The organism is Cystobacter fuscus DSM 2262 (assembly GCF_000335475.2).
Taxonomy (GTDB): domain Bacteria; phylum Myxococcota; class Myxococcia; order Myxococcales; family Myxococcaceae; genus Cystobacter; species Cystobacter fuscus.
Genome location: NZ_ANAH02000004.1, coordinates 225,760 through 454,767, shown reverse-complemented (window position 1 = coordinate 454,767; position 229,008 = coordinate 225,760). Strand labels below are relative to the sequence as shown.

The 229,008-nt window shown below is 69.4% G+C and carries 197 protein-coding genes and 4 pseudogenes (2 of these 201 cut by a window edge); 104 read left to right on the top strand and 97 right to left on the bottom strand.

From position 1 onward, the window contains the following. The 8 genes from D187_RS06540 to D187_RS06505 form a co-directional block, all read right to left on the bottom strand. Positions 1-297, bottom strand: the start of a protein-coding gene (locus D187_RS06540; protein WP_002631064.1) for a fatty acid desaturase family protein. It extends 588 nt beyond the left edge of the window; 297 of the gene's 885 nt are visible here — the first part of the coding sequence; it begins with the start codon at positions 295-297; its stop codon lies beyond the left edge, outside the window. Between the two features lie 193 nt (positions 298-490). Next, positions 491-1,771 carry a carboxylate--amine ligase gene (locus D187_RS06535; protein ID WP_002631063.1) on the bottom strand — a complete coding sequence of 427 codons (1,281 nt, stop codon included), beginning with the start codon at positions 1,769-1,771 and terminating at the stop codon, positions 491-493. A gap of 60 nt (positions 1,772-1,831) precedes the next feature. Next, positions 1,832-3,025 carry an acyltransferase family protein gene (locus D187_RS06530; protein WP_002631062.1) on the bottom strand — a complete coding sequence of 398 codons (1,194 nt, stop codon included), beginning with the start codon at positions 3,023-3,025 and terminating at the stop codon, positions 1,832-1,834. Positions 3,026-3,193: 168 nt separating this feature from the next. Then, positions 3,194-3,955 (bottom strand): WecB/TagA/CpsF family glycosyltransferase, encoded by a 762-nt coding sequence (locus D187_RS06525; RefSeq protein ID WP_002631060.1) that lies wholly within the window; start codon positions 3,953-3,955, stop codon positions 3,194-3,196. Between the two features lie 45 nt (positions 3,956-4,000). After that, positions 4,001-4,375 carry a hypothetical protein gene (locus D187_RS06520; RefSeq protein WP_002631059.1) on the bottom strand — a complete coding sequence of 125 codons (375 nt, stop codon included), beginning with the start codon at positions 4,373-4,375 and terminating at the stop codon, positions 4,001-4,003. After that, the gene (locus D187_RS06515; protein ID WP_002631058.1) at positions 4,372-5,790 is read right to left on the bottom strand and encodes a M20/M25/M40 family metallo-hydrolase; all 1,419 of its coding nucleotides are present in this window, start codon (positions 5,788-5,790) and stop codon (positions 4,372-4,374) included. The genes D187_RS06520 and D187_RS06515 overlap by 4 nt, the downstream gene beginning before the upstream one ends. Positions 5,791-5,984: 194 nt before the next feature. Beyond that, positions 5,985-6,650: a hypothetical protein gene (locus D187_RS56955; RefSeq protein WP_245591621.1), complete on the bottom strand. Its 666-nt coding sequence runs from the start codon at positions 6,648-6,650 to the stop codon at positions 5,985-5,987. Further along, positions 6,647-7,603, bottom strand: coding sequence for a hypothetical protein (locus D187_RS06505; protein WP_245591620.1), 957 nt, complete (start codon positions 7,601-7,603; stop codon positions 6,647-6,649). The genes D187_RS56955 and D187_RS06505 overlap by 4 nt, the downstream gene beginning before the upstream one ends. 354 nt (positions 7,604-7,957) lie before the next feature. Here D187_RS06505 and D187_RS06500 point away from each other — a divergent pair, with 354 nt between their 5' ends. Beyond that, a complete protein-coding gene (locus tag D187_RS06500; protein WP_002631054.1) occupies positions 7,958-9,115 on the top strand; it encodes an SGNH/GDSL hydrolase family protein in 1,158 nt (385 codons plus the stop codon). A 43-nt stretch (positions 9,116-9,158) separates the two neighbouring features. Here D187_RS06500 and D187_RS06495 read toward each other — a convergent pair whose 3' ends face one another. Continuing rightward, complete coding sequence (locus D187_RS06495; protein ID WP_002631053.1) at positions 9,159-12,473, bottom strand: amidohydrolase family protein; 3,315 nt, start codon at positions 12,471-12,473, stop codon at positions 9,159-9,161. 386 nt (positions 12,474-12,859) lie between these two features. On the opposite strand from D187_RS06495, the gene D187_RS06490 reads away from it, so the two are divergent. Together D187_RS06490 and D187_RS06485 are read left to right on the top strand one after the other, a co-directional pair. Next, positions 12,860-15,811 carry a serine/threonine-protein kinase gene (locus D187_RS06490; protein ID WP_002631051.1) on the top strand — a complete coding sequence of 984 codons (2,952 nt, stop codon included), beginning with the start codon at positions 12,860-12,862 and terminating at the stop codon, positions 15,809-15,811. Between the two features lie 9 nt (positions 15,812-15,820). Next, complete coding sequence (locus D187_RS06485; protein WP_002631050.1) at positions 15,821-16,543, top strand: tetratricopeptide repeat protein; 723 nt, start codon at positions 15,821-15,823, stop codon at positions 16,541-16,543. A 44-nt stretch (positions 16,544-16,587) separates the two neighbouring features. Here D187_RS06485 and D187_RS06480 read toward each other — a convergent pair whose 3' ends face one another. Both D187_RS06480 and D187_RS06475 read right to left on the bottom strand, forming a co-directional pair. After that, positions 16,588-17,169, bottom strand: coding sequence for a hypothetical protein (locus D187_RS06480; RefSeq protein ID WP_002631049.1), 582 nt, complete (start codon positions 17,167-17,169; stop codon positions 16,588-16,590). Further along, positions 17,166-17,777, bottom strand: a complete 612-nt coding sequence (locus D187_RS06475) for a hypothetical protein (RefSeq protein WP_051256250.1) — start codon at positions 17,775-17,777, stop codon at positions 17,166-17,168. Before D187_RS06475 ends, D187_RS06480 begins: the two co-directional genes overlap by 4 nt. A gap of 515 nt (positions 17,778-18,292) precedes the next feature. On the opposite strand from D187_RS06475, the gene D187_RS06470 reads away from it, so the two are divergent. Continuing rightward, on the top strand, positions 18,293-18,883 hold the full coding sequence (locus tag D187_RS06470; RefSeq protein ID WP_020917821.1) for a tetratricopeptide repeat protein: 591 nt from the start codon (positions 18,293-18,295) through the stop codon (positions 18,881-18,883). Positions 18,884-18,935: 52 nt separating this feature from the next. On the opposite strand, the gene D187_RS06465 is transcribed toward D187_RS06470, so the two are convergent. The 10 genes from D187_RS06465 to D187_RS06420 form a co-directional block, all read right to left on the bottom strand. Further along, entirely contained in the window at positions 18,936-19,817 is an 882-nt protein-coding gene (locus D187_RS06465) for a serine/threonine-protein kinase (protein WP_081713586.1), read from the bottom strand. Positions 19,818-19,841: 24 nt separating this feature from the next. Then, positions 19,842-20,687 carry a sigma-70 family RNA polymerase sigma factor gene (locus tag D187_RS49515; protein ID WP_155893198.1) on the bottom strand — a complete coding sequence of 282 codons (846 nt, stop codon included), beginning with the start codon at positions 20,685-20,687 and terminating at the stop codon, positions 19,842-19,844. Between the two features lie 38 nt (positions 20,688-20,725). After that, positions 20,726-21,646, bottom strand: coding sequence for a nucleotidyltransferase domain-containing protein (locus tag D187_RS06455; protein ID WP_002631043.1), 921 nt, complete (start codon positions 21,644-21,646; stop codon positions 20,726-20,728). Between the two features lie 33 nt (positions 21,647-21,679). Further along, a complete protein-coding gene (locus tag D187_RS06450; protein ID WP_002631042.1) occupies positions 21,680-23,485 on the bottom strand; it encodes an SAVED domain-containing protein in 1,806 nt (601 codons plus the stop codon). Between the two features lie 79 nt (positions 23,486-23,564). Further along, on the bottom strand, positions 23,565-27,032 hold the full coding sequence (locus D187_RS06445) for an nSTAND1 domain-containing NTPase (RefSeq protein WP_002631041.1): 3,468 nt from the start codon (positions 27,030-27,032) through the stop codon (positions 23,565-23,567). 109 nt (positions 27,033-27,141) lie between these two features. Then, entirely contained in the window at positions 27,142-27,324 is a 183-nt protein-coding gene (locus D187_RS54785; protein ID WP_155893197.1) for a hypothetical protein, read from the bottom strand. Between the two features lie 1,034 nt (positions 27,325-28,358). After that, positions 28,359-29,045, bottom strand: coding sequence for a hypothetical protein (locus tag D187_RS06435; protein ID WP_002631040.1), 687 nt, complete (start codon positions 29,043-29,045; stop codon positions 28,359-28,361). 8 nt (positions 29,046-29,053) lie between these two features. Further along, on the bottom strand, positions 29,054-30,028 hold the full coding sequence (locus D187_RS06430; RefSeq protein WP_002631039.1) for a hypothetical protein: 975 nt from the start codon (positions 30,026-30,028) through the stop codon (positions 29,054-29,056). A gap of 5 nt (positions 30,029-30,033) precedes the next feature. Next, positions 30,034-31,569 (bottom strand): pilus assembly protein, encoded by a 1,536-nt coding sequence (locus tag D187_RS06425; protein WP_043428555.1) that lies wholly within the window; start codon positions 31,567-31,569, stop codon positions 30,034-30,036. Then, entirely contained in the window at positions 31,548-32,345 is a 798-nt protein-coding gene (locus D187_RS06420) for a TadE/TadG family type IV pilus assembly protein (protein ID WP_002631037.1), read from the bottom strand. The genes D187_RS06425 and D187_RS06420 overlap by 22 nt, the downstream gene beginning before the upstream one ends. A gap of 267 nt (positions 32,346-32,612) precedes the next feature. Between D187_RS06420 and D187_RS54780 the strand changes: the two genes are divergently transcribed. Next, positions 32,613-32,771 (top strand): hypothetical protein, encoded by a 159-nt coding sequence (locus D187_RS54780; protein WP_155893196.1) that lies wholly within the window; start codon positions 32,613-32,615, stop codon positions 32,769-32,771. Positions 32,772-32,793: 22 nt separating this feature from the next. Here the strand turns inward: D187_RS54780 and D187_RS06415 are convergent, their stop codons facing one another. Next, positions 32,794-33,165 carry a response regulator gene (locus D187_RS06415; RefSeq protein WP_002631035.1) on the bottom strand — a complete coding sequence of 124 codons (372 nt, stop codon included), beginning with the start codon at positions 33,163-33,165 and terminating at the stop codon, positions 32,794-32,796. Between the two features lie 114 nt (positions 33,166-33,279). Next, complete coding sequence (locus D187_RS57495) at positions 33,280-33,573, bottom strand: hypothetical protein (RefSeq protein ID WP_002631034.1); 294 nt, start codon at positions 33,571-33,573, stop codon at positions 33,280-33,282. A 205-nt stretch (positions 33,574-33,778) separates the two neighbouring features. Between D187_RS57495 and D187_RS06405 the strand changes: the two genes are divergently transcribed. The 9 genes from D187_RS06405 (at position 33,779) to yjjJ (ending at position 45,544) form a co-directional block, all read left to right on the top strand. Continuing rightward, entirely contained in the window at positions 33,779-35,131 is a 1,353-nt protein-coding gene (locus D187_RS06405) for an RtcB family protein (protein WP_002631032.1), read from the top strand. Positions 35,132-35,181: 50 nt separating this feature from the next. After that, complete coding sequence (locus D187_RS06400; protein WP_002631031.1) at positions 35,182-36,501, top strand: hypothetical protein; 1,320 nt, start codon at positions 35,182-35,184, stop codon at positions 36,499-36,501. A gap of 58 nt (positions 36,502-36,559) precedes the next feature. After that, on the top strand, positions 36,560-37,504 hold the full coding sequence (locus D187_RS06395; RefSeq protein WP_002631030.1) for a vWA domain-containing protein: 945 nt from the start codon (positions 36,560-36,562) through the stop codon (positions 37,502-37,504). Then, entirely contained in the window at positions 37,504-38,481 is a 978-nt protein-coding gene (locus D187_RS06390; protein ID WP_002631029.1) for a vWA domain-containing protein, read from the top strand. The genes D187_RS06395 and D187_RS06390 overlap by 1 nt, the downstream gene beginning before the upstream one ends. Before the next feature lie 7 nt (positions 38,482-38,488). Continuing rightward, positions 38,489-41,134: a heavy metal translocating P-type ATPase gene (locus D187_RS06385; protein WP_002631028.1), complete on the top strand. Its 2,646-nt coding sequence runs from the start codon at positions 38,489-38,491 to the stop codon at positions 41,132-41,134. Positions 41,135-41,318: 184 nt separating this feature from the next. After that, positions 41,319-42,239 (top strand): MBL fold metallo-hydrolase, encoded by a 921-nt coding sequence (locus tag D187_RS06380; protein ID WP_020917816.1) that lies wholly within the window; start codon positions 41,319-41,321, stop codon positions 42,237-42,239. Positions 42,240-42,389: 150 nt separating this feature from the next. Further along, on the top strand, positions 42,390-43,211 hold the full coding sequence (locus D187_RS06375; protein ID WP_002631025.1) for a methyltransferase domain-containing protein: 822 nt from the start codon (positions 42,390-42,392) through the stop codon (positions 43,209-43,211). A 29-nt stretch (positions 43,212-43,240) separates the two neighbouring features. Next, complete coding sequence (locus D187_RS06370; RefSeq protein WP_002631024.1) at positions 43,241-44,086, top strand: alpha/beta hydrolase; 846 nt, start codon at positions 43,241-43,243, stop codon at positions 44,084-44,086. A 117-nt stretch (positions 44,087-44,203) separates the two neighbouring features. Next, the gene (gene yjjJ, locus D187_RS06365; protein ID WP_043428552.1) at positions 44,204-45,544 is read left to right on the top strand and encodes a type II toxin-antitoxin system HipA family toxin YjjJ; all 1,341 of its coding nucleotides are present in this window, start codon (positions 44,204-44,206) and stop codon (positions 45,542-45,544) included. A gap of 257 nt (positions 45,545-45,801) precedes the next feature. Here the strand turns inward: yjjJ and D187_RS57490 are convergent. Continuing rightward, positions 45,802-46,026, bottom strand: a pseudogene (locus tag D187_RS57490) (DUF2381 family protein); the annotation flags it as partial. A gap of 655 nt (positions 46,027-46,681) precedes the next feature. On the opposite strand from D187_RS57490, the gene D187_RS06350 reads away from it, so the two are divergent. After that, positions 46,682-47,470 carry a DUSAM domain-containing protein gene (locus D187_RS06350; RefSeq protein WP_002631021.1) on the top strand — a complete coding sequence of 263 codons (789 nt, stop codon included), beginning with the start codon at positions 46,682-46,684 and terminating at the stop codon, positions 47,468-47,470. A gap of 68 nt (positions 47,471-47,538) precedes the next feature. Here D187_RS06350 and D187_RS06345 read toward each other — a convergent pair whose 3' ends face one another. Next, positions 47,539-48,294 carry a hypothetical protein gene (locus tag D187_RS06345; RefSeq protein WP_002631020.1) on the bottom strand — a complete coding sequence of 252 codons (756 nt, stop codon included), beginning with the start codon at positions 48,292-48,294 and terminating at the stop codon, positions 47,539-47,541. 394 nt (positions 48,295-48,688) lie between these two features. On the opposite strand from D187_RS06345, the gene D187_RS06340 reads away from it, so the two are divergent. Next, on the top strand, positions 48,689-50,809 hold the full coding sequence (locus D187_RS06340) for a hypothetical protein (protein WP_051256229.1): 2,121 nt from the start codon (positions 48,689-48,691) through the stop codon (positions 50,807-50,809). A 124-nt stretch (positions 50,810-50,933) separates the two neighbouring features. Here D187_RS06340 and D187_RS06335 read toward each other — a convergent pair whose 3' ends face one another. The 3 genes from D187_RS06335 to D187_RS06325 all read right to left on the bottom strand — a co-directional run bounded on the left by D187_RS06335 (position 50,934) and on the right by D187_RS06325 (position 53,435). Next, positions 50,934-51,476, bottom strand: coding sequence for a hypothetical protein (locus D187_RS06335; RefSeq protein ID WP_002631016.1), 543 nt, complete (start codon positions 51,474-51,476; stop codon positions 50,934-50,936). A 99-nt stretch (positions 51,477-51,575) separates the two neighbouring features. After that, the gene (locus D187_RS06330) at positions 51,576-52,739 is read right to left on the bottom strand and encodes an App1 family protein phosphatidate phosphatase (protein ID WP_002631015.1); all 1,164 of its coding nucleotides are present in this window, start codon (positions 52,737-52,739) and stop codon (positions 51,576-51,578) included. 54 nt (positions 52,740-52,793) lie between these two features. Further along, positions 52,794-53,435 (bottom strand): YdcF family protein, encoded by a 642-nt coding sequence (locus tag D187_RS06325; RefSeq protein WP_002631014.1) that lies wholly within the window; start codon positions 53,433-53,435, stop codon positions 52,794-52,796. A gap of 540 nt (positions 53,436-53,975) precedes the next feature. Between D187_RS06325 and D187_RS06320 the strand changes: the two genes are divergently transcribed. Then, complete coding sequence (locus D187_RS06320) at positions 53,976-54,587, top strand: TetR/AcrR family transcriptional regulator (RefSeq protein WP_002631013.1); 612 nt, start codon at positions 53,976-53,978, stop codon at positions 54,585-54,587. Here D187_RS06320 and D187_RS06315 read toward each other — a convergent pair. The 6 genes from D187_RS06315 to D187_RS06290 all read right to left on the bottom strand — a co-directional run bounded on the left by D187_RS06315 (position 54,573) and on the right by D187_RS06290 (position 60,769). Beyond that, positions 54,573-55,061: an SCO6045 C-terminal-like domain-containing protein gene (locus D187_RS06315; RefSeq protein ID WP_002631012.1), complete on the bottom strand. Its 489-nt coding sequence runs from the start codon at positions 55,059-55,061 to the stop codon at positions 54,573-54,575. The genes D187_RS06320 and D187_RS06315 overlap by 15 nt on opposite strands. After that, on the bottom strand, positions 55,058-55,888 hold the full coding sequence (locus D187_RS06310) for an MbnB/TglH/ChrH family RiPP precursor modification enzyme (RefSeq protein ID WP_002631011.1): 831 nt from the start codon (positions 55,886-55,888) through the stop codon (positions 55,058-55,060). Before D187_RS06310 ends, D187_RS06315 begins: the two co-directional genes overlap by 4 nt. Further along, a complete protein-coding gene (locus D187_RS49510) occupies positions 55,885-56,862 on the bottom strand; it encodes a TIGR04222 domain-containing membrane protein (RefSeq protein WP_002631010.1) in 978 nt (325 codons plus the stop codon). Before D187_RS49510 ends, D187_RS06310 begins: the two co-directional genes overlap by 4 nt. Before the next feature lie 90 nt (positions 56,863-56,952). Further along, positions 56,953-58,812, bottom strand: coding sequence for a glycoside hydrolase family 15 protein (locus D187_RS06300; RefSeq protein WP_002631009.1), 1,860 nt, complete (start codon positions 58,810-58,812; stop codon positions 56,953-56,955). Between the two features lie 129 nt (positions 58,813-58,941). Continuing rightward, positions 58,942-59,580 carry a cyclase family protein gene (locus tag D187_RS06295; protein ID WP_002631008.1) on the bottom strand — a complete coding sequence of 213 codons (639 nt, stop codon included), beginning with the start codon at positions 59,578-59,580 and terminating at the stop codon, positions 58,942-58,944. 94 nt (positions 59,581-59,674) lie between these two features. Further along, on the bottom strand, positions 59,675-60,769 hold the full coding sequence (locus D187_RS06290) for a glucose 1-dehydrogenase (protein ID WP_002631007.1): 1,095 nt from the start codon (positions 60,767-60,769) through the stop codon (positions 59,675-59,677). Positions 60,770-60,945: 176 nt separating this feature from the next. On the opposite strand from D187_RS06290, the gene D187_RS06285 reads away from it, so the two are divergent. Continuing rightward, positions 60,946-61,491: a hypothetical protein gene (locus D187_RS06285; protein ID WP_002631006.1), complete on the top strand. Its 546-nt coding sequence runs from the start codon at positions 60,946-60,948 to the stop codon at positions 61,489-61,491. Here D187_RS06285 and D187_RS06280 read toward each other — a convergent pair. After that, on the bottom strand, positions 61,442-62,251 hold the full coding sequence (locus tag D187_RS06280; RefSeq protein WP_002631005.1) for an AraC family transcriptional regulator: 810 nt from the start codon (positions 62,249-62,251) through the stop codon (positions 61,442-61,444). The genes D187_RS06285 and D187_RS06280 overlap by 50 nt on opposite strands. 53 nt (positions 62,252-62,304) lie before the next feature. Between D187_RS06280 and D187_RS06275 the strand changes: the two genes are divergently transcribed. After that, positions 62,305-63,480 (top strand): cytochrome P450, encoded by a 1,176-nt coding sequence (locus D187_RS06275; RefSeq protein ID WP_002631004.1) that lies wholly within the window; start codon positions 62,305-62,307, stop codon positions 63,478-63,480. 36 nt (positions 63,481-63,516) lie between these two features. On the opposite strand, the gene D187_RS06270 is transcribed toward D187_RS06275, so the two are convergent. From D187_RS06270 to D187_RS06260, 3 genes are all read right to left on the bottom strand, one after another. After that, positions 63,517-65,514: a protein kinase domain-containing protein gene (locus D187_RS06270; protein WP_076606095.1), complete on the bottom strand. Its 1,998-nt coding sequence runs from the start codon at positions 65,512-65,514 to the stop codon at positions 63,517-63,519. A 1,331-nt stretch (positions 65,515-66,845) separates the two neighbouring features. Continuing rightward, positions 66,846-67,448, bottom strand: a complete 603-nt coding sequence (locus D187_RS06265; RefSeq protein ID WP_002631001.1) for an alpha/beta fold hydrolase — start codon at positions 67,446-67,448, stop codon at positions 66,846-66,848. 36 nt (positions 67,449-67,484) lie between these two features. After that, positions 67,485-67,991, bottom strand: coding sequence for a hypothetical protein (locus tag D187_RS06260; RefSeq protein WP_002631000.1), 507 nt, complete (start codon positions 67,989-67,991; stop codon positions 67,485-67,487). A 111-nt stretch (positions 67,992-68,102) separates the two neighbouring features. Between D187_RS06260 and D187_RS06255 the strand changes: the two genes are divergently transcribed. Then, positions 68,103-68,429: a hypothetical protein gene (locus D187_RS06255; RefSeq protein WP_002630999.1), complete on the top strand. Its 327-nt coding sequence runs from the start codon at positions 68,103-68,105 to the stop codon at positions 68,427-68,429. A gap of 9 nt (positions 68,430-68,438) precedes the next feature. On the opposite strand, the gene D187_RS06250 is transcribed toward D187_RS06255, so the two are convergent. From D187_RS06250 to D187_RS06240, 3 genes are all read right to left on the bottom strand, one after another. Then, complete coding sequence (locus D187_RS06250; RefSeq protein WP_002630998.1) at positions 68,439-69,542, bottom strand: alpha/beta hydrolase; 1,104 nt, start codon at positions 69,540-69,542, stop codon at positions 68,439-68,441. A gap of 209 nt (positions 69,543-69,751) precedes the next feature. Beyond that, complete coding sequence (locus D187_RS06245) at positions 69,752-70,936, bottom strand: winged helix-turn-helix domain-containing protein (RefSeq protein WP_002630997.1); 1,185 nt, start codon at positions 70,934-70,936, stop codon at positions 69,752-69,754. A 12-nt stretch (positions 70,937-70,948) separates the two neighbouring features. Continuing rightward, entirely contained in the window at positions 70,949-72,043 is a 1,095-nt protein-coding gene (locus D187_RS06240; RefSeq protein ID WP_002630996.1) for a hypothetical protein, read from the bottom strand. Positions 72,044-72,303: 260 nt separating this feature from the next. Here D187_RS06240 and D187_RS49505 point away from each other — a divergent pair, with 260 nt between their 5' ends. Continuing rightward, on the top strand, positions 72,304-75,135 hold the full coding sequence (locus D187_RS49505) for an FG-GAP-like repeat-containing protein (RefSeq protein ID WP_002630994.1): 2,832 nt from the start codon (positions 72,304-72,306) through the stop codon (positions 75,133-75,135). A gap of 25 nt (positions 75,136-75,160) precedes the next feature. On the opposite strand, the gene D187_RS06230 is transcribed toward D187_RS49505, so the two are convergent. After that, on the bottom strand, positions 75,161-77,224 hold the full coding sequence (locus tag D187_RS06230) for a hypothetical protein (protein WP_043428544.1): 2,064 nt from the start codon (positions 77,222-77,224) through the stop codon (positions 75,161-75,163). A gap of 389 nt (positions 77,225-77,613) precedes the next feature. Here D187_RS06230 and D187_RS57485 point away from each other — a divergent pair, with 389 nt between their 5' ends. Beyond that, positions 77,614-79,575, top strand: a complete 1,962-nt coding sequence (locus D187_RS57485) for a serine/threonine protein kinase (protein WP_081713584.1) — start codon at positions 77,614-77,616, stop codon at positions 79,573-79,575. Then, the gene (locus tag D187_RS06220; protein WP_002630990.1) at positions 79,572-80,171 is read left to right on the top strand and encodes a DUF938 domain-containing protein; all 600 of its coding nucleotides are present in this window, start codon (positions 79,572-79,574) and stop codon (positions 80,169-80,171) included. The genes D187_RS57485 and D187_RS06220 overlap by 4 nt, the downstream gene beginning before the upstream one ends. A 9-nt stretch (positions 80,172-80,180) precedes the next feature. Here D187_RS06220 and D187_RS06215 read toward each other — a convergent pair whose 3' ends face one another. Further along, the gene (locus D187_RS06215) at positions 80,181-81,221 is read right to left on the bottom strand and encodes a phytoene/squalene synthase family protein (protein ID WP_063724949.1); all 1,041 of its coding nucleotides are present in this window, start codon (positions 81,219-81,221) and stop codon (positions 80,181-80,183) included. Positions 81,222-81,678: 457 nt separating this feature from the next. Between D187_RS06215 and D187_RS06210 the strand changes: the two genes are divergently transcribed. Together D187_RS06210 and D187_RS06205 are read left to right on the top strand one after the other, a co-directional pair. After that, positions 81,679-81,966 carry a hypothetical protein gene (locus D187_RS06210; RefSeq protein WP_051256248.1) on the top strand — a complete coding sequence of 96 codons (288 nt, stop codon included), beginning with the start codon at positions 81,679-81,681 and terminating at the stop codon, positions 81,964-81,966. Positions 81,967-82,255: 289 nt separating this feature from the next. Further along, positions 82,256-84,055 carry a serine/threonine-protein kinase gene (locus tag D187_RS06205; RefSeq protein WP_002630987.1) on the top strand — a complete coding sequence of 600 codons (1,800 nt, stop codon included), beginning with the start codon at positions 82,256-82,258 and terminating at the stop codon, positions 84,053-84,055. A gap of 21 nt (positions 84,056-84,076) precedes the next feature. Here the strand turns inward: D187_RS06205 and D187_RS06200 are convergent, their stop codons facing one another. After that, entirely contained in the window at positions 84,077-85,006 is a 930-nt protein-coding gene (locus D187_RS06200; RefSeq protein ID WP_002630986.1) for a flagellar export protein FliJ, read from the bottom strand. 292 nt (positions 85,007-85,298) lie between these two features. Between D187_RS06200 and D187_RS06190 the strand changes: the two genes are divergently transcribed. The 7 genes from D187_RS06190 (at position 85,299) to D187_RS06160 (ending at position 97,200) form a co-directional block, all read left to right on the top strand. After that, positions 85,299-86,489, top strand: a complete 1,191-nt coding sequence (locus tag D187_RS06190; protein ID WP_002630985.1) for an ABC transporter substrate-binding protein — start codon at positions 85,299-85,301, stop codon at positions 86,487-86,489. Further along, positions 86,476-88,479 (top strand): ATP-binding protein, encoded by a 2,004-nt coding sequence (locus D187_RS49495; protein WP_162159620.1) that lies wholly within the window; start codon positions 86,476-86,478, stop codon positions 88,477-88,479. Before D187_RS06190 ends, D187_RS49495 begins: the two co-directional genes overlap by 14 nt. A 233-nt stretch (positions 88,480-88,712) precedes the next feature. Next, the gene (locus D187_RS06180; protein ID WP_002630983.1) at positions 88,713-91,472 is read left to right on the top strand and encodes a protein kinase domain-containing protein; all 2,760 of its coding nucleotides are present in this window, start codon (positions 88,713-88,715) and stop codon (positions 91,470-91,472) included. 98 nt (positions 91,473-91,570) lie between these two features. Then, the gene (locus D187_RS06175; protein ID WP_002630982.1) at positions 91,571-92,893 is read left to right on the top strand and encodes a sigma 54-interacting transcriptional regulator; all 1,323 of its coding nucleotides are present in this window, start codon (positions 91,571-91,573) and stop codon (positions 92,891-92,893) included. Positions 92,894-93,017: 124 nt separating this feature from the next. Continuing rightward, a complete protein-coding gene (locus tag D187_RS06170; RefSeq protein WP_002630981.1) occupies positions 93,018-93,617 on the top strand; it encodes a hypothetical protein in 600 nt (199 codons plus the stop codon). 103 nt (positions 93,618-93,720) lie between these two features. Continuing rightward, positions 93,721-94,986 (top strand): hypothetical protein, encoded by a 1,266-nt coding sequence (locus tag D187_RS06165; RefSeq protein ID WP_002630980.1) that lies wholly within the window; start codon positions 93,721-93,723, stop codon positions 94,984-94,986. 390 nt (positions 94,987-95,376) lie between these two features. Then, positions 95,377-97,200 (top strand): M4 family metallopeptidase, encoded by a 1,824-nt coding sequence (locus D187_RS06160; protein WP_020917814.1) that lies wholly within the window; start codon positions 95,377-95,379, stop codon positions 97,198-97,200. Between the two features lie 121 nt (positions 97,201-97,321). On the opposite strand, the gene D187_RS06155 is transcribed toward D187_RS06160, so the two are convergent. Continuing rightward, the gene (locus D187_RS06155) at positions 97,322-97,681 is read right to left on the bottom strand and encodes a DUF6184 family natural product biosynthesis lipoprotein (protein ID WP_043428533.1); all 360 of its coding nucleotides are present in this window, start codon (positions 97,679-97,681) and stop codon (positions 97,322-97,324) included. Positions 97,682-97,757: 76 nt separating this feature from the next. Further along, positions 97,758-98,549, bottom strand: a complete 792-nt coding sequence (locus D187_RS06150) for a hypothetical protein (protein ID WP_002621456.1) — start codon at positions 98,547-98,549, stop codon at positions 97,758-97,760. A gap of 127 nt (positions 98,550-98,676) precedes the next feature. Here D187_RS06150 and D187_RS06145 point away from each other — a divergent pair, with 127 nt between their 5' ends. Then, positions 98,677-99,531 (top strand): SDR family oxidoreductase, encoded by an 855-nt coding sequence (locus tag D187_RS06145; RefSeq protein WP_002621455.1) that lies wholly within the window; start codon positions 98,677-98,679, stop codon positions 99,529-99,531. Positions 99,532-99,980: 449 nt separating this feature from the next. After that, positions 99,981-102,029 (top strand): hypothetical protein, encoded by a 2,049-nt coding sequence (locus tag D187_RS49490; RefSeq protein WP_002621453.1) that lies wholly within the window; start codon positions 99,981-99,983, stop codon positions 102,027-102,029. 96 nt (positions 102,030-102,125) lie between these two features. Here the strand turns inward: D187_RS49490 and D187_RS06135 are convergent, their stop codons facing one another. The 3 genes from D187_RS06135 to D187_RS06125 are packed head-to-tail and all read right to left on the bottom strand — an operon-like array spanning position 102,126 to position 107,779. After that, positions 102,126-105,434 (bottom strand): helicase HerA-like domain-containing protein, encoded by a 3,309-nt coding sequence (locus D187_RS06135; protein ID WP_002621452.1) that lies wholly within the window; start codon positions 105,432-105,434, stop codon positions 102,126-102,128. Between the two features lie 37 nt (positions 105,435-105,471). Then, on the bottom strand, positions 105,472-106,512 hold the full coding sequence (locus tag D187_RS06130) for a helix-turn-helix domain-containing protein (RefSeq protein ID WP_002621451.1): 1,041 nt from the start codon (positions 106,510-106,512) through the stop codon (positions 105,472-105,474). Then, the gene (locus D187_RS06125) at positions 106,499-107,779 is read right to left on the bottom strand and encodes a DUF559 domain-containing protein (protein WP_002621450.1); all 1,281 of its coding nucleotides are present in this window, start codon (positions 107,777-107,779) and stop codon (positions 106,499-106,501) included. Before D187_RS06125 ends, D187_RS06130 begins: the two co-directional genes overlap by 14 nt. Before the next feature lie 124 nt (positions 107,780-107,903). Here D187_RS06125 and gshB point away from each other — a divergent pair, with 124 nt between their 5' ends. After that, positions 107,904-108,863: a glutathione synthase gene (gene gshB / locus D187_RS06120; protein ID WP_002621449.1), complete on the top strand. Its 960-nt coding sequence runs from the start codon at positions 107,904-107,906 to the stop codon at positions 108,861-108,863. 17 nt (positions 108,864-108,880) lie between these two features. Here the strand turns inward: gshB and D187_RS06115 are convergent, their stop codons facing one another. Continuing rightward, positions 108,881-109,384 carry a hypothetical protein gene (locus tag D187_RS06115; protein WP_155893194.1) on the bottom strand — a complete coding sequence of 168 codons (504 nt, stop codon included), beginning with the start codon at positions 109,382-109,384 and terminating at the stop codon, positions 108,881-108,883. A 127-nt stretch (positions 109,385-109,511) separates the two neighbouring features. On the opposite strand from D187_RS06115, the gene D187_RS06110 reads away from it, so the two are divergent. After that, entirely contained in the window at positions 109,512-110,312 is an 801-nt protein-coding gene (locus D187_RS06110) for a tRNA1(Val) (adenine(37)-N6)-methyltransferase (RefSeq protein ID WP_002621447.1), read from the top strand. Between the two features lie 9 nt (positions 110,313-110,321). On the opposite strand, the gene D187_RS06105 is transcribed toward D187_RS06110, so the two are convergent. Further along, the gene (locus D187_RS06105; protein WP_002621446.1) at positions 110,322-111,869 is read right to left on the bottom strand and encodes an alpha/beta hydrolase-fold protein; all 1,548 of its coding nucleotides are present in this window, start codon (positions 111,867-111,869) and stop codon (positions 110,322-110,324) included. Positions 111,870-112,100: 231 nt separating this feature from the next. On the opposite strand from D187_RS06105, the gene D187_RS06100 reads away from it, so the two are divergent. Further along, positions 112,101-112,994 (top strand): hypothetical protein, encoded by an 894-nt coding sequence (locus tag D187_RS06100; RefSeq protein WP_002621445.1) that lies wholly within the window; start codon positions 112,101-112,103, stop codon positions 112,992-112,994. A gap of 33 nt (positions 112,995-113,027) precedes the next feature. Here D187_RS06100 and D187_RS06095 read toward each other — a convergent pair whose 3' ends face one another. Beyond that, the gene (locus D187_RS06095) at positions 113,028-113,921 is read right to left on the bottom strand and encodes a metallophosphoesterase family protein (RefSeq protein ID WP_002621444.1); all 894 of its coding nucleotides are present in this window, start codon (positions 113,919-113,921) and stop codon (positions 113,028-113,030) included. Between the two features lie 202 nt (positions 113,922-114,123). Here D187_RS06095 and D187_RS06090 point away from each other — a divergent pair, with 202 nt between their 5' ends. The 3 genes from D187_RS06090 (at position 114,124) to D187_RS06080 (ending at position 117,346) form a co-directional block, all read left to right on the top strand. Further along, positions 114,124-115,296, top strand: coding sequence for a S8 family peptidase (locus tag D187_RS06090; protein ID WP_002621443.1), 1,173 nt, complete (start codon positions 114,124-114,126; stop codon positions 115,294-115,296). 85 nt (positions 115,297-115,381) lie between these two features. Further along, a complete protein-coding gene (locus D187_RS06085) occupies positions 115,382-116,362 on the top strand; it encodes a DUF3396 domain-containing protein (RefSeq protein WP_002621442.1) in 981 nt (326 codons plus the stop codon). 18 nt (positions 116,363-116,380) lie between these two features. Beyond that, positions 116,381-117,346: a class I SAM-dependent methyltransferase gene (locus D187_RS06080; protein ID WP_043428768.1), complete on the top strand. Its 966-nt coding sequence runs from the start codon at positions 116,381-116,383 to the stop codon at positions 117,344-117,346. 197 nt (positions 117,347-117,543) lie between these two features. Here D187_RS06080 and D187_RS06075 read toward each other — a convergent pair whose 3' ends face one another. From D187_RS06075 to D187_RS06065, 3 genes are all read right to left on the bottom strand, one after another. Further along, complete coding sequence (locus D187_RS06075; protein WP_002621439.1) at positions 117,544-118,008, bottom strand: YbaY family lipoprotein; 465 nt, start codon at positions 118,006-118,008, stop codon at positions 117,544-117,546. A 50-nt stretch (positions 118,009-118,058) separates the two neighbouring features. Continuing rightward, positions 118,059-118,187, bottom strand: a complete 129-nt coding sequence (locus D187_RS58670; protein WP_002621438.1) for a hypothetical protein — start codon at positions 118,185-118,187, stop codon at positions 118,059-118,061. Positions 118,188-118,494: 307 nt separating this feature from the next. Then, a complete protein-coding gene (locus D187_RS06065) occupies positions 118,495-119,415 on the bottom strand; it encodes a sigma-70 family RNA polymerase sigma factor (protein ID WP_081713580.1) in 921 nt (306 codons plus the stop codon). 162 nt (positions 119,416-119,577) lie between these two features. Between D187_RS06065 and D187_RS06060 the strand changes: the two genes are divergently transcribed. The 3 genes from D187_RS06060 (at position 119,578) to D187_RS06050 (ending at position 126,792) form a co-directional block, all read left to right on the top strand. After that, a complete protein-coding gene (locus D187_RS06060) occupies positions 119,578-120,033 on the top strand; it encodes a carboxymuconolactone decarboxylase family protein (protein ID WP_002621435.1) in 456 nt (151 codons plus the stop codon). A gap of 1,162 nt (positions 120,034-121,195) precedes the next feature. Beyond that, positions 121,196-126,475, top strand: a complete 5,280-nt coding sequence (locus D187_RS06055) for a trifunctional serine/threonine-protein kinase/ATP-binding protein/sensor histidine kinase (protein ID WP_002621433.1) — start codon at positions 121,196-121,198, stop codon at positions 126,473-126,475. Positions 126,476-126,522: 47 nt separating this feature from the next. Next, positions 126,523-126,792 carry a nuclear transport factor 2 family protein gene (locus D187_RS06050; protein WP_002621432.1) on the top strand — a complete coding sequence of 90 codons (270 nt, stop codon included), beginning with the start codon at positions 126,523-126,525 and terminating at the stop codon, positions 126,790-126,792. Between the two features lie 59 nt (positions 126,793-126,851). Here D187_RS06050 and D187_RS06045 read toward each other — a convergent pair whose 3' ends face one another. The 4 genes from D187_RS06045 to D187_RS06030 all read right to left on the bottom strand — a co-directional run bounded on the left by D187_RS06045 (position 126,852) and on the right by D187_RS06030 (position 130,673). Next, positions 126,852-127,208 carry an ankyrin repeat domain-containing protein gene (locus tag D187_RS06045; RefSeq protein ID WP_155893192.1) on the bottom strand — a complete coding sequence of 119 codons (357 nt, stop codon included), beginning with the start codon at positions 127,206-127,208 and terminating at the stop codon, positions 126,852-126,854. A gap of 154 nt (positions 127,209-127,362) precedes the next feature. After that, the gene (locus tag D187_RS06040) at positions 127,363-127,806 is read right to left on the bottom strand and encodes a hypothetical protein (protein WP_002621430.1); all 444 of its coding nucleotides are present in this window, start codon (positions 127,804-127,806) and stop codon (positions 127,363-127,365) included. 206 nt (positions 127,807-128,012) lie between these two features. Then, a complete protein-coding gene (locus D187_RS06035; RefSeq protein WP_002621429.1) occupies positions 128,013-129,212 on the bottom strand; it encodes a cytochrome P450 in 1,200 nt (399 codons plus the stop codon). Between the two features lie 894 nt (positions 129,213-130,106). Next, complete coding sequence (locus tag D187_RS06030; protein WP_043428523.1) at positions 130,107-130,673, bottom strand: hypothetical protein; 567 nt, start codon at positions 130,671-130,673, stop codon at positions 130,107-130,109. 286 nt (positions 130,674-130,959) lie between these two features. Between D187_RS06030 and D187_RS51975 the strand changes: the two genes are divergently transcribed. Continuing rightward, positions 130,960-131,139 (top strand): hypothetical protein, encoded by a 180-nt coding sequence (locus D187_RS51975; protein ID WP_002621427.1) that lies wholly within the window; start codon positions 130,960-130,962, stop codon positions 131,137-131,139. A gap of 9 nt (positions 131,140-131,148) precedes the next feature. Here the strand turns inward: D187_RS51975 and D187_RS06025 are convergent, their stop codons facing one another. Together D187_RS06025 and D187_RS54755 are read right to left on the bottom strand one after the other, a co-directional pair. Then, positions 131,149-131,631 (bottom strand): ATP-binding protein, encoded by a 483-nt coding sequence (locus D187_RS06025; RefSeq protein WP_002621426.1) that lies wholly within the window; start codon positions 131,629-131,631, stop codon positions 131,149-131,151. Further along, a complete protein-coding gene (locus tag D187_RS54755; RefSeq protein ID WP_002621425.1) occupies positions 131,628-131,903 on the bottom strand; it encodes a hypothetical protein in 276 nt (91 codons plus the stop codon). Before D187_RS54755 ends, D187_RS06025 begins: the two co-directional genes overlap by 4 nt. Positions 131,904-132,454: 551 nt before the next feature. Here D187_RS54755 and D187_RS54750 point away from each other — a divergent pair. The 9 genes and pseudogenes from D187_RS54750 to D187_RS51970 form a co-directional block, all read left to right on the top strand. Then, positions 132,455-133,783, top strand: coding sequence for a hypothetical protein (locus tag D187_RS54750; RefSeq protein WP_002621424.1), 1,329 nt, complete (start codon positions 132,455-132,457; stop codon positions 133,781-133,783). Between the two features lie 14 nt (positions 133,784-133,797). After that, the gene (locus tag D187_RS06010) at positions 133,798-134,391 is read left to right on the top strand and encodes a DUF2589 domain-containing protein (RefSeq protein WP_002621423.1); all 594 of its coding nucleotides are present in this window, start codon (positions 133,798-133,800) and stop codon (positions 134,389-134,391) included. A gap of 12 nt (positions 134,392-134,403) precedes the next feature. Then, the gene (locus D187_RS06005) at positions 134,404-135,345 is read left to right on the top strand and encodes a hypothetical protein (protein WP_002621422.1); all 942 of its coding nucleotides are present in this window, start codon (positions 134,404-134,406) and stop codon (positions 135,343-135,345) included. Positions 135,346-135,378: 33 nt separating this feature from the next. Beyond that, entirely contained in the window at positions 135,379-135,963 is a 585-nt protein-coding gene (locus D187_RS06000; RefSeq protein WP_002621421.1) for a DUF2589 domain-containing protein, read from the top strand. A 97-nt stretch (positions 135,964-136,060) separates the two neighbouring features. After that, positions 136,061-136,924: a DUF2589 domain-containing protein gene (locus D187_RS49480; RefSeq protein WP_002621420.1), complete on the top strand. Its 864-nt coding sequence runs from the start codon at positions 136,061-136,063 to the stop codon at positions 136,922-136,924. 93 nt (positions 136,925-137,017) lie between these two features. After that, a complete protein-coding gene (locus D187_RS05990; protein WP_002621419.1) occupies positions 137,018-137,302 on the top strand; it encodes a hypothetical protein in 285 nt (94 codons plus the stop codon). Between the two features lie 257 nt (positions 137,303-137,559). After that, entirely contained in the window at positions 137,560-138,240 is a 681-nt protein-coding gene (locus D187_RS05985) for an RNA polymerase sigma factor (RefSeq protein ID WP_002621418.1), read from the top strand. 98 nt (positions 138,241-138,338) lie between these two features. Beyond that, on the top strand, positions 138,339-139,007 hold the full coding sequence (locus tag D187_RS05980) for a VgrG-related protein (RefSeq protein WP_002621417.1): 669 nt from the start codon (positions 138,339-138,341) through the stop codon (positions 139,005-139,007). A gap of 209 nt (positions 139,008-139,216) precedes the next feature. Beyond that, positions 139,217-139,414, top strand: a pseudogene (locus tag D187_RS51970) (transposase); the annotation flags it as partial. On the opposite strand, the gene ybiA reads toward D187_RS51970, so the two are convergent. After that, positions 139,390-139,857: a riboflavin biosynthesis intermediates N-glycosidase gene (gene ybiA / locus D187_RS05970; RefSeq protein WP_281171758.1), complete on the bottom strand. Its 468-nt coding sequence runs from the start codon at positions 139,855-139,857 to the stop codon at positions 139,390-139,392. The pseudogene D187_RS51970 and the gene ybiA overlap by 25 nt on opposite strands. Positions 139,858-139,928: 71 nt before the next feature. Between ybiA and D187_RS05965 the strand changes: the two genes are divergently transcribed. From D187_RS05965 to D187_RS51965, 3 genes are all read left to right on the top strand, one after another. Further along, on the top strand, positions 139,929-140,630 hold the full coding sequence (locus tag D187_RS05965) for a DUF429 domain-containing protein (RefSeq protein WP_002621415.1): 702 nt from the start codon (positions 139,929-139,931) through the stop codon (positions 140,628-140,630). 67 nt (positions 140,631-140,697) lie between these two features. After that, complete coding sequence (locus D187_RS05960; protein ID WP_002621414.1) at positions 140,698-141,285, top strand: Uma2 family endonuclease; 588 nt, start codon at positions 140,698-140,700, stop codon at positions 141,283-141,285. A 98-nt stretch (positions 141,286-141,383) separates the two neighbouring features. Then, complete coding sequence (locus D187_RS51965) at positions 141,384-142,127, top strand: hypothetical protein (RefSeq protein WP_002621413.1); 744 nt, start codon at positions 141,384-141,386, stop codon at positions 142,125-142,127. Positions 142,128-142,137: 10 nt separating this feature from the next. Here the strand turns inward: D187_RS51965 and D187_RS49470 are convergent, their stop codons facing one another. The 3 genes from D187_RS49470 to D187_RS05940 are packed head-to-tail and all read right to left on the bottom strand — an operon-like array spanning position 142,138 to position 145,608. Continuing rightward, positions 142,138-142,770 (bottom strand): pentapeptide repeat-containing protein, encoded by a 633-nt coding sequence (locus tag D187_RS49470; protein WP_002621412.1) that lies wholly within the window; start codon positions 142,768-142,770, stop codon positions 142,138-142,140. Positions 142,771-142,780: 10 nt separating this feature from the next. Further along, on the bottom strand, positions 142,781-144,442 hold the full coding sequence (gene sitA5 / locus D187_RS57480) for a SitA5 family polymorphic toxin (protein WP_002621411.1): 1,662 nt from the start codon (positions 144,440-144,442) through the stop codon (positions 142,781-142,783). After that, on the bottom strand, positions 144,439-145,608 hold the full coding sequence (locus D187_RS05940; protein WP_002621410.1) for a hypothetical protein: 1,170 nt from the start codon (positions 145,606-145,608) through the stop codon (positions 144,439-144,441). The genes sitA5 and D187_RS05940 overlap by 4 nt, the downstream gene beginning before the upstream one ends. A gap of 128 nt (positions 145,609-145,736) precedes the next feature. On the opposite strand from D187_RS05940, the gene D187_RS05935 reads away from it, so the two are divergent. Next, a complete protein-coding gene (locus tag D187_RS05935) occupies positions 145,737-147,317 on the top strand; it encodes a CapA family protein (RefSeq protein ID WP_002621408.1) in 1,581 nt (526 codons plus the stop codon). A 168-nt stretch (positions 147,318-147,485) separates the two neighbouring features. After that, the gene (locus D187_RS05930) at positions 147,486-148,784 is read left to right on the top strand and encodes an MFS transporter (RefSeq protein ID WP_002621407.1); all 1,299 of its coding nucleotides are present in this window, start codon (positions 147,486-147,488) and stop codon (positions 148,782-148,784) included. A gap of 63 nt (positions 148,785-148,847) precedes the next feature. On the opposite strand, the gene D187_RS05925 is transcribed toward D187_RS05930, so the two are convergent. Together D187_RS05925 and D187_RS05920 are read right to left on the bottom strand one after the other, a co-directional pair. Further along, positions 148,848-149,348, bottom strand: a complete 501-nt coding sequence (locus D187_RS05925) for a hypothetical protein (RefSeq protein WP_002621405.1) — start codon at positions 149,346-149,348, stop codon at positions 148,848-148,850. A 120-nt stretch (positions 149,349-149,468) separates the two neighbouring features. Then, complete coding sequence (locus D187_RS05920) at positions 149,469-150,293, bottom strand: acyl-CoA thioesterase (RefSeq protein WP_002621404.1); 825 nt, start codon at positions 150,291-150,293, stop codon at positions 149,469-149,471. Positions 150,294-150,453: 160 nt separating this feature from the next. Between D187_RS05920 and D187_RS05915 the strand changes: the two genes are divergently transcribed. The 5 genes from D187_RS05915 to D187_RS05895 all read left to right on the top strand — a co-directional run bounded on the left by D187_RS05915 (position 150,454) and on the right by D187_RS05895 (position 153,413). Further along, positions 150,454-151,017: a hypothetical protein gene (locus D187_RS05915; RefSeq protein ID WP_002621402.1), complete on the top strand. Its 564-nt coding sequence runs from the start codon at positions 150,454-150,456 to the stop codon at positions 151,015-151,017. Further along, positions 151,014-151,766, top strand: coding sequence for a hypothetical protein (locus D187_RS05910; protein WP_002621401.1), 753 nt, complete (start codon positions 151,014-151,016; stop codon positions 151,764-151,766). Before D187_RS05915 ends, D187_RS05910 begins: the two co-directional genes overlap by 4 nt. Before the next feature lie 13 nt (positions 151,767-151,779). Next, entirely contained in the window at positions 151,780-152,112 is a 333-nt protein-coding gene (locus D187_RS54740) for a hypothetical protein (protein WP_155893190.1), read from the top strand. 105 nt (positions 152,113-152,217) lie between these two features. After that, positions 152,218-152,967, top strand: a complete 750-nt coding sequence (locus D187_RS05900) for a hypothetical protein (RefSeq protein ID WP_002621397.1) — start codon at positions 152,218-152,220, stop codon at positions 152,965-152,967. 152 nt (positions 152,968-153,119) lie between these two features. After that, positions 153,120-153,413, top strand: coding sequence for a hypothetical protein (locus D187_RS05895; RefSeq protein WP_002621396.1), 294 nt, complete (start codon positions 153,120-153,122; stop codon positions 153,411-153,413). A gap of 3 nt (positions 153,414-153,416) precedes the next feature. On the opposite strand, the gene D187_RS05890 is transcribed toward D187_RS05895, so the two are convergent. The 5 genes from D187_RS05890 to D187_RS05870 form a co-directional block, all read right to left on the bottom strand. Further along, positions 153,417-154,931 (bottom strand): M16 family metallopeptidase, encoded by a 1,515-nt coding sequence (locus D187_RS05890; protein ID WP_002621395.1) that lies wholly within the window; start codon positions 154,929-154,931, stop codon positions 153,417-153,419. After that, positions 154,931-156,331 (bottom strand): M16 family metallopeptidase, encoded by a 1,401-nt coding sequence (locus D187_RS05885; protein WP_002621394.1) that lies wholly within the window; start codon positions 156,329-156,331, stop codon positions 154,931-154,933. The genes D187_RS05890 and D187_RS05885 overlap by 1 nt, the downstream gene beginning before the upstream one ends. Positions 156,332-156,421: 90 nt before the next feature. After that, the gene (locus tag D187_RS05880) at positions 156,422-157,750 is read right to left on the bottom strand and encodes a sensor histidine kinase (protein ID WP_002621393.1); all 1,329 of its coding nucleotides are present in this window, start codon (positions 157,748-157,750) and stop codon (positions 156,422-156,424) included. Positions 157,751-157,835: 85 nt separating this feature from the next. Further along, positions 157,836-158,558, bottom strand: a complete 723-nt coding sequence (locus D187_RS05875; RefSeq protein WP_002621392.1) for a class I SAM-dependent methyltransferase — start codon at positions 158,556-158,558, stop codon at positions 157,836-157,838. Positions 158,559-158,629: 71 nt separating this feature from the next. After that, positions 158,630-158,851, bottom strand: coding sequence for a hypothetical protein (locus D187_RS05870; protein ID WP_002621391.1), 222 nt, complete (start codon positions 158,849-158,851; stop codon positions 158,630-158,632). Between the two features lie 219 nt (positions 158,852-159,070). On the opposite strand from D187_RS05870, the gene D187_RS05865 reads away from it, so the two are divergent. Continuing rightward, complete coding sequence (locus D187_RS05865; protein ID WP_002621390.1) at positions 159,071-159,586, top strand: secretin N-terminal domain-containing protein; 516 nt, start codon at positions 159,071-159,073, stop codon at positions 159,584-159,586. 8 nt (positions 159,587-159,594) lie between these two features. On the opposite strand, the gene D187_RS54735 is transcribed toward D187_RS05865, so the two are convergent. From D187_RS54735 to dnaA, 3 genes are all read right to left on the bottom strand, one after another. Next, the gene (locus tag D187_RS54735; RefSeq protein ID WP_002621389.1) at positions 159,595-160,221 is read right to left on the bottom strand and encodes an NAD(P)-dependent oxidoreductase; all 627 of its coding nucleotides are present in this window, start codon (positions 160,219-160,221) and stop codon (positions 159,595-159,597) included. Positions 160,222-160,421: 200 nt separating this feature from the next. Next, complete coding sequence (locus D187_RS54730; protein ID WP_002621388.1) at positions 160,422-161,006, bottom strand: hypothetical protein; 585 nt, start codon at positions 161,004-161,006, stop codon at positions 160,422-160,424. Between the two features lie 101 nt (positions 161,007-161,107). Further along, entirely contained in the window at positions 161,108-162,463 is a 1,356-nt protein-coding gene (gene dnaA, locus D187_RS05850; RefSeq protein ID WP_002621387.1) for a chromosomal replication initiator protein DnaA, read from the bottom strand. Between the two features lie 358 nt (positions 162,464-162,821). On the opposite strand from dnaA, the gene rpmH reads away from it, so the two are divergent. The 8 genes from rpmH (at position 162,822) to D187_RS05810 (ending at position 168,566) form a co-directional block, all read left to right on the top strand. After that, the gene (gene rpmH / locus D187_RS05845; protein ID WP_002621386.1) at positions 162,822-162,974 is read left to right on the top strand and encodes a 50S ribosomal protein L34; all 153 of its coding nucleotides are present in this window, start codon (positions 162,822-162,824) and stop codon (positions 162,972-162,974) included. 13 nt (positions 162,975-162,987) lie between these two features. Continuing rightward, positions 162,988-163,392: a ribonuclease P protein component gene (rnpA, locus tag D187_RS05840; RefSeq protein ID WP_002621385.1), complete on the top strand. Its 405-nt coding sequence runs from the start codon at positions 162,988-162,990 to the stop codon at positions 163,390-163,392. After that, positions 163,389-163,607, top strand: a complete 219-nt coding sequence (yidD, locus tag D187_RS05835) for a membrane protein insertion efficiency factor YidD (protein ID WP_002621384.1) — start codon at positions 163,389-163,391, stop codon at positions 163,605-163,607. The genes rnpA and yidD overlap by 4 nt, the downstream gene beginning before the upstream one ends. 13 nt (positions 163,608-163,620) lie before the next feature. Continuing rightward, complete coding sequence (yidC, locus tag D187_RS05830) at positions 163,621-165,429, top strand: membrane protein insertase YidC (RefSeq protein WP_002621383.1); 1,809 nt, start codon at positions 163,621-163,623, stop codon at positions 165,427-165,429. Beyond that, a complete protein-coding gene (locus tag D187_RS05825; RefSeq protein WP_002621382.1) occupies positions 165,426-166,220 on the top strand; it encodes a KH domain-containing protein in 795 nt (264 codons plus the stop codon). The genes yidC and D187_RS05825 overlap by 4 nt, the downstream gene beginning before the upstream one ends. Positions 166,221-166,259: 39 nt before the next feature. Beyond that, complete coding sequence (locus D187_RS05820; RefSeq protein WP_002621381.1) at positions 166,260-166,490, top strand: hypothetical protein; 231 nt, start codon at positions 166,260-166,262, stop codon at positions 166,488-166,490. Between the two features lie 38 nt (positions 166,491-166,528). Then, positions 166,529-167,869 (top strand): tRNA modification GTPase, encoded by a 1,341-nt coding sequence (locus D187_RS05815; protein WP_002621380.1) that lies wholly within the window; start codon positions 166,529-166,531, stop codon positions 167,867-167,869. A 106-nt stretch (positions 167,870-167,975) separates the two neighbouring features. Further along, positions 167,976-168,566, top strand: coding sequence for a Uma2 family endonuclease (locus tag D187_RS05810; RefSeq protein WP_043428517.1), 591 nt, complete (start codon positions 167,976-167,978; stop codon positions 168,564-168,566). A gap of 54 nt (positions 168,567-168,620) precedes the next feature. Here D187_RS05810 and sppA read toward each other — a convergent pair whose 3' ends face one another. Beyond that, positions 168,621-170,411, bottom strand: coding sequence for a signal peptide peptidase SppA (gene sppA, locus D187_RS05805; RefSeq protein WP_002621378.1), 1,791 nt, complete (start codon positions 170,409-170,411; stop codon positions 168,621-168,623). Between the two features lie 220 nt (positions 170,412-170,631). Between sppA and D187_RS05800 the strand changes: the two genes are divergently transcribed. Beyond that, entirely contained in the window at positions 170,632-171,543 is a 912-nt protein-coding gene (locus D187_RS05800) for an alpha/beta fold hydrolase (protein ID WP_002621377.1), read from the top strand. An 86-nt stretch (positions 171,544-171,629) separates the two neighbouring features. Here D187_RS05800 and D187_RS05795 read toward each other — a convergent pair whose 3' ends face one another. From D187_RS05795 to D187_RS57475, 3 genes and pseudogenes are all read right to left on the bottom strand, one after another. Then, the gene (locus D187_RS05795) at positions 171,630-172,115 is read right to left on the bottom strand and encodes a hypothetical protein (protein WP_002621376.1); all 486 of its coding nucleotides are present in this window, start codon (positions 172,113-172,115) and stop codon (positions 171,630-171,632) included. 336 nt (positions 172,116-172,451) lie between these two features. Then, positions 172,452-173,084 carry a hypothetical protein gene (locus D187_RS05790; RefSeq protein ID WP_002621375.1) on the bottom strand — a complete coding sequence of 211 codons (633 nt, stop codon included), beginning with the start codon at positions 173,082-173,084 and terminating at the stop codon, positions 172,452-172,454. Between the two features lie 11 nt (positions 173,085-173,095). Then, positions 173,096-173,977: pseudogene (locus D187_RS57475) on the bottom strand (hypothetical protein); the annotation flags it as partial. Between the two features lie 367 nt (positions 173,978-174,344). Between D187_RS57475 and D187_RS05780 the strand changes: the two are divergent. Then, positions 174,345-177,131, top strand: coding sequence for a M16 family metallopeptidase (locus D187_RS05780; protein ID WP_002621372.1), 2,787 nt, complete (start codon positions 174,345-174,347; stop codon positions 177,129-177,131). A gap of 153 nt (positions 177,132-177,284) precedes the next feature. Then, positions 177,285-178,427, top strand: coding sequence for an epoxide hydrolase family protein (locus tag D187_RS05775; RefSeq protein WP_002621371.1), 1,143 nt, complete (start codon positions 177,285-177,287; stop codon positions 178,425-178,427). 89 nt (positions 178,428-178,516) lie between these two features. On the opposite strand, the gene D187_RS56950 is transcribed toward D187_RS05775, so the two are convergent. Together D187_RS56950 and D187_RS05765 are read right to left on the bottom strand one after the other, a co-directional pair. Further along, entirely contained in the window at positions 178,517-178,972 is a 456-nt protein-coding gene (locus D187_RS56950; protein ID WP_002621370.1) for a hypothetical protein, read from the bottom strand. Positions 178,973-179,216: 244 nt separating this feature from the next. Next, positions 179,217-179,606: a hypothetical protein gene (locus D187_RS05765; RefSeq protein ID WP_002621368.1), complete on the bottom strand. Its 390-nt coding sequence runs from the start codon at positions 179,604-179,606 to the stop codon at positions 179,217-179,219. A gap of 235 nt (positions 179,607-179,841) precedes the next feature. Here D187_RS05765 and mnmG point away from each other — a divergent pair, with 235 nt between their 5' ends. Together mnmG and rsmG are read left to right on the top strand one after the other, a co-directional pair. Continuing rightward, a complete protein-coding gene (mnmG, locus tag D187_RS05760) occupies positions 179,842-181,695 on the top strand; it encodes a tRNA uridine-5-carboxymethylaminomethyl(34) synthesis enzyme MnmG (RefSeq protein ID WP_002621367.1) in 1,854 nt (617 codons plus the stop codon). A 98-nt stretch (positions 181,696-181,793) separates the two neighbouring features. Continuing rightward, on the top strand, positions 181,794-182,459 hold the full coding sequence (gene rsmG, locus D187_RS05755) for a 16S rRNA (guanine(527)-N(7))-methyltransferase RsmG (protein WP_002621366.1): 666 nt from the start codon (positions 181,794-181,796) through the stop codon (positions 182,457-182,459). 105 nt (positions 182,460-182,564) lie between these two features. Here the strand turns inward: rsmG and D187_RS05750 are convergent, their stop codons facing one another. Beyond that, a complete protein-coding gene (locus tag D187_RS05750; protein ID WP_002621365.1) occupies positions 182,565-183,038 on the bottom strand; it encodes an SMI1/KNR4 family protein in 474 nt (157 codons plus the stop codon). Between the two features lie 2 nt (positions 183,039-183,040). After that, entirely contained in the window at positions 183,041-183,706 is a 666-nt protein-coding gene (locus tag D187_RS05745; protein WP_043428514.1) for a hypothetical protein, read from the bottom strand. Between the two features lie 1,657 nt (positions 183,707-185,363). On the opposite strand from D187_RS05745, the gene D187_RS05740 reads away from it, so the two are divergent. The 4 genes from D187_RS05740 (at position 185,364) to D187_RS05725 (ending at position 188,343) form a co-directional block, all read left to right on the top strand. Then, positions 185,364-186,155 carry a ParA family protein gene (locus D187_RS05740; RefSeq protein WP_002621363.1) on the top strand — a complete coding sequence of 264 codons (792 nt, stop codon included), beginning with the start codon at positions 185,364-185,366 and terminating at the stop codon, positions 186,153-186,155. A 227-nt stretch (positions 186,156-186,382) separates the two neighbouring features. Further along, positions 186,383-187,306, top strand: coding sequence for a ParB/RepB/Spo0J family partition protein (locus tag D187_RS05735; RefSeq protein ID WP_002621362.1), 924 nt, complete (start codon positions 186,383-186,385; stop codon positions 187,304-187,306). A gap of 3 nt (positions 187,307-187,309) precedes the next feature. Then, a complete protein-coding gene (locus D187_RS05730) occupies positions 187,310-187,774 on the top strand; it encodes a bactofilin family protein (RefSeq protein ID WP_002621361.1) in 465 nt (154 codons plus the stop codon). 2 nt (positions 187,775-187,776) lie between these two features. Continuing rightward, the gene (locus D187_RS05725; RefSeq protein WP_002621360.1) at positions 187,777-188,343 is read left to right on the top strand and encodes a hypothetical protein; all 567 of its coding nucleotides are present in this window, start codon (positions 187,777-187,779) and stop codon (positions 188,341-188,343) included. 306 nt (positions 188,344-188,649) lie between these two features. On the opposite strand, the gene egtD is transcribed toward D187_RS05725, so the two are convergent. Both egtD and egtB read right to left on the bottom strand, forming a co-directional pair. Then, the gene (gene egtD, locus D187_RS05720) at positions 188,650-189,612 is read right to left on the bottom strand and encodes an L-histidine N(alpha)-methyltransferase (RefSeq protein WP_438356943.1); all 963 of its coding nucleotides are present in this window, start codon (positions 189,610-189,612) and stop codon (positions 188,650-188,652) included. A 59-nt stretch (positions 189,613-189,671) separates the two neighbouring features. Next, positions 189,672-191,003 (bottom strand): ergothioneine biosynthesis protein EgtB, encoded by a 1,332-nt coding sequence (egtB, locus tag D187_RS05715; RefSeq protein WP_051256226.1) that lies wholly within the window; start codon positions 191,001-191,003, stop codon positions 189,672-189,674. 238 nt (positions 191,004-191,241) lie between these two features. Here egtB and D187_RS05710 point away from each other — a divergent pair, with 238 nt between their 5' ends. Together D187_RS05710 and D187_RS05705 are read left to right on the top strand one after the other, a co-directional pair. Continuing rightward, positions 191,242-192,177 carry a DUF2381 family protein gene (locus tag D187_RS05710; protein ID WP_002621357.1) on the top strand — a complete coding sequence of 312 codons (936 nt, stop codon included), beginning with the start codon at positions 191,242-191,244 and terminating at the stop codon, positions 192,175-192,177. Next, positions 192,177-192,698: a hypothetical protein gene (locus D187_RS05705; RefSeq protein WP_002621356.1), complete on the top strand. Its 522-nt coding sequence runs from the start codon at positions 192,177-192,179 to the stop codon at positions 192,696-192,698. The genes D187_RS05710 and D187_RS05705 overlap by 1 nt, the downstream gene beginning before the upstream one ends. Positions 192,699-192,758: 60 nt before the next feature. Here D187_RS05705 and D187_RS05700 read toward each other — a convergent pair whose 3' ends face one another. The 3 genes from D187_RS05700 to D187_RS05690 form a co-directional block, all read right to left on the bottom strand. Continuing rightward, on the bottom strand, positions 192,759-193,916 hold the full coding sequence (locus D187_RS05700; protein ID WP_002621355.1) for a site-2 protease family protein: 1,158 nt from the start codon (positions 193,914-193,916) through the stop codon (positions 192,759-192,761). Between the two features lie 136 nt (positions 193,917-194,052). Next, on the bottom strand, positions 194,053-194,484 hold the full coding sequence (locus D187_RS05695; protein WP_002621354.1) for a CBS domain-containing protein: 432 nt from the start codon (positions 194,482-194,484) through the stop codon (positions 194,053-194,055). Positions 194,485-194,616: 132 nt separating this feature from the next. After that, positions 194,617-195,027 carry a hypothetical protein gene (locus tag D187_RS05690; protein WP_002621353.1) on the bottom strand — a complete coding sequence of 137 codons (411 nt, stop codon included), beginning with the start codon at positions 195,025-195,027 and terminating at the stop codon, positions 194,617-194,619. A 185-nt stretch (positions 195,028-195,212) separates the two neighbouring features. Between D187_RS05690 and D187_RS05685 the strand changes: the two genes are divergently transcribed. The 5 genes from D187_RS05685 (at position 195,213) to D187_RS05665 (ending at position 200,346) form a co-directional block, all read left to right on the top strand. Further along, a complete protein-coding gene (locus D187_RS05685) occupies positions 195,213-196,367 on the top strand; it encodes an MFS transporter (protein ID WP_043428511.1) in 1,155 nt (384 codons plus the stop codon). 212 nt (positions 196,368-196,579) lie between these two features. After that, complete coding sequence (locus tag D187_RS05680) at positions 196,580-196,894, top strand: hypothetical protein (RefSeq protein WP_043428510.1); 315 nt, start codon at positions 196,580-196,582, stop codon at positions 196,892-196,894. Between the two features lie 413 nt (positions 196,895-197,307). Continuing rightward, the gene (locus D187_RS49465; protein WP_155893189.1) at positions 197,308-198,480 is read left to right on the top strand and encodes a hypothetical protein; all 1,173 of its coding nucleotides are present in this window, start codon (positions 197,308-197,310) and stop codon (positions 198,478-198,480) included. A 948-nt stretch (positions 198,481-199,428) separates the two neighbouring features. Next, positions 199,429-199,929 (top strand): hypothetical protein, encoded by a 501-nt coding sequence (locus D187_RS05670; RefSeq protein WP_002621348.1) that lies wholly within the window; start codon positions 199,429-199,431, stop codon positions 199,927-199,929. Between the two features lie 24 nt (positions 199,930-199,953). Then, the gene (locus tag D187_RS05665; protein ID WP_043428508.1) at positions 199,954-200,346 is read left to right on the top strand and encodes a hypothetical protein; all 393 of its coding nucleotides are present in this window, start codon (positions 199,954-199,956) and stop codon (positions 200,344-200,346) included. A 108-nt stretch (positions 200,347-200,454) separates the two neighbouring features. On the opposite strand, the gene D187_RS05660 is transcribed toward D187_RS05665, so the two are convergent. Continuing rightward, the gene (locus D187_RS05660) at positions 200,455-201,210 is read right to left on the bottom strand and encodes an immunity 52 family protein (RefSeq protein ID WP_245591618.1); all 756 of its coding nucleotides are present in this window, start codon (positions 201,208-201,210) and stop codon (positions 200,455-200,457) included. 249 nt (positions 201,211-201,459) lie between these two features. Between D187_RS05660 and D187_RS05655 the strand changes: the two genes are divergently transcribed. After that, positions 201,460-201,963, top strand: a complete 504-nt coding sequence (locus tag D187_RS05655; RefSeq protein ID WP_002621345.1) for a hypothetical protein — start codon at positions 201,460-201,462, stop codon at positions 201,961-201,963. Positions 201,964-201,990: 27 nt separating this feature from the next. After that, positions 201,991-202,383 carry a hypothetical protein gene (locus D187_RS05650; protein ID WP_002621344.1) on the top strand — a complete coding sequence of 131 codons (393 nt, stop codon included), beginning with the start codon at positions 201,991-201,993 and terminating at the stop codon, positions 202,381-202,383. Positions 202,384-202,430: 47 nt separating this feature from the next. Here the strand turns inward: D187_RS05650 and D187_RS59690 are convergent. After that, positions 202,431-202,517 (bottom strand): annotated as a pseudogene (locus tag D187_RS59690) (hypothetical protein); the annotation flags it as partial. Positions 202,518-202,860: 343 nt separating this feature from the next. Between D187_RS59690 and D187_RS05645 the strand changes: the two are divergent. The 6 genes from D187_RS05645 (at position 202,861) to D187_RS05620 (ending at position 208,873) form a co-directional block, all read left to right on the top strand. Continuing rightward, the gene (locus D187_RS05645) at positions 202,861-204,477 is read left to right on the top strand and encodes an NADP-dependent glyceraldehyde-3-phosphate dehydrogenase (protein WP_002621343.1); all 1,617 of its coding nucleotides are present in this window, start codon (positions 202,861-202,863) and stop codon (positions 204,475-204,477) included. Positions 204,478-204,614: 137 nt separating this feature from the next. Further along, on the top strand, positions 204,615-205,421 hold the full coding sequence (locus D187_RS05640) for a hypothetical protein (RefSeq protein WP_002621342.1): 807 nt from the start codon (positions 204,615-204,617) through the stop codon (positions 205,419-205,421). 92 nt (positions 205,422-205,513) lie between these two features. Beyond that, a complete protein-coding gene (locus tag D187_RS05635; protein ID WP_155893188.1) occupies positions 205,514-206,257 on the top strand; it encodes a hypothetical protein in 744 nt (247 codons plus the stop codon). Between the two features lie 86 nt (positions 206,258-206,343). Next, positions 206,344-207,147: a hypothetical protein gene (locus D187_RS05630; RefSeq protein ID WP_002621340.1), complete on the top strand. Its 804-nt coding sequence runs from the start codon at positions 206,344-206,346 to the stop codon at positions 207,145-207,147. 93 nt (positions 207,148-207,240) lie between these two features. After that, complete coding sequence (locus D187_RS05625) at positions 207,241-207,984, top strand: hypothetical protein (RefSeq protein WP_245591617.1); 744 nt, start codon at positions 207,241-207,243, stop codon at positions 207,982-207,984. Positions 207,985-208,066: 82 nt separating this feature from the next. Next, positions 208,067-208,873 (top strand): hypothetical protein, encoded by an 807-nt coding sequence (locus D187_RS05620; RefSeq protein WP_002621338.1) that lies wholly within the window; start codon positions 208,067-208,069, stop codon positions 208,871-208,873. An 18-nt stretch (positions 208,874-208,891) separates the two neighbouring features. On the opposite strand, the gene D187_RS53640 is transcribed toward D187_RS05620, so the two are convergent. The 3 genes from D187_RS53640 to D187_RS56310 are packed head-to-tail and all read right to left on the bottom strand — an operon-like array spanning position 208,892 to position 213,466. After that, positions 208,892-210,799 (bottom strand): GAF domain-containing sensor histidine kinase, encoded by a 1,908-nt coding sequence (locus tag D187_RS53640; RefSeq protein ID WP_002621337.1) that lies wholly within the window; start codon positions 210,797-210,799, stop codon positions 208,892-208,894. A gap of 22 nt (positions 210,800-210,821) precedes the next feature. Beyond that, entirely contained in the window at positions 210,822-213,020 is a 2,199-nt protein-coding gene (locus D187_RS05610) for a DUF7125 family protein (protein WP_002621336.1), read from the bottom strand. Further along, the gene (locus tag D187_RS56310) at positions 213,017-213,466 is read right to left on the bottom strand and encodes a hypothetical protein (protein ID WP_162159619.1); all 450 of its coding nucleotides are present in this window, start codon (positions 213,464-213,466) and stop codon (positions 213,017-213,019) included. The genes D187_RS05610 and D187_RS56310 overlap by 4 nt, the downstream gene beginning before the upstream one ends. Positions 213,467-213,608: 142 nt before the next feature. Here D187_RS56310 and D187_RS05600 point away from each other — a divergent pair, with 142 nt between their 5' ends. Both D187_RS05600 and D187_RS05595 read left to right on the top strand, forming a co-directional pair. Further along, the gene (locus D187_RS05600) at positions 213,609-215,021 is read left to right on the top strand and encodes a hypothetical protein (RefSeq protein WP_020917803.1); all 1,413 of its coding nucleotides are present in this window, start codon (positions 213,609-213,611) and stop codon (positions 215,019-215,021) included. A 174-nt stretch (positions 215,022-215,195) separates the two neighbouring features. Further along, a complete protein-coding gene (locus D187_RS05595) occupies positions 215,196-215,861 on the top strand; it encodes an Ig-like domain-containing protein (RefSeq protein ID WP_002621332.1) in 666 nt (221 codons plus the stop codon). 111 nt (positions 215,862-215,972) lie between these two features. On the opposite strand, the gene D187_RS05590 is transcribed toward D187_RS05595, so the two are convergent. Both D187_RS05590 and D187_RS51940 read right to left on the bottom strand, forming a co-directional pair. Then, a complete protein-coding gene (locus D187_RS05590) occupies positions 215,973-216,461 on the bottom strand; it encodes a hypothetical protein (protein WP_051256224.1) in 489 nt (162 codons plus the stop codon). A gap of 66 nt (positions 216,462-216,527) precedes the next feature. After that, positions 216,528-217,298: a DUF2381 family protein gene (locus D187_RS51940; RefSeq protein WP_076606092.1), complete on the bottom strand. Its 771-nt coding sequence runs from the start codon at positions 217,296-217,298 to the stop codon at positions 216,528-216,530. 323 nt (positions 217,299-217,621) lie between these two features. On the opposite strand from D187_RS51940, the gene D187_RS05580 reads away from it, so the two are divergent. After that, on the top strand, positions 217,622-221,788 hold the full coding sequence (locus D187_RS05580) for an ankyrin repeat domain-containing protein (protein ID WP_002621329.1): 4,167 nt from the start codon (positions 217,622-217,624) through the stop codon (positions 221,786-221,788). Positions 221,789-221,905: 117 nt separating this feature from the next. On the opposite strand, the gene D187_RS05575 is transcribed toward D187_RS05580, so the two are convergent. After that, positions 221,906-223,390 (bottom strand): phytoene desaturase family protein, encoded by a 1,485-nt coding sequence (locus tag D187_RS05575; protein ID WP_002621328.1) that lies wholly within the window; start codon positions 223,388-223,390, stop codon positions 221,906-221,908. A 91-nt stretch (positions 223,391-223,481) separates the two neighbouring features. Between D187_RS05575 and D187_RS49460 the strand changes: the two genes are divergently transcribed. Both D187_RS49460 and D187_RS05565 read left to right on the top strand, forming a co-directional pair. Then, positions 223,482-224,408, top strand: coding sequence for a hypothetical protein (locus D187_RS49460; protein ID WP_002621327.1), 927 nt, complete (start codon positions 223,482-223,484; stop codon positions 224,406-224,408). Between the two features lie 57 nt (positions 224,409-224,465). Beyond that, a complete protein-coding gene (locus tag D187_RS05565; RefSeq protein ID WP_155893185.1) occupies positions 224,466-225,017 on the top strand; it encodes a hypothetical protein in 552 nt (183 codons plus the stop codon). A gap of 5 nt (positions 225,018-225,022) precedes the next feature. On the opposite strand, the gene D187_RS05560 is transcribed toward D187_RS05565, so the two are convergent. Then, positions 225,023-225,898 carry a LysR substrate-binding domain-containing protein gene (locus D187_RS05560; protein WP_002621325.1) on the bottom strand — a complete coding sequence of 292 codons (876 nt, stop codon included), beginning with the start codon at positions 225,896-225,898 and terminating at the stop codon, positions 225,023-225,025. 140 nt (positions 225,899-226,038) lie between these two features. Between D187_RS05560 and D187_RS05555 the strand changes: the two genes are divergently transcribed. The 3 genes from D187_RS05555 to D187_RS05545 form a co-directional block, all read left to right on the top strand. Then, on the top strand, positions 226,039-227,100 hold the full coding sequence (locus tag D187_RS05555; RefSeq protein WP_002621324.1) for an NAD(P)H-dependent flavin oxidoreductase: 1,062 nt from the start codon (positions 226,039-226,041) through the stop codon (positions 227,098-227,100). Positions 227,101-227,235: 135 nt separating this feature from the next. Continuing rightward, the gene (locus D187_RS05550) at positions 227,236-227,730 is read left to right on the top strand and encodes a hypothetical protein (RefSeq protein ID WP_002621323.1); all 495 of its coding nucleotides are present in this window, start codon (positions 227,236-227,238) and stop codon (positions 227,728-227,730) included. 120 nt (positions 227,731-227,850) lie between these two features. Next, positions 227,851-229,008: the 5' portion of a serine/threonine-protein kinase gene (locus D187_RS05545; RefSeq protein ID WP_002621322.1), read on the top strand. Its footprint extends 549 nt past the window's final position; only the first 1,158 of its 1,707 coding nucleotides appear in the window; the start codon lies at positions 227,851-227,853; the stop codon falls past the right edge of the window.

Sequence of the window (229,008 nt, the reverse complement as noted above, 5' to 3'; positions counted from 1 at the left end):
GTAGTTCTTGTGGTGGCCCACCACGTGGTGCAGGAACCAGGCGTGCGAGGTGATTCCCGTCTGGAAGCCGAACACCACCTCCAGCAGGCGGTTGGGCAGCGTGTGACGGAACATGGGCAGGTGCTGGTGATTGTGGTTCCACGAGCAGATCCACCCCTTCGGGATGATGAGCGCGCCGAACCACAGGATGGGCAACCACCAGTTGCTCGCCAGGAAGTACACCGTCAGATCCAGCGCGAACACGCACAGGAACAGCAGGACGGGGATTCGGTCTTCGCGATACCGGAACAGGGTCATGCGTTTTCCGTGAAGGAGCCGTCCGAACCCCCCTCCAGGAGGAGGACGGCGCGGCAGCGGCGGGAAATGACGCGGAGCATACAAGAAAGCCCCGCGCTCCCGGGATGGACAAAGCGGAGGGAAGCTTCATCCTCCCCAGGTGGCCCGGCGGCCAGGGAAGCACGCCCCGGGAGCCACCTCGGACCCGGCGGGCCTACTTGTCCAACACCATGGTGCGGATGAAGCTCTTGGGGTGGCGCGCGTAGAAGCGCAGGTGCATGGCCACGTCCACCACCCACGGCACCCAGTCCCCGATGTCGATGACGGCGTCCACCGCGCGCTCGCTGTGACGCGCGTACCACTCGCGCCACTGCCGCACCTCCTGCGAGGACAGCCGGCCCGACAACCCCTGCGCGCGCAAGAGCAGCTCGAAGATGCCCCGGTGGCAGTAGATGTACTGGCCCGTGCCCTTCCACGCGAGCGCCTCGCGCGCCACCTGGGCCAGCCGCTCCTCGTTGCCACCCGCCGCCTCGTAGACGAACAACGGCAGCGGCATGCCCCGCGCGACGTCGAAGCCCATCTGGCTGAAGAAGCGCGGGTTGAAGTCGATGAGCAGCTGCCGCCCGCCCACGCGGATGAACTCCACCTCGAACGTGCCGTGGTAGCCGAGCTTCTTGCACAGCTGGCGCACCTTCTCCGCCAGCGCCTCGTCCACCGGCACCTCCTCGAAGCACAAGCCGATGCCCAGCTTGCGCGGCCGCTGCAACACCTTGAGCGCCCCGCGCGCCACGAACAGCTCGCCCGTGCGGTCCACGAAGCCGCTCAGGCTGAAGATGTTCTGCGCCGCCTCCGTGTAGAAGGCCTGCACCATGGGCCGGTTGGCCCGCGGATCATACGCGAGCAGCTTGCGCCCGTACTGGTTGCGCTCGAGGAACTCGCGGTAGCGCGGCAACAACTCGCTCGCGCGCTCCACCTGCGCGCCCTTCACGTGGCTCTCGAAGAGAATTTGAGTCTGCGGCTTGAGCAGCACCGGGAAGCGCGCCTGGGCCGCCACGCGCTCCACCGCGGCCTCGTCCTCGGGGAACCAGGTGTCCGGCACGTCCAGCCCCACGCCCTCGCACAGGTCGTGCAGCCGCTGCTTGTTGAGCAGCCCGTAGATGGCGCTCACGTCCGGCTGGTACATCTGGAAATGGCGCGCGAGCTCCTCGCGGTGCAGGGCGAACAGCCACGCCATGTCGTCGCTCGTGGGGTAGAGCACGTGGCCGGGCTCGCGCTCGCCAAAGCGCACCAGCCACTCCATGAAGGCGTCCGAGTCCCCCACGCTCGGGCAGCTCACCCGCCGCGTCACGTAGCGGCTCCAGCGCGCGGGCGCGAGCAGCTTGGACTCGGCCATGGTGATGGGGATGCCGAGCCGGCCCAGGCTGCGCACCGCCGCCAGCGTGCCGTAGTAGTCGGCCATCGTCAGCAGGATGGGTGGCCGAGCGGGTGTCGTCATGATGGAGCTCCTCGTCGAGGGACCCATGTCCCCCCCGGCGAGCAACCTACCCCAACTCGCCTACCCCGGGCTCACCGGAGCACCCACCCCGGATGGCACCACCGGGGACCGGGCTTGCGGACAAGGGGACGCCTCGCCGCGCCAGTCGAAGCGATTCTTGAGCCTCAAAAAAGGCGTCTCGAAATAGCGGTAGCTCAACGTGGCCAGGCCGATGCTCACGGCCAGCGTCAGCACGAAGTGCAGCACCAGCGGGTAGGGCACCAGGTGCTGCGGCACCAGGCGGCGCACGAGGTGCAGCGAGAGCATGTGCATCAAATAGACGCCGTAGGTGATGGAGCCCACGTAGCCAAGGACCGGGTGATCCACGAGCGGCGCCAGCACGTGGCGGGGCCGGATGCACATGGCCACCACCAGGGCGGTGAACAGCAGCGAGGACACCCAAAGCGGCGTCTCCTGGTAGCGCACCGCGGCGGCCGCCAGCACGACGAGCACCGGGACGCTCCACGACTGGCCGAGCACCTTCCACGTCCACTCGAAGGAGCGCGGGAAGTGCGTCAGGTACGCCGCCAGGCACCCCATGCAGATGGAGATGGAGATGCTGTCGAGCATGCGCACCCACAGCCAGCGGGTGTCGAGCACGCCGGAGCGCACGCCCCAGTCGGCGAGCAACCCCAAGAGCAGCAGGCCCACCATGAAGACCACCGGGCCGCCGCGGCGCTTGAAGTGGCGCACCACGCACGGCCACAACAGGTAGAACTGCTCCTCGGTGGCCATGCTCCAGGCGAAGAAGAAGACGATGCGGCCCTCGCCCAGCGGGATGAACCAGTTCGACGTGTACGTGAGGTAGTAGCGCACGTTGTCGAAGAACGTGGCGCGCACCAGCACGTCCTGCTCGAATCCGGCCACGAGCACGATGTAGAGCGCGCACACGGCGTAGTAGAGCGGAAAGATGCGCAGCGAGCGCCGGGCGTAGAACTTCGTGAGCGCGATGCTTCCGGTGGCGTCGCGCTCGCGCAGCAGCAGCGTGGTGATGAGGAAGCCGCTGATGGCGAAGAAGAGCGAGACGCTCAAATAGAAGCGGCCCACGAAGCCCTCTCGCCAGTCGGACACGTGGTAGAAGACCACGGCGAGGATGGCCAGTGCTCTCAGCCCATCCAGGGCCTTGAAGGACCGGGTGCGCAGGAAGACCTGGTGGGGCAGGAAGACCTGGTGGGGCAGGAAGACCTGAAGGGCGATGTCTGTGGAGGGGGGCATGGGAAGCGTTCAAACAACGCAGACTTCCCAATCCCTCACAACGCGCCCGGGCTCGCCCTCCCGTTCAACCCTTCCGTCCGCCGCGCCACGCTGTCCCGCCCCGAGCCCTCGCCGTGTCTGTCCAAGGACACGGCCTCGCGCGCGGGTCTCCTCCCGGTGTCTGGCTCATCACTTGCGGAGCGATGACAGGCGAACCTCGGCCACGTGGGTGAAATAGACGGGAATGCCCACCACGTAACGGCGGAACAACCGCCGGGGTTCCACTGCCAGACGGAAGAGCCACTCCATGCCCGTCTGGCGCATCACCAGCGGCGCCCGCGGCACCTTGCCCCCGATGTAGTCCAGCACCGCGCCCCCGTTGACGATGAGCACCGGGTGCGACAGGGCCTCGCGCAGCTTCACGGAGATCTCCTCCTGCTTGGGCATACCCATGGCCATGAGGATGAGGTCCGGCCTGGACTCGGCGGCGAGCCGCAAGTAGGTCTCCGGCGGATCAAACCCCTCGTGGCAGGCCACCACCTTCAGGCCCCACTCCTCCAGCGTGCGCCGCGCGTTGTCCAACCACGGCGAGCGCGTGCCGAACAGCGCCACGCTCCGCCCCGCGTACGCCCGGGCGATGCGCGGGATGAAGTCCGTGCCATTCATGTTCAGCCCGTAGCGCCGGTGGAAGGCCCGCAGGCCCAGCTTCACCCCGATGCCATCGCGCAGCAGCACGTCCGAGCGCAGCAGCCCCTCCAACATGCCCGGCTGCTCCCACCCCAGGTTCACCGCGTGCGCGTTGACGAAGGAGAGGATGAGGGGACGCTCGACGCGCTTGAGCTCCTCGAGCAACGCCTGTTCCGCCGCCTCGTCCTCGATGATGCGCAGCCGGTCCATCAACGCCATGAAGTCCCGCGCCCGCGCGGCCCGACGACCCGCCTGTCTCGCCATGCTTCCTCCTCAGGGGTGAGGAGGATAGTGGACTCGGGGAGGACTTCAATCCACCTCCAGTCCCGGCTCGCCCTCCTCCAGCGCCGCCAGCACCAGCTCCGCCGCCTTGCCCAGCGAATAGCCCGGCGCCAGCTCCCGCGCCGCCACCAGCACGGGATGCAGCCGCTCGGCCAGCTCGCGCGCGCCCAGCGTGTCGCCCCGCATCAGCTCCTCGCCCACCCCCAGCACCAGGTCCAACAGCAGCAGCCGGCGACGATCCACCCAGCCCTGCGAGAGCTGCGGACTCTTCTCCTCGGGCCAGGCGGACTGGGCCCGCGCCCGCGCCTCGTGGATCGCCTCCAGCACCTGCTCGCGCCGCTCCGGCTGCATCCGGCCCCGGCGCGAGCCCCGCTGATTCTCATTCTCGGGATGATCGCTCATGGGTGGGGAGTCGCGGGGGCCTCGGGACGGGGCAGCACGCCGGGGACCTCGGCCAGCACGTAGCTCACCCACGCGAGCGCCGCCGTGCTGTGCGCCAGGTCCTTCGGGTCCACCTTGTCCAGCGTGTCCGCCTCCGAGTGGTGCACGTCGAAGTAGCGGCTGGCGTCCACCCGCACCCCCACGAAGGGCACCCGCGCCGGCACGAGGGGCGAGATGTCCGCGCCCCCCGCCTCGCCCGGCAGGAGCACGCCCGCGCCCAGCACCTCGAGCGGACGCAGCCAGGGCTTCACCAGCGCGTCGCCGCCGGGGCCCGAGCGCAGCACCACGCCCAGGGGCTTGCCTCCCCCCGAGTCCATCTCCAGCGCGGCCACGTGCTCGCCCAGCTCCGCCGCGTGCGCCTCGGCGTAGGCCCGGCCTCCACGCAGCCCGTTCTCCTCGTTCATGAAGAGCACCACGCGCACCGTGCGCCGGGGCGCGGGCTTGAGCCGGGCGAGCAGCCGCGCCGTCTCCATCACCATCGTCACGCCGGCCCCGTCATCGTGCGCGCCCGTGCCCACGTCCCACGAGTCCAGGTGCGCGCCGAGCAGCACCACCTCGCGCGGCTTCTCGCGGCCCTTCACCTCGGCCACCACGTTGAAGGAGTCCGCGTCCGGCAGCGTCTGGCACGTGAGCTTCAGCTCCACCTTCACCGGGCCCGAGGCCAACAGGCGGTGCAACAGCTCCCCGTCCTCCACCGACACCGCCGCGGCGGGAATGGCCGGCACGCCCTCGTCGTAGCGCAGCGCGCCCGTGTGCGGCGTGCGCAGCGACGCGGTGGCCAGCGAGCGGATGAGCATGCCCACCGCCCCCGCCTTCGCCGCCACCGACGCGCCCCGGGTGCGCAGCCCGGCCGCGGGGCCATAGTCCTTCGTCTCCGCCATGGAGTGGTTGAAGAAGACCACCTTTCCCTTCACCTTGTCCCCGAGCGCGGCCACCTCCTCGAGCGAGCGCACCTCGACGACCTCGGCGGTGAGGCCCTCGGGGGGAGTGGCCACGCTGCCGCCGAGCGCCAACACGGCGAGCTTCTGCTCGCGCCGGGTGTCCGAGCCGAGCACGCGCGCGGAGCCCTCGCCGCGCACCCAGTGGGGAACCTTCACGGGCTCCAGCCACACCTTCACCCCGTCCGCCTCGAAGCTCCGCTTCGCCCAACGCACCGCGGCGTCCGCGCCCTCCGAGCCGGACAGCCGCGGGCCGATGCCGTCGGCGAGCTCGGCGAGGCGCGCATAGGCATGGCCGTCGGTGAGCGCCGCGCCAATGAGCTGCTCGGCCACCTGGGGGGAGGGACCCGAGGGCGCTTGGGCCGCCTTGGCGGGGGCCTTGGGCGGCGCGGAGAGAAGACAGAGCAGGGCGGCGGAGAGCGGCAGGGCTGCGGGCACGGCGAGACTCCAACGGCAAGAGGAGGGCTCACACTCTCGTCCTCGGAGCGGCGGCTCGCAAGCTCCGCTTCGCAAGGCCGGACGCCTCAGAACGCCGCGAACAGGTCGACGACGGACTGGGCCAACAACTCCCGCTGCTCGGGCTCCAGGGTGTCGGCGTAGGCCAGGACATCCTGAACCCCGGGCGACGGCGATCATAGAAGAGCGCCAGGAGATTGCGGCGGATCTCCCCGCCCTCGGGTATCGCCTGATTCAATGCATCCAGGACGGCATCGGCCCCCACCAGCTTGACGTAGGCGAAGATGTCGAAGCTGTCCTTGTTGCCCTCGGGACGCAGTTGCAGCTTGGCCCGCGTCTTCATGGCGAGGAATCCCACCGCATCCGGAATCGAGATCCTCAAGAGCGTACCCTGGATGTTCAACGTGATGGGTTGAGCCCGTCGCAGGACCAGCCGCGCGTCCGGAAGAGGCGTCAATGGCGGTGGGCAGATCGTCCGGTTCGACCTCTTCGGGAGCGAAGAGATCGAGCTGTACCCACGAACCGCGCAGCTTCTTGGACCAACGGAACTGACGAGCGCGTTCATAGCCCCGTTCCTTCAGGACCTCCGGCAACCGGCCCGCCATGAACTCCGTGCCATCCAGATCGAAGAGCAGATCGGGCTCGAAGGTGAACCCTCGGGTGACCTCTTCTCCTGTCTCCGTCTCGACGGCGATGACTCCTGACTGGCCTCGCCGTCTCGACTCCAGGGCGAGCACCTGCCCTCCAATCAGCACGACCGAGGAGGCGAGATCTCCCAGATCGATCATCAGCTCTCCGAGCTCCCGGAGGACCGCCTCGAACTGTTCCACTTCTTCCATCACGCAGGTCTCTCCGGGAGAAGCGGCAGCGCTTTGAGGTAGCGCTCTTGCAAGACCTCCGCCTGCTCCTTTCCTCGCCCCGCGCTGAAGTGGAAGTCGACGATGAGCTGAGGCAGTGCCACTCCGGGGCCATGCGACAGCTCGCGAGGCATGAAGTAGACCCCCCCCGCTTGCGTGTCGGCCGCGACCTCCGGGCGCATCACCCAGAAGTTGTGCGGAGTCATGCGGCGCAGACCGAACGCCTGGATGAGGGAGTCCACCGGCCCGGACGAATAGACGCCATGGGGCAGTCCCGAGGCGAAGCGCTCCTCGGGTCGCAGTGCGCTGGCCAGGGTGAAGACCGACCTGATGCCCAGGGAGGTCAGCGCGGAATGTCCCCGCAGGAGCGAGTCGGCGGTCGTGGAGGGCGCGTTGAAAGCGTCGACCACCGCCGCGGTCCGCTTGCCACTGTCGAGCCAGGCACGGATCAGACCCGCGGGATCCCTCACCCGGAAGCCAGACTTCCTGGAGGCACGCTCCAGATAGCCTTCCCGTTCCAGGCGGGTCAGGACTCCTTGCGCGTAGCCGTAACCCGTCTGGGTCAACTCCTCCATTTGACGAATGCTCCAGGTCCGCCCCGGCTCACTCAAGAGGACGCGAAGCAGGCGGCTCCCCTTGCCGTGGAATACCGGAGCCCGCGGAGTCCGTTGGAAGCGGCCCCGTCCCTGGATACGGATGAAGGCGCTCCCGGAATTCAGCACGAGCGTGCCGCGCAGATCCACGAGCGCGACGTCCTCACGCTCACAGACCTCGATGAGACCCGAACTGGCCACATCGGTGGCGATCATCGGCACGCGGGGCGGTGGCAACCCCCGCCCCGCTGACTGCCGTCTCCTCAGTTCCTCATCGAGTCCTCGGAGGCGCTCGCGCAGGCGCGGAACATCCACCGGAAACAGGGGCGCTCGATACGCCAGCAAGACGGGAACCCCACCCTGTGGAAGTCTCACCTGCACGAGGTCATAGACCGCCTGGCCGCCTGGTCCCCGCTGCGGCACCACGAGCGAGTCCTGACGGAGCAACTCCACCCCGCGAGGCAGTGGAAGGGGGTCCTTCCAAAAGGATTCCTGGAAGCTCACGGTGGAGAGCCCTCGCTCAATTCTGTCGATTTATAGCGTTCGACGTCGCTGAAGACCACTTCTCCAGGAATTCAGACCATTTATCGACAGAATTGAGCGATCCTCCCCCAGGGGAATCTGCCGCCGCTCCCCGTCCTTCGACAGGAGGAGAGGCTGGGGGCGATACTCCACCCACCGTCCGAGGAGGAACGAGGAATGAACCGCTTTCATGGGGCCGTGCTGCTCGCGGCGCTCGTCCTGGTGAGTTGCGAGCCGTTCGAGCCGTGGAACGACTACAGCGCGAAGGATCCGAAGCTGCAATTCATCGGGCGCATGCAGCCCATCGATGACACTGGCCCCCGGTATGCCTACCCCGGCACGACCGTGCGCTTGCGCTGCGATTGCACCGGCGTGGACGTGGCCTTCAAGGACGAGGGCTCGGGCGACGACAAGCACACCAACTTCGTCAATGTCATCGTCGATGGCAAGCAGACCGCCGTGCTCAAGCTCCCGCAGTCGGACGATGGCGAGTTGATCAAGGGCGTCCGCGACCTGAAATCGGGCGAGCACACCATCGAGTTCGTCAAGCGCACCGGGCCCTACGCGGGCACCATCCAGTTCCGGGGCATCAGCGTGCAGGGCACCCTGCTGGATCCCCCCCCCTTCCCCGAGCGGCGCATCGAAATCATTGGCGAGACCGTCTCCTGTGGCTACGGCAACGAGGTGCGCATCATGGCACCCACCTACACCGAGCCCAACACCGGCTACCACTCCAAGAACGAGGACAACTCCAAGGCCTATGGAACGCTCCTCGGCCACCGGTTCGATGCCCAGGTGGTCACCACGTGCATGTCCAACCGAGGCGTGCAGCGCAATCCCGACGGCTCCACCGAGGACACCTTCCCCAAGCGCTACAAGCGCATCCTTCCCGACGACGACAGCGAGGAGACCGTCTGGGACACCCGCGAATACATCCCCGACGTCATCATCCTCAACCTGGGCGTCAGCGACTTCACCGCGCGCGATGCGAACAAGCAACCCATCGACCCGAACCCCGACCTCTTCAAGGCGGCCTACACGAACTTCGTCCAGGAGCTGCGCAAGACCTACCCCTCCGCGAAGATCATCTGCACCGTCGGCCCGACGATGAATGACAACTACCCCGCGGGCCGCAACTACTGGACGCGCATCCAGCAGTACGTGGAGGAGATGGTCTGGGAGCTCGATGAGCCCGACGTCGTCTTCTACATGGCCCATCAGCCCATCAAGAGCGACCCCTACGGCGAGGACTGGCACCCCACCGCGCAGGAGCACCAGCGCCTGGCCGAGGAGCTGGGCACCTTCATCGAGACCCAGGTCAACCCCGTGTGGTGACGCGCCGGGAAGCGGCCCGGCGCGCCCACCGCTCGCGCCGGGCTCAGTCCTGGTGGGTGCCCCAGGACGAGGATGGACCCCAGGCGCCCTGCCCCTCGCGATGGAAGTAGAGGGGCTCGCGCTTGCGCGAGGCACCCACCTCGTCGAGCGTCTTCGCGTCATAGAGCCGTCCGCCCACCATGGTGTAGCGGATGGACGTGCTCTGGCGCAGATCCTCCAGGGGATTGGCATCCAGCACCACCAGGTCCGCGAGCTTGCCGGGCTCCAGTGAGCCGATGTCCTTGTCCAGCCCGAGGTAGCGCGCGCCCGAGAGCGTCGCCGCCCGGAGCACCTGCAGGGGCGTCATGCCGCCCTGGGCGAACATCCACAGCTCCCAGTGCGCGCCCAGGCCCTCGCGCTGGCCGTGCGCGCCGAGCTGCACGCTCACGCCCCGGTCATTGAGCGCCTTGGCCACCTCGGCCGTGTGGACGTGGCCGTAGTCCTCGTCGGGCGCGTCCACCCGCCGCCGGCTGCGCGCGTCCACCATGCGCCGGGGCACGAACGAGAGCAGCCGCTCGTCCTCCCACACCTTCGTCTTCGCGTACCAGTAGTTCTCCCCCATGATGCTGCCGTAGGCCACGATGAGCGTGGGGGTGTAACCCACCTGCGTGCCCGACCAGAGCTGGCGCACGTCCTCGTAGGCCTGGGCCACCGGCAGCGAGTGCTCGATGCCCGTGTGCCCATCCACCACCATGCTCATGTTGTGGTGGAAGAGCGAGCCGCCCTCGGGCACCACCATCATCCCGAGCTCGCGCGCCGCCTGGAGCACCTTCTGCCGCTGATCTCTCCGCGGCTGGTTGTAGCTCTTCACGCTGAAGGCCCCCACCGCCTTCATGCGCCGCAGGTGGCTGCGCGCGTCCTCCAGCGTGTCGATGGGCGCGCGGAACGCTCCCGAGGCGCCGTAGAGGATGGTGCCCGTGGAGAACACGTGCGGCCCCACCATGCCGCCCGAGCGCACCAGCTCGCTCGTGGCGAAGATGGCGCCCGTGTCGTTGGATGGATCGTGGATCGTCGTCACCCCGAAGGCGAGCGAGGACAACAGCTTCCAGTTCTGCTCCGGCAGGATGCCGTCGTCCTCCATGGAGCCGTGCCAGTGCACGTCCACCAGGCCCGGGATGAGCGTCTTGCCCTTCACGTCCACCACGCGGGCGCCCGCGGGCACCGTCACCTGGCTCCGGGGACCCACCGCCACCAGCCGGTTGCCCTTCACCACCACCACGCCGTCCTCGATGACCTCGTCCCCCTTGAGGGTGATGACGCGGCCCCCCACCAGCGCCACCGTGCCCTGGGGCGCGTCCGTCTTCGCCTGGAAGGCGATATTGAGCCCCTTGTCCGCGGGCTCCGGCAGCGTCTGGGGCGCGCCCGCCAGGAAGCGGAAGCTGTCCTTGAGCTCACGCGTGTACAGCTCGGGCCCGAGCGCCCAGTGCAACCGCTTGCCGTCTCCGGACCAGTGCAGCCACTCGCCCGCGTCGCGCGACACGCGGCTCACCGGCAGCGCCTTCGTCTCGGGGCTCGCCACCGCGGCCTTCGGCCCGCGCGGCAGCGGCATGAGGAACGCGTTGAAGTTCTCCCGGAAGGCCACCCACTTCTCGTCCGGCGACACGCGGTACTCCGTCGCCTCGTCGCTCGTCAGGTGCGTGCGCGGCTCGGTGCCATCCAGGCGGATGCTCTTGAGCGCGCGCTCGTCGTCCTTCTCGCGCTGCGACACCTCCAGGAAGAACACCCGCTCCGAGCCCGCCCCGAAGTGCGGCTGCTCGCCGTCCTCCTCCAGCCGGCGCGGCGTCCCCCCGGCCAGCGGCATCACGAACAAGCCCCGCTCCCGGCTGTACAGGCCGCTGCGCAGATAGCCTCCGCCCAGCGCGCGGTAGACGAGCGTCTTGCCATCCGGCGACAGCGCGGGCTCCGCGTAGTGCCCCGGTCCCGAGGACACCACCCGCCCCTCGCCGCCCGTCACCGGCACCACCCGGATGGAGCCGAACTTCTCGTCGTCCCACGTCGTGTAGACGATGCTCCGGCCGTCGCGGGAGAACGACGGGTAGAGCTCCGCGTGCTCCGTCTGCTTCGTGAGCCGCCGAGGCGTGCCATTGGGCAGGTCCCTCACGTACAGGTGGCCCAGCGCCTGGTACACCACCTTGTCGCCCTTGGGCGACACCTGCACCCAGCGCAACATCTTCACCGGGAAGGTGTCGGGCGCCACCTGCTGGGCAAAGCGCAGCGCCTCGTAGACGGTGCGCGTGCCCTTCACGTGGAAGGGAATGGGCGTCACCTTCTTCGTCGCCACGTCGACGCGCCGCAGCCCGCCGCCCGCCCAGAACACCAGCGAGCGGTTGTCCGGCGTCCACGCCATCGCCGGGTAGACGCCGTGAATGGCCCACGTCTCCTGCATGTCCCGGTCGAGCCCGTCGAACAGGGGACGCTCGGCGCCGCTCACCACGTCCGCCACGTACAGCACGCTCTTGCCCCGCACCCGGCGGATGAAGGCCAAGGACTTGCCATCCGGCGACGGCGTGGGCCGGATGGAGCCTCCCGGCCCCGACACGAAGCGCTCCGTCTCGCGCGTGTCCAGGTTCAGCCGCTGGATGACATAGATTTCGCCGCTCGGGTCCTTGTTGTACTCGAACACCGGGCCCGGGGTGATGTCCTGGCTGTAGTAGATGTACTTGCCGTCCGGGGAGAACGCGGGCTCGCCCACGTCCTTCTGCTCATTGGGACGCTCGGTGAGCTGCACGCCCTCTCCCCCCGAGCGGTGGTACATCCAGATTTCCCCCGCGCCCAGCGAGCGCCGCGCCGTGTAGTGCTTGCGCGCGATGAGGAACTGGCCGTCTGGCGACCACGCGGGGCTGTTGAGCAGACGGAAGGACTCCTGCGTCACCCCCGTGGGCTCGCTCCCGTCGCGCTTCATCACGACGAGGTTGTCCCCGCCGCCCCGGTCGCTCGTGAAGGCGATGAACTGCCCGTCCGGGCTGTAGCGCGGCTGCATGTCCCAGGCGGCTCCGCTCGTGAGCGCCCGGGCCTCGCCCCCCGCGATGGGCAGCGCGTAGATGTCTCCCAGCAGGTCGAAGACGAGCTCGTCTCCCTTCGGGCTCACGTCCACGCTCATCCACGTGCCCTCGGTGACGTCGAGCTGCACCGTGTGCTCGGGGAAGCCCGGGGCATTCACGTCCCAGCGGGGCGCGTCGGGCTTGCCCGGAAACGGCAGGGGAAGGGGGACGGGGACGGGGGCGGGGGCGGGGGCGGACGCCGGCGCTTGCGCGCGAACGGACAGAGGCAACGCGCTCGTGAGCAGCAGCGCGAGGCAGGACAGACGGGTTCGAATCACCACGGCTCCTCGGATGGGTCTGGCTCGGATGAAAGGGGGGCGCAGACTAGATCGCGCGCTCAACAACGGCCGCACAACCTCACTCCCGGCCCACCGCGCCCGCCCGGCACTCAGTTGCCCTTCGGGTTGCCATCTCGCTCCCTAACGGGTTTGGCGAGCGGGCCCGTCGACCTCCCATTAAAAGTAGGGTGTGCTGGGGGGCCGTCACTGGGAGTCCATACGCTGGCCACACGCGGTGGACACATCCTGGGTTCTGAATGTGCCGCGCTGTAGAACGTTGCTTCCTCCCAGGAGTTCCGTTTCCCGGGCCTTTATCTTCCATAAACCCGTAAGAATTCAATGTAGCCGTCCTCATGGGGACACCTTCCGTTCCAAGGGAGAGCCGCGTGGAGCGCCTCGAACCGTCACAGCCAGAAGAGCAGGGGGCCCGATCCGGAGCCGAGAGCCCCGAGCGACTGGATGACGTCAAAGGTCATCTCGACAGCGCACTGGACGTGCTGGAACAGGAGCTGGAGCGCGCCCAGCGGGCGATGCGACTGGGGGAGGAAGAGCCCACACGCGTGGTCGGCCCTCCCGAGCCCCTGTCCGCGGTGCGCACCGAGCCCGAGCCGCTCACCCGGGGCACCAGCGTGGGACGCTACCTGGTGCTGGAGCGCCTGGGCGCGGGGGGCATGGGCGAGGTGTACGCGGCGTTCGATCCCCAGCTCAACCGGCGCGTGGCGCTCAAGTTGCTCCTGCCCGGGGGCGAGGAACAGAACCCCGGCCAGGCCCGGCTGCGACTGATGCGCGAGGCGCAGTCCATGGCGCGCCTGTCCCACCCCCACGTACTGCCCGTCTACGACATCGGCGAGCACGGGGATCGCGTCTTCATCGCCCTGGAGCACGTGGAGGGCAGCACCCTGCGGCAGTGGCTCAAGCAAGCCAGACGGCCCTGGCGCGAGGTGCTGCGGGTGCTCGCCCAGGCCGGCGAGGGGCTCGCCGCCGCCCATGCCGCGGGGCTCGTCCACCGCGACTTCAAGCCGGACAACGTGCTGGTGGGCCGCGACGGACGAGTGCTCGTCTATGACTTCGGGCTCGCGTGCGAGCAGGGCACGGGCTCCCCCCGCGCCCCCGTGCCGGTGGACCTCGGCGCGCTGCTGGGCACCGAGCCCCCCGTGCCCGACACGGAGGCCTTCGCCTGTCTGAACACCCGCGAGCCCCTGGAGACGCCGGTGACGCGCGCCGGCCTCATCATGGGCACCCCGGGCTACATGGCCCCCGAGCAGTACCGCCACGAGCCGCTCACCGGCCACGCGGACCAATTCAGCTTCTGCGCCACGCTCCACTACGCCCTGTATGGGGAGCACGCCTTCGAGGGCAGCGGCGCCGCCGCGCTCGCGCGCGCCACGCTGGAGGGCCGCCTGCGTCCCGTGCCCCGGGACTCGGACGTGCCGGGCTGGGTGCGGCAGGTGATTCTGCGGGGGTTGAGCCCGCGGCCCGAGGAGCGCTACGCCTCCATGGAGGAGCTGCTCGAGGTAATCCAGGGCGAGCCGCGCGCGCGGCGCTGGCGCCAGGTGCTCGCCGCCGTGGCCATGCTCTTCCTCGGCGCGGTGGTGGCCGGAGCCGTGGGCCAGTGGCACCAGGAGCAGAGCGTCTGCCAGGACGTCACCAGCCGGATGCACGACGTGTGGGACGCGCCGCGCCAGGAGGCCGTGCGCCAGGCGCTGCTCGCCACCGGCCAGCCCTACGCGGCCGACGCGTGGACCGGCGTGAAGGGCGCGCTGGACACCTATGCCTCGGGCTGGGTGGACCAGCAGCGCCGGGCCTGTGAGGCCACGCGCCTGCGCGGCGAGACGTCCGCGGAGCGCTTCGCCGCGCACACCGCCTGCCTCGAGCGCCGGCGCTCCGAGTTCAAGGCCCTCACCGGGCTGCTCGCCGAGGCGGACAGCGCCGTGGTGGAGCACGCCGTGGAGGCCGTGCGCGGCCTGTCCGAGCTCGGCCCCTGCGAGTCGATGGACGGCGTCCTCGCGCCCTCGCCCCGGGACACGGGCCGGCCCGCCCACCTGGAGGGCAGCCATGCCCAGCTCGCGCGCGCCCGCGCGCTGCGCCTCGCCGGCCAGTACGCCGCCGGGCTCTCCGCGGCCACCACCCTCGCCAGTGAGGCCCGCGTCCAGGAGGACCCGGCCTTGAAGGCCGAGGCCCTGCTGGAGCTGGGACGGCAGCAGCTCTTCGCGGGAGATGCCCACCAGTCCGAGCGCTCCCTGCACGAGGCGGCCTGTACGGCGGAGGAGGTGGGCCTGGACGAGGTGCGCGCCGAGGCCCTGGTGACCCTCACCCGGCTCGTCGCCTACGACACCGCGCGCGCCCAGGATGCGCATGACTTCTACCAGCAGGCGCGCGCCCTGCTCGTGCGCACCCGGCGCCAGGGCCGGCTGCTCGCGGAGCTCGAGAGTGCCCACGGGCTCGTGTACGCCGCCCAGGGGGATCCGCTCGCCGCCGAGTCCTCCCAGCGCAAGGCCCTCGCCGAGCTGGAGAAGGCCTCCGCCCTGGAGAGCCCCGAGGGCGCCATCGTGCTGCGCCGGCTGGGCCTGGCGCTCGCGGCCCAGGGGCGTCACGCGGAGGCGCTCGCGGAGAACCTGCGCGCGCACGCGGCCTTCCTCCAGACGCTCGGCGCGGAGCACCCGCGCGTGGGCACCGCCCTGGTGAGCATCGGTGGCTCCTTGAGCGCCCTGGGCCGCCCCACCGAGGCGCTCACCGCGCTGAGGCAGGGCGTGGACACCGTGGCGCGCACCCTGCCCCCCCACCACCCCTTCCAGGCGACGGCGCTGGACGCGCTGGGCGCGGCCCTGTGGCGCGACGGGCAGGGCGAGGAGGCGCGGCGGGTGCTGCGCCGGGCGGTGGAGGCATCGGAGCGGGCACGGGGGCCCGAGCACCCCGACACCGCCCAGCCCTGCACCACCCTGGGACGGGTGCTCGTGGACCAGGGACGCCCCGCCGAGGCCCTGACGCTCTTCACCCGCGCCCTGCGCCTGCGTGAGCGCGCCCTGGGCCCGCGGCATCCGGAGCTGGCCGCGCCCCTCACCGGCCAGGGCGAGGCGTTGTTGCGGCTCGGCCGCGCCTCCGAGGCCCTCGCGCCCCTCGAGCGCGCTCTCGTGCTGCGCTCCACCCACACCGTGCCCCCCGAGGCCCTCGCCGAGACCCGCTTCGCCCTCGCCCGCGCCCTGTGGGACACCCACCCGGACTCGGCCCGCGCCCGCCTGCTGGCCCGCGAGGCCGAGCTCACCCTGGAGCGCTCGGGCACCGAGGCCCTGCGCGCCCAGGTCCAGGCGTGGCTGGCCGAGCGCTCCTCCGACGGGTAGAGGGAGCGCATGACCCAGGAGCGCAACGGACGCGAGGCGTGGCCCCCGGAGCTCACCGAGCTGTTGCGCAAGGTGGACCGGCTGCGGCGCGGCGGCCGGTACGAGGAAGCGCTCGCGCGCATGCGCGCGCTCACCGAGAGCTACCCGCGGCAGGTGCGCGTCCTCTTGGAGATGGGGATGACGCTCGCCATCTGGGGAGGCCAGCCCGCCGAGGCCCTGCCCTGGTACGAGCGCGCGCTGGCGTTGGCCCCGGGACATGCCTCGGGGCACCTGCACCGCGCGCTCGCCCTGGCGCGGCTTGGCCGCCACGCCGAGGCCGTGGCCGACTTCGACGCGCTGGCGGCCGGGGAGTTCCGCAAGGCGCTGGTGCTGTACATGCGGCGCGCCGAGTCCCTGGAGGTGCTCGGCCGGGACGAGGACGCCGAGCGCGACTGGACGCGAGCCCTCGACGAAGACGCGGGCAACCCGTGGCTCTTGCACCGGCGCGCGCTCGCGCGGGCCCGGCTGGGGCGCACGCGCGAGGCGGTGGAGGACATGACCCGCGCGCTCGCCGCCGCCGAGGGAGAGCCGGTGGACGCCGAGCTCTTGCGCGACCGGGGGGAGTTGCGCGCGCGCCTGGGGGACGTGGAGGGAGCCCGGGCGGACTTCGAGGCGGGACGGGCCGCGCTGCGCGAGGGGGACCCCGCCGAGCTGGTGGAAGCACTGCGCCGCGGGCTCGGGGAGACGGCCTGACGCCGCTCAGGGCGCGGGAGCCCACGCGCCCGGGCTTTCACGTCTCAAGACTCCGCGGCGGAGGGCTCCTCGTCCAGGGCCAGGGAGAACGGGTAGAGCGCGCGATGGTTGACCTCGGGGTGGAACACCGCGAGGTGATTCTCGCCCGCGATGGTGACCAGGGATTGCGCCGGCGGCTTGGCCTGACGCGCGAGCCAGGACTCCGCCTCCTCGCGGTTCTCGAACGTGGCCACCACAGGAGGAAGACCTTCGCGTTTGAGTCGGCCGAGGTGGAATTCGATGATGGCAAGGGGAACCAGGCGGCGGTGGCCCCGGTCTCGGTTGAACATGACGGTGTGGTACTGGTCCGCGATCAGCACGAGGGCCGAGTCGGGTGGCTCGGACTGACTGTTCAACCAGGTGTCTGCCTCCTCGCGATTCTTGAACGCGGCCACCACGGGAGGAGGGGCGCTGGATTCAAGGTACGAGAGGAAGTCCGCGAAGGCATGGCGCTGACCGGTCGAGCTGATGAAGAGCATCGCGTTGAGGGCCACCGCGAGAAGCTCCTGTTGCTCGGGCGATGGAGTGCTGGCGCGAATCCGCGCGAGGAGGTCCATCACGTCCCGGATGGGCGGATGCTTGCTCATGGCGCCACCACCAGCGCCATGGGAGCAAGAACGAGAAGGCCCGCTCCCGCGGAAACGGTGACGAAGAACACTCCCGCGATCAGGACGACGCTCCCCACCAGGATGGCCTTCCGGCTGGGCTTCAGCGCCTCGACCGCATGCTCGGCGGATGTGAATTCCTGGGGCTTGAGTCCTTGGAGTTCGATGCAATCCTGATAGGGCTGCCAACACGTCTCTCGACAGTACTCTGACTTTCCGCCACTGCCGCGAGGTGACCTGACGTGCCCGTATCCCTTGGGCAAGGGTTGGCGCATGCAGTCCTGATAACAGTTTTGTAATTCCTGGTCGCAATCACGTGGTCGGGCCGCGACTGGCATGATGTCTCCAGGTGAGTTGTTGTTGGATGGATGCTTGTATTGCGAAAGGTCGAAACCCTCGGCGGATTGCCAGGAGTGTGTGACCTGCCCATCGGGCAATTCGCTGATGACGAGCACCAGGTTCGTCAGGTCCTCGGTACCCGGAGTGATAGAACGAGTAGAACTACACGAGACAAGCAGCAGACCGAGACTCGCGGCAACCCACCATTCTCGAGTCACGAAGGCCCACTCTTGGTTACGGCTCTTGAACATGGAAGTCACGGGTATCGGGATCCAGCCGGACAAACAAGGACGCGCTCGCGAGCGATGTTGGCAACCGTGCACCGACGGATTCCTGGCCCGCGAGGCCGTACACACTCCCGCGCAGGGTGGGCCGGTTGCGGCGCGGCGGCCGGTACGAGGAAGCGCTCGCGCGCATGACACACCCACCCAGGCCTGGCCGCGGCAGGTGCGCGTGCTGCCCGAGATGGGGATGACGCTCGCCAAAGACATGCGCCGCGGCCTGAAAGAATGACGGTGTCGGAAGGAGACATTTCCGCCTTCCTTACAGGGTCCGGGAAGGCGGCTTGAACGGGGAGAAGATCATATTCAGGTGTTCGCAAGTACGAGAGCCCGTCTGATGCCCGACAGCGGACAAACCCAGAGTGCAGGATCGGACGAAGAGCGGCTTCGACCCATGTGCTGAGGACAGCGGGCGTCCGGCACAGCCCGTGCTTGCTTGGGGTGGGACGTTCGCGGCGCGAGCCGAAGGGGATGGGACGGTGGGTGTGAGGGAATTGAAGGAAGAGGCGTTGGACCTGTATGCCCAGCGGCGGTTCACCGAGTGCGTGCAGACCTATGAGCGGTTGCTGGAGCTCAACCCGAGGGATCCTTCCCTGTATATGGGCCAGGCCGAGGCGTACCGGGGCGCGGGCTCGCGGCGCGAGGCCCTCAACGCGTTCCGGATGGCGGCCGAGCTGCTGTTGGATGAAGGAGACAAGGCCGGGGCACGCGCGGCGCTGAAGGCGGCGTTGGAGTTGAATCCCCGGAACAAGGAGGTGGCGCGAGCGCTGGAGGCGCTGCCGCCCGCGGACGAGGAGGAGACGCGGCCCACCCCGATGACGGCGCCCGAGGCGCTGTTCGAGTACCCCCCGGAGAGGGAGCAGCCGCGCGCGTGGCAGAGGAGTGAACCTCCAAAGGCCGTGCCGCCCCAGCCGGAGCTGAGGCGACTGTCGGACAATGCCCTCGCGGTGCGGGCGGGGCCGGGCATGGCCTGGGTCGTGGTGTCCTCGCAAACGCCCCTGCTCACCTACGAGGTGGAGGACCTCGAGCAGGTGGCGGAGCGGAGCCATCCGCCAGAGGTGATGCTCCAACACTGAGGCTGAACCGCGCGGGGACGTTCCGTCTCCGACATCAGCCGTTCTGCTAGTCCTACGACATACCAACGAGTTGCTCTATGAACTCTCGCATGGTGGGCCGTGAAGAGGGCTTTTTGCTCAGCATCGCGCCGATGAGTTCACGGATGGAGTTGGACACGGAACCAGCGAGCAGATCGAGGCGAGGCGGCTCCAAGAGGTGGAGGTACATCAGGTCCTTCTGCTGTTCAGCTATGAAGGGCAATCTGCCTGCTAGCAGCTGGAAGAAGAGCACGCCCAGCGCATAGACATCCGCCTTGGAGTCGACCGTCTTGGATTGGATCCACTGCTCCGGAGCCATGTAATCCCATGTCCCTAAGAGCGTACCGCCCCCCGTTGAAACGGGTAAGGAGGAGAGGGTCCTCGGCTCCCAACTCAGATGAGACACCGCTTCGCCAGGGGGAACCTTGGCGAGTCCCAGGTCAGCTAGCTTGACCTCCACGCGAGCAAGATCGTCTTGAGGCAGTAGCACGTTGGCCGGCTTCAGGTCACGGTGGACGATGCCTCGGTCGTGCAGTGCGGCCAGTGCATCGGCAAGTTGTCGGATGATGCGAGCTGCGACCGACGGCGCGAGCGGGCCTCCTGTGTGAATGAGCACCTGATGGAGATCAACGGGCAGCCACTCTAGGATCATGAAGGGCGAACCACCAGGCAGGGTGCCATACGCGAAGAGATTCACGATGCGCTCATGCTGCATATACTCGAGGGCACGCGCCTCGTTGAGGAAGCGCGCGACCAGCTCTTCGTGCAAGCACCACTCCGGGGACAGAACCTTCACGGCGACGGAGTTTCCGTCGGGCCCGTGACGAGCCTCGTACACTTCACTCATGGCCCCGATTGCCGTGAGACGGATGATCTCGTGATCTTCAATGCGGAATCCTTGTGAGAGCATTGGCATTTCATGTTTCCGTTTTCTGGATCGCTACGGTGTAGGGGATGTCGGGCGGAGGGATTGAAGACGTTCGATCCATTGGAGCATGTCACGCAATTCATCCACGAAATCCGGGTACAGGGAGATGAACGCGATGAGGTCCACCTTTTCTCCGCTGTCACGCCGCCGGAGATAGTCGAGCAGGGCAACCGCGGAGTCCCTCGATAGAGGAGTCTCGTTGGAGGAACCACTGGTCGGCGATCCAGAGCCCTCCGTCATGCGAGACCGCAGTGTTTTGACGCCACGTTTCAGGAGTCCCGCGACGGACTGCTCGCTTTTCTGCAAATGCCTTGCGACTTCAGCAACCGGGAGTTCCTTCAGATAGCAGAGAGAGATCGCCTCGCGCTGGTCATCGGGCAGTTCATAGAGGTATGTGAGAAGCAGGCGCCACTCTTCTCGGAAGGAAGAAGCCTGACTCGGACTGCGCAAGAGCATGGGCGGCAACAGGGCCTCGGAGTCCTCCAGAGGGACACTCTTGAGCACGTCTCGCTTCATGCGCCGCACATGCCGTACCTGCTGCACCTGTTGATTCCGGAAGGTGCTCTGGAGCCAAGCGAGCAATTCAGCTTCGGTGGTTCCCTTGAAATCGAAGAACGCATCGAACGCGCGCAGCACCGTGTCCTGCACCATGTCCGAGGGACGAGCGCCACTTGGCTGAATCCTGGAGCGGACCGAAGATGCCCACTCATCGAGCTTCTTCCGGCACCTGTCGAAGAGTGCCTCCAGGGCGTCCTTCTCCCCAGCGCGAGCCCGGCGCAACAACTCCTCCACGGACATCACCGACAACGATTCTCGTCCCATGCCCTGGCGCTCCCATTCCCTTTTCAGCGAACCCACGCGGATAATACCCGGGGCGCGGCAGGAGAGGCACTGCGTCACTGAGCGGGAAAGTCCGCGCCAAAGGCCTGCTGGAGTGGAGCGGTGGAGCGAGTCCTCCGAGCATCATCCAACCAGCCACTCAGTTCCTCAAGGCGCTGGTAGAATTCCCGCATTTGTTGGTCGGTCATGCGTGCGAGCACGTCATCTTGTGGCGCTTTGGGGAACTGCAGAGAGAGACGACGACCATAATAGAAGTTTCGTTTGATCATATCCACCAGGGAGGCAGTCGCAGAGAAGTCGTCGTAATCGGCAGCAGAATACCAGCTAGTCTTCGCTAGCTGGAACCAGTAGTAAGCGGCAACAGTGAGGCTGAGCCCCGTGGGAGCCGCCCTTCCCTGGTTGGAGAAGTGCTCGTCCTTCCAGCGCTTCAAATAGCGGATGACGCGGCGGAACTGCTCTGCATCCTCACCAGTAAATTTGTTCTCAATGGCCTTGATGAAGCCCTTCCGGTCGTCGGGTTGCCACTCTTGCTGGGCCGCTGCGGAGTGCTCCTTGCCGATCGCCAAGTAGAGCGCGTTGGAGTACGGTGATTCCTTCACCAGGATGGCGAGATCGACGTGGTAGATGGCTTCACCGGCTTGTTGATAGTACACGGTGATACACGGGCGGCGCCATTCCACGCGCGTGGTGTGGTGAACTACGGCGTCGTAAACCCACTTCTTGACCGTGCTGGGAGCGTACGATCGATGGCTGACATCGAACACGAGTCCGATATCAATGTCATAGTCTCCATTGACGGGTTTGACTCCTGTTCCCATGGCATAGCTGCCTTGGTTAAACCAATCGAAGGAGATCGACAGGTTCTCGCGCAGCCGCTTCAAGACTCGATCTCGCTTCTCGACGAGTTCCGCATTCTCGTCAAAGCGTTTCAATTGGATGGCTTGGTGGAACCGCCGGAATAGTGGCTGAAATGACATGTGTAATTCCTTCAGGGTTTCCAGGAGAAAAGCTCAACGCACCGTTTGTTCGAAGGCCGACCGCAGAACCTCGCGAATCTGCATACCGTCGCGCATCCGTACCCCATCGAGCAGTTCGTCGATGGAGAAGTCGTAGCGCGCCCCGTGCCTGTAGAGCTTGCCCTCGTGATAGAGGGCAAGCTCGGGGATGCCCACACGCGCGGTGTCGAGGGCGAAGAAGACACGCTCATGGCGAGCGAAGACCGTGGGACCAGCCATCTCGATGATGGGACGTTGTGCGAGGAGCGAAAGAACGAAGTCGAGAGTCGTCTCCCGTCCCTGCCCGGCGCCATGCTCCAACAACAGGTACTGCCAGTACCAGATGAGGTACCGGTTGAGACGGCGAATTTGAAACTCCCGGGGAGACTGGCCGTCATCGTCGAACGCCCACATGGTCTCGGTCGCGACCCGGATCAGTTCCAGGAAAAACTCTTGCGGATCGGCGACTTCGCGCGGTGATTGCTGCTCCGTGAGCGCGTACTCATACAGCATCGCCCATACATCCGCGTGGTAATCGATTTCCTCTAGCACCTTGGGGAACCGGCCGATTTCCTTGCTCGACTTGCTGGTGAGCATTTGAGGCCCACGATGGGCCAGTTCATGCAGGACAAGCATACGCAGGGCTCTCGCCCGCCTTACCTCGTCCGGATGTCTCTTCGCGAGCCGTGCCAGCCAGTGGTCATCGATCTGCCAGACACGAAGGGTGTGGACGTAGCGGAAGCTGTCATCGACCGTATGGGTCGCGAGATCTACCTCTGTCTTGAGCAGGGGCGTTTCGTGCAGGGCGGGCATGCCCAGCCAGTGGGAAGCAAACCCTGGGTGCCCTCCTGGTTTCGACAAGAGGCCCGCGAGCCAGTTGGGGGCAGCGCTTCTCTGTTCCATCTGGGCGCGGCCCTTCATTCGCTCGAGCGCGCGAGCCAGGTGCTCGCGATCTTTCGCGGCCTGTACCTTCTCATCCTCCGTGAGGGGCTGAAGCTCAGGTTGGCTCGGCCCATTCGCGAGCACCGCGGGCACGTGATAGGGCTCGTTCTCCGCGTTCCTCGTGTACTGATAGGTCTGCACGGCCGGATGCATCGTCTTGCTGATCTGCGCACCAAGCAGGAGCGCCATCCCCGGTTGCACGGAGGCGAACAGGTGGACGCGCTGGATGCCTGGAAACCTGTCACCGATGGCATCCAGGGTGTCGCGGAACACCTGAGCGACCTCTTGCATCTCCTCCATGCTAGAAAAGGCGTCCTCTGCGGGATGCTCCAACTCGATGTCGATGTCCACCAGCGGTTTGAGAACCACCCGCTGTGTCGCCTGCGGGTCGACGAGGTGCGATGTCGAGACCCGGATGACGGCTTCTCCCGATGAATTGTCCCTGTAGTCCAGTTGGCGGACGGGTTTGAGGCGGGCGGGCGGTCTCGCGGGCTCGGGGCTCCACCCCCAGAGCCTCCGCGCGTGGTGGTGAGGGATGACCTCCACGCCCTGCCAAGTTTCGAGGAGGAAACCGAGGTGGACCGTGAGCGGAATGGGCGAGGACCCGAAGTAGATGATGCGATAGTCGGGGTGTTTGTCCCGGAGCGGAACGAGTTCCCTGCGTACCCGCTCTTCAAGCGCGCGCTGCGCCGCCCCCCAGTCGCGAGTTCTGATGGCTTGACGCGCGAGTTCCACCACGTCCAGGTCGAAGGGCATCCGGGGGAGCGCCTTGTAGGCGTACGGGAGCGCGTCGACCATGTCTTTGGGGGTAATACTGAGTTGCTCGGGTTGGGAGAGTAGGATGAGCCCGCTGAGAGGCGTGTCGTTGGTCTCGTGCATGAAGATCCGCCCAAGAGAAATGGATTCCTGATCTCCATGGACGCCATCTCCGAAAGGATCGGGCGCGACCAGATTTTTTTTATTTTTCTGGGCCCTCGCTCAAGGGGCAATTCAGCGCTTGGAAGCGGACGTCCTCGCTGTCGCTTCCTACAAATGCGCTCACAATCTTACATCTCTCGGTGTGCAACCACCTGGTTCGGTCGTGATTGCCCAGGACGCGAGCTAACGTCTCATCCCCGCTCAATGCGTGGAGCATGGCCAGGGCGTAGCGCTTGTTCTCCTTCTCCCCCTTGAGCAGCGTCCATCCCAGGACCTGCGCCTCGTCGTAGTATCTGCTCGCCGTGCCCCATTGAGTTCGTGCGGTTTCCAGCTCAGCCAACTCCACGAGGACCCGAGCCAGGGTCCACATAAAAAGCCCATCCCCCGGATTGTGATCGATGAGTTCGCGGCCCAGACCCAGTGCTTTGATTAGATAGCCCTCGGCGGCCTTCAAATCTCCCAACCGACGGGCCGTCTCACCGCGCGAGCAGAGCACGTCCGCCAGGAGGGACACATCGTAGTCATCGTCTGGTTTGCCGATGTTCTGTTCGAAGAGCGTGATGGAATGGTCGTACTGAGATGCGGCGGCATCCATCCGGCCGAGTGCGAGTTCCAGATCGGCGAGTTCGGAGTAGCTCGTCGCGAGAGTCCGCCGGTAGTCCCTGAGATCGCTGTTTTTTTCGTTGGCACGAGACGGACGCTCGAACAGACTGATGGCTTCGTCGAAGTAGCCGCGAGCCTCTTCCCACCGGCCTCGTGCCAGCGCGACCTTGCCTCGCTTCGAGTGATTCAATCCGAGTTGGAACATCAAGCCTTCGTCCTCGGGCTGGCGCGCGAGCCCCTTGCGAATCTCTTTCAGCCCGTCGCGGAAGAATGCGTCGGCCCGCGTGAGCGAATCATCCCAATAGGCAAGATCGCCGCGCCGGTGCCGGGTCTTGATGATCGTCTTCCGCACCGACGGCTTCTCGCGCTCCTGCTCCGTTAGCGAAGTCAGGGTCTTGTCGTGCGACAGCTGCGTCGACTGACGTATGGGGAGCGTGTAGAGGATCCTGCTGAGCTGCCAATCCGCACTCGAGAAGAACTGCTCCTTGTCATCAATGACCTGCTGAAGGCGCTCCTCGGCACGCTGCCGCTCCTTCTCCGCTTGTTGCAGGGCGCGAGTGGCCCGCGCCGCGCTAAACGTAATTGCCGCCACTGCGGCCATCGAGGCCAGTGCAAGCGCGCGCTTGAACCAAGTGCGCCGCCGGTCAAGTCGTTGCGCTGCATCGAGGAAGCGCACTGCGCGGTGACTCATCATCCGCGAGGCGGGGCTTCGTTGGCGTGCGCTGCCAATGTGTCCGCGGTAATGCGCGAGCAGTGAGCCCAAGGGAAGCCCGTCCGAGGGACAACCCGCCTGCTCCCAGGCGTGGGCTGCGACCTCCAGATCCGCGTACCGTTCGAGCAACGCTCGCTCACTCTCGATCCAGCCCGCGATGGATGGCACTTTCTGGAGCAGGGTCTCGTGAACCAGATCGATGCGCTGTTGGGCTGGGTCCGGCCCTGCGGATAGCACCACGAGCCGCAAGTTCTGTTGCGCTTTTTCCGAGGAGTTCGTGCGCATTCCGGATAGCCGCATCAGCACCTGCTCCGCCAGCTCATCATCACCTGCCGCCGTGAGGATCTCCCGTCTCGATCGGGGACGGCGAGTATCAGGAACACCACGGCCGACCTGCACGAGTTCGAGCAACAGCCACTTCGCGCGCTCACGCCCCTCGTCACCAAGTCCATCGAGGAGTTGCTCGGCCTGCCGCGCCAGAGCGCCACCCACACCTCCAAGTTGCGCGTAGTGCTCGTGGGTGAGCAGAGGGCCACTGCGCGATGACCAGAGCCCACGGAGTGTATGGCCGAGGAGGGAAAGCTGGCTACCATCGTTCCTAGTGTCGCGGACCATCCGCTCCGGCAGTCCCTCGGAGAGCCGCAACCCGGCCCGTTGAGCCATTCCCTGGATGACCTGGGTGAGTGCCTCTTCATCCATGGTGCGTAGGTGGTAGCGGGCCGCCTTGTTTAGCTGGCACGCGAGGCTGGGGAGTTGCTCCACCCGGTGGATGAAGTCGCTGCGGAGGGTGGTGAGCAGTCGCAGGGGAGACTCTGGTGCGGCGAGCGCGGTGGACACGAGCACATCGAGCTGGTGGCAATCCTCGGCACCAAGAGTGAAGAGCTCTTCCATCTGTTCGAGGATCAGGAGGAAGCAGCACCCCGGAGGAGTGTGGGCCATCACCAATGCTCGGAGTGCATCGGGGCCCGTGCGAAGAACCCGCTCGACGTTCTCTGGAGTCTGGTCAAAGCCGGTGCCCGCGTACGCCGAGACGAGTGCCAATGCGAGGCCGCGCAGGGGCTCGTAGGACGATCGCATGCTGGCGACCCGCCATCTCCGCTCCTCCTGGAGGGGAACCTCCTTCAGTCGGGGCAGGAGACCTGCCTGAACCAGGGAGGATTTGCCCACGCCACTTGGGCCCTCGAGTTGCACCCAGCGCCGTTCGGCCGTACGGGCCTGCTCGAGCAATGCCAGCAATTCATCGAGATCCTCCTTCCGGCCAAAGAACAGCTCGGCCTGCTCTTCCGTGAAGGGCGCGAGTCCGGGGACAGGGCACTCATCCCGCTCCATTTCCCAGGCACGGCCGAGCATGTCCCGGCACCGGAGCATCGTCGGACGCTGTGCGGGGTCCTTGGCGAGCATGGAGGCAACGAAGGCAGACAGCACACCGGGGAGCATCGGCGCGAAATCCTGGAGGGATGGCGGCACCACGTACCTATGCATCGAGATGACCTCGATGGTCTCATTAGAGACGAACGGCGGCCTTCCCGCGAGGAGTTCAAAGAGGAGCACACCCAACGCATAGACATCCGCGCGGCCATCGACCTCCGCCGCGTTCCGGCATTGCTCAGGGGCCATGTACGTGGCAGTGCCGATGAAGATGGGTGCCACGGTCTGAACTTGTGTATCGAAACATGCTCCGTTCGTTGCTGGTGGCACCTTGGCAATACCAAAGTCCAGCAGCTTGGTGCGATAGCCGAAAGCGAGGCTCTCGTCCCGGCAGAGGAAGACGTTCTCGGGTTTCAAGTCCCGATGGACGATTCCCCTCGCGTGGACGTCGACCATCGCGTCCGCGATCTGCCTGCAGAAGGCCAACGATGCATCGAGTGGCGCGGGGCCCGGCCGGTGCCTCATCCACTCGCGCAGCGAGAAGCCCTCAAGAAGTTCCATCGCGAGGTAGACAGTACCGTCATCGAGTTGGTCGCAGCTGAACAAGCGCACGACACCAGGATGCTGGAGCTGAGCGAGCGCCCGTGCCTCTTGGAGGAACCGGGCAACGAGCTGCCGATCCTTGGACGCTTCGGGTGAAAGGAGCTTGAGCGCGACCTTCTGATCCATACGATGGTGGAGCGCGCTGAAGACCTGCCCCATACCGCCACTACCAATCAGCTCCATCAGCCGATAGGGACCAAGAGAGTCGCTGGGAAGCTCCATGCCCCCTTGATCTACTCCGTAGCCGAGCCTAGAGGAAGACCTCCCGGCCTACGCTCGACCCACTGGTTTCCTGAAACACACCATGGGGCCATCACCCGGTTGCGGAGACTCAGGTGTCTTCATCGAAGACACAGGCCTGGCGCCCGCTGGCGCGGAGTCGCGCGCACTTCTCGCCCGGCCCACAGGTGTCCCGCGCGTCTGGCTCACAGGCGCGCACGCAACGCGACAGGTGACAGAAGAAGCCTTCCGGGCAGGACGAGCCATCGCTCGTGCAGGGAAGCTCGCACCGCATCCAGACCGCTCCCACCCCTTTCGGCACAATATGCGTCTCGCACACCTGCGACTCGGGACAGGTGGACTGCTGGCAGTTCGTGCCATGGACCACCGAGCAGACCGAACTCCCCTGACGGAAACGGATGCAGGCCTGACCCGGAGGGCAGCCGCGCGCTTCGCAGGTGGGAAGACAGGAGGGGCCCTGGGGGCCACCTTCCGGTGGACAGAAAAAGCCCTCGGGGCAACTCCCTGGATCCTCGGGTTCGCATGGCCGGCCACACCAATCGTCGCAGAGCAATCCCGCCGCGCAGGCGCTCGCGTATTTTCTCGACAGGGGCTTGCAGCGCTCTCCCTCCCGCCGTTCTCCCTCCAAGACGCACCGATTCAGAACCTCACCGCCCCAGGTCTCCACGCTCCTGCAAACGAACCCCGTCTGACATTGGGAATCAGTCTCGCACTCGCTGTCCGTGCAGTAGAAGCCATGAACGTGCGTGTCGAGAAAGCAGGCCAGGGGCGAATCACAGTCGGCGCTCCGCCGGCAAGGCTGTCGCCAGGTCGGGCGCTGGCTGCGCTGCTCCCACGAAAGCATCGGAACCACGGCCCTTGCCTGCACCGCTGCGCGCTTCGTGAGGGATCCAAGCCAATGAATGGAGATGACCGCCATGATGGGCGCTGGTAGCAGCAATGCCACCATGATCGCGGCTGGAATCCGCCACCTCACCCTTCCTCCCCTTCACTGATCGCCTCGAGCTCTTCTCTGCATTGCCGCTCACAGTCCACGAATTTTTCCGGGAGACACACGATCCGAAGAGTTGCTGGCTCGCAGTCAGTGCGCCTCATCGGTCTGAAGGACTCGTGCATGTCCTTGAGTATGGACTGATCGATCGCGCCTCCCTTTCGAAAGGTGTGCGGACAGGCGGCACTGACGAAGAGGACCCACAGCAAGACGAGAATGTGACCACGGTGCATTGCTCCCCCCGGAGTGACAGGCTCAGCCTAGCACCCCCAGGGAGAACAATCCCGCTCCGCCAGTAAAACAGCGAGGGCCCTGCTTCAGCGCGCCCGCGACTGGAGCAGCAGCACCACCGCGCGCTGGCCGCCCTCGCCGGGCTCGTGCACGAGCCGCAATTCCTCACCCGATCGCGTGTACACGCCCGCCTCGTCCCCGCGCTTCCACCCGGCCTTGGCGAGCGCCCCGTCGTAGAACGCCTGCACCTGCTCGCCCGTGAGCGACACGTGGAAGGTCAGCGTGCGCGAGCCCTCGCCGTTGATGCGCAACACCCCCTGCGCCCCCGGAGGCAACGGCGCGAAGTCCGTCTCCGTGCCGGGCGCGCGCGCCAGCGCATGGTTGGCCTCGCCCAGGTACAGCGTGGTGGTGCCGTCCGGTTGGGGTTGGAGGATGACCGTGTACGTGATGCGGCGGCGGGGATCGACCGCGGTGAGCATGGTCGCGTTGCTCGCGAGCTGCGGCTGCGCCTTGCCGGACGGCACGTAGAGCCCCCCGTCCCGGAAGGCATCCGCGAAACGCTGCACCAGCTCGCGCGCGGACTCCTTCACGTGCACCGCGCGCAGCGCCACCGGCACGCCGCCCGCCTCCACGATCTCATTGGACTCCACCTGCTCCAGCACCTGGAGCTTCGGCCACGCGAAGCGCGCGGGCTGCGGCGTCCCCCCGTCTCCCGCCAGGGCCGGCAGCGACAGCGCCACGAGCAGCGCCCACGCACGCCCCACTGTTCGCACGGCCCGGCTCAATGCGGCACGCCTCCGAGCCAGCGGTTGTCCCGGTGGACCGTGTAGTTCAGGCCTCCATTCGGAACGCGGAAGGGCGTCACCTCCCAGCGCGTCTGGTTTCCCGCGTGCGAGGCGCCAATGTCCTGCTCGTAATTGTCCTCCTCGCCCCGGAAGCTCATGAAGAACTGATCCTCGTCGATGCCCGCGCCGGCCCGGGTCGCGGACGCGAGCGCGCTGCCCGCGCTCCCGCCACCGCCATTGCGCTCGTAAACGCGCTGCACCCAGTCGTGGTAGTCGAGGTTCTGGCAGTTCCGCCCGTTGTCGATGTTGAGCGCGCACGAGCGCCCCTCGTCCACCCCGGCCAGGCCCCAGTCATCCAGCAGCAGCGAGAAGCTCCCGCCGCAGGTGCCATCCGAGGCCCGCCCCGCGGCGCACACCGTGAAGAGCGCGCTGGCGCGACGATGGGACACCTTGAAGAACCCCGGCTCCAGGAAGCGGCCGATGCGCGCGCCCCGCAGCGCGGAGGACGCCGTGCACGACATGCCCGGCGATTGGATGTTCATCGCCTGCCCCAGCGCGACCGAGCCCCCGTTCGCGTCCAAGGGCCGGATGCCCGCGATGAGCGGATCCCCTCCGGGCAGCCTCGGCTCACACACCACCCGAGGGGACCTGGCGCGCGCGATGGCCAGTTGAACCGTCATCGCGCCGCCCCCCTCACTCGAGCGTCCGTCGAAGTCGCGATAGCGCCGGTTGGCCTCCGCTTCCGCCTGCGCCACCGCGCCCCGCCGCTGGAACGCCCCCTCCCGGGGATCGTGATGCACGTGGGCCGTGGCCTCCCAGAGCGCGAAGTTGGCCGCCTCCTGCACCTTGAGCGTCAACGCGCCCACCTCGGCGAAGTAGATGCCAAACACGAGGATGGTGACGAACACCATCGTCCCCAGCGCCGTTTCCACCAGCGCCTGTCCCCGTCGAGCCGCCGCGCGCTTCGCCATGGCCGTCAATACCTCGCGCCCTCGGGGCTGCCGCCCCGGAAACCCACTTCGTCCAGCCGACGCAGCGCGCCCGCGTGCTCGGTGAAACCCGCCTGCCGCAGACTGTTGGCGGGCTTGTCGTCGACGGCGCCCTCGGGGCTCACCAGCGTGGCGCGCCAGAAGGGATTGAGGAAGTTGGGAGGCTCCCGCCAACCGCCGCCCTCCGCCGCAGACCGGGGCCGGTGGTAGTAGGCGAGCCCCGCGGACAGGGCCACCTGGTTGCGCTGCACGTCCCCGCGGCCAGCGGCGCTGATGCGCCCCTCGGGGCTGGCGTTGTCGAACTCGACGGTGTCGCCCGCGAAGCGGAAGCGGAAGAACAGGTTCCAGGGATCCGGCCGCTTGCGGCGCGCGGGGCTCGCGTAGTCGCGCGACAGCACCGTGTAGAGCTTGGGCTGGCCGAAGTCGTTGCGTGCCGCGTTGCCCTGGAGCAGCCCCACGTTGAAGCCCACCGCGTACGGCCAGATACCGGGGCAGACGATGCAGGCGCCCAGCGTGTGCCGCTCGTCCACGGTGGTGTCGCCCTCCGAGCCCTGGCCGGGCGGGGGCTTGGCGCCGTACACGTGCTGGTCCTGCTTCGACTGCTTCTCGTCGGACATCACCCACGTGTCCGTCGCCTCGATGTCCGGCACGGTGGAGCCATCCGGGCAGATGATGGGCACCGCCCGTCCATGGTCATGCGCCCACGAGTTGCGCCCGGAGATGGTGCTGTAGGTGGACGAGTCCATCTGGGACGCGGAGCCGTAGCGCTTGAAGGAGGGGTTCTGCGCGGCGCCACCGGTACCGAAGCCCGCGCTGCCCGACTCGCGGTTGTGCACCCACGTCCAGCCCAGGCTGCCCATGGTGGCGTTCAGGTTGACGCGGCCCTGGTTGCCACCGGTCGGCAGCACCGCGCCACTGGTGGCCGGCACCGTGCCGTCGCGCACCTGATCCATCAGGTCGTCGTACTCCAGCGAGCCGTTGCCCCCGTTCACTTCCGCCAGGGACTTGCGGTCGCCCTCGGGGAGGGCGCGCAGCTCCGGGTTGACCTCCCGGGCCATGCGCGCGGCGAGCTGCTGCCCCACCAGGTGGTTGCCGAGCAGCTTGCCGTACAGCGCCAGCTGCGCCCGGTACATGGCGCCCGCGCGTCCCTGGAGCTGCTGCACCTGGGTGGCCGCGGCCTCGTCGAGGCTGGACCATTCCGCCGTGGGAATCGGGCAGGGGCCGTGCATCATCGCCGCGTACTGCTGGCTGCCATAGCTGATGAGGGATTGGGTGCCGGCCATCGCCACCATGTGAGCGATCTGCGCGCGGTTCATCACCGCGATGGCGTTGAACGTGCGCGCCACCGACACCGCCTGGCTGTAGGCCGCCGCGTCCGCCGCCATCTGGATTTCCACGCGCTCCTTGGCGCGCATGCCAAAGCCCAGCGTCATGAGCACCATCAGCGTGAGCAGGAGCAGCGTGAGCGCGAACAGGACCATCGCCTGTCCCCGATTGCGTCTCAGAAGGAGTGCAGGCTGCATGCGGCACCTCCCTGGAAGTTGCTGGCCTTCACCGGCGTCATCATCCGCATGGCCGCGTGCACCTGGATGGGGAACAGGTAGTGGCCCTGTGCGCTCCACTCCACCATGCGATCGCCCAGGTCACCGCCGGGCCAGCCACCCGACGGCAGCGTCACGCCACCGTCGTCCCACCCCCCCGCGTGCCTCTGCGCGGGCATCAGCGGATTGGCGGCCGTGTAGCGCTTGAGTTTGAAGTGGGCGAGGAACATGCGGTTCAGCACCCAGTCCGCGAACGGAATGCGCATGTAGTACCAGGCCACCATGCGGATCTCGAGCGTGCGCCGCCGCAGCTCCGCCGCCGAGTCCGTGGGCGCGTCGAACATCAAATCCTCGCCCCCGGACAGCCCGCGCACCCAGCCCACGGCGGGCGACTCGCGGACGATCTCCACCACGGGTCCCGCGGAGAACAGCTTCCCGGACGAGCCGCGCACGCGCAGGTAGTTCTCCCGACGCTCCCGGAAGGCATCCGCCAGTTGCGCGCCCGACGTGGTGGCCGCCACCGTGGGCAGCATCGTCACCACGGCCGCGTGCGTCATCGCCTTGCAGTTGGCGTGATTGAGGCTGCCCGCGCGCACCGCCCGGTACACCGCCACCTCGGCCAGGATGCGCGCCTGCAACAGCATGAACAGCTGCAACGTGCCCAGGATGAGGAACACCACCAAGGGCAGGCACAAGGCCGCCTCCACCGCGGCCTGACCGGACTCGTGACGCCGTCGCTGAATGGGGGAAGAAGCCATGGGGGAAAGGCTTCCTCTTAGATTCTTGGGGAATTGGATATCGGTCAAATGGTCGCCGCCCCGCCTGCCTGCGTTCCCGCCAGGCCTGACCATTCACGAACGAACGCTCGGGACTCGTACTCTCAGTGAACTGGGGGAGCAGCCGAGCCCCACGCGTACGGGGACGCACTGGCTGTCCGGCGGAGCCATGCCCACGCTTGGCGCGGAGTGCTCCCCGTACCACTTCGAAAGGAAGGGCTCATGTCATTGGATGTTTCCGTGAGAAGCGTGACGCTCCGAATCGAGGACACGGAGCTCAAGAAGGCCCTGGGCCATCCGGAGCCCACCAGGTCCGGACTGGTGGTGTTCGATCCCTCGGCGCCCGAGGCCGAGGAGACGGACCCCGTCTGCGAGGAGCCCAACGTGGAGCCCGTGGCCCACCCGTGAGCCCGCGCGCCGCCGCGCCTCGTCACTCGCTCGTGCTGGAGCGACAGTACGTCTTCACCACCGCGAGCAGCCGGTCCACGTCGATGGGCTTGGGCACGTAGGCACACGCCCCCTCGGGCGGCTTGTGGCTCGCCGACGTCACCACCACCGGAATGTCCGCGAGGTGTCCGTCCGCCCGCATCCCCTTCATGAACGCATAGCCGTCCATGACGGGCATCATCACGTCCAGCAGGATGAGACAGGGCCGCTTCATGTGCTGCAACTGCTCCAGGGCCTCCTGCCCGTTGGGGGAAGTGACCATCTGGTAGCCTTCCAGCTCCAGCAGCTCGGACACCGTGTCGCGAATGTCCGGATCATCCTCGACCAGCAGGATGCTGGAAGTCGGTGCGCTCATGCAGTACGGCCCTTCATGTCGGATCTTTGCCTCCATGACGCAAGATGGAGGCCCGAAGGTGGGTCGGCAAGGGCTCGGGGGCCCTTTCACCGCCCGATAGAGCAGGAAGACTGCTCAGAGCGTCGCCGTGTCCTCGTGCTCGTGCGCGGCGGTGTCGGGCAGCGTGGAGAGGAAATCATCCACCTGGGAGGCGCCGCGCTGGGAGGCGTCATCCACCCGCACCATGCCCTCGCAGTGCTCGCTCTGCCGCTTGCTGTGGCAGTGACGCACCCCGTAGACATGATGGCAACCACACGGGTCCACGCGCTTCTTCGCGCACAGCGAAGGATTGAACACCGGCGCCGCCTTCACTTCGACCGGACCCGCCTGCACCGCCATCGCCACCACCAACGCTCCGAACAGCCCCATCTCCCTACCCCCTTGATGCTCCACGCCACCACTCGGGAAATAAGTGGGAATTCTCCCGCGCCGGTGCAACTGGGGCTGGCGTACGGTGCCATGTGGTGCACGCAGGCATGGGACAGGCGCACGGCTGGCCGCTCGCTTTCGTCAGGACCCCTGGACGCTCGCGTCGCTGCCGGGTGTTGAAGATCTCCCAGGGAGGGAGAACGCCATGAGTTGGACGCAACAGTTGGAGAAGGTCGCGCCGGGGCACTTCGTGCTCCCGAAGACGAAGACGATGCGAGTGGAGGCCCACCTCTTCCTCTCGGACAAGCTCTTGTGGGGCGAGGGCCCCGAGTCGCCCGGACTCGAGGAGGCCGTCTTCAACCAGGTGGTCAACGCCGCCTCCTTCCCGGGCGTCACCCGCGTGGCGGTGACGCCGGACTGCCACGTGGGCTACGGCGTGCCCATCGGCACGGTGGTGGAGACCGAGGGCGTGCTCTTGCCCACCGCGGCCGGCTACGACATCGGCTGCGGCATGGTGCAGTTGCAGACCACCCTCACCGCCGAGGACGTGGCCGACCCCGCCAAGCGCCGCCAGTGGATCGACGAGGTCACCCGGCGCATCGCGGTGGGCGTGGGCGCGTCGCGGGTGCAGAAGCAGCGCCGCATCGACGCGCGCACCTTCGCCGAGGTCGTGCGGCACGGAGCCCAGGCGCTCGGCCGTCACGCGTCCGCCACCGAGCGCGACTTCCTCCCGGTGGAGGACGATCGGGTGGACATCCCCACGCGGGCCTACGACAAGCGCGATCAGCTCGGCAGCCTCGGGGGCGGCAACCACTTCACCGAGATGCAGGTGGATGAGTCCGGGCGGGTGTGGGTGATGCTGCACACGGGCAGCCGCGGCTTCGGCTGGAACATCGCCAAGCACTTCTTCGTGGAGGGCGCGGCGGCGCTGGGGCTCGGCAAGCACAGCGAGGACTTCATCTGGCTCGACGCCAGCAGCCGCCTGGGCAAGGACTACTGGAACCTGCACAACATGGCGGCCAACTTCGCGGTGGCCAACCGGCTGCTCATCGGCGAGGCGGTGTGCGGGGCGCTCGAGGACGTGTTCGGCGGCACCGCGAGCATCTACTACGAGATCTCCCACAACCTCATCCAGAAGGAGTCGGGCCGGTTCGTGGCCCGCAAGGGCGCCACGCGCGCCTTCCCCGGCGGGCACCCCGCCCTCACCGGCACGCCCTGGGCCAAGAGCGGCCACCCCATCCTCATTCCCGGCTCCATGGAGACCGGCAGCGCCATCCTCTTCGCCGAGAAGGGAGCCTCGCAGTCCATCTACTCGGTGAACCACGGCGCGGGGCGGCGGCTGTCGCGCGGCGAGGCGCGGCGGGTATTGGATCAGGACGAGACGGACCTGCGCATGATGGAGGCCGACATCCTCCTCAACACGCGCACCACGCCGCTGGACGAGTCGGGCCCTTGCTACAAGAACCTCGACGACGTGCTGAACACGGTGGAGATGGCGGGTCTGGCCACGGTGGCCCGGCGCCTCAAGCCGGTGGCCTGCATCAAGGGCGCGGACTGACGGGAGCTTGCCCCTCCCGCCCGGTTTGGGGGACGCTCGCGTCCCCTCCCGTGCGCCCTCCCCGCTACTTCGTCCCCCACGCCACCAGCCCCGCCGAGCCCCTCGCGCTCGACCTCTCCGCCGTCGTGCACGCCGTGGACGCGTTCCGTCTCGCCGGGCCCTCGGGCGAGCGTGAGTGGCTCGTGTGCACCGACATCACCGGGGACCTCGTCTGCGTGCCCGCCGAGGAGCGCGAGCACCTGCCGGCCAGCACCCGCGCCCAGTTCACCCACCACGAGCTCGTCTCCGGCCGCACCCCCCGGCGCATCCTCGCCCCCGCCCTCTTCCTGATGTCCGTGGAGCTCGTCGAGCACCCCGCGGAGGCCCAGGGCGTGAATGATCCTGTCTACCTCTACGGGCGTCTCTCGGGTCCCCATCCCGGCGCCACGTCCGAGCGCGTCCCCGGCCAGCTCACCGTCACGCGGGGAGACTTGCTCGCCGGGCTCGTCCACGGCGCCGCCGACGCCCTGCACTACGCGCATGATCCCGAGAGCCGGCTGCCCCCGCGCGCCTGGCACGCGCTGCTGCCCGGCGATCGGCCCGAGCACCTCGCCCAGGGCGAGGGACTGGTGCTCGCCTACCCCGCGGTGCCCTTGGACATGCAGACGCGCCACGCCGGCAATGGCCCCCTCGTCGCGACGCTCCTGCACGAGGTGCTCGAGGCGCTCCAGCGCTCCGCCCGCGCGCACGGGGGCCCCCGGGCCCTCGCGGAGCTGGAGCTGCCCGTGCCCAGCCGCATGCTGGCCATCGCGGAGTTGGAGTCGCGTGGCTACGAGGTGAAGGGCGACGTGGCCATCCTCCGCCGCAACCACCCGGGGCTCGTGAACCGGCTCGCCGAGTGGCTCAACCCCGAGAAGCTCACCGTCCCCCGCGAGGCCGGCACGCCCGAGTTCCTCGACCTGGCGCGTCAGGCCCTGGAGGTGCTCCCGGGGTGGCCGAGCGAGACGGAGCGCGCGCTGCGCTCCCGGGAACGCGCCGGTCCGGTCACCGCCCCGAGCCCCACGCCCCTCGCGCCCTCCGCGCCGCGCCCGCCTTCCGCGCCCCTGCCCCCGCGCGCTCCGCCCGCCCCCGCCCGCCCGAGCGACTGGATGCAGGATTTCCTCGACGCGCACGCCCGCCCGGGTGGCACCCAGGCCCGTATCACCCGCTCGCGCACGGCCGTCACTCCTCCCCAGACCGCGCCGGACACCTCCGCGGAGTGGATGAAGGACTTCGCTCCTGCGCCCTCCCAACCCGCGCCCAAATCCAAACCCGCGCCAAAACCCAAGCCCGCCACCTCCTCGCCGGAGCAGGCATCCAAGCCGGATTGGATGTCTGATTTCGAGGACTGACCCGATTGTGGCCCTCCCCCGTCGGGCGCTAGCGTCCGGGCTTCAAAAGAGGGGACAGATGGGACACGAGAAACCAGTCGAGCCGTTCTCCGATCTCCACGTCGAGGACGGAAAGGTCCACGCGGTGTTGCTGCATGACCCGACGGTGGAGGGCCTGGACATGGCCATCTACATGGATGCCTCGGGCAGCATGAAGGAGGAGTACGAGTACACGCGGCCCAAGCGCTCCTTCCTGGAGTGGTTGCAAGACGCGCCGCTCAAGGAGACGACCAACCAGGTCGAGCCCCAGGTGCGCTGGATGCTCGAGTACCTGGCCACCAAGGATCGTAACGGCTTGCTGCGCGTGGCCTATTGGGCCTGTGGCGCCTCGGGCAAGGACATCGAGGTGCTCGGCGAGTACAAGGGCACGGCCGTCAAGCAGCACAAGTTCCCCGGTCCCCAGCGGCTCGGCAACCACACGTACCTCGAGCCCGCGCTGCGCGACTACGTGAGCTACCTCAAGGAGCAGGTGGCGCAGGGAGCCCGTCGCGGCTGCGCCGTCATCGTCACCGACGGCCGTCTGAACGATGCGCCGGAAGTGAAGAAGTTCTCGGCGAAGGTCGCCAAGGACATCGCCTCCGGGAAGCTGCCCCGGCTCAACTTCGTGCTCGTCGGCGTGGGGGACAACATCGACGAGGAGCAGCTCGAGGACATCGCCCACGAGGAGTTCCCCGGCGTGGGCCACCTGTGGTGCCACCGCATCGCCAAGGAAATCACCCAGGTGGCCGAGCTCGTCGCGGTGCTCGTGGACGAGAACATGACCGTCGCCGCCGGCGGCACCATCTATGGCGACAAGGGCCAGGTGCTCAAGACGTACGAGGGCCGCCTGCCCGCGGTGCTCGAGTTCGACGTCCCCGAGGGCACCAAGAGCTTCACCCTCGAGGTCAACGGCCAGCGCTTCACCCAGCCGCTGCCCGACGAGGATGACCACCACGACGAGGACGAAGACGAGGATCACCACTGATGGCCGGCCATGAAGTCATCATGAAGCCGTTCTCCGACGTGCACCGCCTGGGCAACAAGGTGGTGGCCACGCTGCTGCATGACCCGACGGTGGAGGGGCTCGACGTGGCCCTCTACATGGACGGCTCGGCGAGCATGGAGGACGAGTACGGGCCGCGGGGCATCCTCGCCAAGCTCGCGCCGGTGAAGAACCTGGTCGAGCCGCAGATGCGCTGGATGCTCGAGTACCTGGCCAACAAGGACCGGGATGGCAAGGTGCGCGTGGCCTATTGGGCCACGGGCGACGGCAGCCAGCTCGAGGAGGTGGGCGAGCTGACCGGCCCCCAGGCCAAGGACTTCCGCTTCCCCGGCCCGCGCGCCTACGGCAAGGCCACGGTGATGCTGCCCGTGCTGCGGGACTTCGTGGCCCACATGAAGCAGCAGGTGCAGGTGGGAGCCCGGCGGGGCCTGGCCGTCATCATCACCGACTCGCAGATCTCCGACGCCCCCAACGTGACGGCCTACGCCACGCAGGTGGCCAAGGAGATCGCCTCCGGCCGCCTGCCGCGGATGAACTTCGTGTTCGTCGGCGTGGGCGAGCAGGTGGACGAGGAGCAGATGGAGGAGATCTCCCACGAGACCTACCCGGGCGTGGGCCACCTGTGGTGCCACCGCATCGCCGACCGCATGGAGGAGATGGCGGAGTTGGTCGCGGTGCTCGTGGACGAGACCATGACGGTGGCCGCCGGGGGCACCGTGTATGACGAGCAGGGCAACACCCTCAAGGCCTACGAGGGCCGGCTGCCCGCGGTGCTCGAGTTCGACGTGCCCGCCACGTGCAAGGCCTTCACCCTGGAGGTCGCGGGCCAGCGCTTCACCCAGCCCATCCCCGAGGAGCACGAGGAGGATGAGGACCACCACGAAGAGGAGCGCGCCCCCGAGCCCGAGCCGGTGAGCGCCCCCGCCGCCCGCAAGAAGCACCGCGGCCACGGCCACTAGGAGCCCCATGTCCGAGCCCAAGAAGAGCGCCCGCTTCAGCAACATCCGGGAGAAGAAGCCGCACGTGCACGGCCCCGGCTGCAAGCACGACCATGATCATGACCACGGTCACGGCCATGCCCATGTCCACGAGGCCAGGCCGCACGTGCACGGCCCCGGCTGCGACCATGATCATGACCACGACCATCACCACCACGCGCCCCGGCCCAAGCGGATCCGCCCGCCCGGCAACCGGCCCGCGGAAGGCGGAGGTGTGGCGCTCCAATTGGACCTGGAAGGCGCGCTCCCGGGCGAGACCGATGAAGTCGGCCGCTTCGAGAGGCTGGAAGCGGCCCTGAGGTCCCACCACGGTGTCACCAAGGTGCACCTGCGGCGCGACGCGGGCCACGCCGAGGTGTGCATCCACTATCAGCCCAAGGGCGTGACTCCCCAGCAACTGCTCACGCTCGCCCAGCACACCAGCGCCACCGTGGCCGAGCGCTACCACCAGCACACCTGGTTCGTGCGCGGCATGGACTCGGGCGACGCCGCGGCCGTCATCGAGCACGCCGTGAGCCGGATGAACGGCGTCCTCTCGGCGAGCGTGGCCTACGCGAGCGAGCGGCTCGTGGTCGAGTACGACCGCGAGGCGCTCTCCCTCGAGGACGTCGAGGCCCGGGTGAAGTCGCTCGGCTACGCGCTGGAGGTGCCCACCGCGGGCCATGTCTGCTCGCACCACGCCCATGGCGGCGGCCTCGCGCCCCTGCTCGAGATGCCCCTCGTCGTGAGCGCCGGCGTGCTGCTCGTCGTGGGTTGGCTGCTCGAGCGCTTCGCCCCCGTGCCCCCCCTGGTCCCCACGCTCGTCTGGGCCTGGTCCATGGCCAGCGGCGGCTTCTTCGCCATCAAGGGCTCGGTGCAGTCGCTGCTCCAGCGGCGCATCGACATCGAGACCATGATGGTGGTGGCGGCCATCGGCGCGGCGGTGCTCGGCGCCTGGTTCGAGGGCGCCTTCCTGCTCTTCCTCTTCAGCGCGGGCCATGCTCTCGAGCACCGGGCGATGGACAAGGCCCGCCGCTCCATCGAGTCACTCAGCGCCCTGCGTCCCGAGGTGGCACGCGTGCGCCGGGGCGAGGAGCTCGTCGAGGTTCCCGTGGAAGAGGTGGCCCAGGGCGCGCGCATCGTCGTGCGCCCCGGCGACCGCGTGCCCCTGGACGGCATCATCCGCGAGGGCAAGAGCTCGTTGGATCAGGCCGCCATCACCGGCGAGTCCATCCCCGTGGCCAAACAGCCCGGCGACGAGGTGTTCAGCGGCACCATCAACTGCGAGGCCCTGCTGGAGGTGGAGGTGACGCGGCCCGCCTCGGAGTCGGTGCTCGCGCGGGTGGTGGACATGGTCGCCCAGGCCGAGGCCCAGAAGGGCCCCAACCAGCGCTTCGCCCAGCGCCTGGAGCGCACGTTCGCCCCCCTGGTGATGATCGCCGCGCTCGTCTTCCCGGTGGTGCTCATCCTGCTCGGCACTCCGCTCAAGGAGGCCATCCTGCGCGCGGTGGCGCTGCTCGTGGCGGCCTCGCCCTGCGCGCTCGCCATCTCCACGCCCTCGGCGGTGCTCTCGGCGGTGGCGGCGGCGGCGCGCGGTGGCGTGCTCATCAAGGGCGGCATCTACCTGGAGCTGCTCGCGGGCGTGCGCGCCATCGCCTTCGACAAGACGGGCACCCTCACCGTGGGCCGGCCCCAGCTCATCACCGCCTCGCCCACCCCGGGCGTGTCCCGCGAGGAGCTGCTCGGCACCGCCGCGGCCGTCGAGTCGCTCTCCGCCCACCCGCTCGCGCACGCCGTGGTGCAGGCCGCCTCACGCGAGGGCCTCACCCTGCCCCCGGGCGCGAAGGATCTCGAGGCCATCCACGGCCAGGGCATCCGCGCGAAGCTCGGTGAGGAGGCCGTGGAGGTGGGCAGCCTCGCGCTCTTCGCGGGCCAATCCCTGCCCCCCGAGCTCGCCCCCGAGGTGAACCGGCTCGAGGAGGCGGGACAGACCACCATGGTGGTGCGGCGCGGGGAGCGCTTCCTCGGCGTGCTCGGGGTGGCGGACACGCTGCGCTCGGGCGCGCAGCGCACCGTCCAGGAGCTCAAGCAGGCGGGCATCGAGCGCACGGTGATGCTCTCCGGAGACAATGCGCGCGTCGCCCGCTCCATCGCCTCGCGGGTGGGGCTCGACGAGGCGCGCGCCCCGCTGATGCCCGCCGACAAGGTCACCGCGGTGCGCGAGCTGGGCAAGGAGCGCCCGGTGGCCATGGTGGGCGATGGGGTGAACGACGCGCCCGCGCTCGCCGCCGCCGCGGTGGGTGTGGCCATGGGTGGCGCCGGCTCGGACGCGGCGCTGGAGACCGCCGACGTGGTGCTCATGAGCGATGACCTCTCCCGGCTGCCCTTCGCCCTGGGGCTCGCCCGCGCCGCCACGTCGGTGATGCGGCAGAACCTGATGATCGCCCTGGGAGTGAGCGGCGTGCTGATCATCGCCGCCATCCTCGGGCTCACGAGGATCAGCGAGGCGGTGGTGCTCCACGAGGGCAGCACGCTCCTGGTGGTCGCCAACGGCCTGCGCCTGCTCGGCTACAAGTCCTCGGGTCCGCGCGACGTGTCCGAGGCGCCCGCCGTCGGTCAGCCCACGGCGGGCTAGGGATGGGGCGCGGGCCTGGCTCCTCCACCGGAGCCGGGTCCCCTCTTCCCCGCTGCTCTCCAGCCCGCTCTCCGGGCGGGCTGAACCCGAGGGCGCTGGTCCCGGCGGGAGTGCCTCCCCACTTTCTCGTGCGTACACGGGCAGGGGCCCGTCCGGGTCCGCCCCAGAGAGAGAGAGTCGTAGGATGCGCATCCATCATCTGAATTGCGTGACCATGTGTCCCCCTGGCGGAGCGTTGATGGATGGCCGACAGCGACCCAAGGGAGTCCCGGCGGCGCTGGTGTGTCACTGCCTGCTGGTGGAGAGCGAGCAGGGGCTGGTGCTGGTGGACACGGGCTTTGGCCTGCAGGACGTGCTGCACCCGAGGCCCCGGCTGAGCTCCTTCTTCCTCGGGCTCAACCGGCCGCAGCTCCACGAGGGCCTGACGGCGGTGCGGCAGATTGAACGTCTGGGTTTCAAGGCCAGCGACGTGCGGCACATCGTGCTCACGCACCTGGACTTCGACCATGCGGGAGGCCTGGATGACTTCCCGATGGCGCGGGTGCACGTGATGAACGCCGAGGTGGAGGCCGCGGCGGCGCAGCGCACGTGGCTGGACCGCGAGCGCTTCCGGCCGAGGCAGTGGAGGACGCAGCCGCACTGGGTGACGTACGCGATGCCGCGCGGGGGCGAGCGCTGGTTCGGCTTCGAGTGCGTGCGCGAGCTGTCGGGCCTGCCGCCGGAGATCCTCCTGGTGCCGCTGGTGGGGCACACGCTGGGACACGCGGGCGTGGCCATCCAACAGCCGGACGGCTGGCTGCTGCACGCCGGGGACGCGTACTTCCACCATCAGGAGATGAATCCGGATCGCCCCACGTGCACGCCGGGGCTCCTCATGTACCAGGAGCTGATGCAGAAGGATGGGCGGATGCGCCGGCTCAACCAGGAGCGGCTGCGCTCGCTGGTGCGCCACCACGACCGGGACGTGAAGGTGTTCTGCGCGCATGACGCCGTGGAGTTCGAGCGCCTGGAGGAAGAGGCGCGCTCCCACGAGGAACATGCCCTGCGCGGCCTGGGCTCGGTGCGGCCCGAGCCAGGCCTGACGGAGCCGTCCCTGCCCACTTGAGAACGTTGACACGGTTCAACCCAGCGTTTCCCGCACTTCCAGAGCACCCCGTAAAGACGGATTGTATGTCTTTGAACCCAGGGGATTCAGTAGACGGCGCCTCGCATGCGATGATGGACAGTCAATCCATCACTCGCCTGGGAGGGGCCAGTGAACGCCACTTCAACCATTTTTTCGGATTTCCATGACCTGGATCAGGCCACGGCCTCGAAAGAGGCCGTGCGCTTCCTGGACGCGCTGAACACGTCCCAGCAAGTGCAGGAGATGCAGCAGCTCACGCACCTCATGCTGGGAGTGGCGCCCGGCCAGCGCATCCTGGACGCGGGCTGCGGCGTGGGCGATGTCACCCGGGATCTGGCCACGCTGGTGGGTCCCCGGGGCCACGTGGTGGGCGTGGACCTGAGCGAGGCGCTGTTGGCCGAGGCCCACGCGCGCACGCGGGGCACGGGGCTGTCCGTGGAGTACCGCAAGGGCGACCTGCACAGCCTGGACTTTCCCTCGGAGAGCTTCGATCGCTGCCGCTCCTCGCGCGTCTTCATCTATCTGGATGATCCGCGCAAGGCGCTGAGCGAGCTGCTCCGGCTCACCCGTCCGGGCGGGGCGGTGGTGATCTTCGAACCCGAGTTCGACACCTGGGCCTTGGATGGACCGGATCGGGGGGTGGTACGCGCGCTGATCCACTTCTGGACGGATCAGCTGCGCAACCCGTGGATTGGCCGGCAACTGCCGCGGATGTTCCACTCGCTGGGGGTGAACCAGGTGACGATGCGGCCCGTGGTGGGCACGTGGGTGCCGCGCATGCTGGAGACGTTCGGCATGTACCCGGTGCTGGAGAAGGCCATCGCCGAGAAGGTGGTGACGCGCGAGCAGGTGGACACCTGGCTCCAGTTCCTCGAGGAAGGCGAGAGGAATGACAGCTTCTACGGCTGCATGGCCGGCATGGTGGTGCGCGGCATCAAACCGGGTCCCTGAGGCACCCGGGGGTGCCTAGGATGGGGCGCATGGCGATTGCGCATGAGGAAGGGTTCTTCGAGAGCACACAGGGGGTACGGCTGCACGGCCAGGCCTGGCGACCTCCGGGTGAGCCGCGCTCGGTGGTGGGAATCGTCCACGGGGTGGGCGAGCACGGCGGCCGGTTCACGAACGTGGTGGAAGCACTCGTCTCGAGGGGCCACGCGGTCCATGCGGTCGATCTCCGGGGGTATGGCCGCTCGTCGGGGCAGCGCGGCCATGTGAGCTCCTGGTCCGAGTACCAGGACGACATGCGCGCCTTCCTGAAGCGGCTCTCCACGCTCGAGCCCGGCCGGCCCGTCTTCCTGTACGGCCACAGCATGGGCGGGCTGGTGGTGCTGGACTACGTGCTGCGCCACCCCGAGGGGCTCGCGGGCATCATCATCAGCGGCGCGGCGCTGGAGTCGGTGGGGGTGGCGAAGCCGTGGCTGGTGAACTCGGCGCGGCTCTTCTCGCGCCTCCTGCCCCGGCTGCCGCTCCCGGTGCCCCTGGAAGCCGAATTCCTGAGCAGCGATCCCGCCTGGGTGAAGCGCTACCGGGAAGATCCGCTGGTGCACCGCAAGGGCACGGCGCGCTGGGCGGTGGAGGCCCTCGACGCCAACGAGTGGATCAAGGCCCACGCCGGGGAGCTGCGCGTGCCGCTGCTGATGCTCCACGGCGCCGAGGACCGCATCAACACCGTGGAGGGCTCGCGGCGCTTCTTCGACGCGGTGAAGCTGACGGACAAGAAGCTGCACCTGGTGCCGGGCGGCTACCACGAGCCCCACAACGACCCCGGCAAGGAAGAGGTGTTCGAGCGGGTGGAGCAGTTCCTGAGCACCCACCTGCCCCGGTGAGCCGCCCGTTCCGCCGGCGTTTCTATTCACGACTCCTGGTGCCCGAGCGGAAGAATCGTTAGATTCCGAGGGGTTAGGACACCAGCGCGCCGCTGGTTTCTATTCACCTTTCTATTCATGAGTTCGCTCGAACGGATGCTGGGAGTGCTGGCCCGTCTGCAGGTGGCGCAGGCGAAGGAGCTGGCGAGCGAACTGGGCGTGTCCCAGCCCACGGTGTCGCGCCTCATCCAGGAAGCGGGCGAGCGGGTGTGCCGGATGGGCCAGACACGAGCCACCCGCTATGCCCGCACGCGCTCACTGCCCCGTCTCGGCACCCGGCAGCCCCTCCACCGGATCAGCGAGGCAGGGACGATTGAGCGGTTCGGGGAAGTGCACCTGCTGGAGGGAGGGCGCTACTGGTTCACGCCAGCGGAAGGACATTCCTGGCTCCACATCCCCAAAGGCACCGGCCACTTGTTCGAGCGCCTCCCTCCCTTCATCAACGGCATGAGTCTCCAGGGGTACATCGGGGAGGCGTTCAGCGCACAGCACCCCGAGCTGGAACTGCCGCCCGAAACTCGGAATTGGAACGACGATCACCACCTCACCACGTTGGCTTTCCATGGGGCGGATTGCGTCGGCAACCTCATCCTGGGTGAGGAGTCGTTGAATCAGTGGCTCACCCATCCACTCGAGCCAATCGATCGCGGCGCGTACCCAGAACTGGCCCGCCGCTCCGACCGGGAGCATCGCGGTGCCTTCGCGGGAGGAGTTCAACCCAAGTTCCTCACGTTCTCGGAAGGACGGCATGTCCTGGTCAAGTTCGTGAGCGGCGATAAGGACAGGGTCGCCCGCCGGTGGAGGGACATGCTACTTTGCGAGAGCCTCACGCTCGAGGTGATACGAGAAGCGGGCATTGAAGCCGCCACGGCACGCTGGTTCGATGAGGGCGGTTACCGCTTCCTGGAGGTCGAGCGCTTCGACCGCGTAGGAGAGAGGGGAAGACGTGGTGTGATCCCGCTCGGGGCCTTGGACAAGAAATACATCGGCGACATCAACTCTAGAACCACTTCTTGGACGAGTGCTGCCTCCAAGCTCCATGAACACGGCTTCATCCAAGCCGAGGATGCGCGGCGCATGCGATGGCTCGATGTTTTCGGACAACTCACCGGCAACGATGATCGCCACTTCGGCAATCTGAGCTTTCTAGAAACAAGCGAGGGTCGGCTCCGGCTTTCACCCGCGTATGACATGCTTCCGATGTGGTTCATGCCCCCGACGTCGGGGGCGTTTGATGGCCCCCTCAAGCCGGATCCTCCCACCGCGCAAACACTCGACATCTGGCCGGATGCGGCGTACCACGCGAGCCTGTTCTGGACCCGGGTCATCGAGCACAAGGCGATCAGCAAAGGATTCCGGACCCGGGCAAGAGAATGCCGGGATGCGCTGGAGGCACTCAGGGAACGACTACCTCGCTGAGCGCCATGCTCCGGCCAGGAAGGCCGCCGCAGGCATATCCTCCTATCCCTCTCTTGGTGGGAGGTTCGGGCGGGTGTCCCGGTGGGTCGACTCACCGGAACGAGTTCACGATGAAGACCCCAGCACTGGAGGATTCGAGAATGGCCGTTCCGGGCCATGTGGATCGGATTTACAATCCCAGTAGGCTTCGATCCAGAAAAACCCAAGCTTCCCGAATCCCGCTCCCTCGGCGGAAGAGTTCTAAAAAGACTTTCCAGGTGAGGTTCATTCAGCAGCACATCGACTTGATGGTCAAATTGTCCATCCTGGGTTGTCACGGTGAAGGGAAACTCTTTCCCGTTCTGGAGAGTCACGACCAGCAGGAACCGATCCACCTTTTCCAAGTCTTTGACAGGCGTTGTGACCACGAGGCGCCCACCTACCAGCAAGGGCGCAAAGCGACCTTCCCAGCCCATCAGCTTCGTCTTTGCAGGATCAACCAGGTCCCGTGAATCGAAGGACGGTAGACATCCCGCCAGAGACGTACACGGGACTTACTTCTTCCTTGGAACCTTCCGACAACAAGAGATACCGGGACTCGGGCGCGCGTTCCTTGGCCACAGCCACGGACGCCACCAGGACGAGAAACAGAGCAGACCGGGGAAGTAAGAAGTTCCGCATTGGGCAGGCCAACCTACCAGAACGGGTTGGCGGCGGCCAGACCGTCACGCCCTGTCCCCGGCTGGCGTTCCATGGTTGACTGACCTAGTCTTGGAAGCATGAAAAACCAGAATTGTAGCCCACGCCTCTGGGTAGCGGTGCTGGTGAGTGGGCTCGTTTCGGGCTGTGCAGCGGCCATCGCGTGCCACCGGGAGACTCCACGGTGGACTGCTGCATCAAGAAGTACCCTCTGAGCCCTCTGGAGAACTGCACCGCCAGCCGCTCGGACGTGCTCCGGGTCCTACGGGACATTTCGCTGAAAATCGATGATGAGGAGTTCGAGAACAACAAAGACCTTCCAGATTGGAAGCAGGAGTGCATCAAGAACTACGTGAGGTGTCAGGACGACAATTGGCCATGTTACGACTGCATCCGCCGCTGTGAGGGCCAGCACAAATGGCCTGCGGACATGTGCCCCCCACCAGAAGACGAATAACCATGTCGGCCAAGATCAATTGGGACTCCATTCGTGCACTAGCCCGGCGAGTGATTGAACACGGCAATCCGCTGGAACTGACGGAAGACACGCGGGCTCTCTTGCGCAGGACCGCTCAAGAGGTGGGCATCAGCCAGCAAGAGACAGAGGATGCCCTCCGAGGCGTGAATACGGCCACCACGCTGCTAAAAGAGGCCATGCGGCGCATCAACGACGGCTCCGACCGGATTACCCGAGCATTGCGCCGGATGTCCGACCTACGGGACAAAGGGGACCTCGACGGTGCTTGCCAGCAAATGCGCGACGTACTCGCCGTGGAGGTTGTTCCCCTCTACCGCAAGCAGGCCGACAAAAGACTCAAGGAGTTGACCCAACTGTCGGAGGTGGCCGCAACCGGACGCGTGAGTGCGGACCTGCCCGACCGGCCACAACTCGCCGTTCTCGCGCACCGCGTTCAGCAAGGGCACGCCCTGGAACTCACCGACGACCTGCGCGCCCTTCTGCACCGAACCGCGCCCACGGCTGGAATCAGCGAGGTCGAGACGGAAGAGGCCCTCAAGAGCACGGGAGGCGCCGAGGCCCTCATGGGGATGATTCTCTCGCGCTTCCGTGACGGCCGGGAGCGGATCACCCGCGCCCTGTTTCGGATGACGAGCCTCCGGGACGCGGGGGACCTTGAAGGCGCACGCCAGCAGCTGCGCGACGTGCTCGCCGTGGAGGTCGTGCCGATATACCGCGAGATGGCCGAGGAGAACCTCGCGGGCCTCGACAGCCCGCCCTTGGAGCCGTAATGCGTTGAAGGAATAGGAAAGGCCAGACGCCCGGAGCGCCTGGCCTTTCCATCAACCCCGCATCCCGCTCACAACGGGATGTTCTCGTGCTTCACCAGCGCGTCGAGCGCCTCCTCCATCACCGCGCGCGCGCTCGCCGTGTACCGGTAGAGCAGCCCGTGCACCTCGCGGTCCGCGTCGTTGCGGTTCTCGCACTGCTTCGAGTAATCCTCGAAGGCCTGCAGGCTGCTCACGATCTGTGACAGGTGATTGGGGCACTCGCACTTCACGCTGCTCGCGTACTCCAGCAGCGTGCCCAGCTGCTCCTGCGTATAGCGCGGCGGCTTGGGCTTGGCCGACACCGTCACCGTGGCCATCGTGGCCGAGCCCGGCGCGTTCATCTGGATGGGCGAGACCGGCGCCGGAGGCGGCGCGGGCGGAGGCGTCCGGGGGAACTCCACCACCGGGGCCATCTGGGGCTTCAACACGTCGTCCAGCACCGCCAGGTGCACGTGCGCCCGCAGCAGCGAGAGCGAGATGGGCCCCTGCAGCAGCCGCACCTTGCCCTCCGGATACTGCTGCAACACCCCGCGCCTCGCGAACCGGTACGTCACGATGGCGTGCTTGGCCCGCGAGTTCTCCAGCAGCGTCGGCACCACGTCCGACTGCACCGCGTTCAGCTCCAGGAAGTCCAGGGCCAGCACGTCCGGCCGCATCGCCGGCACTTCGTTGCGGAAGGCCTCGATCGACGTTCCCGACCACACCACCTGCACGTCCCGAAGCGCCTGCGGATTCTCCCGCAGCTGCGACGGAAAGGACTCTCCCAGAAGGGCCAGCTTCACCATGACACTCACCTCGTGATCGCCGCCCAGCGTGAACCGATCCCGCCTCCCGTTCAACGCGCCCCTCGCGCCCCTCCCGGAGAGCGGGGACAGGCATCCACTTCCCGACGCCCCACTCCCTCGGGGCGTTCAACAATGAACGTCTCCCGTGCCTCCCCGGTTGCTCCCCTGGACTCCAGGACAGTGAGGTCAAAAGCCCCCGGACGCGGCCGAGTCCACGCCTCCCGGACGGGGCACGGGCCCCGTGTTGTTGACCAGGGCACCTTCCCCCCCCACCGCGGTGGGTTGGCGTCCGTTCACCACCGGGCGGCAGCCTGCCTGAGCCCTTCCGCGAGGCGGACGGGGGCTACAGGTTGGCACCTCGTGGACCACTCGGAGGCCGGGTGGAGGTCGGGGCATGGGCAACCGGTGGTGGAGTGCACAGGGATGGGTGAGCCTCGCGGTGGTATGGCTGGCCTGCGGAGGGACGCTCGAGGATCCTTCCCAGATGAGTGGCGGGCTCTGTCAGCCGCGGACGTGTGAGGAGCAGGGCTTCGACTGTGGGGTGACCATCGACGGCTGCGGGGGCGTGCTGCGTTGTGGCACCTGCCCCTCGGGCGAAGCGTGCGGCGGAGACGGCCAGCCCAACGTGTGCGGCCCGGCCACCTGCACCCCCGCCACCTGTGACTCCCTCGGCGCCAACTGCGGCGACGTGCCGGATGGTTGCGGCGGGCGATTGCACTGCGGCACGTGCACCTCGCCAGACACCTGCGGCGGCGGCGGCGTGGCCCATGTCTGTGGCCGGGCGCCCTGCACGCCCACCACCTGCGCGGCGCTGGGCAAGAATTGCGGCACCCTCTCGGACGGCTGCGGCGGAACGCTCGAGTGCGGCGCCTGCGCGGCGGGCGAGACGTGTGGCGGTGGCGGCGCGCCCAATGTCTGTGGCCAGGCGCCCTGCACGCCCACCACCTGCGCGGCGCTGGGCAAGAATTGCGGCATCCTCTCGGACGGCTGCGGGGGGACGCTCGAGTGCGGCACCTGCACCGGCAACGCGACGTGCGGCGGCGGCGGCGTGCCCAACACGTGCGGCCAGCCCCCCTGCCTGCCCCATACCTGCTCGGAGAGGAAACAGGACTGTGGCCTCCTGCCGGATGGGTGTGGCGAGGCCGTGCTGGACTGTGGCACCTGCGCGGCGGGCGAGACGTGCGGCGGCGGCGGCGCGCCCAACACGTGCGGCCCGGCCTCGTGCAGCCCCGCCACCTGCGCCGCCCAGGGAAAGAATTGCGGACTGGTCTCCAACGGCTGTGGCGGCCTGCTCGACTGCGGCATGTGCTACGGCGGCCAGACGTGCGGCGGCGGCGGCGTGCCCAATGTCTGTGGCAGCGCCCATTGTCTGCCCTCCACGTGCGAGGAGCTGGGCAAGGATTGTGGCCTCGTGCCGGACGGCTGCGGGGGGATGCTGGACTGTGGCACCTGCGCGGCGGGCCAGACGTGCGGCGGTGGCGGCACCCCCAACGTCTGCGCGGTGGCCGGGTGCCGGCCCTCCTCGTGCGGCCTGCTGGGCAAGACGTGCGGCACGGTGGCGGACGGGTGTGGGGGAACGCTCGAGTGTGGCACCTGCGCGGCGGGCGAGACGTGCGGCGGCGGCGCGGGCGGCGCCAACGTGTGCGAGCAGACGGCCAGCGTGTGCGTGGATCAGGATCTGGGCAGCGCGCTGCCCGTGCGCCTCAAGGGCAGCACGCGCAACGCCCGCGATGACCACCAGGCCTCCTGCGGCGGCCAGGGAGCGCCGGACCGGGGTTTCCTGTGGACGGCGCCGCGCACGGGCACCTACGGCTTCGACACGGCGCGCTCGGCGATGCACACCCTGGTGAGCGTGCGGCAGGGAGGCTGTGGGGGCGCGGAGCTCGCGTGCGCCACGGGTGGCATCAGCTACGGAGGTGGGGCCCGGGTGTCGGTGCGCCTCACCGCGGGACAGCGGGTGCTGGTGGGGGTGGACTCCCCCCAGGGCGGCGACTTCGGCGCGGGAGACTTCGAGCTGCACATCACCCAGCAGACGGCCGCCGAGGCCTCCAGTTGCTTCGACGGCGCGGACAACGACGGAGACCGGTGGGTGGACTGCGCGGACACGGACTGCCAGGCGGACGTGCTGTGTGACGGGCGCGGGTGCGCGGACATCAACCTGGGCAGCGCGCTGCCCGTCACGTTCCTCGGGGACACGGTACACTCGGGGGACGGCTTCCAGGGCACCTGCGGGGAGAACCTTCAGCAGGACCGGGCGCACCTGTGGACCGCGCCCCGGGATGGCACCTTCGTCTTCGACACCTCGGGCAGTGACGGCAACGCGCTGTACGTGCTCACCGGGTGCCGGGGCCAGGAGCTCGCGTGCGCGTCGAGCCGCACGGGCTCGCCCCGGGTGAAGCTCACCCTGGAGAAGGGGCGCACGGTGCTCGTGGTGGTGGACGGCATGGCCCGGAGCGACACCGCCTGGCCCATCCGCTACACGCTGCACATCTCCGAGGACGTCGCCGGCCGGTGACGAAACACGAAGCGCCGGGCTCCCTCCAGGGGAACTCCGGCGCCCGCGCACGTCCTCACGTCATTGTCTGGCTTGAATGTCTGGCTCAGGCGTCTGGCTTGAATGTCTGGCTCAGGCGTCTGGCTCAGACCTCGTAGCCGGTCTGCTCGAAGACGATGACCTTGCGCGACTGGGGGAAGAGGAGGACGGTCAGCCGGAACCAGCCCGTCGAGCCCGCCGCCACGAGCTGCTCGTAGTAGTGCGTCACCACCTGCACCGTCTCCGTCCCGTTGCCGTAGGTGGAGAGGATCTGCGAGTGCAGCGGCTGGAACTCCGAGTACAGGGTGTTCTTGAAGCCCGCGTAGGAGAGGGCCTGGGTCGAGCCGAAGTAGGCATACGCCTCGTACTCCTGCAGCGCGAGGACGGCCGCGTCCGCCTGGGCGAGGGTCGCCGAGCCCGAGAAGTCGAAGCGGCGCAGCGAGCCCTCCGTCCAGCGGTACTTCGCGTTGCCCGTGTTGAGCGTCGACTGGAGCGCCGAGGTGATGGAGCTCTCGGACAGGGCGAGCTCCGCGAGGCCCTGGCCCACCTGGGCCGCCGTCTCCTCGTGCGAGGTCTCCACGCCCCCACCGCACGCCGCCAGCACGGCCACCGACACCAGGCTCAACGTCTTCATCACGTGACGCATCATCGGACACCCTCTCCAGTTGAAAGTGGATGCCATGTGTCACGCGACTCCCCTGAATTCAAGTGACAGGAATGAGAATCATTTCGTGAGAAGGAATGAGGCTCACGTGGGCTCGCGATCGAGCGCGTCCAGGGGCGTGCGCGCCTGGAGATCCTCCTGGCGGTGGGCCTGGACCTCGGCCACCTCCTGACGGCGGATCCATCCCTGGCTGGCGGCATGGCGCGCGGCGGTGACGGTGTCATCCACGGTGAGCATCTGGCTGCCCGCGGCGCGGATGTCCTCGGCGATGGCCGCCAGCTCGCGCTCGCGGCCCGAGCGATGCCACACATTGCGGATGTACACGCAGCGCACGCGGCCGGGGTACTCGCGCACGATGGTGCGGTAGTGCTCGGCGTCCTCCTGTCCGCTGTCTCCAATGAGCAGGAAGGGCAGCGGGGCGAACGCGTCCATCAGGCCGCGGATCTTCTCCAGCTTGTGGCCATGCCCTCCCCCGGGCGCGAAGCCGGTGCGGCTCAAGCCCCAGTCACGCAGCAGCAGCGGACCCGCGGGGATGTGGTGCAGGCCGAGGAACTCGTCCAGGTGCTCGTACAGGTTCCACGGGCTCGAGGAGACGTAGAAGATGGGGTTGCACGCCGAGCCCGTGCTGCCCTGGCGCAGCGCCTGGTAGAAGGCATCCACGCCCTCGAAGGGCAGGCGCGTGCGGTGCTCGGTGAGGAAGAGCGTCCAGAAGCGCTTGAGGACGTTGGTGACCTCGGTGACGATGACGGTGTCGTCGATGTCGCTGATGACGCCCAGCTCCGCCTCGGGGCCGGACACCAGCACCGGGGCGCACACGCGCGGCGCCCCCCGCCGGGACACGGGCGAGAGCAGCTCCAGCTCCACCTCGTGCCAGCCCGCCTTCACCCCCTCGGGAGGCTCCACCCACAGCTCGAGGAAGCCCTCCTCGTCCGTCGTCCCCTCCCAACGCTTGTCTCCCCAGCGCACCGCCACCCGAGCGTGGGGAATCTCCAGCGTCATGTAGCGCTTCCACGAGGCGATGGCGCTGCCCACGAGCGTGTAGCGCTTCCAGGGCGGGCGCACCTTGCGGTCCTCCAGCACGCGCGCCTTGATGAGGCTCGCGCGCGTCGTCCCATAGCCCCGGTAGGGGAGGATTCGCGGAGGACGGGCCAGCCGGAGCTTGTGCCGCAGCCGCCAGCTCAAGGTCTCGGAGTAGTGCTCGACCTGGAAGGCGAGCCGGACCAGGGCGTTGGGCCGTTTGCGGGTCATGCACCTAGAGCTACTGACTTCCGCCCGTGGTGACAATGGCCCCGAGCCGGGTTCTCACCCCCGTGCTCGCGCCGGCGCCCGCGCCAGGAGCACCCGCGGGTGGAGCAGCAGCGCGGCCGCCTCGCGCAGTGTCCAGTAGAAGCGATCCGTGGCGCGCGGGGTGCGTCCGGGCACGAGCGCGGGGCTCGTGGCCACCTCCAGGCCGTGGAGCCGGAAGTACTGGCGGGCCCTGAGCAGGTGGAAGGGATCCGACACCACCACCACGCGCCGCAGCCCGAGCGTCTCCAACACCCGCGCGCTCAACCGCGCGTTCTCCTCGGTGGAGCGGCTCTGGTCCTCCAGCAGACAGGCGTGCCCGGGGACGCCGAGCTCCACGGCCAGCTCGCGCATGACGTGGGCCTCGGCGGGCGGGTGCAGGCCCACGCCCCCGGAGAAGAGCAGCCGGGGTGCCAGCCCCTGGTGGTAGAGCGCCACCGCCCGCTCGACCCGCGCGCGCAGGGCCGCGGAGGGCTCGCCTCCGGGCAGCACCCGGGCCCCGAGCACCACCACCACCTCGGCGGCGACCGCCCGCTCCTTCTGGCCGAACCGGTCCACCACGAAGGCCAGGCCGAACAACCCCCCGGTCAGGGCGCCCAGGCCCAGCAGCAACCCGCGCCGGAGCGAACCCGGCGTCTGACGCAGCGCGAGGGGAGGCATCGTCCGGCGGACCCTAGCAAAAGCCCCCAAAAGGAATCGGGGAGGAGCCGCCCCCGCGACTCCTCCCCGACTCACTTCCCCTTGCACTCCCCCGAGTGCACTGCCCCGTACGTCCTCCCCTTGTTGAAGAGTTGAAGCGAACCCCCGACCCGCCACCCTCGACCTGACCGCCCATCCAACCCGCCGCCCACCGACCCCGCCACCCTCACCCATCACCGTCGCGAGCAGGGGTAAAGCACTCCGCATGCCAGGGATGGAGACCCGTTCCCTCCCCTGATTCCAGGCACTTACGCGCGCCCCGGTGTCCCGGGCCCCGTCCGGGGCGGTAAAAACGACTTCCATGCTCCAAAACGGGACAGGCCTTGCTTCCAGGAAGACGGGCAGCGGGGCCCCCTCCCACCCGGACAGCCACCCCGCGCCCGCCTCGTCGCTCGCCGGCTACCCTCCCCAAGACGTTGGCCGATGTGACGTGCCCTTGATTCCGCCCCCTGCGCGGGGTTAGTTAGTTAGCAATAGCTAACCAATTCAGCGGGCGGGTTCATGGGGCGTCCCCGACAGGTCCTGGACGAGGAGATTCTGGAAGCGGCACGCGCCTGCTTCATCGAGCACGGGTCGTCCGTGAGCACGGAGACAATCGCGTCGCGCCTGGGCGTCTCCGGTCCGGCACTGCTCAAGCGCTTCGGCAGCAAGCGGGAGCTGCTCAAGGCGGCCTTCGCCGTGGGGGTCGCCCCTCCGTGGCTGCCCCTGGTGGAGGAGGGGCCGGACGAGCGGGACATCTCCCTGCAACTGCGCGAGCTGGCCCTCACCATCGATGCCTTCTTCCGCAAGATGGTGCCGGCCTTCTCGGTGCTGCGCGAGGCGGGCATCACGCCCCAGGAATTCCGGGGAAACTCGGAGGACTCTCCGGCGGCGAGGGCCCAGGACTCGATGACGGGCTGGTTCAAGCGGGCCCAGGAGCGGGGCATGCTGCGCGAGGGAGACCCCAGCCTCATGGCCGGCCTCTTCATGGCGGGGGTGCAGTACCGCTACTTCCTCGCCCACGTGACGCAGCAGCGCGTCCCCACGGAGGAGGAGGACCCCTTCGTGGAGCGCCTGCTCAACACCCTCTGGCGGGGCATCGCGCCGCCGGACCGGGCCTCATCCGCCGGGTAGCCGCCCCCGGAGCACGCGCCCTCCGGGCAGCCGCACCGCCCACCTCCACCGCCGCTGCTCCCCCATGCGCAGCATCCGCAAGACGAGCCCCCATCGCGGGGCCAGTCCGCCCGTGGGGGTGATCCGCCAGCGCACCCCGAAGCCGAGCACCTCCGCCTCCGCCTGCCGGGGAAGGCGTCCCTGCTCGAGCAGCGCCAGGGCGAAGCGGTAGCCCTCCACGCCCGCGTGGGGCTCGAAGGCGCGCGGGGGATTCGCCCGGGCCCAGGCATCGAACTCCCCGGCGAAGGACTCCCCGAGCGCCCGCTCGAGCACGGGCCACGCGCGCCGCACTCCCCGCCGACGCTTGGCGAGCAGCGTGTCGGCCGTGGCGCGGACCCGCTCGGCGTCGAAGCCCGAGGGCACCGGCTCCCCCAGCTCCAACGCGCGCATCAGCTCCGCCTGGGCGCGGGCCAGCTCCTCGCGCGCGCGGCTCATGCCGCCTCCCGGCGCGCCGCGCCCCGGGCCATCGCCGCCCGCATCGCCTCCAGCTCACCCGCGAGCTCCTCCACGGGCGGGAAACGATCATCCCGCTCCAGCAGCGCCGGCACCGGGCCCACCCGCGCCGTCAGCTCCTCCAGGAGGGCCAGGGGCCCCTCGGGCAGCGCGTGCGCATGGGTGTCATGGTACAGCCCGCCGTGCCGCACCCCGCCCGCCACGTGCACGTAGCAGAGGCGCTCGCGCGGCACCGCCGCCAGCACCGCCCGCGCGTCCGTGCCCAGGTTGAGCGCGTTGGCGTACAGGTTGGCCACGTCCAGCAGCACCCCCGCCCCCGTGCGCTCGAGCACGCCCGTGAGCAGCCCGGCCTCGGAGAAGGCGGGCCCGGGCCACTCGAAGAGGCTCGCCACGTTCTCCAGCGCCAGGGGCACGGGCAGCGCCGCCTCGGCCCGCCGGATGTTGTCCGCGAGCACCTCCAGCGACTCCTCGTGGCGCGCCACCGGCAAGAGGTGCCCGGACTCCAGGCCCCCCGCGCGCACGAACGCCAGGTGCTCGCTCACACACACCGCGCCCAGACGCTCGGCGAGCCGCGCCAGCCGGGAGAGCCGCGCGGACGAGGGAGGCTCGGCGCCGCCCAGCCCCAGCGACACCCCATGCACCACCACCGGCACCCCGCGCTCCTTGAGCTGCACGAGCGGCTCGGGCAGGGCGCCCCGCTCATCCAACTGCTCGGCCAGTACCTCCACGAAACCCAATCCCTCCCAGGTGTCGATGAAGTGCGCGAGCTGTCGCCGCCAGCCCAGTCCCACGCCCTCGAGCCGCTTCAATCCCCACCTCCTCCGCCTCCCCCACAGCCGCCGCAGCCGCTGCTCCCGCTGCTGCAACTGCTTCCACCGCTGTCACTGCTTCCACCGCTGTCACTGCTGAAACCGCTGCAACTGCTTCCACCGCTGTCACTGCTGAAACCGCTGCTGCTCGAGCTGTCCCCTCCGGAACCGCCGCCTCCCCCGGGGCTCGGGGGAAACAGGTAGTCGCGCAGGAGGGGATGGGCGCCCACCAGCGCGAGCCCGCCCACCCCGAAGAGCGCCGTCGCCAGGGCCACGTCGCGCGCGCTCATCGTCTGGGCGCCGCCCTCCGAGGCGGCGGTGGTGCGCAGGGGCTCATGACGCTTGCGCAGCAGTCTCAGCGCCTCCCGGCCCCGGGGAGTGAGCCGGGAGCTTCCGCTCAGCAACGCGAACCCCACCGCTCCTCCCACGAGGATCAGCAGCACGAGGAAGCTCACGGGCCTGCCCCGGGAGAAGCCCACCATCACCTTCATGAACCCGAGCCCGAGCGCCGCGAGCAGGAGCAGCCGGGGATGGTGCCTGTAGCGGGAGTCCTGCTCGGGCGTGCGCATGAAGCCCCGCGCCCGCAGGGACTGGGAGATCCGGGAGAGCTCCGCCCGAGCCGCCTCGCGCAACTCCCCGAGCGACGTCTTGTCCTCGGCCACCGCGGCATGCACGGCCCGCTCGAGCTCCAGCGCCCGCGTGGGCAGGGCCTTGGCGACGCTCAACTCCTCATCCTCTTCCCCGAACTTCAGCGCGCCGTCGTGCACGAGCGCCACCACGGCCGCCCTCACCGCCGCGTCCTCGCCCTCCAGCGTGGCCGCCAGATAGGGGTTCATGTCCAGCTCGGCGACGGTGGGGACTCCGGCCGGTCGGTTGAGCAGGCGTTTCCAGATCACCGCCCCCACGCAGACGAGCAGGAGGAACGGCCCGTACACGGCGAGGAACTGCTGCCCATTCCAATCCAGCGGATTCATCGAGCGCTCCCGGCGCCCTCCGGCCCTGGCACTCCGCCTGGAACGGGGGCAGCGCGTGGCCTCACTCTACACCGGACACCTCGGGCGCGCTCAGTCGCCCGCGCCGAGCGCCCGGTCCAGGTTGTACGCGGCGCTGATGAGCGACAGGTGGGTGAGGGCCTGGGGGAAGTTGCCGAGGGCCTCGCCCGCCGGTCCCGTCTGCTCGGCGAACAGGCCCAGGTGGCTGGCGTAGCCGAGCATCCGCTCGAAGAGGAGCCGGGCCTCGTCCAGCAGGTCCGGCCGGGTGACACTCGCGCGCGTCATCGCCTCCACGAGCCAGAAGGTGCACAGGTTGAACGTGCCCTCTCCGCCCGTGAGCCCGTCCTGGCTGGCCTCCGAGTCGTAGCGGAACACGAGCCCGTCCGACGTGAGGCCCCCCTGCTTGGGCGGCTTGCGGATGAGCTCCACGGTGGAGAGCATGCGCGGGTCCACCGGTGACAGGAAGAAGACCAGCGGCATCAGCAGCACGGACGCGTCCAGGGCCTTGGCGCCGTAGTACTGCACGAAGGTGCCCCGCTCCTGGCACCAGCCCTGATCCATGATCTCCTCGAACATGGCGTCACGCTCGTGGATCCACCGGGCGAGGTCCGAGGGGAAGCTGCGTTTGCTGGCCAGGCGGATGGCCCGATCCAACGCCACCCAGCACATCATCTTCGAGTACACGAAGTGCTGCCGCCCCGAGCGCACCTCCCAGATGCTCTCGTCCTTGCGCCGCCAGTTGTCACACAGCCAGTTCATCAGCCGGCGCAGGTGGCTCCAGAAGTCATAGCTGATGGGCGCCCCGTGCTTGTTGTACAGGTACACGCCGTCCATCAGCTCGCCGTAGATGTCGAGCTGCAGATGGTTGTGCGCCGCCTCGTTGCCGATGCGCACCGGGCGGGAGTCGCGATAGCCCGCCAGGTGCGACAGCTCCTCCTCCTGGGGCACCTTGCTGCCATCCAGCGCGAACATGAGCGGGAGCGGCTCGTCGTCGCCCAGCTCCGCGATGCGCTGCTCCAACCAGCGCATGAACGCGCCCGCCTCGTCCGAGAACCCGATGCGCAACAGCGCGTACACCGTGAAGGCCGCGTCGCGGATCCACACGAAACGGTAGTCCCAGTTGCGCCCGCCGCCGGGGGACTCCGGCAGACTGCACGTGGGCGCGGCCACGATGGCCCCCGAGGGCTCGAACGTCATCAACTTGAGCGCGAGCGCCGAGCGGTACACCGTCTCGCGCCAGCGCCCCCGGTAGGTGCACTGCGACAGCCAGTGCCGCCAGTAGATCACCGTGTCGCGGAACAACCCCTCGGCGGACTCGTGCCCCATGGCCTGCCGGGCGCAGGATTGGGGCGCGCCCTCGGTCAGGACGAACACCATGGACTGGCCCTCGCGCAGGGTGAAGCGCGAGGTGACGCGCTTGCCGTCCGTCTCCAGCTTCGCCTTCGTGGCGAGCGTCAGGCTGAGCGAGGGGGACAGGAAGCTCACCCCGTGGTCGAGCATCCGCACCGAGTGCTCGTCCCGCGCGTAGTTGAAGGCGGGCAGACACTCCATGCGAAAGGTCATCTCCCCGCGCACCACGCGGATGCGCCGCACCACCATGCGCACCGACTCCTGGGTGCCCAGGGGCATGAAGTCCACGAGCTCGCCCACGCCGTTCTCGCTGTAGAAGCGAGTCACCAGCACATTGGTGTCCGGCCAGTAGAACTGCTTGTGCACCACCTCCGGCTGGCCTGATTGGGCCTCCGGCTGGATGCGGAAGTGGCCTCCCTTGTCCGCGTCCAACAGCGCGGCGAAGACGGTCGGGCTGTCGAAGTGCGGAAAGCACAACCAGTCCAGCGTGCCGTCGGTCGCCACCAGCGCCACCGTGCGCAGATCTCCAATCACGCCATGGTCCTCGATGGCGGGTGGTCGCGCTGTCTTCTCCCCGTTCATGGGCCTCTCCCTCGCTCCACCTGGAAGTAGGGAGTGGACCCCGGCACCCGCCAGCCCGAAGTACTCACGGATGCACTGGGAATCCTCCAGATGTCCGCACGCCGACCCTCCAGCGCGCCGGGCAGCCGGCTACCCGAGAGCCGAGTCCCGGAGCGTGCGCACGAGCGCCCGCGCGGGCGAGCCCCACTCGGCCTTCACCTTCAAGGGCAGACACACCAACTCGTGCACGCCCACCTTCACCTCGCTCAGGTCCAATCCCTCGATGAGCCACATCCCGGCCTCGCGCAGACGCTGGTGCACGCCGAGGCCCTCCGCGTGGAAGCCCGCGCGCGACACGTAGTCCACGCCCACGCACGCCACGCGCCGCTCCACGAGCAGCCCCGCCGCCGCGTCCGACAGCATCACGAAGTCCTCGCCGTGCGGCCGCTTCCACCACTCGCGCGAGGAGTTGCGCGTGCGCAAGAGCAACCGCTCTCCCTCGCGCGGCTCGTACTCGGCCAGCGAGTCGGCCCGGATGCAGTCCACGTCATCCAGGTGCAGCACGCGCGCCTTGCCCACCGTCGCGCTCAAGGGCAGCCGCTCGGTGTCCTCCAGGTCCAATTCCAGACTCGGAGGCGCCGTCACATACGTCCCCATCCACGCGGCCCGCTTCAACCACTCGGCCTGTTGCGCGGCGTTCTCGGGCAGCGAGGCCCGCTGCGCGACCCCTTCTTGCCCGGACGGCTCCTCCGCGAACGGTATCGAGATGTCCAGCCAGGCTCCTTGCATGCGTTCCTCCTCGAGTGGTTAGACAGCCCCCCCCCGCGGCACAGCCTAATCCCCCGGGCCCCCGCGAGGCGAGGGACGCATTGTCACCCGCTTCTCACCCTCGGGAAAAGGCGATGACGTCCTTGACGCCGCTCTTTTTGTCACCATCCACCACCTCGGCGTAGTCCTCGGGAGGATGGCGCGCGGTGATGAGGGATTCGAGCGGCCCGCGCCACCTGCTCTGGAAGTGAAACAGGTCCTCGAGCGCCGCATCGAAATCCTCCGCCGCCGCGTTCACCGTGCCGAGCAGCACCTGGTTGTCGAGCACCACCCGCTTCATCAGCGCGCCCTCATCCACCTTCTGTGTCTCGCTCGGGGGCACGCCGGTGAAGACGAACACCCCGTTGGGCGCGAGCCCCTCGAGTAGCTCGAAGGCGGCGCTCGCCACGCCCGCCGCCTCGTACACCACGTCCGCCTTCCCCCGCTGCTTCACCAGCTCCTTCACGGGGTGCTCCTCGGAGGACACGTAGGGCACGCCCACCGCCTCGCTCAGCTCCGCCTTGCTGTTGGGCTTGGGGGAGTGCGAGTACATGGTCGTCTGGTAGCCCGCGCGCACGAGCGCCATGGCCCCGAGCAGTCCCACCGGCCCCGCGCCCAGCACCACCGCGTGCGAGGCCCGCTCGCCCTTGAAGGGCACCCGCTGCTGGATGAGCCTCACCTGGCGCAGGCTCTTCTCCGCGATGGTCAGCGGCTCGGTGAGCACCGCCACCTCGCGCAGCTCGCGCGGCACCCGGTGCAGGTAGCGCGCGTCCTCCACGAAGAACTCCGCGCAGAAGCCGTGCGCGCCCTGAATGCCCCGCTCCGTGTACTCCCCCGTCACGCAGAAGTCCGTGTGGCCCTCGCGGCACGGCGTGCACTGCTCGCTCGGACAGGGCCGGCGCACCCGCGGCACCACCAGATCCCCGGGCTTCAAATCCTTCACCGCCTCGCCCACCTCCACCACCTCGCCCAGACACTCGTGGCCGACGATGAGGTAGTCCTCTCCCTTGGGGGCCGCGCCATGCTCGCCCCGCGCCACCTCCCGGTCCGTGCCGCACACCCCCACTTCCAGCGTGCGCACCCGCACCTGGGTGGGCGAGCCCAGCCGCGGCTCGGGCACGTCGATGACCTTCACCTTCCGGTCCTTGAGGAACACCGCTACCGCCTTCATCGCACCACCTCCCGTGGGTCCCTGTCGTGCATCACCTCGCCCCCGGGTGCAGCCCCCTGGGGTCCATCCTCTCCGGCTGGTGGACACTCGGGCCCCCCGGATGCGCACCGGTCAACAGGGCCCGTCCGCGCGTTTCTCGCGTGCCCCCGACCCGGGTACAGGTCTATGAGGGGAGCGTGAGCGATACCCCGTCCCCGAAAACCTCCTCACGCTCCCTGTTCATCGCGGGCGCCAGCTTCCTGCTGCTCTCGGTGCCCTTCTTCGTCTTCGGCCTGGGCTTCCTCGACACCAAGGCGCGCATCGAGCTGAAGTGCGAGCGGGGCGGCCCCTGCACCCACACCCGCGTGGGCTGGCTCACGCGCGAGGCGCCCACCACCTTCCAGCTCGGCGAGTTGCAGGGCACGCGCATTGATCGACGCCGCAGCTCCCGGGGCGTGGACGAGAGCATCTACCGGCCCATGCTCGTCACCACGCGGGGCGACTTCCCCATCGCCGCCCATTGGATGGAGCAGGAGAAGCAGGCCCGGAGCGCCACCGTCTCCGTGGATCGCTTCCTGGGCACACCCGGAGCGCCCGGCTTCAGCATGTGGCACGACGACCGGCCCCGTGCCAGCCGCATCGGCGTCCTGTTCACCGTGACGGCCACCCTCGTGATGCTCTTCGGGCTGTGGCTCACCTGGCGGGCCGTGCGCCGCCGGGGCGAGGAGCGCCGCGCGAGTTGAGCCGGGCACCCTCCTCCCGGAGGAGCTGCCCTCGCAGCGTGGTGGGCGAGTAGCCCAGCATGCGGCGGCAGGTGCGCGAGAAGTGGGCGAGGTCGGCGAAGCCCGCGAAGTGGGCGGCGCTCGTGGCGTCCAGGCGCGCGAAGGCCCCCAGCGCGACGAGCAGCCGGCGCCAGAGTTGGTAGGTCCGCATGGGCATGCCCACCTCACGCACGAACAGCGCCCGGAGGTGCGCCCGGGACAGGCCCGTGCGCGCGAGGACGAGGCGCGGGTCGGCGGACGGATCCTTCAGGGCCTCGAGAACAAGGGCCACGCGGGTATCGGGCCGGCGGCGGGGCATTTCCCGGGCGAGCCACGTCGCCGACTCCCGAGCGAGGCCGTCGAGCACCTCCGCGCGCGTCAGCCACGCGCCATGCGAGGCCGAGACGTCCTCGAGCCGCCGCGCGAGGTAGGACTCGAGCGCGAAGGCCCCTCCACGCAGGCGTGAGTAGTCGGCGATGTGCGGCGCCGCCTGGGGATCATAAAGAAGCGCGAGCGTGGGTCCGGGGCTCGAGGTGGCGTGCCGCACATGGGGAGGCACCACCACCACGCGCCCACTCACCGTCCCGCGTCCCGGTTCCATGACGGTCACGTGGGCGTCCAGTCCGATGAGGATCGCCGCGCCGTGCTGCGCGTGGAGCGTCGACGCCACGCCGGTGGAGGCGCGCACCGCGTAGGCGTCGGTGATGAGGGCTCCGATCCGCGATTCGTTCAAGCGCTCCATGGGGCTCGAAGCCTAGCGTTCTCCCCCAGTGCCGAGCCCTGGAGGAGTGCGCCATGATGAACCTTCTGTCCGATGAAATGCGCCGCGACCCTTATCCCGCGTATGACCGGGCACGCGACGTCTCTCCCGTGCTTCACGAGCCGAGCGCGGATGTGTGGATGATTTTCGACCACGAGGGCGTCAAGCGCGCGCTCCACGAGCACGAGACCTTCAGCTCGGTCGTGTCACCGCCGGACAACAAGACTTCCCGTTGGCTCGTCTTCACCGATGCGCCACGCCACACGAAGCTGCGTGCCCTCATCATGCGAGCCTTCACCCCGCGCGCCGTGGGCAACCTCGAGCCGCGCATCCAGGAGTGGTCTCATCAGCTCCTGGACGGGCCACTCGAGCGGGGGAGCATGGAGCTCGTCGAGGAGCTGGCGGTCCCCCTGCCGCTGAGGGTGATCACCCAGATGTTCGGCGCGCCCCAGGAGGATCTGCCACGGTTCAAGCACTGGAGTGAGGTGATCATGGCCTTGAGCTACTTCCTCGCGGGAGGAGCGGAGGCGGAGCGGGCGGGGCGGGAGTTCCGCGAGGTGACGGACGAGATGCAAGCGTATCTCGCGGAGCTGATTGCCCAGCGGCGGGCGGAGCCGAGGGAGGATCTGCTCACCCAGCTCGTGGCGGCCGAGGTGGATGGCGAGCGGCTGACGGAGGAGGATCTCCTCGGCTTCTTCCAGTTGCTGCTGTCGGCGGGGCACGAGACGACGACGAACCTGATCAGCAACGCCCTGCTCTGCCTGCTCGAGCATCCGGAGCAGCTCGCCCGGCTCCGGGCGGACCCGGGCCTGTTGCCCCTGGCGATCGAGGAGGTGCTGCGCTACCGCTCGCCCGTCCAGACGATGTTCCGCGTGACGACGCGGGACGTGCCGCTGCACGGCCAGGTGATTCCCGCCGGCAAGCTGGTGATGCCGATGATTGGTTCGGCGAACCGGGACCCGCGGAAGTTCCCCGACGCCCACCGCTTCGACATCACGCGAGATCCCAACTCCCACCTCGCGTTTGGCCATGGCATCCACTTCTGCATCGGGGCACCGTTGTCACGGCTGGAGGCGCGAATCGCCCTGGGCGTGTTCCTCGAGCGGGTGAAACACTTCGAACTCGCGAGCGACACACCCTGGGAGCCGCGCCGGGCCATCCACGTGCACGGTCCCGTCCGTCTGCCCTTGAGGGTCGCGGGAGCTGAATGACGGGATGACGAATCTTCAACCCGCCCGGCTCACCGGCTACCCCCCACCACTGGCCCGCGAAGGAGGCAACTGCTGGTCATTACCGATCAGGACGGAAGCGGTCGACTCCGAGGTGGACACCCCCTCCTTCTCCTTCTTCTTGTAGTGGCGCACGTCGTAGACGGTCACCGGCTCCTTCGTTCCAGGCAGCCTTCTCTCGCCGGCCCCCACGCACTCGAAGCTGCCCTCCACCTGCTGGCGAAGGCTGTCTGGGATGAGGATCTGATCCCGGTCGGCCGATGAGACCAGTCGCGCCGCGGTGTTCACCACGTCCCCGAGCACCGTGTAATCCAACCGGCCCAGCCCCTTGGCGCCAATGCTGCCGGAGAGCAACTCCCCCGAGTCCAGACCGATGCTGGCCCCATGGACATACGGGGAGTGTTCGCCATAGCGCGAGGCCATCGTGCGCAGCTGGTCGCGCGCCGCCAGGCAGGCCACCAGCGCCCGCTCGAGGTGCCCCGCGTCGCGGAACACGGCCATCACCGCGTCGCCCACGAACTTGTCCACCACGCCCCCCCGGGCGAGCAGCTCGGGGACGATGACCTCGAAGTTGGCGTTCAACCTGCGGATGGCGGCGTCGGGCTGCTCCTGGCGCGCGACCTGCGTGAAGTCCTTCACGTCGATGAAGGCCACCGTCGCCTCCACCCGCTCTCCCAACACCACGTCGGGGCCACGCAGCAGGGGCAGCGCCCGATCGATGATGCCGCTGTGGACGAACATCCGGAACAGGAGGTTCTCCTCCATGGAGTGCAGCATCTGACGGGACTTCTTCACGTACTGGATCGTCTTGCTGATCGTCGCCTCGAGATCCTGGAAGTCGATGGGCTTGACGAGGAAATCGAACGCACCGCGATTCATCGCCACCCGGATGTTGTTCATGTCGCTGTAGGCGGAGACGATGATGACCTTGACGAGCGGATTGACCTCTCCCACCCGCGAGAGGAACGTGAGCCCGTCCATCCGCGGCATGTTGAGGTCGGAGAGCACGACATCCGTGTCGGGATGCTGGCGCAGCTTCTCCAGGGCGTCCTCGCCATCGCAGGCGAAGACGAACTCGTAGAGCGACTCGCGGATCTGCTTGCGGAAGCGCTGCTTCATCAGCAGCTCCACATCCGGCTCGTCATCGATGACCAGGATCTTCGCCGCCCGGGAGGAGCGGCGCTGATCCACCAGCGCGGCGAACGCCGCCGCCATCTCCCGGGCGGATTGGAAGCGGCGCGTGGGATCCGTTTCCAGGGCGCGTTTGAAGAAGGCATCCACCTCCTTGCCCAGCTCGGGCAGGACGCTCGAGGGAGGCTCGGAGACAAGGGGGGCCCCCCGGGAGAGGAGCGCGCCGGGGGCCTCATCGCGAAAGGGAAAACAACCGGTGAGCGCCCGGTAGGCCACCACCGCGAGCGACCAGAGATCACTGCGGTGGTCGATGCCGGCTCCCCCCAACAGCTGCTCGGGGCTCATGTAGCGCGGCGTCCCCATCACCTCCCGGGGCGGCTTCATCGCGACCGGGCCGCTGGTGCCCAGCCGCGCCAGTCCGAAGTCGAGCACCTTCACCACTTCCTCGGTGTCGACCCGGGCCAGGAAGAGGTTGGCGGGCTTGAGATCCCGGTGGATGATGCCCGCCGCATGCGCGGAGGCCAGGGCCTTGGCTACCTGGTTGAGCAGGGAGGAGACCACCGCCAACGCGAGCCGACCCTGTCGGCCGAGGCGGGTCTCGAGATCCTCTCCCTCGAGCAGTTCCATCACGATGTAGGGCAGGTCCTGATCGACGCCATAATCGTGGATCTGCACCACGTGCGGATTGTGCAGCCGGGCCACGGCCTTCGCTTCCTGCTCGAACTGGTAGCGGGCCGAGGGTGAGGCGACGAAGTGCGGGGCCATCAGCTTGACCGCGACCCGCCGCTGGAGTTGCGAGTCCAGAGCCACCCAGATGGCCCCCATGCCACCACCTCCCAGGTTGTGCTCCAAGCTATACCTGCTAGCAATCAGGCGTCTGGACATGGACAAGCGCTTCGAGGCCTCACTGGAGGGTAATCGGTAGGGGGATGAAACGTGACAGTGGCCATCACCTTGGGGAGCGCATCATGGCACAGTCTCCGGCCGAAGTAGAGCAGGGCTGGCTGGCCTCTCTCCCCTGGAAAACGGTGGCCGGGTGACGCACCTGCTCGCTCCTTCTCTTCCCCAGAATCGTGGGCAGCCCTCGTGGGCGGGGCTCGGAGGAACATGCGGCGGGGTCCGCCCCTTCCCTCTTCCACGAAAGGCGGTTCCCCTGGCATCCGTGGCACCGGTGCCCTCGGCATCAACCCAGGCCCACTCGGCTCTCGTGCTCCTGGCTCCTCACTCGCTCGAAGGGGAGTGATCCTCCTCTTCCAAGTCTCCCTACCGAGCAGGCATTCCCGGACTTACCCGAGGGTCAGGCCATACGCACGTGGCCACCGTGCCGAGCGTCTCGGTCTTCGTGCCAGACATTCATTCATTCAACAATCACCGCGATGCCTCTGGACCCATCCAGCTCTCATCGACGACTGGCTATGTGATTGCGACCAGGAACCGCGGGACCGCCATGAGCAGGCATGGGTTCGCTTCCCCCATCCATCAGCGGCTTCGGCCCGCTCGAGCGCGCGCGTCACGACCTGAAAGGGACGGAACGAACGGAGGTGTGTTTTTTACAGGGTGTCCACGCAATTGTCCCGGAGTCGTCCCCCGCTCATTTCTCCATACCCTTGAAATTACTCGGCTTTCGAGCGTCACGAGGGCTCGGCACGGCGAATGCTATGACTCTTCCCCGTGGTCGACAGGGGTCGACACGAAGTACGGGGCAGGTCGGGCAGTACGGGGCGGTACGGGGTTGGGCGGGTCGGGGCAGTACGGGGCGGTACGGGGTTTGGGCGGGTCGGGGCAGTACGGGGTTGGGCGGGTCGGGGCAGTACAGGGCGGTACGGGGTTGGGCGGGTCGGGGCGGTATGGGGTTGGGCGGGTCGGGGCAGTACAGGGCGGTACGGGGTTGGGCGGGTCGGGGCAATACGGGGCGGTACGGGGTTGGGCGGGTCGGGGCAGTACGGGGCGGTACGGGGTTGGGCGGGTCGGGGCAGTACGGGGTTGGGCGGGTCGGGGCAGTACAGAGCAGTACGGATGTGACGAGCGGTGAAAGCCACTCGTGAAGACGGCTCGGGGTATGGGGTAAGGGATTGGGGAGCCGGTCCTTGACGGCACAGTCAAGTCGCGAGGACCGGTTTGCCTACCCCATCAGAAGCGCGTCTCTTGTCTCAGGGGCTCGGCGAACTCGGGCCTTCGGCGACGAAGAAGGAATGAAGGCACGGCGCGGGGCGACATCAGGTGTGGAGATGCGCCGTGACCCACGCCACGATCTCGGCGGCGCGGTCTCGGGCGAACATGTGGTCTCCACCAGCGAGCACCCGCATCCGAGCCCTGGGCAGCAATTGCTCGAGACGGCGACCGACCCCCACGGGGCTGATCGGATCGGCATCGCCCCAGAGGAGCAACGTCGGGATGGAGATCTGGTGGAGTTCCGCGGTGAGATCCGTCCGCTCGGACAGGATCCAGTCCGCCGCCCTTGGATACTCCGCGCGGTAGGCACTCCGCCAATCACTGCCACCCAGGCTCGTGACATCGATGCCGCCGGAGGTGGCCACCAGGACCAGATGGCTGATCCGCTCTGGATGGGCGAGCGCCAGCCGCACGGCGACAAGGCCGCCCATGGATTGGGCCACGACCACGCTCGGCTCTTCCAGCCCGCTGGCGGCATGGGCAACCGCGTCATCGAGCTTCTGGATGACAGGCTCATGCGGCTCGTGGCCGAGGCCTGGCCAGTTCAGGTAGGTCTTACGCCAGCTCGCCGGCAGCAGCGCGCCGAGCGGATGCCAGAAGGACGCGGCACCACTGGCACCGGGCAGGAACAGAAGATGGGGGGTCATGGCACCGACAACCCTGCCACAACACGTCCGCTCGCGTCAGGTGGACCGAGGGCCAACCTTCGCGAAGGCGCGAGCCTCGGCGAGCTGTTTGGAGCCAGGAAACATCTGGCGGGCACGCTCGGAGATGAGCGTGGCCTCCTCTGTCTTTTCCTGCTCACCGAGCGCCTCGATGAGCCCCGACCAGGATTCTTCCAGCATCTCCAACGCCCGCGTGGAGGCTTCTCGGTAGAGCGCTTCCGCGGTCTCGGGCGAAGCACGCACGACGCTCATGAACCGAGCCAGTCCCATGAGAGATTCGGGGGACCTGCCAGAAGCCTCGACGGCATCATGAAGCATCCGCTCGACCTGCTCGAAGACGGCTTCCGTCCGCTCCGCGTCGTCCGGACCCCAGAGCTGAGCCCGGCTTTCCAGCAGCAGGGCGGGCACGAATGTTGGACAACGGGCCCGGAGGGTTTCGAGCAGTTGTAACTGCTGGGGACTGCCCAGCTCCAGGTTCCTGGCTTCGGCGAGCAACTGCTGCAATTCGCGTGGACTGGAGTGCATGGCTCCTCAAAGGGTGCTGTTCAATCCGAGGCCCCTAGCTGTACCCCATTGGGGGCATGGCCAGAACGGGACGGATTCCCTATGACGGCCGTACTGTTCAAAGGAGACAGAATGGCCGTGCAGTACGATCCGAAGATCATCGCCCAGCATGCCGAGGCGCTCTATCGCCGGGCCTCGCGCATCGTTTTCACCTCCGGCGTCACGGGGCTCATCGTGGGCGCCGTGGCCCTGGGCGTCGCGTCGAACAACTCCCCGAGCAACACGGTGCTCACCTTCGTGGGCGCCCTGCTCGGCGCACTGATGGGCATCAGCATCGGCCGGGGCCGCGCGTTCGTCTATCAACTCCAGGCACAGCAGGCGCTCTGCCAGGTCGAGATCGAATCGAACACGCGGCGCGCGGCCGCCCTCACCTCCGCGCTGCCCGTGAAGAGCGATTGAGCGGGGATTTCACGGCGCGCAGCCGGGCGCGGGGCCCGGATCCGCTCCCACGATCCGCGTGGCCCACTCCTGGGCCACGGCGAACCACCGGGGCGCGTCTGGAATGAGGTTGAGCATATGACCCTCTCCGGGCAACACCCGCGCCTCGACACACGGCACCCGTGGACCGAGCCGGGGCGTCTCGGCGGCGATCAATGTCCGAGCATCCGAGCAGATGCCGCTGGGAGTGGGACCACAGAAGATCCTGTCCTCGGTGCCATTGACGAGCAACACCGGGACGCGGATGTCCAGCGGGCGCGCGAAGATGGCGGGCACGGCGGACAATTCGGCGAGCGTCACCGTGCTCTTGGTCCGCTCGTCGAGGGCAATCACCGCGGGGTCGGCCCGGCTCGGGAGATAGAACACGGCCTCGCGCGTGCCGGGCATGGTGGTCAGGTACGTCGAATCATAGCCTCTGCCAGAGAGGATCGGATCCGCCTCGACGGGATGCAGGGACCTTTCGAAATTCTCGATACCAGAGGGCACGGGGGTATGGCTCGCGCCACTGAGGATGACGGCATCGACATCCTGGTAGTCGGTCGCCTCATACCAGGAGGTGAAGGAGCCGTAGGAGTGGCCGACGAGCACCACCTTCTCGAAGCCGAGCGCGCCCCTGGGTCCCCACACCCTGCCCGCGCGCAGCGCCTGGACCACCTGATGGACGACGTACGCGTTGGCCTCGATGGTGACGAGCTCGCCCGGAGGGTGGGAGCTCGCTCCGCTGCCAATGCGATCCATGGCCAGGGTGGCGAAGCCCGCCTCCAGCGCCGCGTTCACGTAGGAGTAGCGCCGGGTGCCACCGGTGGGGTCCGGGAAATCCCAATACAGATGGGTATACGTGGCGCCGTGCACGAGCAGCTGCACCGTGGCGGGGCGGGGGCCCTCTGGCAAGCACAGACGTGCGAACACCTGCTGATTCCTGGGCAGATCTGGCGCGAGCGCCACCGGAATGCGGTTGTTCTGGCAATTCCATCCGGCCGCGAGCGCCGGCTCTCCCTGCACAAGAAACAATCCCAGCGCAATCACAACCAGAGCCGTGTTGGCGAGCGAGCGCCACGTCCACGTCATCTTCATGTCCGTACCTCCCGGGGTCAGGCGAAGACACCCTAACGCCGGGGAGTCGCGTTTCACGAGGTCCCCTCCCTTCAGGCCGCGGGAGGTGGACGAACGGGGCGGACCCAAGGAGCACGCGGGAGCTACCCGGGGGAATGTCAAAGGACTCTTCCCGACACCTCAACCCCCGCGAATTGTCTGACACCCGGGACTGTCAATCATTGCCACCGTCACCCGACCCGCGCCCGGGGCCGGCGGATCTTCCGCGCGCCGCACGCCCGGGCATGCCGCGCCAGGGCCTCGTCGAGCGCCGCGTCGTCCAGCTTCACGCCCTTCTCCCTCCACAACTTCTCCACATACAGCACGTCCTCCTTCACGCGCGCTTCCAACCTGCCCACAAGTTGTCCACGGTGAAGCAGCGGGCACACGTACCAGCCCCACCGCCGCTGCTCCCCGGGTTTGTACACCTCCCAGACGTACTCGAAGCCGAAGAGCTGCTTCACCAGTGCCCGGTCCCACAGCAGCGGATCCAACGGGCCCACTATCCGCATCCGCTCGTCCGGCGCCGTCACCGGCCGGGAGCGGAAGCCCGCCGGAGCCAGGTAGCGCCGCGGTGCTCCAGGCAACACCACCTCTTCCAGCACGCCCTCGCGCACCAGCGTCTCCGGCAAGGCCGAGCCTCTCACCGGGGACAGCATGGACCAGTGCGCCCCCGCCGCGCGCGACAAGAGGCCCGCCGCCTCCACGCGCTCGCCGAGCGCCCAGCGCAGGAAGCCCTCCTCCGTGGTGTACCCCGGCGACGCCCGCGCCACCTCCGGCAGGGCCCGGTGCGGCACGTCGTAGCGCTTGCCCCCGGGAGTCCGGCCGCACACGACGATGTCACAGCGCGTCCACAGCACCTCGAGCGCCATGGTGGAGGCCTTCGCCGTTCCCTTCCACCCACTCCAGTCGAGGGGCTCCACCGCGCCGTGGTCGGTGAGCTCCGCGGCCGTCAGCGGGCCATGCGCCTCCAGTTCCTCCAGCACGGAGCCCAGCACGGACGCGGGCAGCCGCTCGAGCCGCGTGGTGTGCCTCCACCACGGCGCCTCCAGGGAGCGCTCGCGGTAGTGGGGAAAAGCATACGCGGGCAGCAGGCAGCGCTCCTTCGCCCAATGCTCGAAGGCATGGCCCGGGTAGAGGTGGCGGTACACGTCCCCCCGCACGAGGCCGTCCACCCGCGCGAGCGCCACCAGGTCCGCGTTGGTGCCGATGACGTCGAGGGGATCCAACTGGATGTGGCGCAAGTGGCGCAAGAGCGCGCGCACGCCCTCGGCCCCCGGGGGATGCACGGGCGCGGCGAGGGCGAGGTGGCTGACGAGGAACGCGCGCGCCTCCTCGGCGGGCAGCGTCACGGCGGGAGGAGTCGTCTTCGGCACGGGCCGCTCATCCTACCGTGGGCAGCGGCTCAACTCCTCGCCCGTCCAGCACCACGCGCCCACCTCGCCGCGCAGCGCCTTCAATCCCTCGTCACCCCGCCAGCCCGTCCGCGCGCGTCCCTCCCCGAGCCAGGACATTCCCCGGGGCAGGCGCAGCTCGAGCTGGCCGGACGCGGCCATCACCGGCACGAGCCAGGCCTCGCCCGCGAGGCCCCGGCGGCGCGAGCACCCCATGAACGCGCACGGAGAGCCATGGATCCGCCGGCGCCGCTCCTTCCCGGCGCCAAACCACATCCCCACCTTCTTCACCGCGAGCTGACGCGCGCCCGCCGCCTCGTCGAACTCCAGGATGCGCAGCCAGACGTCTCCCCGGCTCCCCTCCGGCTCCTCCTGCCGCGTATAGGAGAGGAAGGCGTGCGCGGGCCGTCCCACGAGCGACGTCACGTCGAGCACCCACAGGGGAGCGGTCTCGTAGCGGGGATCGTCCTGGAAGCGGTAGCGGCGGCCGTTGCTCAGCAGGAAGCCGAAGGGGCTGTCGCGCCCCACGTGCATGAGGGCCGAGGGCGCGCCCGGGGGAGGCCGACGCCAGGCCAGCCTGCCCGAGGCCCGGAAGGCCAGGGCCTTCAACGCCATCACCTCGGCGGGCGGAAGCGCGTGGGGCGGCAGCCGCGCATGGAGCCCGGCCAGCGACGCCAGCTCGGAAGGCATCCGCTTCACATGGCGGGGGGCGCAGTCCAGGGGCGTCCGGCTGCATACGGGGGCCCGGCGGCCCAGGCACCTGCTCACGAGCCCGCTGCCAGGCGCGCCCCGCGTCACGGCCTCGCACAGCGTGCGCCGCGTGTCCTCGTCCCTCGCCGGCAGCCAGCAGGACACGCCCCGACGCCAGGGCTCGCGCAGGGAGATCTTCACGTCCGCTCCGACCGGGCAGTGGTCCTCCGCGTCCCCGGGCGACTCCCCGGGCCGGGGCAGCGGCTCGAGCGAGACCTCCACGTCGTGCATCGTCTGGAGCAGTTCCTGGACACGCTCGTCGGCGGAAGGGGAGCCCCCTCCGCCCGGCGCACCGCCCAGTACCGCCGCGACACACAGCACGAGGATCATCGAGGGCATCACCCTTCTCCACGAGAATCCAAGGCAACACCCTGCTGCTTCAGGCGCTGTCCGTCCAACAAAACCCGCTCCGAAAAGGCTCACATGTGGAGGGTTCAGGACGAAGCGCTCGATCGCACCCCTGCCCAAGTTGAGTCTTTTCCCACAGCATGAGTTTCCAAATTATCCGGGTTGTACATCTTTAGTATTGAGTGTTGTCGGCTGAAGTCGGCGCAGGTGGGCACGACCGAGGCCGGCCATGCCGTGCACGGGGGAGAGCCATGGACAAGAAGAGGATCGTCCGCGGGTGTGTCCGCGGGAGCCTGATGGTGTTGGCGTTGGCCGGCTGCGGGCAGAAGGCCTCGAGTGGCGAGAGAGCACCCGGTGCCCAGAGCGGACTGCTCGCGGGAAGCTGTGAGGCGAGGCCCCCCGTGCCCCCTGTCTTCGAGCCCGAGCTGGAGTGGGCCTGGACGGGCAGTGACGTCATGCCCTCGCACACCAACGTGATGATGGCGCCCGTGGTGGTGGACACCAACGGGGATGGCGTTCCGGACGTCGTCTTCAACTCCTACGCGGGAGAGAACTACATCAGCGATGGCATCCTGCGCGCGGTGGATGGCGCCACGGGCCGGGAGTTGTGGGCGGTGACGGCGCAGGAGCACCGGGTGCGCGGCGCGTCGAGCATCGCGGCGGGTGACCTGGATGGGGACGGGCGGGTGGAGATCTGCGCCGTGGCCCAGGACAGCCGGGGCCTCTTGTGCTTCGAGCACGACGGCACCTTCAAGTTCCGCACGGGGGGGCCGGGCAACAACTGGGGGGGCCCGTCGCTGGCGGACCTCGAGGGAGACGGGCAGGTGGAGATCATCAACGGCCATGCCGTCTTCGATCACACGGGAGCGCTCAAGTGGTTGGGCACCGACGGCGCGGGCGGCACCACCAACGGCCCGATCTCCTTCGCGGTGGACATCGATCAGGACGGGCAGCTCGAGGTGATCAACGACCGGGCCATCTACCAGTCCGACGGGCAGCCGCGGTGCGTGAACACCGACATCGGCCATGGGCTCGCGGCGGTGGCCAACTTCGACGCCGATCCCCAGGGAGAGGTGGTGGTGGTGTGGAGCGGCTTCGTGACGTTGATGGATGACCACTGCCAGTCCCTGTGGACCATGCCCATTCCGGGGGGCGGCGTGGGTGGCACGCCCAACATCGCGGACTTCGACGGGGACGGCCAGCCGGAGATCGGCGTCGCGGGCACGGATCGCTACACCGTCTTCGAGGCGGACGGCCAGGTGAAGTGGACGAGCACCATGCGCGATCACAGCTCCAACCGCACGGGCTCGTCCACCTTCGACTTCGAGGGGGATGGGCGCTCGGAGATCATCTACGCGGACGAGGTGCGGCTGCGCATCTACGACGGCACCACCGGCGCGGTGCGCTTCGAGGTGCCCCACAGCTCCTGCACCGCCTACGAGCAGCCCATCGTCGCCGACGTGGATGGAGACCACAACGCCGAGCTGCTCGTGGCGCAGAACACCACCTGTGGCTTCGGCCCGTTCGCGGGCCTGCGCTTGTACCGGGACAGGAAGGACGGGTGGGTGAACACCCGGCGCGTCTGGAACCAGCACGCCTACTCCATCACCCACGTGAACGAGGATGGCACCCTGCCCACCCACCCCGCCACCGCCTGGTTGAGCGGCTTCAATTCCTTTCGTTCCAACAGCCAGGGCAGCCCCGGCACGTCCGCCTTCGCGGCGCCCGATGTGAGGATTTCGGAGCTCACCGCCACGTGTGACGCCACCACCTGGGCGCTGACGCTCCAGGCCCGCGTGCGCAACACGGGGGACGCGGCGGCCTCGGCCGGGCTGAGGGTGGCCTTCTACCAGGGAGCTCCCGCCTCGGGTGGCCAGTTGCTGGGAGTCGCCACGCTGCCCCAGTCCCTGCCCCCGGCGGGCGAGGCGAGCGCCACGTTGAAGCTCGCCACCGCTCCAGACCCGAGCGCCCGGCTCTGGGCCGTGGCCGATGACGACGGCACTCCGGGGGCGGGCCGCGAGCTGGAGTGCGACGAGGGCAACAACGCCGCCTCCTCGGACATGAGCCCGCGGTGCTCGCCTCCCCCGGACACGGCGTGGGTGCGCCGCGGCGACCTGCTCCTGCCCCGGCTGATGCACACCGCGGCCCTCCTCGCGGATGGCCGGGTGCTGGTGGCCGGAGGCTTCAACCGCACGGCGGAGGTGTACGAGCCCCTCGGCGCGACCTGGTCGGCCACCGGAAGCACCCTCACCGCGCATCGCGGCCACGCCATGACCCGGCTGGCCGATGGCCGGGTGCTGCTCGTGGGCGGCTCCACCCGCGCCCACGCCGAGCTGTATGTCCCGGCGCTCGGCGAGTGGAGGGCGGCGGGACTTCTCCACAAGTTGCGCTACCACCCCACGGCCACGCTCCTGCCCGATGGCCGGGTGCTCGTGGTGGGCGGCGCCACCTCCGAGGACGGTGACGAGCTGCTGGGCTCCAGCGAGCTGTACGACCCCGCCCACGACACCTGGTCGCTCACGGGCACGCTGGGCACGGCGCGCATGCGGCACACGGCGACGCTCCTGCCCGACGGCCGGGTGCTCGTGGTCGGCGGCATGGACGGCTCGGGCAACCCCCTGGCCTCGGCCGAGGTGTTCGACCCCGCCACGGGGAGCTTCTCGCCCGTGAGCGCCACCCGGGTGGGCCACGGCGTGCATACCGCCACGCGGCTCACCGATGGCCGGGTGCTCGTGGTGGGCGGCCTCGGCTCCGGCGTCCCGTCCGCCGCGAGCGCCGAGCTGTACGACTCCACCACGGACACCTGGACGACCACGGGCCCGGTGCGCACGCCCCGCCGCGCGCACTCGGCCACGCTCCTGCCCGGCGGCGAGGTGCTCGTGGCGGGCGGCTACCACCCCTCCACGGGCATCCTCACCGCCGCGGAACTCTTCGATCCCGTCAGCGGCACCTGGAGCGACACGGTCCCCCTGAACGTGGACCGCTACGGCCACACCGCCACGCTCCTGGGCGATGGCACGGTGCTCGCGGTGGGAGGCGTGAGCAACCACGACTCCGCCTCCACCGAGTCCTACTCCCCCTGAGGGCCCACCCCCGGGGAGCGCTGCCTCACTCGCCTCCCCGGGGCGTCGTCGCCTCGCACAGGTGCTCGATGAAGTCCGGCAGCAGCTGCGCGGAGAGGATCCAGATGCGTCCCTCGCCCAGGTCCGTGAGCTTCGCCTCGCCGAGGTAGTCCCGGTGCTCCTCCTCCACGTAGTGGATGAACACGTCCAGACCACGCGCCCGGTACCACTCCGCGGCGCCGGCCAGCAGCGCCAGCATCGCCTGCTGCGCCTCGGGCAGGGACGCGTCCACCAGCGGGATGATGCGCAGCCCGTTGAGCACGTGGAACAGGTTGAGCCCCGCGTGCGCCGCCTCCATGACGCCCACCGCCACCGCGCGGCCGTCCTTGCGCGCCACCAGCACGTGGCGCTCGCGGCCCAGCTTCGCCCCGCTCCACTGCTGCTTGAGCCCCGCCAGATCGAAGCGCTCGGGCACCAGATCCAACGCCTCGCGGTAGGCCACCGGACGCGTGCGCTCGAGCCGCGCGAACAGCGCCTGCTTCTCCTCGGCCGTGGGCTCGCCCAGGCTGAAGCCCTCGGGCATCACCCACTCGCGGCGCGCGTCCGCCTCCATCAGGTGGAAGTTGAGCACGCACGCCTGGCCCGTGTGCTGGTACCACTCGGCGAAGTCGAGCGCCGTGAAGCGCACCCAGCGCACGTTCGCCTCGCAGTACGCGAGGAACCACTTGATGTCCGGATCCGTCTGCGCCGGCTCGAAGCCGCGCAGGTAGATGTCGCGCAGGGCCTCGCGCGCCGTGCCGCGGCAGCGCTCGCCCGCGGGCAGGTGCCGCGCCAGGTGGTGCGCCATCCAGCTGCCCGAGTACGGCTTGAGCCAGGACAGGCTCGCCTCCACCGTGTCGCTCTGGGGCACGGGCCGCACCACGCGGTAGCCCAGCCGGGGCGCCTGCTCCAGGCGCTCGTGGGCGTCACGGTACTCGGCCTTCATGCGCTCGAAGTCCGCGGGCGTCTTGCCCGACAGCCGGAAGTAGCCCGAGCGCTCGTAGAGATCCCACGTGCCCTGATCCCACTGCCCGGACACGCGCGTGTTCGGATGGCTCAGCTCCTCCACGAGCATGCGCCAGGCCGTCGCGTCGCCCACGGGCTCCACCTTCATGCCGCAGCGGCGGCCGGCGCTGGTGCCGCTGATGTTGCGCACCTCCGCCTTGACGTACACCGGCGCGCGGCCCGGCAGCTCCACCTCCATCTCGCTCAGCACGAGCCCCGGGTAGAGCAGGTCCTCCCCCGGCTCGGTGGCGAAGGACAGGCCCTCGTAGCTGATGTCCATCAGCTCGCGCTCCACGCGCACCTGGGGCCAGAGCGGATGGGCGAAGCGCGCCACGCAGCCGCCCCACGCCGGAGCACGGCGCAGCCGGCGGTGGCGGTAGCGCACCAACTCCGAGGGCAGCTTCACGCTCCACAGCCCGTCCTCGTGCAGCGCCTCGTCCACCTGGAAGCGCAGCACGGAGCTGAAGCCATACACCTCCAGCAGGAAGGGGCCGGGCGGCAGCACGCCCCCACGCACCTCCCAGGCCACCCGGGCGTCGTACTTGTCGAAGAGCGCCGCGGACAGCTCCACGTCCCCGTGCTCCGAGCGCGCCCGGCCCCGGCAGCGCCGCGCCGTGAGCGCCTCGAAGATGCGGCCGATGCGATCCGCGCGCACGATCCGCTCCTTCCAGATGGGGCTCGCGCGCGGCAGCTCCAGGTGGCCCTTGTCGCGCCAGCCCTCCAGCATGGAGACGATGTGGCGGCCCTGTGCGAGCTGCGGCGCCACGAAGCGCAGGCTCAACTCCGGCAGCGCCTTGGGCGCCGGCCGATGGATCTTCATCACCTCGGCCCTCAGGGCCGTTGCTTCCCCTCCCACGCCCAACACCACGTTGGCCCGCTGCCCCGGCTTGAGCGCCGTGGGCTTCTGCAGGCACACCGTCAAATGCTCCGGTGACAGTTGCACCAACCGCCCCGCCGGAGAACGTTCACCTTCCACGGACGCCACCGCCACCAACCCCGGACCCATGCGATAGCCCAGGACGCTGTCTCGGGCACGCACGAGCTCCGCCACCTTTTTCGTCGCCATGGGGAACTCCACCTTCGGAATTCCGCCAATGTGGACACACTCCCCGGCTTGTGCAGCCTCACCGGATGTCGCCGGGCCCTCCAATCGTCGAGCACCCGTCGCCCCCCCCGCAGGTGCTCACCGGACGACAGTTGACTCGTTCTTCGGGCGGGGCTTGCGCTCCTCCCCCTTCGTGCGCAGGGCGAGCGCCTTCTGCCACCTCGCCAACTCTTCCCCGCCATCCCCGGGAGTCTCAAGAAACGAGAAAAACCGGTGTTTTCGATCCATCGAAACTCGGAAAACGAGCCTTCAAGGTTTCAATGGAAGGCACTCCGGTTACGCTCTCACGCGAAAAACACGGGGATGGCTTCCGCCTGGGGCGGCGGGTCCTATAAGCTTGGTTTCCTCGAATGGCTGGTTCGATGCTTCCCTCCGCGCAGGACGATGTGCGCGGCCGGCAGATGGGCAACTACGAGGTGCTCTGCCGCCTGTCCACGGGAGGCATGGCGGAAATCTTCCTCGCCTCCAGGCGTGGCCTGGCGGGGTTCCACAAGCCGGTGGTGCTCAAGAAGATCCTCCCGGACATCCAGGGCCAGGAGGAATTCGTCCAGATGTTCCTGGACGAGGCGCGCGTCACCGCGGCCTTCAACCACCCGAACATCGCGCAGGTGTTCGATCTGGACGTGGCCGGAGGCGAGCTGTTCCTGGCCATGGAGTTCGTGCCGGGGGCGACGCTGCTGGAAGTGGCGCGCGCGTGCCTGGCGGCCAAGGAGCCCATGCCCATGGGGCTGGGGCTCGCGGCGGTGCGCGACACGGCGCTGGCGCTGCACTACGCGCACACCTTCACGGACGCGCTGGGCGAGCCCTCGCCCGTCATCCACCGGGACGTGGCCGAGAAGAACATCATGGTGACGTACGAGGGCGTCACCAAGCTGCTCGACTTCGGCATCGCCAAGAGCCTGATGGAGGTGAGCCGCACCCAGGTGGGCATGGTGAAGGGGACGAGCGGCTACATGTCGCCGGAGCAGATCCTCGGCCAGCCGCTGGACGCGCGCAGCGATCTGTTCAGCCTGGGCGTGGTGCTGCACGAGTGTCTCACGGGGGCGCGGCTGTTTCCGGGCAAGGCGCCCGCGGCGGTGATGAACGCGGTGCTGCGCGGCCCCATCCCCGAGCCCTCTCGCGCCAACAAGGCCGTGCCCCCCGAGCTGGACGCCATCGTGCTCAAGGCCCTCTCGCGCCAGCGCGAGGATCGCCACGCGACGACGCTGGAGTTCGCGCGCGAGCTGGAGCGCGCCGTGAGCGGCCTCATCTGGCTGCCCGAGCAGAGCGGGGCGCTCCTGCGGCGGCTCTTCGCCGAGCGGCGCGAGCAGACGCGGCAGGTGCTCGCGGGCGCCCGGACGTCCACGGGCGAGCTGAAGCTGCCACTGCCCCCGGCCGATCCCCGTGAAGGGGCGAAGGACGCGGCGAAGGAGGGGGCCCCTTCCACGCCGGCGCCCCGCCTGCCCATGGTCACCCCCACTCCCCCGCAGGCCTCCCGCGGGCCCTCGTCGGCCAACACGGACATCGTCCCCTACTCGCCCCTGGTGCCTCCTCCGGCGGCTCCCGTCGCCGGGGGTGAGCCCCGCGCCGCCACCCCCACTCCCCGCACACCCGCGCGGGCCTCCGTGGATCGCTCACGGCCCGTGCTGCCTCCACCCCCCCGGCCGCGCGCGCCGGGCCGCGTGGAGCCCCCTCCCGCCCCCGAGGAGAAGCAGGCGCCGGAGAAGACGGCCCTCGTCCGGCCCCGGCGCTCCACGACTTCCGAGAACCGCGCCGCCTCCTCCGCCGAGAGCCGCCCCGCCTCGCCGCCCGAGGCCCCTGCTTCCCGCGCCCCCGCCGAGAGCCGCCCCGCCTCCTCCGAGGCCTCCTCCTCCCGCTCCCAGCCCACGCGCGCCCTGCGCACCTCCACTCCGGACGCGGCCACGCGCGCCTCCGTCACCGCGCCGTCCCCCGACGGGGACACGGAGGACACCACCCAGCCCCACCGCCGTCCCTCCCCGCCCCCACGTCCCGCCATCGAGCCGAACGAGGACTCGTCGGAATACCCCACCCTCCCCTTCCAGACCCTCCCCTCCCTCCCCCCGCGCTCCCACGCGCCGAAGACCGAGGAGGAGCTCCTGCTGTCCTCGGGCACCCATTCCATCGCGACCGCGAACTCCGGGCGGGGGCTGAAGCTGGCCCTGCTGGTGCTGGTGGTGCTGCTGGGGCTCGCGGCGATGATCGTCGCCCTGCGCTGGGACGGAGGCGCGGTGTCCTCGTGGCTGCTGCCTTCCCCGGCCGCCCAGGCGGCCCCGCCCGCCGCCGCGCCGGGCCCCGGCTCCAGCGCCCCATGAAGCGCCACGCCCCTTCCGCCGAGCGCAACCGGGAGCCCCTGCTGTCCGTGCTGCGCGAGGTGCTGCCCGCCCAGGGCACCGTGCTGGAGCTGGCGAGCGGCACCGGCCAGCACGCCGTCTTCTTCGCGCGCGCCCTTCCCGGGCTCACCTGGCAGCCCACCGACGTGGACCCCACCGCGCTCGCGAGCATCGAGGCCTGGCGCCAGGAGGAGGGCCCGCCCAACCTGCGCGCCCCGCTCGCGCTGGACGTGCTGGCCGAGCCCTGGCCGGTGCAGCGCGCGGACGCGCTCGTGGCCATCAACCTGGTGCACATCTCCCCGTGGGAGGCCTGCCAGGGGCTCCTGCGGGGCGCGGGGCGGGTGCTCGCTCCGGGCGGGCCGCTCGTGCTCTACGGCGCGTACTTCGTCGAGGGAGAGCCCCCGGCGCCGAGCAACCTCGCCTTCGACGCCTCGCTGCGCGAGCGCGACCCCGCCTGGGGCGTGCGCGAGCTGGGCGCCGTCACCGCCGAGGCGCGGCGGCACGGCCTCGAGCGCGAGCGCGTCATCCAGATGCCCAGCCACAACCTCACCGTGGTGTTCCGCGTCCGGACGGGGTGAGGCCCGGGCTCAGGCGGGCAGCGGGGCGGTGAGCGCGGCGAACATGAGCTTGAGCGCCCCGTCCCGGGCGACCAGCAGCTTCGTCGCGGCCACCACCCACTTCACCGTGCGCCGCGACACCTTCACCGGCCCGGGCTCGAGTACCCGGCCATTGCCGTACAGCTTGCGCAGCGTCATCACCGCGAGGAACAGCGGCCACAGGCAGAAGAGGCGGATGCCGTGCTCCTCGCGGGGCAGGCCCATCACGTACTCGAAGGCCTGGCGCAGCTCCCGGTGGGCCACCGCCACCAGCCGGCCATGGGCCTCGAGCGCCGCGCCGCGGTTGCCCGGCTCCAAGAGGGCCTCGGGCGTCAGGCCGTGCTCGGCGAGCACCGTCCGGGGCAGCCAGCAGAAGCCCCGCTCCAGGTCCTCGCGCACGTCCTTGAGGATGTTGGTGAGCTGCAGCGCGTTGCCGAACGCCACCGAGCGCGGCTCGAGCGTGCGCGCGCGCCGGGCCACCTCGGGCGAGTACCACTCGAAGAGCCGGGTGAGCATCTCCCCCACCGTGCCCGCCACGTAGTAGCAGTACTCCAGGGTCTCCTCGAGCGAGTCGAGGCCCAGGCCCCCGCCCGAGGCGCGGCCCTTGCTGCCCATGCGCCCCATGCCCTCCGTCATCAGCCGCAGGCACGTGGCCACGTGCTCGCGCACCGGCGCCGCGTGCTCCCCGAGCGCCTCCAACACCTGGCCCGTGCCCTCCACCAGCCGCACCTCGGCCGCGGGCGCCTGGGCGCGCAGCACCCGCGCGGCCTCCTGGGTGAAGCGCCGGGCGTCCTCCCGCCACCCCTCGGGCAGCGTGCTCAGGCGCGCCAGCTGGGCGAGCAGCACCGCGCTGGCCGGCCCCTGCACCTCGTCCTCCAGCGTGTCGGCGATCCGGCACAGCAGGTAGGCCACCAGCACCGCCGTATCCAGCGGCGCGGGCAGCACGGGGATGTTGAGCGCGAAGGTGCGCGACACCGCCGGCAGCACCTCGCGGCAGAAGGCGAGCGCGGAAGAATCGTTCAACATCGGCATGGTCGACGCGACAGAATCCGTCGGGTTGGCCCTGGTCTCGGAGACCTGATGCGTACTAAGAGAGGCGTCGCGGTAGGGTCGGGGGCCACGGGGGGGACTCAACTCCAAGGGAGCTCCTTCGCGTGACTCCCGGCTTCTGCCGCGGCCGGGTCTTCCACCCGGGCCGACAGCCGTCCATCCATCTCCCGGGTTCGCGTCATGAGGGTCGGCATTACCCCAGCCCGCCCCCGGGTGCACGCACTCCTTGGTGGACCCCTCCTTCTTCCAGACAGGAGTGTGGACCCCTGGCCGCTCGGAGACCGCCTGACCAGGGGGAACTCGGACCCCTGCGTCCACCGGGGAAATCCTCCAGCCCTGAAAGTCCTGTCGTTTCTACGGCCCTCCCACTCGGGAGAGCCCGTAACCTCTCGGAATCAGGCGTCTCGTTCCCGGTATGCTTCTGGCATTCCAGGGACGCATGGCTTTCACTGAATCCGTGATCTCCGAGCAGCCGGCGCAAGCCTTCACGCTCTTCGTCCCGTTCCCGCTGCAAGCGCAGATGGATCTGCTGCCGACGGACACGCGCCACACGTTGTTGGGGGAGCTGTTCCAGCTGGCGGTCCAGGCGGCGCGGGAGCGGGAGTTCCTGCCGCGCTCGGCCCCCGTCACCCTGGAGTTCCTGCTGGCCGGCTGCGACGTGAGGGTGGAGCTGGATGCCACGCGCGCCCGCCTCACCCTGGTGTCCCTGGTGCGCACCTGGCACTGAGGCGCCGGGGGCCCTTGTCCACAGTTCGCGTTGTCCCCAGGCCCCGCTGTTTCTTCACTGGATAGAGAGTGATCTTGATCTAGAAGAGGTAACAGCAGGGGGTGTGGGCTTGTGGAAAAGTCCGTAAGCACTCGTCATCCTTGAGGAATCCCGAGGATGCTACATGTGGGGAAGTTGGCGCTTATCCCCGGCCATCCACAAGGGGGGTGAGTGCGGTGGGGTTGTCCACAGGGACTCCCGGTTTGCTCCACAGGCCGTCCACAGGGGCTGTGGGCTATGCTGCGCGCCCATGTCCGACCCTGCCCAGGGGCCCTCCTCCTCGTCTTCCCCCGTGCCATTCGATCCCCACCGGGGAGAGCGCATCGGACGCTACGAGGTTCTCTCCCAGTTGTCAGTGGGGGGCATGGCCGAGCTGTTCCTGGGCTACACGTCGGGGCCGGGGGGCTTTCGCAAGTACGCGGCCATCAAGCGCATCCTCCCGGACGCGCGCAGTGACGAGCAGTTCGAGCGGATGTTCCTGGACGAGGCGCGCATCACCGCGGCGTTCAGCCATCCGAACATCGGCCAGGTGTTCGAGCTGGGGCAGGACCCGGGAGGGCTGTTCCTGGCGATGGAGTTCATCGCGGGGCAGAACCTCGATCAGGTGATCGCCCTGGGCCGGCGGCTCGGGGGGACGCTGCCCCTGGGCTTCGTGCTGTCGGTGGTGCGCGACGTGTGCCTCGCGTTGCACTACGCGCATACCTTCACCACGCCCGGGGGCAAGCCCCATCCCGTCATCCACCGGGACGTGGCCCACAAGAACGTGATGGTGACGTACGACGGGGTGGTGAAGCTCTTGGACTTCGGCATCGCCAAGGCGCGCGGCGCCCGGGCGAACACCCAGGCGGGCATGGTGAAGGGCACCACCGGGTACATGTCGCCGGAGCAGGTGCGGGGCCAGCCGCTGGATGGTCGCAGCGATCTCTTCTCCGTGGGGGTGATGCTCCACGAGCTGCTCACGGGCGAGCGGCTGTTCGCCGCCGGGTCGGAGATCCAGGAGATGCAGATGATCCTGGGCGCGTCCATCCCCGAGCCCCAGCCCCGGGGCGGGCAGGTGCCGGCGGAGATCCGCGCGGTGGCGCTCAAGGCGTTGGCGCGCGACCGGGAGCAGCGCTACGCGACGGGCCGGGACATGGCGCGGGCGCTGGAGGCCGTGGCGGGCTCCCTGCTCTTCGACGCCGAGCAGCGCGCCGCCTTCATGGCCGAGCACTTCCAGAAGCAGCGCGAGGGCACGCGCCAGTTGCTGCAGACCGTGGACGAGACGCTGGATGGCACGTCGAAGGTGGCTCCGGTCGCGTCGTCGAATCCGGCGCCGGAGCCCGCGCGCGTGCTCGAGGACGCGCGGCGTCCGGGAGTCGAGAAGCGCTCGCCCCGCTCCCCCGCGCCCCGGCGCAAGACGGAGCCGGAGGTGCGGACGGAGGTGGAAGGCAGCTCGCCGGACCAGGTCGTCACCACGGGCCGGGTGGTCACCCGGGAGTTCTCGAATGTCCCCGCCGCGCCCCCGGACACGCGGGAGACGCCAGGCCCCAAGGTGGCGAGGAGCTCCCTGGGCTTGTGGGCCGGGATGCTGGTGTTGGGCGGGTTGCTGGGCCTGGGGGGCATGGAGCTCCGGCAGGCCCTCCACGCCGAGCCGATCCCCGCTCCGGCTCCTGACTCCGCGGAGGATCCCTCTCCCCTGCTTCCCCTCGGGCCCTCGCGTCCCCAGCAGGCCCCCGCGCCGGCACCCGAGGCCGCGGCGACGCCGACGAGCCCTCCGGCCGCGGAGGCCGCCAAGGCGCCCGCTTCCACGGGCGAGGCGGCCGGGGCGACTGCCGCCGCGCGTCCGGCGAAGCAGGGGTTTCTCACGCTCGTCACCCGGCCCGAGGCCGAGGTGTTCCTCAACGGGCGCTCCCTGGGCAAGACGCCCCTGTTCAAGAAGCCCGTGCCGGTGGGACAGCTCCGGCTGCTCCTCCAGGGCCCGGACGGCAAGCGGCGCGAGCTGTTCGTGCCCGTCGAGCAGGGCAAGCCGGCGGTGCTCAACCTGCCGCTGGCGGACCTGCCCGTGCGCTGAGGCGAGGCCCGCCCGCCGGGCCTACCCTCCGTCCGAGCTCTCCTGCGAGTTCTTCTTCCAGCCCCACCCCGTGCCGGGCTTGTCGCCGAGCGTCCCGGCGGTTTCCCGGTTCTTGCCGGCCAGATCCGTGGGGACGTCCGGGTTGCCCACGATGAGCACGCCGCCCGAGTTGCTCTTGCTCTGGCTGGTGTTGATGGCGTTGGAGAGGTCCTCGGGCTTGGCGTAGTAGCTGGAGCCGTTGGAGGGATCCTTCACCAGGTAGCGGCCCTGGTTGTCCATGCCGTCGATGAGCACCCAGTGCGGGCTGCCCGACACGTCGTCGGGGCTGCCGGAGATCTTCGAGTCCAGCATCACCGCGGCCTTGTCGCCGTTGCGCAGCGCCTCGTCCATGACGTTGCGCTCCAGGCCCTTGGTGCTCTTCTTCACCTCGAGCCCCTCGGAGGTGAGCATGTCGGCCATCTCCGCGGGCGTGGTGCCATCCCCCTTGGAGAAGCGCGTCTTGAAGTCGTTGATGACGCCCTGGCCCCGCTCGCCTTCCACGCTCTCACGGCCGTCCTTGGCCCCCTTGAACATGGCGGCCACCGTCTCGCCGCAGTCGCTGTTGCCCTCCTGCTGCAGCACCGGCGCCTCGCTGTTCCACCCGCCCCCGTCCTTCTGCTCCAGCGCCACCACGTTGTTCTGCGAGTTGCGCGCGTTGTTCAGATCCAGCACCGACTCCTGGTGCTGTTCGATCGCCTTGTCCAGGGCCTCGATCTGCTCCTTGGGCGCGCCGTACTTGATCAGCCACTGCTTCTGGTTCTCGAGCGCCTGCTGGTAGTCGTCCTTGACCGTCTCGAGATCCTTGGTCAGCTTGGGCGGAGGCGGAGGCGGAGCCTGGGTCTCGGGCTCGGGGGCGGCGCTCTTGGTGACTCGTGGGAGGGTGACGGGGTTCGGGGGAATCGTCAGGCTCATGGGGGGGGACCTCCCGGGGGCGGGAAATGCGCGGGTTCAGCTTCTCCCTAGTATCGCAACGTTTCGGGGATTGTTTCCAGTAGGGCTCGAAGTTTGCTCTCTCCATGACCAGGCAGGCAGCCGAGCTGGGGGCCTGAAATGTGGGATAGGACACGCTGACGCCGCTGACGCTGACGGGTGAGCGTTGGGCGACGAGGCCAGTTCCTGCCGGTTCCCGCCGACGCTACGCTCCCGCCTTCTCGTCCTGGTGTCTTCCCGGGCGCACGCGGAAAAAGGGGGGAGCTGCTTGCCCATGACCACGCTCCGGTGGCGGCTCGGTGTCCTGCTCGCGCCCCTGCTGCTCCCCTTGTGGCTTTCCTCGCTGCTGCTCCTGGGGGCGGCGCCCCCCGAGCCCGCCGCTCCCGCGCGCATGCGCGTGGTCTTCCTCGATGCGCTGGCGACCGGCAGCGCCTTCCAGCGCCAGTTCCGGGGCGCCATGAACGCCGCCGCCCATGACCTGGACATCGAGCTCATCCACATCGAAGTGGCTCACTGGCCGGGGGAAATCCTCGAGCAGGCGCGCCAGGCGGTGCGCGGGCCCGGCAAGCCCGACTACCTCATCATCTCCATCCACCGCGACATCGGCGCCCGCGTCCTCGAGGTGGCCGAGCAGGCCCAGGTGCCGGTGTTCGTCGTCAACTCCGGGCTGGCGCTCGAGGAGCGGGCGCGCTTCGGGGGGCCGCGCGAGCACTTCGCGCGGTGGATCGGCCAGATGGTGCCGGACGACGTGGGGGCCGGTGAGCGGCTGGTGCGGATGCTGGTCGACGCGGCCCATGCGCGCGGGCGCTCCTCTCCAGAGGGGCCGAGGGAGGGGCCGGTGCGGCTCATCGCCATCGAGGGCCAGTTGGGAGACACCTCCGCGAAACAGCGCCGCCTGGGCCTGCGCCAGGCCGTGTCCGGAGTGGAGGACGTCGAGCTGCTCCAGGGCGTCACCGCCGCCTGGCGGCGGGAGGAGTCCCGGCGCAAGACGTTCCTCCTGCTGCGCCGCTACCCGGAGCTCCAGGCCGTCTGGGCCGCCAACGATGACCTGGCACTGGGGGCCGTGCAGGCCCTGGAGGAAGCGGGCCGCCGCCCGGGCGAGGACGTGCTGGTGGGGGGCATCGACTGGACGCCCGAGGCGCTCGAGGCCGTGCGCGAGGGCAAGCTGGTGACGAGCCTCGGGGGACACTTCCTGGAGGGGGCCTGGGCGCTGGTGCTCCTGTACGATCACCACCGGGGGCGCGACTTCGCCTCCGAGCGGCTCGACTGGCGCACGGCGTTGCTGCCCGCCACGCGCCCCAGTGCCGCGGGCTACCTGGAGGTGCTCGCCCGGCCGGATTGGGAGGCTTTCGACTTCCGGGCCTTCTCCAAGGCGGCCAACCCGCGCCTGAAGCACTACGCTTTCTCCCTCCAGGCATTGTTCGCGCAGCGGCATGGCCGCATGGACCCGAATGGCAACCCCTGAGTCGCACGCGCCGGTCACCTCTGGAGCCCAGGCGCGCGAGCCGGGGATGGCCTGGGGCTCGCGCTGGCTGCGCTCCGGCAACCGGCTCGGACGACGGCTGCTGCTCTACATCCTGCTCTTCAGCACCGCCGTCAGCCTGTTGGGCACGCTGGTGCAGCTCGGCACCGACTACCAGCGGGAGGTGCGGCAGCTCGAGGAGCGCTTCACGCAGATCCGCTCCAGCTACGCACAGGGCCTCGCCGAGAGCCTCTGGACGCTCGACGAGACGCTCCTGCGCACCCAGCTCGAGGGCATCACCACGCTGCCCGACATCGTGTCCGCGGAGGTGGACAGCGAGCTGGGCACCCACTACGTGGCCGGTGGCGGCGCGCCCCGGGAGTTCACCCGCGACTTCCCGCTGTACCACGGCCCGCGCCTGCTCGGGACGCTCCGGGTGGGCGCCAACCTGGCGCACGCCCGCGCCGAGCTGAGCAGCCGGGTGCTCGTCATCCTCGTGACGGAGGCGGGCAAGACGTTCCTCTTCGGCCTCTTCGCCTTCTTCCTCATCCAGCGCCTGGTGACGCAGCACCTGGCCACCATGGCGGCCTACACGCGTGGCCTGGACACCGAGCACCTGGAGGCGCCCCTGGTGCTGCGGCGCACGGGCACGCACCGGGTGCGCCAGGACGAGCTGGACGAGGTGAGCACCGCCATCAACGACATGCGCGAGTCCTTGCGCAAGGAGCTCGGGGAGCGCCAGCGCTCCGAGGCGGCCTCCGCCTTCCTCGCCCGGGCCGGCGGGGTGCTCGTGGAGTCGTTGGATCTGGAGAAGGTGCTGCCGCGCATCGCCTCCGTGTGCGTGGGCCCCCTGGCCGACTGGTGCCTCATCGATCTGCGGGAGGACGGGGTGCTGCGCCGGGTGGGCGGGGCGCACGTGGACGCGGGCAAGGCGCCGCTCTTGGACGAGCTCCAGCGGCGCTATCCTCCCAGCACGGACTCGAGGGTCCCGGCGGCCGTGGCCACGCGCACCGGCACGTGGGTGTTGGAGTCGCGCGTCACCCGCGCCACGATGCGCGCCCAGTGCGTCGACGAGGCGCACGTGCAGCTCGTGGAGGAGCTGGGCCTGGGCAGCGTGCTGGCGGTGCCGCTGATGAGCCGGGGGCAGGCGCTGGGCGCCATCACGCTCGCCGCGGCCGAGCCGGAGCGCTACGGGCCCGCCGAGCTCGCGCTGGCCGAGGAGCTGGCGCGGCGCGCCGCCATCGCCATCGACAACGCGCGGCTCTACCGCCAGGCGGAGCAGGCCCTGCGGCTGAGGGAGACGTTCCTCTCGGTGGCCGGGCACGAGCTGCGCACGCCCCTGTTGCCCCTCCAGTTGCGGCTGCAGAGCCTGTTGCGCCGCGGCCGGAGCGCGGCCCCCCTGGAGCCGGAGGTGCTGCTCGGGGAGATCGCCGTCGCCGAGTGGCAGACGCGGCGGCTCGGGCTGCTGGTGGACCAGTTGCTGGACGTGTCCCACCTCATCGCCGGCAACGCGCTGGTGCTGCGGCGCAAGCGCATGGACCTGTGCAAGCTGGTGGAGGGCGTGCTCGAGGGGGTGCAGCGGCAGATCTCCGACAGCGGCTCCGAGGTGGTGCGCGAGCTGTGCAGCCCGGTGGAGGGCGAGTGGGATCCGCGCCGGCTGGAGCTGGTGGTGATGGGCCTGGTGCAGAACGCGCTGAAGTTCGGCGAGGGCCGCCCCATCGACGTGTACGTGGCGCCGCGGGAGGGCTCGGTGCTCCTGGTGGTGCGCGACCGGGGCATGGGCATGTCCAAGAGCGAGCAGGAGCACATCTTCGACCGGTTCAGCCGGGGGGTGCCGGAGCAGCACTTCGGGGGGCTGGGGCTCGGCCTCTACCTCACCCGCGAGGTGGTGCGGGCCCACGGGGGCTCCATCTCCGTGGAGAGCGAGCCCGGGCAGGGCACCACCTTCACCGTGGTGCTGCCGGTGGGCGAGGCCCCGGGGCCGGCCGCCTGAGGTGTGTCTGCGATTCTGCCCGCCGTGCCCGGCCTGGAAAGACTCTCAGCACTCAACGGCGGGCCACTTCAAAAGACTCTCAGCACTCGTGTGTTTCTCATTTTCTCACGGCGGAGGGGGCGGCGCTCCCTGGTCCCCGTCGAGGTGGAAGCGTGCACTCGGGCACGACCCGGGAGGGGGAAGGGGGGGGCACCCTTTACAAGACCGGAGCCGAGGTGGAATCCTCGACAGCCATGGGTGACGGTAAAACCAGGAGTAGCCGGTTCCGGAGCAAGAACTCGCGCGAGCAGCCCGCGCCGGACACGGGCCGCTCCAACCGCAATACCCAGGTGGAGGACGCTCTGCCGGTGGCCCAGGTGGGGCGCTACGTGCTGCTCAAGCAGTTGGGACAGGGCGGCATGGGCGTCGTGTACTCGGCGTACGATCCGGACCTGGACCGCAAGGTGGCCCTCAAGCTGTTGCAGGCGGACGGCCCGCTGGACGCGGATGCGGCGCGCGCGCGGCTGTTGCGCGAGGCGCAGGCCATGGCCCGGGTGACCCACCCGAACGTCGTCCCCATCCACGACGTGGGCATGTGGGGCGAGCACGTGTTCCTCGCCATGGAGATGGCGGAGGAGGGCACGCTCAGCTCGTGGTTGGAGAAGGAGCGGCCCTGGCGCGAGGTGCTCGAGCTCTTCCTGGCGGCGGGCCGGGGCCTGCTCGCGGCGCACGAGGCGGGGCTGGTGCACCGCGACTTCAAGCCCGCCAACGTGCTGCTCGGCCGCGGCGGCCGCGTCTACGTCACCGACTTCGGCCTGGCGCGCAAGGTGGGCGAGGCCCTCGTCCCCGAGGAGCCCCTGCCCGAGCAGGCCGAGGGCCTGGTGCCCCCCGAGCGCCGCATGCTGGAGACCACCCTCACCCGCTCGGGCGTGGTGATGGGCACGCCCAACTACATGTCCCCCGAGCAGTACCGGGGGGGCGACATCGACGCGCGCTCGGACCAGTTCAGCTTCTGCGTGGCGCTCTACTGGGGCCTCTACCGCAAGCGCGCCTTCGAGTCCTCGCGCATGCGGGCCTTCGTCACCTCGCGGCGCAAGGAGCAGCTCGTCCCGGCGCGTACCCAGACGCTGGACGTCGCGCCGGTGCCCGCGCCCAAGCGCGGCCCGGAGGTGGACCTCATCCAGGAGCCGCCGCGCGACTCCAAGGTGCCCGCGTGGGTGCGCCAGGCGCTCATGCGCGGCATGTCGCTGGAGCCCCAGGAGCGCTTCGCCTCGATGCGCGAGCTGCTGGAGGCGCTGTCGCAGGAGCGGCGGCGCGTGCAGCGCCAGCGCTGGGCGGCGGCGGCGTGCGTGGCGGGCGTGGGGCTCTCGGTGGTGGGCGGGGCGGTGTACCACCAGTCCCAGGTGTGCACGGGCGCCGACGCGCTCATGGCCGAGGTGTGGGGGCCGGGCTCGGGCGCCACGCTGGACAAGGCCTTCCAGGCCACCGGACGGCCCGGCGCGGGGGAGATGGCCGCGCGCGTCACCCGGGTGCTGGAGCAGTACGCGGCGGACTGGAAGCGGCAGAGCACCGAGGCGTGCGAGGCCACGCGCGTGCGCGAGGTGCAGACCGAGGAGCTGTTGTCCCAGCGCGTGGTGTGTCTGGACCGGCGGCTCCAGGACATGCGCGCGGTGGTGGGCGTGCTGGCCGACGCGGACGCCAAGCTCGTGGATCGCTCGCTGGACACGGTGTACGCGCTGCCCGCGCTCGGCGAGTGCGCGGACGTGGAGTCGCTCGCCGCGCAGCAGCGCCTGCCGGTGGACCCCACGCGCCGCGCGGAGATCGCCCGGCTCGGTGGGGAGCTCGCCGGGGTGAAGGCGATGCTCGACGCGGGGCGCTACCGGCCCGCCCTGGAGAAGGGCTTCTCGCTCGAGGCCCCCGTGCTCGCCACGGGCCACCTGCCGCTCATCGCCGAGCTGCGCTACGACCTGGGCGCGCTCCAGTCCAACCTCGGCGCGGCCACCGAGTCCGAGCGGCTGCTCACCCAGGCCTTCTTCGACGCCGAGTCGGGACGGGCCGACCGGCTCAAGGTGTCCATCGCCAACCGGCTGAACTTCGTGGAGAGCGGGCAGAAGCACTTCCCCCAGGCGGACAGCTGGGCGGGCCTGGGCGAGGCCACGCTGCGGCGTCTGGGAGGGGATCCGGCCCTGGAGGCCGACCTGCTGACGAACCGGGCCAACTCGGCCATCACCCAGGAGCACTACGCGGAGGCCCGCGTCCTGCTGGAGAAGGCCCGCGCCCTCCAGGAAAAGGCGCTGCCCCCCGGCCACCCCAAGCGCGCGCGCACCCTCTTCCAGCTCGGCCGCGTGTTGCTGGACATGAACGAGCGGCCCCGCGCGGTGGCGCTCCTGGAGGAGGCGCTCCAGCAGACCCGGGCCGCCGTGGGGCCCCTCCACCCGGACACCGGCAGGCGCCATGGCCTGCTCGGCGGGCTGCTGCTCGAGATGGGACAGCCGGAGCGGGCCCTGGAGCACGCGCGCGCCGTGGTCGTCGCGCACACCGCCGCCTTCGGTGAGAACAGCCCCCAGGTGGCCAGCGCCCTGGACGGGGTGGGCCAGTGTCTGCTCAAGCTCGGACGCGCCGAGGAGTCGCTCGCCACCTTCGAGCGGGCGCTCGCCCTCAAGCGCGAGGCCCTCGCTCCGGACGACGAGGAGCTCCAGTACTCCTACGACGGCGTGGGCCAGGCCCTCATGCGGCTGGGCCGCACGCGCGAGGCGATCGAGCCCCTGCGCCGGGCCGTCACCTTCCCCACGGTGAGCCCGGACATGCTGGCCGAGTCGGGCTACGCCCTGGCGCGCGCCCTGTGGGCGAGCGAGCCGGGGCCCGGGGCGCGTGACGAGGCGCGGCGCGAGGCGACCCGGGCCCGCGAGCGCTTCCTCCAGGCGGGGCTCGCCTCCCGTGCGTCCGAGGTGGACTCCTGGCTCGAGTCCCTTCCCCGGGAGTCCCTGGCCCTCCGGCGCTCCGTGCGCCGATAGGAACCGGACAGCGCACGGGGAGCCGTTTCGACCGGGTGCCACGGGCGTGGAAGCGTGTTAGCGTCCCCGCCGTGTCGTCTTACGAGGAAGATGAGAATGTGGACGCGACCGCGACTCTCCAGCGCGTCGCCCCCGGCCGCGTGCGGATGAAGCTGCTCGTGCTGTCCGGCTCCGACGCGGGTCGCGGCTATTCGCTCGATCAGCGCGAGTACATCGTGGGCAAGGCTCCCACGTGCGACATCATCCTGGCGGACAAGACCATCTCGCGCCAGCACCTGAAGCTCGAGGTGCATGAGGAGCATGTGCTGGCGGTGGACCTCGACTCGCGCAACGGCTCGTTCTGCGAGGGGCTGCGCTTCTCGCAGATGGAGCTGCGCCCGGGCAGCGTCATCACCCTGGGTACCACCGAGCTCAAGGTGGTGCCCGAGGACACCCGCGAGCGCTCCATGCCCCTGTCCGGGCGCGACCACTTCGGCGCGCTCGTGGGCAGCAGCCGCAAGATGCGCGAAGTGTTCACCCTGCTCGAGCGCATGGCGCCGGGCGGCTCGGACGTGCTCATCCAGGGCGAGACGGGCACGGGCAAGGAGCTGTGCGCCGAGGCGCTCCACAACGAGAGCAAGCGCGCCAAGGGCCCCTTCATCATCGTGGACCTGGCGGGCATCGCCCCCTCGCTCATCGAGTCGGAACTCTTCGGCCACGTGAAGGGGGCCTTCACCGGCGCCCAGACGGACCGCGCCGGCGCCTTCGAGCGCGCCGCGGGCGGCACCGTCTTCCTCGACGAGGTGGGCGAGCTGCCCCTGGACCTGCAACCCCGGCTGTTGCGCGTGCTGGAGCGCCGGCAGGTCAAGCGCGTGGGCGCCAATGACTACCGCACCGTGGACATGCGCGTGGTGGCCGCCACGCACGTGGACCTGGAGGGCGCGGTCAAGGCGAACAAGTTCCGCCGCGACCTCTACCACCGGCTCGCGGTGCTGCGCGTCACCCTGCCCGCCCTGCGCGAGCGCCCCGAGGACATCCCCCTGCTCATCGACACCGTGCTCGGCCGCATGGGCAAGCCTCCGAGCGCCCTGTCGGATCAGACGCGCGCGCTGCTCAGCCAGTACCCGTGGCCCGGCAACGTGCGCGAGCTGCGCAACGTGGTGGAGCAGGTGGTCAACCTGGGCGAGGAGGCCCTGCCGGAGCTGCCCCCGCTGGGCGCGGGCGCCGAGCAGGCCGTGGGCGGCTCCACCGCCGAGCTGGATCTGCCCTTCAAGGAAGCCAAGGAGCGGCTCATCGAGGGCTTCGAGCGCGACTACCTCAAGGGTCTGCTCGAGCGCTGTGAGGGCAACATCTCGCGCGCCTCGCGCGAGGCCGGCATCGATCGCGTCTACCTGCGCAAGCTCTTGCGCAAGCATGGCCTGGAAGATCGCGACGGCGCCTGACGCGCCCAGGGCCTCCCTCGCTCCCGGGAGGCCATTCCAATCCCTGGCGGACGCTGTGGTATAGGAAGTCGCATATCACCCACGGGTGGTAGTGCTTCCCGTTCCCATCGATAGGAAATCCCCCATGGCCGAGTCCTCGACCCCCGGCGGTTCGCCCCCTTCCGCCCCCTCCACCCCGGCGTCCGCCGCCACCGACAACAAGGACCAGCTGCTCGCCCAGGTGGGCGACATGATGCAGGCCATCCAGAAGATGATGGCCCTGTTCAACGGCGCCGAGGTGTCTGACGCCCCGGCGTCCTCCCCTCCGGGCGGAGCGAAGCAGGCGGGGGTGGATGGTGGCGCGATCCGCGAGGCCCTCGGTGGCGGCGAGTTCGGCAAGCTGCTCGGCCATGTCATCGACACGGAGTTCGGCGAGAAGCTCACCCAGGCGCTCAAGGGCCAGAACGGCCAGGCCCTCCAGCAAAAGCTCTCCGAGTCCATCCAGAAGCTGATGGACCAGCAGCGGAGCAACCGGGCGGAGATCGGCAAGACACTCCTGGAGGCCTGCGAGAAGCTCAAGAAGCTGCTCGAGCGTCCCCGGGGCTCGGACCTGCGTGAGACGGCCCGCATGCTCGGAGACATCCTCGGCGAGGCGCTCGGCAAGATTCAGCAGCTGGCCAGCAAGAATCCCGTCCAGCAGCTCGGCGAGACGACCGCGGAGCTGCTCTCCCAGCAGGGCCGCTAGGGCGCGGCCGCCCGCTCGCTCCTGATGGGTTCCTTGAACCCACATGGACCCCCTCTCTTGGTTGGGTGTACAACTCCAGCCTTCACGCAAGGGGTAGAGCAACATGGCCGTCCGCATCGGACAACCAGTCATTCCGAAGCAGCTCCCGTCGGACCAGAAGCTGCGTGAGGACGTCCGCAAGGACAGCCGGGACACGGGTAAACCCGCGGCGGGTAAATCCACGGGCAAACCCGCGGCGGGCGGGGCCAACGCCAAGGCTCGCACCGAGGGCACCAGCGCGGGTGCCAAGCCCCTGATGAACGAGGGCACCAGCGCGGGTGCCAAGGCGCTCGTCAACGAGGGCACCAGCGCGGGCGCCAAGGCGCTCCAGAGCAAGGACGGGATGGACGTCGGTGGCCAGGTCGGCCATCAGGCGCGTCTGGATGGAGGTCAGGGCCTCGCGGACAAGCAGGACGCGAAGAGCCGCTTCCAGCAGTCCGTGCGCACCGGTGGCGCCCACGTCCCCACCCAGGGCCCGACCGTCTCGCCCTTCCGCGAGGCCGCCGTCGCCTCGACGCTCGAGCAGTCCGAGCAGGAGAAGTCCGAGGAGACGCCTCGGGGCGACGCCGCCCGCGAGGCCATGGAGGGCCGCGCCAAGCTGCGCGCCGCGCTCATGGATCGCCTGCTGGCGGGCATGAAGGACGTGCACGGCCGGCTCGCCAAGTTCATCAAGAACCCGGGCCGTCTGGGCGTGGTGAACCTGTCGCTGGTGCTCAGCGAGAGCTCCCTGACGTACGAGCTGTGGAAGGAGCCCAGCACCGTCCCCGAGCGCCGCACCCGCATGGCCCAGACGCTGGGCGTGCCCACCTCGCTCGGCGACAACTACCTGCTCAAGGCGTTGATGACCGAGGTGCACGACTGCTTCGAGGAGTTCAAGGCCAGCCGCCCGGGCAAGGAGATCCGCCAGCAGTACGACGAGGTGCTCGAGCTCTACGAGAACGCGGGCGTGCTGCCCGTCATGCCGGGCTTCGACATGGGCCCCATGCAGGCCGAGCTCAAGCGCGTGGGCCTGCCCATGGAGAAGGAGTTCCTCCAGTCGTTGCTCGTCCACCCGCGCATCCTCGCGGTGGGCCTGGAGGCGGAGGACGGCGAGGATCCCCAGGTCATGGTGGCGGGACTGCCCGTGGCCCAGCTCGGCACCATCGTCGCCCAGCTGCGCCGCCTCAATCCCCGGCTCACCAACCGCCAGGTGCTCAACCTCATGATCCTCGCCTCCACCGACCTCAAGAAGGGCATGCGCAAGATCCTGGGCAAGGCCGAGGTGGAGAACGTGCAGGAGCTGGCCAAGCAGCTCTTGCGTCTGCAGGGCGTCGAGCTGCTCTACCCCTGAAGTCCCCGGGGGCGGGAGTCCGTGCTGGCCGGGGCCCGAAGCAAGGCCCCGAGAGTCGCCGCTCCGCCCCCGAGCAGTCCCCTCCCCCACCCTCCCCGCTTCGTCGAGCGCCCCGGACTCCCGGCGGCACGCGCGTCCCCTCCTGTCCGCTCGACTCGCCGGGTGGTGACTCCCGTCACCAGGGTGGTGACTCCCGTCATCGGCTCCAGAACCGCGTATGATGACCGCGGTCACCACCTTTTTTCACCTGTTTGAAAACGCTTCTCGTGAAATCAAGTACTTGAGTCACGTGTGACGGATGCGGTGAATGGCACACATGATGCTCTATGTAGCGCACATCAACCACATCGGCTGAGCGGTTCCCACCCCTGCTTCGAGAGTTCTCCCGCCATGCAAATCAACAACAAGCAGAGCCCGATCGTCTCCTCGACCTCGACCAGCACCGCTCCCGCCGCTCCCGCCGCTCCCCAGGCGCCGGTCGCGACGCCCAAGGGTGAGGCCCTGGCCACCAAGGGCTTCGGTGAGGGCTCCACGTTCGCCACCGCTTCGCGTCCGGCCGTGGCGCTCTCCGCGAACCAGGTCGCTTCCGCCGCCGCCAACGTGGGTCCCCTGGCGCTCGACAGCCAGGAGGCGAAGGACGCCATCCAGAAGTCGCTCACGCACCTGCGCTCCACCGCCCCCACCGCCGGGCGCGGCCTGGTGGCCGGTGGCGATGTCTCCTCGAAGGTCACCCCCCGCCAGGTGTTCAAGGACGAGCTGGGCATGACGCACGTGCGCCTGGACCGCACCCACGAGGGCACCAAGGTCTTCGCCGAGCAGCTCATCAGCCACCTGGACAAGGACGGCAAGGTGGCCAGCACCACCGGCACGCTGTCCAACATCCCCAAGGGCGTGGGCTCGGCGCCGGTGAAGCTCGAGGCCAAGGACGCGCTCGCCATCGCGCAGAAGCAGTTCGCCGGCACCACCGATCGCGCCCCCACCTCCGAGCGCGTCGTCGCCCAGGACAAGGACGGCAACTACCGCGCCGCCTACCACGTGCAGCTCACCAAGACCTCGTCGCTCGGCGCCGAGGAGCGTCCGCGCCGCATGAACTACCTGGTGGACGCCAACACCGGTGCGCTGCTCAAGAGCTTCAACCAGATGGGTGGCATCGAGGTGCCGCACGCCAAGGCGGGCCCGTCCCAGACGACTCCTCCGTCCACTCCCTCCACGCCGACCACCCCGGCCGCGGGCAAGGTGGACGACACCACGCTCTACAGCGGCAAGGTGGACCTCTCGACCACGAAGCAGGCCAATGGCTCCTACGCGCTGGAGGACAAGAGCCGGGGCGGGGGCGTGGTGACGTACGACGCGAAGAACAAGTCCACGGCCAGCGGCACGACGCCCTTCACCGACGCCAACGACGTGTGGGGCGAGGCGGGTGACAACACGCGCACCAAGGCGGCGGTGGACGCGCACTACGGCGCGGAGATGACGTACGACTTCATGAAGGACGTGCTGGGCCGTAACTCGCTGGACGGCAAGGGCGAGAAGCTCGTCTCCTACGTGCACGTGAACGAGCAGGACGGCGGCCCCATGGTCAACGCCTACTGGGACGGCGAGAAGATGAACTACGGCGATGGGGACGGGAAGAACGCCGGTCCGCTCACCACGCTGGACATCGCGGGCCACGAAATCGCCCACGGCCTCACCGAGCGCACCGCGGGCCTCATCTACGACGGCGAGTCCGGCGGCCTCAACGAGTCCTTCAGCGACATCATCGGCTCGGGCGTGGAGTGGTACGCCGCGCAGAAGAACAAGTCGGTGCAGTTCGACTGGAAGGTGGGCGAGGACGCGTGGACGCCGGCCAACGGCTCGGGGGATGCCCTCCGGTACATGGACGAGCCGACGAAGGACGGCTACTCGGTCGACCACTACAGCAACTACCCGAAGCAGACGGAGGTGCACGGCTCGAGTGGCATCGCCAACAACGCCTTCTACCTGGTGACCGAGGGCGGGAAGAATCGCACGTCGGGCCTGGGTGTGGAGGGCGGCATCGGCATGGACAAGAGCCAGAAGATCTTCGGCCGGGCGCTCACCACGTACATGACGCCCAACACCACCTTCGCCCAGGCGCGCGAGGCCACCATCCAGTCGGCCACGGACCTGTACGGCGCGAAGTCGGTGGAGGTGCAGAAGGTCAAGGACGCCTGGACGGCGGTGGGCGTGAAGTAGACGGGAACGAGAACATCGGGAGGGATTTGGGAGAGTCCTTCCCCTGAACGTGGCGAGGGCCTGGAACCGGGAGATTCCAGGCCCTCGCCATGTTCGCTGGCTTCACGCTGTGTGGTGCGGCTCAGTCCCCGCTGCAGACGTCGTTCTGCGTGCACTTGGTGGCCGTGTTGATCTGATCGAACACGTTGCCACACGACGTCGCCTCGATGGCGTCCAGACAGAAATTGAGATTGTCCCCGTTGATGCGGTTGTCACACTCCGCCACGGACCAGCGGCCGTTCCAGTTGCCCTTCTCCGCGTTCATGCACTCGTCGCGCGTGCTGTACTTCTTCCCGGCGGCGATCTCGCCGCAGTCCTGGTAGCGGTTACACGTGGTGTTGGCCGCCGCGTTCACCGCGTCCGACTGCTTGTTGGTGATGTCGGCGATGGTTCCGCAGCCGAAGAGACCCGACACGCCGACGACCATGATCCATGCGTTCATTTTCATGGCCGGGAGGTAGGGATGCCCCGCGCGTATGGCAATGGCGCGGGCGTGAATCTCCGCCAGCGCGTGTCGACTAGCGGATGGGCGCGGGGAATGCTTCCAGCAGCCCCTCGCGCCGGTCGCGGCGCGCGGCACCGCGCAGGCGCGACGCCGTCTCCGGGCCCTCCCCGAGCCGCGTGTACACGGGCATCTTCCACTCGCCCGCGTGGAAGTGGGCGGCGGCCACCGACACGAGTTGCGTGTCCTCTCCCGCGCGCAGCCGCAGCAGCGCGCCCGTGGGCCACCCCAGCAGCCGCACCGGAGGCAGGCGAGACCCCAGGCGCACGCTCCCGGCCCCCGCGCGCACCGCCGCCAGCAGGGCGGGCGTGACGGGCAGCTCCTCGTGCACACCCGAGGGCAAGGCACCCCCCGGCCACTCCTGCACGCCGAGCCGGACGCGGGAGGCGCGCGCGGCGCCCAGGAGCGTGCGCCGCACGAGCTGGCGGTGACAGTCGCGCGCGTCGAAGGGCGAGCCGCAGCTACAGAAGAAGATCACGCGCCGGCCCTGCCGCGCCTGAGACTGGATGAGCCCGAGCAGCTCGTACACTTCGGCGGGCTCCACCAGCCGCATGGGCCCGCGTCCCGTCCCCACCGCCGCGTTGCCGAGCCCCGGCATCCACCGGTAATGGGCCCGCCCCACCTGGTGCGCGAAGGCGTCGCCCCGGAAGCCCACGGCCCGCACCTCCCGACGCACCCGCACGTCGGCGAACACCGGCGGGCCATGGCCCCGCTCCCGCTCGACGGCGGAGAAGGCCTGGAGCAGCTCGCGCGTGGAATTGCCCCACCCCTCGTAACCCCAGCTGAAGGCCGTCAGCGCGGTGGACATCCGCCGAGCATGCCGGGATTTCCCCCACCCGGCCACCCGTTCCCATGGCGGACCGCCGTGCTAGATGGCCCCGATGGCCATCCGGAGCCCCCCCCTTTCCGGATACCCCCAGCCAGGAGTCGGACGGATGAAGAACAAGACCGTGATCGTGACAGGCGCCAATTCGGGAGTGGGACTCGCCACCACGGTGGAGCTGGCCCGCCAAGGCGCCACCGTCGTGATGGCCTGTCGCAGCGCCGAGCGCGGAGAGGCCGCGTTGAAGCTCGCCCGCGAGCGCAGCGGCTCCCATCAGCTCGAGCTCCTGCCGTGTGACCTGGGCTCGCTCGAGAGCATCCGTGCCTTCGCGAGCGCGGTGCGCGAGCGCCACCCGGTGGTGGATGTGCTCATCAACAACGCGGGCGTGGTGTCACTCAAGCGCGAGACGACCCGGGACGGCTTCGAGGCCCAGCTCGGCGTGAACCACCTGGGCCACTTCCTGCTGACGCTCCTGTTGCTCGAGCCGCTCAAGCGCGCGCCCCAGGGCCGCGTCGTCACCGTGTCCTCGGGCGCCCACCGCGTGGGCAACATCCACTGGGCCGATCCCCACTTCACGCGCGGCTACAGCGTCTGGCGCGGCTACGCCCAGTCCAAGCTCGCCAACATCCTGTTCACCAAGGGGCTCGCCTACCGGATGCGCGGCACCTCCGTCACCGCCAATTGCTTGCATCCCGGCGCGGTGGGCACCCAGCTCGGCGTGGACCGCGACACGGGCGGGGGAAGGGCCATCATGAAGCTGCTCTCCTATGTCTTCATCACCCCCGAGCAGGGCGCCGACACCTCCGTGTTCCTCGCCACCAGCGACGAGGTGTCCGGCGTGTCCGGGGAGTACTTCTACCGCCGCAAGCCCGCCCCCGTGTCCAGGCTCGCCGAGGACCGCGAGCAGATCGAACGTCTGTGGTTCTGGAGCGAGAAGCAGGTGGGCGAGTTCTTCCCCTCCCCCTGAGCCCCGGGAAGGCATTGCGGCGCGGCTCCTGCAAGGGTTGGGATTCCGAGCACCATTTCTCGAGAATCGAGCGGAGCAACGCCTCCTGATATGCGATTTCTCGGGAGGTGAGAGGGGTCGTCGCATGCCTTCGGGTGGTGACTGTCGTCACCAGGCGGTGACTGCCGTCATCTCCCTCCTCCCCTCGCAGCGAGGGGTTTCTCACGGGCCGATGGTGACTGCCGTCACCGGAGGTGATCGCCCCCCGCGGCCCTACCCCCGCCCGTCGATGTGTGTCGCGAGGGGACTCCCCTCTGTATCTCCCTGTAAGGGCAGTGGTTCCGGGAGTTTCCCCCTCTTCCACTTTTCCAGTGCCCCTGGTAGTCTTTGTTTGGCACATCACCTGCACAACCCCCCTTCGCGCTTATCGACGTTTCTCGAACTCCCCTCTCCCTCCTGGGATCCCGTCCATGACCACGATCCGCACCACGCAGACCACCACCACCACCACCGTCACCAACGACCTTCCCAACCCGGCTCAGGCGACTCAGGTGGCGGCTCAGCTGGCGCAGGCCATCAATCAGCTGGGGCAGGTGCTCACCGCCGCCACGCAGCAGACCGGCGCGGCGCTGCCCAAGGACGGCATGATGCAGGCGCAGAGCCAGGCGCCGGTGAACCTCTCGGGGGGTGCGGCCCCGGGTGGAATGGACGTCTACAAGGCGGCCTCCGCGCTCGACAAGCACTTCGCCGTGGCCGAGGGCATCGGCACCAACGGCAAGGGCAAGGGCTCCGGGGACGGCAACATCGGCCTGGGCGAGCTGAAGAACCTGGCCAACCCGGCCAGCGGCGCTCCCCCCGAGCTGCAGCAGGCCGCCAAGTTCCTGCTGGAGCACCCGGCCATGGCCAAGGTCATCGACGGCGCCAAGGGCAAGGGTGGCGAAGTTCACATCAACCGCGCTGACCTGCAGAAGCTGATGGCCGGCGCGCCCGCGGGCAGCGGCGCCATGCCGACGGCCTCCAACAATCTCGCCCCGATGATGTCCTCCGCGATGGCCTCGCTCCTGGGCTCCAGCCCCATCGGTGGCGGCAGCCCCACGAGCGCCCCGACGACGGCGATGAGCCCCGCCACCGCCTCCGGCACCTTCTCGAGTCCCACGCAGGGGGCGCCGATGGACGTGTATGGCGCGGCCCAGGCGCTCAAGAGCCACTTTGGCGTGGCCGAGGGCATCGGCACCAACGGCAAGGGCAAGGGCTCCGGCGACGGCAACATCGGCCTGGGCGAGCTCAAGCAGCTGGCCAACCCGGCCAACGGCGCTCCCGCCCAGTTGCAGCAGGCCGCCCAGTTCCTGCTCGCTCACCCCGCCATGGCCAAGGTCATCGACGGCGCCAAGGGCAAGGGCGGCGACGTCCACATCAACATGAATGACCTGAACAAGCTGCTCGCCAACGCGCCCGCGGGCAGCGGCGCCGGACCCTCGGCGGCCCAGTCGCAGCTCCAGAACCTCCTCGGCAACGCGCCCGCCCCCACGGCCAACGCCCAGTCGCAGCTGCAGAACCTGCAGAACATGGCGCAGACGATGTCCTCCGCGATGGCCTCGCTCCTGGGCTCCAGCCCCATCGCCGGCTCCGCGCCCATGCAGCAGCCCATGGGAATGCAGCAGCCCGGTGCCACGGGTGGCATGGACGTCTACAAGGCGGCCTCCGCGCTCGACAAGCACTTCGCCGTGGCCGAGGGCATCGGCATGAACGGCAAGGGCAAGGGCTCGGGTGATGGCAACATCGGCCTGTCCGAGCTCAAGAACCTGGCCAACCCGAAGAGCGGCGCCCCCGCCGAGCTGCAGCAGGCCGCCCAGTTCCTGCTCGCTCACCCCGCCATGGCCAAGGTCATCGACGGCGCCAAGGGCAAGGGCGGCGATGTGCACATCAACCGCGCTGACCTGCAGAAGATGATGGCCAATGCTCCTGCCGGCAACCAGGGCACGCCCATGATGGCCAACGCTCCTGCTAGCCCCCAGGGCGGCAACAGCCTCATGGGCATCTTCAACCAGGCCGCGGGCCTGCCCAGCGCCCCGACGACGGCGATGAGCCCCGCCACCGCCTCCGGCACCTTCTCGAGCCCCACGCAGGCGAAGCCGATGGACGTGTACGGAGCGGCCCAGGAGCTCAAGAACCACTTCGCCGTGGCCGAGGGCATCGGCATGAACGGCAAGGGCAAGGGCTCGGGTGACGGCAACATCGGCGCGTCCGAGCTCCGGCAGCTGGCCAACCCGGCCAACGGCGCTCCTCCCCGGCTGCAGCAGGCCGCCCAGTTCATGCTCGCCCACCCGTCCATGGCCAGGGTCATCGACGGCGGCAAGGGCAAGGGTGGCGACGTCCACATCAACATGGCCGATCTGAACAAGATCCTCGCCAGCGCGCCCGGTGGCAGCGGCGGGACTCAGGGCGTGGCGGGCACCTCCTCCAAGGACATCATCATGGAGCAGGTCAAGGCCACCGCCTTCAAGATGAACATCTCCTGAGCCGCACCCCCTGAGCCGCATCTTCCTTCCCCGCCAGGACCCGCGCACGACGCGGGGCCTCGCGGGGAAGGTCGTTTCTGGAGCCCCGGAGAGGCCTCAGGAGGAGAGGTGCCTGGACTCGCGGGTGCGCGCGGCCAGCCGCAACAGCTCGTCGTCGGAGAGCTGCTCGGTGGCCAGCGCCGAGGGCTCGGCCTTCACGCGATCCACCCGGCCATCCCGGGCCACGTGGAACTCGCCGGTGGCCTGGCCGGGAATCCTCGCGGGATCCACCCGGGCCTCGCTGAGCATGGGCTTCATCTTGTCCAGCGACACCTTCTCCTTCACCCGCCCGATGAACCAGGCGCGGATGTTGTCGCGGCACTTGTAGTCGAAGTCTCCCGGGCTCTGCGTGGCGAGCATCAGCCCCAGTCCTCCCGAGCGCGCGCGCTTGAGCAGGTTCTCCATGGGCTGCTTGGTGGACGGCTGGCGCATGGCGGGCAGGTACAGGTCCGCCTCGTCGAAGAGCATCGCCGCCTGCAACGTGGGAGAGGGATTGCGGCTGAGCCAGCGCGTCACCTCGATGAGCAGCTGGGACACCCAGAAGAGCACGTTGTTGTTGTCCCCGAGGAACTTGGTGCTGACGATGCTCAGGCGCGTGCGGCCCGGCAGCGCGTGGGCACCCCGGCCGAGCAGCAAGTCCATGTCGAGCTTCTCCGCCCCGCTGTCGAGCAGCATCTTGGCGTCGAGCCGCAGCCGGTCCAGGTCATCGGCGAGCTTGTCGAAGAGCTTCACGTCCAGGCGCCCCACGGCGTTGACCAGGCGTGGATCCTTGTCCCCGATGAACTTCACGAGCCGCTCCAGGGAGACGCTCTCGCGCGTGAGCTGCACGTACTGATCGATGGCCTGGGCGAGCAGCGTGCGGCAGGACTTGTCCTTGGGGCTCTGGCGGTAGTCCAGCATGCCCGCGAGCGCCTCGGCGGCGTGGCGCGTGGCCTGCTGTCGGTCGAAGTCCGGCAGGGCGTCGAGCCCATCCGGGACGATGGGGATGGCGAGCGGACGGCCTTCGGGATGGCCCGGGGTGAAGAGCGCCACGTCGAGCCGATCGCGCAGCGCGCCCTGCCGCATGGCCCGGCGCGGGTCGCCCACGGTGCCCGTCCAGAAGGCGTCGGAGGCGTAGCCCGCGAGGTCTCCCTTGCGATCCACGAGAATGGTGGGCACGCCCTGCAAGGAGAGCTGCTCGATGATGTTGAGCGCGAGCGTCGTCTTGCCACTGCCCGAGCCGCCGAGGAACGCGGCGTGCCGGGTGAACTCGTCGGGGGCGAAGACCACCGGCTCGCGCAGGAGGCTGTCCGTCTCGCCGACGCGCACGGGCTCGCGCTTGCGCGGGGACTCGGGGCGCGGGGGCGGCGGGGCGCGGGGTGGGCTCACCGGCTGGATGGGGACGCCGTAGCGGGCGGTCTCCGTGAGCGAGACGTCGTCGGTGCTCGGAGTGCCCGCCGGCTGGATGGGGACGCCGTAGCGGGCGGTCTCCGTGAGCGAGGCCTCCTCGGTGGAAGCGGCGTCCTCGGGGAGGGCCCGGGGGGCGGAGCGCGCCGACGCGGGCTTGGGGAACTCGATGACCTTGGTGGGCTGGGGGCCACCCGAGCGCAGTTGATCCAACGAGAGGATGTCGCGCAGGGGCTTGAGCTGGGTGAGGGGCCGGGAGGAGCGCAACCAGGCGGCGAAGTCCGGGCGGGAGCCGTGTTCCTCGCGGAAGGCGCGCAGGGCGATCAGGGTGCGGCTGTCGCTGTCCTCGAGCACCGCGCGGCGGCCGCCCTTGCTCAACAGCTTGCCGAGCTCCGCGGCGGCCTGGGTCGTGGGATTGCTCGGGAAGTCGCTGGTGCGGATGACCACGGGCGTGCGGCCCCGAGACTCCTTGCGGACCTGTTCGATCTGGTTGGCGAGCCCTCCGCCTCGCGTGCCCCGGTTGCAGAGCGCCACGTGCAGCTTCTCGTCACCGGGGGAGACATCCACCTGGAGCACCTCGCCGAGGCGCCGCACGTCGAAGCGGTGGCCTGTCTCCAGCTCGTCCGCGCTCGCCTTGAGCGCCCACACGAGCAGCTCGGCCAGCTTGCCATCCTCCTCGGGCGGAGGCGTGGCGTGGGTGGAGCGGAAGTCGTTCCAGGCTTGATCCAGCGCGAGCAGCTTCTTGGTCTCGGGGCGGGGAGGCGGGGTCTCCTTCGGTGCGTCCTGCAGGGGAAACCGCTCGGGCAGGGCCTGTGCACGCACTGCCTGCTCACGCCAGAGCCGGCAGGCATCGAGCACTTCGCGCGTCGTCAGACCCGAGAGGCGCTCGAAGCCCTCGTGGGGAAAGGGATACGTGGGCTCGGCGGGGTCGAAGGGAGCATCCTCCGTCGAGTAGAGGTGCTCCAGCCGACGCTCGGTGATGCGGCGTGCTTCGTCGGCCGAGCGCTGATTCTCCAGCTTGAGGGGCTCGGGATCGCGCTCGATGCGATCCAGGATGGAGTTCTGGAGCTTGTCCCTAAGCCCTTTCCAGAAGGTGTGCAGGCAGCTGATGACGATGAGGGACGAGGGCGCGCGCTCGGCGAAGTCACACAGCAGGTGCATGGCCTGCCGGAACGCTTGAGGATTCGCGTCCTCGATGTCGAAGCCCTCCAACTGGTCCACGCACAACACGAGGGACTGGTTCAGGGTGGCCATGAGCCGGCCCAGGTGCTGCACCATCTCCTGGGGATGGTTGTCGTAGGTGCGAGGCACCATCCCGCCGAGCACCTTGCGATCATTGGCGGAGAGATCCTCGCAGCGCAGGTACTTGAGCACCCGGCTGCGGATGCGCGTGTCATCGCGTTGCAGGTAGAGCAGCGCGCGCAGGAGGTCCAGGTCGAGCTTCTCGAAGGCGGGCTGCTTCTGCAGGTCATCCGCGGCGCTCTCCACCAGGACGGGGATCTCCTCGGGATCCTGCTCGGGGTCCGCGAGCAGGGCGGCCACCGGACCGCACTGGGCGAGCAGCACATCGGAGAGTTTGCGCAGTCCGGAGCGGGGCTCGCCCGGCTCGCAATAGGGCTGATCGAGCGAGTCGATGAGGTTGGACAGGACGTAGCGGCCGTAGTTGGTCGCGGACGTCGTCATCTGCATGTAGCCCACGAAGCCGAGCGAGCGCTCATGCACGAGCGAGCGGAAGGTGCGCATGAGGTGCGTCTTGCCGCACCCCGAGTCACCGAGCAGCAGCAGGATGCGCCCCGAGGGCGTCCCGGGAGGCGTGGTGGCACGCTGGAGCATGCGCTCGAAGGTGGTGCGCGCTTCCTGGTGGATGGACTCCACGTCGAAGGGGTCTTCGCGCCACACCTCGTGGCGGTGCTGGATGGAGTGGAAGACCTCGGTGCGATCGGACAGGAAGGCGGCGAGGCGCGAGTCGTGTGGGTTCATCGGCGTTCCCCCGGGAGCCGGACGAGATGTGGAAGCGTTACAGGGCGATGAAGTGGAAGGTGGCACCGAGGTAGCGGGTCTCCGAGGCGGAGACATCCGCTGGATCCATCAGGTTCACCATGTCGGCGCGGCTGAGCGACAGCAGGCGCTTCTGGTTGGCCTCGATGAGCCGGTTCTTGAAGGTGTGCTCGTCCAGGGTGGGATCACCCAGGGCCCGCCACACATGGGAGATGAAGACGCGATCATCCCCGAACCATCCGCTCTTGGCCGCCCGGGCGGTGCTCACCACGCGCTCGGCGAAGGCGGGCAGACTCTCGTCGAGAGTGTGCGGCGCGGGGGCCGGGACGGGAGCCGGTACGGGCTCCGGTGCTCGCGTCGGAGCGGGCGCCGCGGTGGCCTGGGGCGCGGGGGACGAGGCGGGCAGCACCCAGGCTTGAAGGGCCGCCAGTCGCAGGCTCTCCGCGTCCGTGCGCCGCGCGCCCACCTTCCGGGCCGCGAGCTGATCCAGCGCCTGGGACGCCTTCACCTCGCGCGAGGACTGGAGCACCTGGCCGAGCAGCAGCGATTGCACCGCCGCGAGCGTGAAGGGCTTGTCCGTCGTCACGCCGAGCTGCTTCCAGCACAACTCGTCCTGCACCTGCTTGAGCGTGCGCGCGCCCACCCGCTCCAGGCCGAGCTGCTTCTGCACGAGCACCGCGCGCAGGTGCCCCGCCTTTCCCAGCTTCTCGCCCTGGCTGCTGGGCAAGTCCAACGCGCGCGCCGTGAGCCAGGTGAGCCGCAGCTTCTTCCAGGTGAGTCCCTTGGGCAGGCGAGGCTCGCCGAGGAACTCGAGCGCCCGCGCCCTGCCCTCCTTCGTGAGGCCCAGGCCCTTGCGCGCCGTCTGCTCGATGAGACCCGCCTCCTGGAGCGCGCCCAGCGCCGCGTCGAGCTGGGTGCTCCACTCGCCGGGACTCCAGCGGTGGGCCGTGAAGGGCTTGAGCGCGCTGGACACCGCGCTGCGCGCCCCCTTGCCCTCCGCCCGCGTCAACAGCCAGACCAACACCAGCTCTCCCACCCGAGACACCTCAGAGCCCTGCATCTCCACCCTCCCCTCGCGGCGGTGGACCTCCGAGGTCCTGTCGCCGGATCGAGATGACTTCCAGCAGAGTGTCGCGGATTTCCTCGAACCTGGCCACCACGTCGTCGGCCAGGAAGCGCAGCACCCAGTAGCCATGCCGCTGCAGCGCCAGGTCCTTGCGCCTGTCCCGGCGGTAGCGCTCCGCGTCCCGGAAGTGGTGGTAGCCGTCCACCTCGACGGCCAGCCGCAGCCGACGCGAGAGGAAGTCCACCTCCACCGGCCGGCCCCGGAGCCGGAACTCCGCCTTGGCATTGAGCTCGAAGAGGCCCCGGGTGGCCGGCAGGGAGTCGAGCACCCCATACAGGAAGCGCTCGGCCTCGCTGCGCGCCCCGTCCGCCGCCTCGGACTCCTGGTCCGCCACCTCGAGCTTCCGGGCCGCCTCTCCGTAGCGGGTGAGCACCTCGTCCGGAATCCCGTCGGCCGCCAGTTGCCGCAGGGGGGCCTCCAGGGCGCGGGCCTTGTGCACGCCCTGCGCTTCCAGCCGTCGCACCAGCTCCTCGGCGGACGGCACCGTGAGTTCCACCCGGCCCTCGCGCACGAGCGCCCGCGTGTGGCTCTCCGGACCGCGCAGATACGCCTCCAACCCGGAGCGCTCGGCCTGGAGCGCCACCACGAGCGAGGGCACGCCCTCACACGCCCGAGCGCAGACGCGGGCCGCCCGCTCGAGCCACCCCGCCTCCGTGCCCGTCTCCCACACCAGGATCGCCGGTGCCGCCCCGCCCGGCACGAGCGCATGCATCGCCCCGAGCGCGCGCAACGCGTCCCCCTCACACGCGGCCAGCACCGCGTCCAGGGGCCCGGCGGAATTGGGGACAACTTGTGGAAGCTGGAGCAGGGCGCGGCACGCGGCGGACACGTCCCCGGGAGCCAGCGAGGGAAGCAGCGCCTGGAGCAGGACGCCGCGCTCGTGTGCCGTCTTGCCCTTCAGCCGTGAGGCCAGCTCGCCCGGGCGCAGCCCCGCGGCGGCCCCGAGGTGCTCCGCCGCGTCGGTGGTGGGCGAGCGCGCCTGGCCGAGCGCCTCCATCCACTCGCGCAGCAGGCCTTCCGGGGTGGTGCTCGCGCAGACGCACAGGCTCTGGCCGCGCGTGTCGAGCCAGCGGCGCCACAGGGCCAGGGCCGCGCCGGGAGGGCCCGCCAGCACCGTGAGGGTGGGAATGCCCTGCTCGCGTCGGCGCTGGTGCCGCTCCAGGGCGGGGGGAGCGGCGGACTCGGGACGAGGAGAGGGCATGCCCCCGAGCGTCCCCGAGGCCGGGCGCTGGCGGCAAGACCCCCTCCCCCTTGCTTTTTCTGTCGCTTGCCCGGCTTCATCCGTCTACTCACGGGCTGTCCCTTTCTCCCTGGAGGCGTACTTCATGGCCGCGCTCACCTTCGGCTTCCTCATGGACCCCCTCGAGTCGGTGCGCGTGGATCACGACTCCACCTTCGCGCTCATGCTCGAGGCCCAGCGCCGTGGTCACCAGGTGCGCTACTTCGAGCAGCCCTGGCTGCGCTTCAGCGGCTCGAGCGCCGAGGCGCGCATGCGCACCGTCACCGTGCGCCGCGAGCCCGGCCGCCACTTCGACGTGCTCCATGAGGACTTCCATCCCCTGTCCTCGCTCGACGCCCTCTTCATGCGCAAGGATCCGCCCGTCGATGCCGACTTCATCCAGGCCACCCACCTGGTGGAGCTGCACAACAGCCGGGGGCCCGTCTTCATCAACAACCCCACCGGCATCCGCGACGCCAACGAGAAGCTCTTCGGCCTGCGCTTTCCGGAGCTGATGCCGGAGACGCTCATCTCGCGCGACATGGCGCAACTCTCGCGCTTCGTCGCCGGCCACCCCGCGGGCACCATCCTCAAGCCGGTGGAGGGCTTTGGCGGCCAGGGCATCGTCTTCATGCAGCCGGGGGATCGCAACCTGCGCTCGCTCCTGGAGGTGCTGACGGTCGGAGGCCGCAAGGCGATCGTCGCCCAGGCCTACCTGCCCGAGAGCCGCCAGGGCGACAAGCGCATCATCCTCGTGGACGGCGAGCCGTGTGGCGCCGTGCTCCGCGTGCCCGCCCAGGACGACCACCGGGGCAACATGGCCGCCGGCGGCACCCCCGTGAAGACCAGCCTCACCGCGCGCGAGCGGGAGATCTGCGCCCGGCTCAAGCCCTCGCTCCAGGAGCGGGGCCTGTACCTGGTGGGCATCGATGTCATCGGCGACTGGCTCACCGAGGTCAACGTCACCAGCCCCACGGGCCTCGTGGAGATCGACAAGCTGGATGACTCCAACGTCGAGGCGAAGGTCATCGACCTGGCCGAGCGCATGGCGGGCTCGCGCAAGTAGGCCCGCCGGGGAGGGGCCTAGCGGCTCTCGCCCATCACCGACAGCGTGGCGGTGCAGCCCTGGCCGCTCTGCGCGTCCGTGGTGTTCACCGTCGCCGTCAGCACCCGGCGGTCCTCGACCTGGGACACCGAGCCCATGACGGTCACGTCGAGTGTCACGAGCTCGTCGCTCCCGGAGCGGGCGAGCCGGGTGGTGCGGCTGTCGATCCGGAACGAGCCGAGCAGGCCCTCCTCCTCCCCGGACGTGGGCGCGTAGACGTCGCCGGACAGGGGCACCTCTATCTGCGTGGTGGGATCGATGACGTGGAAGAGCACCCCGCGCCCGTCGCGGGTCTGTTCGAGCCGCACGCTGGGCGGCAGCAGGTAGGGGCTGAAGCCGCACTCACCCGCGGGCGTGGTGTTCTCGATGGAGTACACGCCGGAGATGTCCGGGCAGGACTCGGTGCACGGCGCCTGCGAGGTGTCACAGCCGCTCGCCACGAGCGCCAGGAGGACGACGGAGCTTCCAGCAAATCGGATCATGGCCACCAGGGTGTGCACCCGCGCCGGGAGGGCCAGCCGGGAAACGTCCAGGCGAGCACGGGCGTGTGCACGGTTGGATAGAGCGGGCGCCCTGGGTCCGACAGTTGTGTGGGAGGATCCGCGGGGCGTGAGCACTCCTGCTTTTTCATCCGACGAGACGCTCGACTCGATTGGCACCGCGGGCGTGCGCGTGTGGCAGCGCCGGGGCGGCTACCGCTTCACCCTGGACGCGGTGCTCCTGGCGGCCTTCGCGGCCACCGAGGCGGGACAGGTGGAGGGGCCGCTGTTGGAGCTCGGGGCGGGCAGTGGCGTGGTGTCCTTCCTGCTCGCGTGCCAGTTCGGCCTGGGCCCCGTGGACGCGCTGGAGCTGCAGCCCGAGGTGCATGCGCGCCTCACGCGCGCCGTGGCGCTCAACGGCTGTGACGGGCGGGTGCGGCCGGTGCTCGGGGACCTGCGCGAGGCCCGCACGTCCTGGGCCTCGGGGGCGTACGCGCACGTGGTGTCCAATCCGCCCTTCCGCCCGGCCCACGCGGGGGTGCGCAGCCCGGACGACGAGCGGGCCGTGTCCAAGCAGGAGCTGACGTGTGACGCGGCCGCGGTGGTGGCCGCCGCCCGGCACTCGCTGCCGCCCGGGGGGCGGGTGAGCCTCATCTACCCGGCGGCGCGGGTGGCCGAGGTGCTCGGGCTGCTGAGCGCGGCGAGGCTCCACCCCATGGCCCTGCGCTTCGTGCACGCGCGCGCGGGCGCTCCCGCCACGCGCTTCCTCGTGCACGCGGTGCGTGACCGGCAGCGGGGGCTCGCGGTGCGGCCTCCCCTGCTCGCCCATGGTGAGGGGCCGGGGGGCTACTCCCCCGAGGTGGCGGGCCTCATGGAGCCACCCCGGGCCGAGCGCCCTGCCCCCCTCTGGGAGGGGCACGACGGGGAGTGAGCGGCCCCGTCAGGGCGTGGGCGGGAAGAGGAAGCGCAGGATGTCTCCGAAGCGCTGGGACCAGGCCCTCTCGTTGTGCCGGCCGCCCGGCACCACGGTGTACTTCAGGTTCGCGTCGCTCCAGCCCTTGGCCTTCAGGGCCTTGTACAGGTCCTCGGCGTCGGTCACCGTCTCCGCCTCGGGGCCCGAGCCCTCGTCGGTGCCGATGTCCTCCCAGATGCGCAGGGGCAGCGGGCCGCTGAGCTGTTCCACACGCTGGATGATGTCCCGGTCCGCCCACCATACCGAGGGCGAGATGACGCCCAGCCGGGTGAAGGTGTTGGGGTACTCGAGGCCCAGGTAGAGCGACACGAGCCCCCCGAGCGATGAGCCGGCCAGGCCCGTGGAGGCCGCGTCCTTGCGGGTGCGGTACCTGGCGTCGATGCGCGGCTTGAGCTCCTCCACGAGGAACCTGCCATACGCGTCCGCGCGGCCGGCGTCGGGGTAGTTGGGCGGGAAGGGCACCGGCGTGTACTCGGCGATGCGCTCCTCCTCGGCGTTGTAGACGCCCACGATGATGAGCGGCTCCACCTCACCCGCCTCGACGAGCCGCTGCGCCGTCTCGTCCACGTTCCATTCCCGGGAGTACGCCGCCGTGGTGGCGTCCATCAGGTTCTGCCCGTCGTGCATGTACAGCACGGGGTAGCGGCGCGACGCGTTCTCTGGCTGATCATAGCCGGGCGGCAGCCACACGATGACGTCGCGCTCCCGGAGCGTCGGATCCTTGGGCTTCACCGCGACCAGGTACTCGATGTCGCCGGTGCGGACCTGGGGGGGCGGCACGCTGCCGAAGTCCGCCCACCACTCCACGGAGAACGGGACGTGCTCGTAGTCCTCCCCGGTCTTGAACACGTGATTGTCGATCTCTTGTCCGAGCATGTCCTTTTCCACCGTCGCCCACGAACCGCGCGTCGCCTTGAATTCCAATGATGTCCCTGGTTGGAAGGACAGGGAAGTGGCGTACATGTTGTCCATGGCCTTGTGAAGCTTCACGCCTGCTGGATTCCAATTCCCCAGCTCGGGTTGATTGCCGGACAACCAGAGGACGTCGTCCGGAGGCGTCGTCGCCGGCACCGTGACGAGGAAGACCGTCTGGGGGCCGGTGAGCCCCTCGGGCGGACCCCAGCGCTCCACGGTGAAGCCCGCCTTCTCCTCGTCGGCGCGCGCGGCGTAGCGCCAGGAGCCCGCCGGCTGACCCGAGCGCTCCAGCGGCACCTGCTCCTCGGGCGAGAAGAGCTTCGCCGTGAAGGTGACCTCCTCACCCTCGGGCAGCTTCGCCCGCGCCGAGAAGAGCTGGCCGCCCTGGTAGAAGAGCTCCAGGCCTCGCGCGGAGGCCCGGAAGGCGGGGTGCTCGCCCTGGAGGAAGACCTGGGCGCTCACGGGAGTCTCCGGAGGCACCGTCACGTCGAACTCGACCTCGGTGTAGACCTCGGTGGGAGCGGGGCAGCCCGACAGGGCCACCAGCGCCGCCAGCAGCAGCGGCGTGAGTCGCGGAAGGGGGAGGACGGACGTTCGCATGGGGGCTGTTCCGGAATTCGGGGAAGACGGGTCCACGCTACCATGCGGCCCCCCCGCCGGGCCCCGAGTGCCCGCCTTCCGTGCGTGCGTCCGGGGCGCACGGGGCGTGCACGCGGGTTTCTTCCCGCTCGGGCGCCAAGACACGCCATGATGCGCCGCCATATGGGAAGCACGAAGCATCCGTGGCGACGGTTCGGGGTCCCCCTGGCGTTCCTGGTGGGAACGCTCCCCATGGGCTCCTTCGCATCCGCCCAGGACGAGGCGCCCCCGACGGCGGCTCCCGCGGCCGAGTCACCCGCGGCCGAGCGCACCGATGGGATCCAATCCGCTCCTCCGCCCGTGGAGGAGACCATCACCCACTGCGGGAACAAGGACGTGGGCCCGCTCGAGGGCCAGTTGCAGCCACTCGGGCACGGCTTCTACGCCGATGGGACGCGGGTACGGCGGGGCTGCACCCTGCTGCTGCAACGTCCACTCAAGGACAGACCGGCCATCCCCTTCGCGCCGGACTCCTTCAAGCCGCTCGGGTGCGGCTTCTTCCGCTACGCCACGAGCATCTACTGGCACAAGCCGCTGGCGGCGGGTGACACCGAGGAGGAGCCGGGCGGCGAGCGCGGCGAGGTGCTCACGCGCCTGGACCTGGCGGACGCGGAGACCTTCGAGATGGGAGAGGGGTGCCGGCCGCGCGACGCGCGCTTCTTCTACCTCAACCACACGGACCGGCCCGCGCTGCCCGCCTTCATCGCCGTGCCGCGCGACGAGGGGGCGGGGTACGAGGAGCTGGGGTGCGGCTTCGTGCGCTACTCGGGCCGCGTCTTCTTCGGCACGCGCTCGCTCGAGGGGGCGCATGCGCCCACCTTCGCCTCGGTGCAGGGGCGGCTGCCCGCCGCGGAGTGTGGCGAGGGGATGTACGGGAAGGATCGCGCCAACGTGTGGTGGCAGCACGAGCAACTGCGTGGCGCGAGCGCCAAGGTGTTCCGCGTGCCCCGGGAGGACAACCCGGAGCTGCGCGTGGCGTGCAGCGGCAAGCGCTCGTACGTGCTCGCCGAGGCGCAGAAGAAGCCCCACCCCGTGTGCCGGGGGGCGAAGAAGCCCGCGAAGGTGAAGCTGGTGAAGAAGAAGTGAGCGCGGGCCGGAGGCACTCGGGCCCCGGGGCGCTCAGTGACACGTGCCCCGGCCCTGATCCCCGATGCCCCCGCCCACCTGGAGGAACTCCCAGCCATACGTGCCCTCCTCCAGCGTGAGCCGCAACAGGCCGTAGCGGTCGCCGATGCGCCGCTCGCTGCTCGCCGGAGCGGGCTCCAGGGGATAGAAGGACCGGCCTCCCGTGCCCACCACGAACTCGCGCAGGCCACGCCCGGCATCCACCTCGCCGCCGGGCGTCTGGGGCGCGAAGCGCTCGTAGAAGTGATCATGGCCCGCGAGCACCACCTCCGCGCCCGCCTCGTACAGCGCCTCCCACAAGGGCCGCACGAAGGCGTTGTCGCGCGCCCGCATCGACGTGAACAGGGGCCGGTGCATGTACGCCAGCGTGCAGCGCGCCGGGTGCGCCTTCAGGTCCTCTCGCAACCAGCGCACCTGCGCCTCGAACGCCTCCGCGCCGAGCTCGGTGTTGAGCGCCACCACGTGCCAGGCGCCCACCTCGTAGCTGTAATAGCCCTGGCCCCGAGCCCCCGCGGCCGCGCCGAAGTAGTCGAAGTACGGCTCCGCCCCCGGCACGAGGTAGTCGTGATTGCCCGGTACCGGGTGCGTTCTCGCCTTGTGCCGCCCCCACGAGGGCGCGTAGCACCGGGCGAAGGCCTCCGCCGTGCCCTCCGGGTAGACGGTGTCCCCCAGCGTGGCGATCTCCCCGGGCAGCACGTCCAGCATCGCCGCCGTGGCCTCGTCCCCCTCCGAGTCGCAGCTCGCGATGTCCCCCACCGCGAGCAGGACGGCGCTGCCGGGCGGTAGTGGAGGGCTCGGGGGCGGGAGCTCCGGTGTCTGTCTTTGACATGCGGCCAGCCACAGCCACAGGAGCGCGCCCGCCACGTGGCGCGAGGGACGGCGTTTCATGGGGACCCACTCTCGTCCAAACGGTGAAGGGGTGAGGGTAGGCCCGATCTTCTCGGCTCTCGAGAGGTGAGTGCCGGGAGGTAAATGTAGGTGGAAATCATGAAATATACAGAATGGGGAAACATTTGACGCCATGCGCCGACAAATCAGGAGTCAGGCTCACACACCATCCCCCTCCGACGGCCCTCCCGAGGTATCCACCATGACGACCCTCTCCAAGATCTCCACCTCGTCCCTCCCGTCGTCGCGCGTGCGCACCGAGGCGCCGGCCGAGCGCGCTCCGGTCGAGGCTCCCCGTGCCTCGGCTCCGAAGGCGGCTGGTTTCGACGCGCGCTCGAACTTCGTGGATCGGCCCACGGGCCGGCGCCCGAGCGGCACGGAGACGCCGCCCGCCGCGCTGCTGTCGAAGACCGCGTCACTGAAGAGCGTGGCGGACTCCAAGCAGGTGCCCTTGTCGGGCCCGCCGGTGGTGGCCGTGTTCGATGGCGGCGTGGACTGGAACCACACGGACCTGAAGGACTCCATGTGGACCAACCCCTGGGAGGTCGCCGGTGATGGCCTCGACAACGATGGCAATGGCATCCAGGACGACATCCACGGCTTCAACGTGGGCTTTGGCTCGGGGGATCCGCTCCGGGGCGAGGGCATGGATCACGGCACGCACGTGGCGGGCATCATCGCGGCGGCGGACAACGGGCAGGGCAACACCGGCGTGGCGGCGGGCAAGGCGCAGATCCTGTCGGTGGGAGGGATTTACGACGGGGCGGATCTGCTCACCAACTTCGAGCGCTCGGTGGACTACGTGGTGGACCTGAAGAGCAAGGGGGCGAACATCCGCGCGGTGAACGCGAGCTTCGGCGACGAGTACCGGGACGCGGCCTCACAGAAGCGCTGGAAGGAGGCAGTGCAAAAGCTGGCGGACGCGGACATCCTGCTGGTGGCGGCCACGGCGAATGGCAATGGCAGCAACATGAACAACGTGAAGGACTTCCCGGCGAACCTGGACCTGCCCAACGTGCTGACGGTGGCGTCCATGGACAAGCGCAATGACAAACTGGCGCGCTACTCCTCGCACGGGGACAAGGTGGTGGAGATGGCGGCGGTGGGCGAGGACGTGCTGAGCACGGTGCCCGGCGGCGACTGGGAGGAGATGAGCGGCACGTCGATGGCGACCCCGCGCGTGGCGGCCGTCGCGGCGCTGATGTTCGTGGAGAACCCGAAGCTGACGGCCGCCGAGGTGCGCGACATGTTGGTGGCCACCACGGAGAAGGATCCGGACCTCAAGGGCAAGGTGAGCTCGAGCGGCAAGCTGGACATCGACGCGGCGGTGGCCGCCGCGCGCGCCTCGGCCGGACGCGTGGCCCAGGCCGCCTGAGGCGGCGAGGTCCCCCTCGGTTTCGAGGGGCGTGGGGAGAGTGGGTGGACGAGCGAGGCGTTCACCGGTACTCCTGCTCCGCTTGGTGAGCCACCCCATTCCTCGCATCCGCATCGACTCGTCCCAGTCGGGACAAGAGCGCCTGCTCCGGCGTGAAGTGGTCCGGCTCGTCCTGCATCTGCCCTTCGACCACCATGACCTCGCGCTCTCCGTGCGTCAGGCGCTCGACTTCTACCTGAGCACCATCGGACAAGGGCCTGAGGTCCTCTCCGAGTGGTATGACCTCGAGACCGAGCCCTTCCCACTGGACGACGACAACTGGGAGATCATTCGCGCCGTGATGGCTCCACCCCGAGGGGATCGCTTCCTCGATGACATCGAGAATCCCCAGGAGGCCCACCGATACATCAAGAATCAATTCGAGCGTGCCGTGGAGTTGTCGGGTGGAACCACGGGGGTCAGTGGTTATGGCTTCTTCTATCGGGCCCGTCTGCCCTGGCGCGACCCGGGCAACACCGTCAGCCTGGTGAGTTTTTCCTGGCCCACGGAGTACCTGGAAGAACAAGGGCCCAAGAGGATGCGGGAGTTGATCCTGGAACTGGCGGCCCCATTGCCCTTCTGCTCTGGCCACGCGGGTCTGTCCTTCATCGGTGAATTCGATCTGCCAGGCGTTCTCCGTGAAGTCCGCGAGCGATGCTTCCGCCACCCGGGCTTGGACCTCCCAGACCTGGGGGAGCACTCGTGGAAGGTCGGTACGAGGATACGGGCACCGCATTGGCTGACGTTCCTGGGCCTACCCGTGTTGGGAGAGGTGGGTGGCACGGAGGGGCTTCGCTCTCGCCTCTTTTCCGCGGAGACGGCCGTTCAGGAGATGGAGGGCGGACGAGCGGTCGTGACTCTAGGGCCCTGGCCCGAGGCAGGGGACACCGAGCGGGGACAGGTTCTCCCGTCCTATCGGGAGCTGGCGTGCTTGTTGGAGCCCTGGCTGTATCACGAGGAACGTGGTCGTAATCTCGATTTCACTCTTGAGGACGTGCGGCGCTGGGAGCGGCGCTTCCTCGGCTGATCAGGAAGGCCAATGACCATGGGTGATGAACTCGTCGATATCTGGGGCCAGTACCGAGCCGGGGGACTCGAGGCCGCCGCTCGCGCGAGAGCTTTCTCACCCGAGGCGCTCCTCTACCTGGCGATGCTGGCCTTCGCGGATGAGCGCTATGCGCAGGCGGCCACCTTCGCGCAAGACGCATCGCGGGCCTCGCCGGAGGATCTGCTGCCTCGCGCGGCCGCGGCCCACCTCGCGCGGGTGGCTCGGGAGGGCAAGAGCAACGTCTATGTGTCGGCGGAGGGCTTCGGTGCCTTCATTCGCGGGGGCGGCAACGTGCCGCTGTACCGGGAGACGAGCGCCGCCCTGGTGCGCTTCCATCCCAGCGAACCATTCGACCTGCTCGACATCGGCGTCGGCGACGGACTGGCGCTGCTGCCCGCGCTGACGCCCGCGGTGCGGCGGGTGACCCTGGTGGAGCCCGCGGCTGCGCTGCTCGAGAACACGACCCGGGCGCTCTCCGCGCGAGGGGTGGCCTTCGAGACCTTCTCCGGGGTGTTACAGGCGTTCACCGCCGAGCCCGGCATGCAGTCGCGGCGATGGGCCGTGGCGCAGGCCACCTTCAGCCTGCACAACCTGCCTCCGCCTGCTCGGCCCGCGATGCTGCGCTGGCTGCGCTCACACTGCGAAGTGCTGTTGCTGGCCGAGTTCGATGCTCCGCGCATGGACGAGCCACTGAAACCCGAGCTGGTGAGGCATGTCCTCACCCGCTACCGGGCGGGGCTCGCCGAGTACGTGGGCGCCAGCTACGAGGCCGTCTCCCAGGGCTTCCTGATGCCGGTGATGTTCGGCTACGTGGATCGCGGCGCCACCCGCACCACCTTCGAGAACCCGATGGCCGATTGGGAGCAGTTGATGCGCGAGGCGGGCTTCGGACGAGTCGATCGCCAACAGCTCTACCCTTACTGGTGGGCACCGGCCTGCCTGCTGGTGGCGCGCTCGCGGTAGCGGGCTTGTTGCGTGCCCTCGACCGTGGTCAAGGCCCTGCACCGCAAGCCCGGCCAGCCGACGATGGCCGTCACCGGGCCGCTCCATGGCTGCGAGGACGCCGTGAGTGGTCCAGGACCGGCTGCACCTCGACTCCTGATGCAAGCCAACGCCAATCAGCCCGGTGCACAGTCTGGGAGGCCCCAGCCTACCGCGCGTCAACCGCCGATGCGCACGAGGACCTGCACGTCCTGGCTCGGGTGGCCCTGGGTGAGGACGGGAATGGGCGTGGGCGTGCCGTAGGCCCGCCCGGCGTCCGTGATGCGCGCCCGCAGGGTGTACGTCGCGTCGGGGCGGATGCGGTCCGAGGGCACCGCCACCGAGAAGGCGATGGGCACCTGGCCGGGGCTCTGGATCGTCTGCGTTCCGACCACCGTCTCCGTGCCTCCCGGGGACGCGGACTCCACCACGTCCACCTGGAGGACGGCGTCCGGCGTGAGGGCAATGCGCTCGCGATAGAACACGCTCCCCGTCACGCGGGTCTCCGCCTGGATTTCGGCCTGGGCCCCGGTGGGAGGCGGAGCGGGCGGCGGTGCGGGCGTGGCCGGCGGCGTCGAGGCGGCACATGCGGCCAGGGTGAGCGCGGCGATGCATCCTGCGAGCACGGCGATTCGGCGATTCATGAAGAGGCCTCCTGCGTGGAAGGGCGCGATCGTATGGCCTGTCTCGCTGCCTACCGCGAGGACTTCTTCGCGGACTGCCGGGCGCGGACGGTTTCGTGGGCGGCCTGGAGCTGCTCGGCGACGGATGGGCCCTCGCGCTTCGCCGGCTTCCCGAGATGCACCTCGCGCAGCTCGGCCATGAACTGCTCCCAGCGTGACGAACCCGGCCACGGGCGGACTCGACTCCTGATGCAAGCCAACGCCAAGCTGCGGTCCGCGAATCTCCGAGGCGCTCCTCCCGCCCTCTGGGAGTGCCAGGCGGCGGGTTCGCTTCCCGCCGCTTCGAGGCCGATCTGCCCGCGCTGGCCCCGTCCCCGCGGGGGAGAGGAAGGAGGTGGGGGCGCTGGTGGCGCAGGCCCTGGAGACGAAGGACAGGGGCCTCCTGGCCTGTGACCTCCCGACATTGCCCTGCCGCCGGTGAGTTCGATCGTCAGTCTCGCGCAGATTTCAGGCCAATGGATGCTCTTGGATCGGCTTCCCCAGATGCCTTAGCTTATCGGGGTTCCGGACGATGTAGATCGCCGCGATCCTTCCGTCACGAATATCGAGCGCGGTTGTCTGCACGACACCGCGGTCGATACTGATGTAGCCCGGCAAGCCATCAATGACGGAGGTATGCAGCAATGTGGGCGACGTCGCGTTCTTGCGCCGAAGCCCGGCGAACAGGCGCAGCGCACGATCGAGACCGCGGATGATGTTGCGGAAGGCCAAGACCTTACCTCCGCCATCGGTGTGGATCTCGACCTCATTCGCCAACAGCGAGGCGAGCGCTGCGATGTCACCGTCGCGCGCGGCAACGAAGAAGGCTTGCGTCATGCGGTTCGCCTCTGCCGCTTCGACGCTAAAGCGCGGCCGGGCGGCCTGCACATGCTTGCGCGCGCGCGAAGCCAACTGGCGAACCGCCGCAGGCTCCCGGCTGAGCGTCACGGCGACGTCATTCAGTGCAACGTCGAACACGTCGTGGAGCAGGAACGCCGCCCGTTCCAGCGGCGACAAGCGCTCCATCGCGAGCATCAGCGTGACCGTGATGTCGTCGGCGATGGCCTCATCGGGGTCAGTCGAGCCCATCAGCGGGTCCGGTAGCCACGGCCCGACATAAGTTTCCCGGCGCGCGCGTGCCGATTTCAGCTGATCGAGGCACAGGCGCGTGACGATGCGCGTCAGATAGGCCGCCGGGGCATTGACGCCGCCTTCGACTTGCTCCCATTTGAGCCAGGCATCCTGCACGACATCCTCGGCTTCGCTGAACGACCCGAGCATACGGTACGCCAGGCGTACCAGCCGCTTACGTTCTCGTTGAAAGTCCGAAAGGCGCGGGGTCTGCTGCGGCGCTTGGCTCGCCACCTTCTCGCTCTCGCTCCTCGTCACTCACGGCTCCTCTTTGGATTTGCTGATGTGGCGAGTCAGCCCGCCACATTGTGACACGATCGCACGCTGATCGAAAATTTTCCACGGCGTGTCACACAACGGACGGCCCGCTTCGTCAATGCAGCGAGCGTCGCTTGGACGCCGCTGACAAAGGAAGCAGGCATGAACGAGATCAAGAGGCTGGTCTGGCACGAAGTGGCGCCGAAAGGAGCGCAGGCGCTGTTCGGTGTGCATCATTATGTCGCCACCGGCACCAACCTGCCGGAGGAAATGATCCATCTGGTGTTCCTGCGGGTGTCCCAGATTAACGGCTGCGCGCATTGCATCGATCTGCACACGCGCGACCTGCTCAAGACCATGCCAGTGGACAAGGTGGCGCTCGTACCGGTTTGGGCTGAAGTGCCGCACTTGTTCCCACCGCAGTATCGCGCGGCGCTCGCATGGGCGGAAGAAGTGACGCGAGTCAGCGAAACTCATGCCTCCGACGAAGCCTATGCCGCGGCAGCCGCTGCGTTCGAGCCGAAGGATCTCGTCGATCTCACGATCGCGATCGCCGCGATGAACGCCTTCAACCGGCTCGGCGCGCCCTTTCGGATGCCGGTCAAGGCACAGCCTTAAGGCCGTCCTCCGCTCGTGACAAACGCACCAGCGCCAACGATCCACGTGCTCCATAGCGGCACAGCCGCTCCAGCGCCTGCCTGTCGTTCGCGTGAAGGTGCGTGTTGGCCCCGAGAGGCACGAGAGGGTGTCAAAGAATTCGAGCAACGCGGCCCGGCACAACCCGAGGCGGGAAGGAGAAAAGAGGAAAGGGGGCTGAGAAGTCTCCCAGCTTCCACCGCGCGGCCGCCTCTCGGATCGCCGCGACGAAAGCCCGGTACTGCTCACGCAATTCCTTCAATGCATGGCGCGTCAAAGCATGCCCCAACGGCCGAGGGCTCCGCTTGAGGTGCGCGGGCCGGGTATGCGGGTGCTGTGGGTAGAATTCCGGCAAGGAAGGGCACTGGGAGCGAGCTGCACATTCAGAACGGCCAAGGGCGCGGCAAGCCACTCAGTTCTGAACAGCCCAACGGTGGGCAGCACACCCTCGCCATGTCGCGCGTATGTCGCATGAACATGCGGAATGACCTGGAACGGGGCGGGACAGGGTGGGACGCGGCGGGATATCGACTCCCAAGCATTCCGGACGGTTACGAGGTAAGGGCGCGAATCTGCTAGAGTTTTCGCACCGCCCAGCGCGGGTTCGCTTCCCGCCGCTTCCAATATTGCCCGTCTCCGCGCGCTGAGCGCGGCCTCGGGTGATGCGCTCGTAGAGGGCGTCGTCCGTCTTCGCGATCGTCTCCAGGCGCTGCCCCACCCCCGCGTTGTTCACCAGCACCGTGACCGGACCCCACGTCCGCTCCGCCGCGTCGAACAGTTGCTTCGCCTCGTCCGGCTTGGAGCATCGCCTACGAAGGCATCGGGAAGACACGCTCCTGGCGGCGCCCTGCACCCTGACCCTCCAGTTCGAGGGCTTCGAGGACATGCAGCTGCATGCCCCGATCAAGATCGCGCCGGAGGAGTTGGACGCAACGGTGTGAAGCCTCAGCCGGAGAGGCTTGCCTCCCGGTAGGTGATGACTGCTCCAGCAGTGCGTGGCGAAGTCGGTGGTGTAGACGAGCAAGCGGCTCTGTCCGCAATAGGCCAGCCCACCTGACGGTTGCGTTCGCGGCGAAGATGGCGGACGGCCGGCTGCCTCCAGGTCGCTCCCTCCTGTCCCGGGCCCGCGTTGTTCCATCAAGGCATGTTGCATCTTCCTGGCTACACCCTTCGAGGGGCCATCAAGCCTACTAGCACCAACCTGCTCTTCCACGCGGTGCGCGATGCCGATGGCCTCCCCCTCATCCTCAAGACGCCCGTAGCCACCTTCCTGGGCCCACGAGAGTTCGAGCGCTACCGTCGTGAGTTCAGCATCCTCCAGCGGATCCGGGACGTGCGCGGGGTCACCCGCGTCCATGCCTGCGAGCGGTTCCAGGAGCGCCCGGTACTTCTGTTGGAGGCGGTGGAGGGCACTCCCCTGTCGGAGCTCACCGGCCGCCCCTTCGAGGTGGCCCGCGCCCTGGACCTGGCCCTCTCCCTGACCGCCACCCTGGCCGAGATCCACCGCCGCGGTGTCATCCACAAGGATCTCAAGCCCTCCAACATCATCGTCACCCCCTCGGGCGACACCTGGCTCATCGACTTCGGCACCGCCACCCTTCAGCTCGTCGAGCACGTGGATGCGGCCCCCGTCTCGCTCATCGAGGGCACCCTGGCCTACATGTCCCCCGAGCAGACGGGGCGCATGAACCGCCCGGTGGACTACCGCACCGACCTCTACTCGCTGGGTGTCACCCTCTACGAGCTGCTGACCGGCAGCCGCCCCTTTCACGGGCACGACGCCCTCGAGTGGTTCCATGCGCACATGGCGCAAGCGCCCCAGCCACCGCTGGAGCGGGTGCCGGAGCTGCCTCCCGTTCTCTCCGCCATCGTCCTCAAGCTGCTGGCCAAGGTCGCCGAGGAGCGCTACCAGAGCGCCGACGGACTCGTCGCGGATCTCGAGCGGTGCCGGGACAACCTGCGCCGGGGCGCGCACGAGGACTTTCCCCTCGGAGTGCACGACTACCCCATCCACTTCCAGCTCCCCCAACGCCTCTATGGGCGGGGTGCCGAGGCCGCGGCCCTGCGCCAGGGCCTCGAGCGCGTGGCGCGCAACGGACGGCCCGAGCTCCTCCTGGTCCACGGGTACTCCGGCAGCGGCAAATCCGCCCTGGTCAACGAGCTGCACAAGCCCGTGGTGCGCCAGCGCGGCTTCTTCCTCGGCGGCAAGTTCGAGCAGTTCCAGCAGGACATCCCCTACGCCACCCTGGCCCAGGCCATCCGCGGCCTGACGCAACAGCTGCTGGCGAGCACCGACGAGGAGCTGGCCCGCTGGAGCAAGCACCTGAACGAGGCCTGGGAGGGACAGGGCCAGGTGCTCGTGGACGTGATGCCCCGGCTCGGACTCGTCGTCGGCGAGCAGCCCCCGGTCCAGGAGCTGCCTCCCTCCGAGGCCCAGCACCGCTTCCACCGCGTCTTCCGCACGTTCCTCGGTGTCTTCGCCACGCCCGAGCACCCCCTCGTCCTCTTCATGGATGACCTCCAGTGGGCGGACCTGGCCAGCCTCCAGTTCCTCCATCACCTGCTCTGCCACCCGGAGACCCCCCCGGTCCTGCTCATCGGGGCCTACCGCGACAACGAGGTCGGCCCCGCCCACCCGTTGACGACGACCCTGGAGGGGATGCGCAAGGCCGGTGCGCGGGTGACCGCCCTCCAGCTCGGGCCGCTGAGCCTCGACGAGGTGCGGCAGCTCGTCGCCGACACGCTCCCCGGAGCAGGGGCGGAGGTCATCGAGCCGCTCTCGGCATTGGCTCGCGAGAAGACCGGAGGCAACCCCTTCTTCCTCTTGCAGTTCCTGCGGACGCTCAACCAGGACGGGCTCCTGGTCCGCGCCCCCGAAGGCCCCTGGTCCTGGAACGCCGAGGCCACCCGGGCCCGGGGCTACTCCGACAACGTCGTCGACTTCATGGCCGGCAAGCTGCGCCAGCTGCCCCTGGGCACCCAGCACCTGCTGTGGCTCGCGGCCTGTGTCGGCAACTCGTTCCCGCTCCAGATGCTCGGCTTCCTCTCCCACCTGCCGGAGCCCTCCGCGGTGGAACAGCGTCTGGAGCCCGCGCTCCGGGAAGGCCTGCTGGTGCGTGCCAGTCCGGAGCAGTACCGCTTCCTCCACGACCGCATCCAGCAGGCGGCGCACGCCCTCGTCCCCGAGCAGGAGCGCAAGGCCGTCCACCTGCGCATCGGCCGGTGGCTGTTGGAGAGCCTGCCGCCGGAAGCGGTGCGGGAGAGGCTCTTCGACGTCGTGAGCCATTTCAGCGCCGGAGTGGAGCTGATGGAGAGCGCCGAGGAGCGGCTGCGCGTGGCGCGCCTGAACGCCGAGGCCGGACGCAAGGCCAAGGACTCCACCGCGTTCCGCTCCGCCGTCGCCTATCTCACCACGGCCTTCCAGCTGCTCCCGGCAGACCCCTGGGAGACCGAGCCCGGCCTGGCCTTCAAAGTCCAGCTCGACCGGGCCACCTGCGAGTTCATGAGCGGGAACGCCGCCGAGGCACGTCGGCTGGTGGAGGAGCTCCGGCCCCGGGCCCGCTCCCGCGCGGACACGGCGGCCGTCTACCGCTTGAGGAGCCACCTCCACGTCGCCGCCGGTGAGATCCCCCAGGCCATGGCCTGCCTCGTGGAGTGCCTCGCCCAGATGGACCTGCCCCTCTCCCCGCGCCCGACCTGGGAGGAGGTCGTGGCCGCCAACGAGGAGGTGTGGGCCCTGCTGGGAGAGCGCCCCATCGAGAAGCTCGTCGACCTGCCGCGCATGACGGATCCGGACATGGAGGCGGTGCTCAGCGTGCTCGGCTCCCTGACCGCGCCCGCGTACTTCACCAACCACCACCTGCTCATCGTCATCGTGTGCCGGATGATTTCCCTGTGCATCCGCCACGGCAACAACGCCTCGTCCGCGCACGGGTATGCCTGGTACGGCGTGGTGCTGGGCCCCACCTTCAAGCGGTACCGGGAAGCCCATGCCTTCGGCCAGCTCGCCTGGGCCATCGTCGAGCGCTACGACCTGTCCGCCATCCGCGGCAGGATCCTCTACATCCAGGAGGTCATCAACAACTGGACCCAGCCCCTCCCAGACAACCTGGAGCTGGTGCGCCGGGGCTTCCACCACTCGCTCCAGGCCAGTGAGCACCAGATCGCGAGCTTCTGCTGCAGCCACATCGTCTCGCTCCGGCTCACCCTGGGGCACGACCTGGAGGAGGTCTACCTGGAGTCGGTTGCGCGGCTGGCCTTCCTGCGCAAGACGGGCTTCCCGGACATGCAGTCCGTCCTGCTCCACATGCAGCGCTACGTGCAGCAGCTGCGCGGCCTCTCCCCGTCCTTCGGCTCGCTCAATGGGGAGGACTTCGACGAGAAGTCCTTCGAGGCCGGGCTGACTCCCGCCCGGATGAGCACCATGCGGTGCTGGTATTGGCTCCTCAAGATGCAGGCGCGCTTCCTGAGTGGCGCCTGGACCGAGGCGCGCGAGGCGGGGGCCCGGGCCGCCGAGCTGACCTGGTCCTCGCTCGGGCAGATCCAGCTCCTGGACTTCCACCTCTTCCGCGCCCTGACCCTGGCGGCCTGCTACGGGAAGATGGCACCCGAGGAACGGCCCCAGGCCCTGACGGCCCTCCGCGAGCACCAGCAACAGCTCGCCGAATGGGCCAGCCACCAGCCCGCGACCTTCCGCGCCCCCGAGCGGATGGTGTCCGCGGAGCTGGCCCGCATCACGGACCGGGAAGGCGAGGCCCTGCGCGCCTACGAGGAAGCGCACCAGTCCGCCCAGGAGCACGGCTTCATCCAGAACGTCGCCCTGGCCAGCGAACTCGCCGCCCGTTTCTTGTACGAGCGGAAGGTGCCGAGCCTCGCCGACACCTCCGCCCGCAGGGCCCGGGAGGCCTGGCTGCGCTGGGGCGCCAGGGGCAAGGTGAAGCACCTGGACTCCGAGTGGCCCCACCTGGCCGCCTCCCTGTCACCCGCGGAGAAGGCCACCGATACGGACTCCACGCAGATCGACGCGCTCACCGTGGTCAAGGCCCAGCAGGCCATCTCCAGCGAGATCGTCCTCGAGCGGCTGGCGGCCACGCTGCTGCGCGCCGCCATCGAGAACGCCGGGGCCCAGCGCGGCGCCCTGTTGCTGCCTCGCGGCGACACGCTCTGCGTGGTCGCCATCGCGGGCACTTCGCCAGAGGACGCCGTCCCCCAGCCCGACGAGTCCCGGCTGCCCTGGACGCTCATCTCCTACGTCAGGAGGACCCGCGAGCACGTGCTCATCGGCGATGCCTCCCAGCCCCATCCCTTCTCGTCCGATCCCTGGCTTGAGCACGGCGGCGCCCGCTCCGTGCTCTGCCTGCCCCTGCTGCGCCAGGAGGACTTCCGCGGCGTGCTGTACCTGGAGAACGGACTGGCCACCAACGCCTTCACCCCCTCCCGCCTCACCCTGCTCGAACACCTCGCCTCCCAGGCCGCCATCTCCATCGAGAACGCCCAGCTCTACGCCGAGGTCCAGCGGGCGGAGGCCGCGCTGCGCGGTGCCAATGACGAGCTGGAGCGGCGGGTGGAGGAGCGCACGCGCGAGCTCAAGCAGGCCCAGGCCCGCCTGGTGGACTCCGCGCGCGGGGCCGGCATGGCCGAAGTCGCCGCCAACGTGCTGCACAACGTCGGCAACGTCCTCACCAGTGCCGTCATCAACCTCCAGACCATGGTCGAGGCGGTGACTGCCTCGCGCGTGGGCCGGGTCAAGCAGGCCAGCACCCTCCTCGAGAAGCACGCCGATGGGCTGGCGGACTTCCTCACCCGCGATCCGCGCGGAACCCAGCTGCCGGCCTATCTCTCCACGCTCGGCGACGAGCTGCTCCGTGAGCAGAAGGCGCTCCAGGAGAGCATGGGCGCCATGGGCAAGCACATCGAGCACATCCGCGCCATCGTCCAGATCCAGCAGACCTATGCGCGCAACACGCTCGTCCTCGAGGAGTGCGATCTCCCACGGCTCATCGACGATGCCCTGAGCATCCAGCTGCCCTCCCTCCAACGCAACGGCATCACCCTCACCCGGGAACTCCCGCCCCTGCCCAGGGTGCGGCTCGACAAGCACAAGGTGGTGCAGATCCTCGTCAATCTCATCAGCAACGCCAAGAACGCCATGCTCGCCCTCCCCCCGCGGCGGCGCCACCTGCACGTCCAGCTCGGGGTAGAGGGCAACAGGGCCCGGATCCAGCTCGTGGACAACGGCATGGGCATCGCTCCGGAGCTGCGCGAGCGGCTCTTCTCCCAGGGCTTCACGACCCGGGAGGGGGGACATGGCCTGGGCCTGCACTCCAGCGCGCTCGCGGCGAAGATGCTCGGAGGCACCCTCTCCCTAGAAAGCGAGGGGCTGGGCAAGGGAGCCACGGCCACCCTCGAGCTGCCCCTCACATAACCCGCCACGCTGCTGGCAAACCCCGCCATCCCATCACAGGAGTCCACATGCTCGAGTTCCGTGCCGCCGTCGAGGCGGGTGACTTCGCCGCCCTCGGCGACCTGCTCGCCGACGACGTCGTGTTCCGCAGCCCCGTCGCGTTCCGCCCGTACGAGGGTCGCGCCATCGTGGCCGCGATCCTGCGCGGGGTCGGCCGGGTCTTCACCCACTTCCGCTACGTGCGCGAGCGAGGCCCGCGGAGGCCCCCTCCGCGACGTGCTCTTCATGACCGCGACGCGCTCGCTCTACCGGTTGCCGCTCCATCGCGAAGGGGTTGAGTTCCTCGTGGTTGTCCAGAGCGGCACCTGCCGTGAGCCGGAGGAGTGCGCCCTCCATTCTACGGGTTGCGGCCCTTCGCGCCTCCGAGCAGCTCGAACGCGGCGTCCCATGCTTGGGAATTGGACTCATCACGCGGCGGAAGGCGTTCGCGGGTGGGCCCGCGAAAATCGTCCGGGGCCTCTGGATCGGCGCCCGCGTCGAGAAGCAGCTTCATCATCGGGATATCCAGCTGCCATATCGCAATCCCGAGCGCCGTGAATCCGAGTAGCCCGCCCCAGTCGTTGATTGTCCTGGTGGCCCCCGCGCCCAGGAGGAGCGAGGCCATGTCTAGATTGCCATCCTCGACGGACGACCGCAGCGGCGTGATTCCGTCGCTGCTGCGCACGTTCTGTATCACGAGGACCGTGGCCGTCATCTCGAGTTCACCCTCGAGGACGTGCGGCACTGGGAGCGGCGCTTCCTCGGTTGAACTCTGGGGCACCGAAGCGCTCGCCCCCTTCCTGAGACGAAGTCGAGGCGGCGGGCTCGCTTCCCGCCGCTTCCAACCAGACAGGCGTGACGTCCGCGGCTCAGTTGCCCAGGGTATGGCTTCCGAGGCTCGACGTCACACCCGAGCCTCCCGCGGGCAGGTAGGTCCTCACGCCCGTCGCGGAGATGCTGCCGGTCTGCGTGAGGATGCCCGACCAGGCGTCCACCAGGGCATAGGGCCAGTTACCTGCATCCGGCCGCATCACCGCCGAGAAGGTGAGGGCGAGCGGCACCAGGCTTCCGTTGGGGTTGCCGACGAAATGGAAGGTCCCCGAGACGGGGATGCTCAGCGCGCCGACCGGGGTGTAGTGGGTGACGTAGGTCCCGGAGAAGCTGCCGTTCGAATCGTTGGAGCTGGTGATCGTCAGGACGAAGTCACCGTTCTCCGAGGTGTACGTCCCATTGATGTCGAAGGCGTGGGCGGAGGTGCTGAGCATCATCACGGGGAGGACAAAGAGGAAGCCGAGGAGCGTGCTCTTCTTCATGGGTGAAACCTTTCCGGGTTCGAGCGCCTTGATGGGGCTCGGGCACTCCCATGAGCACGCGTCGTGCCAGCACGGCTCCGCACCGCGTTGCCCGGCGAAGACACGTCCGGAGGCCCGGGCGCGCCGGCAACTTCTTGCCCGCGCCGGCAACTTCTTGCCCGACTCGTTCACGTCAAATACCAGCCGTCGCGCTCGAGGCGCTCAGCTCAGGCGGGGAGCACCTCGAGCGGCAGATTCCGCATCCCCCGGACCGTCATCGCGAAGTTCCACTCGACGGGCTCCGGGCGGAGGGACACGGTGCCGCACCGCGCGAGCAGGGCCTCCAGGGCCACGCGCGCCTCGACCCGGGCCAGGGCCGCGCCCAGGCAGAAGTGCATGCCATGCCCGAAGGCCAGGTTCTGCGGCCCCTTGCGCTCCAGGCTGAATCGGTCCGCGTCCGCGCAGTAGTGCTCGTCTCGCAGGGCCGAGCCCTGCAGCACCAGCAGCGGGCTGCCGCGTGGCAGCGAGACGCCCGCCAGCGTCACGTCCTGGGTGCAGAGGCGGATGGTGCCATGCACCGGGGGCTCGAAGCGGAGCACCTCCTCGATGAACCGCGGAATGAGGGAGCGGTCCCCACGCAGTTGCCTCAGCACGGCCGGATGCTCGGCGAGGATGCGCGCGGAGTGCCCCAGCAGGTGCACGGTGGTCTCCAACCCCGCGATCAGCAGCAGGAAGAGAAAACCCAGCAGCTCCTTGGCCGTGAGCGCCTCGCCGTCCACTCGGGACCGCAGCAAGTCGCTCACCATGTCATCGCCCGGCGTCTGACGGCGGTGCTCCAGCACCTGGCCCAGGTACTGCTCCATCTCCGCCACCGTGCGCCGGCACTGCTCCAGCATCGCGGTGTCTCCCGGCTGGGTGGCGCTGATGGCCATGATGTCGTCCGCCCACTGCTTGAAGCGCGAGTGGAGCGCCGGATCCAGGCCCAGCAGCGCCCCGATGACACTGGCGGGCAGCGGCAGGGCGAAGTCCGCGACGAAGTCCACATCGCGGCGGTCGAGGACGCGGGTGGTGAGTTGCTCGGCGGTGGCTCGGATGCTCGGCTCGAGCCGGCTCAATGCGGAGGGACCGAACGCGCGATTGACCAGGCCTCGCATCCGGCCATGCACCTTCGGATCATCCATGAAGATCAGCGAGTCGGAGATGGGATTGGAGCGCCCGAACCAGGGAGGATCCGCCGCCAGCCGCAGCCCCTCGGACGAGTAGAGCTTCGGGTTCTTGAAGATGTGCAGGACATCCTCATACCGGCTCACGGCCCACAGCCCGCCCGGGTCCACCTGGGCCACTGGAGTGGTGCGGCGAAACTCCGCGTAGGCAGGGTATGGATTGGCCCGGATCTCGGGCGACATGAGGTTCAAGCGCTGGTGCATGGAACTTCCCCCCACTCAAAGATGCCTCCCCATGCTACCCGTGCGCGCTCCTGAAGGGGACCCTGCCCTTCGAGCACCTGGACCTCACCCTCAACAGCGCCCCCATCCCGCCTATATGCACCTGCTGGCGGATCCCGACGACGCCCTCCTCCCCGGTCGGCTCACCTGAGAAATGCTCCAGGTGGTTCCGCTGTAGACCCATTCGGGAGATGCTGCCCTCATGCGAACGGTCTCGGTGACACAGCGGGCGATGGCGGTGAGCCTTGCCTTCGTACTTGTTTCCTGTAGTGCGGCGCGCCGCCCAGCGGTCGGACCAACCGGTCCCCAGGACCTGGCCAGGTACGTGATTGTTCTCGAGCGACGAGCAGATGGGCAGGTAGAGCACGCCTGACGCCACTCCTGGTCATGGCGGAACGCTCCCCGGGAATGCTCTCCGGAATCGAGTTCGCGGAGGTGGGCAGGTGACAATCTTCGAGGAGCTTACAGGCGCGACGCTGTTCATCGGGACCCGGCGGCGAGCAGCGGAGGCGAAGGGTCGACAGGACGAAGAGAAGCTCTGGCGCTATGTACGCTCACTCAACGACTTCGTTCTCATTACCGGCCAGATCTACCGAACTGCGTCCAGCCCTACTTTTGCGGTCGCCTCCCTCCTGTCCATGTCTCAACCCATTCAACCGCATCCCAGGCCCGCCTCAACAACGTCGAGCATCCGACGTACTCGCCATTTCGAGTTGCTCATGCCTGTCCGGACGCATCAATCCGGTGAACGGTTACGAGTCTGCGTCCCGGGTGCGCTCCTGCCCACCCGGGACGCCCCGGCCCTCGGAGCCTCTCTTCTGTCAGGACTCGCCTCGGATGGCTTGGCGTGAGCCGTCCAGTTGAGTGGGGTGCTCCCTAGCGCAGTAAGGCAATGAAATTGCCAGCGATGACGAAATTGGGATTCCCAACACCGGTGACACGCAAAGCGTAATCATTATCGCCCTGCACCACCTGAACATTGATCTGCTGCGCGAACTCGACTCGGATGCTGTTCACATCCGTCGAGGGATTGACATGAACGAAACCATTCTGCGTCCGGTAGACCACCGTGGCATGCCCGACACCGATCAGCATACCGATATAGCTGTTCTGCCCGTTCAGGAAGCCTTGCGCTTCTTGCTGGAAAGCCTGTTGGTTCAAACCAGCCCCCATCATGGTGGGAGTGATGATCCGTGCCCCGGCACCGCGCAGATCAGTCTGGGCCAGATTGCGGTGCACATCATTCTCGGTCGGCGCCTGCTGGTTGAGGTTCGGTCGATTCGCCGCCTCTTGAAGCTGATTCCACCGGTTTTCGATGTCGTCTGACTGGTTGTAACGGCCCAGATTGGTCAGGATCATCTGCAAACTGCATGGATAGCAGGATTGCTGATAGACCATGGTCTTATAGCGGAAACCGCTTTGCTGATGGGTCATCCACGGCATGTCTTTTTTCCTTCGAACGGATGGGACAAGACCGCCTCACGAGCGGTCGATGATAGGACGTCCTGCGCCGCCCGATGTGAAGGCCCGAAGGATTGATCAGGTCCCCACGGGCGAGCCGCGCCTTCCTCAGGCTTGGGCTCGACTCCGGGCGTCAACCATCCCTGATCAGGGAGGTTGAACCCGACCGTGCGGCAACCCAGTCCTTCCTGCCCTCCGCGTTCAGGCCCTGCTTCCAGTCCCTCGCCCTGACACGCTAGAGGAGGAGAACCCGGCTCTGGCTGCGACGGTGGAGTCGACGAAGGAGCGCACGCCGCGATTGGATTGGGCGGGGCTGCTGCTTCGTACTTTCGCGCTGGATGTCTTCGCCTGCTCTCGGTGTGGAGGCCGCAGGCGGGTGCTGGCATACCTGTCGGCCCCCGGTGGGGTGCACGCCATTCTGGAGCACCTGGCCTTGCCCTCGCCCTGAGCTATCCCCTCATTCTAGCAGGGGAGCAAGGGAGCGAAGTGTAGGCTGAGTGGTGCGAGAAGTAGGACCTGCGTGATTACTTCTGAGGTCATGCGCAAGCCTCGCCTCAATGAGAAACACGGGGTGGGTGCGCTCCAGGCCCAGCTGCTCCACGTGGGTGGCCACGGCGTAGAAGACGGCCGCCGCGGTGGCCGAGGGCTTGAGTCCCAATGCCAGGCACAGCTGGCGGTAGAAGTCGCGCCGGCCCAGGGTGGCGTTGTGGCAGTAGGTGAGGCGGAAGCCGCCGTGGGGCAGCCGGTGGCGCAGCGCGCGCAGCACGCAGGTTTTGCCCACGCCCGGCTCACCGGTGAGCACCACGCGCTGGCGCAGGGCCTCGCACAGCTCCTCCACCAGGGCGGCCTTGGAGGAAGGCAGCCAGAGGTCAGTATCGGCAATCTCCTTGGAGAAGGAGGCCAGAGAAAGGCCGAAGTGGGAGAGGTAGGAGGGCGTCATGCCTCACCCCCGTCCTCGTCGGTGGCGTGGGCGGGAGGGCGGCCCACGGTCTTGTCCAGCAGGGCGCGCGGCGGGTCAAAGGCCGGGTGGCGGGGGGCCGTCTCATCCAGGTGAGGGCGGCGCCAGGGGCGCTCGCGCCGGGAGTTGCGCACCGGGTCCACCGGGTGCAGGGCAATGCGCTGGTTCTCGTCCTCCACCGAGGGGGCCTCTCGCGCGTCCACCAGGCAGCGGCAGAGCGTCACCACGCGGCTCGCCAGGTGGCCGGCGTCCATTTCATAATTCTCCCCCGAGGCTGACGGTGGTATCGCGGCGCACGCGACGGCGAAGGCGCACGGTGAGGGCCTCGCGCAGTTGCTGCTCGTCGAAGCCGTCGGGCGTGGAGATGGCTGGCGTAAGGAATGAAACACGAGAGCCGCGCCTCCTTTTGACAGCGTGTGCCTTCGTGTCCGCTGTGGATGAGCCCGCGTGTTTCAGCGGGCCACACGACGCGCCTCCTCCGGGCATGAGGCAGGTTGCTCCTCGCCGCGCTCAGTGACCCCCTTCACCTCGCAAGAGTGAGGCGGCGCACAGCGCCCGTGCGCCGCGAGCGAGCAGACTGGCGCCTGCCGTCATGGCCGAGCCCATGAGGCCCATTCACAGCAGCCCCTCCGGGAGCGTCATCCTCCAGACCCTCCACCCCGTCGAGCTTGAAACCATGAGCAACCCCCCCCTGACTCCCCCGCGCGCGGAACGAACTCCGCTCCTCCGGCTCGGACTCCCCTTGCAGGGCCATCCCCCGGCCCCCGAGAGCTTGCGGGACTATGTGCTCATGGAATGCCGGGCAATGATTCGCTACGCCTGGGCGAGCGGCATTCCTCTGACAGAGGAGCTGCAGCAGTCCCTCGACGCGCTCGACCTCTCCAGCACCAGCGCGGAGGAGCCGCCGCTGTCACTCCTGTCCGAGTTCCATGGGGGCCTGGCCCGCGTGGTCGCTCCCGCCACGCCCCGCACCATCCACCTGTTGGAGACCGACCCCTACAGCGGAACCGCGCTGGGCATCCTCGGGCCCTTGCCCAACATCCGACGCCTCATGGTGGCGGCGCTCTGCTTCATCACCCTCTTCATCGCATTCGCCCAGTCGAAGGAAATCAACCGCGTCAACCTCCAGAAGCTCTTCTCCGAGCTCGAGGGCACGACGTTGCTGATCGTCCTCGGCTTCTACATGAGCGCGGCCGGCCTCGGTGCCTGCTTCAACAGCCTGTTCACGGCGCACTCCTATGTCAGCAAGCGTATCTATGATCCGCGTTACGACTCGTCCTACTGGATTCGCATGGCCCTGGGCGTCATCGCGGGGCTGATGCTGGCGCAGTTGATTCCCATCGACAACGGCAACCTCTCCGGGAGCGGGAACCCACAGGGAGTGGATCTGGCCAAGCCCCTGCTCGCCCTGCTCGGGGGCTTCTCCGCCTCGCTGGTCTACACCATCCTGCACCGTCTGGTGGACACCGTGGAGTCGTTGTTCCGCAGCGGCAAGGCGGAAGCAGCGGTTGCGGACCGGGAGGTGTCTGGCCGCGGGAAGGCGCCCGTCAGCACGCGCATCCTCGCTCCAATTTCTACCCCGACGCCCGGCCCAGCGCCCGCGCCGGAAGAGCCCCTCGCATCCACCCGGACTCTTGCTCCCACTCCAAAAGCGACTTCCACTCCCGCTCCGTTTCCCACGCCCACCTGGACTCCCCCCTCGGCCCGGCCCCCGGCGCCCACCCGGGCTCCCGTTCCGGACCCCGCGACGAAGGAGCCACCCACTCCCGTCCGGACTCCCGCTCCGGCCCCCGCGGCGGAGGAATCCGCCACTCCCGCCCGCGCTTCCGCTCGGACTCCCGTTCACGCCCCGACGCCCGTGCTCGTGCCAGAGGAGCCCTCCGCTCCGACTCCCGCCCCCGAGCCGGAGGAGCCATCCGCTCCAACTCCCGCTTCCGTGCCAGAAGAGCCGCTCCCTCCACCTCCACCGGAGGAGCAGTCCCATCCGTCCTTCGCCTCTTCATCGCCTCCGCCCACACCCACTCCGGACGAGCCCGCCCAAGCCATGGAGGAGGAGCCGGAAGCCCTTCCCTCGGGTGTGGAGCCACGCAGGCGCTCCTCTCGCCGTAGCCGTCCGCGCCGCTGGCTGGCTTGAAAGAGAGACACCTCATGGATGGACAAGAGATGACCCTGGGCGCGGTGGTCGGCGCCCCGCTCCGGGCGGCCATCGAAGCGCAGGCCAGCGCCGCCAGCGCCTCCGTCGACTTCATCCGGCAGCTCGCCTTCGAGCCCGAGGAGGAGGGACGCACCTTCGCGGAGTCCGGCCGGCTTCGCATGCTCGTCTTCCACTTCGACCGCCCCCGGAAGGAAGGCGGGACGGAGCCAGTCCGCCTGGAGGTTCCCCTCCTCACGATGGTTCCCCTGCCCTACCTGCGGCTCGAGGAACTGGTCGTCGATTTCAAGGTCAGCGTCGCCGCCGCCCGCGACGAGGAGGGCGCTCAGGCCGCGAGCGGGGGCGAGGGAGGAATTGCAGACTATCTTTCCCCCGGCTCCCGCCCCCGGCTCGCCGCGAATCTCTCGAGCAAGCGCGACTCCACTTCCACCCGGTCCTCACGGTACGCCGTGGAGACCACCATGGATTTCCACCTGCGCGCCGTCCAGGACGACGTTCCCTCCGGAATGCAGCGCCTGCTGTCGGTGCTCTCGGAGGCCATCCATGTCCAGCCCGTCGCGACGGCGGCGGATGGCACCCCCCCTCTCTAGACAGGAGCACCCATGATCTCCCTCGCCAACGTACTCGGAGCCATTCTCAAGGACTTCTCACAGGCGCGGATGAACTCCGACGCTTATTCACGCGACATCAGCCGGTATTATGAGAAGGACCCGCTGCTGCGCGGCTTCCCCGTCCCCCGGGCCGACATCGAGTCCGTCGAGCTCGAGCTCAAGTTCGCCTTCAAGAGCGCCATGCTGACCGAGGCCCGCGACATGGACAGCGCGGATCGCCTCCACAGCCTCATCGACGAGTACAAGCTGCGCACCGCCCGGCGCGCGGTGGACCTGGCCGCCGCCGAGATCCACGGTCTGCGGGAGCAGGTCCGGACCGGCGAGACCACGGCGCCGGGCGGCAAATCCCAACAGTCCATCGAAACCCTCCTCTACGAGCTGGAGCAGCGCAAGGGCGAGAAGGACGGGGCGGGGACCGACGCCCGAGCGGAGCCGATGCTCGAGCGCCTCTGGCAAGACGTGGAGGAGCTGCTCGAGGGCGACGGGCTCAAGCAGGCCACCGAGGTGGTGAAGAAGCTCCTCGAGCCCCTCTCCAGGAACCTGGAGTCCAACCTGAAGCAGCAGCTCAACCTCGAGCAGCTCGCCGCCACCCTCTTCCGCCTGTTGGAGGACAAGCTGTTGAACAACGCGCAGGTGGACGCCTTCCTCGGCAAGCTCGGTGTGGAGCGCAAACAACTGAGGGACGAGTACCAGGCGCTGCTCAAGCCCGAGCTGACGGCGATGTTGCGCCGGTTCATCGAGGCCCTGAAGCTGCTCTTGGAGGAGGACGACGACTGTGAGCTCGAGGTGCTCTTCACCGCCGAGCAGCTTGCCTCTGTCCCAGAGTCGGCCATCTCCTCGCTCAAGCTGCGTACCAACATGCGCAACTACAAGTGGAACGAGGAGGAGGACGAAGACACCCAGCAGGTGGTCCGCCAGCTTCTGCCCGAGTGAGCGGCGCCCCTCATCCCCTGAAGGAGCAACACCATGAACCTAGAAATCAACAAGTCTGGAGGTGATGACAAGCCGTTGCAGTTCTATCAACTGATCGGCGCGCCGCTCACCGCACTGGTACAGGCGGAGGCCCAGGCGGCCCAGGTCACCGCCGAGTTCATCGAGCGGGTCGGCTTCGAGCCGCCCGCCGAAGCCCCCTCGCCCCCGGGCGGCGGCGCGCCGATGCAGCAGGAGCCCCGGCGGCTGCGCATGCTCACCTTCCACTATGAGCGGCAGGACAAGGCGGGGCAGCGCAGAAGCTACCAGGTGCGGATTCCTCTGCTCTCGCTCATCCCCATCCCCGCCATTCAAATCAAGACGGCAGAGATCGAGCTGGCGGCCAACATCCGTGGCCTCCAGAAGGCGAAGACCCGTACCCAGGTGAGCGACACGCGCGACGACTTCCTCTCACGCGAGCGGCTGGAGCTGAAGATGGGCATGCGAGGCGGCAAGAGCGCCTCCGCCCTGCAGGTGAAGGTGAAGATGAACGTGGAACAGGCGGACATTCCCAGCGGCTTGTCGCGCCTGCTCCACTCCCTGGACGAGAGCACCCTCTCCGAGCCCATGAATCACGAATGAGCCCCGTCAGACGTCTTCAAGAGTGGACAGTTTGAAGTCTTGCAAACTGCTCCAGACGTAGCTCCAGACCCGCGCAGTATTGAAAAGGAAGAGATTCATGGATCAGGCATCAAGCGCATTGCAGGGCATCCCGTTCGAGAATCTGATCGGCGGGCCCCTCACCGCGGCGGTGAAGGCACAGGCGCTGGCGGCGAAGACCAGCGTGGACTTCATCCGCTCGGTGGGTTTCACCGAGAAGAACGAGGTCGTCAACATCAAGTTCGTCTACCAGCGAGACGGCCGCAACGTCAGCCTCGACGTCCCCTTGCTCACCATCGTGCCGATTCCCTACCTGCGGATCGACGACATGACCATCAACTTCAAGGCCACGCTCTCGGCCTCGGGGGACAGCAACACCATCAGCACCGACAACTTCGAGGCCAAGACGGAGGCCTCGGCCTCCGGCGGCTTCTGGGGCCAGAGCTATTCGCTCAGCGGCTCAGTGTCCAGCAAGAAGGACTCCACCGCCTCGGCGAGTTCCAAGTACTCCATCGAGTACACGATGGACATCAACGTGCACGCCGTGCAGGACGACATCCCCAAGGGCCTCTCCACCGTGCTCGGGCTCCTCGGTGAGCAGATGAAGCCCGTCCCGCAGGCCGTCTCGCAGACGTCCATCCAAGCAACCTGGGACAAGATCTACCCCGCCCTGAGCCCGAAGAAAGGCCAGCCAGTCTCGATCAAGGACGCCGATGTGGCGCTCACGGACTCGGAGAAGAAGCCGGTCCCCGGCGTCGCGGTCACCTTCGATCTGCTGGGCAACGACGGCAAGTTGCTCGCCAGCGTCCAGGGGAAGAGCAACAACCAGGGCAATCTGGAGTCGGACCTCATTCTCACGGTCCCCACGGAATTCCAGGGCGAGGCACAGTGGCGGATGAGCATCGACGGCAGGACGAAGCAGGCCAAGGTGACGGTGTCGTAAACCATCGGCGGACAACCCTCTCCGCCCGAAGCTGAACCGGCGGTGCCCGCCCCAGAGGGGGCGGGCGCCGCATTCCATGTCTCAGGAGTCTCCATGCTGATGTCCGACGCGCCGGGGTTTCCGTGCCCCCATTGCGAGCAATCCATCACCACCACGATTCAGCGCCTCTTCTCCGGGCGCATCTACTGCCCTGGCTGCGGACTGGAGCTGCGGCTCGACGAGCAGTCCTCCCAGGAGGCACTGAGCGCGGCGCAGCGCCTGGATGACGCCATGCAGCAGGCGGAGGCGATGAAGGCAGACGCCCTCAGCTTCAACCACCTGCAGCCCCAGACATCCGAGCAGAGCCGCGGCCGCCGCTCCCGGCCTCGCCGCGCCTGAGCCACGGGCCCGTCGCTTCCCCGGGAAGGCATGCTGTCGCCCCTCCTCCCGCCAGGGTTTGAAGACTGTCATCGCTGGGAGAGCCGGCCTGCGGCCCGTGCCCGCACGACCGCTGGCGGGAACCAAGCTCCCGCCACCCCGAAGGCAGTCCCTGACGGGCCTTCCATCCTCTCTCGTTCACAAGAAAACAGATTCGGCGTCCTGGGAGCAGCAACCCGACCGGCCGCAGCCGCTGCGGCCCCAACCCCAGGACTCCCGTGGGTACGGCTCTCTCTTTCTCCAACGCTCTCCACCAGGATTATTCCTCTCAATCTCTGTCTCTGGCTCGGGAGACACGACCGCCCGCGAGTGAAGCCAGGCGGAGCCTCTTCCCCGCGCCCGCCGAGCAGCATTTCCAGGCGATCGTCCGTGTTCGCCAGGCGGAGCTGCTGCGTCTGTGGCAACTCCACCAGCAGGAGCTGCTCGCCCTCTGCGCCAGCCTCTTCCGCGGCAGCCGGGTGGATGCGGAGGATGCCCTGAGCCGGGCGCTGCTGACCGCGATGGAGAAGTTCACACGCTACGCGGACGCCGTCCAGAACCCCCAGGCATGGTTGAAGCGTCTGGTCTACAATACCTGCATCAGCATCCTCCGCGAGCGCCAGCGCGAGCGCAGGCTCATGCTCCCGGAGGCGGAGGAGCAGACCCTGGAGGTCCCGGTGCTCGATACGCCCGAGACGTCCAGTCTGCGAGAGGAGCTGGGCAGACACCTCGAACAAACCCTTCACTCCCTGCCCGAGCGGCTCCAGGCCGCGGTGAGGATGCGGCTCGTGCTGGGTCTGGAGTACGCGGAAATCGCCGCGCGGCTCTCCATCTCCGAGAGCAATGCCCGCAAGCGCGTGCAGCTCGGCCGCGAGCAGTTGCGGCGGCAGATGGCGCGCTACCTGCGTTCCGGCCGCTGAGCGCTCGCGCGCCCACCACGCCCCTGATTCACAGACCCTGGCCTGGGCCGTCTACAGGCGAATCCACCTCGCACGGGTGGACGAAGGGATGGACATACATGGATCAGGAACTCAAGAAGCTGGGCAGGCTGAGCGAGAAGTATGAGACCCCGTACCCCGGACCCAAGGGCGCCGGCGTGGTCTCCACGGGCAAGGGGGATGCCGGGGGCGTCTCCTACGGGAGCTATCAAATCGCCACGAAGACGGGCACCGCCGCCGCCTTCGTGCAGTGGCTCGAGACCCACTACCCGGACATGTTCGACGAGCTGGCGGGGCACGAGCCAGGCACGCCCGGGTTCAGCGCGGCCTGGAAGGTGCTCGCGGAGAGCGATGCGGAGCGCTTCTTCGAGGCGCAGCACGTGTTCATTGGAGAGACGCATTACACCCCGGCGAGGAAGGGGGTGGAGGAGAAGCTGAAGCTCTCTCTCTCCGGCCGCTCCCTGGCAGTGAAGGACGCGCTCTGGTCCTGCGCGGTACAGCACGGACCCAGGGGAGCCTACGACAGGCTCTGGAGGGCGGCGCTCGCCGGGAAGGAGCCGAGCTCGCTCGATGATGCCTCGCTCCTCCAGGCGGTGTACGCGGAGCGCGGCCGGAGGGACGAGAACGGGAACTTGGTGTACTTCTCCAAGTGCAGCGCCGCCGTGCAGCGGGGCGTGGCGCAGCGCTTCGCCAACGAACTCCGGGAGGCGCTCGAGCGGCTCGGGCAGGAAAAGGCTCCGAACGCATAGGGAAGGTGCGCCGCTCCGGGTCCTTCCCGTTCACAGCCGTGCCCTCGCGGCGTCTATTCAGCAAGCGCGGCAAGGGCTTGCGCGTGAAACGCTGTCAATACGGAGCAAGGAGAGTCCCATGTCGCAAGAACGCCATTCCCGGAGCGGAGTGAGCCTGCCCCGATTTAGTGGACATACCTCATAAGTCGGCTACACAGGAGGTAGTGTCCATGGAGCGAAGGAAGAGGCGGAGTTTCATCCCGGAGTTCAGGGCCGAGGCAGTCAAACTGGTTCGCGAGGGCAGCAAGAGCCTGCCCCAGGTGGCCAAGGACTTGGACTTGACCGAGTCGGCGCTGCGCAACTGGGTGAGGGAGACCATCCACGGCGGAGCTGAAGGCCAGACTCAACCCGCGCGCAGCTCATCGCGCAGTTGCATGAGCGGACGGCCCAGCATGTTCTTGCCCCGGCCGTCTCCCCCATCGCCCCAGTGGTCGTCGTTCGCGGTGTGCTCGACGAGCTTCGCGTCCCCCGTGCCGAGCAGCAGCTGGGCGAGCGCCGGGTGTTGGGTGAACTTGGCCCGCAGGGCGTCGCGCATCACGGAGACCTTCACCGATTCCCAGTCACGGCGCAGCTTCTGGCGGCGGTCTCGGCCCAGCTCCGCGGCGAGCGCGGGCGTGCGGGCCTTGCGGATAGCGTCCTCGTGCGGGGTTCCCGCGAACTTCTGGGCCTGGAAGTAGTGCTGCGACGTGGGCCAGGTCCGTGGAGCGGATAGGGGGCGAAGTTCGAGAACTCTCCGTAGTCGTCGGTGACGCTGTAGAACTCGATGACCCCTGGCATGTCCGTCTCCCGGCGGGCACCGTCCGCCGCGCATGAGGAGGGGAAACCATAGACGGCACGTGTCCCGCCGGGCCATCGGCCATGCGCCTCGGGTAGGCTGGGTGCGTGCGTTTCCTGGGCTGGGATTTGAGCGATCCGTTCGCGCGCCGGCCCCGCGCCGTGGACGTGGCCGTGGTGGACACGCACGGGCGGGTGGACTTCGAGCAGCGTGAGTGGCCCGCCCCCGACGGCGAGGGGCGGCTCGACCCGGAGGCCCTCGTGGCCGCGTTCCCCGTGGGGCCCGCGGACGTGGTGGTGGTGGATGGGCCCCAGGCGCTCGCGCGGCCGGGGGAGCGGGTGCGCGAGGCCGAGCGGCTGCTGCGGGCTCCGGGGCGGACTCCGGACGTGCTCCCCGTGCCGGGCGCCCCCTTCCACGGCTTCGTGCGCGGTGGCGTGTTGCTCTTCGCGGCCCTGCACCAGCTCGGAGCCCTGGAGATGTTGGACATGGACACGCCCGAGCCGGGCCGGGCGCGCTTGTTCGAGGCGTTCCCCGGGGCCACATGGCGCCAGCTGGCTGTGGAGAAGTTGGGGAAGAAGTCCTCCCCCGAGGGCCGGGCGGCCAGGCGGGAGCAGCTCGAGGCGGCGGGGCTGCGCTTCGCGGGGAGCAGGCTGCCCACGCATGACGAGCTCGACGCGGCGCTGTGCGCGTGGCTGGGGTGGCTCACCCGCACCGCGCCCGAGCGCATCCATGCCGTGGGCCTGCCCCTGTGGAGGGACGCCGAGGGCTGGCTGCGCGAGGGCCGTATCCTGGACGTGCGGCGCACCTGACCTCGGATGTCACCTCCTCGCGTATGATGCGAGGAGTCTGGCGGGAAGGCCAGGAGGAGGAGCGAACATGGGTTGGGGAAAGCGTCCAGCCACCTACGAGGACATCGAGGCGCTGCCGCCAGGGTGGGTGGGGGAGATCATCGACGACGAGCTGTGGGCGTTTCCACGGCCCTCGAGGCGGAATGCATGGGCGGCGATGGTGCTCGGGGCGAAGCTGGGCAATGCCTTCAGCCATGGGCCGGGGGGCCCTGGGGGTTGGTGGATCCTGAATGAGCCGGAGGTGCACCTGGGCCGGCAGGTGCTGGTGCCGGACCGGGCGGGCTGGCGCCGGCAGCGGGCTCCCGGACTGCTGGATCGGGATGATCCCTTCTTCGACCTGGCGCCCGACTGGGTGTGTGAGGTGCTGTCCCCGTCCACGGCGGCGCTGGACCGGGGGCGCAAGCTGGCCATCTACCACCAGGAGGGGGTGGGTCATGCGTGGCTGGTGGATCCTCGCGCTCACACCCTGGAGGTGTATGGCCGAGGGGAGAAGGGCTGGCGGCTCATCGCCCATCACGGGGGCGAGGAGACGGTGCGTGCCGAGCCCTTCGACGCCGAGCCGCTGGAGTTGAGGCTGCTCTGGGCTCCGAAGTCCACGCCGGCTCCGGGGCCTTGAGAGGCTCCGCACGGCTTTGGGAACCCAACAGGGCATGCCAACCCTCTTGACTTGAATGGTCAAATCCGTTTCCGTGAAGGCTCACGGAGGGGCGTCGCGTGGCGAACGAGAAGAGTGGAGAGGACAGGCGGTTGGGGCCCTTCCGGTTGGGTCGGCGCTATGACGAGGTGGGGCCGGATCTGGGACGCCTCTACGAAGCGCGCCATGCCGCGACGGGCAGGCCCGCCCTGACGCTGCTGCCGGGGGAGCGCGTGGAGTGGACGCCCGAGGGAGACTGGGCCGTGAGCCTCTTCTACAAACGCGAATCCGCCTCGGTGTCGCTGCGAGTGGATGAAGCGCCTCCGTCGGCGCGGGCCTCGGAACTGGCGGACCTCCTCGTGCTGACGGACGCGGCGGTCCGGCGCGTGGAGGACAATCCCAGACTGTCGGAGCACCTCGCGTCGGGGCCTCGGCCCTGGCGTGCCCGGCTCATGCCTGTTCTCGCGGGCGTCTGCCTGTCGTTCGGTGTCTGGCTTCATGTGGTGAGTGAGTCCAGGCGACAACCGTTTGCCTCACCCGCCGTGGTGTTCGAGGCTCCTTCCGAGGGGAAAGCCCCGCTCTTGTCCGACTCGGAGCCATCGGTTCCGCAAACGCTTGCCTACCCATTGCCCTCCAGACCCTTCAGGGATCAGGCCGCGGCGCCCTGCAAACCCCAGGTGGATGAAGTCGAGATCAACGGTGGATGCTGGCTGGCCGTGAAGCGGAGTCCTCCGTGCCTGGACGTGCAGGCGGAGTACCAGGGCACGTGCTACCTGCCCGTCTCGAAGCACCGGGGACGTCCGCCCCAGTCCGCCCAGCCCTGAAGCCCTATCGTCAGTAGACGATGCAGTCGAACTTCTCGATGACGGCCCGGAGTTGTTCCGGTGTGCTCTCGAGCCGTTCCACCAGGGTGGGCGCGTAATAGGTCAGTGCCCGGGTTGGAGCCGGATGGGCGTGGAGATCGCCCACGAGGACGTCACCGACCAGACCCGGCCACTTGGCGCCACGGAGTTCGGGGGCCCTGCGAATGGGGTCCAGAATGGTGAAGCAGGGCCACTTGGGGAAGCGCAGGGGGGTTGGGTCACAGCCCATGATGCGGCAGCCATCCAGACGGGCCTCGGTGAAGTCACAGTTCTCGATGAAACCGTGCTGATACTCCGGTTCACTCCCGTATTCGGGCCAGTGCCCGAAATCACAGCCCGTCAGCCTGCCCTTGAACCGGCAGCCCTCGAGCGAGGCTCTTACCCAGTCCTGATGGTTCTTCAATTCCTGCTTCACCTCGAAGGTGCAGTCAATGAACCGGGCGCCGAGGATGTGTAATCGCCTGGCTGATACCTTCAAGACGACGGTGCAGTTGCGCAGCGTCAGGTTGGGGCCAAGGAAATAGAGCGAGTCTTTGTCTGTCACCTCGAACCGCTCGTTTTCGAGTTCCTTGTTCTTGATGATGACGTTCTCGAGCCAGCCCATGGCCATCTTTCTAAAAGGTGATCATCCGGAAGAATTCAGTCGCCATTCGCCTGCCATGTCGCGCCAGATTCGACTCTGTCCCAGAGAGGATCTCGTATTGGCGGCCTGTGTTGAGGTCAACCATGTCGACACCCTGGCGGTTCCACTTGAGGCTTGCTTGGAATTGTTTTTCCACCTTGGCGTGCACGTAGCGCCCCCGGGCCTCTCGCTCCAACAATCGCGCCAGCCAATACTTGCCCTTCTTCTGGGCCTCGCCGATGGCGAGCCTTTCGTTGGCCGAGAGCCTGTGGGGCCCCCATTCCTTCACAGCCTGGGTGACGACCTCCTGAATCATGTCCCCCACCCTGTCCTCGGCGGGAATGTCCGCCACCGACTTGCCACGTGGCAGATGCCAGTGTTGGCCATCGCTGAGTTCCACCTGTTGGTTGCCGCCCCGGTGACGCATGAGGGTTGCCCAAGAGCGGCCCCCTGGCGCCTTTCCCGCTCCACCGCCCGGTCCCCGCTTGAGCATCACCACCGCGAAGCCACTCTGTGGAGACGTCGCCACCATCTCCACCGCTTCCACCGCCCGTGCCAGGGCCCCCTCCCGTGCCAGTGCCGTCTCTTCGGCCTCCACCCGGCTCATGACGGCGGCTCCGCCCTGGGCCTTCCACTGTCTCCCCGCGAGGCCAAAGCCCGGAAGCGACTTCACCCGTGCCGCCACCTCGCCCATCGTGCGCCCGGAGAGTGAGGCCACCGCCAGGAGCAGCGCCCGCGCCGCGTCCTTTCCCAGCACCTTGCCGAATGCGTCACCCGCCGCGCGCAGCTCCTCGAAGGTGGTGGCCTCGTGCGCCGCCACGGCCATGCGGCTGTACCCGTCCATCAGCTCCCACATGGTCTCCAGCCCCAGCCAGCTCATCAAAATCACAGTCAAGGTGGCGGCCAGTGCCTTGGTGGTGGGTTCGGGCACCACCCACATCATGCAATAGATTGCCACCGTCCAGACGGCCAGGGACACCATCGCCCTCACATCCATCAGCTCGTGCGCCAGGGTCCGCCAGGTCTCGTCGAGCACCGGGCCCAGGGCGAGGGCGAGGGCCAACACCCGCCGGTCATCCGCCCGCAGGTAGGGCCCATCGTCCAGCAGGCCCAGGCAGTCTCCTCCGCCCCGGTGTTCACACCACTTCAGGTACCAGGCCTTCAGGGCGTCGTCGGCCACGGGGGTGAGCAACACCGGGCCCGGCTGGTTGCGTGGCACGAGGGTATAGCCCTGGCCCCGGTACGTCTCCCATTCCCAGTCGCCCCCGCTCTCCACCGTCTCGATGTCTTGCCGCGGCTCGCGCGAGGGGCGCAGCAACACGTGGGCGGCCTCCCGCGGCGTCCCGTGCGCCAGCCGCACGTCGCGGGCGAGCCGCCGGAAGGTTTGCTGGAACTCGCCCGGGGAGATGGGCACCGGCCGGGTGGGGACAGCGCGCGGCTCCATGAATTCCAACTCGTACACGGTGGCCGATTTGGAGCCGGGCTCCGCCGTGAGCGCGGCCTGCTCCCCGGGCTCCGGTGGGGACTCGAGCGATGGTGAGTGGGAGCCCTCCCGGGCGTTGTTCCGGGAGACACCCGTGGCGCACGCGGCGTGGAGGAAGAAGAGGAAGAAGACGATGAGCGGCCAGCCGCCCCATCCGGTCGGGTTCCTCACGCGAGGCCGAGCCGCCCGAGCGTCACCTCGCGCACCCGGGGAATCCGGAAGCGGTAGAGGAAGGCATCGGCGAAGTAGTGCGCGAGCACCAGCGCGTTGGTCACCGTCACCCCGAGCGTCCACAAGGGCTCCTGGCCCAACAGCCAGCGCGTGGCCGCTCCCCCCGTCGTCGAGTCCACCAGCGGCACGAAGGGGCTCTGCGCCACGCCCACGAGGATGAGCGGCAGCATCACCCCCAGCATCGCCGCCCACACCCCTCCCCCGCGCAGCCGCGCGTCCCTCTCCCCCGGCGTGGGCTCGAGCATCCTCCCCGTGAGGAAGAGGTACTCCAGGCCGTGGATGCCCGCGCTGAGCACCACCCCCCACGCCGGCCACACCAGGTACACCCCCACCACCGCCACGTGACTCAGCACGTACAGCCGCCTCGGGCCGCTCATCCCCGCGGGCCCCCGCAGCGCCTGGACCAGTCGCCCCGCGAACACCCCCCACACCCCGAGCAGCACCCACGTCACGGCGTGCGGCAGCGCCCCGTTCTCCGCCTGCCCCACGTTCACCAGCGGCACGTCCCCCGCCGCGTCCGTCACCGGCACCGCCAGCGTGCGCGCCATCATCAGCACCAGCGCGAGCGGGACGAACACCCGCTGCAGCCGCCGCTCGGCCTCGCCCAGCGCGGGCGCTCCCGAGGCCCGCGCCCGCAGCCCGTGCAGCGCCCACAGCCCCTTCACCTGCGACAGCGTATGGTGCGCCGCCAGCAGGTGGATGCACGCGGCGAGCATCAGGTTGAGCTGGGGCGCGTGCTGGCCCGCGTACCACAGCACCCCCAGGCACCCCGCGAACACCCCCGAGGAGGCTCCCAGCAGCAGCCACCCCTGTGAGGGCGTGGTGCGCAACAGCTCGCGCCGCGTGCCCACCAGCAGGAAGGTGAGGATGACGTGTGTGCCGTTGAAGAGCACGTACTGCGACGCCCACCGCCCCAGCGCCCACGAGTACCCCTGGTACCCCTCCCCCGTCGTGTCCGCCAGCCACACCGCCACGAGCGTGAGCAGCGCGGGCACCAGCACGAGGCTCACGTCCACCCGGGGCGAGAACAGCCACAGCCCATCGAAGCGGACGGCCGGAGCGGACGAAGCCGCCGGGGAGGAGAGCGCGGGAGCGGGCGAGGACATGAAGCGCGCACTATAGGCCCTCCGCCCCCGGGCCCGTCCTCCGCCCGGCCGCTCTTCCGTCGAGCACGCCCCGCCCCCGCGGGACGCTCCCCTTCTCCGCCCTCTCCCCCCGTAAGATGCGCGCCCGCATGCGCTCTCGCTCCCTCCTGTTCTCCGTGCTCGCGCTCTCCTCCCTCGGAGGCTGCGCCAACTGGCGCGCCTCCACCGCCGAGCCCATCCGCCGTCCCATCTCCGACGCCCCGTCGGTTCCCCCCGAGGCCAACGTGCCTCCGACGCCGCCGGCTCCGCCCGCGCCTCCCGCCCCGGCTCCCGAGGCTCCTCCCCCCGCCCCCGAGGCGCCGCCCGCGCCCCCCGCGTCCGCTTCCACGCCGGTGGGCACTCCTCCCCTGGCCACCACCGCCGCCGAGGTGGACGCGCTCTACGCCCGGGGCGTCGAGGCCCTCAAGGCCAAGGACGCCCCCGCCGCCCTCGAGGCCTTCTCCGCCTGCGCCCGCGCCGCCCCCGAGCGCGTGGACTGTCAGTGGGAGCTCGGCTGGGCGTATTCGCTGCTCAACCGCTGGCAGGAGGCGCTCGCCGCGTGGAGCGTGGTGCAGCGGTTGGATCCCGCCCACCCGGACCTCGAGGACGCCCTCACCCAGGCCCGGGGCCAGACGGCCCTCCAGCGGCAGCTCGCCCAGCCCGCGGCTCCCCCGGCCCCGCGCCCCCCGCCTCCCGCCGACGCCCGCCTGCGCATCCGCGCCGTGGGCGACGTGATGCTCGGCACCTCCTTCCCCGAGGGCCTCCTGCCCCCGGACGATGGCGCCGCGAGCCTCGCCACCGTGGCGCCGCTGTTGCGCGACGCGGACCTCACCTTCATCAACCTCGAGGGCCCCCTGTGCGACCACGGCGAGACGCAGAAGTGCCGCCGCGGGGGCAACTGCTACGCCTTCCGCTCGCCCACGCACTATGGCCGCTACCTCAAGGACGCGGGCGTGGACCTGGCCTCCACCGCCAACAACCACTCGGGTGACTTCGGCGAGCTGTGCCGCCGCGAGACCGAGGCCACGCTCGATTCCCTCGGCATCGCCTGGAGCGGCCCCGCGGGCACCGTCGCCACCGTGGAGAAGAACGGCCTGCGCGTGGGCATGGTGGCCTTCCACACCTCGCCCAACTGCAACCACGTCAACAACCACGCCACCGCCGCCGCCCTGGTGCGCCAGGTCAAGGCCGCGCATGACCTGGTGCTCGTCTCCTTCCATGGCGGCGCCGAAGGGGGCAAGGCGCTCAACATCCCCCAGGGCACCGAGATGTTCTACGGCGAGAACCGGGGCGACCTGCGCGCCTTCACCCACGCCGTCATCGACGCGGGCGCCGACCTCGTCATCGGCCATGGCCCCCACGTCGTGCGCGCGCTCGAGTTCTACAAGGACAAGCTCATCCTCTACTCCCTGGGCAACTTCGCCACCTACGGCTCCTTCAACCTCAAGGGGCCCCAGGGCCTGGGGATGATCGCCGACGTGGAGCTCGACGCCCAGGGCCGCTTCCTCTCCGGGCGCCTGTTGCCCACGCGCCAGGAGGGCCGCGGCATCCCCCAGCCGGACCCCGCCGGCGAGGTGCTCCCGCTCGTGCGCCGCCTCACCGGCGAGGACTTCCCCACCACCGGCGCCCAGGTCTCCCCCGACGGCCGCATCACTCCCCGCAAGGTCTCCGCTTCGCGTGAAGTGAAGTAATCCGTGCTCCAACGGTTCGCGGCGCAAGCGATTGGACCTCCGACGAATGTGCTGGGATTGAAAAGAAAGGCCTGACGCTCGCGGGTGGAGAAGCGAGCGTGCATTGGCTGTCATCCGGGAGGGGGGGGGCCTGCCAGGCGAGGGCAGATGCGATACAAAGGGAGGGCCGTGCGCGCCCTTCATTTGTCTCGCTATTCATCGCTCCGGGCCTTCGGGCATCGGGATTTCGTCCACGTGTGGTGGGGAACGCTCATCTCCAACATCGGCACGTGGATGGAGACGCTCGCACTGGGCGTCTTCGTCACCACGGTGACGGGCCGTGCCGAGGCCACCGGAGGCATCGCCGCCCTGACCTTCCTGCCCGCGGTGGTGCTGTCCCCGGTGGGAGGGGCGCTCGCGGACCGGTTCGATCGGCGCAAGTGGGTCGCCGCGGGCACGCTCGTGCAGGCGCTGCTGGCGCTGGTGCTCACGGTGCTCGCGCTCACCGGCCGGCTCACCGTGCCCGCGGTGGCCGTGCTGTCGCTGCTCAACGGGTGCACCAACAGCCTCATCAACCCGGCCTTCTCCGCGCTCATCTCCCAGTCGGTGCCGCCGGAGGATCTGTCGAGCGCGGTGAGCCTCAACTCGGCGCAGTACAACCTCGGGCGCATCATGGGCCCGGCGATCGCCGCGGGCGTGCTCGCCGCGGGGGGGATTGCCTGGGCGCTGGCCGTCAACACGCTGTCCTTCGTGGCGGTGCTCGTGGCGCTCTGGCACGTGCGGCCCTCGGAGCGCACGGGGGCGCGGCGGCACGAGCCCCTGTGGTCCGGCATCCAGCGCGGCGCCCAGGTGGCCCGGGACGACGCGGGCATCCGCCTGGCCATGCTGGGCGCGCTGCTGGTGTCGGCGCTCGTGGCGCCCTTCATCGGGCTGGTGCCGGTGTTCGCCATCCGCGTCTTCCAGCAGGGGGCGGCGGCCACCTCGCTGCTCGTCACCATGCAGGGCGTGGGCGCGGTGCTCGCGGCGATGCTGCTCGGGCCCCTCATGGAGCGGCTGGGGCGCCGGCGCCTGCTCGAGGCGAGTCTCATCCTGCTCGGGCCCATGGCGGCGGTGTACTGGATGACGCCCACGCTGCACGCCGCGGCGCTCGCCATCGTGGGCCTGGGCGCGCTCTACATGGCCACGCTCACCTGCATCAACACCACGTGCCAGCTGCGCGTGCCGCGCGAGCTCCAGGGCCGCATCAGCAGCCTCTACAGCATGATGATCGCCGTGGGGTACGCCGGGGGAGTGTGGTTGCAGGGCCTGTTGGCCGACCGGTGGGGTGTGCGCCTCGTCACCGGCGCCTGCGCGCTGTTGTTCCTCGCGCTCGTGCTCACCCTGCGGCTGTTGCGCCCGCGCGCCTTCGAGGCCACCGAGGCCCCGTGCGTGGTGGACCCGGCGCACCGCCCGGCGCCCGCGCTGCACCTGGAGGGCAACGACTTCTGAGGCCGCCCGCGCGGGGGAGACCGCGCGGGCGGGCGGGAGGACGGCGTCCGTCTCCTTCGCTTCCTACTTCGCTTCCACGGTGAGCACCATCCAGCGCTCGGTGCCGTGGTCGATGCGGATGTTGCTCGCCCCGGCCTCCTGGAGCTGGTGCACCACGCGCTCGAGGAACTGCAGCTGCTCCTGCGTGGCGTCCACGAACACGTTCTTCGCGCCCGGGCCCTTGCCGGGCTTGGGCTTCTTGGCCGCGGGAGCCGCGCTGGTGGCGGCGGACTCGACGGTGGGCACCACGCGCAGCGGCGCCGCCGTGGGCTCCTCGGCGGGAGCGTCGGTGTCGTCGGCGTCGTCGGCGTCCGTCTGGGTGTCCTCGGCGCGGTCGGCGCGGGCCTCCGTCTCGCTCAGCGCCTGCTCGCGCAGCTCGTTGAACGTCTTGGCGTTGAGCGAGGCGCCGAAGCGGTCCTTGTACGTCTCCATCGCCTCGTTGCGGCTGATGTCGGGCTGGGAGCGGAAGAGTTCGAGCAGGAACGCGCGGCGCTCCTGGGTCTGATCCTGGGAAATCCTTGCCATGTGTGGGGAACCTCGGGGGGGTAGTCGCGGCGGGCCTCGCGCGGGGCACGGCACGCCGGGCGGCGCAAACTACCCGAGCCCCGCCGCGAGAGGAAGTCACCTCTGGCGCGAGCGTGCCGCTCAGCGTGTCTGGGGGAAGATGGCCGCCATCTGCCGCAGCTGGGCGAGCAGCTGGCCGTCCTCGCTCCACAGGTCGGCGAGCTCGTCCGCGTACCCCAGGGCGGCGTGCCGGGACTGGCCCGCGCGCAGGTAGAAGGACTCGGGCGAGGCGGAGGCGAGCGGCAGGGGGGCGTAGAAGTGCACCGTGTAGTCCATGGTGGCGCCCAGCACGGGGCCGTCCACGCGGGCGAACGCCGCCGGGGGATAGGCATCCAGCAGGCCCACCACGAGCGGCGCGTCGAGCGGCTCGGCCACGCGCGGGCGGATCCACCCGCCCAGCCGCGCCTCGGAGGCCGCGGAGGAGGGGAGCGCGCCCACGCACCAGCGGTAGTCGAATTGGGCGCAGAAGGCGGGCATCGCCTCGGTGGACGCCGAGGGCAGCGCGTGGGGCGTGGGCACCTGGGGTGGGCGCGCCTCGGTGAACACGAGCGGCGTGTCGCGCGAGGTGGCGAAGGTGGCGCTCGCCAGGCACGCCACCTGCCCCGCCTGCTCCAGCCGCGCGGACAGGTGCGAGACCTGACGTCCAGCGCGCTCCAGGCGCACGGTGATGAGCGCGTCCTGCTCGGTGACGGGGGCGCAGAAGTGCGCGGTGAACGAGCGCGGCATGCGCTCGGGCTCGTTCAGCTCGCGCATCATCGAGCGCAGGAGCGCGCCGCCCAGCAGTCCGCCGTAGGAGCCGCGTCCCTGGAACCAGTGGGGAAGCACGCGGCCGGCATAGCGCCCCGCTCCGAGCGCGTTCCAGGTGGTGGAGCTGGCGAAGGGAGGGCCGTGCGGGGGGGCTTTCATGGGCGGTCCCTATACCCGCTGGAAGGGGCTCAGGCCACGTACCCGGAGTCAGCGGGGCCCTCGGTGTCACCTGACTTTTCCATCCTGGTGGGAGGGGTGTGACGTACGAGGTGTGTCGGGTTCTTGAATTACAGTTTTACTGGGAGTAACCTGGATTTCCATGAACTTCCTGCGTGGCTGTCTGGCCATGTTCCTGCTGGTGGGCCTCTCCGGGACGGCGAGGGCGGCGGCTCCTGTTGCCGAGGTGGTGGCCACGCAGGTGCTGGCGGCCGACTCGCTGCGCGCCCACACCTTCAGCCTGCTGGCGCGCGGTCAGGTGACGGAGGCCATCGACTACTGGGTGCTGACCACGGGCAAGGATGCACCGGCCTGGTTGTTGGCGATGCGCACGTCGTTCGAGGCGGGCAAGCAGGTGGCGGGCGCGTGCCAAAGCGTTGCCCAGAACATCCACACGGCCTTCACCCAGTTGGGCGGCAAGCCCGAGCTCGTGCAACTGACGACCCAGCCCCGGGAGAAGGTTCCCTACATCACGTTCAAATTGATGAACGGCCAGGATGTGAACCTGTCCCGCAATGGCTATCACGTCCTGGTACGGATGCAGGGCCGTGCCTATGACGCCTATACGGGCGCTGCCGGAATGCCCTGGGCGGAGTACATGCGCAGGTTGGGAGCGCGCTCGGAGATCGCCGAGGAGGTCATCGAGACCGTGGTGGGGGTACCATGAGTGAGTCATCTGCCTCCTCCACCGGGCTCAAACCCGTGGTGCCCTCGCTGGATGTGCTGCTGCGCATCCGTCAGGACATGGAGGTGCGTCCCACCGGCCCCTATCGGTACATCGGCATGCCCGATGTCGACTGGGTGAACTGTTTCGATAATGGTTACAGTGAGTGCATACGCTCCCTCGGCGTGGACGAGGGGCCGGACCTGTTGTTCGGTACCTGGTTGCGTGACATCAAACATGCATGGCCGGGAGAGGGTTGGGAGACCGCCTACCTGCGCGAATGTGGCGGCGATCAGACGCGCGCGCTGCGCAAGTACCTGGATTATGTCGCGGAGTTCCGCTCGCTCTCCCCTGAGACCCTGGCTTCACTTCCCTGGCACGATCCGAAGCTCACGCAACTCGCCACCAGTACGCCCCGTCTGACGCCCACGCGGATGCCCTCATCAACCACGTTGGACCTCCTCCTGGAGATCCGCCGGGAGATTGGCGACACCGAGGGACGGTTGGGGCTGTTCATCGGCCCCATCACGGTGCGGCGCATGGAGGGCTTCATCGCCGGTTACCGCCTGTGCCTTGGCCTCGTGGGGGCGCGGGACGAGGAGTACGTGCGCTTCGAGCGCTGGCTCCAGGACGAGAAGGGCGTGCCCACGGGCCAGGAGTGGGCCCAGCCCTTCCTCGCCGCTTGTCAGGGAGACCATGAGCAGGCCATTCGCCGACTGCTCGGCTTCGCCGCCGAGTTCCGCTCGGCCTGAGCGCTCCATTTCCATGAACTTCCTGCGTGGCTGTCTGGCCCTGTTCCTGCTGGTGGGCCTCTGCGGGACGGCGGGCGCGGCGGCTCCTGTTGCCGAGGTGGTGGCCACGCAGGTGCTGGCGGCCGACTCCCTGCGCGCCCACACCTTCAGCCTGCTGGCGCGCGGCCAGGTGACGGAGGCCATCGACTACTACCCAGTTGGGCGGCAAGCCCGAGTTCGTGCAGCTGACGACCGACAATCGAGACAGGCTCGGATACATGATGTTCAAGCTGGCGAACGGAAAGGAAGCGAGTATCAGCCACACGGGCTACCACGTGTTGGTCCGGATGCAGGGCCGCGCCTATGACGCCTATACGGGTGCCTCCGGAATGCCCTGGGCGGAGTATTTGAGTCGGTTGGGGACGCACTCGGCCGTTACCGAGAAGGTCGTCGAGACCGCAGCGAGGGTGCCATGAATCCATCCACTTCTTCTCCCACGGGATTGAAGCCCGCGGTGCCTCTGCTGGAACTGCTGCTGCGCATCCGTGAGGACATGGAAGCGCGCCTGGTGGGTCCCTACCGGTACATCGGGATGCCCGATGTCGATTGGGTGAACTGCTTCAGAGGTGGTTACGGAGCGTGTCTTCATTCAATGGATGTAGACGAGGGGCCGGACCTGCTGTTCGGCACCTGGTTCCGTGACATCAAACGCGCGTGGCCGGCGGAGGGGTGGGAGTCTGTCTATCTGAGCGAATGCGGCGGAGATCAGACGCGCGCGCTGCGCAAGTTCCTGGACTACGTCGCGGAGTTCCGGGCGCTCTCCCCCGAGGCGCTGGCCGCGCTTCCCTGGAACGATCCGGAGTGCGATCAACTCGCCACCAGCACGCCTCGCCTGACGCCCGCGCGGATGCCCGCGACCACCTTGGATTTCCTCATGGAGATCCGTCAGAGGATCGGCGACAGCGTAGGGCGGTTGTTCATGTTCATTGGCCCCATCACGGTGCGGCGCATGGAAGGCCTCATCGCGGGCTACCGCCTGTGCCTCGGACTCGTGGGGGCCCGGGACGAGGAGTACGTCCGGTTCGAGCGCTGGCTCCAGGACGAGAAGGGCGTGCCCGTGGGACAGGAGTGGGCCCAGCCCTTCCTCGCCGCTTGTCAGGGAGACCATGAGCAGGCCATTCGCCGGCTGCTCGGGTACGCCGCCGAGTTCCGCTCGGCCTGAGCGCTGCTCGCGGGAGGCCTCGCGCCCGCCGTGCTCCAGAAGCGGGCGGACGGGCGGGCCCTCTTCCGGCTCCGGGTAGCCGTGGGGCGAGGGTCCGCCCCACATTGACGGATGCGCGCAACCCCGCGCGTCCGCATCCGAGGAGCCTTCCCATGGCCGGCAACGAGAAGCCGAGGAAGTACAGCCCCGTGCACCCGCACGAGAACCCGAGCAACAAGCCTCTCTTCGCCAAGGATCGCGTGGAGCGGGGCCTGGAGGCCGATGACACCCGGCCCCTCTACGCCGCCGACTCCACCCATGACTCGCAAGAGCAGAAGTTCTTCCTCGACGGCGACGGGGAGCAGGATCTCTCCGACATCCGCACCCCCATCTCCGAGGCCGACGAGGAACTCCGCCGGCGCCACGTCCGCACCGAGTCCGAGGAAGACGAGGCGGACGCGCGCTGAGCGTCAGGGCTTGGGGGCCGGTGCCTTCGCCGGCTCCCGCGCCACCAGCTTGCCGAGCCCCAGCGGCTCCACCTGCTGCTGGATGACCTCGGGGTCTCCCACCAGGACGATCTGCATGGCGTCCGGGCCCAGGTAGGCCTCGGCCACACGCTGCACCTCGGCGGGCGTGGCCTTCTCCAGGCCCGCCACCGTGCGCGCGTACTCGTCCAGGGGACGCCGGCGCAGGAAGAGCTCCGAGGCGCTCGCGCCCAGGCCCTCCACCGACTCGAAGCTGCCGGGGAACGCGCGGATGAGGCCCTCGCGCGCCGGCTCCAGCTCCCGCGGGGTGATGGGGCGCTCGCGCAGGCCCTGGAGCTCGTTGACGAACTCGGTGACCGCCGCGCCCGTCACGTCCGCGCGCACCGACGAGGACGCCGTCAGCGGCCCCACGCCCAGCCGCGCGTCCGAGCCCGAGTTGGCCCCGTAGCTGTACCCCTTGTCCTCGCGCAGGTTCATGTTCAGCCGGCTGCCGAAGAAGCCGCCGAACACCGTGGTGGCCAGGTCCAGCGCGGACTCGTCCCCGTGCCCCGCGGCGATGCCCGGCCGGCCCATCAGGACGATCGTCTGATCCAACCCCTTCTTGGGCACGAACACCACCTGGCCGCGCGCGGGCGTGGGGGGCGCGGGCGGCACCGGGGGCAGCACCGCCTTGCCCTTCCAGTCGCCGAAGGACTTCTTCGCCAGCGCCACCGCCTGCTCCAGCGTGATGTCGCCCGTCATCACCAGCGCCGTGGTGCGCGGGCCCACGTTCTTCTCGTAGAAGGCCTTCACGTCGCGCACCGTCACGCTCCCCACCGTCTCCGGCAGGCCGCTGGTCGGGTGCCCATAGGGGTGCGCCGCGCCGAACACCACGTCCAGGAACGTGCGCTGCGCGAGGAAGCCCGGACTGCCCAGGGCGCGCACCAGCTCGGCCAGCTGCAGCTTCTGGCGCCGCTCGAAGTCCTTGGGCGCGAACGTGGGCTGGCGCACCACCTGGGTGATGAGCGCCAGCGCCGCCTCGGTGTTGCGCTGGAGCACCCGCACGCCCAGGATGGCCCCGTCCGAGCCGACGCTCACCGAGGGCGACACGCCCAGGTTCTGGAAGGCCTGGTCCAGGGCGAGCGTGTCCTTCCCGGCCGCCCCCTCCAGCATCATCTTGTAGGTGAGATCCGCCAGTCCCCACTTGCCCTGGGGGTCGCTCGCGCTGCCCGCGGCGAAGGCGGTGCCCACGTACACGAGCGGCAGCTCCTTGCGCGTGCTCACCAGCACGGTGAGCCCGTTGTCCAGCACCGCCTGCTCGAAGCGGGGCAGCACCAGCTCGGGCGCGGGGCCGGCGGTGGGGGGTTGATCCCGGAAGGCCTCGGGGTCCGTGGAGGGCGTGGCGGGGGCCTGGGGGCCGGGGGCCGTGGAGGGCGTGGGCTCGGGCGTGGGCTGGGGCGCCGAGCGGCACGCCGCGGCGAGCAGCGCCAGGGTGGAGACGGCGAGGAACAGGCGGCGCATCACGGCTTCTCCTTCGAGGGGGCGGGGGACGGGCTCGGCGTCGAGGGCACGGCGTGCAGCACCACGCGCGCGCCGGGCTGGAGCGTGTCGCGGGCGAAGTCGCGCACGCGCTCGGGCGTCACCGCGTCGTAGCGCTCCAGGTCGTGCACCAGGAAGCCCGGGTCCCCGCGGAAGTGGTTGTAGCTCTGCAGCGTGTCGGCCTTGCCGCCAAAGCCCCCCACCGACTGGAGCCCGGCGAGCATCTGTGTCTCGAAGCGCGTGCGCGCCTGGTCGAGCTCCGCGGACGTCGGGCCCACGCGGCGCATCTCCTCGAGCACCGCGTCCATCTCCTTGACGAGCGCGTCGCTGGACACGCCGGGCCGGGCCACCGCCTCCACGGTGAAGACGGACTGGGCGCCGAGGCTCTGCTGGGAGGCGCTCACGCTCTGGGCGAGCCCCTTGTCCACCACGAGCCGCTTGTAGAGCCGGCTGGACTTGCCCGTGCCGAGCACGTTGCCGAGCATGTCCGCGATGGCATCGCCCTCGCTCAGGTACGGCGGGGTGTGCCAGCCCATCATCACCAGGGGCAGCGTGCCGATCTTCTCGTCGTGGCGCACGAGCTTCTCCCCGGTGAGCTTCACCGGGGCCACCTCGGGGCGCGAGGGCTTGGGGGTGCTGGGCAGCGTGGCGAAGTACTTCTCGATGAGGGCGCGGGCCTGTTGGGGCTCGAAGTCACCCACCACGGCGAGCGTGGCGTTGGCGGGGGCGTACCACTTGCGGAAGAAGGCCTTCACGTCCTCCACGGTGGCGGCGTTCAGGTCCGCCATCGAGCCGATGACCTTGCCGTGGTAGGGGTGGGGCGCGGGGAAGAGCGTCTGCCAGAACTTCTCCTGGGCGATGCCGTAGGGGCGCGTCTCCACGCCCTGGCGGCGCTCGTTCTTCACCACCTCCTGCTGGGTGCGCAGCTTCTTCTCGTCGAGCGCGTCGAGCAAGAAGCCCATCCGGTCGCTCTCCAGCCACAGCGCGGTGGCCAGCTGGTTGCTCGGCACGGTCTCGAAGTAGTTGGTGCGATCGAAGTTGGTGGTGCCGTTCAAGTCCGTGCCGCCGAGCTGCTCGAGCAGCGCGATGTGCACGTCATCCGGCACGTGCTTGGAGCCCTGGAACATCATGTGCTCGAAGAGGTGGGCGAAGCCGGTGCGGCCCGGCTGCTCGTCGTAGGCGCCCACGTGGTACCAGACGTTGACGGCGACCACGGGCAGCTTGGGGTCGCGCGCGAGCAGCACCTCCAGGCCGTTGGGCAGCGCGTACTTGTCGTAGGGGATGGAGAGTGCCTCGCGTCCGGGCTGGAGCGGCTTCGCCTCTTGTTGGGCGAAGGCCGGAAGGCCAAGGGCGAGGGCGGTGGCGGCGATGAACGCTTTCATGCGAGCGGGGCCCTCCTCGGGGGTGAGAGGGCCCCCGCTTAGCACGTGCCCTCGCGGGGACGGAGCGCGGAAAGTCGCCGCGTCCTTGGCTCAACTCCCGGGTGACGGGGCCGCCGGGTGCACGGGCAACTCCAGGCGCAGCCGGGCGCCGCCCTCGGGCCGGTTCTCGGCCACGAGCGTGCCGCCGAAGCGCTCCACCAGCTCGCGCGACAGGGCCAGCCCGAGCCCCGTGCCCTTGTCGGGCCCCTTGGTGGTGAAGAAGGACTCGAAGAGGCGGGGCATCACCTCGGGGGGAAAGCCCGGGCCGTTGTCCTCCACCAGCAGCGCCACGCGCGCGCCCTCGGTCACGCCCGTGACACGCACCTCGCCGCCACGCACCCGCGCTTCCTCCAGCGCGTCACCCGCGTTGACGAGCAGGTTGAGCACCACCTGCGCCAGGCGCCGGCGGATGGCGAAGACGCCGGGCAGCCCCGGGGGCAGCGCCACCGTCAGCCGCGCCACGTTCTTGAGCCGCACGCCCGCCAGCCGCGCCGCGTCCGTCACCACGTCCGACAGCGTGCACTCGGTCGGCTCCTCCATGTCCACGTGCGAGAAGCCCCGCAGGTCCAGGACGATCTGCCGGATGCGCTCCACGCCCTGGCGCGTCTCCTCGAACACCTCGCTCAGCTCCGCGTGCGTCTCCCCGGGCAGCGACTGGCGCAGCACCTCGGTGCGCAGGAACTCCAGGTTGGAGCGCACGAAGGCCAGCGGGTTGTTGATTTCATGCACCACGCCCGCCGCGAGCCTGCCCACCGTGGCCAGCTTCTCCGTCTGGGCGCGCTGGCGCTCGGCCAGCGCGAGCTTCTCCAGGCTCTCGCGGCGGGCGCGCTCCAGCCGCACGGCGTGCTCGGCCTCCTGTGCCTTGCGGTACTGCGCCGCGCCATACACGCCGAAGAACGTGGCCGAGCCCGTGAGCAGGGCCCAGCCGAGCGCCGCCATGGGCTGGCCCTGGGCGAGCAACATCAGCACCGTGCCCAGGGTGCAGACGATGCCACCGAGCAGGGCGGGCCTCCCGTCGCGCGGCTGGATGAGCGCGATGATGAGCGGCATGCTGGGCAGCAGGTGGAGGTAGGGGCTGCGCTCGTTGCCGGTGAAGTGGATGAGGGCGAGGAAGCAGCAGCAGGCGGCGACGCTGTTGGCGTTGGCGAGCCGCTGCTCCCAGCGCGGGCCCAGTGCCTGGTACAGCACCGTGTACAGCAGCATCTGCGCGGACCAGAGCAGCCGCACCCCCAGGGCCGTGGGGCTCCAGTGGCCCAGGGCGAGCCAGTCCAGGGGGTGGAGCAGCGGGATGACCGCGGCGAACACCGCGATCGTCCGTTTGCGCCGCCGCCACGTCTCCGGATTCGTGCTCACCTCGGACGAGGGGGACGGGGATGTCATGGACGGGGTACGGCTCCAGCAGGCATGGAACTCCAGGATGATAGGATGTCCTGGTCAGACCTGCACGGACCGCCCCCGGTCCAGGTCATGCCCGGGTGGCGACCACCACGCACAGTCCGGCCCGGGCATAACGCTCGGGCAGGGTGTCGCGGTGCACCGCCACGTGGAAGCCCCGCGCCTCCAGGAGCGAGCGGGCGCGTGGCAGCAGGAAGGTGAGGTAGTACATGACGAAGGGAGGCCGCCAGAGCGCGTTGCGCACGTGCATGGCGGCATTGAAGGCGCGGGCCATCCAGTAGCCCGGGCGCCAGGGCGAGGGCCGATCCGCGGTGACGAAGAGGAAGCGGCCCCCCGGGCGCAAGGCGCGGTGGATGCCCTCCACCAGACGGGGCTCGTCGCGCTCGAGGATGTGGCCGAAGGCCCCGAAGCTCGTCACCAGGTCGAACGCCTCGTGCCAGGGCAGCGCCAGGGCGTCGCCGCGCACCAGCTCCACGCGGGCCTCGCCGGGCGCGTGCTCCACGTGGCGCCGGGCCTCGTCGAGCATGCCCTGGCTCACGTCCACGCCCACCACGTCCTGGCGGCACAGGGGGCGCAGGTGGCGCAGGGCGGCTCCCGTGCCGCAGCACACGTCCAGGGCCCGGTCCACGCTCCGGGGGCCTCCGGCCAGGGCGAAGCTCGCCGTCAGCACGTCCTCGGGCGTGCGAAAGGGCGTGTAGTCGAACTTCGGGGCGAGCAAGTCATAGCCCCGCTCCACGGACTGCAAGCCTTGGTGGATCAACTCTCCGAAACCGGGTCCCTTGGGATGGAACATGCCCTGATGTGAGCCGATGTCGCGGCCCGATGCATCACTCAATGCAGCGTCGATGCAGCGTCAATGCAGCGTCAATGCATCATTGGAGAGGGCTCATCCCGGGGCATGCCGGGGGAGCGGTCCGCTTCCGCCCGGGCCTCGAAGGCGTTGCAGCCGCAGTCCCCGGCCACCATCAGGTCGAAGTCCTCCAGCTCCGGCTGCCGGCATTGGGCGATCTCCCCGCCGCTCGGGTGCGTGCTCTGGCTGTTGAAGTAACGGCAATCCTTGCAGTGGCCTGAGTCGTGGTTCGCCATGGGTGTACCCTCGTGGGCGGGGAAGCCTCCCCGTGAGAGATGGGGGCGCGCGGGGCCCGTCACAAGGCCGCCCCGGGGCACACTTCCCCGGGCTCCTCCTGGACGGCCGCTGTGCCCTCCTGCGTTCGAGGGGGACGGGGGGTGGGGAATGCCGGGGCCCTCGTGCCTGTCCGCCAGGAAGGGCGCTACACTGGGCCGCCCTTCCCCTGGAGGCCCTTCATGCGCTCTTCCCGCGCCGTGTGTCTCGCGCTGGCCCTCACCACCCTGCCCGTCCAGGCGCGCGAGCCGGGTCGGACCCGGCGTGTCTCGCTCGACGTGGTGCGGGCTCCGGTGGAGGAGGTGCTGCGGGGGCTCGCGGAGATGGGCGGGCTGAACCTGGTGCTCTCCGAGGAGGTGGGGGGCACGGTGACGCTCACGCTGCGCGACGTGCCGTGGACGCAGGCGTTCCAGGGGGTGCTGGTGTCCCAGGGGCTGGGCATGGAGCGCAAGGGCAACATCCTGCGCGTGGCGCCCCTGCGGGTGCTCCAGGAGGAGGCCGAGGCGCGGGCGCGGCTCGCCCAGGCGCGCAAGGACGAGGGCCCGTTGCGCACCTGGTTGCTTCCGGTGAGCCATGCGCGGGCGGCGGAACTGCTGCCCCAGGTCCAGGCGCTGTTGTCGCCCCGGGGGCGGGTGAGCGTGGATGCGCGCACCAACACGCTCATCGTCACGGACGTGGAGGCGCCCGTGCTGCCGTAGGCCGGGGCTCAGTCGCCGACGATGCCCAGGCGCACCCGGTGGTACTCGGTGCCGGTGGCCACCTTGAGGGTGAAGTCCGCCACGTCCTCGGCGTAGACCTGCCGGCCGCCGGTGGGCAGGGCTTCCACGGCGACGCGGTACTTGCCCGTCTTCAGGCCGCTGGGCATGACGGGCGGACACACCACCACCCAGTCCAGCTCGCTCTCCTGGAGGGCCTGCAGCGCGCCGCGGTGATCCTCGAAGGCGTGGCGCAGGAAGGGGGGAAGGCCGTGCTCGCCGGTGAGGCCGCCGGCCGCGTGGGGTAGCAGTCCCGCGGCGCCCACCGAGACGAGCCGCTGGACGCCCTCGGCCTTCATGGCCGCGAGGATGGCGCGCGTGGCGTGCGTCACGACCGAGACGGGGTGGGTGGCGTCGCGGGCGCCGATCGCGCTCACCACGACGTCCGAGCCGCGCAGGGCCTCGGCGACGGTGGTGCCATCCTCCATGCTGCCCTTCTTGACGAGGAGCTTGCCGTGCTTGATGCCCAGGCGCTTGGGATCCCGGACGTACGCCGTCACCTCGTGCCCCTGCCCCACCGCGTCGTGCACCAGGGTGTGCCCGACGCGTCCCGTCGCTCCAAAGACCGTCAACCGCATGGGTGTTGCTCCTCCGGAACCCTCCCGAGTGCAGGCGCGAAGTCCCCCGCGGAGTCTCCGATGCACGGGAGTTGCCGGGAACCCGCGGCGGGCGGGTGCTGGCCCCCGGTATAGCGAACCCGGTGCCAGCTTGTCCCGGGGGTGTGCGGGGGGAGGGAGCGTCCCGGATGGGCGACGGGTCCTCCCCGACCGCGGACGTCTCAGGTGGTGAGAGGGGGCTGCCCGTGGGGGGCGTACTCCCGCCCGAGCAGGGCGCTCAGCTTGCGCTGCTCCTGCTGGACCCCGTCCAGGCGCTGGTCGAGCTGCCGCAAGCCCAGGTTGGTAAGCTGGATGCCCTGCTCCAGCATCTCCAACCGGGTGTTGTGGTGGTCGAACTTCTCGGAGACCTCGACCCGGAACGCGTTCATCTCCCGATGGAAGGTCTGGCGCCAATCGGTATCCCGCGCTGCTGCCTCCTCGCGCAGGCGTTGGAGGTCCGCGGACAGTTGCCGGTCGCGCTGCTTGCTGGCGGCGGCTTCCTGGGTCACCCGGCAGGTCAGATCCAGCAACTGCTTCGTCTGGGCCTCCAGCTTCTCTTCCAGGCCATTCTGGCGCATTTCCAGCCGTTCCTGGCGCAGCTCCAATCGCTCCTGGCGCAATTCCAGGCGCTCCATGCGCTGCTCCAGGTGCTGAATGCCCTGCTCCAGGCGCCCGAAGCCCTGCCCCATCAACGCGAGAATCCGCTGCTCACCTGGCGTGAGAGCCGGATCATCCTTCACCGTGGACATCGAATTGCACTGATCCATCGACGCACTCCTCTCGTGGAGACCGCGCGCTCAAGATGACTCATCAGGTCACCCGCAGTCAACCCACTCGAAAGGTAAGGAAAGGGAGTGCGTCGGGCCGCCTACTCGCCGACGAGCTTCGCCTCGAGCTCATCCAGCTCGCGCTTCACGCCGAGGTCCGACTCGCGCAGCTTCTCCACCTTGCGCACCGCGGAGATGACGGTGGAGTGGTCCTTGCTGAAGCGCGCGCCGATCTCCGGGAACGAGGCCTTGGTCAGCTTGCGGCTCAAGTACATGGCCACCTGGCGCGCGTGCGCGAGCGCCTTGTGGCGCCGGTCCTCCTTGAGGGCCTCGGCGGGCACCTTGTAGTAGCGCGCGACCTCCTTCTGGATGGTCTCCACGTCCACCACGTGGCGCGTGGGCAGCACGTCCTTGAGCACGTGCGCCGCGAAGTCCACCGTCACCGGCTGGCGGCTCAGCGAGTGGATGGCGCTCACCTTCACCAGCGCCCCCTCCAGCTCGCGCACGTTCTTCTGGATGGCCCGGGCGATGAAGTGCGCCACCTCGTCCGGCAGGTCCAGGCCCTCGAGCACCGCCTTCTTCTGGAGGATGGCCACGCGCGTCTCGAAGGTGGGCTCTTGGATGTCCGTGATGAGCCCCATGCTGAAGCGGCTGCGCAGCCGCTCCTCGAGCCCCGGCACCTCCGCGGGCACCATGTCGCTCGTCAGGATGATGGCCTTGCCCAGCTCGTGCAGCGTGTTGAAGGTGTGGAAGAACTCGCGCTGCGTCTCTTCCTTCCTCCCGAGGAACTGCACGTCGTCGATGAGCAGCACGTCGCACTCGTCGCGGAACTTGCGCCGGAACTCCGGCATGCGCTGCTCGCGCACGCTCTCGATGAACTCGTTGGTGAACTGCTCGCTCGACAGGTACACCACGCGCTGGCTCGGGTCGCGCTCCCAGATTTTGTTGCCGATGGCGTGCAACAGGTGCGTCTTGCCCAGGCCCGTGCCGCCGTAGATGTAGAGCGGGTTGTAGGCGCGCCCCGGGCTGTCGCTCACCGCCGCGGCGGCCGCCGCCGCGAGCTGGTTGCTGTCGGCCACCACGAACGTCTGGAAGGTGAAGCGCGCGTTCATGCGCGGGGGCCGGGCGCCCTCGGGCTTCTGCGAGGACGGCGGGGGCTGGAGGTTGGGCGCCGGGGCCAGGCCCGGCACCACCTCGTAGGCGAGCTCCATCGGCCGGTCCGCCACCCGCGCGAGCGTGGACTCGAGCAGCGGCCGGTAGTGGTCGTCCAGCCAGTCCCGGTAGAAGCGGTCCGGCACGCCCATCACCAGGGTGTCCTCGCGCACCTCCAGGGGCCGCATCCGGCCAATCCACCCGAGCGCGTACTCGAGCTTGTCCTGGCGGAGGCAGTCCAACATCCTCTCCCAGAGGATCTCGGCACTTGAGGTGGCGGGCAGGGGGCGGGCGAGCGCGTTCACGGAAGGGCTCCAGGCCACCGGCGGAGCGCCGGGTGGGAGTCCCGGGTGCTAACACGCACCCCCGAGCGATCAAGTTCACGGCCCCAAACCCAAGGGTTTCGCGCCTTTAGGTCCCCCCTTCTGATCGCAACCCGCCTTCCCTCCGCCATGCGGCGAACGTTCCCCGCCCGGGAGGCGCCTTCCCTCACTGGGGGTGGGGGTTCGTCAGGGGGGTAGCGGGCGACCCTGGTGGGGGGGCGGGAGGTGATCCGACGTTGACTTGGGTGGGAGATCGGGTTACGAGCGCCGCCTTCCTCCGTCTCATTGGATCAGGCGTGCGCCTCCGGGGTGTGCGCCACAGCATCCCAGGAGTCCAGCCGTGTCCAAGCGCACCTACCAGCCGTCGAAGATCAAGCGCAACCGTACCCACGGGTTCCGCAAGCGTAACTCCACCCGCGCGGGCCAGGACGTGCTCAGCCGCCGCCGCGCCAAGGGCCGCAAGCGCCTGGTCGTGTCCGCTTACAAGAAGTAGTCGGGACGCTCGCGTGAAGGCCGAGGGCCAGGCGCCATCTCGCGACGAGCGCTTTCCCAAGGCCCTCCGCCTGCTCAAGCGGCGCGAGTTCCTCGAGGTCCAGGAGAAGGGGCAGAAAGTGCCCGTGGAGTGTCTCCTGGGGCTCGTGAGGCCCAATGGTCGGCCCCATTGCCGCGTGGGCCTCACCATCTCCAGCAAGGTGGGCAACGCGGTGGAGCGTGCCCGCTTGCGGCGGCTGCTGCGCGAGTGTTTCCGCAAGCGCCACGGGCAATGGCCGCCGGGTGTGGACGTTGTACTGGTGGTGCGTCAGTCCGCCAAGGATGCCCCCTTCCCCGTCGTGTCGCGCGCGTTCGACGGCATCACCCGCAAGCTGCAGCGGCTCTTCCCGTCCGTGCCCCGGGAGTCTCCTCCTCGATGAGCCCGCTCGCTTTCCTCCTCGCGCTGCCCATCCGCTTCTACCGTCGGTGGATTTCCCGCTGGCTGCCCCCGGCGTGCCGCTTCCACCCTTCCTGCTCCGCGTATGCCCTGGAGGCGCTGCAGAAGCACGGCGCCCTCCGCGGCCTGCGCCTCATCACCTGGCGCCTCTTGCGCTGCCAGCCCTTCCATCCGGGCGGCTTCGACCCGGTGCCCTGACCGCTCCCTGCCTATGAACGACCTGGATCCGCTCTCGCCCAACTCCGCCGATTCCCAGCGGCGACTGCTGGTGGCGCTCGCGCTCGCGATGGTGCTTACCTACGCCTTCACCACCTTCTTCTCGCCCAAGCCGCCCGAGGAGGGCGCCGCGGACGCGGGTGCGCAGGTGACCGAGGTCTCCGACGGAGGCACCCCGGCCGTCACGCCCCCGGCTCCCGGCACCCCGCCCTCCCCGGGCACCGTCGAGGGTGCTGGCGCCGTGGCCGAGGCCCCCGCCCCGCCCGTGCGCACGGTGGATCTGCACCGCACGGAGACGAAGTACGCGTTCTCCACCGAGGGCGCTGGCCTCACCGCGGCGGTGCTCCAGGGCGTGAAGATGCGCGAGCAGCAGCACCTGGGCGTCGCCGAGGGCTACAAGCTGCTCTTCGGCGGAGAGGTGCCGCCGCCGCCGCAGATGAACCTGGCGCAGCCGGTGCCCGGCCAGCCCCTGCCGCTCGCCGTCTCCATCGACGGCCCCACTCCCCTGTCGGCCAACGCCCGCTACGCGGTGGACGAGTCGGTGGCGGCCGAGCGCGGCGCCACCTTCACCGCGCGCCAGGGGCCGTGGGAAGTCGTCAAGAGCGTGCAGTGGCCCCAGCAGGGCTTCGAGCTCGTCTACACCGTGCAGGTGAAGAACACCTCGGCCCAGCCGCTCACCGGTGAGTTCAAGGTGCACTACGGCCGCGCCATCGATCCGGCCAACGAGCACGCCCCGTCCTTCTTCGGCGGCATGGGCAACCTGAGCCACGCCTCGTGCCACGTGGGCGAGGAGAAGCACAAGCTCGCGGCCGAGGACAAGCAGCCCGAGCCCGAGACGCTGCGCGGCCCCGTGCACTTCTTCGGCATCGATCAGCAGTACTTCCTCTCCGCGCTCTACCCGCTGGAGGGCTCGCTGCAGGGCCGCTGCGAGCTGGTGGCCACCGCCCAGGCGCGCGCCGTCGTGGCCGCCTTCCCCCTCACCGCCGCCCCCGGCCAGACGGTGACGTTCCGCTTCGGCGGCTACATGGGCCCGAAGGATCCGGACTTCCTCGCCGTGGTGCCCGGCCCCGAGCTGCGCGCCGCCGCGAGCCTCCCCGCGAGCGCCTACTCCCCGCCGCTCGGCGAGACGATCGACTACGGCATCTGGGCCGTCATCGCCAAGCTGCTCGTGAGCATCATGAAGTTCTTCCACAACCTCACGGGCAACTGGGGCGTGGCCATCATCCTGCTCACCGTGCTCGTCAAGACGCTGCTGCTGCCCCTCACCCACAAGTCCATGGTGAGCATGGAGGCCATGAAGAAGCTGCAGCCGCGCGTCGAGGAGCTGCGCAAGAAGTACGCGGACGACCGCGAGCGGCAGAACATGGAGATGATGAAGCTCTACTCGGAGGCCAAGGTGAGTCCGCTCGGCGGCTGCCTCCCCATGCTCATCCAGATGCCCGTGTGGATCGCCCTCTTCACCGCCCTGCGCAACAGCTACGACATCTACCAGGAGCCCTTCTTCGGCCCGGTGTGGCGCGACCTCACCTACAAGGATCCCACCTACCTGCTGCCCATCGCCCTGGGCGTGAGCATGATCATCACCCAGAAGCTCCAGCCGCAGATGGGTGACCCGGCCCAGGCCCGGTTGATGACCTGGTTCCTCCCCATCATCTTCACCGCCACCCTCTTCAACTACCCGGCGGGCCTCGCCCTCTACATCTTCACCAACAACCTCCTGTCGATCGCCCAGCAGTACGGGCTGCGCAAGTGGCTCGAGCGAGGACAGGCCGCCACCGCCACCGCCGGAGGCAAGAGCAAGTGAGCGACAGCCAGCCCTCCACCACCCCGTCCTCCGCGCCGGGCGCCGACCTGCGCCCGCGCGTGGAGCGCCTGCTCTCCGACATCCTCGGCCTCATGGGCTTTCCCGCCCGGCTCGACTTCAAGGAGGCCAGCGACGGCAGCCTCGCCGTCGCCCTGCACTTCCAGTCCGGTCCTCCTCCGGGCGTGGAGATCGGCAAGCGCAGCCAGGTGATGGACTCGCTCCAGTTCCTCCTCAACAAGATGCTCCACCGCCCGGGCACCGAGCGCCGCTTCGTGCTCCTGGGCGCCGGTGTCCACCCGGAGCCCCGCGGCGAGCGCGCCAAACGCGAGCCCGCTCCCGCCGCCGCTCCGGCCCCCGCCGCTGCTCCGGCGCCTCGGGCCCCGGCCCCTGCTCCGGCCCGCCCCGCCAAGGCCGCCGCCCCCGCCCAGGCCAAGGCCACCCCGGCTCAGGGCAAGGCCGCCGCGCCCGCCCAGGCCAAGGCCGCCCCGGCGCGCGCCGTGGAGAGCGATGAGCGCTCGCTGGAGGTGGCCGAGGAGCCCGCCCTGCGCGCGGCCGCCCGGGCGCTCGCCGAGAAGTCGTCCTCCCTGGGCCGGGTCTACGCCCTCGTTACAATGAAACAGGAGGACCGCGCGCGCGTCCTCAAGGCCGTGAGTGACGTGCCGGGGCTCAAGGTCGCCTGCGAGGGCGAGGGCCGCAACCGGCGCGTCGTGTTCACGCCGGACAAGGCCGCGCCGCTGCCCAAGCGGAGCATCCTGCCGGCGGATGATGACGAGGATGATCTCGAGGGGTGACACCTCCCCTCGCGGTGCAACTGACTGAAAGGGGAGCAGATGGGCAAGGCCAAGTCGCTCAAGGACAAGCTGTACGGCGCGGCCGTGCTGAAGATGAGCTTCCGGCTCCGGGGTGACGAGGAGTCCCCCGCCTTCAAGTTCGTGTACCCCGGCGTGCTCCGGGACTTGGAACTGGAGGACGACGCCGTGGAGCGCTACATCGTCGACAACCGCGAGGCCGTGGAGCGCGCCGCTCGCGGGGCCTCACCCGCGCCCGGACCGCGCACCTGATTGGGTGACGGCGGGGCGCGCCGGACGCGCACCGACGCATGACTCCTTCCGCCACCCTCGCCGCGCTCGCCACCGCCCCCACCGCCGGGGCCGTGGGCATCCTCCGGCTCTCCGGCCCCGCCTCTCTCGAGGTGGGCCGGCTGCTCGCCCCCGGCGTCCCCGCCGCCCCCACGCCCCGCCACGCCTACCTCGCTTCCTTCGTGGACGCGGACGGCGCCGTGCTCGACGAGGGGCTCTTCCTCTACTTCCGCGCGCCCCACTCCTTCACCGGCGAGGACGTCGTCGAGCTGCAGGCCCATGGCGGCCCGCGCCTGTTGCGGCTCTTGCTCGCGCGCGCCCTCGCCCACCCCGCGGTGCGGCCCGCCGGGCCCGGGGAGTTCACCCGGCGCGCCTTCCTCCACGGCCGCATGGATTTGACCCGCGCCGAGGCCGTGGCGGATCTGGTGGCCGCGGACTCGGAGGCGGCCGTGCGCGCCGCCGCGGCGGGACTCGCCGGAGCGCTGGCCACCCGGGTGCGCGCGCTGGAAGAGCCCCTGCGCGCGCTGCACGCGGACCTCGAGGGCGTGCTCGACTTCCCCGAGGAGGCCGAGGGCGCGGACGCGGACGTGGAGCCCCGGCTCGCTGGCTTGCGCGCCGAGGCCGAGGCGCTGCTCGCCGAGGCGGGACGGGGACGGCTCGTGCGCCGGGGCGCGCGCGTGGCGCTCTACGGGCCCGTCAACGCGGGCAAGTCCACGCTCTTCAACCGGCTCGTCGGCGAGGCGCGCGCGCTCGTGGACGAGGAGCCGGGCACCACGCGCGACGTGCTCGAGGCGCGGCTCGAGTGGGAGGGCCTGGGCGTCACGCTGCTGGACACCGCGGGCCTGCGCGAGGCGCCGGGGCGCGTGGAGGCGCTGGGCATCGCCCGCACCCGCGAGGTGCTCGCCACGGTGGACCTGGCCGTGCTGGTGCTGCCCCCCGGCGAGGACGCGCGCGCGGCGCGGCGCTGGGAGCAGGACGCCGGGGCCACGCCCGTCTTGCGCGTGGCGGGCAAGTGCGACGTGCGCGCGGGCGGGCCGCGTGGCGCGGAGGACGACGGCGCGCTGGCCGTCAGTGGCCTCACCGGCGAGGGCGTGGAGGCCCTGCGCGCGGGGCTGCTCTCGCGGCTGTGGGGGGCAGGCGCTCCCGGCGCCGTCGCGCTCGTCTCCGAGCGTCACGCGGACGCCCTGCGGCGCGCGGCCGAGGCCCTGGGGCGCGCGGGGGAAGCGCTGCGCGTGTCCACGCTCGAGGCCGTGTCCGGCGAGGTGGGGCTCGCCCTGGAAGCGCTCGGCGAGGTGTCCGGCACCCACGTCTCCGAGGCCCTGCTCGACGCCATCTTCCAGCGCTTCTGCATCGGCAAGTGACGCCGGGGTAACGCCCGCTCCCCTGGTGGGGAGGCATGTCAGACCCGTCCTTAAAGTGCTCTTCCCGGAGCGGCCCTTCAGGCCATGGGAGGACAGGGTGATTTCGATGTGCAACAGCCAGGCGGCGGCGTATTCGGCCCTCGGGGCCATGCCCACGGGGTGGGTGGGGGAGATCCTCGACGAGGAACTGGTGGCGTCGCCTCGGCCTTCCGACATCCAGGCGCGCGCCGCCTTCATGTTGGGCGTGGAACTCGGGGAGAGTCTGGTGCCGCGGCGCTCGGGCGCGGGGCGCTGGTGCCTCTTGCGCGCGCCGGAGCTGCGCCTGGGGCGGGACGTGCTGGTGCCGGACCTGGCCGGCTGGCGCGCGGAGCGGCTCGCCGAGGCCGCCGTGCCCGAGGAGCCCTTCCTGCGTCTGGCGCCGGACTGGGTGTGCGAGGTGCTCGGCCCCGACTCGGTGGTGTTGGACAGGACGCGCAAGCTGCCCATCTACGCGCGCGCGGGCGTGTCGCAGGTGTGGCTGGTGGACCCCATCGCCCGCACGCTGGAGTGCTTCCAGCGCGTCAAGCGCGGCTGGCTCCTGGTGAGCACCCACGTGGGCGCGGCCATCGTCCGCGCGGAGCCCTTCTCCGGACTCGCGCTGGAGCTGTCCACGCTCTGGTGGCCGCCCGCCGAGCCCGTGCTGGAGCTGGTGCGCTGAAGGGGGGCGCCGCCGGGGCGCGGGGGGGTGCTCCGGCGGCTCGTTCCCCGGGCCCTACCAGGTGGTGTCCGGCACCGGCGCGGCGAGCACGTGCTGGCGCTCCTCGACGAGGCCGAGCCTCACCGCGAGCCGGTACAGGGCCTGGGTGCGGGCGAGCACGGGCCGCAGCGGCGCCGCCACGCTCCCTCCCGCCTCCACGTCGTCGCTGTTGTCCCCGCGGCGCTCGCCGAGCAGATCCGCCAGCACCTCCGCGGTGCCCTTCTCCTTGGGGAAGAGCTCCACCCGCACCTCGCCCTCCAGCTTCGCCGCCTCCTTGGCGAGCCGCAGCGCGACGGGGAAGCCGCCCAGCTCGTCCACCAGGCCCTTCTCCCGGGCGTCCTCGCCGGACCAGACGCGGCCGCGGGCCACCTCGCGCAGCTTCTCCACCGGCAGCTTGCGGCCCGCGGCCGCCTTCGCCGTGAAGTCCTCGTACACCCTGTCGAGCGACGCCTCGTTCTTGGCGTGCTGCTCCGGGGTGAACTCGAGCGAGCTGCTGTACATGGTGGCGTTCTTCCCCACGCCGAGCGGCTCCCAGCTCACGCCCAGCTTCGCCCACAGCTCCGCCGTCACCATCTTCCCGCCGTACACGCCGATGCTGCCGGTGAGCGTGCCCGGCTGGGCGACGATTCTGTCCGCGTCCATGGCGATGAAGTAGCCGCCGCTGGCCGCGTACGTGCCCATGGAGACGATGACGGGCTTGCCCTTCTCGCGCGCGCGCTGCACCTCGCGGCGCACCGTGTCGCTCGCCACGTAGCTGCCCCCGGGGCTGTCCACCCGGAAGAGGATGGCGCGCACGCGCTCGTCCTCCACCGCCTTGCGCAGCGCCGCCGCCACCGTCTCTCCCCCCAGGGTGTCCTCGCCGGACATGGGGTTGGACTCGCTGCGCCCGCGGGAAATGGTGCCCGCCCCGTAGACGAGCGCCACCACCGGCCCCTTCGTGTGCGGCCGCCCCGCGCGCTCGAGGTACTTCTCCAGGTACAGCCGCTTCACGCCCTCGCCCGCCGTGTCCTTCACCTTCGCGAGCACCTCGTCCCGGTAGAGCAGCCCGTCCACCAGCTTGAGCTCCAGCGCCCGCGCGCCCGTGAGCGGCGCCTCGTCCAGGGCGGCGCGCACCTGCTCGGGCGTCAGGCCCCGCGCCTCGGACACGCCCCGCAGCATCTGCTCGAAGATGCTCGTGAGGTAGCGCGTGGACTCCTCGCGGTGCGGCTCGGTGTACGTCTGCTCGGTGAAGGTGTTGACGGCGGCCTTGTACTCGTGGCGCTTGCCCATCTGCGGCTTGACGCCGAGCTTCACCAGCGCGTCGCGCGCGAAGGGCGTCTCCTGCCCCACCCCCGTCACCGACACGTCCCCCGAGGGCTGCACGTAGACGGCGTCGAACGCCGAGGCCAGGTAGTAGGTGCCCGTGGCGCTCGTGCCCTCGCCGAAGGTGTCCGCGTACGCCCACGCCTTCTTGCCCCGCGAGCGGAATGCCTTCACCGCGTCACGCAACTCCTGCACCACGGCTGTACTGCCCGCGGGCCCCTCCAGCCGCACCAGCAGGCCCTTGACGCGCCCGTCCTCCCCCGCGCGCTCCAGGGCATCCACCACGTCGCGCACCGTGGGCGCGTGCTCGCCGAAGGCGCTCGTGAGCGAGGCCTCTGGCACGTGCTCGCGCAGGGGCTCGGAGATGTCCAGCTCCAGCACCACGCTGTCCGGCACGCCCGGCCGGTGCGACGCCGCGAGGTACGCGAGCCCCACGATGGCCGCGACGAAGAGCAGGCTGATGCCGCCCACCACGGCGAGTGAACCGATGAAGAAGCGTTTCATGCGCGAGGACTCCTGACACGGACGAAGGGGTCTGGCTTACCACGCTCGCGAGCCCCGTGCCCGGCGCTCCCCCGGGGGGATGGTTGTTCACCCGTGGACGCTCGAAGCGAGCGCCCGCCTCCTTCCGGCCGCCGGAAACGCACCGAGGGGTCTTCATCGTTTGGCCTGATGACTATTCCTTCTGGCGTTCAAGACCTCGCAGTCCCGGACCGAAGCCACCATGGATTCCCCCACACCCTTCCTCGCGCTCCCGTCATCCTCGCGCTCCACGCCGATGGGCGTGGACAGCCCCTTCCCCGAGTCCATCACCCGCCGGGTGCATACCGTGCGCGGGGGGGGAGGCGTGGCGCTGCGCGTGCACGACGCGGGAGACCTCCATGGCCCGCCGTTGCTGTTCATCCATGGCTTTTCCCAGTGTCACCGCGCGTGGCGGCGGCAGCTGCACAGCGCCCTGGGGCTGGGCTTCCGGCTGGTGGCGTTGGATTTGAGGGGGCATGGGGACTCGGACAAGCCGCGCGGGGCGTATGGGGAGGGGCGGCTGTGGGCCGACGACATCCAGGCGGTCATCACCGGGCTCGGGCTGGACAACCCGCTCCTGGTGGCGTGGAGCTACGGCGGCATGGTTGTCTGTGATTACCTGCGCCACTACGGCGAGCAGCACGTGGCGGGGGTGAACTTCGTGTCCGCCATGGTGAAGATTGGCACGGAGGAGGCCTTCGGCCTGCTCGCGCCCCAGATGCTCTCGCTCATCCCCGGGCTGTTCACGCCCGAGGAGTCGCTGTGCCACGCCGCGCTGGAGCGCTTCGTGTCGCTGTTGCACCACGAGGAGGTGTCGCAGGAGACGCGGCGCCTGGAGCTCGCGTACACCGAGGGGGTGCCGGCCCACGTGCGCGAGGCGCTCGGCTCGCGCTCGGTGGACAACGACGACGTGCTGCGGCGGCTGTCGGTGCCGGTGCTCGTGTCGCATGGGCAGGAGGATCGCGTGGTGCTGCCCGCCTCGGGCTGGCACATCGCCTCGGTGGTGCCGCACGCCCAGGTGTCGATTTTCGGGGGCATCGGCCACTCGCCCTTCTGGGAGGATGCCCGGCGCTTCAACCGCGAGCTCGCCGCGTTCGCCGCGCGCTGCTGGTAGCGCGGGGGCGGCGAGGGAGCGTCAGGCGAGGCCCACCAGGGCTCGCGGGGAGGAATGAGCAGCCGGAAGGACGGAGGGCCGGGACGTCATCGAGGAGGGGGCGGTGACACGCGGGAAACCTTCTTCGCGTGCGAGATGGACTCCAGATGTTCCTCGCGCAGGGGGCGCTCCCGGCGGAGTCGGCGCACCCTTCGCTCCGTGTCCTCCAACATGGCCCAGGCCTCACGAGCCCGCCGAGGAAACAGGTCCAGTGTCTGCACGTAGAGGCAGGTGACGTGGACGCGCATCCCCAGATCGCGGAAGCCGAGATTCTGGATACGACGAAGCCACCGACCGAACTCCTTCCACGGCATGCCGAATCCGAAGGCCTCGGTGAGGAGGGTCTTCGCGATGATGCGCTGCACCGCGAGGCGATGGGCTGGAGTCTTTGCCTTTCGCAGCCAGCGTTTCTCCAGCTTCAGGAGTTCGCGCCTGCATTGCTCGTAGGGCGCATCTGACTTCATGAATTCCATGAAGAGGAGATCGATCTCCTCACCGAACGTCGTGGCGCGCTCCTGGCGTGGGGTCTCCATGATCAGGCTCCAGGACAGGGCTTGTCGTTGGCTTGCCACGGCCAGAAGCCGTGACGCATACATGCCTCGTAACAGGCTTTACACTGCGTTTCCTTCCAGACCCGGCCATCATGTGTCAGCCGGAGTACTCGTGCTCTCTGCCGGCTTTGGCGTTGGTTGGCTCGTGCTCAGTCACGTCGCGGTGAGCGTCGCGGAGAAAACGCTCCCCAAATTGCGCGCCCCATCTCCTCCTGAAGGAAAGAGCGAAGGGAGAAGAGGAGCATCCTCCGCATCCTTCCCCCGAGATGCCGGATAGGTTGCCACCGTGCTCGACGTTGGGGCGGCGGCTCGGGTGCGTCAGAAGAGGATGCAGTCGAACTGCTGGATGACGGCCTGGAGTGCTTCCGGGGTGATGTCGAAGTACTTCGCCTGGGAGGGGGCGTGGAACGTGAGGGCCCGGGTGTCCGCAGGGTAGTTGGCGAGGTCGTCGATGATGATGCGGCCGAAACGTCCGGGCCAGATGGCGCTCCTGAGCGCGCGGCTGTTGCCAATGGGGTCCAGGATGGTGAAGCAGGGCCACTTGGGAAAGCGCAGCGTGGAGGGATCACACCCCATGATGCGGCAGCCGTCCATGCGGGCCTCGGAGAAATCACAGTCCTCGATGAAGCCATGCTGATACCACGGCAGGCTCATGTATTCAGGCCAATGGCCGAAGTCACACCCTGTCAGCCGACCCTTGAACCGGCAGCCCTTGAGGGACGCGGCCACCCAGCTCTGGTAATTCTTCAACTCCTGTTTCACCTCGAAAGTGCAGTCGATGAGGCGGGGCTGCTTGAGGCTCAGGCGCCGAGCGGGCACCTTCAGCACGAGAGTACAATTCCTCAGCGTCAGGTTGGGGCCGAGGATGTAGTTGGCCTTGGTGTCCGTCAACTCCAACCGCTCGTTTTCGATTTCCTGGTCTTTGAAGACGACGTTACCGAGCGCATCCATCGCCGCTCCTTTCAGAAGGTGAGCATCCGGAAGAACTCGCTCGCCATGCGCCTGCCATGCCGCGCCAGGTTCGACGTCGTTCCGGAGAGAATCTCGTACCGGGCGCCCGTTGCTGGGTCAACCACGTCGACGCCCTTACTCAGGCTGAAGTCGTAGAGGTGCTCGAACTGCGCTTTCACCTTCACTTGCACGAAGCGCCCTCGGGCCTCGCGCTCGAGCAGTCTCGCCAGCCAATACTTGCCCTTGTCCTGGGCCTCCTGGATGGCTCTTCTCTCATTGGGTGTGAGCCTTCCGGGCCCCCATTCCCTCGCCGCCTGGGTGACTGCCTCCTGAAGCTGGTCCCCCACCTTGTCCGTCGTGGGGATGTCCGCGAGCGACTTGCCGCGCGGCAGATGCCAGCGTTGTCCATTGGCGAGTTCCACCTGCTGATTGCCGCCCCGGTGGCGAATGAGGGTGGTGGAGCCACCTCCCCCCGGGCCCGTCCCCCCACCCTGCTTGAGCATCACCACCGCCAGGGGGCCTCGGGCCGACATCGCCACCCCCTCCACCGCCGCCACCGTCTGCGCCAGGGCCTCCTCGCCCGACAGCGCCATGCCGGGCTCCAGCACGGCGTTCCCGCCCTGCGCCTTCCACCGCGCTCCCGCCTGGCCATGGCCCGGCAGTGACTTCACCCGCGCCGCCATCTCTCCCAGCGTGCGCCCACCGAGCGTCGTCACCGCCAGAATCATCGTCCGCGCCGCGTCCTCCCCCAGCACCGTGCCGAAGCCCTCGCCCGCCACGCGCAACTCCTCGAAGGTGGTGGCCTCGCGCGCCGCCATGGCCATGCGGCTGTACCCGTCCATCAGCCCCCACAGGGTCTCCACCCCCAGCCACGCCAGCAGAATCACCGTGAGCCATCGTGAGCCATCGTGAGCCCCGCGGCCTACTCGATGGCCGGCGCGGGGCCGGGCTCCGCCGCGGACACCCCACTCCCTCGCGGCGGGGAGGTGACACACGCGGACTCGAGGAGGAGGACAGGCAGCAGCCAGCCTCCCCACGCGGGGTGCGGCTTCATCCTTCGCGGAGCTGGCGCGGTACGCGGACGGGTGGACCCGGTGCCTTTCATCCCCCGGACTGGAAACGTTCAAGCGGGGTGAGTCAAGCCGGGGCCCCCGTCGCATCCCCCCTCCCCTCCCCTTCTCGGGAACACCCTCGCGCCCCGTCTGGTTGGTAGCCTCCAGACGCCATCCGGCCCACCCCTCGCGCTTCGAGGCTTCCCGCATGTCCCTCCCCTCCCGCCTGCGCCTGCTCGGCCTGGGCTTGTTACTCGTCTCCGCTCCCGCGCTCGCCAAGGCCCCCGCCACCCCGGCCAAGGCCTCCCTCCCCGCTCCCTACACGAGCGTCGAGGGCATCTCCGAGTACCGGCTCGACAATGGCTTGCGCGTCCTGCTCTTCCCGGACCCCACCAAGTCCACCGTCACCCTCAACATCACCTACTTCGTCGGCTCGCGGCACGAGGGCTATGGCGAGACGGGCATGGCCCACCTGCTCGAACACCTCCTGTTCAAGGGCACCCCCACCACCCCCAACGTTCCCCAGGCCCTCACCCAGCGCGGCGCCCACCCCAATGGCACCACCTGGTTGGACCGGACCAACTACTTCGAGACCTTCCCCGCCTCGGACGACAACCTGCGCTGGGCGCTCGCCTTCGAGGCCGACCGCATGGTCAACAGCTTCATCGCCAAGAAGGACCTCGACTCCGAGATGACCGTGGTGCGCAACGAATTGGAGAGCGGCGAGAACGACCCGTCGCGCGTGCTCGGCCAGCGCGTCATGAGCACCGCCTTCCTCTGGCACAACTACGGCAAGTCCACCATCGGCGCCCGCGCCGACCTGGAGCACGTGCCCATCGACAGGCTCCAGGCCTTCTACAAGAAGTACTACCGGCCGGATAACGCCATGCTGGTGCTCGCCGGGCGCTTCGAGCCCGCCCAGGCGCTCGCCGAGGTGAAGAAGACCTTCGGCCGCCTCAAGGCCCCCAAGGAGCCCCTGCCCGTCACCTACACCGAGGAGCCGGTGCAGGACGGCGAGCGCCGCGTCACCCTGCGCCGCGTGGGCGACGTGAGCGCCCTCACCACCGTCTACCACGTGCCCGAGGGCGCCCACCCCGACTTCGCCGCCGTCGACGTGCTCGCCCACGTGCTCGGCATGCCGCCCTCGGGCCGCCTGTACAAGGCGCTCGTGGAGACGAAGAAGGCCGCGAGCGCCAGCGGCTACAGCCTGCAGCTGCACGACCCGGGCGTGCTCACCTTCCGCGCCACCGTGCGCGAGGGCCAGTCGCTCGAGGCCGCGCGCGAGGCGCTGCTGTCCACCGTCGAGGACGCCGCGCGCACGCCCTTCACCGCCGAGGAGGTGGATCGCGCCAGGACGGCCCTGCTCAAGAACGTGGAGCTCACGCTCAACGACTCGGAGGGCGTCGCCATCGAGCTGTCCGAGTGGGCCGCCATCGGCGACTGGCGCCTGTTCTTCCTGCACCGCGACCGCATCGAGGCCGTCACCCCCGCGGACGTCACGCGCGTGGCGGCCTGGTACCTCAAGTCCTCCAACCGCACGCTCGGCGAGTTCCTCCCCACCTCCCGGCCGGACCGCGCCGAGCTGCCCCCGCGCGTGGACGTGGCCGCCCTGCTCCAGGGCTACCAGGGCCGCGCCGCCGTGGCCCAGGGCGAGGTGTTCGACCCGTCGCCGGACAACATCGAGAAGCGCGTGACGCGCTCGCAGGTGGGGGGCCTGAAGCTGGCGCTCCTACCCAAGAAGACGCGCGGGGAGATGGTGACCCTGTCCCTGGCGCTGCGCTGGGGCACGGAGAAGGCGCTCACCGGCCGCGCGGGCGCGGCGGACTACGCCGGCATGCTGCTCATGCGCGGCACCACGAAGCACACCCGCCAGCAGTTGCGCGACGCGCTCGACAAGCTCAAGGCCCGGGTGTCCGTGTCCGGCTCGCTCACCGGCGCCAATGTCGTGGTGGAGGCGCCCCGCGCGAGCCTCCCCGAGGTGATGAAGCTCGCGGCGGAGATGCTGCGCGAGCCGGCCTTCGACGCCCAGGAGTTCGCCCTCGTGCAGCAGGAGCGGCTCGCCTCCCTGGAGAACCAGCGCAGCGAGCCCGCCTACCAGGGCCGCCTCGCCATCTCGCGCGCGCTCTCGCCCTACCCCGCCGGCCACCCCTACTACGTGAACACCTACGAGGAGTCGCTCGCCGCGCTCCAGGGCACCACGCTCGAGCAGGTGCGCGCCTTCTACCGCGACTTCTACGGCGCCTCGAAGGGCGAGCTCGCCGCGGTGGGGGACTTCGACGCCGACGCGCTCGCGGCGCAGGTGGCGCGGCTGTTCGGCGACTGGAAGAGCCCCGCCCCCTACGAGCGCGTGCCGGCGCGGCCCCACAAGACGGACGTGCAGGCGCTCGTGGTGGAGACGCCCGACAAGGCCAACGCCCTCTTCTTCACGGGCGAGGGGCTCGCGCTGCGCGATGACTCGCCGGACTACCCCGCGCTGGTGCTCGGCAACTTCCTGCTCGGCGGCGGCTTCCTCAACTCGCGCCTGGCCACGCGCGTGCGCCAGAAGGACGGCCTGTCCTACTCGGTGAGCAGCTCGCTCACCGCGGGCGCGTTGGACCCCGTGGGCCTGTTCTCCACGTTCGCCATCTACGCGCCGCAGAACGCCGAGCGGCTGGAGACGGCCATGCGCGAGGAGGTGGAGAAGGTGCTGCAGAAGGGCTTCAGCGCGCAGGAGCTGGAGCAGGCGCGCGCGGGGCTGCTGGAGTACCGGCGCACGGGCCGCGCGGACGATTCGCGCCTGACGCACACGCTCGTCTCGTACCTCTTCCTCGACCGCACGCTCGCCTATGACGCCGCGTTCGAGAAGCGCATGAGCACGCTCAAGCCCGAGGACGTGCGCGCGGCGATGGCGCGGGTGCTCGACTGGAAGCAGGTGACGGTGGTGAAGGCGGGCGACTTCGCGGGCGCGAAGGCGAAGGCCGCCCCGTCACCCGTCACCGCTCCGGCCGCGCCGTGAAGCGCCGGGCCCTGGGGTGTTGGCGCGCTCCAGGGCCCACGCGGGGCGGGGACGTCCGAGTCCCTCCGCCCCCGGGACGCGCGGTGAGATAGCGGACGCGCGCGCGAAGGTCTTCGTGGGGGAAGGGCGACGCGTTGGCTAGCCTCACGCGCCATGACTGCTCGTCCCCACCGCATCCACGTGCCCGACGCCGTCCTCTCCGATCTCCACCGCCGTCTGGACGCCACGCGCTGGCCCGAGCCCCTGCCCGGGGGCGCCTGGGAGCGTGGCGCCGACGTCTCCTACGTGCGCGAGCTGTGTGAGTACTGGCGCCACCGCTATGACTGGCGCGCGCACGAGGCCGCCCTCAATGCCTTTCCCCAATTCCTGTGCGAGGTGGAGGGGGTGGACCTCCACTTCCTGCATGTCCGGGGCAAGGGGCCCTCGGCCCTGCCGCTGGTGCTGCTGCATGGCTGGCCGGGTTCCATTCACGAGTTCCTCCACCTCATCGGCCCGCTGACGGACCCGGGCGCGCATGGCGGCGACCCCCAGGATGCCTTCGACGTCATCATCCCCTCGATGCCGGGGTATGGCTTCAGCGGCAAGCCGCGCGAGCCGGGGTGGTCGGCCGCGCGCATCGCCGCGGCGGTGGACCGGCTCCTGGTCGAGCACCTCGGCTACCCGCGCTACGCGGCGCAGGGCGGGGACTGGGGCGCCGTCGTCGGCACGTTGCTCGGGATGAACCATGCGCCGCATGTGCTCGGCCTGCACCTCAACATGGTGCTGGCGGGCCCACCGCCGGGGGAGGAGGGGAGCGCGGAGTCCGTGCGCGCGCTGAAGGAGCTCGCCGCGTGGCAGGCGGCCGAGGCCGGCTACAGCCACGTGCAGGGCACCAAACCCATGTCGCTGGGCATCGCGCAGAGTGACTCGCCCGCGGGGCTCGCCGCGTGGATCGTCGAGAAGTTCCGCACCTGGAGCGACTGCGGCGGGGACGTGGAGCGCGTCTTCTCCAAGGACTGGCTGCTGACCAACCTGATGTTCTACTGGGCGCCCAACAGCATCGCGAGCGCGGCCAACCTCTACGCCGAGCTGGGGGAGCTGGGGCCTGGGTTGCTCACCACCCCGGTGAAGGTGCCCACGGGCGTGGCGGCCTTTCCCCGAGAGGTGGCCGTGGGGCGGGCGCCGCGCTCCTGGGTGGAGCGGCGCTACGCCTTGAGGCGCTACACGGAGATGCCTCGGGGAGGCCACTTCGCCGCGGTGGAACAGCCGGAGCTCTTCCTCGAGGACGTGCGCGCCTTCTTCCGCGCGCTGCGCTGAGGGCCGCGGGGCTCCTCCCTCCGCTCTGCGTGGAGCGGGGGGAGGCGCCGGATCCACCCGGGCCCGGAGACGTCGGGCTCCGGGGGAGGCTACTGACGGGTGAACGTGGTGGAGAGGCTCTGGAAGGTGCAGTCGGCGGTCTGGCCCTGCGCCTCGACCATGGCGGTGATCTTGCCGTTGGCCACGGGCCCCAGGATGTCAATTTGCGTGTCGCCGTCGTCGCTGACGGCGCTGAGGGTCGCGCCCGAGGTGGGGTTGAAGTTGCCGGTCACGTCGCCGGTGCTGAAGCAGGCGGGCTTGTTGGTGCTGGCCGTGCCCGTGACGAAGGTCACGCCGTTCAGTTCGGTGGCCTCCTTGATCACCAGGCTCACCGACCAGCCGGAGACCTCGCCCTTCCACGTGCCGACGTAGGCGTTGGTGCCGCCACCACCACCGCCGCCGCCACCACCGCCGCCGCCGCCGCCGCCGCCGCCGCCGCCGCCGTCACCACCGCATGCGTTGCAGCCGGCGACAACGAGGGCGACACACAGAATCCAGTTCTTCATGATGAGTCCTCTCCAGTGAGAAGCAGGTTACGCGCCCGGCCGCGAGGTCCTGCACCCAGGCCCGCGGCCAAGGTGTTCCGGTGGGATAGCCGATGGAACCTGGGTCCGTGGAGAAAAATCTCCACTGAACAGTTGGCGAGACCCGGGGGACGGATGGGGAGTGCGGAGGGGGCCGCTGGAGGGGCGTCGAGGCGGCTCCCGGCACGAGGGGTCGGGAGGCCAGGAGCCGCTCTCGGGACTCGGGTTACTGGCGCGTGAGCGTGATGGCGGTGCGGTCCGTGTCGCACTCCGAGGCGGTGCTGGTCGCCTCGAGGTAGCCGACGAGCGTGTTGCCGGACAGCTCCCCGGAGATGTCCACGACGGTCGTAGTGGAGGCGGAGCCCGAGGAGGAGGACAGGATTTGAGCGGTCTTGCCGTTGACGAGCGTGGCCGCCGCGGTGCCGTTGGTGAAGCAGGCCGGCTTGTTGCTGCTCACGGTGCCCATGAAGTAGCTCGTCCCGCTCTGCTCGGTGGACTCGTCGAGCACCACGGTCACGGACCAGCCGGCGGCCTCGCCCTTCCACGTGCCGCCGAGGCCGCTGCCGCCGCAGCCGGTGAGCGCGAGGGCCAGACACACAATCCACTTGTTGTTCATGGGGTTCATCTCCAGGAGGAGCGGTCGCGCGAGAGCGCGCCGCGAGGTGCGGCCCCCGGACTTCCGGTCCGGAGGCCCGGGCGGGATAGCCGATGGCACCTGGAGAGGTGGAGGAAAATCCTCCGGGGCGCGTGGGACCTGGCGCCGGGGGGCGCGGGAGCAGAGGGCGGGCCGGCGGGGAAGGGGAGGGGAGGGGGCCTCTTGCCTTCGGAGGGCGGGCGCGTGAGATAGCGGCATGAAGCAGGCATACGACGTCATCGTGGTGGGGCTGGGGCACGCGGGCAGCGAGGCGGCGCTCGCGTGCGCGCGCATGGGCCTGTCCACGCTCGCCCTCACGCTCAAGCGCGAGCGCGCCGCGGTGATGAGCTGCAACCCGGCGGTGGGCGGTACGGCCAAGGGCCACCTGGTGCGCGAGCTGGACGCGCTCGGCGGGGAGATGGGCCGGGTGGCGGACCTCACCGGCACGCACTTCAAGACGCTCAACGCCTCCAAGGGCCCGGCGGTGCAGGCCACGCGCGTGCTGTGCGACCGGGACGCCTATGCCCGCGCCATGCAGGCGGTGCTCTTCAACCAGCCGGGCCTCACGGTGCACGAGGCCGAGGTGTCCCAGGTGGTGGCCGAGGGCGGACGCGTGGCGGGGGTGGTGCTCGGGGACGGCACGCAGGTGGCGGCGCGCGCGGTGCTGCTCACCACCGGCACCTTCCTCCAGGCGCTCATGCACGTGGGCGAGAAGAAGGAGGTGGGCGGACGGCTCGGGGACGAGGCGGCGCGCGGCCTGTCCGACTCGCTGCGCGCCCTGGGCTTCACGCTCGGCCGCTTCAAGACGGGCACCCCGGCGCGGCTCGTGCGCGACAGCATCGACTGGGCCGCGCTCGCGCCCCAGCCCGGTGACTTCCCCCCGCGCCCGCTGTCGCTGCGCACGAAGTGGGCGCGGGAGCTGGGAGGGGAGGGCGGGGTGTTTCCGTGCCAGCCCGCCGTCACGTGCGCGCTCACGTACACCACGCCCGAGACGCACAAGATTCTGCGCGACAACCTGCACCGCTCGCCCTTGTACCAGGGGGAGATCGTCGGCCGGGGGCCGCGCTACTGCCCGTCCCTGGAGGACAAGGTGGTGCGCTTCTCCGCGCGCGAGCGGCACCTGGTGTTCCTCGAGCCCGAGGGGCCCACCTCGCCGCTGGTGTACCCGGCGGGCCTGTCCACGAGCCTGCCCGCGGACGTGCAGCTCGACTTCCTGCGCACGCTGCCGGGGCTGGGGGAGGTGGAGGTGGCGCGCTACGGCTACGCGGTGGAGTACGACTACGCGCCGCCCACGCAGCTGCACGGGACGCTGGAGACCCGGCGCGTGGAGGGCCTGTACTTCGCGGGGCAGCTCAACGGTACGAGCGGCTATGAGGAGGCGGCCTTCCAGGGGTTGTACGCGGGGATTCAAGCGGGGCTGAAGGTGAAGGGCGAGCCGGCGCTCACGCTGGGGCGGCACGAGGCGCACGGGGCGGTGCTGGTGGACGAGCTGGTGACGCGCGGGGTGGACGAGCCCTTCCGCATGTTCACGAGCCGCTCGGAGCACCGGCTGCGGCTGCGCGAGGGGAACGCGGACCTGAGGCTCGTGCGGTACGGGGCGCGGGTGGGGCTGGTGGGGCGCGAGCTGGCCGAGCGGGTGGAGGCGCGCGAGCGCGCGGTGCGGGGGGAGGTGGAGCGGCTCAAGCGCACGGGGCTGGCGGCGCGGCTCAAGCGGCCGGAGGTGACGTACGAGGCGCTGGCGGCACAAGCGGGGGAGGAGTGGCCGGCGCTCGCGGCGGACGTGGTGGAGGAGGTGGAGGTGGAGGTGAAGTACGAGGGCTACATCGTGATGGCGGAGCGGGCGGCGGCGCGGGAGGCGGAGGCGTGGGATGGGTGGAGGATTCCGGCGGACTTCGCGTATGGGGGAGTGCGGGGCCTGTCGGCCGAGGCGGTGGAGAAGCTGGAGAAGCACCGGCCGGGCACGGTGGGGCAGGCGAGGCGGGTGCCGGGGCTGACGTCGGCGGCGATTTCCCTGTTGCTGGTGGCGCTCAAGCGCGAGGGGTTGGGCCAGGGCGCCCGAGCGGGCGCCTGATCGCACAGGGGGGTGTGGACAACGTGTGGGGAACTCCGAGGAGGGCCCCGAGTGCAATCATTTCGAGGGGTTGAGACCCCGGAGAGGGAGGGTGGGCTGTGGACAATTCTCGCTTCGCCGATCAGCTGCGGCGCGGATGTGAGGCGTTGGGCGTGAGCGTGGGGGAGGACGTGCCCGAGCGGCTGTACCGGCTGATGGGCGAGCTGCTCAAGTGGAACGCGAAGGTGAACCTGACGGCGATCACCGCGCCGGAGGAGGTGCTGGAGAAGCACTTCCTGGACTCGCTGGCGGTGCTGCCGGAGGTGGAGGGGGCCACGAGCGTGCTGGACGTGGGGGCGGGGGCGGGCTTCCCGGGACTGCCGTTGAAGATGGCGCGCTCGGGGCTGGCGGTGACGATGGTGGACGCGGTGGGCAAGAAGGTGGGCTACCTCAAGGCGGTGGTGACGGTGCCGGGGTTGGGGCTCGCGGGGACGAAGGCGGTGCACACGCGCGCGGAGGGCCGGCCCGAGGCGGAAGGACTGCCGCGAGCGGACCGGGTGCTGGCGCGGGCCTTCATGGATCTGCCGGACTGGTTGGACCTGGCGCCGGCGTACCTGGCGCCGGGGGGGCACGTGGTGGCGATGTTGGGCAAGGCGCTCGGGGAGGAGGCGCTGAGGCAGGAGGCGGGGAAGCGGGGCTTGGAGCTGGTGTCGGCGCGGGCCTACCGGTTGCCGTTCTCGCAAGCGGAGCGGCAGGTGGCGGCGTTCAAGAAGCGGGCGGAGTAGGGGAGGGCGCGCGGAGGGGCGCGAGGCCTGAGACAGACAGACGGAAGTGACGGCGAGGGCCGGGGTCCGAGGGTGGGGCTTCCGGCCCTCGTCATGTCCGGGGAGTCACTCGCCCAGCCAGTAGAGGTTGCGCCGGGTGCGCAGGACCTGCTCGAGGAACTCCGAGAAGGAGCGGGCGACCTGGGAGCAGTACTTCGGATCGGGCCAGGCCTCGTGGTAGCCGTCGATGAGGGGGTAGCGCCCGTCCTCCTGACGGGCCACGTCCACCAGCACGTAGTTGCCGTCCTGCACATCGCACAGGGCGTACACCGAGGGGGGGCCCCACTGATCGTCATCCTCGCCGTAGATGGCCACCCGGGCCCGGACGATGTCCGCGAGGGGGAGGATCTGGTAGGGCGAGTCGGGGAGCCGTTCGATCAATTCGGCGCCATCGCAGTGCAGATAGAAGGCGCGCAGGTCCGGATCCAGCTTCCAGCCCATTCGATGCTCGAACGCCGCGATCGCCTCGGGCGTGGCGGGAGGGTACGGAAAGTGATCGCGGGAGATCTCCGCCAGCAGACGGCTCATGGGCGTGGTCATCGTCAATGGTCGGTGTAGGGCACATCGGGCCCGGTTGTATTCCAGGGCGGCTGCCCCGCGTAGCAGGCGGGATACACCCGGTTGTAGAGGTCGTGCACGTCCGGCTGGGCGGGAAAGACGTTGTTGGGATCGACCGGGTCTCCGCTGTGCCAGAGATCCCGGATGTGGTGTCCCGGCCAGGCCTTGTTGCCACTGCTGGGCCAGACTCCGAACTTCTCGCTCCAGCTCTGACGAAAGGACTTCCGGATCCGCTCCCACTCCCTGCGGCGGCTCGTGGTCTCCTCGGGCAACAACGCGGGGTAGTCGCAGCAGCAGTGATAGATGCCGTAGCGGCTCCCGCCCTCGACGGGAATGGGCAGGAGGATGAGTTGGCCCTCCCAATCGAACTTGAGATCGGCCAGCCACATGCAGCCCTTGAGTGGATGGCCCTCCCGAGCGCACTGCCGCTGGCAGTCGTTCATGAACTCCCGACGGCACTGCCAGGGTCCGTAGAAGAGGGTCGTCCTCATCCGCCCGCCCGGCACGTTCAACCAGGGCAACTCCTTCTTCACGGCGGGCCTGGCCCCTGGTGCTGGGGTGCGCTTGGGTTCGAATGAACTGCTCGCGCCGTTGGTGGAGCCGCACCCGGCGAGGAGCGGCAGGGACACCACCGTCCAACCTGGTCTCATGAGGAACTCCCGGGGCGAGGGCCCCCGATGGATGGGCAGCCGGGCCGCACGACTATGGATGGGTCTGACGATCGCCGGCGCCACGAGAGACTCGTGAAGCTCGCGTGACCACGGGGGCGGAGATGGGTGCCCCGACACGGCGCCGTGGGCCGCGCCGGAACTCCGCCGCGATGCGTGTGCCTCGTCGGCTTCTCGAGGTCCTCTCAGTGGCGCGGAACCCACTCCTGGGCGGAGGACCTGTTCCACGTGGAACGGGCATCGGCGCGGACGCGGACCGTGGCCGGACCGCGTGTCTGGTGGCGCTCGCCGCCGGACAAGGGACGCACCTGGGGAACACGAAGGAGCCCCCTGGCTCGGCCCCGAGCCCCCTGACGTTCCACGTGGAACGCCCGGTCCGTTCGTCTTCCCGAACGGGTGGAGGCGCCGTGCCGCCACCGCCTTCGCGCCCGAGCCCGGACCCCCACGTGTGGACCCGCTCCCCTGTTCCACGTGGAACGCTCCCGCGCCCCCGAACCGCGGACCGGATGCACCGAAGAGAACCCCGCTCCCGCCTGGACCCCGGCGGAAGCCTCCCTCCTCCCCGAACCCCCGTCCCGCCACCGGGGAACTCGCCGGACCCGGCACACCTCCCGGGCGTGTTCCACGTGGAACCTCCCCACCCTCCCTCCGGCGGCGGAACCGGGGACCGCACGAGCAGAGGAGGGGCGCGGAAGAAAGGAGGAGTCCAGGCACGGGCCCCGTGTTCCACGTGGAACGTCACCCCACCGTCCTTCGCGCCACGGAAGCGGGGACCGGACGCGAAGGGGGCGGAGCGGAAAGAGGGAGGAGTCCAGGCACGGGCCCGTGTTCCACGTGGAACGTCCTCCACCTTCCCGGCGATGGAGCCACGGACTGGAAGGGGAGGGGTTCAGGGGGCAGGAAGAGCGTTGATGCTCGGGCCCCCTGTTCCACGTGGAACGTCCGGAGCGTGCTTTCCGCGGGGTCTGGAGGCTCGGGCGGAAAGGGGAGGGGCTCGAGAAGGGACAGCCGGGAGCGCTTCCGGACCGGGGCTCGCGTTCCACGTGGAACGTCCCGTGAGGTGCTTCTTCCGTGTTCCACGTGGAACCTCCGCCCCGTCCTTCCGGTAGGCGCTCCCGGGTCCATCCGCTTCATCCAGTTGCCCCGCGAGCAAGTCCGGCACGGTGTTCCACGTGGAACGTCCGGACCCCTCTTCCCGAGGTCGCCGGGACCGGTGGGGCGAGGACGCGCCGCCCGCCGTGTTCCACGTGGAACCTCTCGCGGCCCGGTTCGCGGCGCCTCCCCGGTCCCGCCGCCCCTTCCACGTTCCCGTTCCGGTCCGGGCACGGCGTTCCCCGGAGCCCGGCCGGTGGGGCGGTCCACCGGGCCGCTCGGGTCCACGGGGAAGGGAACCCATCGCCCGCCGTGTTCCACGTGGAACGGGCATCCGGGAAGGCGCCCCGGTGTTCCACGTGAAACCTCCCCCCGGGTCTGGCTCGGGGCCTCCGGGGCGGCCCCTCTCCCCGTCCTCCAGGGTCCGAACCGGGCCCGGAAGCATGTCAGGCGGGCGGGTTAGAGGTTGATCTGGCCGTGGACTGGATCAGCTCCCGGTTTGATGGATCAATGGCGTCGCTACAGGCTTCCCCCAAGGACGGGCCACGTGGGTCGAATCATCTGCATCTCCAACCAGAAGGGCGGCGTCGGCAAGACGACCACCGCCATCAATCTCGCCGCCAGCCTCGCCTCGGCCGAGCGCAAGACGCTCCTGGTCGACATGGATCCCCAGGGCAACGCCGGCAGCGGACTCGGACTCAAGCGCGAGCAGCTCCAGGGCACCGTCTATGACGCCCTGCTCGGCGGCCGCCCCATGAGCGAGCTGCTCCACTCCACCGAGCTGCGCTACCTCCAGGTGGTCCCCGCCACCCCGGACCTCACCGGCGCCGAGGTCGAGCTCGTGGGCCAGGAGCGGCGCGAGTTCCGCCTGCGCGACGCGCTTCGCCCGCTCGCCGACCAGTACGACTACATCCTCATCGACTGCCCGCCGTCGCTCGGCCTGCTCACGCTCAACTCGCTCATCGCCGCCGACTCGGTCCTCATCCCCCTGCAGTGCGAGTACTACGCGCTCGAGGGCCTGTCCCAGCTCAACCACACCATCGATCTGGTGCGTCAGGCCTTCAACCCGGGCCTGAAGATGGAGGGCATCCTCCTCACCATGTTCGACTCGCGCGCCAACATCGCCAACCAGGTGGTGGACGACGTGCGCGGCTTCTTCAAGGAGCAGGTCTTCTCCTCCGTGGTGCCGCGCAACGTGCGCCTCGCCGAGTGCCCCTCCTTCGGCAAGCCCATCATCCTCTATGACATCAAGTCCAAGGGCTGCGAGAGCTACCTCGCGCTCGGCCGGGAGATCATGCAGCGCGAGCCCGCGCCCCCCGCCGCCCAGCCCCGGGCCTGAGTGTCCCCGGCCCCCACCCCGCGTCCCCGAGCCATGTCGGGCGGCGCGGGGGGAAGCGGGCCCGTGAAGTGGTGAATCGGTTCGCCGTGCGAGCGCCCCTTGGGGCCCGCCGGTCGCGGACCGCCCGCGGGGTCGTCCAGGTCCCCCGCGGTGGCACTCCAAGGACCTGGCCGTCCGGGCCCTCCCGGACTGGCAATGGCCGGGCCGTCCCGGTGGGAGTTCACGCAGTGCTGAATGGTGACAAGCAGAAGCGGGCGCTGGGCCGCGGCCTCTCCGCCCTCATCCCCCAGGCGGCTCCGCCCGTGCCCGCGGGCGCGAGCGTGGTGGCCGCTCCCCCCGAGCCTCCGCCCCCGCCGAAGAATGGCCTCATCAAGCTGCCCATCGAGGCCATCCAGCGCGACACGCTCCAGCCACGCCGCCACTTCGACGAGGAGAAGCTGCGCGAGCTCACCGAGTCCATCAAGGCCCAGGGCGTGTTGCAGCCGGTGCTCGTGCGCAAGGACGGCGCGGGCGGCTACAAGCTCATCGCCGGCGAGCGCCGCTGGCGCGCCTCCCAGGCCGCGGGGCTGCACGAAATCCCCGCCATCGTGCGCGAGGTCTCCGAGGTGGAGGCCTTCGAGCTCGCGCTCGTGGAGAACCTCCAGCGCTCGGACCTCAACCCCATGGAAGAGGCCGAGGGCTACCACCGGCTCGTCGAGGAGTTCGGCCTCACGCAGGACCAGGTGGCCCAGCGCGTGGGCAAGGAGCGGCCCACCGTGGCCAATGCCTTGCGCCTGCTCGGTCTGCCCGAGGACGTGAAGAGCCTGGTGGCCGCGGGGCAGCTCAGCGCGGGCCATGCCCGGGCGCTGCTCGGCGTGCCGCGCCTGCCGGAGATGAAGGAGCTCGCCGCGCAGGTGGCCGCCAAGAAGCTCAGCGTGCGCGACACCGAGAAGCTCGTGCAGCAGGCCAAGGGCAACAAGGCCAAGGAGTCCGCTCCCGCCGCGCCCAAGAAGCAGAGCCCCCAGGTGAAGAGCCTCGTGGAGGAGATGCAGCGGCGGCTCGGCACCAAGGTGCGCCTGGTCGAAAAAGGCAGCGGAAAAGGCACCCTGGAAGTCGATTACTTCTCATACGATGACTTGGATCGCATCCTGAAGGTCCTGAGGAAGGAGTAGCGCGTGGCGCTCCTCGGCAAGAAGGAAGAGAAGATCAACGTTCCGCTCCTCGGGGGCGGTAGCAGCAAGGAGGATTTCGTGGCGACGCGTCCGGGTGAGGTTCACACGCTGCTGGGCAAGGGCAGCGAGTTCGAGGGAAAGCTCACCTTCGAGGGGCAGGTCCGCATCGACGGTAAGTTCAATGGGCAGATCATCACCAAGGACGTGCTGGTGGTGGGGGAGGGCGCCCGGGTCCAGGCGGAGATCACCGCCGGCACCGTCATCATCAATGGCACCGTGGAAGGCAACGTGCGCGCCACGCAGCTCATCGAGCTGCATGCGCCCGCGCGCGTGAAGGGCAACATCGAGTCGCCCGCGCTCACCATGGAGCGGGGCGTCATCTTCGAGGGCTCCAGCAAGATGGAGAACATTGGCGCCAAGGGCGCCACGCCCCCGCCTCCGCCCGGCACGGGTGAGGGCCGGAAGTAGAGGTGCGCCTGTCCGTGCGCCCGCGCCTGGGTGCCGCCCTGCTGGCGCTCGCCGTCGGGGGCACGGGGTGCGAGGGCTGTCGGGCGCGTCGAGCGGAGGTGCCGGTGGACGCCGCGGATGCGTCCGCCGAGGCTCCCCGCTCCGCCTCGCGACGGGTGGGGGTGAAGGTGCCCCTGCCCACCGGGTGGAGCGCCCAGCCCGAAGAGGATGGCAGCCTGCGCTTCGGTCCCCCCCACCATCCCGTGCTGCGCGTGGACCTGCGCACCGGCGAGGGTGACGCGCTGCCCTCGGGTGAGGCGCTCACCGCGCTGCTCGGCCGTGCCTTCGAGGGCTTCGTGCGCTCGGACGAGCAGCTCGAGGCGGGCGAGGACTTCGTGCTCGTGCGGGTGAAGCTCGCGCCGAGGCTCGCGGACGGAGGCGTGGGCGAGCCCCACCCGGCCTTCTTCGGCGCGCGGCGCGTGGAGCGCGACCTGTTCCTGTGCGCCAGCCTGCCCGGCGTCTCCGAGGACGAGGTGCGCGAGGCGGCCTCCTCCTGCCAGGCCATCCACCTGCAACCCCCGCCGCGCTAGTCCCGCAAAGACATCGGGCGCCACTCCCGGGAGCGATCTCATGCTCCCCGGGCGGCGCCCAATGAATCCCCACGCACCTCGATGCCGACCCTTCCCCCCCGGAGGGTGGGCTCCTGGTGCTCCGGTCTGGGGCCCGCCGCCACGCGACGCCAAAGGCTGGACCGTTCGTGCCAAGGTATGACGCATTCGGAGGTAGGCGTGGGTCCTCCCCCCCCGTGACGCGCGGTGCGGATGTTCTTCGCCGGACGGTCCCACCCGCCCCGGAGCCGCCGAGTGTTGGCCGGTGCGCGCTTGGACGCCGGGTGCTCAGCGTTTGAGTGCCAGCGACAAGGCGAAGTCTCCCGCCGCGTCCGTCCAGCACTCCACGCGCTCGAGGCCCGCCGCCGCCAGCTCCTCTTCCACCCGCGCGGGGTGGAACTTGCAGCTCACCTCGGTGCGCAGCACCTCGCCCTCGGCGAAGTTCACGAAGCGCTCGAGCGCCGGCAGCCGCACCGCCTGGGCCCGCGTGGAGACGAGCCTCATCTCCACCCACTGGTTCTCCTCGTCGAAGGGCGCCAGGTGCTCGAAGGCGTCCGGGTCGAAGTCCGCCTGGAGCTCGTGGTTGAGCACCCGCAGGACGTTGCGGTTGAAGGCCGCCGTCACCCCCGCCCGATCGTTGTACGCCGCGAACAGCCGCGAGCGGCTCTTGAGCAAGTCCGTCCCCACCAGCAGGCCATCCCCCGGCTCCAGCCCCTCGGAGAGCCGGGCGTAGAAGCGCGCGCGCTCGGCGGGCTTCAGGTTGCCGATGGTGCCGCCGAGGAAGGCCACCAGCGTGCGGCCCTCGCGCGGCCAGCGCCCGAGGTGCCGCTCGAAGTCCCCCACCACCGCGTGCACGTGCAGCCCGGGGTAGTCGCGCGCCACCGCCTCGGCCGACTGGCGCAGGAAGGACTCGCTCACGTCGAAGGGGATGAAGCGCTCGAGGCGGCCCTCTTCCCGCAGCGCGTCGAGCAGGAGCCGCGTCTTCTCGCTGCTGCCACTGCCCAGCTCCACGAGCGTGTGGGCCGCGCACCCGCGCGCGATGTCCCGCGCGTGCTCCCGGAGGATTTCGCGCTCGCGGCGCGTGGGGTAGTACTCGGGCAGGCGGGTGATGTCGTCGAAGAGCTGGCTGCCGCGCTCGTCGTAGAGCCACTTGGGGGACAGCTCCTTGGGGCGCCCCTCCACGCACAGCCCCTCGAGCACCTCCGAGCGCAGCGTGCGCCGCGCGTCTCCCGGCCGCAGGTGCACCTGCATCGTCACCGCGGGCCGCTCCCCCCGCCGCCGCTGCCTGCCGTTGCCTGCCGCCATGTGTGTCACCTCGCGTCGCGTGCGCACCGGAAGCCGGCGAAGATGTGCCGGCGAAGGGGGTAGTCCCAGTTGCGGAAGCTGTTGCGCGCGGCCACGGGCGCCGTGGCCCACGAGCCCCCCTTGAGCACCCGGTAGTCCGTCCCGAAGAACGCCTCCGAATACTCACGGTAGGGGAACGCTTGGAATCCCAAGTACCCCCCGAAAGTGCTGGCCGTCCACTCCCATACATCGCCGAGCAGGCCGAAGATGCCCTCGGGGGTGGAGCCGGCGGGGAAGGCGCCCACGGGGCTGGGGCCCCAGGTGTCCCCGCCGAGCGTGGCCTGGTCGGCGCGCGGGGGCGAGTCCCCCCAGGGGAAGGCGCGCGAGGAGGGGGCGAGTCCCGACGCGGCGCGCTCCCACTCGGCCTCGGTGGGCAGGCGCTTGCCGGCCCAGCGCGCGTAGGCGTCCGCCTCGTACCAGCTCACGTGCTGCACGGGCTCGTCCGGGGGCAGGGGCTCCTCCCACCCGAAGCGCCGCCGCCGCCAGCCTCCCCCCGGTTGGGGCAGCCAGAAGAGCGGGTGGCGGATGCCCTCCTGCCGCACCCAGGCGAAGCCCTCGGGGGCCCACCAGCGCGCGTCCTCGTAGCCGCCCGCGGCGACGAAGACGGCGTAGTCCCCGTTCGTCACCGGGTGCGAGTCCAGGAAGAAGTCGGCCACGTGCGCGGTGTGCGCCGGGCGCTCGTTGTCGTAGGCCCAGGGCGCGTCGCTGCCCAGGCGCACCGGGCCGCCGGGGAGGAACACCTCGTGCTGGGCGGCGCGGCCGGGACGGGGACGCGCGAGCGCGGTGGGCCGCCAGTCGCGCGCCGTCATGAGTTGCAGCGTGGCGGCGATTGTCTCCAGGTGCTGCTGCTCGTGCTGGGCCACCATGCCGTAGACGAAGCCGCCGCGCAGCAGGGGCTCGTCGGAGTCCTCGGACAACCCGCGCAGCCATGCGAGCGAGGCCTCGCGCACCCGCGCCGCGTAGGTGAGGGCCTGGGCGGGGGAGAGCAGGGGCAGGAGGACGCGGGTAGCGCGTGGGTGGCGCAGGGCGTCATAGAGGGCGTCCACGTCCGGGCCGGTGAGGGCGGGGGCGCCGAGCGCGCGCAAGAGCCACTGCTCCTCGTGGTTGGCCACGTGGGCCACGTCCCAGACGATGGGGGACATGAGGGGCGAGTGCTGTGCGACGAGCTCCGCCTCGCCCAGACGCTCGAGCATGCGCAACAGGCGCGCGCGCGCCTCGGTGAGCTCCGCCACGGCCCGGCCCTTCCACGCGGAGGGCGGGGCCGGCTCATGGGCCGGGACATCGACGGACGGGGGCATGGTGCGACCAAGCTAGGGAGCGGCGGGGCGGATGCGGGAGTGCCGCCTCCCGGTGGGGCTTGCCCGTGTGTGGTGCGCCACACAGCGCGCGGCGCGCGGATGCCCGGCGGCGAACGGAAGGGGCGCGGGGGCACGCGTCCCGGGCGACGAGGACGGCCTCGTGAGCCGCCTTGCGAACCCACCTCGGACGTGGGCAGACTCACCGCACCTCCCACGTCACCCTGGAGCCGCTCGCGCGATGCACCTCCCTGGCTTCTCCTCCACCGTGCTGTGGGCGCTGCTGGCCTCCGCGGACGACTCCGGCGTGCGCGAGCCGAACGTGCGCACCCTCCTGCTTGCGGACCCTTCCCGGGGGCAGGTGCCCACGCTGTATGTCGGCGAACGCCTCACCACGGTGCTGCGTCTGGATCAGGCGTGTGTGCCCGCGCGCACGACGTTGCTCGGGTGGGAGGGGCGCTTCGAGCCGGTGCTGTGTCATGGCCGCGCCGTGTACCTCCACCCCGTGAGGGAGCTGGCGCCGGAGGATCGCTTCCTGCTCCGGGTAACGCTCGCGGATGGCACGGAGTGGCCGTTCACCGTGGCGGCCCGTGAGCAAGGCTCCCACCGCCACCCAGTGGATCAACAGGTGGATGTCTTCACCCAGCCCGAGGGAGTCGAGCGCCTGCGGGCGGCGCTGTCCCTGGCGCTGCGCTACCAGGCGGAGCTGGGGGAGCAGGTGGCGCGCTACCAGCGCGAGGAGACCTCGGTGGACCATGCCTGGGCCACGCTCCTGGCCGATGGGCGGGTGAAGGAGACGCCCTTCGAGCGGCTGCGGCTTGAGACGCTCGAGGAGGGAGGGGTGAAGATGACCGTCCTCTACTTCGTGGCCATGGAGCGCACCAAGGTGGCGGTGGTCATCGACCTCGAGAACATCCATGGCACGGCGCCCTGGCGGCTGGGTGAAACCCGCCTGTCGGCCCTGAAGAATCCCTTGGTGACCAAGCCGTTCGCGCTGCGGATGAACCGGCCGGAGATCGACCCGGGCGCCTCCGGCAGGATCGTGGTCGTGGTGGACCGGCGTGAGTTCACCACGGACGCCGGCCTCGTGGATTTGAACCTGGACATGGCTCAGTGGGAGGGCACCCTGCGGGTGTCGATCATGCTGGACCGCCGCCTCCTGAAGGAGAAGAAGTGATGTCGATGCCCCCGCGCCCTGGCCTTCTCCGCGCCGTCTTCCTGCTCGGTCTCGCCGCGGGCTGCATGACGACGACTTCGCCTTCCCCTCTCATTCCCCCGGGCCGTGTCGCGCTCCGCTCGAATGGAACACCGGGTCCCGAGCCGTGCCCGGAGGAGGCGTTGAAGGCCATGCGCTACCTGCGCATCGGCATTGGCGAGGGCGCCCTCATCCAGCTCGATCTGAACCAGGATCGGGTGCCCACCGTCACCCTCTACGACGGGCCCATCGAGAGCATGTTGGAGGAGCCCCTGGGCCAGCTCGGCGCTGGAACGCGGCTGTACGGCCACGTCTGGACGGGAGGACCGCAGGTGACCATCCGCTATTACTCGGCCCAGGAGATTGGCCGGGACGAGATTCCCGTGTGCGGGGTGGTCCGGGTGAGCAAGGGCAAGATGGCCAGGCGGCCGGACTCGCCCCCAGATGCCGCCATGCTCGACTTCTCCACGGCGGGCGTCTGGATCGTCAACGCGTTCCGGTGAGCCGCCCCGCCCCGCTCCGGTCGCGCGGAGCGGGGCCCGGCCCATGGCCTCTGCTGGAACTCAGGTGGGCGACTCGTGCCCGCGGCCCCCGAGGTTCCACGGCCCCCGCCCGCGCGACTCCTTGAGCTTGAGCTCACGCAGCTCCAGCCCGCGCAGGATGTCCTCCTGGGACACCATCCCCACGAGCACTCCGTCCTCGGTGACGGGCAATTGGAGCATCTGCCGCTGGCCCATCTCCTGGAGCGCCTCCCACGCCGTGGAGTCCGGGGTGAGCACGGGCACCGGCTCGCTCAGCTCGCGCACGGCCATGCCCGCCAGCTTCTCCACGGGCACCTGCCGCAGCGCCTCCACCGTGACGAGCCCCACCACGCGCCCCTGCTCCACCACCGGCGCGGCCCGCAGCCGCTCGCCATAGAGCAGCTCCGTCAGCTCGCGCAGGCTCGCCTCCGCCTCCACCGTGGCGGTGCGCGGCCCCATCAGCTCGCGCACGGGCACGTCCGCCAGCTTCGACTGGAGCAGCACCTGGCGCGACTCGGCCGTCGCGCCCATGAAGACGAAGAAGGCGATGAAGAGCAGGATGAAGTTGCCGGTGACGATGCCGTACAGGCCGAAGAGCAGCGCGAAGCCCTGGCCCACCCAGCCCGCCACGCGCGTGGCCCGCACCCGCCCGAGCCACCCGGTGAGCACCGCGCGCAGGATGCGCCCCCCGTCCATGGGGAAGGCGGGCAGGAGGTTGAAGATGCCCAGGAAGATGTTGAGCGAGCCCAGGTAGAAGACGGCGAAGCTCAGGTTGAAGGAGCGCGTGTCCGCGAGCAGGTGGTGGACGAACAACGCCAGCGCGCCCAGCCCCAGGCTCGTCACCGGCCCGGCGAGCGCCATGAGCGCCTCGTGCCGCGCGCCGTCGGGCATGCGGGTGATGTTGGACACGCCGCCAATCATCATCAGCCGGATGTCACTCACCTCGCCGCCCTTGCGCAGCGCGTAGACGGAGTGGGCGAGCTCGTGCAGCAGCACCGACAGGAACAGCGCCACGGCGACGCCCAGCCCCCACACGAGTGGATGCCCGGACAGGCGCTCGGGGGGCACGTCTGCCGCGCGCGCCGCCAGTTGGAACGACTGCCCGAAGCTCCACGCGAGCAACGGGAGGATGAGCAGGAAGGAGAAGTGCACCCGGATGGGGATGCCCTTCAAGGTGAGGACCTGGATGTTTCCGCGCACATTGCACCTCCGTCCAGCACAAGGTGGCCCCCGGGAAACGGGAAAACATCCAGGCGGGCGGAGATGGGACCGCCTCCCGGCCGGAGGGCGGGGAGGCGGCCAGGCACTCGCCCCGGAGGGTGTCCGTCGGGAGTGCTCAGACGGTGGGAGCCGACTCGGAGATGTGTTCCAGGGCCTCGCCCACGCGCTGCTCGCTCACCGCCTGGGACAGGTCGCCCAGCGACACGATGCCCACCAGGCGCTCGTCCTCGTTCACCACGATGAAGCGGCGCACCTGCATGTCCCGCATGCGGGCGAGCACGCCCATGGCGTCGTCTTCCTCGTAGCAGAACTGCACGTTGCCCGTCATCGCGTCCTCCACCGTGGTGACAGCCGAGTCCATGCCCAGGGCAATGGCTCGCACGACGATGTCGCGATCGGTGAGCATGCCCACCACGCGGTCTGCCGCGCACACGGGCAGGGCGCCCACGTTGAGACTGCGCATCTTCTCGGCCGCGTCACGCAGCGTGTCCTGGGGACCGATGACTTCCACGTCGCGGGTCATCACTTCACGAATTGTCTGGGCCATGGCCACTCCTCGTGGGTGCCTCGGCCAGGGGCCGGGCACCGTCCGCGTTCCATGGCAACCGTGGGGGGCCTCGTCCCCGAGGGCAACTGCACCCAGGCGCCCCTCCTGGAGAGCCTGCGGGCGGAGGGGCCCTCAGGCCGGAGCCCACCCGGATTCCGGCCGGGGAGCGTCCCGCCAGACGTGCCGCCCGGTGGTGGGGTCCTTGTGGAAGCGCATGAAGTCGCCCAGGCCCGTGTCGAGCGCCCGCGCGTCGAGCGCCTCGGCCACCCGGCCCAGCATGTCCAGCGCGTCGTCGCTGGTGCCGTGGACGATGAGCCGCACGCGGGGGGTGGGCTCCCAGGGGCCCAGGTCGAAGGTGAGCGAGAAGTCCTCGCCGTGGTAGCTGCCCTCGGCGGGGTGGGGGAAGACGGCCGTGGGCAGCACCTCGAGCAGCCGGCGGATGACGCTCTCGCGGGGCCCGAGCGGCGGGGGTGACCAGCCCTCGGGAAAGTCTCGCACCGAGTCGAAGCCCGCAGCGCCCATCAAATAGACAATCCAGCTCATGTCACACCCCGTGGCCGTCTCTCTGTGGGGACACCCTACAGGTGCTGTCTGACATTGCAGGGGGCGGGGGAGTGCCGGGAGAGTGCTTGGAGTCCCCACGGAGGGGGTGGGTTGCGCGCTGACGGGTGCTGACGGCGGGGGGGTGGTTGCATTCGCGGGCGGGGCGTGACACGCCAGGGCGCGAGATGATTCTCCAGGGTACGGAAACGGGTTATCCGCGCCACGTCCACCGCATGGCGGCCGGCGCGTTGTTCTTCCTTCAAGGTGTGTGCTTCGCGAGCTGGGCCTCGCGCATCCCGAGCATCCAGCAGCGCCTGGGCCTCACCGAGGCGGCGCTGGGGCTGGTGCTGCTGGCCTTGCCGGCCGGGTCCATGGCGGCGCTGCCGGCGGCGGGCTGGTGGGTGTCGCGCAAGGGCAGCGCGCTGGTGGCGCTCAGCGCGCTCGTCGTCTACGCGGCGGGGCTCGTGGGGCTGGGCTTCGTCAACTCGCTGCCGGTGCTGCTCGGTGTGCTGTTCGTGTTTGGCTTCACCGGCAACGTGGTGAACATCTCGGTGAACACGCAGGCGGTGGGCGTGGAGGCGCTCTATGGGCGCTCGGTGATGGCGTCCTTCCACGGGCTGTGGAGCCTGGCGGGCTTCGTCGCCGCGGGCGTTGGCGCGGGGATGATCGGCGCGGGGGTGGAGCCCCTGCCGCACTTCCTGGGCATGGGGCTGTTCATGCTGGCGGCGCTCGCCGCGTGCTCGCGCTTCCTGCTCGCGGACGCGCCGGACGAGGGGAGCGGGCAGCGGGTGTTCGTGATGCCGGACCGGGAGCTGCTCGGCCTGGGCGTCATGGCCTTCTGCTGCATGATCTGCGAGGGCGCGATGTTCGACTGGAGCGGGGTGTACTTCGCGCGCGTGGTGGGGGCGGAGCCGGACTGGGTGGGCGCGGGCTACGCGGCGTTCATGGCGATGATGGCCTCGGGGCGCTTCCTGGCGGACGGGCTCACGCGGCGCTTCGGGCTCCGGCGGGTGTTCCAGACGAGCGGCGTGCTCATCGCGGTGGGGCTCGCGCTGGCGGTGGGGCTGCCGCGGCTGCCCACGGCGCTGTTGGGCTTCATGCTGGTGGGGCTGGGGGTGTCGAGCGTGGTGCCGCTGGTGTACGGGGCGGCGGGCCGCTCGCGCACCATGTCGCCGGGGGCGGCGCTGGCGGCGGTGTCCTCCATCGGCTTTTTGGGCTTCCTGGTGGGCCCGCCGCTCATCGGGCTCGTGGCGGGCGTGGCCACCTTGCGCGGCTCGTTCACCCTCATCGCGATGCTGGGCCTGGGCGTGGCGGTGCTGGGCAGCCGCCGGCCGGCCTGAGTTGGGGAGCGAGGCGCGCGGGGGTGAAATCGCCAGGATGAGCCGGGGCGAAGGGGTGACAACAGGCCCGCCTTTCGACCTTACCCATTTTCTACCGCGAGAGTGCTGAAGCCTCCCACTGGAATTGTTGACACAATCTCCTCTCTCAAATCGGCCGGGCCCTGGACGAGTCGCGCCGCCTCCTCCACACCGAGAAGCGCCTCTCTCTCAACTTGGCCAACAAGCGCTACGGACGACGCGGCATCTCAAATTCCGTCGCCGCGAGGGGGGCGGGCTGGAATCAGAAGGATGTCCAGCTCGGCTTTGTCCGCAACGTGCACCTGCCGGAGTACACCTCGGGAGGTCGCTCCTCCAAGAAGAAGCTGTGCGCGAGGCGGTACTTCCTTGTCGTCGCCCGCAGCATGGGTCAGAAGCCGCTCGTCATCCTCACCACCGAGGACGTGCAGAGGATGGAGGACGCCGGCCGGGTGGCGGACATCTGCTTGGATCGGTGGGTCATCGAGGAGGCCAACCGCTTCACCAAGTAGGGCTTCGATTTGGAGGACGTGCGCGCCCTCTCTTGGACGGGGCTCAATCGCATGGTGCAACTCGTCCACCTCGCCTATGGCTTCCTCGCGCTCATAGATACTGTCCACCCCAACCGGCGAAGCCGCTGAGGCACAACGTGGACGGAAACCGTGTCCGGGGGCTTAGTGCCCGAGTACCTACTACCGGCTGATCGAGGGCCTCGGGCGCCTTCTCCGGGCTTCCATGGACTGTGGGCCGTGAGTGCAGCGACGGACGCTTGGCATCGTACATGCAGATGCCACGAAGCCGTCTGCTGGTGAATGTGGTGAAGTTCTGACTGCCGTGTTGCACGTGGGGCGTTTATGACCCATGCACGGCCTTCTCGATTCGCCTTGCTGCAATAAGCTACTCTTGGGAAAACGCGCCGCCTGCCATGCCTCCATCGAACCGAGAATTTGCTGCACCCACCTTCTACGGTGGTCGATTCAATGACGAGGTCCCGCCCGACGAGAGTCCATCCTTGCCCGTTGAGGTGCTGCCGGAACTCGATGTCTACAAGCAGCTTATCGTCGCAGTAGCAGGCGAGCTCTACAAGGCGGAACGCGGCGTGGCGCGGGTGCCTCCTAATTTCGCTGGGCGTTTCCAGCTAGGATTGGCGGAAATCAGGCCAGGCTCGAGGGTTGCTGCACTTAGGCTTGAGCATGACGAGCCAGGGGCTGAGATTTTTGAGCGGTCGCGCGATGCGGTGAACAGCATCATTGCTGCTGTTCACCAGGGCACTCCTTTGCCGATGAATTTGCCGCCGAACGTCCTTCTTCTCTTCGGCAACTTCGGCAAGCGGTTGGATGACAGCGAAGGTATCGAGCTGCGCGCACCTGGCCGTCCCCGCGGAGCGTCCTACACGCCCGAAGTGCGTAGGCGCTTCGTTCAGCTTGCTACACAGGAGTCGGTTCAGGCTGTGGCCTATGAGGGCACGGTCGTCGGAGCCAGGAACTACCCTAAGCGCACCTTTCAACTGATGACGGCTGAAGCCGGTATTATCCGCGTTCCTTTCCCGGCGCACCTCAGTCAACAAATCGCCGACGCTTGGCGCGACTACAAATTCGTGCGCGTAACGGTCGAGGGGTGGGCCAGCTTCAAAAAAGGTAAGTTGAAGGAGTTTACCGAGCCCCCGAGTGTTACTCTTACGTCAACGCTACCCGAGGAACATGTGCGCGACGTGGAGACACGACTTCGGGAGTTCGAGACGCTGGAGGCTGGGTGGGCCGATGGCGAAGGGGGGCCTATACCCAAGGAAGCGCTCGGCTGGCTGCGTGTTCTGCTACTAGAGATGATGGCTGCCCATGGGCTTCCCTTGCCACTCCTGTTCCCTATGGTGGAGGGGGGAGTAAAAGCGTCTTGGAAGTTCCGGCCTTGGTACGTAACTGCTGAATTTGACTTGGAGAATCGGAGCGCATTTCTCCACGCTGCGCAGGTGAAGACGGACCAAGTCGAGACTCTCACTGTGCTATTCGCGGTGAAAGACGAGGACAAGGCGTTGGTCCGTTTCGCCGAGTTCATCAAGAGGTTCGAGGCGTTGAGGGAGTCAAGGGAACTGCCCCAATGAGCGACCCACAAATCCCAAGCGCCGCCCCGACAGCCACGCAGCCAAGCGCCGCCCCGACAGCCACGCAGCCAAGCGCCGCCCCGACAGCCACGCAGCCAAGCAGCCCTATATCAACAGCCCGGAAGCGTCCTAGGGGACCCCAGCTAGCACCATCTTCAGAGTTGCTCTTCCGGCAGGTTAACCCGCGATACTACGTCAACGGTGAACTTGACGACCAAGCATTCCGACTCTCGTCAGTCGATGATGGGCTGCTGTCCGTGTCTCGGGAGTCGCTGACGACGGCAAAAGACGCGTACGAGCTGCATACACGCGTTAAAGGCGCAAAATCTGTAGGTGTGTGGGCAGTCAGCACTCAGGAGTGCCATAACGCAGGACTAAATTCGTACTCCGACCCTAGGCAGAAACCTACAGACCCATGGGATGACCCTGCCCACGGGTGCATCGATTTCCAGAACCTGCATAAGGAGGACGAGCGCCTCAAACGCAAGAAACTGCTGGAGTTTGCCGAAGTTCGCGGGCCTTCCTATCGGCCCCCCTGAGCATCGCTACTTATGTTGATGTGAAGACACACTCAGGGCCAGCGCCATACGGCGCTCACCGGCAATTCCCGGTTCATCACGGCGGCATCCGCCTTGGAGCCTTCGTGCAGGGGCACACGCCCGTCGCTCGGGTCGCCCAGCACGATGCACTCCGCTGCCCCACGCGCGACAACAGGGCATGGAAGATCGCGGTGAGTGCCGGCACGAGGCGCCGGTCGGCAGCTCGCGGTCACGCAACTGCTCGGCGGTCATAGACAGCGGTTCATCGGTACGGATGCTCTCGCACGGCTCCGTGCTCGTTGACTGGAGGACCCCATGCCCTGGGGATGATTCCACGTGCTTCGGCACCCGGGTAGCTTCCCACGGCAGTGTGGGCACTATCGGCGGCGGGGCACGAGGAGATGCGCTCATGCAGTTGGCGGCTCTGACAAGAGGAGTGGCCCTGCTGGCGATGGCGGGCCTTGGATGTGCCCACACGCAGCCACCCGAGCGGCAAGTCCACGTCATCTCCGAGGATGTGGGCGGAGTGGGTGCCAACGCCGGGAGCGGAATAGGCGGCGCGGGCATCGACTCCTACTGCAACGAATTGCAGAAACAATGTTTCGACAAGTGCTGGAGGAGGAAGCCCGAAATCTCGAGCATCAAGAAGCACTCTGGAGACCATTACAAGCACTGCGATGGGAAATGCCTCAAGGTGTTCATGCAATGCACCAAGGAACAAGAGGAGTTGGAGCGGCAGGAGTCCAAGAGGCAGGAGCTTCACTTCCCAACCGTGGACGCCGCACTCGGCTGGCTCAAGGAGCACAAGACCGAGGTGGTGATTGGAACCGTCGTCATCGTGGGAGGCATGGTGGCCGCTCCCTATGTCATTGCCATCATGGGGGGCGCACTGGTGCTGGCACCTCTGTAGGCGGACGGCAGACCTGGTGACAACATGGCAGATACTCCCGACTTCGATTTGGAAGACATGCTCGGTGTTCTGAATTCCGTCATCGAGAGCTATGCGGAGGGTTCAAGGGAAAGGGATGCGACAGAGCTGGCGCAGCTCGCATTGCTCTACATCCGTAACGGCGGGAAGGTGGAGGACTTCGCCAGATTCCGCAAGGATTGTGTAGATACCTCGTTCACGGTCGAAGTATCCCATGAGTTCTCGACGCGAGAAGAAGCGGACGCATGGCTCGCCAGCGGAAAGGCCGTACACAGGGAACGCATCAAGATCGCTGGCAAGGGCTTCATGGTCGTTCAACTGCCTGGACGGCAGACGTTGATTGATCGACCGCTTCCTGAAGAGCTGCGGACGGCGGAGTGGATGGACGACTCCGAGTAGTCGCTTCCGCGGCCTTGCTCCTGGTGGAGAGGCAGTTGCCGCGCCCGGCGAGGGCGTGTCTGGAGGAGAACTCTAGACATCTCATCCAGTCGGTCTGTTCCGGAAGTGTCAGGAGGCGCCGGGGCGGAGGGGTGACAGCAGGCCCACCTGGGCCAGACGCTCGGAGACCTCGCGGGCGAGTTCCACGTGGGTGGGGTTGGCGAGGGTGAAGCGCTCGGGGGTGAGGAGGACGAGGGTGCCGAGATCCTCCACGGACTCGAGTTGGACGGAGGGAGGCAGCGGAGGCAGGGCGCCACGGCGGTGGGAGAAGTAGGTGAGCCAACCCACGAAGGTGCCCGCCTCGCCGGACTCCGTCACCGAGTCGCGATGCTCGTGGGAGGTGGCGATGCCCCACTCGGGCTCCCAGGCCAGGACCATGGCGCGCAGGATGGAGGCGAGGGGTGGGGCGCGCAGCACTCGCGCGGCCACGGGGGGGGCTTCCGGTGGATACAGCAGGCAGGAGTTGGGAAGCCGGGGCGAGGCGTCACCACAATGAATGGCGAGCCCACTCGCGGCCCCATCAGGTTGTCCATTCCAGAGATGGGCGGTCCACCCATTCGTCTCCCGCCGCCCGTCCTCCTGGCTCTGTTGATTGAAGAAGGTGGCGATACCGTCCGCATCGCTTGCGAAGCGATGTTCGAGTGCCGCCTCACGAGTCCTGCCTTTCTTGAACCATTGAGAGAACGTCGGATCGCAGTGGGAGAGCAGTCCGAGAAATCGCTCGAATCGCGGAGCACAGGCACTCGCGGACTCCTTCCGTGCCAGCCAGTAGGCCCCTACGTAGTATGTCTCCTCCATTGGAATGGTCTCGTCGAAGTGTCTCATGCGTTCGCGCCGATTCCAGCGCAGTTGCGGCCGGCGAAATGGATGGAGGATTCCGAGTAGCCGTTTCAGCGGCGAGCCTCGATGATGTTTATTGGTCAGGTACGGGCTCTTCGACGCACCAGTTGTTCTCGTTGTCCGTTGACTGGAGGACCCCTATGTCCGAGGGGCGATTCCGTGTGCTCCGGCGCCCGTGTAGCCTTCCTCGGGAGTGTTGGCAATTCCGGTGGCACTGCACGAGGAGGGGCGGTCATGCACCTGGCGGCTGTGACGGGAGGGATGGCCCTGCTGGTAGCGATGGCGAGCCTCGGCTGTGCCCACACGCAGTCACCCGAGCGGCAGGTCCACGTCATTTCCGAGGACGCGAGCGGAGTGGGCTCCAACGCCGGGAGCGGAACGGGCGGCGCGGGCGCCGAGGCTTACTGCAATGAATTGGAAAAACAATGTTTCCAGAAGTGCTGGAGGCGGAAGCCCAAGGTTCCCAGCATCCCGAAGGGCTCCGATCAGCACCATGAACACTGCACGAGTCAGTGCCTCCAGGTGTTCATGCAGTGCATCAAGGAGCAGGAGGAGCTGGAGCGGCAGGAGTCACGGAAGGAGGCGCTTCATTTCCCAACCATGGACGCCGCTCTTGGCTGGCTCCGGGAACACAAGACCGAAGTAGTCATTGGAACCGTCGTCATCGTGGGCGCTGTGATGGCCGCTCCTTACGCCGTTGTCATCATGGGTGGTGCGCTGGTGCTGGCTCCCCTGTGAACCGATGCAAGAAGACTGGGTGCCTGAATGGCCTACATTCCTGAATTCGATCTCGATGACATCGTCGGCATCCTGAACTCCATCGCCGAGAAGCAGGCGGAGGGCTCGAAAGAGAGGGATGTCATCGAGCTCGCACAGATTGCGTTGCTCTACACCCGTCATCGCAGAAGCGAGGATGACTTCGTCAGCTACTACAAGCACTTCTTCGATCCCTCGTTCAAACTCAAGGTCTCCCATGAGTTCGCCACGCGAGAAGAAGCGGACACCTGGCTCGCCAGTGGAAAGGCCGAGGAGTCCGAGCGGGTGAAGATCGACGGCAAGGGCTTCATGGTCGTTCGATTGCCAGGGAGGCTGGCCTTCATGGTCGCACCCCTCCCGGAGGAGATGGATGCGGATGAATGGAAGGACGACTCCGAGTAGCCCCGATCCTCGATGCCCGTGGCGATGCTCTCCACGTGCCCCCTCAACGGCTGCCGTTCCCTCATGAGCTGGATGGAGACCGGATCCCCGATGTGGCTCCCCGGCAGCTTCGTCTCCTCGAAGCATCCCTCCACGTGGAACGAGCCAGCGCCAGCATCTGCCGGCCCGCGGAGATGGAGTCCCCGGGGTGCGGCTCCAGGCGGTCACCCTCCCATTCGCCAGCGCCGTGACGGTGGCGCGCTCCAGGTTCAACCGGGCGATGTCCCGCCGGGCCTCGGCCTGGGCCAGCGCCGCCTCCACCTGCTGCACCGCTCGTCGCCCTGCTTGGGGGTCCAAGGGGACGGGCGGAAATCTCCCGTGGCATCGGAGCCGGGGGGCGGGGTAGGGCCGGTGGGGACAGGGCGGCCTGGACGGGCTCAAGTTGAGGAGCGCGCGAGCGGGCCGGGTCGTAGATAGTGGCGCAAGAAAGGATTCCCCATGACTTCCCTCGAAGAGCTCTTTCCCTCCGAAGAACAGATTCCCGCCAGCGTGCGGCTGCCCGCGTACGTGGAGCAGCGCGAGTACCTCATCGGGGGCGAGCTGCGCATGTGGGGGGGAGAGCTCAACCCGGTGCGCAGCCCGGTGTTCGTGAAGACGGCACGGGGCGTGGAGCAGAAGGTGATTGGCGCCACGCCGCTGCTCACCTCCCAGGAGTCGCTCGAGGCGCTGCGGGCGGCGGTGAAGGCGTATGACCATGGCCGGGGCGTGTGGCCGAGCATGCGCGTGGCCGAGCGCATCGAGCACGTCGAGCGCTTCCTCGTGGCCATGCGCGCCCAGCGCACCGCGGTGGTGAACCTCTTGATGTGGGAGATCGGCAAGACGCAGGGCGACTCGGAGAAGGAGTTCGACCGGACGATTGATCTCATCGTCGAGACGATCCGCGCGCTCAAGGAGTTGGACCGCACCTCGTCGCGCTTCGTGCAGGAGCAGGGCATCATGGCGCAGATCCGCCGGGCGCCCATTGGCGTGGCGCTGTGCATGGGGCCGTACAACTACCCGCTGAACGAGACCTTCAGCACGCTGTTTCCCGCGCTGCTGATGGGCAACGCGGTCATCTTCAAGCCGGCGAAGTTCGGCGTGCTGCTGGTGCGTCCGCTGCTCGAGGCGTTCCGCGACTGCTTCCCGCCGGGCGTCATCAACATCATCTACGGCCGGGGCCGCGAGACGGTGGGCGCGCTGATGGAGAGCGGCGAGGTGGACCTGTTCGCGTTCATCGGGACGAACAAGGGCGCGAGCGAACTCAAGCGCATGCACCCGCATCCGCACCGCCTCAAGTCCGTGCTGGGGCTGGACGCGAAGAACCCGGCGATCATCCTGGACGACGCGGACCTCGACAACACGGTGAAGGAGTGCATCACGGGCACGCTGTCCTTCAACGGGCAGCGGTGCACGGCGCTCAAGGTGCTGCTGGTGCACCGCAAGGTGGTGAAACCCTTCCTCGAGCGCTTCAGCGCGGCGGTGGACAAGCTCAAGCCGGGGATGCCGTGGACGCCGGGGGTGGCGCTCACGCCGCTGCCCGAGCCGGGGAAGACGGACTACCTGCGCGGTCTGGTGGACGACGCGGTGAGCAAGGGGGCGAAGGTGGTGAACGAGCTGGGGGGGAAGGTGAACCAGAGCTTCTTCTTCCCGGCGGTGGTGTACCCGGTGACGCGGGACATGCGGCTGGCGACGGAGGAGCAGTTCGGCCCGGTGATTCCGGTGATGGTGTTCGACGAGGACGAGGAGGCGGTGCGCTACGTGGTCGAGTCGCAGTTCGGGCAGCAGTTGAGCCTGTTCGGGCAGGACTCGGCGCGCATCGGGCGGTTCATCGACGCGTTCGCCAACCAGGTGGGCCGCATCAACCTCAACTGCCAGTGCCAGCGCGGGCCGGACACGTTCCCCTTCAACGGGCGCAAGGACTCGGCGGAGGGCACGTTGTCGGTGGCGGACGCGCTGCGCGTGTTCTCCATCCGCACGCTCGTGGCGGCGAAGACGACGAAGGAGAACACCACGCTCGTGCAGTCCATCCTCACGCGCCGCGAGTCGGACTTCCTCACCACCGACTTCCTCTTCTAGGCGCTTGCTTCCCGAAGCGCCCCGCCTCCCGTGCTCGACAGGACGGGAGGCGCGGGGTGGACAAGAAGGAGTGTGGACGCGGGCACGGGTCCCCTGGCGCTTGAGGCGCACCTGACCTCCATGGTAGGGCCGGGACCATGACCACGCCGCAGTCCCCGGTGCTCGAGTTCCCCGCGATGCTCCATGGTTCTATCGGCGCCGTTCGCCGCCAGGTGAGCGCCGAGGGCCGCAGGTGGGCCCGGGAGTACCTCGAGACCGGTGGCTTTACCCTGCCTCGGCGGATGCTCCAGGTTCCGCCCGGCGAGCTTCTGGAGGTGCACTCGGGAGCCGTGTTCGACGTCACCTCCCGCCCGCGCTGGCGGATTCGCATGTTCGTCGATGTCTTCATGCACCTGAACGATGGCGTGCCAGAAGCGGAGTACCCGCGCGCGCGGGAGGCCTTCGAGTCCTTCTGCCTGAGCACCCCGTGGGGCGCGCTCTACCATGCCGTGTCTCCTCCCCCGTTGCGCAGCGCGCAGCGCATGGCCGAGCGGTTCGCGGCGCTGCTGCGCTTCTGGGACGTGCTCCAGGGCCCACGCTACGCGTCTAGGGCGCTCGACACCCACCACACGCTCGATGAGCTCATCGCGTACATCTACCGCGAGACGCTGGAGGCGTGGTGCCCCGGAGGCGCTGCCTCGGTGCGCGAGCACCTGACGCTGACGGTGGAGCGCATGGCGCGCGCCACCCGGGAGGAGTGCACGGAGGCTGTGCTCCGGGTGATTCCCAGCGTGGTGCGGATGGACATCGACCTCCAGCACCGCGAGGAGTTCAACGACCCGGACTTCCTGCGCGAGCGCCTCGACGCGCTCCGCCCAGAGGACTTCGAGGACATCTCCAGTGCCTACCGCTACTCGGTGAATGGACAGCTGTTCGCGTGGGACCGGGCGCTGAGGCGGCACTGAGCGCCGCCGCGCCCGGCGTCATCGTCCTCGGCATGTCAGCCCTTTCTGTTTCCCTCGAATCCTGACACCGAGAAGGGAGGCGCGGGGTGGACATGACGGAGTGTGGAAGCAGGCGGCGGTATGGCTGGAGGCTGGCGGGTTTTCTCCTGGTGCTCGTACTGGCCCTCGGCGCCCAGGCGGAGCCTCCTTCCTTCAAGCTCCCGGGCCGCAAGCCAGACTCCCGGGAGCCCTGGGACGCTTTTCTTGGCAAGGCTGCGCACCTTGCTATTGGCAAGCAGTACCTCGTGCAGTACCCCTCCAGAACCGTCTTCCTCGATCCCGACGATCTCTCCACCATTGTGGGAGAGGGGAAGTTGGGCAATCCCAAGCGTCTCTCGAAGTTCGTCAGGCTCCTGCGCCCGGACATCACCGATACGAGCGCCCTCGTACTCTTCGAGATCAAGCCAGACAATGAGGAAGGGCGCGAGGAAGGCAGAGAACAGGTGGGGCGCTACCTGGCGGCTCTGAACGAGGCCGTCAATCCCGACAAGAAACTCAAGGGAGGCACTGGCTTCGAGGGCTCACTCCTCCTCGAATTCGAGAACGGAGGAGCACTCTGGCAATTGTCCTGGCGCACGCCCGAGCCCGGAGTGACGCTCTACCGCTGGAGCTACCGGCGCGAGAAGCCCCATGCGTCCTGGAAGGAGCGGGCGGCCCAGAAGGAAGAGGCGTTGCCCAGGGAAGAAGCAGAACAGCGCGGCGAGATGGCCGAGCAGGCGATCCGGGCTGCCTATGAAAAGGGCGAATGGCCCAGCGGCTTCCATGGCCAGGTCTACCTGCCCGTGGACTGCCACTGAGCGGGCGGGAGGCGTCTGGCATCTTGGGCGCGAGCGCGGGTCCTGGTGCTTGAGGTGTACCTGACCTCCATGGTAGGGCCGGGACCATGACCACGCCGCAGTCCCCGGTGCTCGAGTTCCCCGTGATGCTCCACGGCCGTACCGGCGCCATCCTTCGCAAGGTGAGCGCCAAGGGCCAGGAATGGGCTCGGGAGTACGTCATGACCGGTGCCTTCAGCCAGCCCCGGCGGATGCGCCAGGTGCCGCCCGGTGAGGTGGTGATCGTTCACTCGGGGGGCGATTTCGACATCATCCCCCACCCCCGCTGGCGGGTGCACCTGTTCTCCGACGTCTTCATGCACTTGGACGAGGGCGTGCCGGACGCAGAGTCCGAGCGCGCGCGGGAGGCCTTCGAGTCCTTCTGCCTGAGCACCCCGTGGGGTGCGCTCTACCATGCCGTGTCTCCTTCCCCTCCGCGGAGCGCGCAGCGCATGGCCAGACAGCTCGCGGCGCTGCTGCGCTTCTGGGACGTGCTCCAGGGCCCGCGCTACGCGTTCTGGTTTGATCGGAAGTACACGCTGGAGGAACTGGTGGAGGACATCTACGGAATGACGCTGGAGGCGTGGTGCCCCGGAGGCGCTGCCTCGGTGCGCGAGCACCTGACGCTGACGGTGGAGCGCATGGCTCGTGCGACCCGAGAGGAGTGTATGGAGGCCGTGCTCCGGGTGCTCCCCGTCCTGATGCGGGCCAACGCCGATCTCAAGCACCGCGAGGTGCTCAGCGACCCGGACTTCCTGCGTGAGCGCCTCGACGCGCTCCGCCCAGAGGAGTTCGAGTCTCTTTCCAGCGCCTACCGCTTCTCGGTGAACGGGGCGCTGTACGCGTGGGACCGGGCGCTGGCGCAGCAGTGAGCGCCGCCGCGCTCGGCTTTACGGTCCTCGGCATGTCAGCCCTTTCTGGTTCCCTCCGAAAGCAGACACCGAGACGGGAGACGCGGGGTGCACGTGAAGACGCATGGAGGCAGGAGTTGGTACAACTGGAGGCTGATGGGTTTTCTCCTGGTGCTCGTGGTGGCCCTCGGCGCCCAGGCGGAGCCTCCTTCCTTCAAGCTCCCGGGCCGCAAGCCAGACTCCAGGGAACCCTGGGACGCTTTTCTTGGCAAGGCCGCACACTTCACCATTGGCATGCAGTACCTCGTGCAGTACCCCACCAACACCGTCTTCCTCGACACCATTGATCTCTCCACCATCATGAAGAACGGGAAGTTGGGAGACCCCAAGCGTCTCTCGAAGTTCGTTAGACTCCTGCGCCCGGACATCACCGATACAAACGCCTTGGTGCTCTTCGAGGTCAAGCCAGACAATGAGGAAGGGCGCGAGGAAGGCAGAGAACAGGCGGGGCGCTACCTGGCGGCTCTGAACGAGGCCGTCAATCCTGACAAGAAACTCAAGGGAGGCACTGGCTTCGAGGGCGCACTCTTCCTCGAATTCGAGAATGGAGGAGCACTCTGGCAATTGTCCTGGCGCACGCCCGAGCCCGGAGTGACGCTCTACCGCTGGAGCTACCGGCGCGAGAAGCCCCATGCGTCCTGGAAGGAGCGGGCGGCCCAGAAGGAAGAGGCGTTGCCCAGGGAAGAAGCAGAACAGCGCGGCGAGATGGCCGAGCAGGCGATCCGGGCTGCTTATGAAAAGGGCGAATGGCCCAGCGGCTTCCAGGGCCAGGTCTACCTGCCCGTGGACTGCCACTGAGCGGGCGGCGTCTGGCCCCATCGAAGCGAGCGCGGGTCCTGGTGCTTGAGGTGCACCTGACCTCCATGGTAGGGCCGGGACCATGACCACGCCGCAGTCCCCGGTGCTCGAGTTCCCCGCGATGCTCCACGGTTCTATTGGCTCCATTCGCCGCGAGGTGAGGACCAGGAGCGAAGGATGGGCCCGGGAGTACCTCAAGACGGGTGGCTTCAGCCGGCCCCGGCGGATGCTCCAGGTGTCGCCCGGTGAGCCGCTGGTGATGCACGCGGGGGCCGAGTTTGGATTCATGGGCCGCTCGAGTTGGCGGATTCACATGTTCATCGACGTCTTCACCCACTTGGATGAGGGCGTCCCGAAAGAGGAGCGCCAGCGCATGGAGGCGGCCTTCGAGTCCTTCTGTCTGAGCACCCCGTGGGGCGCGCTCTACCATGCCGTGTCTCCTCCCCCGTTGCGCAGCGCGCAGCGCATGGCCGAGCGGTTCGCGGCGCTGTTGCGCTTCTGGGACGTGCTCCAGGGCCCACGCTACGCGTACAGGGTGCCCGACACCCACCACACGCTCGATGAGCTCATCGCGTACATCTACGGGATGACGCTGGAGGCGTGGTGCCCCGGAGGCGCTGCCTCGGTGCGCGAGCACCTGGCGCTGACGGTGGAGCGCATGGCTCGTGCGACTCGGGAGGAGTGCACGCAGGCCGTGCTCCGGGTGATTCCCAGCGTGGTGCGGATGAACACCGATCTCCAACACCGCGAGGAGTTCAACGACCCGGACTTCCTGCGCGAGCGCCTCGACGCGCTCCGCACGGACGACTGGGAGGACATCTCCAGCGCCTACCGCTTCACGGTGAATGGCCAACTGTACGCGTGGGACCGGGAGCTGGGGCGGCAGTGAGCGCCGTGGCCCACGCCCTCAGTCGGCCACGGGCAGGGTGAAGAAGAAGGTGCTGCCCGCGCCGAGCTGCGACTCCACCCAGACGGTGCCGCCGTGCGCCTCCACCAGCGTCTTCACGATGTTCAACCCCAGCCCTGTTCCCCGCTCGGACGCGCTGGCCGAGCGCCAGAAGCGCTCGAAGAGGTGCGGCACGTCCGTGGGGGAGATGCCCGGCCCGTTGTCCTTCACCGAGAAGCGCACCATCCCGTCCACTGGCTTGGCCCTCACGGTGATGGTGCCCCCCGGGGGCGTGAACTTGAGCGCGTTGCCCACCAGGTTGCTGATGATTTGCAGCACCCGCTCCCGGTCGGCCTTCACGGGCCGCGCCTCCGGGCTCACCGCCACCTTCAGCTTCAGGGTCCTGCTCTGGGCGAGCGGCTCGAGCACCTGCAGCGCCTGCTCGATGATCGCCTTCACCGGCAGCGGCTGGAGGGTGAGCGGCACGGGCCCGCCCTGCAGGCGCGAGCGATCCAACAGCCCCGCGATCAAATCCCTCATGTGGTCCGCCGAGTGGAGGATGGACTCCATCAGGCGCTCCTGGCGCGGGTGCGGCTCGCCCTCGTGGGCGGCCTTGAGGAGGAGCTCCGCGTTGAGCTTCACCACGAGCAGCGGCGTCTTGATGTCGTGGGAGACGACGGCGAGCAGCTCGTCGCGCCAGCGCACCGCCTCCTGGGCCTTCTCGTACAGGTGCGCGGTGTCCACCGCCGCGGCGATGCGTTGCACGAGCGCCTCGAAGAGCGCGACGTCGGCGGCGTCATGGCGCCCGGGCCCGGCGGCGATGAGGCTCACCACCCCGAGCGTGTGGCCGCGCACCTGGATGCGCAGGCGCAGGTTGGAGGGAAACCCGGCCCACTCGGCCCGCTCCACCGCCGAGCTCTGCTCCGTCAGGCGCTCGGGGCTCGGCGACAGGGCCACCCAGGGGTGGTCCGTGAAGGCCCGGGAGACGAAGGACGTGCCCGCCGAGGCCGGCCCGGGCGGCTCGGTGACCACCAGGGCGACGCGCTCGGTGCCGCACGAGTCCTTGGTGTCACGGGTGAACAGGTCGATGACGCAGCAGTCGGCCCAGGTGGGCACCAGCAGGCGCGCCACCGCGGACAGCGACACGCGGTAGTCGAGGGATTGGGTCAGCAGCGCGCCCGCCTCGGCGAGGAAGGCCTGGCGCCGGTGGGCCTTCTCCAGCTCCCGGTGCGCCTGCTGCTCACGCTCCAAGAGCTCGCGCTGGGCACGCTCGCTCGCTTCCGCCCGCTCGCGCTGGCACACCTCGCGCCGCAGCGCGTGGGCGCGGTCCAGGGCCGTGGCGAGCTGGTTGGTCACCGCGTCGATGAACGCGAGCCCCTCCTCGGCCAGCACCCCCATCACCTCCATCTGGAGCGTGCCGAAGGCGCGGCCCTTGGCCACCAGCGGCAGGCTGACGAGCGTCGGGGTCGCGCCACGGGGCGCGAGCGCCAGGACGTCCCCGGCCCTCGGTGCGCCCGGCTCGCCCGCCGTGACGACCTCGGGCCTCACCCCGCTCACCCCCACCAGGTACGCATAGCTGGTGGTTCCCTGCTCCATGGCGCGGAGCCACTGCGTGTCCGGCACATCGGACGCCCGCCAGGCCGTCAGCCGGGGGCGCTCCAGGCAGGCCTCCCCCTTGCCATCCACGCCCTCGAACAGGAGGGCGGTGCGCACGGGCAGCACCTGGGTGGCCAGCGTCATCAACCGGGGGAGCGTGTGCTCCGCGGTGTCGAAGCCGCTGAGCAGCTTGCTGATTTCGTAGAGGTAGCCGACGTGTCGCCAGGCGTGCTCCAGCTCGCGGAAGGAGGGCGTGCCGGGCCGGGCGGCCCTCCAGGCCGTCTCGGGGGAGTCGCCGGGTGAAATCTGGGGGCTTGGGCTCGATTCCACCATGGGGTGACTCCTGGCGTGGACCCTACTCGTGGCGTCGCCACTTGATGCCCAGGTGACGCTTCTTCTTCTGCCCTGAAAATGGGACCGGCGTTTCGATCTGGCCACCCAGCTTGAAGCCGCCCTGCTCGATGAGGATGCGGTGGCTGGAGCGGACATGGGCACTGCCCCGGGTCTTCACCACCGTGAGCACCGGCATGAGCCCTCCATCGTCCTGGAGGTAGCGCAGCATGAAGATGTTGTCGGCCAGCGGCGACAGGCCACGCTCGCTGATGGTGTCGGAGACGAAGAGCGAGCGGGCCTCGACGGTGAAGAGGCTCGTCACCCCGAGCGTGCGCAGGCGCAGCACCAGCCCGTAGAGCAGCCGCCGCAGCTCCTCGGAGATGAACCCGAGCACCTCGATGTCGCTCGCGCTGTCGAGCACCAGGCGGGTGGGCCGCAGCTCGTGGATCTTCTGCTCCACCATGCTCAGGAAGCGCGAGGCGTGCAGGTGCTCGCGCGGCAGGTAGAGGATCTCCACCTCGCCGGCCTTGACGGCCTCGCCCAGGGGCAGCCCGAGGGACTCGGCGCCGCGGACGAGCTGATGGGGACCCTCCTCGAGGGTGATGTAGAGCGCGCGCTTCTGGCTGCGCGCCGCCTCGAGCACGAACTGGATGCCCAGGGTGCTCTTGCCGGTGCCGGGGCTGCCGGACAAGAGGGTGACGCTGCCGTCCAGCAGCCCTCCGCCGAGCAGCTCGTCGAGCTGGGGCACCCCCGTGGACACCCGCTCGTCGCGCGGCGAGAAGGGCGCGTCCAGGCGGGGCACTTCGTCCAGTCGAGGGAAGACCTGCATGCCCCCGGGGCCGATGGTGATGGAGTGCCGGCCGGAGGCGTGAGCGGTGTTGCGCAGCTTGTGGACCTCGAGATAGCGGTGGCGCTCGAGCCCCTGGGCCTCCGACCACAGGAGGATGAGCCCGTCCATCACCGTCTCCTCCACCCCGAAGCGGCTGTGCTGCTGCGTGCCCGCGGGGATGTCGTTGGCGAAGAAGCCCACCGCGTTCTGGTTCTGGATGATGTTGGTCAGCCAGAACACCTTGTCCCGGGTGACGCTCCGCTCCTCGAGCTTGTGGAGGAAGACGGACATGGAGTCGACCACCACGCGCTGGGCGCCGAACGTCTCCACGCGTCGCTGCAGCTCCAGGATGTCCCGGTCCACGAGGATGTCGGGCTGGGGGATGAAGACGATCTGCACCATGCCCCGGTCGATCTCCCGGTCCAGCTCCCAGCCCAGCCCCCGGGCGGTGTCGCGCAGGCGCGTCTCGGTCTCCTCGAAGGAGAGGAAGAGGCCCTTCTGGTTCTGCTCCCGGGCGCCCCGGTAGAGGAACTCCAGCCCCAGCACCGTCTTGCCGGTGCCCGACACGCCCGACACGATGATGCTCGAGCCCAGCGGAATGCCCTTGCCCAGGAGCGCATCGAGCTTGGAGATGCCCGTCTTCATCCGCTGGGTGCCCTCCGCGCCCGCCGCGGAGTGGCGCATGCGCCGCAGGGTGATGCTCGGCGCGTACACCTCGACACCCGCCGAGGTGATGACGAAGGGGTGCTCCTCGTGGCTGTGCGAGGTGCCGCGCATCTTGACGATCTGCAGCAGCCGTTGCCGCTCGCCCGAGCGCTGCTCCTGCTTGACGGTGATGATGCCGTCGATGGCGGAGTAGGCCGGGTGCTCGAAGTGCTCGGAGCTGTACTCGCCGAGCAGGAAGGTGGTGCACTCCCAGGCCATCAGCCGCACGGTGAGCTCGTAGGTGAACTTGCGCAGCTCCTCGGACGAGCGGGCCAGGTCATCGAAGACCTTGAAGCTGTCGATGACCACCATCGTGGGCTTGAACAGCTTGAGCTGTTCGATGAGCAGGTTGGTCGTGAGCTCCAGCCCCTTGGTGCGCAGGCTCAGGCCGAGGTCGATGAAGCGGATGCGCTCCTCGAGCAGCTTGGGATCGAAGAAGGTGAAGGGCCGCAGGTAGAGCAGCGTCTTGGCGGTGGGCTCGGAGAGGGTGTTGAAGTAGAGGACGCGGCCCCCCTGGGCGGCGTGGTGGAAGCACATCTGCTGGACGAGGGTCGTCTTGCCCGAGCCCGGGGGGCCGGCGATGACGGAGATGACGCCCTTGGGCATGCCGCCGTGGAAGATGGCATCCAGGTTGGAAATGCCCGTCTCCAGCCGGGGCAGCGAAAAGGGCTCCGTGGGCCCGCTCATGGCTTCCCTCCCTGCGACGCTGGCACCCGCACCTTGTGCAACTCCGCGTGGAGGCCCGGGGTGAGGATCTCTCCCGTGAGCGAACCGAACACCCGCAGCAACTCGTACACCAGGAACACGAGCGACTCCTCGAGCATCACGCGATCGAGCTCCTGGGCGGAATGCCGCAGCTCTCCGAAGTGCACCCCGCTCGTCTCGACCTTGAGCTGAGCGAGGTGGGGGTACTTCTCGCCGCCCTGGTGGAGCACCCGATCCACGATGGCCATCAGGGTCATCTCGCCCAAGCTCATGTGCGCGCGCTGCCAGAGCGCATCCAGGGCGCGCTCGAAGAGGTCCAACAAGGCGGTTTGCGCCAGGCTCCCCGCCCAGCCCGCGCGCCATGCCGTGACGGCCTCTTCGTGGATGTTGCGATCGGGCATGGGGAGCGGGACGGGGGGATGACGCAACCGCACCTCCGGATTACATGGGCGCGGAGGGTGATGTCCACCTCCGGGAAGACCTCGTGTCACCTTCCCTGGCACGTCGGGAGGAGTGGCGCCAGGGCCCCGGCGGGCGGGCGGGGGGCGGGCCATGATAGACCTCCGGCTCATGCTCATTTCTTCCTGGCGAGGCCTGGCACACGCGGGTGTGTCGATGGGCCTGTCCATCCTGTGCTGCGCGGCCGCTCCCTCCGAACCCTCCTCCGAGACGTCGGCCCGGCGGGTGAGTCCCTCGGGAGGACGCTTCAGCATCGAGTTCCCCGCCGAGCCCACGTGCGACGCGAACTCCGAGCTGCCGGACTGCCGCTATGCGGACCCCACGGACGAGTGGCTCCTGCGCGTGTCGTACGGCAAGGCGCAGGTCGAGGGCACGCCGTCCGCGTACCTCCAGCACCAGCTGGACCGGAACGCGGAGGAGGGAGGCTTCGAGATCAAGCGCCAGGAGCCCCTGCTCGTGGGGAGCTTCCCCGCGCTCGACTACCGGTTCGAGTCCATCGATGGCTCGACGTACCAGGCGGCGGGGAGGCTGGTGCTCGTCGGCGCGCAGCTCGTGGACATCGAGGTGGGCGGCGAGGCGCTTCCCCCCGAGGCGGTGCTCCAGCGCTTCGTGAACTCCTTGCGCGTGGAGGAGCCGTCCGCGCCGCCCGTGGCCACCGCGCCCGCCGTGGTGACGCCGCCCGCCGTGGCGACCCCTCCCGGGGTGGCCTCCAACCCCGCCGCCGAGAGCCCCACCCAGCCGCCGCCCGCGGTGGCCTCCACTCCGCCCGCCGTGGAGAGCCCTACCCCGTCCCCTGTTTCGATCGCCACGCTGACGTTGCTCCAGGCGCGGCTGCTCAAGCCGGGCGCGTTCCAGTACCAAAGCATCCAGGAGAAGCTGCCCGAAGGCGTGCTGCCCTGGAGCTTCACGGTGGGCACCCTCCAGCGCAGCACCGTGCGCAAGCGCGACAAGAAGCGCGACGCGTTCGTCATCACCGACGCGGGCCTCACTCCCGCGGGCAAGGTCAAGAACAGCTATTGGGTGGACGCGAAGACCCTGCTGCCCTACCGGTGGGAGGGCTTGTCTCCCGGCAGGGCCTCGATGCGCCTGGAGCTCGTCGACGGAGCGCTGCGTGGCGAGCGCAAGGGCGCCTCCCCGGCGAAGTTCGATCAGCCCGTGGGCGACAAGCCGCTGCTGTTCCCGGGCGCTCCGCTGGAGCTCTCCCTGGCCACGCTGCCCCTGGGGCAGGGGTTCACCGGAAGCCTCGAGGTGCTCGAGCCGGAGGGGCTGGACACGGGCAAGCCCGTCACCACCTGGGAGATCTCCGTCCCCTTCGCGGGCGTGGTCTCGGGCCTGGGCAACCTGAAGAAGCAGATCCCCTGCTTCAAGGTCGAGCTGCTCGAGCGCACCGAGGGCAAGAAGCCGCGGAAGATCAGCCTGTGGATCGAGAACGCCAAGGTGCGCCGCGTGCTGCAGACGGAGCTGCTGGTCCCCAAGGAGCAGGGGGAGGACAGGCTGCTGCAAATGATCCAGCTCCGGCGTTGAGCCGCGGGGCCGCGTGAATCGGGTCCGTGGGGGCGGGCTCGAGTGTCAGACACGCTCGGTATGTTTCGTCTTGCCGCCGCTGACCTCTCCTTTCAGGGACGCGAGATGAACCCCCGAATGATCCGCCGCCTGTCGTGGTGTGCCGCTGGTGTGTCCTGCCTGGGAGTCCTCGCAATGGGACTGTCCGGAGCGAGGGATTTGCTCCAGGCGGTGTCCGCTCCGGGCGCCGAGCCGCCCGCCGCCGAGGTGAGCATCGTCTGGCCGGAGGACGGGGCGGTGCTCGGGGGGAACGTGCATGTGTTCGTCCCCGCCCGCGACGAGCGCCGCATCGCCCGGGTGGACGTGCTGCTCGATGACCTGCGGATCATCGGCTCCTTGCCCGGGGGGGTGTACTCGCTCACCTGGAACACCCGGGGCATCGCCCGGGGCGAGCACACGCTGACGGCCCGGGCGTATGACACCTCGGGACGCACGAGCACCTCGGCGCCGGTGAAGGTGACGGTGGGCGAGCCGCTCGCGGTGCGCGTGTCCTCGTCCGGGGGGGGCTCCCCGCTGTCGGGGACGCTGTCGCTGTCGGCCACTGTCGAGCACGCGCGGGGAGGCGCCTGGGTGCAGTTCCTCACCGAGGAGCGCTACCTGTGCGACGCGCACGAGCCCCCCTACACCTGCGACGTGTCCACGGCGTCGCTCCCGGACGGGCCCCTGGAGGTGCGCGCCGAGGTCTATGACGACGTGGGCAACCACGCCCTCTCCGAGTGGGTGCGCATTCCCCTGGATGATGCGCGCGCCGCGTCCACCGCGAGCCTCACCCTGCCCGCCGGGCGCGTCCCGGTGCGCTGAGCGCGCGGGGACTTGCCCCCGGGCGGGCCCACTTGAGAGGCTCGGGCCATGGCGGATCTGATCCTCACTGACCTTGGGTGAGCCGACTACCGGGAGCGCTCGGGTGGGCGCTCACCGGAACGAATCGACCACGAAAACCGACACCGCGCCATGTTCGAGGAGGGCGCTCCCCGGCTTGGACTCAGGCTTCTTCCGCATCTGGCCGCGACCGAGCCGCGCGACCGCGCAGATGGGCACCTTGTCGCCATCTGGAGGGTGCGCCTCATAGTACCGGACGACGACTTGAAACCCTCCGGTCCACGCCTGCCCGTAAAGGCGAGTTCCAGGTTCGAGCGTACCCAGCGATTCGGTCAAATAGCTTTCAAGCGGACCGTCGTAGACGATGACGGGACTTGCATCTATCTGATTCGCGTCAAGGTGCGCGTCAGCGGCGTCACCCACACGCATCCGCAGAATGCGCATGACCTCCAACGCTTTTTCGGAGCATTTCTCCGGACCGGGACTGCCATCAGAACGCAGAGACACGCCAGCAGGCGGGCAGGCAGCGATGAGAGGCAGCAAGAAAACAGTAGAGAGCGCAAGGGGCTTTTTCACGGGCATGGCTAATGCGTCCCCTTTTCCTCTACAATCCGATGATCCAGGAGAACGACGGCTTGCTGAAGGCCATCATGCCGGATCCTTTTTCTCGCCTGTTCGCACGGGCTCCTCGTGGGATTGTCTGCCGCGCATGGCCGATAGCTGGACTTCCTTCAGCCTCCAAGGCACGTCCAATTGACTATTGGTCACATGAAACAGGACAGCCGCTTTCTGCATTTTCCTGGCGGAATAGATAGAGATATCAACCACGGCGCCCCCCAGATCGACTCGCCACTTGCTCTCGCGACGAAATGGCGTGTTTTTCGCTGCGCCGCTGGCCAGGAGTGATGCGTAGGCATGACTGGTGGAGGCTTGCTCTTTTCGGAGTCGTTCGTTTTCCTCTTCAAGCGTGCGCGCCCTGACGTAGGCATCTGCCAGTCGCCTGCGAGCTGCCTCTGGGGTCTCGAGGTTCAGGAACACGCTCACCTGGTGATCAAAGCGCCCCTCACGTGCCGTCACGGTGAAGGGCAGTTCTTTCCCGTCCGCGAGCGTCACCACCAGGAGGAAGCGATCCTCTGGTTTGAGGTCTTGGAGCGGCTCGATAAGCACTCTCTTGCCGACACACACCACGGGCTCGAATCGACCTTCCCAGCCCAGCATTTTCGTTCCTGCCTCGGTGCAGGGCTGCTGGAACCGGAGAACGGTGACCATCTCACCCGCGACGTACACCGGGCGTACTTCGTCCCTTGGGCTGTCCGAAAGGTAGAGGTTGCGAGAGACGGGCTCGCGTTCCTTCGCCATGGCGACAGACGCCACGAGAACGAGCAGCAGGGTAGACCGGGGAGGTAAGAAGTGCCGCATGGCGCGGGCCAACCTATCCGATAACGTGAACGAACGTCCAGACGCCCGAGCCGTGGCCCCTCATGGAGAACTGAAAGCGTGGAGATCGTGCCGCAATACCGCCGGATGGCCGAGGAACAGCTCCGGGGCCTCGACAGTCCGCCCCTGGAGTCGTGACCGGGCTCGGGGTGGGAGACACAGCGCGGGAACCCTGTATCGCGTCGTCCCCCCTCCTGGGCTGATGCACGGGGCCCGCTGGCCTCCGCTGTGCATTCGAGCACTGGTGCACTTTTACCCTCCGCGCGGACGGGTGGCGCGCCGTGTCTCGCGCTATGTTGAGCTCCATGTATCTTGGCTCGCGCGTCTGGCGGCTCGTGCTTCCCCTGTCCCTGTCCCTCGTCGGGTGCCGCAGCCCGGTGGAGCGGGAGATCGACAATGGGGACGAGGCGAGGCTCGCCCAGGCGCTCGCGTCCCCGGAGGGCCAGGAGAAGCTGGCCACCCGGGGGGACCAGTGGTTGCTGCGCGCCGTGCAGGCGGGACAGGCCGAGTCGGTGGAGGCCCTGCTGAGCGCCGGAGTCGCGTGCGGCGAGGCGAACCTGGATGGGCGCGCGCTGCTGTCCCAGGCGATGACCATCGAGGATCCCCGGGCCGCCGCGGCGGTCCTCCGCGTGCTGGTGCGGCACGGCGCGCGGCCCACGAGCCGGGATGCCCAGGGCCGCACCGCCCTGCACGAGGCCCTGGAGCTGCGCCGCCCGCGCCTGGTGGCCGAGCTGCTGGAGCTGGCGCCGGATCTCGAGGACTTCGACGCGCGGCCGGAGCGGCTGCTCGTGCGGGCCGCGCAGTTGGGAGATGCCGAGAGCGTGCAGGTGCTCGTGCGCGCGGGGGTGCCGCTGGAGGATCCGGCCCTGCTGTCCTCCCCGCTGCCCCCGGAGATCCTCCGGGCGTTGCGCGCGGCCCACCTGCACTTCCTCCTGGAGCGCGCCGCCGAGCAGGGGGAGCGGGCGGTGCTCGAGGAGCTGGTCGCCGGCACCGCTCCCGAGGTGTGGGGCGCGCTGCGCATCAGCCCCGCCCACCTGGCGGTGCTCACCCAGGATCGCAAGCGGCTCGCGGCGGTGCTCAAGGAGGAGCCGGGGCTGCGGGACGCCGTGGATGACCGGGGGCTGGGGCTCCTGCACTACGCCGCCCTCACCGCCGAGCCCCGGATGGCCACCGTGCTCGCCAAGGCGGGGGTGGACCTGGAAGCCCGCACGCCCATGAGCCGTACCGCGCTCATGCTGGCCGCCCAGAAGGGCCGCGTGGAGATGGTGCGGGAGCTGATCAGCCAGGGCGCGGAGGTGAACACCGAGGGCGCGGCGGGCCACTGCGCGCTCTCGCTCGCGGCGCGCGGAGGGCATGCCGCCACGGTCGACGCGCTGGTGTCCTCGGGCGCGCTGCTCGTGCGCGAGCGTTTCATCGCGCGCGCCACCTCCGAGCCCGTGAAGGAGGCGCTGACGCGGGCGCACGCGCGCTTCCTCTTGCGATGGGCCTCGGAGACCGGGCAGCGCGCGGAGGAGGTCCGCCTGCGGCGCGACGGGGTGTCCTTCTCCCAGTGGGAGGGGGCGCTCGACCATACCCCCTACGTGCGCGCCCTCCTGACGGAGGATCTCCCCGAGCTCGAGGTGTTGGCGGCGCGCAACCCGTCGGACTTCAAGTCCCTGCTCGGCCAGCGCGAGGCCCGTACGCTGCTGCACTGGGCGGCGCTCGGGGGCACGGAGAAGAGCGCGGCGTGGCTGCTGGACCGGGGGGCGGTGCTGGAGGCGGAGGAACCGGCGCGCGGGCCGTCCCGGGGAGGCACCCCGCTGCGGATGGCGCTCGAGGAGGGTCACCTCGGCGTGGCCGCGTTGTTCATCGAGCGCGGCGCGGTGTGGGGACAGAGCGAGCTGGGGGGAGTGGACTCGCCGGAGCGGGAGGGACTCATCGCCCGGGCCCGGAAGAATGGCGAGCTGCGCGCCGCGCTGAGGGAAGGACGGCTCGAGGCGTTGCCCGCGTTGCTGGAGGCGGGCGCGAGCGTGGACGCCGCGGCGGAGCTGCTCGCTCCCTCGGCGCTCGCGTGGCGCGTCCTGAAGGGGGAGGGGCTCGAGGCCCTCACCCGGCGGGAGCTGAACGCGCGGCCGGCCGACGCGGCGGGCCGCTCGGCGCTGCATTACGCCGCGGCGGCGGGCAACGTCGTGGCGGTGGAGAAGTTGTTGACGCTCGGGCTCGGGGTGAGCGCGAAGGACCGGATGGGCATCACGCCCCTGGGCTACGCGGCCCGGCGCGGAGACGTGCCCACGTTGCGCCGACTCCTGGAGGCGAGGGCCTCCGCGCTGGAGCCCGCGCGGCCGGGGATGAGCGCGCTCGACTTCGTCCTGTGCGAGCCCCACCCGGCGGCGGCCCTGTTGCTGCTGGAGCGGGCGGGGGCGTCCCCAGCGAGCGCCGCGTGCTGGCCGAAGGCGCTGCGGCACGTGCTCTCGCGGGGCGAGGAGCGGGAGGCGCTCGCCCTGCTGGGCCACTGGAAGCCCACCGGGGAGGACTTCCCCTCGGAGCTGGCCCTGGCGGCGGCCGCGGAGGGCCGCACCGAGGTGGTGCGCTGGTTGTTCGACAACCTGGAGCCGCTCGCCCAGGGCTGGCGGCAGGCCCTGCTGTGGAAGGCCGCCGAGGCGGGGGCTCGGGACACGGTGGCGCTGTTGATCGACCGGAGCCCGCCGGGCGAGGTGCGGGCGCTGCTGCAGGAGAGCGCGCGCATCGCCCTCGTGGCGGGGCGGCCCGCGGTGGCGATGCTCGCGGTGGACCGGGGCGCGGAGCCGTTGACGTTGTCGGCGGAGAAGGACCCCCGGAGGCTCGTGGGCGCGACGCCGGAGCATCCCCGGGCGGTGTCGCTCGCGGGCCTGGCGCTGGCGCTGGGCGAGCGGACGTTCCTCGAGCACCTGGAGCGTCAGCGTCCCGAGGTGTGGAAGCAGCTCGAGGAGGATCTGGACTACTTCCCGCTGGCGGTGCGGGGAGGGCAGCTCGCGCTCGTGCGGCGCTATGTGGAGACGGGGGCGAACCTGCTGGGCGAGGACGTCACGGGCGCGCCGTTCCTGGGGACGGCGGGCAGCGTGGAGGTGGCGGCCTGGCTCTTCGAGCACGGCGCCATCCTGGAGCCGCCTCCGCCGCTCGGGGAGACCGCCGAGCCGAGGGTGGAGCCGGATCCTCCCTTCACCGTGGCCGTCTCCCGGGGGCACTTCGACGTGGCCCGGTTCTTCCTGTCGCGGGGTGCCACGGCGCGGGTGGCCCCGGTGCTCGCGTTCCTCGAGGGACGTCCGCGGGCCGGCGAGCCCCTGGAAGCGCTGGGCGCCAACACGCTGCACGCCCTGGGGGAGCTGCTCCGGCAGCCGGCGTGGACGGGGGCGCAGCGGGTGGAGGTGGTGGAGCAGCTCGCCCGGCGCTTCTGTGGCACGCCCGCGCTGCTGGAGTCCGCCCTGTCCGGCCTGTCTCCCGAGGAGGTGGCGGAGCGGATGGGGCCCGTGCTCGTGCAGCTCACGCGGTGCGCGGATCCCCGGACGCTCGAGGTGTTGGTGCGGCGGGGCGCCAACCCGCATGCGGTGGATGGCGCGGGGCTGGACGTGCTCGCGCATGCGATCCGAGCGGGCAACGCCCCGGCGGCGCGGGCGCTGCTGTCGCTCGGGGTGCAGCCCCTGGCCTCGGTGGGAGAGCCGTTCGCCCCGGTGCGGCTCGCCGTGGACATGAAGCTGGACGGGCTGGCGCGGGAGCTGCTCGAGCAGGGCTTGAGGGAGCGCGAGCTGGAGGGGCCGCAGCTCGACGCGGCCCTGGTGCTGGCGCTGCGGACGCACGCCTGGACGCTGGCGGCGCGGCTGTTGTCACGAGGGGCGAGTGTCCGCGCGGCGAGTGGGCAGGGGCCCACGGCGCTCACCCTGGCGTTGAGCGAGGGCGGGCCCTGGATGGTGGAGCTATTCCTGGCGATGGGGGCGACGGATCCCTCGGGCGAGGCGCTCGCGGTGTTGCTGGGCCAGGGACGGGGGGAGGAGGCCCGGCGGCTGCTGCATGAGGGGCGGGTGCCACCGGACATCGCGTTCGAGCGGCTGTCCACGGCGCTCGCCGCGGGGACGGAGGCGGGGACGTCCGCGCTCCTGCATGACTGGGCGATGCGCAAGTGGAGCACGCTCTCGCGGGAGAACCTCGAGTGGCTGCTGCGGCTCGCGGTGAGCCAGGATGACGAGGAGTTGTCGGCGTTCCTGTTGGAGCAGGGGCGGTTGGACGTGCGGCTCGCGGACGGCGAGGGGAGGACGCTGCTGCATCGCGCGGCCGCCCAGGCGGGAGCGCGGCTGGTGGAGTACCTCGTGGGGCAGGGCGCGCCGCTGGACGCGGAGACGCGGGAGTGCGTGCGACCGTTGGACGTGGCGCGGGGGCGCGAGGACCGCGAGGGGCGCAAGGTGGCGAGGCTGCTCGAGGAGCGGGGCGCGACGCCCGGCGGGTGCCGGGGCCCGGGTTAGCGGGGGCGAACGAAGGGCAGCGAGAAATCGTTAGCTGGAGGCCTTCGGCTCGAATTTGGGTCAGGTCTTTGTAGAAATCGTTAGAAACGGGGCCTGTTTCCCCAAAATCGTTACGGTTCAGCGGCCGCGGGAGATGCACGCGGCGGTGCGCACGCCGCCGAGCGCCGTGGCCAGCGTGCTCTGCCCCGGGAACACCGAGTCCCCCACGAGCCACAGCCCATCCATCACCGGCTTGGGGCCGAGCGTGCGGTAGTGGTGCAGTCCGGCGCGGCGCGGCACTCCGCCCACGGCACCGCCCTCGCGTTGGGTGAAGCGCTCGAAGGTGCGCGGCGAGGCCGGCAGCTCGTGCCGCACGTGCTCCAGCCACTCGGGCGCCAGCTCCCCGAGCCCCCGCCGCATCCGCTCCTGGATGGAGGCCACGAGGCGGGCCTGTTCCTCGGGGGGCCGATCCGTCAGTGAGCGCAGCGCGACGTGCGTGGACACCGTGAGGGTGCGGTGGCCCTCGGGCGCGCGGCCCGTATCGGCCTGGCCACTGAGCGAGGCGAAGAGGTGGTTGCCCTCGATGAACGGGGCCTGTTCGTCCCGTACCAGCTCCAGGTGGTGGGGGCCCGGAGGGGACGCCTCGGGGGCTCGCACCACGAGGTACAACATCACCGCGCCCCAGCCCTCGGCCACGCGTCCGGCGAGCTCCCGCAGTCGCGAGGGGAGCTGCTCGGCGGGCCGTCCGAGCAGGCGCATCAGCCCCTGGGGCAGCACGTTGGCCACCACGTGGCGCGCGAGCAGCTCGCCCCGGCGCGCCGACACCCGCCAGCCTCCCGGCACGGGCTCGAGCGCCTTCACCCGGTTGGCGTACAGCACCTCGCCGCCCCCGGAGGAGACGGCCCCCGCGAGCGCCCGGGCGAGCTGGCCGATGCCGCCGCGCACGTGTCCGGTGCCGCGCCAGTAGTAGTCCATGGCCGCGAGCGCGAAGGGCGCCTCGGCCTCGGTGGCGGGGCACTGCACGGTGATCTGACAGAGCGCGTCCACGTAGGTGCGCAGGGGCGTGAAGCGCAGCAGGCCGTGGTGCTCCAGCACGGCGCCGAGCGGCCGTCCCATCCAGCGCAACAGGGGCGTGTACCTCAGGGCCCGCGAGGCATGGTGCAGCAGCGCGCGCACGTCGAGTGGGGGCAGGAGGGTGGGCTCATCGAAGAGGGGCCACAGGGCATCGGCCACGTGCCGTTGCAGGGTGAAGAAGTCGCGCAGCGCGCGGGCGGGAGCGTCCGGGAAGGCGCACAACCGCGCGAGCAGGCGCTCACGGTCGCGGAACACGTCCAGGCGCATGCCCGGGGTGCGCAGCTCCACCAGGGGATCCATCCAGTCCACCGTCACGTCCAGCCCGAGCTGGCGCACCCAGCGGCCGAAGAGCTGCTGCTCGCCGAGTCCGGAGAAGAGGGTGGCGCCGGCCTCGAAGGCGTAGCCGTCCCGGTGGAAGGTGCTGGCGCAGCCGCCCGGGTAGTTGAGGGTCTCGCAGAGCGCGACGCGGGCGCCACGCTGGGTGAGCTCGAGCGCCGTGGCCAGCCCGCCGAAGCCCGCGCCCACCACCACCGCGTCGTACCAGTTCATGAGGGCTGTTTTAACCTCGGGTGGGTGTCGTTGAATAAAAGGCAGCCAGGCGAGTCAGGGGACACAGGCCGTTCGCCGCCCCGAGGAAACCATGATTCGCCTCCCGTTCGTGTCCGCCGCCGTGCTCACCGGAATGCTGCTCGCCGCTCCCCAGGCCGAGGCCCGCTTCGGCAAGAGCTCGTCGACGACGGAGTCCCGGGACGACTCGCGCGAGACGCGGGACTCGCGCGACTCGGGCTCGAGGACGCACGACGCCTCTCCGGTGAACGCTCCCGCTCCGTCTCCCTCGCCCTCGCATGACTCCGACTCCGGGCGCGACGACCGTCCGCGCGGGCGGCCCCGCTACCAGCCCCGGCCTCGCTATTACACGCCTCCGCCTCCCGTCGTGTATGTCGACCCGGGCCCCTCCTATTACGTCGAGCCGCCGGCCTATCACTACGTGGAGCCCGCGCCCCCCTCCGTGGTCTCCGCGGCGGACGAGTACCTGTCGCACCGCTACAAGAACTTCCTGTTCGGGCTCGACTTCCAGATCCTCCGGGAGGGCGCCGGGGCGGCGCTCCATCTGGGCTTCGAGGGGGATCGGCTCGGCCTGATGCTGCGCGCGGGCGCACTGAGCCTGCGCGCGGATGATGGCAGTGGCGATACGGATTCCCTCGCCCTGCTGTCGGGGCACCTGTCGTGGGCGGCGCTCAAGGGCGACAGTGGCCGGTTGCGGCTGGAGGGCGGTCTGTCCATGGCCCAGGCGCCCGACATCACCTTCGTGGGCCCCAGCGTGGGCGTCTCGGCCGAGTACTACCTGTCGGACTTCTTCGCCCTGGAGGGGCGGGTGCACCTGACCCCCGTGCCCTACCGTCAGCTCGACGCGGCGGGCGGGGTGGTCGTGTACTTCGGCTACAAGCTGTTCGCCTTCCGGGCCGGCATGCGGATGCTGGTGCTCAACGATGCCGGCCTGGTGGATGGGGTCGTGCACCAGGACGTGCTCCCGGGCCCGTACCTCTCCATCGGCCTGACCATCTGACGCCGGGCGCGCGTGGGCGCCTGGGTTAGCGTGAGCGCCCTGGAGACGAGGGGCACCATGCGAGCCTCGTGGAAGGCGTGTCGCGGACCGATGTGGGTGGGAGCGCTATGCGCCTCGGCCGAGGCGCTGGCGTTGTCGCCCTGGCTGATCCCGGCCTCGTTCCCCCAGCCCGGGGATATCTACCTCAGCGGGGGGTTCCTCTTCAGCGGGACGGTGCGCCCCGGGGGGGCGGCGATGGGGCTCGGCGCGGAACTCAGCCTGCATGCCTTCTTCAAGGCGGAGCCCATCGCGGGGGTGGGGATCTTCGGCCAATGGCAGTCCATCAACGGCGAGCACCACCGCCTGTGCGCCGGTGTGCAGGCCACCACCCTCATCCTGGGCGCCGAGCTGGGTGTGGCCCATGATCGCGCCGGAGCCAAGGGCGCGGCGACGACGAGCCTGCATCTGCAACCCTTCCTCAGTCTGGGCTTGCTGTCGGTCGGCGTGCGCATCGGGATTCCGGTGGCGACCGCGCCCGGTGACAAACCCGGCTATGGAAGCGACATCGGACTCGTCCTGTCGCTCAAGCTGCCGGTGCCGTTGAGGAAGACTTTCGACGACGAGGGCTGAGGGGCTCAGCGGCCCCCGTGGATGCGCTGGGCACAGTCGATGAAGCGCAGGAGGGCCCGGGAGGTGAAGCCCTCGCGCCGGCGGATGAAGACGGTGGTGACGCGCGAGCGCGAGGCGGGCAGGGCATGCACGGCGACCGAGCCCGCGCGCCAGGCCGCCTCCACCACGGCGCGCGGCAGCAGCGTGAGGCCCATGCCCGCGCTCACGCAGCCGAGGATGCCATCCAGCGTGCCGAGCTCGAGCGTGCGCAGCGCCTTGAGCCCGCGCGAGGCCAGGAAGTGCTCGAGGTGCTGGCGGTAGGTGCAGCCGGTGCGGAAGACGAGCACCTTGGGGCCTCCGCTCATCCCCGGGAGATCCTCGAGGCGCACGCCGGGCGCCGTGACGAGCACCAGCTCCTCGGTGACCACGGGCTCCTCGAGGAGCTCGCGGTGGCGCACCGGCCCCGCCACGAAGGCGCCCTCCAGCCGGTGCTCCAGCACGTCCGCGACGAGCCCCTGGGTGGTGCCGGTGCGCAGCGAGACATCCACCTGGGGGCACTCCCGGGTGTACGCGACGAGGATGGGCGTGAGGCGCAGCGCGGCGGTCGTCTCCAGTGAGCCCAGGCTCAGCGTGCCGTGGGGCTCGGGGCCGTCCGCCACGGCCTGGCGCGCCTCGCTCATGAGCCGCTCGGCCTGGGTGGCGTAGGGCAGCAGCCGCTCCCCCGCGCTGGTGAGCTTCACGCCGCGGCTGTGCCGGTCGAACAGCGGCACGCCCAGCTCCTCCTCCAACCGGCGGATGCGCGCGGTGACATTGGACTGCACCGTGTGCAGCTCCTGCGCCGCCCGGCCGATTCCCCCCGTGCGGGCGACGGCCTCGAAGACCTTGAGTTCGGCTGCGTCCATGTCGGCACCTCGAGGGAGAGCGCGGCGCGGAGGGCTCGGGGCGAGCCATCGCTTCGGGCGATGACTCGCATCTGAACGATTCGCTACCGCGGATGGGCTTTCCGGCACATTGTAGAGTCGGAGTTTCCCAGGAGGAAGGTATGAACCGGTCCACCGCTTGGAGTCGGCTCGCCGCGTTGCTGGGCGTCGAGCATCCCATCATCCAGGCCCCCATGGCGGGGGGCGCCACCACCCCGGAGTTGGTCGCCGCCGCGTCGAACGCGGGCGGACTGGGCTCGACGGGCGCGGCCTACCTCAAGCCCGAGGACATCGTGAAGCACTCGCGGCGGGTGCGCGAGCTCACCGATCGCCCCTTCGCCATCAACCTCTTCGTGCCCCCGCCGCCGCCCGCCGAGGTCGCGCCGGACCGGATGCTGGCGGTGCTCGCGGGCTACCATGCGCGACTCGGGCTCGCCCCTCCCCAGCCCCCCACCTCCCCCATGCCCTCCTTCGAGGAGCAGGTGGACGCCGTCGCGGAGAGCGGCGCGCGCGTCGTCAGTTTCGTCTTCGGGGTGCCGCCCGCGGGAGTGCTCGCGCGGCTGAAGGCAAGGGGGATGGTGCTCGCCGGGACGGCCACCACCGTGCGGGAGGCGAAGCTGCTGGAGGCCGCGGGCGTGGACTTCATCGTCACGCAGGGCAGCGAGGCCGGGGGACACCGGGGCACGTTCGCGGGGCCCGTGGAGAAGTCCCTGGTGGGCACGATGGCACTGGTGCCGCAAGTGGCCGACGCCGTGGGCCCGCCGGTGGTCGCGAGCGGAGGCCTCATGGATGGGCGGGGCATCCGCGCCGCGCGGGCGCTCGGGGCGGCGGGCGTGCAACTGGGCACCGCGTTCCTCACCTGCCCGGAGTCGGGCATCGCTCCCGTCTACAAGGCCGCGCTCCGGGAGGCGCAGGACGACGCGACCGTGGTGACGCGCGCCTTCTCCGGCCGTCCGGCCCGGGGGCTCGCCAATGACTTCACCGAGGCCCTGAGCGACTCGCCGGACATCCTTCCCTTTCCCCTCCAGCACGCGGCCACCACGCCGCTGCGCGCGGCCTCGGCGGCGCGAGGGGACCCCCGCTACATGGCGCTGTGGGCGGGACAGGCCGCCGCGCTGTCGCGGGGCCTGCCCGCGGCGGAGTTGATGCGCGCGCTCATCGAGGAGTCCGAGCGCGAGGCCTGAGCGCGCGCAGCTGTCGACGAATCCCCAGTCCACCCCCGGGCGCCGGCCCCACTCCGTTGGCTGCGGTACACGCGGCCCGCCTCGCCGGGACGGCCGGGTGCGCGCGCGCGAGGCCCCACGCTAGGAAGCGCGGACATGAACCTTCGCTCCATCTTCCTCGTGGGGGCGCTCGCCCTGGGTCCAGGCTGCGCCCGGGATCTCGAGCCCTTCCTGGGCACCTACACCGCGACGGGAGCGGTGACCTTCTCCTTCGCCGGTCAGAACAACACCCAGCCGCGCTCGGACACCGTGCGCGTCACCGAGGGAGACACCGCCGACATCCTCCTCACGAGTGAAGGCGGGTGCGCGCTGCCCGCCGAGGTGGAGGACGCGCTGGCCACGCTCGTGCCGAACACGTCCTGCACGGAGAACGTGACGCTCCCGGACGGCACGGTGCTGGCGGCCACCCTGGTCGTGACGAGCGGCACCGCGACGCTCGTGGACGAGGTCATCACCCTGAACTACGCGGGCACCGTGAGCGTCGTCTACGAGGGCATGCCCTACACCGCCGGCTTCTCGAGCGCGATGACGCTGAGCCGGGCCACCACCGCGCGAGCGATCGCCGGGCCGGACGCTCTCCGAGCACGCTGACGGACCACCGCAGGCCCTCCCACCGAGGCGGAATAGGACCTCGATGAGCGTCCTTCTCTACCGGGCTCCTTCGAGCCCCCCCGTGTTCGGGGGTGATGGGGGCGAGGAGGCAGCGGATTCGTGACACGGCAGGTCGGCAAGTATCAGCTCATCCGCAAGCTCGCCGTGGGGGACACCGCCGAGGTGTTCCTCGCCAAGGCCGCCGGGCCCTGGGGCTTCGAGAAGACGGTGGCGGTGAAGTGCATCCTGCCGCACCTGGCCCGGGAGCCCTCCTTCGTGGAGCTGTTCCTCTCCGAGGCCCGCCTGGCCGCCCGGCTCACCCACCCGAACATCGTGCAGATCTTCGACTTCGGCGAGGCCGATGGCTCCTCCTTCCTGGCCATGGAGTACGTCGATGGGCCGAGTCTGCGCACGCTCGTGCGGCGCGCCTCGGCCCGGCGCCTGTCCCTGCCTCCCGTGGTCTGTGCCCGGCTCATCTCCCAGGCCTGTGAGGCGCTGGCCTTCGCCCATGACTTCGTGGACCCGGACACGGGCGAGCCCCTGGGCCTCATCCACCGGGACGTGAGCCCGGATCACCTCCTGCTGTCGCTTCAGGGCACGGTGAAGGTGGTGGACTTCGGCATCACCCGGGCCTCCGGCCGGAGCCATCGGACCCGCGGTGGCATCGGCCCGGGCAGGCGCGCGTACATGGCGCCCGAGCAACTGCGCGCCCGGCACCTGGACCGGCGCGTGGATGTGTATGCGCTCGGGGTGGTGCTCCAGGAGCTGCTCACGCTCCACGAGCCCTCGTCGACGAATCCCCGCCTCCGCGAGGAGCCCGTGCCCCTGGTGCACTCCCCAGTGCACTCCCGGCCCGAGGTGCCCGAGTCCCTCCAACGCATCCTCGACCGGGCGCTCGCCCGGGAGCGCCACCAGCGCTACCCGGATTGTCATGCGCTCCAGACGGAGCTGGAGGACTTCATCCTCGCGGAGGGCAGGACCGTGACGACGCAGCAGGTGGCCCAGCTCGTCCACCGGGCCACCTCGGGCACGGGCCTGCCCGCGCAGCGGCTCTCCCGGGCCGTCGCGCCCCGCCCCCCGCGGCTCGCGCCCATCGCCCCACCCCGGGAGAGCGCATCGGCGCGCGCCCTGGACTCGACTCCCGAGTGGCGCCCCCTCCCAGATGGGTGGGCCGAGTCGGGCGCGCTCACGACGCTGTCCGAGCACCCGGTGGCTCCCCTGGCGGTGGCCCTCCCCGTGTACCCGCCCCCGCCCGCCCTGGCGCAGACGCTCGCGCGC

Coding starts and splice junctions, on each gene's coding strand:
- D187_RS06270 (WP_076606095.1), bottom strand. CDS start 65,514: ATGTCCAGACGCCTGATTGCTAGCAGGTATAGCTTGGAGCACAACCTG.
- mnmG (WP_002621367.1), top strand. CDS start 179,842: ATGAAGCAGGCATACGACGTCATCGTGGTGGGGCTGGGGCACGCGGGC.
- D187_RS05875 (WP_002621392.1), bottom strand. CDS start 158,558: ATGTTCCATCCCAAGGGACCCGGTTTCGGAGAGTTGATCCACCAAGGC.
- ybiA (WP_281171758.1), bottom strand. CDS start 139,857: ATGCGCGGCGGACGGTGCCCGCCGGGAGACGGACATGCCAGGGGTCAT.
- D187_RS05695 (WP_002621354.1), bottom strand. CDS start 194,484: ATGGCCCAGACAATTCGTGAAGTGATGACCCGCGACGTGGAAGTCATC.
- D187_RS49495 (WP_162159620.1), top strand. CDS start 86,476: ATGGCAACCCCTGAGTCGCACGCGCCGGTCACCTCTGGAGCCCAGGCG.
- D187_RS05645 (WP_002621343.1), top strand. CDS start 202,861: ATGACTTCCCTCGAAGAGCTCTTTCCCTCCGAAGAACAGATTCCCGCC.
- D187_RS05600 (WP_020917803.1), top strand. CDS start 213,609: ATGCTCATTTCTTCCTGGCGAGGCCTGGCACACGCGGGTGTGTCGATG.
- egtB (WP_051256226.1), bottom strand. CDS start 191,003: ATGCCCCCGTCCGTCGATGTCCCGGCCCATGAGCCGGCCCCGCCCTCC.
- D187_RS06180 (WP_002630983.1), top strand. CDS start 88,713: ATGGGTGACGGTAAAACCAGGAGTAGCCGGTTCCGGAGCAAGAACTCG.
- D187_RS54755 (WP_002621425.1), bottom strand. CDS start 131,903: ATGGACGCCGGCCACCTGGCGAGCCGCGTGGTGACGCTCTGCCGCTGC.
- D187_RS06125 (WP_002621450.1), bottom strand. CDS start 107,779: ATGCCCTCTCCTCGTCCCGAGTCCGCCGCTCCCCCCGCCCTGGAGCGG.
- D187_RS05885 (WP_002621394.1), bottom strand. CDS start 156,331: ATGAAAGCGTTCATCGCCGCCACCGCCCTCGCCCTTGGCCTTCCGGCC.
- D187_RS05790 (WP_002621375.1), bottom strand. CDS start 173,084: ATGGATGCGCTCGGTAACGTCGTCTTCAAAGACCAGGAAATCGAAAAC.
- D187_RS54735 (WP_002621389.1), bottom strand. CDS start 160,221: ATGCGGTTGACGGTCTTTGGAGCGACGGGACGCGTCGGGCACACCCTG.
- D187_RS05915 (WP_002621402.1), top strand. CDS start 150,454: ATGAACTTCCTGCGTGGCTGTCTGGCCATGTTCCTGCTGGTGGGCCTC.
- D187_RS06520 (WP_002631059.1), bottom strand. CDS start 4,375: ATGAGCGATCATCCCGAGAATGAGAATCAGCGGGGCTCGCGCCGGGGC.
- egtD (WP_438356943.1), bottom strand. CDS start 189,612: ATGCAGGTGCACCTGCGGCCGGGAGACGCGCGGCGCACGCTGCGCTCG.
- D187_RS06345 (WP_002631020.1), bottom strand. CDS start 48,294: ATGGTGAAGCTGGCCCTTCTGGGAGAGTCCTTTCCGTCGCAGCTGCGG.
- D187_RS06165 (WP_002630980.1), top strand. CDS start 93,721: ATGGCCGTCCGCATCGGACAACCAGTCATTCCGAAGCAGCTCCCGTCG.
- D187_RS05630 (WP_002621340.1), top strand. CDS start 206,344: ATGACCACGCCGCAGTCCCCGGTGCTCGAGTTCCCCGTGATGCTCCAC.
- D187_RS06090 (WP_002621443.1), top strand. CDS start 114,124: ATGACGACCCTCTCCAAGATCTCCACCTCGTCCCTCCCGTCGTCGCGC.
- D187_RS06135 (WP_002621452.1), bottom strand. CDS start 105,434: ATGAACCCACACGACTCGCGCCTCGCCGCCTTCCTGTCCGATCGCACC.
- yjjJ (WP_043428552.1), top strand. CDS start 44,204: ATGAGTTCGCTCGAACGGATGCTGGGAGTGCTGGCCCGTCTGCAGGTG.
- D187_RS06455 (WP_002631043.1), bottom strand. CDS start 21,646: ATGTCATTTCAGCCACTATTCCGGCGGTTCCACCAAGCCATCCAATTG.
- D187_RS06465 (WP_081713586.1), bottom strand. CDS start 19,817: ATGCCAATGCTCTCACAAGGATTCCGCATTGAAGATCACGAGATCATC.
- D187_RS06005 (WP_002621422.1), top strand. CDS start 134,404: ATGATCTCCCTCGCCAACGTACTCGGAGCCATTCTCAAGGACTTCTCA.
- D187_RS05980 (WP_002621417.1), top strand. CDS start 138,339: ATGGATCAGGAACTCAAGAAGCTGGGCAGGCTGAGCGAGAAGTATGAG.
- D187_RS49510 (WP_002631010.1), bottom strand. CDS start 56,862: ATGAATCCGCTGGATTGGAATGGGCAGCAGTTCCTCGCCGTGTACGGG.
- D187_RS05935 (WP_002621408.1), top strand. CDS start 145,737: ATGCGCTCTCGCTCCCTCCTGTTCTCCGTGCTCGCGCTCTCCTCCCTC.
- D187_RS06295 (WP_002631008.1), bottom strand. CDS start 59,580: ATGCAAGGAGCCTGGCTGGACATCTCGATACCGTTCGCGGAGGAGCCG.
- D187_RS05920 (WP_002621404.1), bottom strand. CDS start 150,293: ATGAAAGCCCCCCCGCACGGCCCTCCCTTCGCCAGCTCCACCACCTGG.
- D187_RS06290 (WP_002631007.1), bottom strand. CDS start 60,769: ATGAAGGCGGTAGCGGTGTTCCTCAAGGACCGGAAGGTGAAGGTCATC.
- D187_RS06425 (WP_043428555.1), bottom strand. CDS start 31,569: ATGCAGCCTGCACTCCTTCTGAGACGCAATCGGGGACAGGCGATGGTC.
- D187_RS05925 (WP_002621405.1), bottom strand. CDS start 149,348: ATGGCAAGGATTTCCCAGGATCAGACCCAGGAGCGCCGCGCGTTCCTG.
- D187_RS06260 (WP_002631000.1), bottom strand. CDS start 67,991: ATGCACTCCAGTCCACGCGAATTGCAGCAGTTGCTCGCCGAAGCCAGG.
- D187_RS06205 (WP_002630987.1), top strand. CDS start 82,256: ATGTCCGACCCTGCCCAGGGGCCCTCCTCCTCGTCTTCCCCCGTGCCA.
- D187_RS05810 (WP_043428517.1), top strand. CDS start 167,976: ATGTGCAACAGCCAGGCGGCGGCGTATTCGGCCCTCGGGGCCATGCCC.
- D187_RS06265 (WP_002631001.1), bottom strand. CDS start 67,448: ATGACCCCCCATCTTCTGTTCCTGCCCGGTGCCAGTGGTGCCGCGTCC.
- D187_RS06315 (WP_002631012.1), bottom strand. CDS start 55,061: ATGAGCCGCGCGCGCGAGGAGCTGGCCCGCGCCCAGGCGGAGCTGATG.
- D187_RS05650 (WP_002621344.1), top strand. CDS start 201,991: ATGGCCTACATTCCTGAATTCGATCTCGATGACATCGTCGGCATCCTG.
- D187_RS05635 (WP_155893188.1), top strand. CDS start 205,514: ATGACGGAGTGTGGAAGCAGGCGGCGGTATGGCTGGAGGCTGGCGGGT.
- D187_RS05780 (WP_002621372.1), top strand. CDS start 174,345: ATGTCCCTCCCCTCCCGCCTGCGCCTGCTCGGCCTGGGCTTGTTACTC.
- D187_RS05655 (WP_002621345.1), top strand. CDS start 201,460: ATGCACCTGGCGGCTGTGACGGGAGGGATGGCCCTGCTGGTAGCGATG.
- D187_RS54750 (WP_002621424.1), top strand. CDS start 132,455: ATGATTCGCTACGCCTGGGCGAGCGGCATTCCTCTGACAGAGGAGCTG.
- D187_RS06040 (WP_002621430.1), bottom strand. CDS start 127,806: ATGAAGAAGAGCACGCTCCTCGGCTTCCTCTTTGTCCTCCCCGTGATG.
- D187_RS06075 (WP_002621439.1), bottom strand. CDS start 118,008: ATGAATCGCCGAATCGCCGTGCTCGCAGGATGCATCGCCGCGCTCACC.
- D187_RS06215 (WP_063724949.1), bottom strand. CDS start 81,221: ATGCCGATGTTGAACGATTCTTCCGCGCTCGCCTTCTGCCGCGAGGTG.
- D187_RS06350 (WP_002631021.1), top strand. CDS start 46,682: ATGTCGGCCAAGATCAATTGGGACTCCATTCGTGCACTAGCCCGGCGA.
- D187_RS05685 (WP_043428511.1), top strand. CDS start 195,213: ATGATTCTCCAGGGTACGGAAACGGGTTATCCGCGCCACGTCCACCGC.
- D187_RS06030 (WP_043428523.1), bottom strand. CDS start 130,673: ATGCCGTGGATGACCCATCAGCAAAGCGGTTTCCGCTATAAGACCATG.
- D187_RS49490 (WP_002621453.1), top strand. CDS start 99,981: ATGACCACGATCCGCACCACGCAGACCACCACCACCACCACCGTCACC.
- D187_RS05990 (WP_002621419.1), top strand. CDS start 137,018: ATGCTGATGTCCGACGCGCCGGGGTTTCCGTGCCCCCATTGCGAGCAA.
- D187_RS57495 (WP_002631034.1), bottom strand. CDS start 33,573: ATGGGGCTGTTCGGAGCGTTGGTGGTGGCGATGGCGGTGCAGGCGGGT.
- D187_RS06200 (WP_002630986.1), bottom strand. CDS start 85,006: ATGAGCCTGACGATTCCCCCGAACCCCGTCACCCTCCCACGAGTCACC.
- D187_RS06045 (WP_155893192.1), bottom strand. CDS start 127,208: ATGACGGCCACGGTCCTCGTGATACAGAACGTGCGCAGCAGCGACGGA.
- D187_RS05750 (WP_002621365.1), bottom strand. CDS start 183,038: ATGACCACGCCCATGAGCCGTCTGCTGGCGGAGATCTCCCGCGATCAC.
- D187_RS05795 (WP_002621376.1), bottom strand. CDS start 172,115: ATGGAGACCCCACGCCAGGAGCGCGCCACGACGTTCGGTGAGGAGATC.
- D187_RS05710 (WP_002621357.1), top strand. CDS start 191,242: ATGCACCTCCCTGGCTTCTCCTCCACCGTGCTGTGGGCGCTGCTGGCC.
- D187_RS05815 (WP_002621380.1), top strand. CDS start 166,529: ATGACTCCTTCCGCCACCCTCGCCGCGCTCGCCACCGCCCCCACCGCC.
- D187_RS06105 (WP_002621446.1), bottom strand. CDS start 111,869: ATGCGAACGTCCGTCCTCCCCCTTCCGCGACTCACGCCGCTGCTGCTG.
- D187_RS54730 (WP_002621388.1), bottom strand. CDS start 161,006: ATGGATCAGTGCAATTCGATGTCCACGGTGAAGGATGATCCGGCTCTC.
- D187_RS05665 (WP_043428508.1), top strand. CDS start 199,954: ATGGCAGATACTCCCGACTTCGATTTGGAAGACATGCTCGGTGTTCTG.
- D187_RS57485 (WP_081713584.1), top strand. CDS start 77,614: ATGGCTGGTTCGATGCTTCCCTCCGCGCAGGACGATGTGCGCGGCCGG.
- D187_RS06100 (WP_002621445.1), top strand. CDS start 112,101: ATGGGCTCCTTCGCATCCGCCCAGGACGAGGCGCCCCCGACGGCGGCT.
- D187_RS06340 (WP_051256229.1), top strand. CDS start 48,689: ATGGGCAACCGGTGGTGGAGTGCACAGGGATGGGTGAGCCTCGCGGTG.
- D187_RS06525 (WP_002631060.1), bottom strand. CDS start 3,955: ATGGCGAGACAGGCGGGTCGTCGGGCCGCGCGGGCGCGGGACTTCATG.
- D187_RS06060 (WP_002621435.1), top strand. CDS start 119,578: ATGAACGAGATCAAGAGGCTGGTCTGGCACGAAGTGGCGCCGAAAGGA.
- D187_RS05565 (WP_155893185.1), top strand. CDS start 224,466: ATGCGAGCCTCGTGGAAGGCGTGTCGCGGACCGATGTGGGTGGGAGCG.
- D187_RS05865 (WP_002621390.1), top strand. CDS start 159,071: ATGCGCTCTTCCCGCGCCGTGTGTCTCGCGCTGGCCCTCACCACCCTG.
- D187_RS06025 (WP_002621426.1), bottom strand. CDS start 131,631: ATGACGCCCTCCTACCTCTCCCACTTCGGCCTTTCTCTGGCCTCCTTC.
- D187_RS06080 (WP_043428768.1), top strand. CDS start 116,381: ATGGGTGATGAACTCGTCGATATCTGGGGCCAGTACCGAGCCGGGGGA.
- D187_RS06395 (WP_002631030.1), top strand. CDS start 36,560: ATGGGACACGAGAAACCAGTCGAGCCGTTCTCCGATCTCCACGTCGAG.
- D187_RS06430 (WP_002631039.1), bottom strand. CDS start 30,028: ATGGCGAAGCGCGCGGCGGCTCGACGGGGACAGGCGCTGGTGGAAACG.
- D187_RS05895 (WP_002621396.1), top strand. CDS start 153,120: ATGGCCGGCAACGAGAAGCCGAGGAAGTACAGCCCCGTGCACCCGCAC.
- D187_RS06475 (WP_051256250.1), bottom strand. CDS start 17,777: ATGTTCAAGAGCCGTAACCAAGAGTGGGCCTTCGTGACTCGAGAATGG.
- D187_RS06150 (WP_002621456.1), bottom strand. CDS start 98,549: ATGTCCACCGCGCTGACGGCCTTCAGCTGGGGTTACGAGGGGTGGGGC.
- D187_RS06380 (WP_020917816.1), top strand. CDS start 41,319: ATGCGCATCCATCATCTGAATTGCGTGACCATGTGTCCCCCTGGCGGA.
- D187_RS06485 (WP_002631050.1), top strand. CDS start 15,821: ATGACCCAGGAGCGCAACGGACGCGAGGCGTGGCCCCCGGAGCTCACC.
- D187_RS53640 (WP_002621337.1), bottom strand. CDS start 210,799: ATGGTGGAATCGAGCCCAAGCCCCCAGATTTCACCCGGCGACTCCCCC.
- D187_RS06500 (WP_002631054.1), top strand. CDS start 7,958: ATGAACCGCTTTCATGGGGCCGTGCTGCTCGCGGCGCTCGTCCTGGTG.
- yidC (WP_002621383.1), top strand. CDS start 163,621: ATGAACGACCTGGATCCGCTCTCGCCCAACTCCGCCGATTCCCAGCGG.
- D187_RS06320 (WP_002631013.1), top strand. CDS start 53,976: ATGGGGCGTCCCCGACAGGTCCTGGACGAGGAGATTCTGGAAGCGGCA.
- D187_RS05960 (WP_002621414.1), top strand. CDS start 140,698: ATGGGTTGGGGAAAGCGTCCAGCCACCTACGAGGACATCGAGGCGCTG.
- D187_RS56950 (WP_002621370.1), bottom strand. CDS start 178,972: ATGAAGAACTGGATTCTGTGTGTCGCCCTCGTTGTCGCCGGCTGCAAC.
- D187_RS06275 (WP_002631004.1), top strand. CDS start 62,305: ATGATGAACCTTCTGTCCGATGAAATGCGCCGCGACCCTTATCCCGCG.
- D187_RS06390 (WP_002631029.1), top strand. CDS start 37,504: ATGGCCGGCCATGAAGTCATCATGAAGCCGTTCTCCGACGTGCACCGC.
- D187_RS06220 (WP_002630990.1), top strand. CDS start 79,572: ATGAAGCGCCACGCCCCTTCCGCCGAGCGCAACCGGGAGCCCCTGCTG.
- D187_RS06535 (WP_002631063.1), bottom strand. CDS start 1,771: ATGACGACACCCGCTCGGCCACCCATCCTGCTGACGATGGCCGACTAC.
- D187_RS05705 (WP_002621356.1), top strand. CDS start 192,177: ATGTCGATGCCCCCGCGCCCTGGCCTTCTCCGCGCCGTCTTCCTGCTC.
- D187_RS49480 (WP_002621420.1), top strand. CDS start 136,061: ATGGATCAGGCATCAAGCGCATTGCAGGGCATCCCGTTCGAGAATCTG.
- D187_RS06115 (WP_155893194.1), bottom strand. CDS start 109,384: ATGATCCGATTTGCTGGAAGCTCCGTCGTCCTCCTGGCGCTCGTGGCG.
- D187_RS49505 (WP_002630994.1), top strand. CDS start 72,304: ATGGACAAGAAGAGGATCGTCCGCGGGTGTGTCCGCGGGAGCCTGATG.
- D187_RS06230 (WP_043428544.1), bottom strand. CDS start 77,224: ATGGCGACGAAAAAGGTGGCGGAGCTCGTGCGTGCCCGAGACAGCGTC.
- D187_RS06370 (WP_002631024.1), top strand. CDS start 43,241: ATGGCGATTGCGCATGAGGAAGGGTTCTTCGAGAGCACACAGGGGGTA.
- D187_RS06190 (WP_002630985.1), top strand. CDS start 85,299: ATGACCACGCTCCGGTGGCGGCTCGGTGTCCTGCTCGCGCCCCTGCTG.
- D187_RS06530 (WP_002631062.1), bottom strand. CDS start 3,025: ATGCCCCCCTCCACAGACATCGCCCTTCAGGTCTTCCTGCCCCACCAG.
- D187_RS05640 (WP_002621342.1), top strand. CDS start 204,615: ATGACCACGCCGCAGTCCCCGGTGCTCGAGTTCCCCGCGATGCTCCAT.
- D187_RS58670 (WP_002621438.1), bottom strand. CDS start 118,187: ATGGCCGAGCTGCGCGAGGTGCATCTCGGGAAGCCGGCGAAGCGCGAG.
- D187_RS06480 (WP_002631049.1), bottom strand. CDS start 17,169: ATGAGCAAGCATCCGCCCATCCGGGACGTGATGGACCTCCTCGCGCGG.
- D187_RS06250 (WP_002630998.1), bottom strand. CDS start 69,542: ATGAAGATGACGTGGACGTGGCGCTCGCTCGCCAACACGGCTCTGGTT.
- D187_RS06255 (WP_002630999.1), top strand. CDS start 68,103: ATGGCCGTGCAGTACGATCCGAAGATCATCGCCCAGCATGCCGAGGCG.
- yidD (WP_002621384.1), top strand. CDS start 163,389: ATGAGCCCGCTCGCTTTCCTCCTCGCGCTGCCCATCCGCTTCTACCGT.
- D187_RS06240 (WP_002630996.1), bottom strand. CDS start 72,043: ATGCCCTCGATGATCCTCGTGCTGTGTGTCGCGGCGGTACTGGGCGGT.
- D187_RS49470 (WP_002621412.1), bottom strand. CDS start 142,770: ATGGGCTGGCTCGAGAACGTCATCATCAAGAACAAGGAACTCGAAAAC.
- D187_RS06330 (WP_002631015.1), bottom strand. CDS start 52,739: ATGACCCGCAAACGGCCCAACGCCCTGGTCCGGCTCGCCTTCCAGGTC.
- D187_RS49460 (WP_002621327.1), top strand. CDS start 223,482: ATGATTCGCCTCCCGTTCGTGTCCGCCGCCGTGCTCACCGGAATGCTG.
- D187_RS05820 (WP_002621381.1), top strand. CDS start 166,260: ATGGGCAAGGCCAAGTCGCTCAAGGACAAGCTGTACGGCGCGGCCGTG.
- D187_RS06130 (WP_002621451.1), bottom strand. CDS start 106,512: ATGCAGGGCTCTGAGGTGTCTCGGGTGGGAGAGCTGGTGTTGGTCTGG.
- D187_RS05550 (WP_002621323.1), top strand. CDS start 227,236: ATGAACCTTCGCTCCATCTTCCTCGTGGGGGCGCTCGCCCTGGGTCCA.
- D187_RS06095 (WP_002621444.1), bottom strand. CDS start 113,921: ATGAAACGCCGTCCCTCGCGCCACGTGGCGGGCGCGCTCCTGTGGCTG.
- D187_RS05590 (WP_051256224.1), bottom strand. CDS start 216,461: ATGCCCGTGAAAAAGCCCCTTGCGCTCTCTACTGTTTTCTTGCTGCCT.
- D187_RS54785 (WP_155893197.1), bottom strand. CDS start 27,324: ATGCGGTGCGAGCTTCCCTGCACGAGCGATGGCTCGTCCTGCCCGGAA.
- D187_RS06000 (WP_002621421.1), top strand. CDS start 135,379: ATGAACCTAGAAATCAACAAGTCTGGAGGTGATGACAAGCCGTTGCAG.
- D187_RS05555 (WP_002621324.1), top strand. CDS start 226,039: ATGAACCGGTCCACCGCTTGGAGTCGGCTCGCCGCGTTGCTGGGCGTC.
- D187_RS05580 (WP_002621329.1), top strand. CDS start 217,622: ATGTATCTTGGCTCGCGCGTCTGGCGGCTCGTGCTTCCCCTGTCCCTG.
- D187_RS05560 (WP_002621325.1), bottom strand. CDS start 225,898: ATGGACGCAGCCGAACTCAAGGTCTTCGAGGCCGTCGCCCGCACGGGG.
- D187_RS06210 (WP_051256248.1), top strand. CDS start 81,679: ATGGCTTTCACTGAATCCGTGATCTCCGAGCAGCCGGCGCAAGCCTTC.
- D187_RS06035 (WP_002621429.1), bottom strand. CDS start 129,212: ATGCACCAGCGCTTGAACCTCATGTCGCCCGAGATCCGGGCCAATCCA.
- D187_RS05880 (WP_002621393.1), bottom strand. CDS start 157,750: ATGACATCCCCGTCCCCCTCGTCCGAGGTGAGCACGAATCCGGAGACG.
- D187_RS06010 (WP_002621423.1), top strand. CDS start 133,798: ATGGATGGACAAGAGATGACCCTGGGCGCGGTGGTCGGCGCCCCGCTC.
- D187_RS05595 (WP_002621332.1), top strand. CDS start 215,196: ATGGGACTGTCCGGAGCGAGGGATTTGCTCCAGGCGGTGTCCGCTCCG.
- D187_RS06170 (WP_002630981.1), top strand. CDS start 93,018: ATGGCCGAGTCCTCGACCCCCGGCGGTTCGCCCCCTTCCGCCCCCTCC.
- D187_RS05940 (WP_002621410.1), bottom strand. CDS start 145,608: ATGTCCTCGCCCGCTCCCGCGCTCTCCTCCCCGGCGGCTTCGTCCGCT.
- D187_RS05745 (WP_043428514.1), bottom strand. CDS start 183,706: ATGAGACCAGGTTGGACGGTGGTGTCCCTGCCGCTCCTCGCCGGGTGC.
- D187_RS06415 (WP_002631035.1), bottom strand. CDS start 33,165: ATGAGCGCACCGACTTCCAGCATCCTGCTGGTCGAGGATGATCCGGAC.
- D187_RS54740 (WP_155893190.1), top strand. CDS start 151,780: ATGAACTTCCTGCGTGGCTGTCTGGCCCTGTTCCTGCTGGTGGGCCTC.
- D187_RS05670 (WP_002621348.1), top strand. CDS start 199,429: ATGCAGTTGGCGGCTCTGACAAGAGGAGTGGCCCTGCTGGCGATGGCG.
- D187_RS06450 (WP_002631042.1), bottom strand. CDS start 23,485: ATGCACGAGACCAACGACACGCCTCTCAGCGGGCTCATCCTACTCTCC.
- D187_RS05890 (WP_002621395.1), bottom strand. CDS start 154,931: ATGCGCCGCCTGTTCCTCGCCGTCTCCACCCTGGCGCTGCTCGCCGCG.
- D187_RS05765 (WP_002621368.1), bottom strand. CDS start 179,606: ATGAACAACAAGTGGATTGTGTGTCTGGCCCTCGCGCTCACCGGCTGC.
- D187_RS06385 (WP_002631028.1), top strand. CDS start 38,489: ATGTCCGAGCCCAAGAAGAGCGCCCGCTTCAGCAACATCCGGGAGAAG.
- D187_RS06325 (WP_002631014.1), bottom strand. CDS start 53,435: ATGCCTCCCCTCGCGCTGCGTCAGACGCCGGGTTCGCTCCGGCGCGGG.
- D187_RS05870 (WP_002621391.1), bottom strand. CDS start 158,851: ATGGCGAACCACGACTCAGGCCACTGCAAGGATTGCCGTTACTTCAAC.
- D187_RS06405 (WP_002631032.1), top strand. CDS start 33,779: ATGAGTTGGACGCAACAGTTGGAGAAGGTCGCGCCGGGGCACTTCGTG.
- D187_RS05775 (WP_002621371.1), top strand. CDS start 177,285: ATGACTGCTCGTCCCCACCGCATCCACGTGCCCGACGCCGTCCTCTCC.
- D187_RS05575 (WP_002621328.1), bottom strand. CDS start 223,390: ATGAACTGGTACGACGCGGTGGTGGTGGGCGCGGGCTTCGGCGGGCTG.
- D187_RS06420 (WP_002631037.1), bottom strand. CDS start 32,345: ATGGCTTCTTCCCCCATTCAGCGACGGCGTCACGAGTCCGGTCAGGCC.
- D187_RS05800 (WP_002621377.1), top strand. CDS start 170,632: ATGGATTCCCCCACACCCTTCCTCGCGCTCCCGTCATCCTCGCGCTCC.
- D187_RS49465 (WP_155893189.1), top strand. CDS start 197,308: ATGCCTCCATCGAACCGAGAATTTGCTGCACCCACCTTCTACGGTGGT.
- D187_RS06145 (WP_002621455.1), top strand. CDS start 98,677: ATGAAGAACAAGACCGTGATCGTGACAGGCGCCAATTCGGGAGTGGGA.
- D187_RS06335 (WP_002631016.1), bottom strand. CDS start 51,476: ATGATGCGTCACGTGATGAAGACGTTGAGCCTGGTGTCGGTGGCCGTG.
- D187_RS05900 (WP_002621397.1), top strand. CDS start 152,218: ATGAATCCATCCACTTCTTCTCCCACGGGATTGAAGCCCGCGGTGCCT.
- D187_RS06155 (WP_043428533.1), bottom strand. CDS start 97,681: ATGAACGCATGGATCATGGTCGTCGGCGTGTCGGGTCTCTTCGGCTGC.
- D187_RS06050 (WP_002621432.1), top strand. CDS start 126,523: ATGCTCGAGTTCCGTGCCGCCGTCGAGGCGGGTGACTTCGCCGCCCTC.
- D187_RS06445 (WP_002631041.1), bottom strand. CDS start 27,032: ATGGAGCTTCCCAGCGACTCTCTTGGTCCCTATCGGCTGATGGAGCTG.
- D187_RS05660 (WP_245591618.1), bottom strand. CDS start 201,210: ATGAGACACTTCGACGAGACCATTCCAATGGAGGAGACATACTACGTA.
- D187_RS05610 (WP_002621336.1), bottom strand. CDS start 213,020: ATGAGCGGGCCCACGGAGCCCTTTTCGCTGCCCCGGCTGGAGACGGGC.
- D187_RS05690 (WP_002621353.1), bottom strand. CDS start 195,027: ATGAGCTGGATTGTCTATTTGATGGGCGCTGCGGGCTTCGACTCGGTG.
- D187_RS06280 (WP_002631005.1), bottom strand. CDS start 62,251: ATGGAGCGCTTGAACGAATCGCGGATCGGAGCCCTCATCACCGACGCC.
- sppA (WP_002621378.1), bottom strand. CDS start 170,411: ATGAAACGCTTCTTCATCGGTTCACTCGCCGTGGTGGGCGGCATCAGC.
- D187_RS06300 (WP_002631009.1), bottom strand. CDS start 58,812: ATGAACGGGGAGAAGACAGCGCGACCACCCGCCATCGAGGACCATGGC.
- D187_RS05620 (WP_002621338.1), top strand. CDS start 208,067: ATGACCACGCCGCAGTCCCCGGTGCTCGAGTTCCCCGCGATGCTCCAC.
- D187_RS06055 (WP_002621433.1), top strand. CDS start 121,196: ATGTTGCATCTTCCTGGCTACACCCTTCGAGGGGCCATCAAGCCTACT.
- D187_RS06160 (WP_020917814.1), top strand. CDS start 95,377: ATGCAAATCAACAACAAGCAGAGCCCGATCGTCTCCTCGACCTCGACC.
- D187_RS51940 (WP_076606092.1), bottom strand. CDS start 217,298: ATGCGGCACTTCTTACCTCCCCGGTCTACCCTGCTGCTCGTTCTCGTG.
- gshB (WP_002621449.1), top strand. CDS start 107,904: ATGGCCGCGCTCACCTTCGGCTTCCTCATGGACCCCCTCGAGTCGGTG.
- D187_RS05910 (WP_002621401.1), top strand. CDS start 151,014: ATGAGTGAGTCATCTGCCTCCTCCACCGGGCTCAAACCCGTGGTGCCC.